Consider the following 230686-nt stretch of genomic DNA (forward strand, 5'->3'; position numbering starts at 1 on the left):
CCTTGAGGCTGAGCAGGACCGCGGCGTCGCCGAGCCCGCGCGCGCCGGCGATGGTGAGCGCGACGGGTTCGTCGGGGTGATCCTTGAGGCGGACCGCCATGTCGGTCGAATGCGTGACCCCGCCCGCGAACCGGCGGATCGCGTCGGCGACCGCGGCCTTGTCCTCGCGCACGACCAGATCGCCCGGATAGAGCGGCGGAACCGTGCCGTTGACGCCCGCGGCACGCAGGAACGAGTCGTTCATCTGGATGAAGCGGCCGTCGCGGTCGACCAGTGCCATGCCGAACGGCATCAGGCTGACGAGATTGCTGACATGCGCGGACGCGCTGGCGCCGATCGCGGGGGCGTTCTCCTCCTCGTCGAGCAGCATGACAAGGACGGGCGCATCGTCGCCCTCGATGAACGGGACCTGCAGGACGCGCAGCGGCGTGCCGATCAGCCCCTCATGCGCGAACCGGACGAGCCCGCGGCTGTCGGTGACGAGGAACCGCGCGAAGTCCTTGCCCTCGATCAGGTCCTGCCCGTCGCCGAGCGCGCGCGCGCGAAGCACGCGGTTGGTCGCGCGGATCCGGCCGTCCGCGGTAATGAGCGCGACCATGATCCCGCTGCTGCCGAGGCGATCGCCGGTCGGGCCCGCGATCAGCCGCTCGACGGTCTGCGCGAGGTCGTATTCGGGCGCGGTCAGGAACCGCCAGACGAGCATGTCGGCCTCGTCGCCCGCGCGCGTGACCTCGGCGGACACACGCAGCCCGTTGGCGACGAGGCGTTCGGCGATCGCGCGACCGTCGCGCCACGCGGTGCGGCCCGCGTCACCGAGCGCGGCGACGCCCGCGTCGTCGAGCGGCAGCCCGGGGGGCGTCGGGAACCCGGCGAACAGCGCGTCATAGGCATCATTAGCACAGACCAGCCGGCCCGCACGGTCGGTCACCGCGACCGCGTCGCTGCTCGCCTGCGCGATCGCCCGGGTGAAGTCCCAGTCGATCGCGCGCGGATCGCTGCGGCGTTCGGGCGACAGCGCGTGCCACGCCCAGATCGCGCCGACGACGAGGATCGCCGCGCCGAGAAATCCTGCCGCGACCAGCATGTTGCCGATCAGGAACAGCACGAGCCCCGCCGCCCCCAGGCCGACGATACCGGCGATCAGCCCCGCCGTGCGAAGCGGCGATACGGGGGTGTTGAGCGGAAGCGAAACCATGCGCGGGTCTTCCGCCGTTCCGGGGTTCAGCGTCAAGCGCGATGTCCGCTCCCGCGCGTCACCAGATGCGGACCCGCTGATCCGGCGTCAGGTACAGCTTCTGCCCAGGCTTGGGCTGATAGGCCGCGTACCACGGGTCGAGATTGCGGACGACCGCGGCGCGCTGCTGCGAGGGCGAGTGCGGATCGGTCAGCAGCCGCTGGCGCAGATTGGCCTCGCGGTAGTTGCGCCGCCAGACCTGCGCCCAGCCGAGATAGAAACGCTGGTCCGCGCTGAACCCGCCGATGGCCGGCGGCGTCCGGCCGCCGAGCGACGTCATATACGCGTCGTGCGCGACCGTGAGCCCGGCGAGATCGGCGATGTTCTCGCCCATCGTCAGCTGGCCCTTCACATGCAGCCCGGGAAGCGGCTCATACGCGTCATATTGCGCGCCGAGCTTGCCCGTCAGCGCGGTGAAGCGCGCGACGTCCTGCGGCGTCCACCAGTCGGTCAGCTGTCCCTTCGAATCATATTTCGAGCCCTGATCGTCGAAATGATGGCTCAGTTCGTGACCGATCACCGCGCCGATGCCGCCATAATTGACCGCCGGATCCGCCTTGGGATCGAAGAAGGGCGGCTGGAGGATCGCGGCGGGGAAGACGATCTCGACCATGCCGAAATTGGCATAGGCGTTGACCGTCATCGGCGTCATGCCCCACTCCCAGCGCTGGAGCGGCTTGCCGAGCTTGGCGACGTTGTCGCGGTGCTGCCATTCGTTCGCGCGCCAGGCGTTGCCGAACGCGTCGCCCGCAGTGATCGTCAGCGACGAATAATCCTTCCAGCGGCTCGGATAGCCGATCTTGGGCGTGAAGGCGGCGAGCTTGGCATGCGCCTTGACCTTGGTCTCGGGCGCCATCCAGTCGAGCTTGTCGATCCGCGCGTCCATCGCGGCGATGACGTTGCGGACCAAGCTGTCCGCGGCCGCCTTGGTCTCGGGCGGGAAGTATGTCGCGACGTAGATCTTGCTGACCTCGTCGTCGAGCGCACCGCTGGTGAACTGTACGCCGCGCTTCCACCGCGCCTCCTGCTCGGGCGTACCGCCGAGGACGGTGCCGTAGAATGCGAACTGCTCGGCATCGAACGCCTTCGGCAGCACGTCGGCATAATTGTCGAGCGAGCGCAGGATCAGCTGATCCTTGAGGACGCCGATCGGCGCGGATGCGACGAGCTTGGCGATGCCGGTGATCGCGGAGGGCTGCGCGACGATGACGGTCGGGACGGGCGTGCCGATGCCCTTGAAATAGCCGGCGAAGTCGAAGCCGGGCGCCTTGGCGGCGAGATCGGCGACGGTCATCTTGTTGTAGGTCTTGGTCGCATCGCGGCTGTCGACGCGCGTCCAGCTGACCCTGGCGACCTCGGTCTCGAACGCGAGCAGCGCCGCGGCGCGCGCCTGTGCATTAGGTTCACCGGCGAGCGTCAGCATCTTGGCGATATGCGCCTGGTATGCGGCGCGCGCCTCGACGAGCTTGGCGTCGGTGCTGAGGTAATAATCGCGGTCGGGCATGCCCAGCCCCGACTGGCCGAGCGACAGCGCGTACTGCTCGGGGCTCTTGTCGTCCTGCCCGACGCCGCTGCCGAACGGCCCGCCGATCCCGGCGCGGTCCGCTTCGGCGAGCAAGGCGGGATAGCCTGCCCGGTCCTTGAGCGCGGCGATCCGGCCGAGCCATGGACGGATCGGCGCGAGTCCCTTCACCTCGATCGTACCGGTGTCGAGGAACGTCGCATAGGCGCGCCCGATCTTGGACTGCGGATCCTTCGCCGCCGTGTCGAGGATACCGCGCGTACGCGACTCCGACAGGTCGGACAGCAGGTTGAACGAACCGTAGTTCGACTTGTCCGCAGGGATCGGCGTCGCCTTCGCCCAGCCGCCATTGGCATAGGCGTAGAAATCGTCGCCCGGCGCGACCGTCCGGTCCATGCCCTGCTCGTCGAAGCCGAACGACCCGAAGGTGGGGCCCGCTTTCGCGGCCGGCTCGGCTGGAGCAGGCTGGGTCGCGGCGGGCGCGACGGTGGTGGATTGCGAAAGCGCGGCGGTGACGCCGGTGAGCGCGGACGCGGCGAGCAGGCCGGCGACGAGAACGGTCTTCATCATTGTCTCCAGACTTCGTCGTCGTGACGAAGCGGGTCAGGGGGCGGCGTCGAGCCCCGGCATCACGGGGCTCGACGCAAGGGGTCGGCGCGTCGGGTTACCAGACGCGAATGCGGTCGGCCGGTGCGAGGTAATAGGCCTGGCCCGGCTTAACGTCGAATGCGGCATACCAGGGGTCGAGGTTGCGCACGACATAGCTGCGCCACGCGCTGGGCGTGTGCGGATCGGTGGTCAGCTGCTGGCGGATCGACGCTTCGCGCGCCTTGTTCTGCCAGACCTGCCCGAAGCCCATGAAGAAGCGCTGGTCGCCGGTATAGCCGTCGAGAACCGGCGCGGGCTTGCCTGCGAGCGAGATCTTGTAGGCGTCATACGCGACGGTCACGCCCGCGAGATCGGCCATGTTCTCGCCAAGCGTCAGCTCGCCGTTCACCTTCGCGCCCGCGATCGGCTCATAGGCGCCGTACTGCGCGACGACCTTGTCGGTATACGCCTTGAAGCGCGTCACGTCCTGCGGCGTCCACCATTCGGCGAAATTGCCCTTCGGGTCGAACTTGCGGCCCTGATCGTCGAAATGATGGCTCAGCTCATGCCCGATCACCGCGCCGATGCCGCCATAATTGACCGCGGGATCGGCGTTCGGATCGAAGAAGGGCGGCTGCAGGATTGCGGCGGGGAAGACCACCTCGTTCATCACCGGATTGGCATAGGCATTGACCGTCTGCGGCGTCATGAACCACTCGCTGCGATCGACCGGCTTGCCGATCTTGGCGAGCTGCCGGTCATATTCGAACGCGGTCGCACGGTCGGCGTTGCCGAGCACGTCGCCCGCCACGACCTTGAGCGACGTGTAGTCGCGGAACTTGTCCGGATAGCCGATCTTGGGCGTGAACGCCGCGAGCTTGGCGCGCGCCTTGACCTTGGTCTCGGGCGCCATCCATTCGAGCTTCGACAGCCGGATGTCCATCGCCGCGATCAGGTTCCGGACGAGCTCGTCGGCCTTCGCCTTCGCCTCGGGCGGGAAATATTTCTCGACATAGACCTGGCCGACCGCCTCGCCGAGGCTGCCGTTGACGAGGTCGACGCCGCGCTTCCAGCGCTCCTTGAGCTGCGGCGTGCCCGACAGGACGGTGCCGTTGAACGCGAAGTTGGCATTGACGAACGGCGACGACAGCAACGGTGCCGACTTCGCGATCGTGTGGAAGGCGAGATATTCCTTCCAGGTCGCGATCGGCGTCGCCGCGACGATCTTCGCGGTGCCCGCCAGCGCCGAGGGCTGGCCGACGATCACGCGCGACTGGCTGCCGAGCCCCTGTGCGTCGAGCATCGTCTTCCAGTCGAAGCCGGGCATCTTGGTCGCGAGCGCCGCGGCCATCTCGGGGTTGTAGCCCTTCTCGACCTGACGCTGTTCGGCGCGCGTCCAGTGGACCTGCGCGATCGCCTTTTCGAGATCGAAGATGCGCTTGGCGGCGCCGGCCGGATCGGCCTGGCCGGCAAGACGCATCATCGTCGCGACATAGTCCTGATATTTCGCACGCGTCTCGACGAACTTGGGGTTGTCGACGAGGTAATAGTCGCGGTCGGGCAGACCGAGACCGCCCTGCCCCAGATACACCGCGTAGACGGTGTTGTCCTTTAGGTCCTGCTGCACGCCGGCACCGATGGGAACGTCCATGCCGTTGCGCGTCGCGTCACCGAACGCGCGCGCGAGATCGGTCTGCGTCCTGATCGCGGCGATCTTGGCGAGATAGGGCTTGAGCGGCGCTGCGCCCTTCGCCTCGATCGCCGGCGCGTCCATGAAGCTGGCATAGGTGGTGCCGATCTTGTCGCGAACGCTGCCCGGCGCATTCTGCGTCTTGGCGGCCTCGTCGATGACGGCGCGCGTGCGCGTGTCGGACAGGTCGCGCAGGATTGCGAAGCCGCCCCAGCTCGAGCGGTCCGCCGGGATCTCGGTCCGCTCCATCCACTTGCCGTTGACGAAACGGTAGAAATCATTGCCCGGCAGGACCGACTTGTCCATCGCGGTGGTGTCGACCCCGAAGTCGCCGAGCTTGGGCTTGCCGGCGGGTGCAGCCGTCGCGCCCGGACCGGTCGCGGTCGGTGCGGGACCCTGGCTCTGGGCGAACCCGATCGTCGAAACGGAGGCAAGCAGAAGGGCAGCGAAAATCGGCGTGCGCATCGGTGATCCTTGAAAAGATAAGGCCTGAAACTGGGCGTGTTGTACGCCGATAATACGCCTCGTCAATTCGGGATTCTAGGCGTTCCTGCCGAGATGGCGATGACGCCATTTACGCGCGATCCACAGCCGCCAGCCGAGCGCGCTGAGCGCATACCCGCCAATCGAAGCGACGACCGTGATGACCAGCAGACCCAGCGCGGTGGCCGGCCCGGCCTGCATCAGCCACGGGATCCAGTCTGCCTGCGCCGCGGCCTCGGCAACGGGCTGGCCGGGGACGTGCGCGTCGATCCGCAGCAGCCAGGATCCGATCCAGTAGGCCGCGATCCACAGCGGCGGTGTCGTCAGTGGATTGGTTATGAACGTCGTCAGCGCCGCGGTCGGCACATTGGCCCGGAACGGCAGCGCGAACAGCGCGGCGACGGGGGTCTGTGCGACCGGGATGAGGATGCCTGCGACCATCCCGAGCGCGACGCCGCGCGGAACCGAACGCCGCGTGAAACGCCACAATTCGGGCGCGAGAACGCGGTGCGCGACGGGACGGAGCAGCCGGTTGCGCTCCATCGATTCGCGGGTCGGCAGATTGCGATGCGACCACGCCGCGAGGCGTCCGAAGATACCGACCGGCGTCCCGCTCACGGCCTATCCACGATCCCGCATGATCCGGCCCTGCTCGCGCTTCCAGTCCTGTTCCTTCACCGAGTCGCGCTTGTCGTGGTTCTGCTTGCCCTTGGCGAGCGCGAGCTCGATCTTCGCGCGGCCCTTGGAATTGAAATAGATCATCAGCGGCACGAGCGTCATGCCCTGGCGCGCGACGGCGCCGTGCATCTTGTTGATCTCGCGCTCGTGCAGCAGCAGCTTGCGCGGGCGCTTGGGCTCATGGTTGAAGCGGTTGCCGTGGCTGAATTCGGGGATGTTCGAATTGACCAGCTGGACGGTTTTGCCCTTCACCTCGGCATAGGCCTCGGCGATGGAGCCCTCGCCGCCGCGCAGCGCCTTCACCTCGGTGCCGGTTAGCGCGATCCCCGCCTCGAAGACCTGCTCGATGTAATAGTCATACCGCGCGCGCCGGTTCTCGGCGACGATCTTGGTCTTCTCGAAGGTGGGGGGTTTGGGACGTGCCATGCGATGCGCGATGTAGGAGGTCGGAGCGCGAAGGGGAAGCGGGCGCGGTATCCCGCAGGATGTTAATTGTCGGTCCCCGCGTCATCCTGACTTTCGCCAGGGTGACGCAAGGGGATCAGGCCAAGCCTGCGTGGGCGAGCGCTGCATCGACTGCGGCGCGCGCGGCGTCGCCGGCGGGGGTCATCGGCAGGCGCAACGTCTCCGGGAACCCGGCCCGCACGCGCGCCATGGCATATTTGACCGGACCCGGCGACGCGTCGGTGAATAGCGCGTCGTGCAAGGGATAGAGCTGATCCTGATAGGCGAGCGCCTTGACGAAATCGCCCGCCTGGCACGCCGCCTGGAAGTCCGCACAGAGCCTCGGCGCGACGTTCGCGGTCACCGAGATGCAGCCCGTACCGCCCATCACGTTGAACGCGAGCGCGAGATCGTCATTGCCCGACAGCTGGCAGAAGTCTGGCCCGCAGGCGGCGCGGTGCTGCGACACGCGCGCGAGCACGCCGCTGGCATCCTTCACGCCGACGAACACGTCTGGAAACGCGGTCACGACGCGCGCCAGCGACGCGGGCTGGATATCGGTGACGGTGCGGCCGGGCACATTGTACAGGATGATCGGCAGCGGCGCGTCGGTGGCGAGCGCCTCGAAATGCCGGAAGATCCCCTCCTGGCTCGGGCGGTTGTAATACGGCGGGACCATCAGCGCGGCGTCGGCGCCGGCATCGCGCGCCGCGCGCAGGTTCGCCGAAGCGACGCGCGTGTCGTTCGATCCTGCCCCCGCGATCACGGGCACACGGCCTTTCGCCTGATCGACGCAGACGCGGACGACGTGAAAATGCTCGTCATAGCTCAGCGTCGCCGCCTCGCCCGTCGTGCCGCACGCGACGAGCGCGGACGAGCCCTCGGCGATCTGCCATTCGACAAAATCGCGGTAGGTCGCCTCGTCGAAACTGCCGTCCGCGGCGAAGGGTGTGACGAGCGCCGGGATCGAGCCGGCAAACTGGGAACCTGAAACCATCGGTGTATCGCGCTCCTGCTGCGCTGAAATCGGGTATTTCGTTCAGGACAGATACGGGTTGAAGCGCTATCCTGTCCACATGGTAGCATTGGCGTTTAAATCGACGATCATTCTGGCGGCGCTCGCGGGCACCGCAATCGCGTCCGGGGCCGGGCAGGAAACGCTCGATCGGTATCGGACGCAGCTCGCCAATATGGGGCCGCAGGCACAGACGACCGCCGCGCCCGCGTTCAGCGATGGCGCGATCGCCGCGACGATCGCGCAGTGGCGCGCGTTGCAGCAGACCGACGCGTTGCCGTTCGACAGCTATGCCGGGTTCCTGATGGCGCATCCCGGCTGGCCGAACGAGACCGCCAATCGGCGTGCGGCGGAACGCAAGGCGACGACCGGGGCACCGGCGAACGTCGTCGCGTTCTTCACGCGCTATCCACCGCAGTCCGCGACGGGCAATCTCGCCTTCGCGCGCGCGCTGATGGCGTCGGGGCAGCGCGACCGCGCCTATGCCGCGGCGCGCACCGCGTGGCGATCGGGTGGGCTTTCGCCGACCGACGAGGTCATGGTGACGACGGGGTTTGCCGGCGCGCTGACGCCCGAGGACCAGGACGCGCGGATGGACGCGTTGCTGTGGTCCGGGCAGACGAGCGCGGCGCAGCGGCAGATCATACTGGTCAGCCCGGCACGGCGTCCGCTGTTCGAGGCACGGCTCGCGTTCCGGACCAATGCCCCCAACGCCTCCGACCTGTCGGCGGCGACGCAGGAGACCTATCGCAGCGATGCGGGCTATGTCGCCGATCGCGCGCTTTGGCTGCGCAATGCCGGGGCGAGTCCGACCGCACGCGCCTGGCTCGCACGGCCGCGATCGCTGACGACGCGTCCTGGCAATCCGGCGAAATGGTACGAGACGCTGGTGACCAACGCGCGCGGCGCGGCGAACGACGGCCAGTGGCAGACCGCGTACGACATCGCGCGGCAGATCGACGATGCCTATCCCGCCGGCGCGAACATCTCGGCGAAATCCTATGCCGAGCGTGACGAATATACCAATCTGGCGTGGCTTGGTGGCCAGGCGGCGATGAAGCAGCTTGGCCGACCCGCCGATGCGATGACGCTGTTCGACCGCTATGCGCGCGGGTCGAGCTCGCCCGTGGTCCGGTCGCGCGGCTATTACTGGGCCGGGCGCGCTGCCGAGGCGGCCGGGCGCGCGGCGGATGCCACAGCCTTCTATACGCAGGCGGCGGGCTATCGCGATCAATTCTATGGCCAGCTCGCGACCGAGCGGATGGGGCGCACGCTGACCCCGCCGCCGCCAATGGCGAGCCTCGCGATCGCACCCGCGGTGCGCGCGGCGTTCGACCAGCGCGAAACGGTCCGCGCGGTGCGGTTCCTCGGCCGGATCAACGACTGGCAGGATCAGACCGCGTTCGTGCGCCAGATCGCGGCGGATGCGACCAGCGACACCGACCATGTGCTGGCGGCCGAGCTGTCCAAGTCGATCAACCGTCCCGACCTCGGCGTGATGGTCGGCCGCAGCGCACTGACCAACGGGCTGAGCGACTATTCGGCGGCGGGGTTCCCGACCGTCCCCGTGCCCGCGGGGTATGAGGACAACTGGACGATCATCCACGCGATCTCGCGGCAGGAAAGCCAGTTCGATCGCGCTGCGGTCAGCCATGCGGGGGCCCGCGGGTTGATGCAGCTGATGCCCGCGACCGCGCGCGAGCAGTCGGGGAAGATCGGGCTGAATTACGATCAAGCGGCGTTGACGAGCGATCCCAATCTGTCGATCATGCTGGGGTCGAGCTACTTCCAGCGGATCTATGCGAACTATGGGAGCTATCCGCTTGCAATCGCGGCGTATAATGCCGGCGGCGGCAACGTGAACAAGTGGCTGCGCGCGAATGGCGACCCCCGGACAAGCGCGGTCGACATCGTCGACTGGATCGAGGCGATTCCGTATCAGGAGACGCGCAACTATGTGCAGCGCGTGATCGAGAATGCGGTCGTGTACGATCTGATGAACCCCGCGCGCGCCAAGAGCCGCGTCGCGACGCGGACGTCCTGGTATCTCGGCAAGAACCGCCCGGGCTGATCGGGGCGGCTGCTCCTGCTGACAGATGACGATGGATCGCCCGAACTACATCACGCCCGCCGGCTATGCCGTGCTGCGCGCGGAATATGAGCAGCTCCTGGTCGGCGAACGGCCGAAGCTCGTCGAGACGATCTCATGGGCGGCGGGCAATGGCGACCGGTCGGAGAATGGCGATTACATCTATGGCCGCAAACGCCTGCGCGAGATCGACCGGCGGCTTGGCTGGCTGTCGAAGCGGATGAAGGCAGCGAAGGTGATCGATCCCGCCGCGCAGGAGGACCGGTCGCGCGTGTGGTTCGGCGCGTGCGTAACGGTCGCCGACGAGGATGACGCGCACCGCACGCTGACGCTGGTCGGCGACGACGAGACCGATGCGGGCAATGGCCGGATCGGCTGGAATTCGCCGTTCGCGCGCGCGTTGCGCGGCGCGGGCGTCGGCGACGTTCGACGCGTCGACCTGCCCGCGGGCGAGCGCGAATATGAAGTGATGGCGATCCGCTACCCCTGACGAACGTGCGTGGCGGCATGGTCGGGGATGGCGGGCGCCGCGACCCGGCGGATCGAGCGTGGACGCGCGGACCGTGCGGGGCTAATCCCGGGTCCATGGCCGAAACCCCAACCCGCAACGTCGCCTTGCTGATCGATGCCGACAACGCCTCGTCCGCGACACTCGATCCCGTGCTGACCGTCCTTGCAGAGCTTGGCACGGTCAACGTCCGCCGCGTCTATGGCAACTGGTCGAAACCCGCGCTCAAGGGGTGGCGCGACATGTCGATCAAGCACGGCATCGAGCCGCAGCAGCAGTTCGACCTGACCAAGGGAAAGAACGCGACCGACATGAAGATGACGATCGACGCGATGGACCTGCTGTTCCGCGGGCGGATCGACGGGTTCGGGATCATGTCGTCGGACAGCGACTTCATGCCGCTGGCGATGCGCATCCGTCAGGATGGCGTGCCCGTCTATGGCTTCGGGACGAGCCGCACGCCCGAGGGGTTCCGCCAGGCTTGCACGCGCTTCATCGACGTGAGCGCGCTCGATGATGAATCCGAGCCGATGCCGCTGTCGCTGCCGCCCGCGATCGGGGGCGAGAAGGCCCCTGCCCCCACCGCGCCAACTGCGCGCCGGTCGCGCGGTGGCGAGCCGATCGGGTCGGACCTGATCAAGCTGCTGATCGACGCGTACAATGCAGGCAAGCGCGACGAGAAAGGCTATCAAAGCCTGACCGAACTGGGGCAGCGCGCGGGCAACCGGTCGAGCTTCGATGCGCGCAATTACGGCTTCAACCATCTCTCCGAGCTGATCGAGGCGGTGCCCAATTTCCAGACCGAGCGCCGCGACGGTGGTCGGATCTTCGTCAAGCGGGTGCGCTGAGGCGGGTTGAGGCCTAGTCCGAGGTCCTCAGTCCAAGCCTTTGCAATTGCCGCCAAGTCTGGTGCCGCCACGCGGACTGCGCAGGCCAAGTTCGCGGCCGTCGCGCTTGGCGATGAGCGCGGTGCCACTGGGCCTGCCGTCCTTGACGATCGCCACCGTCCACGCGTCGACGGCCCCCGTCGGCGTGGATACGCGCTCGCTGCCCGTCACCGCCAGGTCGAAGCGGCCGATACCGCTGTCATACTGGTAGAAGGGCAGCACGAAGGACCGGCCCGCGGCGAGCGGCAACGCGCCGAACGTCACCCCCCAGAGATTACCCTCCCATACCGGCGTCGGCACCGCGACGTCGATCGGAACGGTCGCCCCCTTTTCGACCCGGCGCCCCGTCACGCGCCCGGGCGCATAGCTGAGCGAGACATGGTCGACCCCGTTGCGGCGGCTGTCGAACGCGATCGGCGTCAGGTCGGCGCGGGCGAGAACGAAATGGTCGCGCATCGCGAACTTCGCGGCGGGCACGCTTTGATTCACGACGATATCGAAGGCTGCCCTGCCGCCGATCCTGACGCGGCGGATCACCTGATGCGTCGCGCCGATGACCACGTTGCCCCCCGATGCCGCGTCGTGCCGGGTTATCGCAAAGCACTGATCGCCCGGCACGAGCCGCGCCCCCTGCGGCGCCCCCTGCGGCGCCCCGTGCGGCGCTATCGTCACGGCCGCTGCCGCCATCATGCCCAAGATCATGCCCATGTCCCCGCCCTGCGACTATGCGGGCGAGTGTGCTATGCTCGAGCAACACACGTCAAGCCTCAGCGGGCGTTGCCTTTCGCGGATCGGCGATCTCGAGCGTCGCGCAGGTGCCCCTGCCCGTATTGGTGATCGTCGTCGCGCCGCCGAGCTGACGCCCCAGACTGTTGATCATCCGCATGCCGAGACTTTTGCGCGATGCCGCCTTGAGGTCGAAGTCCTCGGGAATGCCGACGCCGTCATCGACGACCGACAGAATGATTCGGCCCTCGGTCGCGCGGATCGTGACGTGGATCACGCCGCCCGCCTCGTCATAGGCGTATTTGATCGCGTTGGTGACGAGTTCGGTGACGAGCAGACCCATCGGGATCGCGGTGTCGGCGCTGATCAGGATCGCATCGATCTCGCAGTCGATGTGGTGGTTCGGCGCCTGCTCGGCAAGCCCCGTCGCGATCCCGCAGACGAGGTCGTCGAGCGCGACGATCCCGACCTGTTCGCCCCGCCAGAGCTGGTCGTGCGTCTGCGCGATCGCGGTGATGCGCGCCTGTGCGTCACCAAGCAGCCGCGTGATGCGCGGATCATCGTCCTCCTGCATCTGCAGGTTGAGCATCGCCGACACGAGCGCGAGGCTGTTCTTGACGCGGTGGCTCGCCTCGCGCGTAAGCAGTTCCTGGTGCTCCATCGCGTCGCTCAGCCGCTGCTCGGCCTGCTGGCGTTCGATCGCGACGCCGATCAGATTGGCGAAGCCCTGCATGAAGGCGAGATCGGCAGGTTCGAACTTGCCCTCGTCGGGGCTGTCGACCTCGAGCACGCCGAAGCGTTTTCCCGACGTTTCGACGAGCACGTTGATCGCGCGCCGGATCTGGTGCTGTGCCATGAAGTCGGGCGTCCGGAACCGCCCCTCATTTTCGAGATGGTTCGAGATGACGGGCTCTCCCGTCTCCAGCGCGAAACCGGCGGGCGAGCCGAGATCGGTGCGCATCTCGGTCGACCCGACGACGCCGGGCGCCCAGCCGATCCCGGCGCGGACCAGCAACGTGTCGCGCTCGGGGCGGTATTCGAGGAACTTGCAGTATTTCGACCGCATGCCTTCGCCGCAAAGCTCGGTCGCGCGCTGGAGCATCGGATCGAGATCGCGCGCGCGCAACGCCTCGATCCCGAAGTCGGCGAGGATCGACTGCTGGCGGAGGCGATACTGAAGCTCGCCCGCCCCCGGGGGAGCATCCCCTCCGGGTGAAATTTCGACGATCGGCACTCTCAACTCCGCTAAACTCTGCGCGCCTTGCGGCATGATACGGGCGCTTCGGGACGTCCGGCCGGTCATGCCGGGTTGCTGCTGTGACCGGGATGGTACCTCTTACCATTGTCCCGCGGGGCGTAAAGCTCCGGGTCGAGGTCGCTTAGGGCGGCGACCTTTGCCCGCCGCCGCCGGTCTTTGGACGGCGAGGCTGACGAACGTTGATGCCTGCCCGTCATCCTGACGAACGTCAGGCCTCAGAGCCATGAAGCGGGTCGCCTGTAATCCTGGATCCTGACTTTCGTCAGGATGACGGAGGCGTTTGGAGGTAAGGTGCCGGGATCCCCGTCGCGGGGAGACCGTTCCACCCGCCGCAGCCCTAGACTGGCGTCCTGCGGGCTATGTCCTTCGATATGTCGGCTTCTCATCCCCCAAACACGCCGGGCTGAGCGGCATGGCGAGCTACCGGCGGGGTTGAGTAACACCATCGCCCCCGTCATCCTGACGAAAGTCAGGATCCAGAGCCATGAAGCGGACCGCCTTTAACCCTGGATCCTGACTTTCGTCAGGATGACGAACCTTAAGCCCAGCGGCAGAGAGCCACGTCGTGGGGCGGCTGCTGCACCCGCCGCAGCCCGGTAACCCGGGTGCGGCGGGCTGGGTCGCTCAGCGCGTCAGCTTCTTGTACGCCAGACGCGTCGGGCGGTCGGCGGCATCGCCGAGACGACGGCGCTTGTCTTCCTCGTAGCTCTCGTAATTGCCCTCGAACCATTCGACATGGCTGTCGCCCTCGAACGCGAGGATGTGCGTCGCGAGGCGATCGAGGAAGAAGCGATCATGGCTGATGACCACCGCGCAGCCGGCGAACGTCTCGAGCGCCTCCTCGAGCGCACGCAGCGTCTCGACGTCGAGATCGTTGGTCGGCTCGTCGAGCAGGAGGACGTTGCCACCCTCCTTGAGCATCTTGGCCATGTGGACGCGGTTGCGCTCACCGCCCGACAGCTGGCCGACCTTCTTCTGCTGGTCGGGCCCGCGGAAGTTGAACGCGCCGACATAGGCGCGTGTCCCCATCTCCTGCTTGCCGAAGCGGAAGATCTCGAGCTCGTCGGAGATTTCCTGCCAGACATTCTTGTTCGGATCGAGATCGTCGCGGCTCTGGTCGACATAGCCGAGCTTGACGGTCGAGCCGACCTCGATCGTGCCCTCGTCGGGGGTTTCCTGCCCGGTGATGAGCTTGAACAAGGTCGACTTGCCCGCGCCGTTGGGGCCGATCACGCCGACGATGCCGCCCGGGGGCAGCGTGAAGTCGAGACCGTCGAACAGCAGCTTGTCGCCGTAGGACTTGGTCAGGCCTTTCGCCTCGATCACCTTGCCGCCGAGACGCGCGGGCAGCTGGATCAGAATCGCGGCCTTGCCCGCGACGCGGTTCTCCTGCTTTTCCATCAGCTCGTCGAACGCGCGGATACGCGCCTTCGACTTGGTCTGGCGGGCCTTGGGGGTCTGGCGCATCCACGCCAGCTCGTCGGCGATCGCCTTCTGCTTGCCCGCCTCTTCGCGCTCTTCCTGGCTGAGGCGCTGTGCCTTCTTCTCCAGATAGCCCGAATAGTTGCTCTCGTAGGTGTAATAGCGCCCGCGATCGAGCTCGAGCACCCAGTTGACGACGTTGTCGAGGAAGTAGCGGTCATGCGTCACGAGGATGACGTTGCCGGTATATTCCTTGAGGTAGTTCTCAAGCCACGACACGCTCTCGGCGTCGAGATGGTTGGTCGGTTCGTCGAGCAGCAGGATCTGCGGCTTCTCGAGCAGCAGCTTGCAGAGCGCGACGCGGCGCTTCTCACCGCCCGACAGGTTTTCGACCGACGAATCGCCTGGCGGGCAGCGCAGCGCTTCCATCGCCTGTTCGAGCTGGCTGTCGAGCGACCAGCCGTCGACCGCGTCGATCTTGGCCTGGAGATCGCCCATCTCCTCCATCAGCGCGTCGAAATCGGTGTCGTCCTGCGGATCGCCCATCTCGGCCGAGATCGCGTTGAAGCGATCGACGAGGTCCGCGACGGGGCGGACGCCGTCCTTCACGTTGCCCATCACGTCCTTGGTCGGATCGAGCTGCGGCTCCTGCGCGAGATAGCCTACATTGACGCCGTCGGCTGCCCAGGCCTCACCGGTGAAATCGGGATCCATCCCCGCCATGATTTTCATGAGCGTCGACTTGCCCGACCCGTTGGGGCCGATGATCGCGATCTTCGCCGACGGAATGAACTGCAGATGGATATTGTTGAGGACGGGCTTTGCGGCACCGGGGAAGGTCTTGGTCAGACCCTTCATGACGTAGGTGTACTGGACGGCCATGTTGGTGCCGGGCTCCATGCTAGACTGAGGCGGGATTTGACGAGCGCAGATAGCGATGCGGCGGGCCGTTGGCAAACGGGGAGCGGCGACATAGGCTTCGCCGATGATGAAGCGCACGCTCGCGGTACTGGCCGCCTCCACCCTGACCTTTCCCCTTATTGCACAGCGCACGGCCCCGCCGCCGCCCGCGCCGGTCGACGCCAAGGTCGCCGCGCTCCGCGATGCGGCGCTGAAGGACGAGGTCGCGTACGATATCGTCGAGGGGATGACGACCGAGATCGGGCCACGGCTGGCGGGTACCGAAGCCGAGGCGCGGGCGCGCGCCTGGTCGGTCGTCAAGCTCAAGGCGCTCGGGTTCAAGAACGTCCGGATCGAGCCGTACCAGATGCCCGTCTGGGTGCGCGGCATCGAGACCGCGTCGATCCTCTCGCCCTTCCCGCAGGCGCTCAAGCTGACCGCGCTCGGCAATTCGGGTGCGACGCCTGCGGGCGGGCTGACCGCGCAGGTCGTCGTGTTCAAGTCGTACGGCGACCTCGCGGCGGCGCCCGCGGGAAGCCTTGCGGGCAAGATCGCCTATGTCGGCAACGCGATGGAGCCGACGCAGGACGGGTCGAGCTATGGCGCCTATGGCCCTGCGCGCTTCGTCGGTCCGGCGATGGCGGCGAGCAAGGGCGCGGCCGCGATCGTGATCCGCTCGATCGGCACCGACCATCACCGCAACCCGCATACCGGCACGACCAACTTCCCCGCCGGCGTCACGCCGATCCCCTCGGCCGCGCTGTCGGTGCCGGATGCCGAACTGATCGAACGCATCGCGACGCGCGGCAAGCCGATCACGATGACGCTTGTCCTGACGCCGCGGATGACGGGCACGCACGAATCGGGCAACGTCATCGCCGAGGTCCCGGGGACCGATCCGAAGGCGGGGATCGTGCTGATCGGCGGGCATCTCGACAGCTGGGACCTTGGGACCGGGGCGATCGACGATGCGAGCGGCGTCGCGATCACCGCGGCGGCGGCCAAGCGGATCCTCGACGGCCCGCGCCCGCGCCGGACGATCCGCGTCGTCTGGTTCGGTGCCGAGGAGGTCGGTGGCTTTGGCGGCAAGGCCTATGCCGAGGCGCACAAGACCGAACGCCACGCGACCGCCGGCGAATCCGACTTCGGTGCGGACCGCGTGTGGCGGTTCGAGACCAATCTGCCCGAGAGTGCGAAGCCGGTCGCCGATCGCCTCGCCTCCGCGCTCGCGCCGCTCGGCATCGCACGCGGCGCGGGTATTGGCGGCGACGGGACCGATGTCGGACCGACGATGGCGCTCGGGGTCGCGGCGATCGACCTCAACCAGTCGGGTACGCGCTATTTCGATACGCATCACACGCCCGACGATACGCTCGACCGGATCGATCCTGTGCAGCTGCAGCAGAACGTCGCGGCATGGACGACGATGCTCGCGATCGTCGCCAATGCACCCGAAGAAATCGGACCGGTTGTGCCTAGAAAGTGACCAATCGGTGGCTCGATTGCGTCATCGTCCTGTCGCAAACCTTGCCAGGAGATGAATTTAGCGGATTGACCGGCTGCGGAGGTCCGCTATTTGACGGGACTTCGCGACGGCAATCGGGTCGGCCGCGAGTGAAACTATGCTTGGGAGCATTCGAATGAAGAAGATCGTTCTGATCGCTGCTGCCGCCGGCCTGATGTCCGTCGCAGCATGCAGCAAGTCGCCAGAAGCAGCCGCAGTTGAGAACAACGCGGACATGCTGGCAGACAACATGGAAATGCAGGCTGACAACATGGACGCCATGGCGGACAACACCTCGAACGCAGTCGCAACCGACGTGCTCGAGAACGCAGCCGACAACATGAACGCAGCAGCAGACAACGTCCGCGAAGCTGCCGACGAGAAGACCGACAACATGAACTAAGACCTTGTCGGGCGCTCGCGCCCGACAGGTTCTGGTGTCGGAAGGGCGTCCCCGCGGGGGCGCCCTTTTCTTTTGTGGTCTTTTGCTTTCCCAAAGCTTGCGCTAACGCAGGCGTCGGTGGGGCCTGTAGCTCAACGGTTAGAGCTGGCCGCTCATAACGGCTAGGTTGCGGGTTCGATTCCTGCCGGGCCCACCAACACCCCTGCAACCAGCCCGCTCAAATTTTCAGCTTCCCGCCGTCGCGTTGGGATTGTCGGGGCCGCTATAGTCGATGTGCGACTGCCCGCCATGCTGATGGTCGAAGCCGTCATTGTCAGGGTCACCATTGACTTGGTCCTTGTCCTTGAACGCGCCGCCGCCGCTCTCGCCGCCGCCCTTGCGCCCCGTCTCGACATCGCCCGACATTTTCGCGTCGTCCTTGTCGGGAACCGCCTGCATCGGCTGCTTGCCATGGTCTGCCATCATCATTCTCCTCAGAGGACCAACGGGCCGGGCCGCGCTTTGATCCTCGCCGAGCACCCGATCTCTTTGCCGGCGCACACAGCCATGGTTCCGCGGGATGAATGATAGCGTTATCCGCTCGACATTTGCCGCGCACACGACGGACGATCTCGCGGGCCGGTTTCGCGCGACTCGGCATGGCGGATCGGAGCGGGACGATCGCGTCGTGCGCACACTGCATGGCCGCGTAGAGTGGACCGGCTTGCCATGGATGCGTGCAGGCGTCAGACGGAGGAGGACGAGTGCCGCGCGGATAGTCCGCGATATGCGCCGCACCCCTTGACGATCGGGCAATCGCCGATACGATAGCGGTAACATAAGTGGAGAGGGAAATTGATGTCGCATATCGCCGCGCCGATCGAATCGGCGCTGCCCGCAGATTGGCGGAGTGCGCTCCTGCTGGGTCGTATCGACCTGGGTGACGGTCCTACCCCCGTGCTGGTCAAGGATGGGCAGGTCTTCGATATGTCGGGCGTCGCGGCGACCGTCTCCGCGCTGGTCGCCGGTGGCGATTTCGACACGACGGCGGGCCGCCCTCTGGGCGCGCTCGAGACGCTCGCGCTGTCCGCGGCGACCGACGCCCCCGCCCGCCTGCTGAGCCCGATCGATCTGCAATGCGTCAAGGCGGCGGGCGTGACGTTCGCGGTGTCGGCGATCGAACGCGTGATCGAGGAACGTGCCCGCGGCGATGCAAGCAAGGCCGCCGAGGTACGCGGCCGGCTTGAATCGCGGATCGGTGGCAGCGTCCGTCTGGTCGTCCCCGGCTCGGAAGAGGCCGCGGCGCTGAAGCAGGCGCTCATCGACGACGGCATGTGGTCGCAATATCTCGAGGTCGCGATCGGCCCCGACGCCGAGATCTTCACCAAGAGCCCGACGCTCTCGACCGTCGGCTGGGGCGGGCCGATCGGGATCCGCTCCGATTCGACGTGGAACAACCCCGAGCCCGAGGTCGTGCTGCTCGTCGACGCGCAGGGGGCCGTCGTCGGCGCGACGCTTGGCAACGACGTCAATCTGCGTGATTTCGAAGGGCGATCGGCGTTGCTGCTGAGCAAGGCAAAGGACAACAACGCGTCCTGCTCGATCGGGCCGTTCATCCGCCTGTTCGACGACGGCTTCACGCTCGACGACGTCCGTGCGAGCGAGGTCACGCTGAAGATCGAGGGCGAGGACGGCTATGTGCTCGACGGCCATAGCTCGATGCGCGAGATCAGCCGCGACCCTGAGGATCTGGTCGTACAGGCGATGAGCGAGCATCATTATCCCGACGGTTTCGTGCTGTTCCTCGGCACGTTGTTCGCCCCGACCAAGGACCGGGACGAACCGGGCCGCGGCTTCACGCACAAGATGGGCGACGTGGTGTCGATCTCCAATTCGAAGCTCGGATCGCTGGTCAACCGCGTGACGACGTCGCGCGACGCGCCCGCTTGGACGCTCGGCATCAGCGGGCTGATGAACAATCTGGCCCGTCGCGGGCTGTTAGACGCATGATAATCGACCAGACGGAGACCCCAGTGCTGCAGCAAACGACCGCTATCGGCGGCAAGGCGATCTATCCGAGCCTCGCCGACAAGCGCGTCATCGTCACCGGTGGCGGATCGGGTATCGGCGAAGGCCTGGTCGAGGCCTTCGTGGCGCAGGGCGCGCGCGTCGCGTTCGTCGACGTGGCGGACGACGCGAGCCACGCGCTGCTCGCGCGACTGACCCCCGGCGCGGTGCACGAGCCCCTCTACCGCCACTGCGATCTGACCGACATCGACCAGCTCAAGTCGATCTTCGCCGAGATCGAGACAGTGCTCGGCGGTGTCGACATCCTGATCAACAATGCCGGCAACGACGATCGCCACGGGATCGACGAGGTCACGCCGGACTATTGGGACCAGCGGCTGAACGTCAATCTGCGGCACCAGTTCTTCGCGGCGCAGGCGGTGGTGCCGGCGATGAAGCGCGCAGGCGGTGGCGTCATCCTGAATTTCGGGTCGATCAGCTGGCACCTCGCGCTCCCCGATCTGGTTCTGTACCAGACGTGCAAGGCGGCGATCGAAGGTCTGACGCGCGGGCTCGCGCGCGATCTTGGCCGCGAGGGCATTCGCGTCAATACGGTCGTCCCGGGCAACGTCCAGACTCCGCGCCAGGAGAAATGGTACACCCCCGAAGGCGAGGCCGAGATCGTCGCGGCACAATGCACCGATGGCCGCATACAGCCGAGCGACGTTGCCGCGCTGGTGCTGTTCCTGTCGTCGGACGATGCGCGGATGTGTACGGGTCATGATTATTTCATCGACGCGGGATGGCGCTGATTCATGGATGAGGGATTGATGGAGAAGGACGCCCGTTCGATCCTGGCGGTCGGTGCGGAGCTCGGCGAGGGGCCCGTCTGGTCGCCGCGCGATGCGTGTCTGTGGTTCGTCGATATCAAGGCGCCCTGCGTCTATCGCCACGACCCCGCGACCGGCGCGCTCGATCGATGGGACGCACCCGATCATGTCGGCTGGATCCTGCCCGCGGACGACGGACGCTGGGTCGCCGGTCTCGCCACGGGCGTCCACCGGTTCGATCCCGCGGATGGAAGCTTCACGCTGTTGAACGCTCTCGAGGACGATCTGCCGCGCAACCGGCTCAACGACGCGGCGATCGATCCGGCGGGCCGGATCTGGTTCGGGACGATGGACAATGACGAGGCGAACCCGACGGGCCGGTTCTATCGCTGGCAGGCCGGCGTGGTCACGCCCGCGCCGGTCGCCCCCATCGTCATCACCAACGGCCCCGCGATCGCGCCCGACGGCCGTACGGCGTATCTCGTCGACACGCTTGGGCTGTCGATCGATGCGCATCCGATCGATGCCGACGGCGTCATCGGCGAAGGCCGGCGTTTCCTGACGTTCGACGGCCGGACGGGGTATCCCGACGGGGCGATCTGCGATGCCGAGGGCGGCGTCTGGGTCGGGTTCTATGGTGGCTGGGCCGCGCGGCGGTTTGCGCCCGATGGCAGCATGACGGCCGAGGTCCGCTTCCCCGTCGCCAATATCACCAAGATCGCGCTTGGCGGCGAAGACGGCAAGACCGCCTATGCGACCACCGCGCGGCAGGGGCTGTCGGCCGATGCGCTGGCGGCTCAGCCGCTCGCCGGCAATGTCTTCACGTTCCGCGTCGACGTGGGCACCGCGCCGGTGACGCCGGTGCGCCTCGCCACCTGAACGACGAATACCCACCGCACGAATACAGCGCGCCGTCAGAGCGCGTACCATCTGGAAGGAAGCCTTAATGAACGGCACGGCAACTGCCACGGACCCGGGCATCGACGCAGGTCGCGTCAACGGGACGTTGATCGGCCTGATCGTCGCGGTCGCGACCGTCGGCGGATTCATGTTCGGATATGATTCGGGCGTGATCAACGGGACGCAGAAGGGGATCGAGGCGGCGTTCGGGCTCGGCCGGTTCGGGATCGGCGTCAATGTCGGCGCGATCCTGGTCGGCTCGTCGGTCGGTGCGTTTGCCGCAGGCCGGCTGTCCGACGTGATCGGTCGCCGCAACACGATGATGCTGGCCGCGGTCCTGTTCATCGTCAGCGCGCTCGCGGCAGGCGCGGCGGACACGTCCGCTGTGTTCATCATCGCGCGGATCATCGGCGGGTTCGGTGTCGGCGCGGCGAGCGTCACCTCGCCCGTCTATATTTCCGAGGTCGCTCCGGCCAATATCCGCGGACGGCTGACGAGCATCCAGCAGGTCATGATCATCTCCGGCCTGACCGGCGCGTTCGTCGCCAATTTCGCGCTCGCGCGGATCGCCGGCGGATCGACCGCCGAATTCTGGCTGGGCTATCAGGCGTGGCGCTGGATGTTCTGGCTTCAGGTCATTCCCGCAGCGATCTATTTCGTCGCGCTGTTCTTCATTCCCGAAAGCCCGCGCTACCTCGTCGTCAAGGGGCATGACGCGCGCGCCGAGACCGTGCTGACGCGGCTGTTCGGCAATGCCGAAGCACGCCGCAAGGTCGCGGAAATCCGCGCGTCGCTCGCGGTCGATCATCACAAGCCGCGGCTGTCCGACCTGATCGACAAGAAGACCGGCAAGATCCGCCCGATCCTGTGGGCAGGTATCGGCCTCGCGGTGTTCCAGCAGCTCGTCGGCATCAACGTCGTCTTCTATTATGGCGCGACGCTGTGGGAGGCGGTCGGCTTTACCGAGGACAATGCGCTCCAGATCAACATTCTGTCGGGCGTCCTCTCGATCGCGGCGTGCCTGCTGACGATCGCGCTGATCGACAAGATCGGGCGCAAGCCGCTGCTGCTCGTCGGCTCGGCCGGCATGACCGTCACGCTGGGTATCGTCGCCTGGGCGTTCTCGAACGCGATCCCTGCGGCGTCGGGCGTCGGCGTGACGCTGCCGGGCAACACTGGGCTGATCGCGCTGATCGCGGCCAATCTGTACGTGATCTTCTTCAACGTCAGCTGGGGCCCGGTGATGTGGGTGATGCTGGGCGAGATGTTCCCGAACCAGATCCGCGGGTCGGCGCTCGCGGTATCGGGCTTCGCACAGTGGATCGCCAACGCGGTAATCTCGGTGAGCTTCCCCTCGCTCGTGCTGTCGCCGGGTCTGGCGATCACCTATCTCGGCTATGCAATCGCTGCGCTCGTTTCGTTCTTCTTCGTCCAGAAGATGGTCACCGAAACCCGCGGTCGCGAACTCGAGGACATGGTCGGTTGACGATGCGACTGGCATACGGCGCGTGGGAGCTCGACCTGCTCCCCGCGCTGGGGGGCGCGATCGCTGCGCTGCGGCGGGACGGGGCCGACATTTTCCGCCCTACCCCGCGCGCCGCGCGGCACCCGCTCGAGGCAGCGTGCTTCCCGCTGGTGCCTTATGCGAACCGGATCGCCGATGGCCGCTTCAGGTTCGACGGCGAAGGATTCGTCATCCCGCGCAACGTCGCGGACCAGGCGCATCCACTGCACGGCACGGGGTGGCTCCAGTCCTGGACCGTCGAACAGAGCGACGAACGATCCGCGACGCTCCGCTATCGTCACGGCGCAGATGATGGCTGGCCGTGGGCGCATGACGCGGAGCAGCGGATCGTGCTCAACGATGAGGGGCTGCACCTGACGCTGTCGCTCACCAACACCGACGATCGGGCGATGCCCTTCTCGCTTGGTCTCCATCCCTATTTCACAAAGGCCGGGGTTTCGCACCTTCGCTTCGATGCGGAGCGGATGTGGCTGATCGATGACGCGTTTCTGCCGACCGAGCCGTCGCCGGCGGACCGGCTGGGCGACTGGGCCGCGGGCGAAACGGTCGAACGGACGAGCCTGATCGACAACAGCTATGAAGGCTGGTCGGGCACCGCGACGATATTGCGCGACGATGGCGATCTGCGGCTGGCCGGCGTGAACACGTCGTTCCTCCACGTGTTCACGCCGCCGGGCGAGCCGTATTTCTGCGTTGAGCCGGTGACCGCGATGCCCGATGCGTTCAACCGCGCCGTGCCCGCCGTCCTGCAGCCAGGCGAGAGCCACGCGATCACGATGACGCTGACCGCCGTATAGCCGAGCGTTGGGGGCTGCGAAGGAGGGGGGCGAACGCCCCCTCCCCTAATGCTCGCGCCCCTAGTGGTTGTGCCGCGGTGTTCTGGCTGCGATCCCGCGATACTTGACCGCGAAGTCGAGCACGCCGCCCTGCGCCAGCTGCCCCGTCTTCTCGCGGTAGAGTTCTTCCCACGGCGAATTGCTGGGTGGGATCGGCGGTGCGGGCTCGGTCTTGCGGCGCGCGATCTCGTCCGGCTCGACGAGCGCGTTGCAGGTGCCGGCTTCGAGGTCGATGCAGATCATGTCACCGTCGCGCAGCCATGCGAGGCCGCCCCCGACCGCGCTTTCGGGCGAGACGTTGAGGATCGACGGGCTGTCCGACGTACCCGACTGCCGGCCGTCGCCCAGCGTCGGCAGCGTCAGCACGCCCTGCTGGATCAGGGCGTCGGGCGGCTGCATGTTGACGACCTCGGCCGAGCCGGGCCAGCCGATCGGTCCCGAGCCGCGGATGACGAGGATGCACTGCGCGTCGATGCCGAGCGCGGGGTCGTTGATGCGGTGATGATAGTCGTCCGACCCGTCGAACACGACCGCGCGCGCTTCGAACCGGTTCTCGGCGCCGGGGGTCGACAGATAACGCATCCGGAAGGCGTCGGAAATCACCGAGGTCTTCATGATCGCATGGTCGAACAAATTGCCCTTGAGCACGAGGAACCCCGCGCGCTCGAGCAGGGGGTCCTCGAGCGTGTGGATCATCTCGCGGTCGTTCGTGACACGCCCACCGAGATTGTCGCCGACGCTGTGTCCGGTGATCGTCAGGCAGCTCGTGTCGAGCATCCCCGCCTCGGACAGCTCGTGCATCACCGCGGGGACACCGCCCGCACGGTGGAAGCGCTCGCCGAGATATTTGCCCGCGGGCTGCATGTTGACGATCAGCGGGACGTCGTAGCCGTGGTCCGCCCAGTCCGCCATGTCGAGCTCGACGCCCGCATGCTGCGCCATCGCCATGATGTGCGGCTGCGCATTGCTCGATCCGCCGATCGCGCTGACGACGCGGATCGCGTTCAGGAACGCCGCGCGCGTCAGGATCTTCGACGGACGCAGGTCTTCATACGCCATGTCGACGATCCGCCGTCCGGTCTCGTACGCCATCTGGCCGCGTTCGCGGTACGGCGCGGGGATCGCGGCGCACCCCGTCAGCGACATGCCGAGCGCCTCGGCGACCGCGTTCATCGTCGAGGCGGTACCCATCGTGTTGCAATGCCCCGCGGACGGCGCGCTGTCGGTGGCGCGCTGGAGGAACTCCTCCTCGTCGATCTCACCCGCGGCGAGCTTGCGGCGGCTGCGCCAGATCACGGTGCCCGACCCGACGAGTTCGCCGTCGTGCCAGCCATCGAGCATCGGACCGCCCGACAGCACGATCGCCGGAATATCGACCGTCGATACCGCCATGATCCCCGCGGGGGTCGTCTTGTCGCATCCAGTAGTCAGCACCACCGCATCGATCGGGTAGCCGTAGAGCGTCTCGACGAGCGTCATGTAAGCGAGGTTGCGATCGAGCGCGGCGGTCGGGCGACGGCAATTCTCGAAGATCGGGATCGTCGGAAATTCCATCGGGATCCCGCCCGCGGCAATGATCCCGTCGCGCGTCCGCTTGGCGAGCTCGACATGGATGCGATTGCACGGCGACAGGTCGCTGCCGGTCTGCGCGATCCCGATGATCGGCTTGCCGCAGCGGAGCTCGGCGGGGGTCAGCCCGTAATTCATGAAGCGTTCGAGATACAGCGCGGTCATGTCCGACCGGGCGGGGTCGGCGAACCAGTCGCGGGAACGGAACGGCCTTGCCGGTACGCGATCCAAGATATCTCTCCTGTTATAACCTTATGAGAGCGCTACCGTCACTGACGGCCCAGTCAAGCGATAGCGTGACGGCGGGCGGTCAACGCGACGAAAAAGCGTGTCAAAACAATGTCGCGCCGGATATTTGGCCCGGCTGCTGGGGCTAGTCCCTGCTCGACTTGTGCTGCGCGCGAGTCGAGGGGCGGCGGCGCGGTGCGGCGTCGGACTGGCGGCGGATCAGCGTATAGTCGAGCAGGACGTGCCGCGCGCGCTCGGTCTTGCCGTTGCGCGCCGAGCGGACGATCCCGACGAGCAGTTCGACCGCGGCGCGCGACATCGTCGCGATCGGCTGATGGATAGTCGTGAGTTCGGGCCAGATCGTCGTCGCGAGCGCACTGTCGTCGAACCCGCAGACGGTCAGGTCGCCGGGCACGTCGAGCCCGCGACGATGCGCGACCGCGACCGTCGCCGCGGCCATGTCGTCGTTGCTCGCGAAGATCGCGGTCGGCGGGTTCGGCGCGTCCATCAGATGCTCCGCCGCATCGAGCCCCGAGCGATAGGTGAACAGGCCTTGCGCGATCAGCGTGTCATCCGCGGCGACACCGTGCTCGGCGAGCGCCGCGCGATAGCCCTCGAGCCGCTTGGCGCTGGCGGTCTGGTTGGGGTTGCCAATGATGAAGCCGATCCGCGCGTGCCCGAGCCCGATCAGATGCGCGGTCATGGCGTGCGCGGCCTGCATGTCGTCGATGCTGACCGACGCCGCCTCTTCGGGCGCGCGCCCGGTCGCGACGACGACGGTGGGGATCTTGGCGTTGAGCAGCACCTCGAGCACGCCCTTCGAGTCGCAGAGCGGTGGCGGCAGGACGACGCCGTCGATCCCGCTGCGGACCAGCCGTTCTGCGACCTCGACGTCGTGGTCGCCGATCTCACATTTCTCGACGATCAGCTGGATGTCGCTGCGCCCCGCCTGGTCGAGACTGCCGACGAGGAATTCGCTGAGATAGCTCGCGCTGGGGTTCGAATAGAGCAACGCGATCCGCAACTGCGCTGCACCCGCGAGACTGCGCGCGGCCGGATTGGGGGCGTAGTTGAGCTGTGCGATCGCGACGTTGACCGCCTCGCGCGTGGTTTCGCGAACATTGGTATCGGCGTTGATGACGCGCGACACGGTCATCGGCGATACCCCGGCGAGCAGCGCCACGTCCGAAATGGTCGGCGCGCCGCCCTGTCGCTTGGTGGTACGAGTTTTGCGAACACTGGTCGTCATCGTTGAAACCCTAGCATGCCGCGCACTGCCGGAAAGCCCCATATTCCGTGCCGAAATCGCACGTGACGCCGCCACTTGCCGATCGCGCACCATCGCATGCAGACAATGGTAGCGGTAGCATCCATTCTTGCTATGATGCGTTGGTGATGGTGTGACGGGAGAACGATACGCCGCGGACGATACGCGTTTCGCCCTGACGGGTAGAAACGGCGCGGCAGGACCCTCAGATAGTGTCCGGAGCAACGGCGCGCACCCGGCGCCCGTTGCAACCGGGCGATGGCGGATTATCCCACCGTCACGGGTCGGGCGCTCCGCATCCGCCCCTGCGACATCACGGCCTCAATCGAATTCCTAGGAGAATGATATCATGGACGGCAGTTTCCTGATCGGCGCGCGTGCGGTCACCAGCGACACGACGTTCGAGGGCATCGATCCCGCGACGAACGACACGCTCGATACCGCATTTGCCGTATCGTCCCCCGAGAACGTCGCAGAAGCATGCGCGCTGGCGGACGCCGCGTTCGATGCATTCCGCGAGACCGATCCGGCGGACCGCGCGACCTTCCTCGAGACGATCGCGTCCGAGATCGAGGCGATCGGTGAAGAGCTGGTGGCGCGGGCCATCCTCGAAAGCGGCCTGCCCCGGCCGCGTCTCGAGGGCGAGCGTGGCCGCACCACCGGCCAGCTTCGCATGTTCGCAAAGCTGCTCCGCCAGGGCCGCTATACGCAGGTGACGATCGACTCCGCGCTACCCGACCGCACGCCCCTGCCCCGCTCCGACCTGCGCCAGCGCCGGATCGCGGTCGGCCCGGTCGCGGTGTTCGGTGCATCGAACTTCCCGCTCGCCTTCTCGGTTGCCGGCGGCGACACGGCGTCCGCGCTCGCAGCGGGTTGCCCCGTCGTGGTCAAGGGTCACCCCGCGCATCCCGGCGCGACCGTGATGGTCGCGCGCGCGATCCAGGCGGCAGTCGCGAAATGCGGCCTGCCCGAAGGCGTGTTCTCGCTGGTCCAGGGGCCATCGAATGCGCTCGGCGCCTCGCTCGTCGTCGATCCGCGGATCAAGGCGGTCGGCTTCACCGGATCGCGCGCGGGCGGTCTTGCGCTGATCGAGCTCGCCAACCGGCGCGCCGAGCCGATTCCGGTCTATGCCGAGATGAGCAGCATCAACCCGGTCATCCTGATGCCGGCGGCGCTCGCGGCGCGCGGCGAGGCGCTGGCCAAGGGCTATGTCGGGTCGCTGACGATGGGTTCGGGCCAGTTCTGCACCAACCCCGGCATCGTCGTCGCGCTGGACGGGCCCGATCTCGACGCGTTCGCGGCGACCGCGGCGGAGGCCCTGAGCACCGCCCAGCCGCAGGTCATGCTGACCCCCGGTATCCATGCCGCCTATGACAAGGGCGTCACCGCGCTCGAAAGCCATGCCGAGATCGCGACGCTCGCGCGTGGCGCCGAGGGTACGGGCTGCAACCGCGGCCGTGCGGCGCTGTTCTCGACGACCGCGGACGCGTTCATGGCGGACGTCGCCTTGTCGCACGAGGTGTTCGGCGCGGCATCGCTGATCATCCGCTGCCGCGACATGGCGCAGCTGCGCGACGTGCTTGCCGGGCTCGAGGGGCAGCTGACCGCGACGCTGCATCTCGACGAAGCGGATCACGACGCGGCGGCAACGCTCGTCCCGCTGCTCGAGCGCAAGGCCGGTCGCATCCTCGCCAATGGCTGGCCGACGGGTGTCGAGGTGTCGACAGCGATGGTGCATGGCGGCCCCTTCCCCGCGACGTCGGATCCGCGCGGGACGTCGGTCGGCACCGCGGCGATCGAGCGCTTCCTGCGCCCGGTCTGCTATCAGGACCTGCCCGACGCTTTGCTGCCGCGCGCCGTCAAGCACGCCAACCCGCTGGGGCTCGAGCGCGTGATCGACGGCGTCGTCGAGGCCGCGTAACCACCGACCGCGCGCCGGTCCCCCACGGGACCGGCGTGCGACTATCGGTCGCGATCAGCGCCGATAGCGCTCCAACATCGCCCGCGCGCCGACCTGGGTAAGTTGGTCGACTGCGACGACCAGCGTCGCGCGGAGGTCGGCATCGGTGGTGAACCCGAGCAGCCCAAGCAGCGCATCGACGCGCGCACCCGTATCCGCCGTGCCCGCGACCGCGCTCGCCAGCCGATCCGCGATCGGATCGTCGATCGCGAACGCCTCGCCCGTATCGGTCTGTCCCGATTGCCAGCGGATCCACGCCGCGACGGCAAGCGCGAGCGTATCGACGGCAAGGCCCTTTGCCCGCCGCTCGGCGATCGGCGCGAGCAGCCGCTGCGGAAGCTTCTGCGAGCCATCCATCGCAATCTGACGCGTCCGGTGCTGAAGCGCAGCATTCGCGAACCGCGCCATCAACGCCGCGCAGTAGGCGGAGAGATCGAGCCCGGCGGGCGGATCGAGCGTTGTCGCGCTTTCATCCCACAAGGCCTCGATAAACGCGCACGCCGCCGGAATCGCGACAACCTCGTGCACGAAGTCGAGGCCGGCGAGTCCGCCCAGATAGGCGATCGCCGAATGCGCACCGTTGAGCAGGCGCAGCTTGGCGTCCTCCCAGGGGGCGACGGCGTCGGTCAGCTGGACGCCGAACGCCGCAAGGTCGGGGCGCGCGCCGGCAAACTTGTCCTCGACCACCCATTGCAGAAACGGCTCGGCCTTCACCATTGCCTGATCGGTGACGCCGAGCGTCTGGCCCAGTCGTGCGATATCGTCGTCGGTGGTGGCAGGCACTATCCGGTCGACCATCGTCTGCGGGAAGGCGACCTCGGCGGCAATCCACGCGGCAAGCGCCGGATCATGCGCCTGCGCCATCGCGAGCGCCGCGCTGCGCAACAGCGTACCGTTATGCGGCAGATTGTCGCACGACATCACGGTCAGCGGACCGAGCCCCGCGGCGCGACGCGCAGCGAGCCCGGCGACCAGCAATCCCGGTACCGTCCGCGGACGGTCGAGCGACGCGAGATCCTGCACGATGTCGGGATCACCTGCCTGCAGCGATCCGGTTGCCCGATCGAGCTTGTACCCCTTCTCGGTCACCGTCAGCGTGACGAGGTGCGTCTCGGGCGATGCGATCGCCGCGACGACCGCGGAAGGGTCCTCCGGCGCGACAAGGACGTCGACGATCGCGCCGATGACCTGCAGACGCTCGTCGCTGCCGTCACGTTCGACCACCGTGTACAGCCCGTCCTGTGGAACGAGCTGGTCGCGGACCTGCGGGGATCGCAGCGACACGCCGATGATCCCCCAGCGCAGATCACCGCCTGCCAGCGCGGCCTCGAAGATCGTCGCCTGATGCGCGCGATGGAACGCGCCGATGCCGAGATGCACGACGCCGGGCCTGACCGACGCGCGGTCATAGGCGGGGCGGACGACGTCAGCGGGCAGCCGGTCGAGCGTGGCCTGCGCCAGCCTCACAGCCGATACGCCTGCTTGACGAGATCATAGGCGAGCGCGCGCGCGACCTCATGCGCCTCGTCCTCCCCGAGCCGGTGCTCGGCGACGAGTTGCGCGAGAAATCCGCAGTCCATCCGCCGCGCGACATCGTGACGCGCCGGGATCGAGAGGAACGCGCGCGTATCGTCGTTGAACCCGACGGTGTTGTAGAAGCCCGCGGTCTCGGTCGCGCGTTCGCGGAACCGCCGCATTCCCTCCGGGCTGTCATGGAACCACCAGGGCGGCCCCAGCCGCAGCGCCGGGTAATGTCCCGCGAGCGGCGCCAGCTCGCGCGAATAGGTATCCTCGTCGAGCGTGAACAGGATCAGCGTCAGCCGGGGATCGTTACCGAACCGGTCTAGCAGCGGCTTCAACGCGCGGACGAACTCGCCGGGCAGCGGGATGTCGCCGCCCTTGTCGCGACCGAACCGCGCCAGCACCTGCGCATTGTGGCTTCGCGAGACGGCGGGGTGAAGCTGCATCACCATGCCGTCCTCGACCGACATCGCCGCCATCTCGGTGAGCAACTGCGCGCGGAAGAGTTCTGCCTCCGCAGGCGTCGGGTCTGCCATCACGCGCGCATAGAGCGCCTCGGCTTCGGCGGGAGTGAGGTCCGCGGTCGCCGCCGACGGGTGGCCGTGATCGGTCGAGGTCGCGCCCGCCGCGCGGAACCGCGCGCGGTGGAACCGGTGCGCGGCGAGATAGCCGGCATAGCTGCCGACATCCGCGTCCGCGGTCTCGCCGAAGCGGCGGACGTTGGCGGCGAAGCCCGGCGTGTCGGGATCGACCACCGGGTCGGGACGATACGCTGTGACGACCCGCCCCTGCCACCCACTCGCGCGGATCGCGGCATGGTGCTCGAGCGGGTCGAGCGGGCTCTCGGTCGTCGCGATCAGCTCGATCCCGAACCGGTCGAACAGCGCGCGCGGGCGGAATTCGGGGGTCTTGAGCGCGGCCTCGATCGTGTCGAAATACAGGTCCGCGGTCGAGGGTTCGAGGCGGACGTCGATCCCGAACGCCTCGGCGAACACCCAGTCGAGCCACATCCGCGACGGCGTGCCGCGGAACAGGTGATACTTGTCGGCGAAAATGCGCCAGATTGTGCGCGGATCGCTTTCCGTGAGGCTGCCGTCGACCGTCGGCACGCCCAGCGCGTCGAGCGGCACGCCCTGGCTATAGAGCATGCGAAACACGTAGTGATCGGGGACGATCAGCAGCGATGCGGGATCGCTGAACGCCTCGTCGCGCGCGAACCAGGCCGGGTCGGTGTGGCCGTGCGGGCTGACGATCGGCAGGTCCTTGACGCCCGCATGCAGCGCGCGCGCAATGTCGCGGGTGCGGCCGTCGGCGGGGAACAGGCGGTCAGGATGCAGGCGTAGCGGCTGGGTCATGTGAGGCGTTCCGGATCGACGGGGGTATAGTGCGGTACGAGCAGGTGGATAACCAGCAGCGCAACGAGATAGGCGCAGCCCGCGACCGCGAAAATCGGGCCATAGCTGCCGACCCCGGCGAGGATCGTGCCTGCGAACTTGGCCATCAGCATGCCACCGCAGGCGCCGGCCAGCCCGCCCAGACCGATCACCGATCCACCCATCCCGCGCGGAAACAGATCGCCGGGGATCGCATAGACGTTCGCGGAAAAGCCTTGATGGCACGCGCACGCCAGCCCGATCGCCGCGACTGCCCACCACAATCCGGGCGCCTGCGCCGCGAAGATAATCGGCAGCGCGAACAACGCGCACACGAACAGCGCGGTCTTGCGTGCACGGTTCGGCGTTGCGCCCTTGCTGAGCAACCGCGACGAGAACCAGCCGCCCGCGATCGATCCGACATCAGCGAGCACGTAAACCGCGACCAACGGCGGGCCGAAGTCGAGCATCTTCACGCCGTATTGCCGGTTGAAGAAATCAGGCAGCCAGAACAGGAAGGTCCACCACACCGGATCGATTAGGAACCGCCCGAGCATATACGCCCAGGTCTGCCGCAACCGCAGCAGCGTGCGCCAGCGGACGGGCTTGGCCGGCGGCACGGGATCGGCCTCGATCCACGCCAGTTCTTCAGGCGTGACGCGAGGGTGCGTGCGTGGCGACCGATAGAAAGCGAGCCACGCGACCAGCCAGATCACCGTCAGCGCACCGGTCGCGACGAACGCCATCCGCCAGCCGAACGTCACCGCGATCACCGGCACCAGCAGCGGTGTCAGGATCGCGCCGACGTTCGAGCCTGCGTTGAAGATGCCGATCGCCAGCGCGCGCTCGCGTTGCGGAAACCATTCGTTGGTCGCGGCGAGCGCGGCGGGGAACGCGCCGGCCTCGCCGATCGCCAGCGGGATCCGCGCGAAGATCATCATCCCCGCGCTGGTGAACAAGGCGTGCGCGACATGGCCGATCGTCCACAAGGTCACCGCGACCGCATAGCCGATCTTGGCGCCTACCCGGTCGACGAACCGGCCGAACAGCACATAGGCGATGCCGTACGCCGCCTGGAACGCGATCGCGAGATCGGCATAGCCCTGCTCGCTCCAGTTGTAGCGCGCCTGGAGTTCGGGCTTGAGCGTCGGCAGCACGAGCCGGTCGATGTAGCTGAGCGCCACCGCCGCGAACAGCAGCGCGCAGACGATCCAGCGGACTTTGCCACGCGGCTTTTCGAGCGCGGCGGCAGCGGCGCCGTTCACCAGTTGCACAGCGTGCCGTCTTCCAGACGCGCGACCGGAAGATAGGCGCGCTTATAGTCGTAGGTCGCCGCCAGCTCCTCGTTGATGTCGACGCCCAGCCCCGGCGCGTCGCCCGGATGCATCATGCCGTCGTCGAAGCTGTACGCATGCGGGAAGACCGCATCGGTCTCATCGGTGTGCGGCATATGCTCCTGGACGCCGAAATTGGGGACCGACAGGCCGAAATGCAGCGCCGCCGCCATCGCCACCGGCGACAGGTCGGTGGCGCCGTGGCAGCCGGTCCGTATCTGATACAGGTCGGCGAGCGAGGCGATCCGGCGCAGATGTGTAATCCCGCCCGCATGCACGACGGTCGCGCGGATATAGTCGATCAGCTGGTTCTGGATCAGGTCCTTGGCATCCCAGATCGAGTTGAACACTTCGCCCACCGCGATCGGCGTCGTCGTGTGGTGACGGATCAGCCTGAACGCCTCCTGGTTCTCGGCCGGCGTCGGATCCTCGATCCAGAACAGGTTATACGGCTCAAGCGCCTTGCCCAGCCGCCCCGCCTCGATCGGCGTCAGCCGGTGATGAATGTCGTGGAGCAGGTGGACGTCCCAGCCCATCGCCTCGCGCGCCGCCTTGAACAGCTCGGGGACGACGCGGAGGTATTTCTCGGTCGACCACACGCTCTCGCTCGGGAGGTCGGCATCGGCGGGCTCGTAACGCGCGCCGTGCTTGGCGACGCCATAGGTCGAGGCGAGCCCGGGCACGCCGCATTGCAGCCGGATCGCCTTGTAGCCCTTGGCCTGTTCGGCTTTCGCAACCGCGATCGTATCCTCGATCGTCGTGCCGTTGGCATGTGCATAGACCATGCACGCATCGCGCGCCGCGCCGCCGAGCAACTGGTAGACCGGCATCCCCGCCAGCTTGCCCTTGATGTCCCAGAGCGCGGTATCGACCGCCGCGATCGCCGCCATCGTCACGGGGCCGCGCCGCCAATAGGCACCCTTGTAGAGATACTGCCAGACATCCTCGATCCGGTGTGCATCGCGGCCGATCAGGCACGGCACGACGTGATCGGTCAGATAGCTCGCGACGCTGAGTTCGCGGCCATTGAGCGTCGCGTCGCCAATACCCGTGGTGCCGTCGTCGCATTCGATCTTCAGCGTGACAAAATTGCGCCCCGGGCAGGTGACGATGACGCGGGCGGAAACGATTCTGGGCATTGCAGACCTTCAGACGATTTCGAGAACGGCGGTCTTGAGGTGCGCGGAATCGGCACCGACCATGATGTCGAACAGCCCCGGCTCGACGACTTCGCGCATCGCGATGTCGAAGAACCGGAACGCATCGGCGTTCAGCGTGAAGCTGAGCGTGCGTCGCTCGCCGGCGGCCAGCGTGACGCGCTCGAAACCCTTGAGCTCGAGGATCGGGCGGGCGACCGACGAGACCTGGTCGCGGACATAGAGCTGGACGACCTCGTCGCCGGCGCGTGCACCGACATTGGCGACCTCGACCGCGACCGTAACCGAGCCGGCGATCCCGATCCGCGGCGCCGACAGACGCGGCGCGCCGATCTCGAAGCGGGTGTAGCTGAGCCCGAAGCCGAACGGGAACAGCGGCGCGGTGGTGTCGAACAGATAGCCGCGGCGGGCGGACGGCTTGGCGTTGTAGAACACCGGCAGCTGGCCGACGCTCCGCGCCACCGTCACCGGCAGCTTCGCGCCGGGATTGACGTCGCCGAACAGCACGTCGGCGATCGCGGTGCCGCCCTCCTGCCCCGCATACCAGCATTCGAGAAACGCGTTCGCGCTCTCGACCGCGGCGGGCCAGGACGGGGGGCGCCCGTTGATCGCGACCACGATCACCGGCTTTCCCGTCGCCTTCATCGCGGCGACAAGCGCATTCTGTTCGCCGAGCAGGTCGAGGCTCGTGCGGTCCCCAAGGTGATTGCGCGCATAGCCTTCGCGGCTGGTCTGCTCGGTATCCCCCACCGCGACGAGGATGAGGTCTGCGCTCGTCGCGACGGCGACCGCCTCGTCGATCAGCTGCCGGTTCTTCGCCGGATCCGCGAGCAGCACTTCGTTGGCGGAGCGGTCCTCGCTCTGCGTGATGAAGACGCCCTGCGCATGGACGACCTCGGCCTTGCCTTTCAGCCGCGCACGCACGCCCTCGAGCAGCGACACCGTCGCCTTCGGGATCGACGAATAGCCGCCAAGCCGGCCGACGGCGGCATTCGGACCGATGACCGCGACGCGCTTGTACGCGCCCGCGGTCAGCGGAAGGATGCCGTCGTTGACGAGCAGCGTGATCGAACGATGCGCCGCCTCGAGCGCCAGCGCGCGCGCCTCGGCATTGCCCGTCAGCCGCGCCGCGGCCTTGGGATCAACCGTCGCGCGCTCGAACATCCCCGAGCGGATCTTCATCGTCAGCATCCGGCGGCACGCGGCATCGACCGCAGCGAGCGAGACCTTGCCCGCGCGAACCTGATCCGCGAGCGAGCGATAGGCCAGCCCGTCCGGAAGATCCGAATCGACCCCCGCGGCGAGTGCGAGCCGAGCGGCCGCGTCGCGATCCGCCGCGATGTGATGCAGCGATGCGAGTTCGCCGATCGCCGCATAATCGCTGACCACCGCCCCGTCGAAGCCCCATTCACCGCGCAGCACGTCCTGCAGCAGCCAAGTGTTCGCATGGCTCGGCACGCCATCGATCTCGTTGTACGACGGCATGACCGCACCCACCCCGGTACGCGTGACGACCGCACGAAACGGCGGGAAGAAGAAGTCGCGCAGTTCGCGTTCGGCGAGCGGCGCAGGCGCGACGTTTTCACCGCTTTCGGGCTGGCCGTGCCCGGTCATGTGCTTCAGCGTCGCGAACACCTTGTCGGGGGCCAGCGTCTTGCTCTCGCCCTGCAGCCCGATCACCGCGGCGACGCCCATCTCGCCGCACAGATACGGGTCTTCGCCGAACGTTTCCTCGATCCGGCCCCAGCGCGGATCGCGCGCGATGTCGACGACCGGGCTCAGCGCGAGGACGGTGCCGTGCGCGCGGACTTCGCGCGCGATCACCGCATTGACCCGCCGCACCAGCTTGCGGTCGAAACTGCCCGCCAGCGCGATGGCCTGCGGAAAGCTGGTCGCCTCGGGGGCCATGAAGCCGTGCAGCGCCTCCTCGTGGAACAGGATGGGGATGCCGAGCCGCGAGCGTGTCGTCGCCCAAAGCTGCGCGGCGTTGACGAACGCGATCGTGTCGGCCGGTGCACGCCACCGGCCCGTGACGTCGTTGCCCGTGTTGGTCAGCGTCGCCGCGCCGCCACGGTCGGAGGGACGTGCGATCTGGCCGATGCCGTTCGGATACGCGGTGTCCGCGCGCGCCGGGTCGAACCGGAGCGCGGCGTCCATCACGTCCTTCTTGGTCGTCGACAAGGTGATGAGCTGCGCGACCTTTTCGTCGAGCGTCATGCGCGCCATCAGGTCCTGGACGCGCAGGTCGACCGGCGCCCTCGGGTCGCGGTAGACCAGCCGCTCCGCGGTTGCCGCCAACGCGACTCCGGGGGTCAGTGCGGCGGCGGACGCTGAGCCCAGCCATCGCAACACAGCCCGCCTATTGGTGGGTATCGCGCCAGTCTTGTCGCCAAACAACCGTCTTCTCCTGTCTCTAAACGCGGCATTGCTGTCGACACCGTCGTCGTGATAGCGATAACAATGTCCGACAAACCATTCCGTTGTCAATGCGGAGCCGGTCGGCGGGAGAGGAAAGAATGAGGCTGATTGGTTGGCTTGGGTTTACCGTTGCCGCGCTTGTTGCCGGCACGACCGCGGCGCAGGCCGAGGATGGATATGACCTCTGGATGCGCTATCGCGCGCTGTCGCCCGCCAAGGCGGCGACGCTGCATCGCGACGCGCAGGCGGTCGAGATCCGCGGCGACAGCGCGACGCTTCGGGCCGCCGCCGACGAGCTGCGCCGCGGGCTGACGGGCCTGACGGGTGCCGCCTCGCTGCAGGGTAGCAGCACGACCGCGATCCTGCTCGCGACCGCGTCCGACCGCGACGTCGCGACGCTCAGACTGCCGGTGGCGTCGCTCGGGGACGAGGGGTATGTCGTGCGCGCCGTATCGATCGGCGGCCGACGTGTGACGCTGGTCACCGCGAACACCGATCGGGGCGTGCTGTACGGCAGCTTCGCGCTGCTGCGGCATCTCCAGACCGGCGGGACGCTGGCAGGCGTCGCGCTGTCCTCGGCACCGCGCGTCAAGTTGCGCGTGCTCAATCACTGGGACAATCTCGATGGCGTCGTCGAGCGCGGCTATGCGGGGCAGTCCTTGTGGGACTGGTGGACGCTCCCCGACTTCAAGGATCCGCGCTACACCGATTACGCACGCGCGAATGCGTCGATCGGGATCAACGGGACGGTCCTGAACAACGTCAACGCCAAGCCCGAAAGCCTGTCGCCCCGCTATATCGCGAAGGCCGCGGCGCTGGCCGACGTCTTCCGCCCCTATGGGATCAAGGTCTATCTGTCGGCGCGCTTTTCGGCACCGATCGAGCTTGGCGGGCTGAAGACGGCCGATCCGCTCGATCCGCAGGTGGCAGCGTGGTGGAAGGCCAAGGCCGACGAGATCTATCGTGCGATCCCCGATTTCGGCGGGTTCCTCGTCAAGGCCAACAGCGAGGGACAGCCGGGCCCGCGCGACTATCACCGCAGCCATGCGGACGGCGCCAACATGCTCGCCGCCGCCGTGGCACCGCATGACGGCATCGTAATGTGGCGCGCGTTCGTCTACGCCGAAACCGATCCCGACGATCGCGCGAAACAGGCCTATACCGAGTTCAAGCCGCTCGACGGCAGGTTCGCCAAGAACGTCATCGTCCAGGTCAAGAACGGCGCGATCGATTTCCAGCCGCGCGAGCCGTTCCATCCGCTGTTCGGCGCGATGCCCAGGACGCCGCTGATGATCGAATTCCAGACGACGAAGGAATATCTCGGTTTCGCGACCCACCTCGCCTATCTCGGACCGATGTTCGCCGAGACGCTGGCGAGCGACACGATGGCCAAGGGCAAGGGATCGACCGTCGCGCGCGTGGTCGACGGATCGCTCGAGGGGCATGCGCTGACCGGCATGGCGGGCGTCGCCAATATCGGCCGCGATCGCGACTGGGCCGGTTCGCCGTTCAACCAGGCGAACTGGTACGCGTTCGGACGCATGGCCTGGGATCCGACGATCGGCGCCGAGCCCGTCGCGCGCGAATGGGCGGCGATGACCTTTGGCGCCTCGCCCGCGGTCGTCGGTCCGGTGACCGCGATGATGATGGGATCGCGCGAGGCGGTCGTCGACTATATGACGCCGCTGGGTCTCGCGCATGTGATGGCGACGGGGCATCATTACGGCCCCGGCCCCTGGGTCGCCGAGCTGAAGCGTCCCGAGTGGAACCCGGTCTATTATCACCGCGCCGACAAGGCCGGGATCGGGTTCGACCGGACCAGGACGGGCAGCAACGCGGTTGCGCAATATGCCCCGTCGGTCGCACGCGGCTTAGCGGATCCGGCGACCACGCCCGAACGCGACCTGCTGTGGTTCCACCATGTCGCCTGGGACCGGCCGATGGCGTCCGGGCGGACGCTCTGGGCAGAGATGGTGCATGATTACGACCGCGGCGTCGGCTATGTCGGCGGCATGCGGCGGCAATGGAACGGGCTTCGGAGCGAGATCGATGCGGAGCGCTGGACGAAGACCGATCGCTTCCTCGCGATCCAGGAGCAGGAGGCGCGCTGGTGGCGCGATGCGTCGCTGAGCTACTGGATGTCGGTCAACGGCCTCGCACTGCCCGCGGGTGCCGCACCGCCTGCGCATGACCTTGCGTGGTACAAGGCGCAGAGCTTCCCCTATGCGCCGGGCAACCCGCAATGACCCGCGATCGCATCGCATCCGCCAGCGGACGCGCCACGACGCCGTGGATCGCAACAGCGCTGCTCGCCACCGCATTGGCGTCGACCGGACTTTCCACCGGCGCCGATGCCCGGAACCCCGCACAGCCACCCGCCGTGCGTTCGGCAGCCGCGCAACCGTCCGAGCCTCGCTGGATCACGACCTGGGGCACGTCGCAACTCGTTCCGGAAGGCGAGAACGCGCTCCCCGCCGACCGCGCGAGCGACGTCACGCTGCGCCAGATCGTACGGGTGTCGGCGGGTGGCGACGTGATCCGCGTCCGGTTGTCCAACGTCTTCGGCACACGACCACTGCCCATCGGCGCCGCTCACCTTGCACACGCAGCCGCCCCGGGAACGCCGCGTATCGAGGGCGGCATCTCCCTCAGCTTCGCGGGGCGGCCGGACACGGTGATCCCCGCAAGTGCGGAGCTCTATTCGGATCCCGTCACGCTGCACGTCGCGGCGGGCGCGGACGTCGCGGTCAGCCTGTACCTGCCTGAAGCGCCCACGCCGCAGACCGGGCATCCCGGCGCGCGGGCAACCAGCTTCACGCTTCGCGGTGCGCATGCGACGGATGTCGCGCTTGCCGGAGCAAAGCCGACGACGCGCTGGTACGCGCTCTCGGATATCGAGGTCATGGCGCCCGTCGCACCAGGCAACAGTTCGGGCACGATCGTCGCGATCGGCGACTCGATCACCGACGGCTATGGCGTGCTGCCCGAGCGCAATTCGCGGTGGACCGACGTGCTGGCGGTACGGCTTCGCGCCAGCCCGGCGACCCGCGCGATCGGCGTCCTCAATGCAGGGATTGGCGGCAACCGTATCCTGCTCGACGGGCTCGGGCCCAATCTGCTCGCGCGGTTCGATCGCGACGTGATTGCGCGAAGCGGCGTTCGCTGGGCGATCGTGCTCGAGGGGATCAACGATCTCGGCACGCTCACCCGCGACGCGCCCGCGACCACGGTACAGCACCGCGCGCTCGTCGCGCAGATCGTCGCTGGCTACACCCAGATCGTCACCCGCGCGCACGCGCATGGCATCAAGGTCATCGGCGGCACCGTCATGCCGTTCGGCGGCAACGACTATTATCACCCTGGCGCCGAGAACGAGGCCGATCGTCAGGCGGTCAACCACTTCATCCGGACGTCTGGCCTGTTCGACGCGGTGATCGATTTCGATGCACTGATGCGTGATCCTGCGCATCCGGACCGGCTGGCCAAAGCCTATGATTCGGGCGATCATCTTCACCCGTCCGAGGCCGGCTACCGTGCGATGGGCGAGGCGATACCCCTGGCGCTGTTCACGCCCGCAGCGTCCGGCGCCAAACGCCGTATCCGCCGTCGCTGACGCATCAGACCTATCTTGCCGCAGCCGGCGGTTTGAGTATGGTAGCGCTATCCAATGCACAAATTCTCGACAGATCTCGATAGAAGATCGTATTCCTAGGAAGGATCCAAAGCCCATGACCGTCCGTAGACTGACGCTTTTCGCGACCATGTTTCCCGTCCTGCTCGCCGGCGGTCTGGCGATCGCCCAGACGGGCAAGGCGCCTCCGGTCGCCGCCAAGGCCAACGCCGGCGGCGAAGCGCGGAGTCCCGATGGCAGGCGCTATCTGGCGCAGCCGCTGGTGACCAAGATCTTCGCGGCCGACCCGTCGGCGCATGTCTTCAATGGCAAGATCTACGTCTATCCGAGCCACGACATCGATTCGGGGATCCCCGACGATGATCTCGGCAGTCAATATGCGATGCGCGACTACCGTGTGCTCAGCATGGACCGTCCCGGCGGCCCCGTGACGATCCACCCCGTCGGCATCGATGTCGGACAGATCCCCTGGGCGTCGAAGCAGACCTGGGCGCCGGATGCCGCGTACAAGAACGGGACCTATTACCTCTACATGCCTGCGCGCGACAAGCAGGGCGTGTTCCGCATCGGCGTCGCGACGTCGAAGTCGCCGACCGGCCCGTTCAAGGCCGAGCCGCTGCCCATCCGCGGCAGCTTCTCGATCGATCCCGCGGTATTCAGCGACACGAATGGCGAAAGCTATATGTATTTCGGCGGCATCTGGGGCGGGCAGCTGCAGCGCTGGGCCAATGGTCGCTTCGACGCCAATGCGGGCGACACCGACCTGAAGCAGGACGACAAGCCCGCCCTCGCCCCCAAGGTCGCGCGGATGTCCGCGGACATGAAGCAGTTCGCCGAGGCCCCCCGCGACGTCCAGATCGTCGACGAGGCGGGCAAGCCGATCCTCGGCGGTGACCACGAGCGACGGTTCTTCGAAGCGTCATGGCTGTTCAAGCGCGGCGGCAAATATTATTTCACCTATTCGACGGGCGACACGCATTTCCTCGCCTATGCGATCGGCGACAATCCGTATGGCCCGTTCCGCTATACCGGGCATATCATGACGCCGGTCCAGGGCTGGACGACGCACCACTCGATCATCGAGTTCAAGAACCGCTGGTGGCTGTTCTATCACGACACGCAGTTGTCGAACCGCAATAACCTGCGCTCGGCCAAGATGACCGAGATGACGTTCCGTCCCGACGGGACGATCAACCCGATCGACCCGTTCAAGGATTGAGCGCGCGCCACCGCCCTGACCGGCGGTGGCGGTCCCATTCGTGATGCCGACAGGCGACGCTGTGTCCGATTACCGGGCGCGGCGTTGCTTTGCCTATGCTGCACGGAGCGGATGGGAACGGCCGCGAGCGGTTTGAATCCGCGCCACGTCGCGCGATGCGATCAAGCAAGTCGAAGCATATTAAAGTAATTGTTTATATCATTCAGTCAGTCCGGAGGGCGACGGCGCGAATCGCCGATCCGCTGAAGTGATGGTAAGAACTGACACCCTATTTATTGCATCGCAACATCGGTTTTCGCTGCATCGCCACGCCGACATTATTGTCACGTATCAAGAAGATCGTGTTTTGCCGCAGTATTCACGTCATCGGCGGCGAGATTCCCGTTGACACGCCGTGCCGCTATGTTAGCCCTAACACACCAAGCCGATCAGAGCTTGTCGATACCAGTGCTACGCCGCTGATGGGGAGAGAATGATGAGGGGTTCTGCAGTGTTGAAGGTGCTCGCGCGCTCGAGTTCGGTTGCGGCTGTCGCCGTGTGCCTGATCCATCCGGCCGCCGGCATGGCGCAGACGGCGCTGGCCACCGAAGCAGGATCGCCTGCAAGCACCGCCCAGCCGGCCAATCCCCCCGCTGGAACCGGAACCGTCGTCGCGCAGGAGCCCGTCCAGGCGCAACAGTCGCAGGGCGACGACTCCGAAATCGTCATCACCGGGATCCGCGCCAGCCTTGGCCGCGCGATCGACATCAAGCGGAATTCGGCGGGCGTCGTCGACGCGATCTCGGCCGAAGATATCGGCAAGTTCCCCGACACCAACCTCGCCGAGTCGTTGCAGCGTGTCACCGGCGTGTCGATCAGCCGCGCGAACGGCGAAGGGTCGCAGGTTGCCGTTCGTGGCTTTAGCGGCGGCTTCAACCTCGTCACGCTGAACGGCCGGCAGCTTCCGGCGACGAGTATCGACACGAGCACCGGCAACGCGTTCGCGACCGGCACGGGTCGCTCGTTCGACTTCCAGAACCTCGCATCCGAGGGTGTCGCCACGCTCGAGGTCTACAAGACCGGACGCGCCAACATTCCGTCGGGCGGCATCGGTGCGGCGATCAACGTCGTCACCCGCCGACCGCTGTCGGCAAACGAGAGCGGCCTTTCGGGGTCGATCGGTGCCAAGGCACTCTATGATACCTCGATCGACAAGGCCGAGAGCGATCCCAGCAAGGTCACGCCTGAACTGTCCGGGCTGATCAACTACAAGAACCCGAACGAGACCTTCGGCGTCAACGTCTTCGGCAGCTATCAGCTGCGCAATTCCGCGTCGGTCCAGTCCAACCCCAATTACTGGAACATCGTGCCGCTGGCCGATTTCCTCAACACCGCGGGCGCGTATATCCGGCCGACGACGACGATCACCAATCGTCCGACGACCCCCTATGTGCAGATCCCCAACGACAGCCGCTATCAGTTCTCGGAAAACCGCCGCGAGCGCCTGAACGGTCAGGCCAACATCCAGTTCAAGCCGAGCGACCGTTTCGAGATCTCGATCGACGGCATGTATGCGCGCAACAAGCTGAGCGAAGAGCGTAGCGAGCAGACCAACTGGTTCCAGCGGCCGTTCACCGAAGTCACCTTCGACGACAACAAGCAGATGCAGAGCGCGGTCATCCTCGCCGAAGCGATCCAGGCCGACAAGGGCTACGAGCAGCAAAGGTTCGCGACCAAGACCGAACTCTATTCGGTCGGCGGCAATGTGAAGTGGGACTTCACCGACAATCTGCGGCTGACACTCGACGCCAACCACGCCAAGTCGACGACCAATCCGGACAATTCGAACGGAACCTCGGCGACGACGATCTCGATCGGCGCCCCGGTACGCTCCTCGCACAAGGTCGACTTCACCACCGGCTTCCCGCAGCAGTCCGAGACGATCAACGATTGCCGTGCGACCAACGGCAACCGCGGCGGCAACTGCAACAACATCCTTGATGTCGGTGATCTGGGCAGCCAGGTCGCGCGACGGATCACGTCGACCCAGAAAGCACGGATCAATCAGTTCGGCGGCGACGTCGCCTGGGACCTCGGCGGGGGCAGCAAGTTCAACGTCGGTGGCAACTATATCGACGCGAACATGCGCTCGACCACGGTCAACAGCATCCAGACGCTAGGCGACTGGGGCATTACAGACACCGGCCGCGTCGAGGAGCTCGCCGGCGATCTCGTCGACACCTTCTGCCTCACCTGCAAGTTCGACAAGTACGACCCGAAGTCGACGGGGTCCGCGCTGGTCGCATTCCGCGCCAACGCGGTCGATCTGCTCGACGTCTTCGAGCCTTTCTATGCCGCGCGCGGCAATGCGGTCTCGCCAAGCCCGTCCGCGGACGATCGCGTCGGCGAGAAGACGTGGGCGACCTATGGTCAGATGACCTGGGCCGGCGAACTCGGCGGACGTCGCGCCAACGCGCTGATTGGTGTGCGGTACGAAAAGACACGGGTCACGTCGATCGGCATCCAGTCGGTCCCGAGCGGGATCCGCTGGTCGCAGGACAATGACTTTGCGGTCGATGGCGGACCGCCCAGCGGCGCCGTCACGGTGAAGGCGAGCTACGACAATCTGCTGCCGTCGCTCGATTTCAACATCGAACCGATCGACAACGTCATGGCGCGCGCCTCGTTCAGCCGAACGCTCGCCCGTCCCGACTACGGCAATCTGTTCGCCTCCGTCAGTGCAGGGGCACCCAACCGTCCGACCGCGCTTGGTGCCGCGCCCGCCGGCGCAAACCGCCAGGATCCGGCGCTGTTGCCGCTGGTTTCGGACAATTTCGACGTATCGCTCGAATGGTATTACAAGCCGACGAGTTTCGTGTCGGTCGGTTTCTTCAACAAGGACGTGCGCAACTTCATCGGCAACCAGGTGACCAGCGGCAATCTGTTCGGGCTGCGTGACCCCGGTTCAGGGGCGGCCGGTTCACGGTCGGGCATCGCGCTCGACTATCTCAGGACCAACGGCCTGCCGCTCAGCGACATCAACCTGTTCTCCTATACCGCGTTGCTGACGCAGAATAATGGTAACCAGGCGGCAGCGTCCGCCGCGTTCCAGCGCAACATCGATCCCGCGACGGGCGGCCTGAGCACGCAGTTCGTCGTCGATCTGGCAAATTCGGTCGATATCGTGGCCGATGCCAATGATCCCTTGTTTAACTTCGCGATCAGCGGGCCGGTCAACAACCGCGAGGGCAACATTCACGGGTTCGAGGTCGCCTGGACCAACTTCTTCGGCCAGACGGGCTTCGGCTTTGCGGTGTCGTACACCAAGGTCAATGGCGACGTGAACGTCGACCCCTATGCCGATCCCAACGTCAACATCTTCGCGTTGACCGGCCTGGGCGACAGCGCCAACCTGACCGCGATCTACGACAAGGACGGACTCTCGGCGCGCGTCTCGTACAACTGGCGCGACAAATATCTGTCGGGCACGAACCAGGGCGGCAACCGCAACCCGCTGTTCACCGCGGCGTTCGGGACGCTCGATGCGAGCATAAGCTACGACATCGCGAAGAGCTTCTCGATCTCGCTCGAGGCGGTCAACCTGACGAGCGAACCCTTCCGCCAATATGCCCGCACCGAGACCAACCTCGTCTATGTGCAGGAACTCAAGCCGCGCTTCTATCTCGGCGCGCGGTACCGCTTCTGATCACCGGCCGGCGTGTGCCTCGGCGCACGCCGGCCGAAGGAAGGGCCGCAGCACCGTGCCGCGGCCTTTTCCTGTTGTCCGCCGCCCCCTGGCTGATAGACCCGGACGGAAAATGGGACCGGAGCGGATGAACCCCGTACAGATCAACAATATCGACCACGCGGATCTGCGCGTCAGCCCGCGCGCCGGTGCCGCGTTCAACGACGCGGCCAATCAGGCGCTGGTCTTCCCCGCCGAATTCGAGGAACTGCAACGCGAATTCGCGATCGTCTTCCGCCGCCGCGACGAGGGCCTCCAGGCCTATGCGCTGCTGGGGCTCGACCGCGACGAGAATCTCTTCCTCGCCGACGACGCCTGGACGAGCCGCTACGTCCCCGCGAGTCATCGGCGCGGGCCCTTTTCGATCGGCATGGTCCGCTCCACGCACGACGGTGTCGGCGCAGGTGACGGTGTCGGGGAGGCGATGCTCCACGTCGATCTCGACGATCCTCGCGTCGGTGACGAAACGGGTCTGCCGCTGTTTCTCGAGCATGGTGGCAATACGCCGTATCTCGATCATGTCACCGGCGTGTTGCGTTTGCTCTACGAGGGGATGGAGACCGCGCCGGCCGCCTTCACCGCGCTCGACGAGGCCGGCCTGCTCGCGCCGGTCACGCTCACCATCGATGTCAGTGACGAGCGTCGCTACACCGTGCCCGACGTGCTCGTCGTCGACCTCGAGCAGCTCGCGACGCTGAGCGGTGCGCCGCTCGAGCACCTCCACCGCTCGGGCATCCTGCGGCTCGCCATCCTTGCCGCAGCATCGCTCGGCAACATCCAGCATCTGATCGCGCGCAAGCACCAGCTGCTCGCGCAGATCGGCTGATGACGGTGCCCGCCATCGCCCGCCGGACGCGCGTGATCGAAGGGGCGGACGCGCGGACTCTGCCCGTCGCCGAGTTGATCGCCGAGGGCCGCCCGACGATCCTGCGCGGTCTTGCCCGTGACGTGCCGCTCGTCGCCGCGGCACGCCAGGGTCCCGCCGCGGCGGTCGCCTGGCTCAAGCAGTTCGATGGCGGACAGCCAGTGACGGCCTATATCGGCGACCCCGCGATCGGTGGACGCTTCGGGTACAATGCGGAGTGCACCGCACTCAATTTCGCGCGCGAACGCGGATCGCTGTCCGCCTATCTCGACCAGTTGCTCGCCAGCGTCGACGATGCCGACGCGCCAAGCATCTATATCGGCTCGACCGATATCGACCAGTATCTCCCGGGTCTCAGGGACGAGGCCGTGCTCCCGTTCGGCGATCCCGAACTGCTCGCCCATCCGCCGCTGGTGAGCATCTGGATCGGCAACCGCACGATCGCGTCGGCGCATCACGACATGTCGAACAACATCGCGGTGACGCTCGTCGGGCGGCGGCGGTTCACGCTGTTCCCGCCCGATCAGGTCGCCAATCTCTATCCCGGCCCGCTCGAGCCGACGCCCGCCGGGCAGGTCGTCTCGATGGTTGATTTCGACGCGCCCGACTTCACCCGCCATCCTGGCTTTGCCGACGCGCTCGCTGCGGCCGAGGTGGCGGAGATGGAGCCCGGCGACGCGCTGATCTATCCCGCCTTGTGGTGGCATCAGGTCGAGGCGCTCGATCCGTTCAACGCGATGATCAACTATTGGTGGAACCCGACGCCACGTTTCATGGACACACCGCAGAATACGCTGCTGCACGCGCTGCTCAGCCTGCGCGACCGGCCCGACCATGAGAAGCGCGGTTGGCAGGCGCTGTTCGACTATTATGTCTTCGGCGATGCCGCGCGCGCCGGTGCGCATCTGCCGATGGATGCGCGGGGCGCACTCGCCCCGCTTGACGCGATCGCCGCGCGCCGGCTGCGCGCCACGCTGTTGCAACGTCTCAATCGATGAAGGGACATTCGATGGATACCCCAACGAAGACTCGTGTGGTCATTGCCGGCGGCGGCACGGCCGGATGGCTTGCCGCAGCGCTGTTCATGCGGCAGCTGCGCCCGCTGGTCGACGTCGTGCTCGTCGAGTCCGAGGAGATCGGCACGGTCGGCGTCGGCGAGGCGACGATCCCGACGGTGCAGGCGTTCCACGCGCTGATCGGCGTCGACGAGCGCGAATTCATGGCGGCGACGGGGGCGACGTTCAAGCTCGGGATTGCGTTCGAAGGCTGGGCGCGCACAGACGATCGCTATATCCATTCGTTCGGCGACGTCGGCCGTGCCACGTGGATGGGCGACTTCCAGCATTTCTGGCTCGAGGCGCAGGCGAACGGCGATGCCGGCGCGTTCAGCGACTATTGCCTCGAGCTCCAGGCTGCCGAGGCCGGCCGGTTCGCGACCGGACAGACCGGTCGCCGCCTGAACCACGCCTATCATTTCGACGCGGGCCGCTATGCCAAATATCTGCGCGCACGGTGCGAAGCGGCGGGGCTGACGCGTCGCGAGGGGCGGATCGCACGCGTCAACCGCGATCCCGGGACCGGGCATATCACCGCGCTCGCGCTCGACGACGGCAGCCGTGTCGAGGGCGACATTTTCCTGGACTGCACGGGGTTTCGCGGGCTGCTGATCGGCGATGCGCTCGGCGTCGGCTATGAGGATTGGGGGCATTGGCTGCCCGCCGATCGCGCTCTGGCAGTGCAGACGACGTCGGTCGAGCCCGCCCGCCCCTATACGCGTGCGATCGCGCACGACGCGGGCTGGCAATGGCGGATCCCGCTCCAGCACCGCGTCGGCAACGGCATCGTCTATGACAGCGACTTCCTGTCGGACGATGCGGCGCGCGAGCGGCTGCTGGGCTCGGTCGAGGGCACCCCGCTGACCGATCCGAAGCTGATCCGGTTCACGACGGGCCGGCGGCAGCGCGCATGGGAGGGGAATTGCATCGCGCTCAGTCTCGCGAGCGGGTTCGTCGAACCGCTCGAGTCGACGAGCATCCACCTCGTGATGGTCGCGCTGACCCGGCTTCTGCAAGTGTTCCCGTTCGACGGAATCAATCCCTCGGTCGTCGCCCGGTACAATGACCAGTCGCGCCGCGAGCTCGAGGGGGTGCGCGACTTCATCATCCTGCATTATCACCTCAACCAGCGCAGCGAGCCATTCTGGAAACGCTGCGCGACGATGCCGATCCCCGACACGCTCGCGCAGCGGATCGCGCTGTTCGTCGAGGGCGGGCAGGCGTTCCAGTCGGGCGACGACCTGTTCCGCGTGAGCTCCTGGTCGCAGGTGATGCTGGGGCAGCGGCTGACGCCAAAAAACTGGCACCGGCTCGCCCGGCTGATGCCCGCCGATCGGCTCGCGCAGTCGCTCGCCGAGCTGAAGGCGGGGATTGCCGCGGAGGTCGCAAAATTGCCGCAGCATCAGGCGTTTCTCGCGGGCTATTGCCCCGAGACCACCGCCCGCCCCGCCGCAGCCGCCTGACCCGCCCGGGCTTTCCGGGGTCGATCCCCCGCCCCTGACGCTCTAGGGTCCGGATGCCACGCGATGGGTGGGGCGTCCGGGAGAATGAGACATGGCGACGACAGCGGGCGGTACGCACCGTTATAACCGGGGCGCGGTGGCGTTTCACTGGATCATCGCGACGCTCGTGCTGGTGCAAATCTATATCGGCTGGACGTTCGCGGACCTTGCTCGCGGCGACGCGCGGACCGAGTGGTTCAACTGGCACAAGACGGTCGGCTTCGCGATCCTGCTGCTGAGCATCGCGCGGCTCGGCTGGCGCATCGTCAATCCCCCGCCCCCGCTGCCGGACGTCCTGCCGGCATGGGAGCGGACGCTGGCGCGGATCAATCACACGCTGTTCTACGTCATCCTGATCGGCCTGCCGCTGACGGGGTGGATGTATCTGTCGACGGGCAAGCCGTCGCTGACGAGTGCGACGACGCCGCTGATCGGCGGGCTGTCCTGGCCGTTCATCCCCGGGCTGCCGCGCGGTGCGCATGGCGGGTTCGAACAGGCGCATATCGTGCTGGTCTGGGTGACCTATGCACTGCTGATCCTGCACGTCGGTGCGGCGCTCAAGCACCAGTTCGTCGATCGCGGCCGCGTCGCCAACCGGATGCCGCCGTTCGGCACGCGCGAGGGCTAGCGCGCCGACACCCGGGTCGTGCCGCAGCCCGGGCGGCGCAGCGAGGCGAGCGCGTAGGCGGCGAACCCCTGCATCTTCTGCCGTGCGCGGAAGACGTGGAAATGCCGGATATAGGGGAACGGCCGCGCCGAGGTCCGGACATCGGCGAGCATCAGCCGCAGATCCTCGCGGATCGCGGCAAGGATGCGGCGGTCGGTCAGGATGTGCTTGGCATAGAGCGCGCCGTCGCCAAAGCCGTAGCCCGCCAGCAGCGCGACGACGTCGGCGGGACGTCGGCGGCCGTGATGATGATCGACCACGAAGCTCGGATCATAGTCGACGCTGATCCCGTGGCCGAGCGCGCGGAACAGGAAGTCGGTATCTTCCGCTGAGACGAACCGCGCGCCACCGCCGAACCGCTCGTCGAACGGCCCGACCGCGGTAAGGACGTCGCGCGTGAACGCGAGATTTGCGCCCATCACGAAGCCGCCGGGAAACGCGCCGCGCGGCGCGGTCATCGGGTGATCCTCGAGCTTGATCGTCACCGGCAGGTCGGCGGGATCGCCGGGAAGGATCCGCCCGCCGATCACCGCAAGCCGATCGACCGCCGCGAACCGCTCGGCGAGCGCGGCGAGATAGCCGGTGTGGAGCACGCAATCGTCGTCGGTCATCGCGACGATCCGCCCCTGCACGCGGGCAAGCCCGGCGTTCCGCGCGCGCGAGAGGCCCGCACGCGGCTCTGCGACGCGGACGACCCGGAACTGCTGCGTGCCGGCCCAGAGCTGCAGGCGGTCGGCGGTATCGTCGGTCGAGCCATTGTCGACGATCACGACCTCGAGCGCGACATGTGCCGCGGCCCTCGCGGCTCGCGTGATCGAGTCGAGCGTCCGCGACAGCGACACGCCGCGGTTGCGCGTGCAGACGAGTAGACTGATCTCGATCATGCCAGCGCCGCACCCGCGGACGTCGTCGTCGCGCGATCCCCGACCAATGGCGATGCGGCGGTCCAGGCGTCGATATAGCGCGCGAGCTTGCCATAGTCGTTGTCGAGCACGTGGTGCGGGATGTCGAGCAGCAGCGCGAGGATATGCGCATGCAGCCGGTCGGTGACGATATGCCGGCCGCGCGACAGCAGGGCGAGCCCGCGCGTGACGCGGGCGCCTGCGAGCGCCGCATAGTGGTCGGCACGCGACTGACCTGGGCGGGGAGCGGGCAAGACGCCGTCCTCGAGCCAGTCCGTCGTGACGACGCGCCCCTCGCCTCGTGGAAGATCATCATGCGCGACGCGTTCGTCGTCGGTGCGCAGGAGCCTCAGCACGTCGCAGTCCGCTGCCCCGCGCGGCGGGCGGCCGAGCGCGAACGCCGAATCCGGGGCGAGCGCAACGGGGCAGTCGAAATGGCGCTCCGCCAGTTCCAGGCTGGGCCGGTCGCGGACATAGAGGTGCAGGTCGGGATGCGCGGCGACACCCCTGGCAAATGCCGCGATCCCGCCGGGTGCGCGGAAGTGGATCGACTGGGGAAGCTGGACGATCCGGCGGTCGCGGACCTGTGCGACCATGCGCTCGCGGAACTGCTGGTGGTGCGGCCAGATGTCGCCGAGATTGCCGCCGCCGTGGAGGAAGAGGACGCCGTGCGGACTGGCGCGCGCAAAGGCATCGGGATCGAAGCCGTCCCACGTGCAGACATAGTCGGGATCGTTCCCCGTCACGGCGCGCAGCATCGCGACTTCGCCCATCCAGATCGCGCTGTCGCCGACATTCGCATGGTCCGGGAAGTCGACCAGCGCATAACGGTCGCCGCGTCCGACATGCGCAGCGTAGAGCGCGCGCAATGCCGCCTGCTGCGCTTCGATGACGTCGATCGTCATGCGGCGACGTCTTGCGCGGCCGCGTGTGCGGCGCGGACATCGGCGTAGAGCACCTCGCAACGGTCGAGCCAGCGGTCGCGCGTGAACAGCCGCTCGACGCGGGCACGCGGCACGCTTCGCGGGATCGCCAGCGCGGCGGGGATCGCGGCGGCGAGTCCCGCGACGTCGTCCGCGTCGGCGAACCGTCCGGCCTCGCCGATTACCTCGCGTGCGGCACCCATCTCGATCGCGGCGACCGGCAGGCCGCACGCCATCGCCTCGATCGCGACCAGCCCGAACGGCTCGTCCCAGCACGGCGTGAACAGGAACACCGACGCGCGGCCGAGTTCGGCTGCGAGCGCGGCGCCGTCGCAATGCCCGCCATAGCGGATCGTGCCGTCGAGGTACGGGACGATCTCGGCGGCATGATAGTCGGGATCCTCGATCGATCCGAACAGCGTGAGCGCGATTCCTGCCGCACGCGCCGCGCGGACCGCGAGATGCGTACCCTTGTTGGGGGTGATCCGCCCGCACCAGACCGCGCTGCCGTCGCCCGCGGGGCTGAACGGCCACGCGGCGGGGTCGATGCCATTGTGCAGAACCGACGCCTCGGGGGGAGCGCCGTCGGGCCACCATGCGTGGAGCTGCGGCGTCGAGGTGACGGTCAGCCGGTGCGTCGGCGTTGCGCTCGCCTTCACGAACCAGTGCAACGCGTCATAGGGCGGCACGTGCAGCGACGTGACCGTGGGTACGACGGCGGTGCGTGCGGGCTCGATCGGAAAGCGGTGGAGGCTGTTATTGTGGACGACGTCGAACCCGCCCGCGGCGATCCTGTCGCAGGCGGCGGCATAGCCCCGGTCGACATGCGCGATCAACGGGGCGGACCCGCGATGCTCCGCCCAGGGGAAGACACGCTCGTAATGCTCGCACAGCACCGGGTCGATCGTGAAGCGCGGATCGCTGTCGCCTGCCGCGAACAGCACGACGTCATGGCCGCGTGCCTCGAGACCTTCGGCAAGATACCAGCTGTGCGATTCCATGCCGCCCATGAACGGCTGCGCGATCCGCTGGCGGACGTGCGACAGGAGCGCGATCCTCACGCAGCGACGCGGCCGTCTTTGTCCGACGCCATCCTGGCCTCGAGCATCCGGATCACCGTCGCGGTGTTCGCATAGGGCTGATGGCTCTGCTGCCCGGTGAGCGCGAGATCGTCAGCATCAGGGCGACGCAGGATGCGGATCGGCACGCCTTCGCGGTCGTCGATCAGCCCCATCAGCCGGAACGCGTAGAGCCAGTGCCCCATCGTCCGATACCCCCAGCGCGCCTCAAACAGCTCGGCGTTGCGCACCACGCTCTCGAGATGATGGACGGGCGGCATATGATGCGGATGGTATTGATGATGCGCGAGCCCGCCCTTGATCCAGGCGATCGGGACACCCGCGGTGGCGAGGACCTTGCCGAAATCGGTGTCCTCGCCACCATAGCCGACATAGCCCTCATGGAAGCCGCCGACCGCCTCGAACGCGGCGCGGCGCATCGCGAAGTTGAGCGACCAGAAGCAGCGATAGTCGTTGCACAGCTCGATCCCCTCGGCTGGCGGACCGCGGCGATCCGAATGGCGGACGGCGATCGCCGTGAACGCATCGCTGGTCCATTCGCCCGCGGTCGCACCGCCGGGCAGATACATGACCTCACCCATCAACAGCCCGTCGAACTGGTCGAGATACCCCGCATAGTCGGCGACGAGATCGGGTGCGGGGATGCAGTCCATGTCGAGAAACACCAGCGCATCGCCGACCGCGGTCCGCGCCGCGGCGTTGCGCGCGACCGCGAGCGGCAGCGCGTCGCCGCCGATCATGAGCTGACGGACCGGAAAGTCGGTCTCGGGCAGATCATACGCCGTGTCCTGCATGACAGCCACGATCAGTTCGGTCGGCTTCAAAGTCTGGCGCGAGAGACCGACGACGAGATTGTAGAGGTGGTCGGGCCGGCCCTTGGCGAGCGTTACGACGGATAGGGTGGACATGGCGGCTCCGTGTATCGGATGGAAATGGTAGGCGAACAGCGATCAGGCGGCGTTTCGCGCGGGCTGGTCGGGCGGGGTCCACAGCCGGTCGGCAAGCGTCTCGAGCCAGCGTGCGGCGTCGGCGGCGGGGGCGTCGGCGATCAGGCGACGCTGGCGGTCGGGGGCGTGCGTCGCCAAAGCCTCGGCGATCGCGTCACCCCAGGCATCGGCCGAGGATGGCAGATGCGGGCGGACGCAGGCGACGCCTGCTGCGGCGAGTGCATCGGCCTTGCGGTGCTGCTCGTCGAAGTACCGCCATTCGGGGATCGCCAGCCACGGACGCGCGGCAGCGAGGATCTGCTGGCAGGTCGTATTGCCCGTCGACGCGATGACAAGGTCGGCGGCGGCGACGTAATCCGCCGGATTGTCGACCCAGCCGCGATGCTCGATATTGCGCGGCTCGGTCGCATGCCAGTCGCGTACGACCGGGCCGATCGTGATCCAGCGGCTGGCCGGTCGGCTGCGCGCGCCGATCCCGAGCGGAGCCTGACCGAAGCCGCCACCGCCGCCGCCCGACAGCACGAGAACAAGTTCGCCATCGGCTTCGACGCCGATCCGCGCGCGCGCCTCTGCGCGGTCGGGCACATGCGTGTCGACGCCGAGGCCGCCGGCGAAGCAGGTCCGCGCGCGCATGCCGGTGTCCCAGTCGGGCTGCGCGAGATCGGCGTGGAACGCCGCGAGCAGCCCCGCGGCACCGTCATAAGCGGCGCGGTGGCCCGCATCGCCACGGTCGCCATGCTGCAGGATCTTGACGTGCGGGACGCTGCAGATCCGCGACAGCTGCGCGATCTCCGCTGAGACGTCGCAGATCATCAGCGCGGGATCGGCGCTGGCGAACCAGCCGCTGATCGTCGCCATCGCCTGACGGATGCCTGGCCAGCCGAGCGGCGCGCAGTGAAGCGTCGCGGGGGTCGGCACCCAGTCCATCGTCGTCGCCTCGTCGCCGGTCGCCTCGAACAGCGACGGGATGCGAACGATCCTTGCCTGTGCGGGCAAGGGCGGAAATATGTCGTCGCGGGCGCAGAAGATCGTCAGTGGCCGCTCGGCGGGCAATGCATGCGCGATCGCCGCGCAGCGCTCCGCATGCCCGCGCCCCTGGTGATGGACGAAATAACCGAACGGACGGGTCATGCCGCCTGCCGCGACGGGGCCGATGCCAGCCCGAGCGCTTCGAGCCCCTCGACCACGCCCGCCGCATGCCGGCGCGTGACGCGGTGAAGGCCCGTGCGGTCAGGCAGGTCGTCGAGTTCCGCGTCCGCATTCGCGACGACGATCGCAAAGCCGCATTGCTCGAGCATGTCCCGGTCGTTGCCGCTGTCGCCCGCGGCGATACAGTCGGCGAGCGTCAGGCCAAGCCCGGCGGCATAGGCCTGGATCGCCGCCGCCTTCCCGCCGCGCGGCGCGAGGACGTCGATCAGCCGGCCGTGCGAGAAGATCACGCGCGCCCCGAGCTTCGCATGGGCAAGCGTCTGCCGGATCGTCTCGGCGTCGCGTGCGGTACCGAAGAAACTGAGCTTGTGCGGCCCGTCCGTCTCGACGGGCTGCGGCTCGATCGGCAATCCCGCGAGCGCAGACGCGACGGCATCGCGGTTCCAGTCGCGGTCGAGCAACGCGGCGTACGCCGCGCAATTGCCCCAGCCGCCATCCGCGCCACGCCGCATGATCCGCGTGCCGACATCGACAATGAAGGCGTCGGGTTCGGGCAGGCCCCAGCTCTTGAGGATCGCGCGCGCCTCGGCGAAGGCGCGGCCGGTCGCAACGACGAACGGCATGTCCGCATCACGGTGCCACGCGGCAAACGCGGCCGCGCCGTCGCTCGATCCGGTCAGCGTGTGATCGATGTCGCAGGCGAGCAGCGCGGGACGGCGGCAGATCGAGCGGTAGACCGCAACCGAGTCCGCGGCATAGCGTGCCCAATCGTACAACGCATGGCGCGCGAGCGCGGCAGTTCGAAGTCGCGCGTGACAGGCGGGATCACCGATGATCCGCAGGCACGCGGCGGCGATGTCCGTCTCGTCGCGCGGGTCGACGAGAATGCCGTGGCCGATCCGCGACACGATTTCGGCCGGACCACCGTTGCGCGTGGCAACGACGGGCACGCCTGCCCCCGCCGCCTCGATGAGCGTCAGCCCGAAAGGTTCGTGCAGCGCCGGGTTGACGAAGACGCCACCCGCCGCCGCGCGTTCGTACAGCGCAGTCACGTCGCCGGCGAGATGACGCGGCGGAAGCGCGACGCGACCGCGAAGCAACGGCTGTGCCGCCAGCGTGTGCAGCTCGGCAAGGATCGCGCGCTCCTCGGGCGACGATTGCCCGCCATGCTGGCCCGCAAGGATGACGAGATTGGCCTGCTCGTGCAGCCGGGTGTCGGCGGCGTAGGCGCGTATCAACGCCGCAAGATTCTTCTTGGCGACCGGTCGCGCGATCGCGAGCACGATCGGGCGTTCGGGATGGTCCAGCCACTGGCCGAGATCGTCGATGAGCCCGGTTGCGGGCGCGGTCGTCGATCGCTGCGGGATGCCGGGCGGAAGGCAGTGGATCCGGCCGTCGACGGGAACGCCGTACGCGCGAACCTGCCGATCGGCCTCGTCGTGCGTCGACACGATCAGTGCATCGACCGCGGCGATCGCGGCGCGTTCGGCGGCGATCCGCGCCTCGATCCCGTTCGCGGCGAGCCCCTGCGCGCGCTTGTCGATCGCGAGCGCGTGTGGCGTGTAGGCGACGGGGATACCGAAACGGCGACGCGCCTCGAGCGCGACCGCGGCCGCATCGGCGAAATGCGCGTGGATCAGCGTCGGCCGGACCGCGAGCCCGGCGACGTGGCGGCAGAACGCCTCGGTAAAGGCAGGAAGATCCGCGGCGAGCGCCTCCTTCTCGAGATACCGGTCATCCCCGGTCTCGATCCGGTCGATGGTGAGCGTATCGCTCAGCCGCTCGGTCGGCATCCGGTGCTCGGCGGGCAAGTGGGGATCGCGGAACAGCCGCGTGACGATCGACACCGCAGTGACGCCCGTGCTGGTCGATTGTCGGGTCGCGGCGTCGAGCACATACGCCAGATGGCCGCCGGAATCAGCTGTTATGCCAAAGTCGATCGGTGGCGCCTTGAGACAGCCCCCAAGGGCCAGATGGAGAATAAACAAGCGGACCCCGTTTCGTTAGATACGCGAAACGACACGCCATCCGATTGTATCCCGCACCAAAAACTATCCGATTGAGCGATGTTAATAGGCCGGGCTTTTGGCCGCGAAGCGCCGACCCGGGGCGTCATTCGCGGCGTCTCTCGACGCCGGTCAGCCCGGGCTGTGCCCCGGCCTGCGCAGCGTGATCCGAGTCATTTCCGACGGCGTACCGAGCCGCAGCGCAAAGCCCGGCCAGAGCCCGGTGCCGTTGCTGACATAGAGCGTCATGTCGCCGACCCGGTAGCGCCCCGAGACATAGCCATTGTTCGCTCGCGCGACGATACGGTCGAGCCCGCGGATCATCCCGCCATGCGTATGCCCGGAGAGTTGCAGGGCAACACCGCGCTCGGCGCCGTACCGGGCGTTGCGCGGCTGGTGATCGAGCAGGACCACGGGAACGCCCGCGGGGACGCCGCGTATCGCGGTCGCGAGGTCGGGCCCCGCCTGCCCCGCCCCCGGCGCCGAGAGGTCGGTCACGCCGACGATCGCGAGCCGCTCCCCCTGCCGCTCAAGCACCCTATTGGCGTTGGGGAGCATCCGGATGCCGAGCCCCGAAAGATGCTGCATCCACGCGGCGTAATCGAAGAAATATTCGTGGTTGCCGGGAATCGCATAGACGCCGTCGGGCGCGCGCAGCCTGGCGAGCGGCGCGACGTCGCGCTCCCGCATCGCCACCGACCCGTCGATGAAATCACCGGTCACGACGATCAGGTCGACACCCGACGCGTTGGCGCGGTCGACGACCGCGCTGGCCCAGCGCGCGGGAAACAGCCGGCTGATATGGAGGTCCGTCAGTTGCAGCAGGCGATAGCCGTCATAGCGCTTCGGCAGGTCGCGGACGACGACGTCGATATCCTTGACCGGCGGAACGCGGACGGCATTGGCGACGCCGAGCGCCGCGAGCACCACCGCCAGGACCGCAATCGCATAGCGCCACGCGTCGGGCACCGCGACGGGCGCGCGCTGGACCGCCATCGCCACCAGCGTGCCTATATCGAGCAGGATTTGCAGCACCGCGAGCAGGATGATCGCCCCGAACGCGACGTTGAACGCGATGACCAGCGCACGCGGGAATTCGGGTGCGAACACCGACCCCGACGATAGCCGACTCCAGAGATGATATTGCGAGGCGGCCAGCAGGAGAAGCGCAACGAGCAGCGTGATCCCGAGCGGCAGCGACAGCGGCCACAGCCAGCGTGCGATCACCACGAGGCAGGGCAGCGTGAAGATGAGGTGAAAGATCGTCGGTCTCCGGTTCGCGCACTGACACGCGGCGCGCGAGTACCATGTCTGATCCGAAAACACAGCGCGGGCGCGTGCGGGCATCACCGGTTGCACGCGGGTCGGGAGTTTCAGGGTGCGTGATGGCGGCGACCAGACCCGCCATCACGCTGTATCCCCGCGTCAGGCGGTGCGCGTCTGCTTCACCGCATGATCGACCGCACGTGCGGTCAGCGCCATGAAGGTCAGCGACGGATTGACGCACGAAATCGAGGCCATCTGCGCGCCGTCGGTGACGTAGAGGTTCGATGCCTCATGCGCCTGGCTGAAGCCGTTCAGGACCGACTTGCGCGGATCGACACCCATGCGTGCCCCGCCCATCTCATGGATCGCGTCGCCGGGCACATGCTCCTTTTCCTCGCTGACGACGTTGGTCAGGCCCGCGCCCTTGAGCATCGCTTCGCCCTGCACGCGCGCATCCGCCATCATCCGCAGCTCGTTGTCGCGGAACCGCACGTCGAAGCGGAGGAGCGGCACGCCAAACCGGTCGACCTTGCTCGCGTGGAGCGAGACGCGGTTGTCCTCATAGGGCAGGCATTCGCCGAAAGCGCCCATGCTGAACTTCCAGCCGTCATATTTGCGCATGCCCTGCTTCATCGATGCGCCGAACCCGACCGGGGCCGCGGGGTCGCGCCGTGCGCCACCTTGATAGCCATAGCCGCGCTTGAACCCTGCCCCGTCGTCGCGGTCGATGTTGCGGAAGCGGGGGATGTAGACCCCGCCCGGACGGCGGCCATATTCGATGAACTCCTCCATCCCGGGAATATCGCCCGAGATGTTGACGCGGAAAATATGGTCCATGACGTAGCGGCCAAGCGTCCCGCTGGTATCGAAATAGCTGCGGCCCGTGCCCGGTGCGCGCGAGTTCATCATGATCTGCGTCGACGCCATTGCCGAGGCGCAGAGGAAGACGAGCCCGGCGTTGACGACCTCGGCCTTGCCGGTCTTGGCGTCGATGAAGCGGACACCCGTGACCTTCTTGCGGGTGGCGTCATATTCGAGATTGGTGACGACCGCGTCGGAGCGCAGCGTGAGGCGGCCCGTCGCACGCGCGGCGGGCAGCGTCACCGCCTGCGTCGAGAAATACGCGCCGAACGAACAGCCATTGCCGCACTGGTTGCGGAACTGGCATTTGGTGCGGTTCTGGTCGGGCTTGTCCTCGGTCATGTTCGACAGCCGCGTGTTGATCAGCTTGCGACCCGGGAACGTCGATTCGAGCCGCGGCTTGATCCACTTCTCGGCGACGTTCATCGGGATCGGCGGCTGGAACTCGCTGTCGGGCAGATAGGCGAGGTTCTCGCGCGAGCCCGAGACGCCGATATATTTCTCGACATAGCTGTACCAGGGCGCGACGTCGTCATAGCGGATCGGCCAGTCGCCATCGATCCCGTCGCGCTTGTTCGCCTCGAAATCGGCCGCGCTCCAGCGGAAGCACCAGCGGCCCCAGATCAGCGACTTCCCGCCGACCGCGCCGGGACGGATCCAGTAGAATTTGCTGCCCTCGTCATGCGCATAGGGGTTCAGCCGGTCGTCGTTGTAGAACAACTGGTTGCTGGGTGCGACATAGCCATGCTGGGCGATGAAATAATCGCTGTCGCGGATTGCCGGTGGCATGCGGTTGCGCGCCGGCACCTCGTAGGCGGGCTTGCCGTCATAGGGATAGCCCTCGCCATGTTCGACCATGACGCCGCGGTCCAGCATCAGGACCCGCATGCCCTTTTCAGTCAGTTCCTTTGCGGCGAACCCGCCGCTGACGCCCGATCCGATGACGATCGCGTCGAACCTGTCGGTCGAAGCCATGTTCTTTCCTCTCCAGGATTATGTTTTTGTCAGTACCGCAGCGCGCGGAGCGTCTGGAAGCTGGTGGTGATGTCGGGGAGATAGGGCGCGGGCGCCTCGTCATTCTCGACGTAGAAATGGCGGACGCCCGCGCTGCCGCGCAGCTTGAACAGCGAGGCGAAATCGATCGTCCCCTGGCCGACCGCGGTCATGCTGCGATCCTTCCGCATGTCCTTGACATGATAGGAATAGAGCCGCGCCGAGAGCCGGTTGATCAGCGCACTCAGATCCTCGCCGGCATGCGCCGCCCAATAGAGGTCGAGTTCGCACTTCATCACCGAGGGCGGGATCGCGCGCAGCATCCGGTCATAGAGGCTGACGCCGCCGGGGCGGACGGTGAACTCGAAATCATGGTTGTGATAGGCGAAGCCCAGCTTGTTCTGCTTCAGCTTCGCACCGATCGCGGCGATATTGGGCAGCGCCGCGGACCAGCCGGCCTCGGTACGATGCTCGTCGGTCATATACGGCAGGACGACGGTGGTCACGCCGAGCGTCTTGGCCATCGCGATGCTCTTGTCGAAATCCTTGAGCAGCAGGTCGTAGCCGATATGCGCCGACGGTGCCTTGAGCTGGAGCCGGTCCATCGTCCGGCGGAGCTTCGCATGGTCCATCTTCTCATAGCCGCCGCCGCCGAACTCGATCTCGCGGTAGCCGATCTTGGCGATCCGCTCGAGGGTCCCCTCAGGGTCGCTCGCGAAGATCTCGCGCACGGTATAGAGCTGGATACCGATCGCGCCGAGTTGCGCGGCGGCGGCGGGGGCGGCGTGGAGATCGAGGCAGGCGACCGCGGCCGCGCCCCCCGTCCCGACCAGCAGATTGCGACGGGTGATGATCATGCGGCGTACACCTTGTTGACCTGAGAATAGGGGAAGGCGCCGTTATATTCGCCCGGCACCGGCAGATATTCGCGCTCCTGCGTCATGCCGATCTCGGACGTGTAATAGCCGGTGACAACCAGCTGTCGGAACGCCTCGAAGAACGTCTTTCCGCCCGTCGTCGCGGTCGGAAGTGCGCCGTTCATCGCGAGTGTCAGCAACGCATCCTGCTGTGCCGGCGTCGCCTTGGCGGCGGACACCTTGTAGTCCTGGCGGCTGCGCGCCTCGATCGCGTCGAGACCGGCGACGATCGGCACGCGGTCGCCGGGCAATCCCCAGTCGGCAAGCAGTTTCTCGATATAGGCGGGCACGCCTGCGGCGATCGCGCCCGGCGTGTCGGTGGTCGGGACGACGCGGTCGCTGAGCGCGGTCATCACCGCGCGCTGGACGGGCGTGAACACCTGGACGCTTGGCGGACCCTCGCTGATGACGGGTACGCCGGGGGGCATCGCCACCCCCGCCGCACGCGCGATCGGCGCGAACAGCTGCGCCCCGAACATTCCCACGATCCCCGCCATTGCGGTTCTCCGATCGATCATTTTGCCTCTCCCTCGATAGCCGTGTCGATCGTGCGATAGGCGGCGACCAACCGGTCCTCCCCTGCCCGCCCGGCGACAGAATTGCCGTGTTCCATGCCGATCACCCCGCCATAGCGCTTGGCGCGCAGCCAGCGGACGATCGTCGCATAGTTGATCTCGCCGGTGCCGGGCTCGTTGCGTCCCGGATTGTCGCCGAACTGGATATAGCCGACCTCGTCCCAGCAGGTGCCGAGCGTCGGGATCAGGTTCCCCGACTGGATCTGCTCGTGATAAAGGTCCGCGAGCACCTTGACGTAGGGCGAGTTGACGCCGCGAGCGACCGCATAGCCCTGCGATATGGTCTGCATGAAGACGCCGGGGTGATTGGTCCGCGTGTTGAGCGGCTCCATGACCAGCGTCAGCTTGTGCGGCGCGACGATGTCGGCGGCGCGGCGCATGACGTCGATCACGCGCGCGGTCTGGATGTCGTTCGGCAGCCGCGAATCGAGGAACCCGGTGACGACCGTCGCGTGCGTCGCGTTCAGCCGCTTGGCGACCTCGATCGAGGCCCGCAGGTCGGCGAGGAACCCCTCGCGCTCGGCATCGTCCTTGCCGCCCAACACCGGCCGCGACTGCGACCATTTGGGCATGCTGGCGACGAAAACGCCCATCGCCATCCCCCGCTTCGACAGCGCGCTGGCCATCGCGACCTGTTGCGCGACGGGACGCGCCGCCGCCTCGTTATCCTCCCATGCGCGAAACCCCTGGTCCGCGGCATAGGCGATCTGGTCGAGCAGCCCGCCGCGGCTGGCAAAGCTGCCCTCGTGCGGCGCAAAGCCAAGCGAAAAGCGCGCGGCGTTCGAAACGCTTGCGCCGATCGCGCGCCCCGCCAGCGTCGCGGCACCGCCCGCGAGCATCGTGCCGCCCGCAATCACGGTCCGGCGCGACATGCTCACGCTGCCCGGCTTCGCGCAGGATCCGGTACCGGACGGGTCATCGACCGCCCGCCCCCTTGAGATAGGCGATGATCGCCGCGCGCTTGCCGGCATCGGGCGTGCTGATCGGCATCCGTGTGCCGGGCACCTTTTTGGCAGGCGCGGCGAGATAGGAATCGAGCGTCGCCGCATCCCAGGTCAGCTTCGACGCCTTGAGCGCGGGCGAATAGGCGAATCCCGGTGTCGAGGCGGCAGCGCGGCCGACGACGCCGTGGAGGTTCGGACCGATGCCGTTGCGTCCGCCCTTGTCGACGGTATGGCACGCGCGGCAGGCGGCAAAGGCGGGGGGGGACGCGGGTGCGGTCTGCGCGACCAGCGGGGTTAGCGCGGCACCCAGCGCCGCGACAGTTGTTCCGATACCCAAGACCAAGGACAGCTTCATTCCAGACCTCCTGATACCCGCGGCCTGGTCATGCCCCGGTGCGGGACAGACGATCCGGCGGGCGATATTACACAATCAAACGATGTCGATCGGGCTCCACTTGACGTCGGAGCCGGCATTGGCGACGACGGCTTCGACGAAGCGCATCGTCCGCAGCCCGTCGTCGACACCCGGAAACCAGACCTGGGAGCCACGGATCGTTGCAGCGAACGCACGATAAATCGTTGCGAAAGCCTCGATATACCCCTCGGGATGACCCCCGGGTGTACGGAACATCGACGCGGTGGCGGGCTGCAACCCCGGCCCTCCTGCGCGCAGGATCTCGATCGGGCGATCGAGCCAGCGCATCGTCAGCGTGTTCGGCTCCATCTGCGCCCATTCGAGCCCGCCGCGTTCGCCGTGGATCCGGAGCCTGAGCCCGTTCTCCTCGCCCGCTGCGACCTGCGTGACCTTGAGCGTGCCGCGTGCCCCGCCGTCGAACCGCAGCAACGCACTGACGTCGTCGTCGAGGCGGCGCCCGGGGACGTGCGTGGTAAGCTCGGCACAGACCGAGTCGGTGCGCAGACCCGAGACATGCTCGGCAAGCTGGAACGCGTGCGTGCCGATATCGCCGAGACATCCGCCGATCCCGGCGCGCGCCGGATCGGTGCGCCACTCGGCCTGCTTGTTGCCGTCGGTATCGACCGGCTGGCTGAGCCAGCCCTGGAGATATTCGACCTGGACCAGCCGGACCTTACCGAGGTCGCCGTTCGCAACGCGCGCGCGTGCCTCCTCGATCAGCGGATAACCGCAATAGGTGAAGGCCAGCGCGAATTCGCGACCGCTCGCCTCGACCGCGGCGGCGATCGCCTCGGCCTCCGCGACGCTCATCGCCATGGGTTTTTCGCACAGGACGTGGAAGCCCGCTTCGAGCGCGGCGATCGCCATCGGCGCGTGAAGGAAGTTGGGTGTGACGATCGCGACGGCGTCGATCCGTTCGCCCTCGGGGAGCGCCCGCTCGCCCGCGATCAGCGCGTCGATCGACGCATAGACGCGCGCCGGGTCGAGCCCGAGGGCGTTGCCCGACCGCGTATTGCGGCCCGGATCGGTGCTGAATGCGCCGGCTGCAAGCTGCCAGTCGCCGTCGATCGCCGCCGCCATGCGGTGGACCGCGCCAATGAACGCACCCTCGCCGCCGCCGACCATGCCGAGCTTGAGCCGGACGCCGCTCATGCCGTGTCGTCCCGGCGATCGAGCCCCAACAGCGACCGGATCGCGTGCTTGTCGACATTGCTCGCGGCGAAGTCGTCGAACGCGCGTTCGGTGCGGCGGATCATGTGGTCGCGGATGAACGGTGCGCCCTCCCGCGCGCCGTCTTCGCTGCGCTTGATCGCGCATTCCCATTCGAGAACCGCCCAGCCCGCATAGTCATATTGCGCCAGCTTGCTGAAGATCGCGCCGAAGTCGACCTGCCCGTCGCCGAGCGACCGGAACCGGCCCGCACGGTCAACCCAGGGCTCATACCCGCCATAGACACCCGATCGGCCGGTCGGGTTGAACTCGGCATCCTTGACGTGGAAGCACGCGATGCGGTCGTGATAGCGATCGATGAAGTCGAGATAATCGAGCTGTTGCAGGACGAAGTGCGACGGATCGAACAGCATCCGCGCCCGCCGGTGATGGTTCACCGCATCGAGGAACCGCTCCCAGCTGGCGCCGTCGTGGATGTCCTCGCCGGGATGGATCTCGAACGCGCAATCGACGCCGGCGGCATCGAACGCATCGAGGATCGGTGTCCAGCGGCGCGCGAGTTCGGCAAACGCTTCCTCGATCAATCCGGCCGGACGCTGTGGCCAGGGATAGACATAGGGCCAGGCAAGCGCGCCCGAGAAGGTGGCGTGCGCTGTGAGCCCGAGATTGGCGCTGGCGCGTGCGGCGAGCATCAGCTGCTCGACCGCCCAGCGCTGACGCTCGGCGGGCTTACCGCGGACATGCTCGGGGGCGAACCCGTCGAACAGCGTGTCGTACGCGGGATGCACCGCGACCAGCTGACCCTGGAGATGCGTCGACAGTTCGGTCGGCTCGACGCCGTGTTCGGCAAGCCGGCCGCGTAGATCGTCGCAATAGGCCTTGCTCTCGGCCGCCTGCGCAAGGTCGATCAGACGTGGATCGCACGGGATCTGCACGCCGGTATAGCCGAGCTCCCCCGCCCAGCGGGCAAGACCGTCGAGCGTGTCGTACGGCGCGGTGTCGCCGAGGAACTGCGCGAGGAAGATCGCCGGGCCCTTCATTCCCGTCATGCCATCGCTCCCTTGCGGCTGGTGTCACGGAACGTCAGCTGGAACAGCAGTGCGATCAGCGCGGCGGCGATCGCCGGATACCACCACATCTGGTGCCAGTCGGCGACGGTCGGTGCAGCGGGCAGCTGTGCGTACAGGAGCGCGCCGATCTGCGACCCGAGCAGCATGCCGACCCCGTAGGTGAACAGGGTCAGCATGCCCTGCGCCTGCGCGTTGACGCCCTTCGGCGTGGCGATCGTGCCGGTATAGATCGCGCCGGCAACGAAGAAGAAGTCGTAGCACACGCCGTGCAGCGCGACGCCCAGATAGACAGCCCAGAGCATGTCGCCGCCGTCGCCGATCGCGAACAGCGCATAGCGGGCGGCCCAGGCGATCATCCCGACGAGCAGCAGCGGCTTGACCCCGAAGCGGCGGTACAGCCACGGCATCGCGAACATGAAGGCGAGCTCGGACATCTGCCCGATCGCCAGCGTGCCGCCGACATTCTCGATCCCCGTCGCGCCGACATAGGGCGAGGCATAGGCATAATACATCGCAAGCGGGATCGAGATGAGCGTCGCGCAGGTGATGAAGACGAGGAACGACCGCTGGCGCATGAGCCCGAACGCGTCGACGCAGAGGATCTGCTTGACCAGCCCCTGCTCGGGCGGCGTGTCGGCCGCGACGTTGGGGAGCGTGAAACTGTAGAGGCCGAGCGCGATCGAGACGACCGCGGCGACACGGAAGATCTCCGGGCTGGCGGACAGGCCGGCCCAGCCGATGATCAGCCCTGCGGTGATCCAGCCGAGCGTCCCGAACGCGCGAACGAAGGGGAACCGGTCGACGCGGTCGCCGAAGCTCTTGAGCGCGATCGTGTTCGCAAGGCCGACGGTCGGCATGTACAGGATCATGTAGCCGAGCAGCAGCCAGACGAACGTGCTGCCGGTCTCGGGCGTCACCAGCGATGGCAGGAAGAACAGGATCACACCGCCCACGAGGTGGAGGATCACCATCAGCATCCGCGGGCTGAGATAGCGCGCTGCGGCCATGCCGAGCAGGAACGACCCGACGATCGAGGCGATCGGCCCGACCGAGAAGGCGTTGCCGATCATCGCGCCGAGCCCGCGCGTCTGCATCGCGAGCCCGAGCGTGACGTTCCACGCGCCCCAGACGAAGAACTGCATGAACATCAGCACGCTCATCCGTGCCGTCAATATCGACGACGGCTTGTCCGACACCGGTGGTGTCGAGGCTGGAATATCCGCGCTTGCCAGTGCCATGCACACCTCTCTGGTTCGATACAGCTTTTGCTGCTTCGGGGTCGAGAATATGGCGCGACCGCAAAAGTGTAAAGGATTACATTTTCGGGCCGTCGACATATTCTCCGCGGGGCTCCATGGGATTGCGATGACGACGATAATTCAGGTCGCGACGAGCGCGGGCGTGTCCACCGCGACGGTTTCCCGCGTGCTCAGCCACCCCGACCGGGTCGCCGAGAAGACGCGGCTCCACGTGCTCGGCGTCGTCGAGGCGCTGGGGTACAGACCCAACGTCGCCGCCCGGTCGCTGCGGACGCTGCGCGCGGCGAAGATCCTGCTGACGGTCCCCGACATTTCCAACCCGTTCTTTGCGAGCGTGATTCGCGGCGCGGAAGAAGCCGCGCGCGATGCGGGGTACGGCGTCGTGGTCGGCGATACGCGGCACGATCCCGTCATCGAGGACCAATATGCCGAGATGCTGTCGCGGCGCGAGGTCGACGGACTGATATTCCTCGGTCACCGCCTGCCCGACCCGCTGCAGCGCGTGCTCGACCGCGCCGGCTGTGCCGCACCGATCGTCAATGGCTGCGACTATAATGTCGAGACCGGCGTGCCGGGCGTGCATATCGACAATGCCGCAGCAGGCCGTGACGCGGTCGAGCATCTGGTCGACCTGGGGCACCGCGATATCGGCATCGTGGCCGGCCCCAGCACGAGCCCGCTCAGCCGTGACCGCCTCGCCGGGGCCATGGCCGTTGCGGAGGCACACGGCGTCGCCGACCGGATACAGACGCGGATCGGCGATTATTCGGCCGCATCGGCGTTCGAACAGGCGCGCGCGATGATCGCAGGCGGCGTCACCGCGCTGTTCTGTTTCAGCGACGAGATGGCGATGGGCGCGATCGCCGCGGTCCGCGATGCGGGGCTCGACTGTCCGCGCGACGTGTCGGTGATCGGGTTCGACGACCTGCCGCATGCGCTCTATTTCCACCCTGCGCTGACCACGATCTCGCAACCCAAGGGGCTGATCGGGCAGCGCGCGGTCGAGATGCTCGTCGCGATCCTCAACGGCGACACCGACCGCCCCGACCGCGTGGTCCTGGCGCACGAACTCGTAGTCCGCGGCAGCACGGGTCCAGCCGCGCCGCGCACGACGCCGCGTTGAGACACGCGGCTGTCATCTGGCGGCAATGAACCACGCGTAGGACGTCCCTCGACATCGGAGGTGACTACCATGTTCAGTGCAAGCCCGCTCGTACCCGACCAGCTCGTCGACTGCATCGCAACGGGACGCGAGCCGACCGCCGCGGATCTCGACAGCGTCGCCGCGCGGATGTGGCGCGAAGTCTCGACACAGCGGTCGGCCTTTTCATGGGGCGACCTCGCGCCGCTCGCACAGGACCGCATCGTTGCGATGCGGTCCGCGGTGATGGCGTTGCAGGGCAGCGCGCGCTGATCGCGCGCTGCCTGCGTTATTTCAGCTCGCGGAGCCAGATCGACCGGAAGCTGATCGGCGCGCTCGGATCGCCGTGATCCTGAAGCTTGATCGGCAGCGCGCCGTGCGGGGTGTAGCGCGGCGCGCCGATATAGACGGTCTCGCCCTTCACCGCGACATGGTCCTGGACGAGCACGCCGTTCATCATCACGGTCGCATAGGCGGGGCTGGTCACGCTGCCATCCGCGGCGAAGACGGGCGCGGTCCAGACGATGTCGTAGGTCTGCCATTCGCCCGGCGCGCGCGTCGGATTGGCGAGCGGTGCGATTTGCTTGTAGATCGCACCCGCCTGTCCGTTGACATAGGTCTTGTTGCGGTAGCTATCCATGATCTGCAGCTCATAGCCACCATCGCCCTCGCCGGTCGCGCCAAGGAAGACGCCGCTGTTCCCGCGCGCCTGGCCTTCGCCCGTGATCCCGGCCGGGACGCGCCATTCGAGATGAAGTTGATAATTGCGGAAGCTGCGCTTGGTCTGGATATTGCCAGTACCCTTGCGCACCGTCAGCACGCCGTCGCCGACCGTCCAGCGGGCGGGGCCGTTGCCCTTGGTGCTGGTCCACTGATCGAGCGACGTGCCGTCGAACAGCACGACCGCGTCAGATGGCGGTGCAACCGTCGCATAGGCCGGCGCGACGACGACCGGCGGTTCGGGCTGCCAGACCTCGGTATCCTCGGGTCGCGGGCCGGTGGCTGCGGGCTTCGCCTGCGACGGCGGCGTCGCCTGCGTGGCGAGTGCGGCGGCGGCGAAAAGCAACGTGACAGCGGTCATAACGACCATCCTTTCCTGTATTCCCGGTCGAGAAACCGGTTTGCATCGGCGAAATTGGTGACCCGGCCCGCCTGTCCGTCATAGTCGATCGGGCGTTCGGCGCGAAGCGCGACCATGCCGAGGACCATCGTCTCGTTGAGCGGAACCGCAACCGAGAAGGGCGACGAGATCGCCTCCTCGCCCCGGATCGCGCGGATCCAGTTCATCTCGTGGCCGTCGCGTCCGCCCTGGATGCGCGGCAGCGAGACTGGCACCGCGGCGGCGCGCGCCTGCGCGCCCTCGCCGATCAAAACGGGTTTCTCGCCATAGGTATCGTGCATCAGCATTCCGGACTCGCCGACATACAGCACGCCGCCCTCAGGGTTCATCACCGCGTCGACCGGCATCGTATCGGGCGTCGGCGGCATCATCCCGCCGTCATACCAGGTCATCGTCACCGGCCCGCCCTTCGCGTTGCCGAACCGGTAGGTGGTCATCGACGCGAGCGGATAGCTGCCGAGTTCGACGGGCGGCTTGCCGTCCCAGAGGTCGGTATCGCCACCCCAGCGGCTGTGCCGCGTCTCGATCCGCGTCGGCAGACCGGGCTCGAGCGCCCATACCGGGAAGTCGATGAGGTGTGCGCCCATGTCGCCGAGCGCGCCGACGCCGAACGGCACCCAGCCGCGCCAGTTGAAATGGGCATAATCGGGGTGATAGCCCCAATCGACCGCCGCGGGTCCGAGCCACAGGTCCCAGTCGAGGCTGGCGGGTTTGGCGACGGGCGCGGGGCGCGCCTCGCCCTGCGGCCAGACGGGGCGGTTGGTCCAGACATGGACGTCGCGCACGCGGCCGATCGCACCGCCACGGATCAGCTCGACGACGCGACGCCCGTCATCGCCCGAATGCCCCTGGTTGCCCATCTGCGTCACCAGCTTCGGGTTGCGCCGCGCGAGATCGAGCAGCGTCCGCCCCTCGCGCACGCTGTAGGTCAGCGGTTTCTGGACATAGACGTGCAGACCGCGCTCCATCGCCATCTTCGCCGCGAACGCGTGGTGATGGTCGGGCGTGGCGATCACGACCGCGTCGATATCCTTGCGCGCGTCGAGCATCCGCCGATAGTCGGCGAACCGCGTCGCCCGGTCATAGGCGGTCTTGAGCGCGAGCCGATCCGCACGCAGCGCACCGTTCGAATCGACCATCGACTTGGCGACATGATCGAAATCGACATCGGCGAGTGCCACGATGTTCTGGCCGGTGAGCTTGGCCATGTTCTGCGAGCCCATGCCGCCCGCACCGATCACCGCGACATTGACGCGATCGCTCGGCGCGATCCGGCGTGTGCGGCCGGCAGCTGCAGCGACAGCGGTGCCGGGGAGCGCGAGCAACCCCGCGCTTGCCGCCGCGCCGCCAAGCCAGTTCCGGCGCGTCATGCCTGCGTTTCGCTCGGTCATGCCTTATCCTCTTCCTTGGTCAAACCTGACAGCCCCGGCATCAGCCGGCAACCCCTTGTCCGTGTGTTCTCAGGCGGTTCTGCCATAGGACGGCGGGCGATCTGCCTTGGCCGTGCCAAACTTCGACGGCTTGGGGCCCATCACGAAGGCGAGCTCGCCACCGCGCGCAAGATCCGCATGCGCGATCCAGTTCTTCGTCCAGGGCTTGCCGTTCCAGTAGACCGACTGGACATAGGGCGCCTGCGGACCATTGCCCGACGCGGTGATCCTGAGCGTCTTCCCGCCGCCGAGCGCAACCTCGGCGGCATCGAACAGCGGCGAGCCGAACACATAGACCGCGCTGACCGGATCGACCGGGTAGAGGCCGAGCGCGGAGAAGATGAACCACGCGCTCGTCTGCCCGCAATCGTCGTTGCCGATGACGCCATCGGGATCCGCCTTGTACATCTCGGTGCACAGCCGCCGCACCATCGCCTGCGTCTTCCACGGCGCACCGGCATAGGCATACATGTACGCGGCATGCTGGTCGGGTTCGTTGCCATGCGCATATTGGCCGACCAGCCCCGAAATGTCGGGCGGCGCATTCTTGGGCAAGGTCGACGGCGCGACGAACAGCGCGTCGAGCTTCTTCACGAACCCGGCATCGCCGCCGAACAACTCGATCAGCCCGTAAATGTCGTGCTGGTTGAGGAACGTCGCCTGCCAGCCATTCGCCTCGGTATAATCGCGGTGCTTGTCGGGGTTGTGGCCGAGCTGGATCGGATCATAGTCCGCCCACCATGTCCCGTCGGCAAAGCGCGGCCGTGCGAAGCCGATCTTCGGATCGATGACGTTGCGGTAGTTGAGGCTGCGCTTGCGCAACGCGTGCGCATCGGCGGAGGCGCCCGCCGCGTCCGCGAGCACCGCAATCGCCCAGTCGTCATACGCATATTCCTGCGTCCGGCTGACCGACTCCCACACCTTGTCGGCGGGGATGAAGCCGAGGTCGTAATAATAACCGCGGCCGAGCGTGCTCTCCAGATCGCGAAAGCTGCGGTCGAACGCGCGCCGGCGGATCTGCGGCCAGGCGGCGGCATAGTCCGCCTTGACGCCCTTCACGCACGCCTCGGCAAGCACCGACACCGAATGCCAGCCGATCATGCAGGCGGTCTCGACACCCTGGAGCGGCCAGACCGGCGAGCCGGCCGGGCTCTGGATCGTCTGGCGGACCAGATCGCGCGTGAACTGCGCGGCCTTGTCGGGCTGGACCAGATTGAGCAGCGGGTGGAGCGCGCGGTACGTGTCCCACAGCGAATAGGTGCTGTACGCGGGATCGCCCGCCGCCGCTGTGTGCACCTGGCGGTCGAGCCCGACATAGCGGCCGTCGCGGTCGGTGAAGAGCGTCGGCGACAGGAACGTGTGGTATAGCGCGCTCGCCATGATCGTGCGCTGATCGGGCGTGCCGCCCTCGACGCGAATACAGTCGAGCTGCGTCTGCCAGGTCCGCGCCGCCGCGCGCCGGACGCTGTCGAACTGCCAGCCCGGCGCCTCGCCCGCCAGCGCGGCCTTGGCGCCCGCGACGTCGACCGCGGAGATGCCCGTCTTGATCAGGATCGGTTCGCCGCCCGCCTGGTCGAAGAACAACGCGACCTTCAGCCGGTTGCCGGTGATCGCCTTCGCGCCCGCGGGTGCCGGTTTGTCGTCGTCGCCGAAGAATTCGACGCGGTCGGGGCGACGCGACAGCTGCATCGCGAAATGGATCCGCCGGCCCTTCGCCCAGCGGTGGACGCGGCGGCTGCCGGTCAGCATGCCGTCGGGCGACAGCGCCAGCGACGCCTCGTCGACCAGCACGCCCTTGTCCCAGACGTCGAGGATCATGTGCGCGAAGTCGATCAGGATGTGCCCCGCGCCCTGCGGGAAGGTGTAACGGTGATGCCCCGTCCGCTCGGTCACGGTCAGCTCGGCGAGCACGCCCGACTCGAGCTTCACGCGGTAATAGCCGGGCTCGGCCAGCTCATCGGAGAAGCGCTGGCGATAGCCGTCCTGCGGCTTGTCGAGCGCACCGGGTTTCAGCTTCAGCGGCCCGCGCGTCGGCACGACGAGCACGTCGAGCATGTCGCCGATCCCCGTCCCCGACAGATGCGTGTGGCTGAACCCCATGATCGAGCCGTCATCCTGGTGATAGCCCGAGCACGCGTCCCAGCGGCTGTTGTCGGTGTCGGGGCCGAGCTGGACCATCCCGAACGGCAGCGACGGCCCGGGATAGGTGTGGCCGTGACCGCCGGTGCCGATGAACAGATCGGGCTTGCCCGCGGTCGGGCGCTGGCCCTGCGCGGTGGCAGCGGCGACGGGCAGCACGCCCGCAAGGCCGGCAAGCCCGGTGGTGGCGAGCACCTCGCGGCGGTTGGCGGTGGTCATGTGTATCTCCCGTGGGTCCGTGTCAGTAGCGCGCGGCGAGCAAGGCGGGCTTGCGGCGCTCGAGATCGAGGATCAGCTCGCCGAACAGCCCGTTGGCCCAGGCGAACCAGCTGCGCGTGAATTTCATCGGATCATCCTTGTGGAAGGATTCGTGCATGAAGCCAGTCCCGCCATGCGTCGTCTTGAGCCAAGTCAGGCACTGGCTGATGACGGCATCGTCATCGCTGTTCATCGCATGCGTGACGATCGACATCGGCCAGATCATGTCGAGGCCGATATGCGGCCCGCCGATCCCCTGCGCGGCCTTGCCCGCAAAGAAATAGGGGTTGCGGTCGCTCCACGCGAGCGCGGCGGTGCGGCGGAACAGCGGGTCGGCGCGGTCCGCCGCGCCGAGCAGCGGCAGGCCCGACAGGCTCGGCACATTGGCGTCGTCCATGAAGATCGCATTGCCGAAGCCGTCGACCTCATAGGCCCAGACCTCGCCGCCCTGCCCGTCCGGCATCCGGCCATGCGCGCGCAGCGCCGCCTCGACTTCGGTCGCGAGCGCCTCGCTGTCCGCCGCGCCCGCGGTATCGCCGCGCGCCTCGCGCTGGACCGTCGCCAGCATGCGCAGCGCCGAGACCGCGAACAGGTTGGACGGGATCAGGAAGGGGTAGAGGCACGCATCGTCCGACGGGCGGAACATCGAATGGATCAGCCCGACCTTGCGCGTCGGCGCGCCGTATCCCTCGAACATCAGCGTCTCGGTGGGCGAGACGTTCAGCCGCTGGAAGTGATACGGACCCTTGCCGTCCTTGCGTTGCTGTTCGCGGAAGGTCGCGACCGCGCGGCGCATCGCCTGCGCCCACAGGTCGTCGAACGGCGTCTTGTCGCGCGTCGCGGTCCAATAGCCGTGCGCGAGCCGCATAGGGTAACAGAGCGAGTCGATCTCCCATTTCCGCTCCGCGACGCCCGGCTTCATCTCGGTCTGGTCGGTGCGCGCGCCGAGGTTCGATTTCGCGGTCGGATCGTCCATGAACGCGTTGGCGTACGGGTCGATCAGGATGCAGCGTGCCTGCCGAGCGATCAGCCCGACAAAGACGCGGCGCAGCCCCGCATCCTTGGGCGCGAGATGGACATAGGTCTGCATCTGCGCCGAGCTGTCGCGCAGCCACAGCGCCTCGATATCGCCGGTGATGACGAACGCGTCGGGCTTGCCATCGACGGTGCCGAGCCGGACCGTGGTGTCGAGCGTGTTGGGGTAGCAATTCTCGAACAGCCAGGCGAGTTCGGGGTCGGAGATCTTCGCCTTCACGCGCGTGATCTCCGCCTCGACGGCCGCGCTGACGAAGCGACGCTCGCCACGCGGCGGGCGCTTGCTCGCCAGCGGCGCGGCGACCGCCCCGCCGGGCAGCACGGTCGTCAGCGCAAGCGCCGCCGCGCCGGTCATGACGTCGCGGCGGCGGGGGGTGAAGCGCGCGCCGCTCATGGCTTGGCCACCGGCGCGCTCATTGAGAAGGGCGCCGCGCTGCTTGCCGCACCCCATTTGCGGTTCGGCGTCGACCCCATCACGAAGCGCAGCGTACCACCCTTCTGCAGCGCCTCGCGCGTCAGCCACGGCTTGTCGTGCGGCGTCCCGTTGAAGCTCGCCGACTGGATATAGACATTGCCGGGGCCGTTGTTCGCCGCCTCGATCGTCAGCGGCTTGCCGCCCGGCATCGTCAGCTTGACGGTGCGGAACAGCGGGCTGCCGATCGCATATTGGCCGACCGCGGGCGTGACCGGATAGAAGCCGAGCGCGGAGAACACGTACCAGGCCGAGGTCTGGCCGTTATCCTCGTCACCCGGATAGCCGTCGGGCGTGGCTGCGTAGAGCTTCTTCATCACGTCGCGGACATGATATTGCGTCTTCCACGGCGCCCCCGCCCAGTCATAGAGATAGGGCATGTGCTGGATCGGCTGATTGCCGTGCGCATATTGGCCCATGTCGACGATCTGCATCTCGCGGATCTCGTGGATCGTCTGCCCGTAATAGCTGTCGTCGAAGATCGGCGGCGTGGTGAAGACCGAATCGAGCCGCTTCACGAACGCGTCCTTGCCGCCCATCAGGTCGGCGAGCCCCTGCACGTCCTGCATCACCGACCAGCTATAGTGGAGCGCATTGCCCTCGGTGAACGCGTCGCCCCATTTATACGGGTTGAAGGGGGTCGACCAGCTGCCGTCCTGGTTGCGACCGCGCATCCACCCGCTCTGCGTGTCGTAGAGCTTGCGGTAATTCTGCGCCCGCGCGGCATAGAGTTTCGCATCCTCGGTCTTGCCGAGCGCGCTTGCCAGCCGTGAGATCGAGAAGTCGGCGGTCGCATATTCGAGGCTGCGCGCGGCATTCTCGTTGATGCCGACGTCATAGGGCACATAGCCCAGCCGGTTGTAATATTCGACGCCCTCGCGCCCGACCGCGCCGACGACATTGCCCTTCTTGTCGACCGGCCGCCCTTGCGACGTGGTCGCGTTCTTGACCATCGCCTCGTACAAGGTCTCGACGTCGAACCCGCGCACGCCGTTGAGATACGCGTCGGCGATCAGGTTCGCCGAGTTCGACCCGATCATCACGTCGCGGTGGCCGGGGCTCGCCCATTCGGGCAGCCAGCCGGATTCCTTGTAGGTGTTGACCAACCCCTGCATGATCTCGCTGTCGCGCTCGGGATACATCAGCGCGAAGAACGGGAAGACCGCGCGCCACGTGTCCCAGAAGCCGTTGTCGGTATAGAGGAAGCCCGGATGCACCTTGCCGTCATACGGACTGTAATGGACCGTCTGACCCTTGGCATCGACCTCGTGGAACATGCGTGGGAACTGCAGCATGCGGTACAGCGCGGAGTAGAAAGTGCGCCGGTTGTCGATGTCGGGATCGCTCACCTCGATCCGGTCGAACTCGCGCTGCCAGACCGCCTTCGCCTTCGCCTTGGTCTGCTCGAAGCCATCGCCGCCGATCTCGCCGCGCAGGTTGCGCTCGGCCTGGTCGAGGCTGATGAACGACGACGCGACCTTGACGCCGACCTGCTCGCCCTTGCGCGTCTTGAAGCTGACGACCGCGCCGACATGATCGCCCTCGCGCACCGGCGTCGCGGCGATCTGGCCATTATCGTCCCAGGTCCGGCTGACCGTGAAGGCGTGGTCGAATTCGGCGACGAAATAATTGTGGAAATTGCCCGGCACGCCGCCATGATTGTTGCGGACATAGCCGGTGATCCGCCGCTTGACCGGGTCGACCGACACCATCGATCCGCCCGCATAGCCGTCGAGGATGATGTGCGCGTCGTCGCTTTCGGGGAAGGTGAAGCGGAACTGCGCGGCGCGGTTGGTCGGCGCGACCTCCGCGGTCACGTCGTAATCGGCGAGATAGACCTTGTAGCTATACGGCCGGCTTTCCTCCGCCTTGTGGCTGTACCAGGAGGCGCGTTCGTCCGCCTTGACCTTGAGCGCGCCGGTCGTCGCCATCAGCGCGAACGCGGCATAATCGTTCATCCACGGGCTGGGCTGGTGCGTCTGCTTGATGCCGTTGATCTTGTTGCCGTCATAGGTGTAGCCCCAGCCGCTGCCGGGCTTCCCCGTCACCGGGGTCCAGAAGTTCATCCCCCATGGCACCGCGACCGCGGGATAGGTGTTGCCGTACGAGAGCGTATAGTCGGAGTCGGTGCCCATCAGCGGGTTGACGAGATCGATCGAGGGCGGCGCGTGCGCTTCGGCCTTGGCGGCAGCCTGTGCCGACAGCGGCACCGGTGCGACGAGCGCGATCGACGCGACCGCCGCCACCGTACCGCGCAATGCGGCAATTACCCTGTGTCTCACATCGCTCTCCCAGATGAATGTTCGTCGCGCCCTGAAGCGGTTGGCCCGGGGGCTGTCCGACCACGGATCGGCCGCGGCGCGACGCCGGTGTTGGTCATTACCACAGGCTTGATCGTGCCGTCGGCGGCAAAGACCATGCGGTCGATCGCGATCTGGCGGTGTTCGCCGCGATCGGTGTCGAGCGGCCGGCGGTGATAGGCGATGTACCAGTCGTCGGTGCCGGGCACGTTGACGACCGAATGATGCCCCGCACCGCGCGCGATCCGCAGGTCCTGCGCCAGGATCTTGCCCTTCGGCGTGAACGGCCCGGTCGGGCTCGGCGCGGTCGCATAGGCGACGCTGTAATCCGGACCGGTCCACCCGCCCTCCGACCACATCAGGTAATAGACGCCGCGGCGTTCGATCATGAACGAGCCCTCGACATAGCCGGGCGGCGTGATCTCCTTGAACATCGTCCCGTCCGCGAACGGCAGGACGCGCTTGAGGTCGGGGCTCAGCCGGACGACGTTGCAATGCTTCCAGCCGCCATAGAAGAGATAGACCTGCCCGTCGCGATCCCGGAACGCGAACGGGTCGATCGGTTGCGCACCATTGTGGAACGCACCGACCAGCGGCTTGCCGAGCGCGTCCTTGAACGGCCCCCCGGGCGTCGCGCTGACCGCGAGACCGATCCCGCCAAGCTCGGCATCGCTCTGGATGTCGTTCGCGCTGAAGAACATGTAATAGCGTCCGTTCGCCTCGATCACCGACGGCGCCCAGATCGCATAGGCTGCCCAGCCCGCATTCTGAACGTCGAACGCGCGGCGGTGCTTGGTCCAGTGAACGAGGTCAGGCGAGGAGAATGCGTCGAAGAAGGTCTGCATCCCGTAGGAGGGACGGACCGTCTTGCGCTGTCGGGCGAGCTTTTGCGCAGGGGAAAAGCGGCTCGCCGCAACCGGCTTTCCAACATGGTCGGAATAGGTCGGGTAGATCCAGTATTGCCCGGCAAACACGCGGATCTCGGGGTCTGCATACCAGCCGGGTACGATCGGGTTCGACGCCGTCGCTGCACCGCATGCGAGCAGACCCGCAATCGTCAGTATGCGACGTGCTGCACGTCGCGTGACCGGGATAGCGCGCCAAGGTCTGAGGATTCTATTGAAAAAAAGGTGGCTCCGCGAGGGAGCCACCAGGGGAGAGGACGTCGTGAAACCCGCCATCAGAAGTTGAACGACACGCCGACATAGGCGCGGCGCCCGAAGTAATTCCGATAGGTGAAGCGATCCTTGGTATCGTTGCCGAGATGGCGGCTCTCTTCCGACTTGGTCAGGTTGATGATCGAGGCGGTGATGTTAAGCCGGTCGGTCAGCGCATAGGCGGCATTGAGATCGACCTGTTCATAGGGGTCGGTATAGACGTTGAGCCCCGACTGGAGCCCGCCGACGACCTCGCCGCGACGATTGTACGATGCGCGGACCAGCACCTTGCCATGCTCGTAGAACAGGGAGGCGTTCATCTGCGTCTTGGCGCTGCCGACGAGCGCGGACGAGCCGACCGTCTGGCCGTCGAGCGTCACATCGGCGACCGACGTGTCGTTGTAGGTGAAGTTGACCTGCGCACCCAGACCGAAGGACAGCGTGTGCTGTGCGTAGAGCTCGACACCCTGCGAGCGCGCGTTCGAGCCGTTCGCGACGGTCGAATAGGGCTGGATCAGCACCTGCTCGCCCGCGACGTCGCGCGTGACGTTGAGCACGAGCGGCACGACGAAGTCCGACACGTCCTTGCGGAACGCGGTCGCGCCCAGCACCGAGCCGCGGTGGAAATACCATTCGATGCCGGCGTCATACTGCCAGGCCGAGAACGGGTTGAGTTCGGCATTGCCGCCGCTGCCCGACCAGCCCTCGAATTCGCCGAACTGGCCGCGATCGAATGCATATTCGGGCGAGCGATAGGTCAGCGACCGTTCCGATCCGAGATTGGCGAACGACGGCCGCGAGATCACCTTGGCGACCGCGCCGCGAACGAGCAGGTCTGACGTGATCTCGTACGAGATGTTGAAGCTCGGCAGCCAGTCCGTGTAGGTCTTGGTCTGGTCGGTCCGCGTATTGATGATCGTCTCGCGGACGCTCAGCGGCAGGACTTGGCAATTGCCGTCCGCGCCCAGCGGCCGGTTCGGATCGAACGACCCGTTCGGCCCGTTGACGCAATAGTCGTTCAGATACTGGAGCCGGTCGGACGTGTTGCCCGACTGACGCGTATTGGCCATGCGCAGACCGATATTGCCGCGAAGGCCGCCGGCACCGAAGTTCGCCTGCGCATACCCCGCGAACACGCGCTCGCCGAGATCATACACGAAGTCCTTTTCGTCGACGCGGACCGCGTTGCCGTAGGTGGCGTTCAGGTAGCTCAGATATTTGTCGAAATTGATCCCGGGAACGACGTTGGCATTAAACCCGCCACTGATGTTGCCGATCGGGTTTTCGTAGAAGAATTCGGGCCGCGCGACCGCACCGGCCGCGGTATCCTGATAGCGGATCTCGTTGGCCGCATCGGCGTACCATTCGTTGCGTCCGGTCTCGCGGTGGATGCTCAGGTCGCGCCATTTGCCGCCGATCTGCACCGACTTCAGGAACCCGTCGAAGCGGCGCGTCAGGTCGAGCTGGAGATACCGCTGTCCCACGTCGCTGTTGACGAAGCTCGACCCGGTCGAGCCGACGTCGATCTGGGCGATGCCGTTGCGGATGTTCTGCTGGATTTCGGGCGAGAACTCGAAGTCGGCGATACCGTTCGAGATATCCCAGTTGCTGACGAGGTTGCCGTTCTGCTCGCGGCCCGGGATCGTCAGGCGTGGCTTGGCGGCGACGCTGAATCGCGTCGAAGGGCCCCCGCTCGACTTGGTCTTGCCGAGTTTCAGCACCGCGTCGAACCGGTCCTGGCTGTACTTGACCTCGGTCTCGAAGGTGTTCGAAACCTGCTTTTCGCGGCTGTAGGTGCCTGCAATCTGCGGCGTTTCCATCGTGCACGGCGTCGCGCGTGCAAGGCACCCCGTCCCCGCCGCCGGAACCGCGAAGTTCGCCGACTGGAAGATCGTGCCGCTCTTGTCGAGCGTCGCTCCGGTGAAGAAGTCGTTATAGCCCCATTCGGGGATCTTCAGGACGTTCGAGGTAAAGTCGCTGCTGTAGCCGAAGCGGAAATAGTTCGAGGTGACCGTGACGTTGTCGAACGGACGGAACTGCGCGGTCGCCTGGATGCCGTAACGCTCGCGCTCCTGGTCGAACACCTCGGCATTGACCGACTGCGGCGCCCAATAGCCCGAATAATGCGTGCCGTCGCGCGCGGTGGTGCCCTGCCCCGGCCAGTAGGAGATCGCATCGTCGTTCGCGAACGGCTTGCCGTTGACGTCGGTCGCGGGGGTCAGCACGTTGCCCTGCGCGTCGCGGTCGCTCCACCAGAGCCAGCTTTCCGAGCTGCTGCGCAGTTCGCGGTTCGTGCGCTTCTGCCACACGCCGCCGACCAGCAGGCCGAACGTCTCGTCGTCATTCTTCCAAGACAGCTGTCCGCCGAGCTGCGGCTCGAACTTCTCGGTCGTGTCCGAATAGGTGCCCTCGGTCGAGACGAACCCCGACCAGGCGGGGACGTCGAACGGCTTGCGCGTGTTGAGGATGATCGTGCCGCCGACACCGCCTTCCTCGAGCCGCGCCTCGGGCGACTTGTAGACTTCGGTGCTGGCGATGAAATTGGACGGCAGCAGGACATAGTTGAACGACCGCTGCGGATCGCCGCTGTCAGCACCGGCAAGGAAGTTGCCGTTGAGCAGCGTCAGCGTCAGGTCGGACTGGAGCCCGCGGATGCTGACCCGGCTGCCCTCGCCGCCGTCGCGCGTGATGACGACGCCCGGGACGCGCTGCAGCGCGTCGGCGACGTTCTTGTCGGGAAACTTGCCGATGTCTTCGGCAGTGATGACGTCGACGAACGCATTGGCTTCGCGCTTCTGCGTCAGGCTCTGCTCGATCGAGCGACGATAGCCGGTGACGACGATGTCCTCGCCGGCGGGGTCCTGGGCGGCGGCATTCTGCGCGGTAGCATCAGCGGGAGCCGCGGTGACCTGACCCGATTCGGCGGTCGCGGTCGAGGCCGGGCCCGGCGGCGTGGTCTGCGCCGGAGTCTGGGTCGGCGCACCAGCCAGCGGCGGCGCCTGTTGCGCCTGCGCGGCCGAGACGAACGACGCGGTCAGGCTCGCGCCCGCCAGCAGCATCGCCATCGTGCGACGGCACCCGGCAAACCTCGAATGTCCCACGTTCGAACGAACGATCTGGCCAGTAATCATCAGACTTCCTCCTCCCGGTGAGAGAACCGAAGTCCGCCCACGCGCCCCTATGAAATCGCGCTGCCCACCCATGCGGGTGGTGTGTCCGTTGTACGGATCGTCACAGCGCGGCGTCTTGTTGACGTCATTTGCCGATTGCTAAAGCAAATTGTCAAATCAATTGTTGAGGGAAATTAGGCGAGGTCGCGTGTGGTATCGCTATCTTGCAGATTCGGCGTAAGAATTGATCGACGACGCAGCAGCCGCGATGGTCGGACGGACCGGGAGATTGCGAGCGGCGGTCGCTGCGCGTACGACACGCGACGTCGAGGGTTAAACCTAGGAAATGCCATCGCAATGAAACTCGCCGATCTGGCCACACTCGCCGGCGTGTCGACCGCGACCGTATCGCGCGCACTGTCGGGGCATTCGTCGGTCAACGCGCAGACCCGCGACCGCATCAAGGCACTGGCGCGCGAACATGACGTGCGGCCAAACCAGCTTGCGCGCAATCTGCGGCTGAAAAGCACGGGCGCGATCGGTCTCGTCCTGCCGCTGGGCCATGCGCGGACGCAGCATCTGACCGACCCGTTCTTCCTGACTTTGCTCGGGCTGCTCGCCGATCTGCTGGTCGAGCGCGGCTATGACATCCTGTTGTCGCGCGTGATCCCGGATGGCGAGGATTGGCTCGACCGGCTTGTCGACAGCGGACGGATCGACGGGCTGTTGCTGGTCGGCCAGTCGGACCAGTTCGCGGTGATCGAGCGGGTGTCGCAACGCTATCGCCCGCTCGTCGTCTGGGGCGCGAACCGCACAGGGCAGGCGCATCTGACGATCGGGTCGGACAATGTCGAAGGCGGGCGGATGGCGGCGCGTCACCTGATCGGCCAGGGCCGGACGCGGCTGCTGTTCGTCGGCGATCCGCTGCCCCCCGAATTCGCCGACCGGCTCGCCGGATTTACCGAGGTCGCCGCGGATGCGGGACTGACCTGCGACGTGCTGGCGACCGCGATGACGCCCGAGTCGGTGCATGTCGCGATGGCGGATCGGCTGTCCGAAGCGCCGCCGCCGGACGCGGTGTTCGCGGCGTCGGATGTCGCGGCGATGAGCGTGCTGCGCGCGCTTGCCGAGGCGGGGATCGACGTCCCGGGGACGACCGCGGTGATCGGTTACGACGACGTGACGCTCGCCGCGCATACCTCGCCGCCACTGACGACGGTGCGGCAGGATCTCGCGGAAGGCGCGGCGCTGATGGTCGATCGCCTGATGAAGCGGATCGAGGGCGAGCCCGGCCGGTCGGACGCGGACGGATCGGCGATCGTTGTCCCGGAACTGATCATCCGACAATCGGCCTGACGGCGACGGAGCCACCCGGGCGGTAGTTTTTCACAATCGATTGCGAAAGCGGTTGCAATCGATTGTGACGGCGCTATTTGGCGGCTCCGGGCTTCAGAGAAGGCCACGCACGGGGAGGATCGCAATGAAATCACGTCACATTCTGCTGGCCGGTATCGCCGCTACGTCGTTAACGACGATGGCCGCTGCCCAGACGATGGCACCCGCGGCCGCCGAGTCGCAGGCGAGCACGACGCAGGCCGACACCACCGCCGCCTCCCCGACGATCGACGGCCAGGAGGACATCGTCGTCACCGCGGTCGCGCGCGGGACGAACCGCCTCAACACCTCGATCACGACCAGCTCGATCGGGTCCGACGCGCTGATCCAGCTTGCGCCGCGTACGTCGGGGGAACTGCTGCGCAACCTCCCGGGTATCCGCGTCGAGGCATCGGGCGGCGACGGCAACGCGAACATCTCGGTCCGCGGCCTGCCGGTCGCGTCGGGCGGCTCGAAGTTCCTTCAGCTGCAGGAAGACGGTCTCCCGATCCTCGAATTCGGCGACATCACCTTCGGCAATGCCGACATCTTCCTGCGCGCCGATTTCAACGTCCGTACAGTTGAGTCGGTCCGCGGCGGCTCCGCCTCGACGTTCGCGTCCAACTCGCCGGGCGGCGTGATCAACTTCATCTCGAAGACCGGCGAGCAGGAAGGCGGCGCGTTCCAGCTGTCGAGCGGGCTCGACTACCGCGAATTCCGCGTCGACTTCGACCAGGGCGGCAAGCTCTCGGACAGCGTCACCTATCATCTCGGCGGTTTCTACCGGATCGGCGACGGCCAGCGCGAGGTCGGCTTCGACGGCGTCAAGGGCGGCCAGATCAAGGCGAACATCACCAAGTCGTTCGGTAATGGCGGCTATGTCCGGCTGTACGGCAAATATCTCGACGATCGCGCGATCGGCTATCTTCCCAACCCGGTCCGCGTCACGGGCAGCAACAGCGACCCCGATTACAGCAGCATCGCCAATTTCTCGATCAACAACGGTACGCTGCACAGCGCCAACATCCGTACCGCGCAGACGCTCGACGGCAACAACCGGCTGACCACGCGGTCGATCCGCGACGGCCAGCACCCGGTGGTCTATTCGGCGGGTCTCGAGACGCAGATCCCGCTCGCGGACGACTGGAACATCGTCGAGCGGTTCCGCTACGCCGACATCTCGGGCGGCTTTACCTCGCCCTTCCCCGCCAGCGTCGATTCGGCGCAGTCGGTCGCGAACGGCATCGGCGGCGCGGGCGCGCAGCTCTTCTACGCCAGCGGTGCGCAGGCGGGCCAGCGGATCGCCAACCCCGCGTCGCTCAACGGCAACGGCCTGCTCGCCAACATCGTGCTGTTCGACGTCGACCTGAAGAGCCTCAACAACATCACCAACGACATCCGCCTCAACGGTTCTGTCCCGTTCGCCGGCGGGTCGCTCGCGGTCACCGGCGGCTTCTATGCCTCGCGTCAGGACATCAAGAGCGACTGGCTCTGGACGTCGTCAGTCCAGACCGTCGCGGACAATGGCCGCTCCGAGCTGGTCGACGTCCGCACCGCGGCGGGCGTGCCCGTCACGCAGAACGGCGTCCCCGGCTATTCGGCGAGCTTCTTCGGCAATTGCTGCCGCCGCTCCTATGATCTCGACTACACGACCTATGCGCCGTTCGCGCAGCTCGGACTCGAGCTCGGCCGGTTCAACATCGACGGTTCGCTGCGCTACGACTTCGGCCGCGCGCGCGGCAGCGTCGCCGGGTCCGACCTCGGCGCCGCGTTCGGCACCGGCATCACGACGGTGGACATCAATGGCAACGGCGTGATCTCGGCGCCCGAGCGTCAGGTCGCGGTGATCCCCAATGCCCGCTCGCCGCTCGATTACAACTATGATTACCTGTCCTATTCGGGTGGCGTGAACTTCCGCCTGACCGACAGCACCGCGCTGTTCGGTCGCTACAGCCGCGGCGGTCGCGCCAATGCCGATCGCCTGTTGTTCGGCCCCTCGATCAACACCGCGACGGGCGGGCTGACCGACCAGGGCGCAGCGGTCGATTTCGTCCGCCAGCTCGAAGGCGGGTTCAAGTTCCGCCAGGGCGGCGTCTCGCTCTATGCCACCGGCTTCTGGGCGCGCACGGAGGAACAGAATTTCGAGGCGACGACGCAGCGTTTCTTCAACCGCGAATATGATGCCAAGGGTGTCGAGCTCGAGGGCCGGATCGCACGCGGGCCGTTTTCGCTCTCGGCGGGCGGCACCTATACCGATGCCGAGATCACGCGCGACGTGCTCAACCCCGGGGTCGAGGGCAACCGCCCGCGGCGCCAGGCGAAGTTCATCTATCAGGCGACGCCGCAGGTCGATTTCGACCGCGTGACGATCGGCGCGAACGTGATCGGCACCACCGACAGCTATGCGCAGGACAACAACGTCCTCAAGATGCCGGGCTATACGCAGGTCAACGCGTTCGTCTCGATCCGCCCGGCGGACAATGTCACGGTATCGCTGAACGGCAACAACCTGTTCGACGTGACCGGGATCACCGAGTCCGAGGAGGGTGCGATCCCGACCAACGGCATCGTCCGCGCGCGGTCGATCACGGGTCGGACGATCTCCGCCGCCGTCCGCTTCGGCTTCTGACCAGGCGGCCCGGCGTGCACCTCCCCTCCCGCACCGAGTGCCGCCTGCTGGCACTCGGCCCCCGCCTCCGACGCCAGCTCGAACGCCTCTATGGCAGCACCGGGCTGGCGCTCTGGCCCCGGCTCGAAGCGATCCTGCGCGAGCGGGCAGCCGAGCGACCGGCCGCGATGGTCGCGCTCGACGAGGCACGGCTCGCCGATCCCGACTGGTTCGTCGCCCCCGACATGCTCGGCTATTCGACCTATGTCGACCGGTTCGCCGGGACGGTCGACGGGCTGATCGACAAGGTCGACCATCTCGAATCGCTCGGCGTCCGCTATCTGCACCTGCTCGCACTGCTCAAGGCGCGCGCGGGTGACAGCGACGGCGGGTTCGCGGTGGCGGACTATCTGGCGGTCGAGCCGCGGCTGGGGACGATGGCCGATGTCGAGCGGCTCGCCGCCCGGCTGCGCGAAGGGCGGATCAGCCTGTGCGTCGACCTCGCGCTCAACCACACCGCCGACGACCATGCATGGGCGCAGGCCGCGCGCGCGGGCGATCCGCACTATCGTGCCTTCTATCACGTCGTCGATCCCGCCGAGGCCGAGGCCTATGAGGCGGATCTGCTGCAGGTGTTCCCGACCACCGCGCCGGGCAATTTTACCGCCGTGCCCGAGATGGGCGGGTCGGTGTGGACAACCTTCTACCCGTTCCAGTGGGACCTGAACTGGGCGAACCCCGAGGTCATGCTGGCGATCGTCGACACGATGCTGCGGCTTGCCAATCATGGCTTCGAGGCATTCCGGCTCGATTCGATCGCGTTCCTGTGGAAGCAGATGGGCACCGATTGCCGCAACCGGCCCGAGGCGCACTATATCGTCCGCGCGCTGCGCGCCGCGCTCGCCATCGTCGCGCCCGCGACGTTGCTGAAAGCGGAGGCGATCGTGCCGACTGCGCTGGTCCCGCCCTATTTCGGCGCGGACGAGGGCGATGACTGGAATGGCGGGTTCGAGCCCGAATGCCACCTGGTCTACAACAACTCGCTGATGGTGGCGGGCTGGGTCGCGCTCGCCGAGCAATCGGCGGCACTCCCCGCGGCGATCGTCGCGGCGAGCGGCGGGCTGCCGCGTGGTGCGAACTGGCTGAGCTATGCGCGCTGTCACGACGATATCGGCTGGGGCGCGGTGATCGGCGACCTGGCGGGGATCGACGCCGATCCGGTCGCGCGGCTGAAGGCGGCGGCGCGGTTCATCGATGGCGCAGACGACAGCTGGGCACGTGGCGAACCGTTCCAGTCGGACGGCTCGGTCCTGCACGGCTCGAACGGCACGATGGCCTCGCTCGCGGGTCTGGAAGCCGCACGGACCGAACCCGAACGCGAGATGGCATTTAGCCGGATCACGCTGCTCAACGCGTTGTCGATCGCGAGTGGCGGGCTGGCGACGGTCTATATGGGCGACGAGGCCGGGCTGCTCAACGACACCGACTATCGCGACGATCCCGAGCGGGCGCACGAAGGGCGCTGGCTGCACCGTCCGGCGATGGATTGGGCGGCGCTCGACGGCAAGGCCGCACGGCGGATCGCCGGGGATATCAGGGCGTTGCGTGCGGCGCGCATCGCCAGCGGCGGCGCGGGCGCACCCGCGACACTCGCCACGCAGACACCGGCGCTGCTCGGCATCGCGTGCGGCAGCGACCGTGTCTTCCTGAATTTCTCCCCCCATGCGGTCCGGGTGGGCAATCTCGCCGGCTGGCACGACCGGGTCGCGGACAGCGCGATCGGCGACGATGCGATGACCGGTCCGTGGAGCGTGCTGTGGGCGGGCCCCGCGGCGTGACCGCCGCGAGGCCGTTGTACGGCTGCATCGAGGCGGGGGGTACCAAGTTCGTGCTCGGCGTCGCGCGCGATCCCGACACGATCCTGCGGACGACGCGCATCGCCACCACCAGTCCACAGGAGACGATCGCCGCCGCGCTCGACTTCTTCACCGCGGCGCAGGGCGAATGGGGCGATTTCGACGCGCTCGGCATCGCCTCGTTCGGTCCGGTCGATCTCGATCGCACCTCGCCCGGCTGGGGCCGGATCGTCGACACGCCCAAGCCCGGCTGGAGCGGCACGGACCTGGTCGGACCGTTTGCGCGCGCGCTCGCCTGCCCGGTCGGGTTCGATACCGACGTCAACGGCGCGATCCTTGCGGAAAGCCTGTGGGGTGCAGCGGTTGGCGCGGACATCGCGGTGTACGTCACCGTCGGCACGGGGATCGGCGGCGGCGCGCTGGTCGAGGAACGCCCCGTGCACGGCAGCCGCCACCCCGAAATGGGGCATATCCTGCCGCGCCGTCACCCCGACGACCGCGACTTTGCGGGCATCTGCCCGTTCCACGGCGACTGTCTCGAAGGCCTCGCCAGCGGGCCGGCGATCGCGGCGCGCTGGGGGGCGTCGCTGTCGGAGCTCGCCGCGGACCACCTCGCGCATGACATCGTCGCGCATTATCTCGCGCAGCTCGTCGTTGCGCAGCAGGCATTGCTCTCGCCGCGCCGGATCGTGCTGGGCGGCGGTGTGCTCGGCACGCCGGGCCTGATCGATCGCGTCCGTATCGAGGCCGCCCGGCTGGCCAATGGCTATTTCGGAACGCCGGATTATGCCACGCTGATCACGTCGCCGGGGCTCGACGACCGTGCCGGCCTGCTCGGCGCGCTGGCACTCTCACAAAGGGCACGGCGATGACCGCATCACGATTGCCGACCAAGCCACGGCTGTCGCTGGCGCGGCTGATCGAGATGAACCTCGGCTTCCTCGGGCTGCAATTCTCGTTCGGGCTGCAACAGGCCAACATGGCACCGATCTACGGCTATCTGGGGGCGGACGAAGCCAGCCTTCCGCTGCTGTGGCTGGCGGGACCGATGACCGGGCTGCTGGTTCAGCCGCTGATCGGCGCGATGAGCGACCGGACCTCAACGCGGATCGGCCGGCGCACCCCCTATTTCCTCGTCGGCGCGGTGCTGTGCAGCCTGTGCCTGCTGGCGATGCCGTACAGCCCGACCTTGTGGGTCGCGGCCAGCCTGTTGTGGGTGCTCGATGCCGCCAACAACGTGACGATGGAGCCGTACCGCGCCTATGTCGGCGACCGGCTGCCCGACGACCAGCGTGCGGCGGGGTTCCTGACGCAGTCGGCGTTCACGGGCCTCGCGCAGACCTTGTCCTATCTCGCGCCGTCGCTGCTCGTCTGGATCGGGTTCAACAAGGACGCGATCGATGGCAACGGCATCCCCGACATCACGCGGATCGCGTTCCTGATCGGTGCGGTCCTGTCGCTGACGACGATCGTCTGGTCAGTCGTGCGCGTCCCCGAGCTGCCCCTGCCGCCGGAGGAGAAGACGCGGCTTGCGGCCGAACCGCTGACCCTCGCCGGTACGCTGCGCGATCTGCGTGCGGCGCTGGTCGAGATGCCGCGACCGATGCGGCAGCTGGCGCTGGCGATGCTGTGCCAATGGTATGCGATGTTCGCCTATTGGCAGTTCATCACCTTCGCGGTCGCGCGCTCGTTGCACGGGACGTCGGACGCGAAGAGCGTGGCTTTCCGCGATACCGTGCTGACGGTCGGACAGCTCGGCGCGTTCTACAATGCGGTGGCGTTCGTCGCGGCGATCGCGCTCGTCCCGCTCGCGCGGCGCTGGGGGGCAAAGCGTGCGCATGCCGCGTGCCTGCTCGCATCGGGTGCGGCGATGCTCGCGATCCCCGGTATCCGCGACGAGGCCGGGCTGTTCGTGGCGATGCTCGGCATCGGCATCGGCTGGGCGAGCATGATGGGCAATCCGTACATCATGCTGATCGACATGATCCCGCCCGAGCGCAACGGCGTCTATATGGGGATCTTCAACATGTTCATCGTCATCCCGATGATCATCGAGAGCCTGACCGTGCCGCTCTTCTACCACTCGCTGCTGAACGGCGAGCCGCGCAACATCCTGTATCTGGCGGGCGCGCTGATGGTGCTGGGCGCGATCGCCACGGCGCGCGTCACGCTGCCGCCGCGCCGCGCGGTCGGCTGACACCGTCCGCCGGCTGCGATCGAACGATCGCACCCGACGGACGGAGCGCTCAGTCGAGCAGCTTGTCGAGCGTCAGCGGCAGATCGCGGACGCGCTTGCCGGTGGCGTTGTAGACCGCGTTGGCAACGGCGGCGGCAACGCCGGTGATGCCGATCTCGCCGATCCCGTGCGCGCCCATCGGCGTGTGCGGATCCGGGATATCGGTCCAGATCACGTCGATCTCGGGGACGTCGAGATGCACGGGGACGTGATATTCGGCGAGGCTGGGGTTCATGATGCGGCCCTTGCGCTCGTCGAACTGCGTCTCCTCCATCAACGCCATGCCGAGCCCCATGATGATGCCGCCACGGAACTGGCTGCGCGCGGTCTTGGGATTGAGGATGCGACCGCAGTCGAACGACCCGAGGACGCGGGCGACGCGCGTCTCGCCGGTGACCGCGTTGACGCGGACCTCGCAGAAGATCGCGCTGTGCGAATGCATCGACCAGTGCATCAGTTCGAGCGGGGGCGACCCCGCCTCGGTCACCATCACGGCATCGCGCTGCGCGCGCGCGAGGATCGAGACATAGCTTTCGCGCCGCGTCGGATCCTCGAGGCTGGCAAGACCGCCGTCCTCGCTGCCGACGTCCTTCGCCGACAGCCCCGCCAGCGGCGAGTCGTTGCCCGCGAGCTTGAGAAGGTCGGCGACCAGCGCGTTGTGCGCGGCGATCACCGCCGCGCCGATCGCCGCGGTCTGCTGCGACCCGCCCGCCATGATCGCGCCCGGGATCAGTGTGTCGCCATAGGCGACCGAGACATGATCGAGCGGGAGGCCGAGCCGGTCGGCGGCGACCATCGCGGTCGTCGTCGACGTGCCCATCCCCATCTCGTGCGCTGAGACCTCGACGAGTGCATGGCCGTCGGCGCCCAGCGTGATCCGCGCGACCGCGCCCGGCATCCGGTAATAGGGATAGGTTCCCGTCGCGCAGCCCATGCCGACCAGCCATTCACCCTCGCGCCGCGTTCCCGGCACGCTGCTGCGCCCAGCCCAGCCGAAGCGTTCCGCGCCCGTACGCCACGCCTCGGTGATATGGCGCGACGAGAAGGGCAGCCCCGATGTCGGATCCTTGTCGGGCTCGTTGCGCAGCCGCAGCGCGATCGGATCCATGTCGAGTGCGACCGCGAGCTCGTCGATCGCCGATTCGAGCGCGAAGGTGCCAACCGACTCCCCGGGTGCACGCATGAAGGTGTTAGCGAGCATGTTCATCTTCACCGTCTCGACCGACAGCCTGATGCTGTCCGCGGCATAGCCCGCGCGCGTGCCGAGGATGAAGGGTTCGGGCATGTTGTTGTGCGGCGTCATCGCCGCGACGCCGGTGTGGAGCAGCGCCTTGAACCGCCCGTCCGCGTCCGCGCCGATCGCCACGCGCTGCTCGGTGAGCGACCGGCCGCCGACGATCCGGTACACGCCCTCGCGCGACAGCGTGATGCGGACCGCGCGGCCCGCCAGCCGTGCCGCCGCGGCGCCGAGGATCTGGTGATCCCACAGCCCCTTGCCGCCGAACCCGCCGCCGACATAGGGCGAGGTCAGCCGGACCTGATCCGTCTTGAGGTCGAACACGTCGGCGATCGTCTGCGCCTGCGCGGCGACCATCTGGCTGGCGTCGTGAAGGATCAGCCGATCATCCTCCCACACGATCGTGGCGGCGTGCGGCTCGATCGCATTGTGATTGTGCCAGGGCGTCCGATAGACATGGTCGACGCGGTGCGGCGCCGCCTCGAGCATCGCGTCCGCGTCGCCGATCGCGTTGACGAGCGGTTGGCCCATGAACAGGCCGGGCTTCGGGCCCTCCGCCTTCGCTGCGGCGAACGACGTGATCGAGGGCTCTTCGGCATAGGTGGTGACGAGCAGCGAGACCGCATGATCGGCCTGCTCCTGCGTCTCGGCGAGCACCAGCGCGATCGGCTGCCCGTTCCAGTGGACGCGGTCGTCCTGCATGATCGGCAGGTCCGACGGCCCGACCGCGGTCGGTGACGAGCCGAATACCGCCGGCGCATTCATCCTCGGCGCATTGCGGTGCGTCATCACCAGCACCACGCCCGGCGCCGCCTCTGCCGCCTGCGTCGCGATCGCGGTGATCCGGCCGCGCGCGATCGTCGAATAGGCGAGCGCGGCGTAGGTCATGCCGGGGATAGCGAATTCCGCCGCGAACCGTGCGGTGCCCTGCACCTTGAACGTCCCGTCGAGCCGCGACACCGACGTGCCGATCACGCCGTGTTGCTGTCGGATCAGCGGATCGGGGACGCCGCCGGGAATCCAGCTGTCGGGCGCCAGCGGCACCAGCTTGGCCATCGCGCCCTGAACCGCGGCCTGGCCCGCGTTCTTGATCGTATCGACGATGCTCATGCTGCTGCTCCGTTACGGTCGCCATGGTCGACGACCGGCGCAAGGTCGCTGAGAACTGCGACCAGAGTCCGATTGACAAGTTCGATCTTGAAGCCGTTGTCGCGCAAGGCTTTTGCATCGCCGAGCTCGGCAATCGCCGCGGCGCGGAACGCGGCTGCGGTGGCGGGGCCGCCGCGCAGTGCCGCTTCCGCCTTCGTCGCGCGCCACGGCTTGTGCGCGACGCCGCCAAGTGCGATCCGGACATCAGTGACACGGCCGTCCTCGACCTCGAGCGCGGCGGCGACCGAGACGAGCGCAAAGGCGTAGCTCGCGCGGTCGCGGACCTTGCGATAGGTCGACGTCTGTCCGAACGACAGCGGCGGCAATTCGATCGCGGTGATCAGCTCGCCGGGTTCGAGCAGCGTGTCCTGCTCGGGCCGATCGCCCGGCAGCCGGTGAAACGCGGTGAAGGGAATCGTCCGGGCGCCGCCCGCCCCCTCGACATGCACGATCGCATCGAGCGCGGCGAGCGCGACGCACATGTCCGACGGGTGCGTCGCCACGCAGGCGGCGGATGCGCCGAGGATCGCGTGCCCGCGGTCGAAACCGCCGATCGCGTCGCATCCCGACCCCGGCACGCGCTTGTTGCAGTGCGATCCGGCGGTGTCGTAGAAATAGGTGCAACGCGTCCGCTGGAGCAAATTGCCGCCGACGGTCGCCATGTTGCGGATCTGTGCCGATGCGCCGGCGAGGATGGCGCGGGCAAGCATCGGATAGCGGGCGCGGACGATCCGGTGTTCGGCGAGCGCGGTGTTGCGCGCGGCGGCGCCGATGATGAGCCCGCCAATTTCGGTTTCCTCGATCGCGCTCGACAGGCCGGTAACATCGACAAGCGTGTCGGGTGTCGCGACGGTCTCGCGGATCAGATCGACCAGATTGGTGCCACCGCCAAGATAGGCGGTCGTCCGACCCTGCCCGAGACGGAGCGCCTCGTCCCGGTCCTGCGCGCGGGCATAAATGAAGGGGGTCATGCCGCCATCTCCGCCGCGACGGTTTCGCGGATCGCGTCGATGATCCCGTTATGCGCGCCACAGCGACACAGATTGCCGCTCATCCGCTCCTGCAGCTCCTCGCGGGTCAGCGTCACGTCGGCGGTGATATCCGCGCTGACATGGCTCGGCACGCCGCGTCGCGCCTCTGCGGCCATGCCGATCGCCGAGCAGATCTGCCCCGGCGTGCAATAGCCACACTGGAAGCCGTCGTGCGTGACGAACGCCTGTTGCAGCGGGTGAAGCGCGTCGCCTTCGGCGAGCCCTTCGATCGTCGTCACCTGCCGGCCGTCATATTGCACCGCGAGCGCGAGGCAGGACAGGATCCGCTCGCCATCGACCAGCACGGTACAGGCGCCGCACGCACCCTGGTTGCAGCCCTTCTTCGTACCGGCGAGCTTAAGCCCTTCGCGCAGCAGGTCGAGGAGCGAGACGCGGGGGTCATCGGGCAGGGGTACCGGGGAGCCGTTGATCAGTATCGACATGCCATCTCCTGCAATTCCGACGGGCCCGCATCGATGAGGGCCTATTCAGTACCGAGCGGTATAGACGGTGTCGGTAGCGGGTGCCAAGCGCGATTATACGGGTCGCGGCGGCGTTGCGGCAGGGCGGCTGGTGGATCGGCCAGACGTTGCCTGCGCCCCTGAATTATCATGGTTTTCAACCAGGAGGCGGAACGTTCGTCGTCGCCCGGCGCTGCGCTTATCGACCATTGGGAGAATGATGATGGACGACAATCGTATCTGGGAATTCGAAGAAAGCCTGTGGACGGGCGACGCCGAGCATTACCGCGCGCTGATCGACGACGAATGCGTCATGGTGCTGCCCGAGCAGCCCTTCGTGCTGACGGGCAAGCAGGCGATCGAGGCAGTCGCCGACACGCCGCGCTGGAGCGAGGTCCGGTTCAGCGAGCAGCAGGTGATGCGCCCGCAGGAGGGGCTGATCGCGATCGCGTACAAGGCCGAGGCGCGCCGTGACGGGGCCGATGGCTACACCGCCTATTGCACGACGACGATGCGGCGGCTCGAGCATGAGGAATGGCGCGTGGTGCAGCACCAGCAGACGATCGCCCCGGTCGCCGGCGGCGCCTGAGCCTTCGGGGGCGGGGAAGACCCCCGCCCCCCTGCCCGACCACAGGTTCTCAGCGCTGGGCGGCGAACAATGTCGGCGCGTCTGCAACGAACCGGTCGAGCACCCCGTCGGCAATCTTGATCGGCCCCTCGAAGCGCGTCGCGCCGGGGATCGACTGGATCGCTGCGGCCTGGCCGGCGAGACGCCTGGCCTCCGCAAAATACCGCGTCGCTGCAGCACTGCCCGTATTGGCGGCGTCGAGCCCCGCCGCCGTCAGTTGCAGCGCGCGACCCCAGAGCTGCATCGCATCGAGCCACGGACGCGACTGTGCCGCAAACCCCGGATCGACCGTGCCCGACCGGATGACGTCGGGTGCGCCGGCGAACGCGTCGGCGCGCTCTGCCAGCTCGGCGATCGCGGCTGCCCGCGCCGACGGATCCTCGCCCGCAATCGCTTCTCGGACGCTGTCCAGCGTCGCCTTCAGCCGCGGGGCCTGCTCCTGCCAGGGCTGGCTGCCAAAGGTCGGCGCCATATGCTGCGTATCGAAGAAGGTCAGCAGCGCATCGGTCGCGCGCGGATCCCCGTCGGCGAGGTCCGCGGCTGCCGCGTGCCACGTCCGCTCCGCGTCATAGCCCGTGTCGTTCCATGCGAACGCGATCACGCCTGCGACCGCGGGCCGGCTCGGCGCCTCCTGGTTCATCGGATTGGACAGGATGCCCGTCAGTTCACCCGACAGCCCAGCCTCACGCTTGGCATAGGGCGCGAGCAGCAGCCGCCCCGTCGTCGTCGCATAGTCGTTGACCGGATAATTGTCCCACAACAGCGTCTTGCGTCCGAACGCCTTGGTCGCGGTCTTTGCATCGGGGATCGAGATCGCGGGCGGGACGACGTCCGTGCCCGTCCATTGCACGACGACGCGCGGGTCGAGGTGCTTGCGGAGCGCAGCCTTGTACGGCGTTTCCTTGGCGTCGTAATATTCGGTCGGCACCATGATCAGCGGGCGCGACTTCGGATCCTCCGCGAGGAGATAGGTCTGGACCGCATTGAGCAGCCTGGCCTGCGCGACGCCGGCCGCCTCGGGGCCGGACGCGCCGAACGCCGCCTTGTCCTTGTCGCAGTTCCACTTGGCATATTCGATGTCGTCAAGCGCGACGTAGAAGCTGCGCACGCCGATCGAGCGCAGCGCCTCGAACTTGCGTTCGAGCGCTTGGGCATCGGCGGGATCGGAAAAGCAGACCGAGGGGCCGGGCGAGACCGCATAGACGAAGTCGATGTGATTGCGTCGGGCCGTCGCGACCAGCGTCCCGAGCGAGCTCAAAGTCGCCGCAGGATAGGCTTCGCGCCAGCGGTCGCGCGCGAACGGATCGTCCTTCGGGCTGTAGACATAGGTGTTGGCCTTCATGCTGCCGAGGAAATCGAGGTGCCGTGTCCGGTCGGTCATCGTCCAGGGCGCGCCGTAGAAGCCCTCGATCGTGCCGCGGATCGGCATCGCGGGGTGATCCCGGATGACGAGCGCGGGTACGGCGGCGCGCTTGAGCAGCTGGCGGAAGGTCTGTGCGGCGTGGAACAGCCCGTCGGCGTCATGCCCGGCGAGCGTGATGACGCCGCTGTCGCCAATCGCGACGCTCGCGATCGTATAGCCCTCGGCCTGCGTGTCGGGCACGGCCTTGCCGAGTGCGAGCGCATTGCGAACGAGCGCGCTGTCGCCGCCGCCGATGACGATATGCGGGCGGTCCGGCGCGGCGGGCACGCGCCGCGCGGTCGCGATCGTCTCGACGCCGGCCGACGTCAGGATGGTCCGGACCAGTTCCGTCGTCGCAGGATCGGTGCCCGGCGCGGCGACGAGCACGACCGAACGGCCAAGCGTGATCGTCCCCTGCCCCGACGTCATCGACACCGGCGTCGGGAAGATCGCGGGGAGCGTCGTCGCACCGGTGGACGCAGACGATGGACCGGCGAATGCCAGCATCGCGGCGGTCGTCAACATCATCGCCGAGATCTGCTGCCTGCCAAACTGTCGGATCATGGCCGTCCCTTCAGGTACTATAATGGTATTACAAGTGGGCTTAAGGCGCTCGGGACGGCGCGGCAACCCGTGTTGGCGCGCAACGTCGCCCAACGCTGTTGCCGCAGGGCAACACAGCTGGATCAATCAGCCTCGCGCCCGCACGCGTAGCTTGCCGCTATCCCCGGACGACATAAAGTGTCGCGCACAAGAGCGGTGGGGAAGCCGTTCGCTACAGGGGGTTATGATGACGGACAGAAAGATGCTTTCGGCGCTGTGCGCGTCCGCATCGGTGATGGCGTTCGCCGCGCCGGTCGCGGCACAGACGGTGCAGACGTCGCCTAGCCAGGAAACGACGGCGGAGACACAGGCCACGACCGAAGAGGACGATGTCCGCAACCAGATCGTCGTCATCGGCAGCCGCGCACCGAACCGTACGGTGTCCGACAGCCCCGTCCCGATCGACGTGATCTCGAGCAGCGCGCTGCAGGCATCGGGTACGGGCGAGCTGAACAAGACGCTCAACCAGCTCGTGCCGTCGTTCAACTTTCCGCAGCCGTCGATCGCCGACGGCTCCGACGTGACCCGCCCCGCGACGTTGCGCGGGCTCAACCCCGACCAGACGCTCGTGCTGCTCAACGGCAAGCGCCGGCATGTCTCGGCGCTGCTCAACATCAACGGGACCGTCGGACGCGGTGCCGCGGCAGTCGACATGAACATGATTCCCGCGCTGGCGATCGAGCGGATCGAGGTGCTGCGCGACGGTGCCTCGTCGCAATATGGCTCGGACGCGATCGCGGGCGTCATCAACGTCCAGCTCAAGACCGCGAGCTCGGGCGGCCGTGCGCAGGTCAGCTATGGCAAGTACATCACCACGCTCGACGGCGTGTCGGCGTTCGACGGGCTGGTCACCGCAAACGGCCAGCCCGCGCTCGATCCCAACGATACGCGGTATCTGCAGGCGAACGGGGCGGGCGAGCGCAAGGCGCGCGACGGGATCTACACGACGTTCGGCGTCAATATGGGTGTGCCGATCGGCGATGGCGGCTTCTTCAACTTCACCGGCGAATATCGTGACCGCAACTACACCAACCGCCAGGGCTACGACCTCAGGCCCAATTACATCCGCCCGACGTCGACGACCTTCGACGCGCGCGAGGCCTCGTTCAATCGGCTCGACTTCCGCTTCGGCGATGCCAAGACCGAGGATTTCAACTTCCTCATCAACACCGGCATGCCGCTGGGCAATGCCGAGTTCTACGGCTTCTTCACCTATGGTCACCGCGACGGCCTGTCCGCGGCAAATTTCCGGCAGCAATCGGCGGCGACCAACCGCGACTTCTCCGCGATCAGCCCGGGCACGACGCCGACCAACGCCAATTTCGTCGGGCTGACGCCGGACGGGTATCTGCCGAAGATCCAGTCGAACATCGACGACATGTCGGCGACCAGCGGCATCCGTGCCGAGATCGCCGGCTTCAAGGGCGATTTCTCGCTCGGGTTCGGGCGCAACGAACTCAACTATCGGACCGAGGACAGCATCAACGTCTCGTTCGGGCCGCAGAGCCAGCGGTCGTTCGACGCCGGCGGGCTCGCCTTCTCGCAGATCCTCGCCAATGCCGACCTGTCGCGGCAGTTCGACCTTGGTCTTGCGACTCCGCTGTCGTTCGCATTCGGCGGCGAATATCGCCACGAGATCTATCAGATCCGTCCGGGCGATCCGCAATCCTATCAGACCGGACCGTTCTTCACCCCCGCACGCGCGACGACGGCGGCGAACTGCACCGTGCTCGGCGGCGTGTTTGCAGGGGGCACGGGCATCTGCTCGTTCCCGGGCCGTGCCGCGGCGGCAGGGGCGCAGGGCTTTGGCGGACTGCCCGCATCGGCGCGCACGAACGTCGACCGCGACAGCTTTGCCGGTTATGTCGAGTTCGACGCGGACCTGTTCACGGGCCTGACCGCGACCGCGGCCGGACGCTATGAACATTACAGCGATTTCGGCGACACGGTGAATGGCAAACTCGCGCTGCGCTACGAGTTCGTCGACGGGTTCGCGTTGCGCGGCTCGGTGTCGAACGGCTTTCGTGCGCCGTCGCTGCACCAACAGTTCTTCACCACGACCTCGACCAACTTCCTCGCAGGCGTGCCCGTCGACGTCTCGACGGTGCCGGTCAGCAGCCCCGTCGCGCGCGCGCTCGGATCGCAGCCGCTCGACCCGGAGAAGTCGCTCAACCTGTCCGCGGGTGCCACCCTCAACCCGTTCAGAAGCTTCAACGTGACGGTCGACTTCTTCCACATCAAGATCCGCGACCGCGTCGTCCTGTCGGAAAATCTCGGTGCGGCGGGCGTCGGCACGGCCGCGCAGAACGCCGCGGTCCAGGCGGTGCTCGCCGCCAACGGCTTTGCCAATGTCGGCGCCGCGCGGTTCTTCATCAACGGGCTCGACACGACGACGCAGGGTGTCGACGCGGTCGCGACCTACCGCGCCAATCTCGGCGGGCTCGGCGCGTGGAATTTCTCCGCGGCGTACAACTACACCAAGAACGAGATCGACAAGCGGCTCAACAATCTGGGCTCGCTCGCGCAGATCCCCGGGCTGGTCCTGTTCGGCCGCGTCGAGGGCATCCGCTTCGAGCGCGGCCAGCCACGCAGCAAGGCGGTACTCGCCACCGACGGCAAGATCGCGGGTGTCGGCATTTCGGCGCGCACGACGCGCTATGGGTCCGTGATCTCGCCCGAGACGACCGCACCGCTGGGCGCGGATGCGGCAAGCCTCACCGCGCTCGGCCCCGACGATCAGAAGCTGCGCCCGAAATGGATCACCGACTTCTCGCTCAGTTATGAGCTGCAGGGGATCCAGCTCACGCTGGGCGTCGACAACGCGTTCGACGTCTACCCCGATCGTCGCCCGTTCGGTCCGCGTCCGGCCGCCGTCGGCGGCAGCTATCCCGCGACCTACCAGTTCCTGCCCTATAGCGGGTTCTCGCCGTTCGGGTTCAACGGCAGGTTCCTGTACGCGCGGGCGGCCGTCAACTTCTGAGCCGATCAGGGGGCGTCGCGTCATCGCGGCGCCCCGCTTCGGCCCGGACGATCGGATCCTGCGCCGGGCCTGGACCAGGCCGGGTCAGCCGTTCGCGGCCCGAAGCGACGATACACCTTGTGCCCGATCGCGGAGCAGCGCCGTCGTGCGTTTGCGATCGACCGCGGGCGAATAGAGATAGCCCTGCCCCAGCACGCAGCCGGCACCATCGAGCAGACCCGCCTGAACCTCGGTCTCGACGCCCTCTGCGACGATCCGGATGTTCATCCGTTCGGCGATTCGGATCAGCCCCTCGACGATCGTCATGCTGACATTGTCGGGCGCGAGATGGTCGATGAACGTCTTGTCGATCTTGATGATGTCGACCGGGACGGTCAGGAGGTGCGTCAGCGAGGCAAAGCCGGTCCCGAAATCGTCGAGCGCGAGCTTGATCCCCTTCGCGCGCAACGCGCGGATCGCGGTCTGCACGGCCTGGTCGCCGTCCCCCATATACACGGTCTCGGTAACCTCGAGAATGACGTGCTCGAGCGGCACACGCTCGCGCTCGAATGCCTCGGTCAGGACCCGGCCGACGGTTCCACCGCTGAGATCCGCCGACGACACGTTGATGCCGACATGCTGGACCGCAAGCCCCATGTCGAGCCACACGCGCATATCGGCGGCGACCAGCGCCATCATCCGCGCGGTCAGCGCGGTCGCGACATGCGCATCGGTGGTCGCCTCGTGGAACGCCGCGGCGGGGACGATCTCGTTCCCGACGCGCATCCGGCATAATGCCTCGAGCCCGACAATCTCGCGCGTGTTGAGCCGGAAGATGGGTTGATAATAGGCGTCGATGCGATGTTCGCGGAGCGCCGCGGTCACGTCGCGAATGGCGTCCAGCCGCCGCGTCATCGTCGAGCCGAGACCGGGCCAGTAGCGGACGAAACCGCCGCGCCCCGTCTCCTTGGCATGATAGAGCGCGAAGTCGGCGTTCTGACGGACGCGGTCCGCGGATGGCTCGCTGGACAGCACCGCGCCGCCGATCGTCGCGCGCGGCACGATGATCTGCCCGCCGATATCCGCAGGCGCCGCCAGCGCGCGCAGGATCCGCGCCGCGGTCTTGTCGAGGTCCTTGAGCACGTCGGCGTCCGCCAGGATCAGCCCGAATTCGTCGCCGCCGATCCGGAACGCGCTGTTCCTGCCGACGATCTCCGAGATCCGCTCCCCCGCGACGCGCAGCAGGCGATCCCCCGCGTGATGCCCGAACGTGTCGTTGACGATCTTCAGATTGTCGAGGTCGAGCACCATGAGCGCCCACCGCCCCGACGCGGTACAGTCGAGCCGGGCGAGCGCGGCATTGAACCCGGCCCGATTGGGAAGATTGGTCAGTGCGTCTGTGAACGCCCGGCGTTCATGCTCGACGACACGCTGGTGGCGGTCGATCGCGATCATGCAGAGATGGACGCAGCTCCGCACGAGGTCGCGTTCGAACGACGTCGGCCCGCGCGTCTCGCGGTAATAAAAGGCAAAGGTCGCCACGGTCTGACCGCGCGCGTTGACGATCGGCATCGACCAGCACGCGCGCAACCCGTGCGGTTCGACGAGATGCCGGTGATCCGCCCAGCGCAGGTCCGACCGGATATCGGTGACCGCGATATCGATGCCGAAATACGCCGCCGTCCCGCACGACCCGGCATAGGGGCCGATCGGCACGCCATCGAGCGCGGCCGAATAGGAGGGGGGGAGGCTGGGCCCCGCAAGCGGATGCAGCCGCCCCTCGACGTCGACCGTCAGCACCGAGCAGGTGACCGACGGCACCAGCGCCTCGACATCCAGACACAGACGTATGCACGTGGCCTCGAGCGTCTCGCCGCGCGCGATCATCTCGAGGATCGCGTTCTGCAGCCCGAGCAAGGTCTCGGTGGGAGCGCCCGCCTCGCTCTCAGATTTGATATTCAAATACGCGCCCATCCCGACAGCATGTCGTCTATTGCGTTACGAAATGATTTATACATTTGATAGGCTGTCGCATGATAGACATTCCAAGTTACTGCCGTCGTTCATCATCACAGATACGATGGATACTCGCAAAATCTTCAACCAAAGTGGATTTAATTCAGTTCGTTCGGCGGCCTGCCATTGGCCTGCATCGCCGTTGCTGGATTCGACTCGCACAGCCGCTTGCGCCGGGCTTTCCGGGTCTGGTCCAGGGCCAGTCGAGCGTGATCCCGACCGGCCCTGGCTTTTCGATCAGGCGGATTGTGGGATGATGCTGATCATTTCGTCCTCGCTCGGCGCCTTCGATGGCTTGAGTTCGAGCGCCTGATCAGGCGCTACGTGGCGGCTGCGGGTCGCCGGGTCGAGCGTGACCGTCTCCCCGGTCTCGAGCGAGCGTTCGATCGCCGCGAGCACGCGCATGTCGAGCAGCCCCTCCTCGCCGTCCGCCTCGGGGTGAAGGTCGTTGAGAATGCAGTCGGAGAAATACTGCGTCTCGTTGCCGAACTGCTCGACCGGCGCGAAGTCGTGCGTCTTGCTGCCCTCCTTGGTCTTTTCGACATAGGCGATGCCCGTCGTCGCGCCGAACATGAAACATGGCGACGCATGGATGCTCGCCTTCGTCCCGATCAGCTCGAAGAATTCCGACGGTGCGGTCGCATAGCTGACGGTGAACTGCGCGACGCGCTCGCCGCTGAAGCGCAGCGTGACCGCCACGGTGTCATGGAAGTTGAAGCCGCGGTTCGGGGTCTTGGTCCCGACCGCGTGGACCGAGATCGGCTCCTGTCCGAACAGGTTGCGCACGGCATTGAGCGGATAGGTTCCCATGTCGGGCACGGGGCCGCCCCAATAGCCGTTATGGCCGCGCGAATTGGCCTCCGCGACATTCTGCGCGAATGTCGAGACGAAGCTGCGCAGGTCGCCGAACTCGTTGCCACGCGCACGCGTGATCATCTCGACGGTGCCGGGCTCGTTGTGGAGGCGGTAGGCGATCATCAGCTTGGCGCCGCTCTTCTGCTGCGCGGCCAGGATCTGCTCGGCCTCGGCAACGCTCGATGCCATCGGCTTTTCGAGCAGGACGTGGATCCCGGCCTCGAGCGCGGGGACGGCATATTGGAGATGGAGGAAGTTGGGCGTGGCGATATAGACCGCGTCGATCTCGCCCGACTTCAGAAGCTCGTCATACTGGTCGTACGACCAGGCCTTGATCTTGTAGAGCTTGGCGAGCTTGTCCGCCTTGACGGGATCGCCCGTCACGAGCGCGGTCATCTCGGAATTGTTGGTACGCCCGACGCCCGGCATGAACGCCTGCTGCGAGATCTGGCCGCCGCCGACGACGGCATAGCGAATCTTCTTGGTGAATCCGAACATGCTCGGCCTTTACAGTGGTTACGGGGAATGCCGGACGAACGATGGACGCCTCGGTTTGTTGCGACGCGGCATCGCATGCTCCGTGCGAAGCGACGGGGCTGGCTGTGCGCGGCGTGATATTGCGGTATCGAAGGCGTCATTGATCATGACGGGGCAAGGGACCGGGCGAGCCATGCACTTCGACGACGTAATCCTCGGGCGGCGCAGCGTGCGCGGCTATACGGCCGAGCCGGTGCCGCGTGCGCTGATCGAGGAGGTGCTGACGCTGGCGATGCGCGCGCCGTCGTCGATGAACACGCAGCCCTATCATTTCCACGTCGTCGGCGGCGCGGCGCTCGATGCGATCCGTGCGGGCAACACCGAACGCATGCTGGGCGGGGTGCCGCAGTCGCGCGAATTCCGCACCGGCACCGCGTTTGCCGGCGCGCACCGCGACCGGCAGGTCGGCGTCGCCAAGCAGCTCTTCACCGCGATGGGGATCGCGCGCGACGACGCCGACGCCCGTCAGGACTGGGTGATGCGCGGGTTCCGGCAGTTCGATGCGCCGGTTTGCGTCATCATCACGTTCGACCGCGATCTGGCCGACAGCGACGACACCGTGTTCGACTGCGGCGCGGTCGCCACCTTGCTCGTCAACGCGGCGTGGTCGCGCGGGCTTGGCACGGTGATCAACAGCCAGGGCATCATGCAGTCCCCCGTCGTCCGGGAACATGCAGCGATCCCGGACGACCAGGTGATCATGAAGAGCATCGCACTCGGCTGGCCCGACGCGCAGTTCCCCGCGAACGCCGTCGTGTCCGAACGCCGCACGGTCGACGAGGCGGCGGTCTTCATCGGTTTCGAACCCCAGGACGAGTAAGCGCTGCGCGGTTTTCGGTCGGGACCTTATTGGCCGCTGATCGTTGTGCGGGTTCCCCCAACGGAGTTACCCCATGAGCGACACCGATATTTCCGTCCTGAACGGCCTGATCAAGACGACCCTCGACAGCATGAAGGGCTATGAGGACGCGGCGAAGGACGCGGAGTCGACGCAGTTCGCAACGATGTTCGCCGATTTCGCGCGTGACCGCGCACAGGTCGCGACCAAGCTGCAGAACCAGGTCCGTACGCTCGGCGGCGAGCCTGAGCTGGACTCAAGTATGCTCGCAGCGGCGCACCGCACGTTCATGGATCTGAAGCAGGCGATCACCGGCAAGGATGACAAGGCGATCATCAACGAGGTCGAGCGCGGCGAGGACCATATCAAGGCGAAGTACGAAGACGCCATGAAGGATACCGACGTGTCGCCGGCAACGCAGGCGATCATCAAGGACGGCTTCGCATCGGTTCGCGAAGGCCATGACAAGATGAGCGCGCTGAAGCACAGCATCGCCTGATTTCACGGGGCGACGGGTCTGCCCGTCGCCCCATCACCTCCGAGGTTCCCCCGCAGCAGCCTGCGACAGGGTAACACGGAGCTCTTATTTCGGCGTTCCGTCTCGCATATGCCCCGTACCGCGCGTATATGTTGACCATGTCGAGCGCATCGCAGAACTCTCCCGCCGGACCTTGCGCCGGGCTTTGGATCGGACGCTGATGTCCTGGATCGAAAAGCTCGGCATCGTCGTCTTCATGGTGCTCTTCATGGAGTGCTTTGCATGGGCAGCCCATAAATATGTCATGCACGGCTGGGGCTGGGGCTGGCACAAGTCGCACCACGAGGAAACCGAGGGGTGGTTCGAGAAGAACGACCTCTACGCCATCGTCTTCGCGATCGTGCCGATCATCCTGTTTGTCGTCGGACTGCGCTGGGAACCGCTCTGGTGGGCCGCGCTTGGCATAACGGTCTATGGCGGCATCTATGCGTTCGTGCACGACATGCTCGTGCATCAGCGCGGGCGGTTTCGCTGGGTCCCCAAACAGGGCTATTTCAAGCGTCTGCTCCAGGCGCATCGTCTGCATCATGCGGTCGAGGGCAAGCATGGTACGGTCAGCCACGGGTTCCTGTTCGCGCGCAAGCCGGCGGTGCTTAAGGCGCAGCTGCGCGCGAATGCCGACCCGCAGCGCCGCACGCCGCGGGGCGTCGACGAGCGGGACCGGGCAAGCGAGGCCGTCCCTGCCTCCGAGCCGTTGCCCGCGTCCCCCGTGTCCCGCCGATGAGCGGCGTTTCGGCATGACCGGAACGGCTGCACGTCGCCAATCGAAGATCGGACTCGCGCTCGCCGCGGTCATCGTCACGGCATGGCTCGCAATCCATATCACCGGAATATTCCTGTGGCGCTGGACGCCCGGCCTCGTGCCGGTCGCGCTGGTCATGGTGCTGGTCCAGACATGGCTGAGCACCGGGCTGTTCATCATCGCGCATGACTCGATGCACGGCGCGCTCGCCCCCGGCCAGCCGCGGCTGAACGCCGTGGTCGGTGCGCTCTGCCTCTCGCTCTACGCCTGCCTTTCCTATGCGACACTGCTGCCGCAGCATCACCGCCATCACAAGCATGCCGGGCGTGCGGGCGACCCCGATTTCCATGGCGGCGATCCGAGCCTGCTCGGCTGGTTCGGACAGTTTTTCCGCACCTATTACTCGCATGGGCAGATCGTGCGGATCACCGCGGTCGCGCTCGTCTACACGCTCGCCCTCGGCGCGCCGCTCGGCAATATCGTCGTGTTCTGGGCGGTGCCCGCGCTCGGGGCAGTGCTGCAGCTGTTCGTGTTCGGAACCTGGCTGCCGCACCGCGAGCGCGAGGAACCCTTCCTCGACGACCATCGCGCGCACAGCGCGAAGATCCCGCAATTTCTGTCGCTGCTCACCTGTTTCCATTTCGGCGGCTATCATCACGAGCATCACCTCTCGCCCGGTACGCCGTGGTGGGGACTCCCCGCGCGCCGTCGCGAGATGCGGGACCGCGCGACGGTATCGGGATCGCGCACTACGTAGAATTGCGTAGTGACGCGCAGGCGGCCGGGGCTCACACTGTCACGACCGCCACAGGAGTCCGTCATGATGCCGCGCGACCCAAGCTTCTTCCGTACGCGGGTCCTTCGCGAAGCGAAGCGGATGCAGGGTGCGGCGTCGGGCGAGGCGCAGATCGCGCATCACGGCATGCTGTCCGCCTATGTCGACCAATGCCGCGCGGTCGCCGATCCCGAACACGATTGTGCGCATTGCGAGGCGGCACCGCTGTGCCGGGCGATCGCGCAAGAGGATCGCGAGGCGCGCCGTCACGGCTATCCGGCCGGGTCCGACGGCCCGGTCCATACGGATCTGCGTGGACTGCGTTGATCGCGCGGCATTGCCGGAGTTGCGATGACGGCGCGATAGCTGGCCGCGGCGGTGCCGTATGTGCCGCTGGCGCCGGGCCCGGATGCGGGGGTCGCCCGTGACCCTCTTTACGCAACTGGCGACGTCGACCGCCATGGTCCTGCTGACGACGCTGGTTCATCTTGCCGGGCTTGCGGGGCTGTTGATGGTGATCCGCCGGCGCGACGAGGCGCTCAGTCCGCGTCGGCGCTGGCGCGACGTGGTCGGGATCGTCGGCGCAGCGATCGCGCTGTTCGTGCTGCACGGGATCGAGATCTGGGCCTATGCCGCGCTTTACCTGTTGACGGGCGCGCTCGCCGACCTCGGCAGCGCGCTCTACTTCTCGACCACCACCTATACGACGATCGGCTATGGCGACGTCCTGCTCGGAGTCGACTGGCGGATCGTCGGCGCGATCGAGGGGGCGAACGGCATCATCCTGCTGGGATGGTCGACCGCCTTCTTCGTCGCGATCGTCAGGCGGATGCGGTTCGTCGAACGCGAGTTCGAGGGATGACGCAGCGCCCGGCTCAGCCGCGCAAGCCGGGCACCGTCTGCCGCCAGCGCCGATATCCGATCGCCGCGAGCACCACCATTGCGGCATAGAGCCCCGCGGTGGGCATCAGCCCCTTCACGACGAACATGCCGACATACAGGATGTCGACCGCGATCCACAGCAGCCAGCTTTCGGCATGCCGGCGTGCGGTCCAATATTGCGCGACCAGACTGAAGCTCGTCAACGCCGAGTCCATCCAGGGGAGCGCCGCGTCGGTGAACCGGCTGGTGAACCAGCCGACGGCGACCGCCCCCACCGCCCCGATGGCGAGGCCGGTCACGACGGCCCTGGCGGGCAGGCGCTCGACGACGATCGCACCATCATCGCGCGCGCCGCGCTGCCACGAAATCCAGCCATAGACGATCGCAACGCCGAACAGCGCCTGAAGCACCATGTCGGCATAGAGCCGCACGTCGAGGAACAGCTTGAAATAGAGCGCGCAGGCCATGAGGTTGACGGGCCAGCACAGCATGCGCCGTTTCGCGGTCAGCCAGATACCGGTGAAGCTGACGAGCACCGCGGCGATCTCGAGCGGTGTCATCGTTGGCTCTCCATCTGTGTGATCGCACGCAGCAGCGCGCGTCCGGTGCCTGCGCGAAACCATTCGGCGTGCGCGAGCAGGTATCCATCCCATGCCAGCGTCGCCGCGTCCGGATCGCCTGCGATTCCCGCGAAATAGTCGATCTCCGACAGCGCGAACTCGACATGCACCAGTGGCAACAGCGCGGTGATCGTGGCGAGGTCGGCGCTGCTCAGCGGCCGGACGGTGGCATAGCCGTCCAGCAGTGCGACCGCTGCGTCGGGATCGGCAATGCTGTCATCCGCCCCCTGCCCCAGATCGAGCCAGCGGACTGCCGTGCGTTCGATCGCCGTGGCGATATCGTGGACCGCGCTGGTACGGTCGGCTAGCCCGAAGTCGAACGTGGCCGCCACGCTGCCGTCCGTCGCCCACAACAGGTTCGACGGATGCCAGTCATTGTGAGTCCACAGCGGCGGCTGGACGGCAAGACGTGGCGCGAGCCCCTGCCCCAGGCTTGCGAACAGCGCCGCCAGCTCGCGGCGCCATGGTCTGGTTGCGAGATAGCCGGCGAGCGCGGGGCGCGCCGCGACATAGGCCTCGACCGCGACGATCGGGTCCGCGGCCGACAGGATCGCAAGGCTGGTGACGAGCGGCTGGACCGCGCGCGCAGGCGCATCGAAACCGGCCGCCGCGTGGTGGAGCCGCGCCAGCGCAGCGCCCGCTGCCCCGGCGTGCGCGCCCGACAGGAAGGGCGTCCATGACTGGCGATTGCGGTAGAGGTCCGCGCCGGGCGCCTGGCGATGTACCTCGTAGGTCCATCCGTCCGCGGTGACCGCACTTTCCCCCGATGCGGTTCGCAGGACATCCGCGACGCTGACGCCGCGGGCGGCGAGATGCGCGATGAACGCGTGTTCCTCGGCCAGACCGGCGGGCGAGCGGAGCCGGTGATGATGCCGCTTCACGACGAACGCGCCCGTCGTCGTCCGAACGAGCGTCGCCGCCGAAAAGGGGCGCGGCGAATGCCATTCGAGCGCGGTCATCCGCCCCGCCGCGGGAAAGCGCGCGAGGATTGCCGCGGCTTCGTCGGGCGTGATGGCAGGCCAGGTCGGCGCCTCGAGCGCGGTGCCCATGCCGTGAACGCGGTGGCCGGCAGCGGACGGCGGCGTCGTCATGTCAGAACGCGCGCGACAGCGTGCCCATCACCGCCGCACCGCTGCCGACATAATAGGCCGGCGCATTGCCCGTGATGATCGTCCCGCCCCGCCCCGCCACGTCGCGCGCATTGGTGCTGACCGCCTGAACGCCCGCGAGCACGTGCGGGTCGGTCACGTTGATCGCGTTGATGCGCAGGTCGGTACGTTTGCCGTCGAGCCACTCGGCGAGATGCACGCCGATCGACAGGTCGAGCGTCGCATAGCCCTTGATGCTCTCGTCGTTGATGAAGGTCGAATATTGGCGACCGACATATTTCGACGCGATGCTGCCAAAGAACCGGCCATCGTCGTAGAGGCCGCCGGCGCCGAACTGGACGGTCGGGCTCGACACCGCCCGCTTGCCGCGGGTCGGCAGGAAGTCCGAGCCGATCGGCAGATCGTCGTCGATCCGCGCGCGCAGATATTCGCCCGACAGATACAGGCTGACCCCGGCGACCGGCCGATAGTCGATCTCCGCATCGACGCCATAGGAGGTCTGCCCGCCGACATTGAGCGTCCCGTTGACCTGAGCACCGCCGCGATCGATCACCGTCGCGAGCTGTCGGTTGCTGAAGGCGTAATGGAAGCCCGTGACCGATGCGGACAGGCTTTCGCCGATGAAGCGGTACCCGATCTCCTGCGACACCGAATATTCGTTCTTCAGCGCGTTCGTGCCCTGCACCACGACCTCGCCGCCATAATAATAATCGTAGAGCGCGAATTCGTTCGGCGCGCGGAAGTTGGTGGTGACGTTGGCAAACAGCTGTTGCCGATCGTCGAGGCGGTAGTGGATCGCCGCGCGGGGCAATGCCGCGAAGCTGCTCCGCCGCACCTCGCGCTGCGGGCCGGGCAGATAGTTGCGGCCGTTGCGGAGCAGGTTGACGCCCTTGAAGCCGATATCGATCGTCAGCCGCGGCGTGACCGCGATGCTGTCGGCGATGAAGCCCGCCTTGGTGACGGTGACGGTCCGCTGGTTCTCATAGGCGAGCAGACGGCCATCGGCGGTACGGATCGCCTTTGCGCGATATCCCCACCGGTCCGCAGGATCGCCGTCGGCATCGACGCGCGTATAGGATTGCGTCACGCGGTCGGTGCCATAGTCGAACCAGAGCCCCGCGGTGATGCGGTGGATGCCCGCCTGCAACGTCAGCTTGCCGACGCTGCCGCCACGGACCTGGTCACCGGTATAGTTGCCGAGCACGGTCGCCACCCCGTCGATCGCCCCCGGCAACGCGATCGGATCGGCAAGCGCCTCGTTGCCGAGGAAATTGCCCGTCGTGGCGAGCTGCGTGCCATAGGGCGCGTTGCCGTAGCCGAACTGGAGATAGCTGGTCGTATCGAGCGTCAGGCGGTCGCCGAGCACGATGTGCACCGGCGCGGCCGCATAGAGGTTGCGGAACGGCGCGCGGTAGAGCCGCCAATAGTCGGTCGACCCCGCCCGATACGCGCGCGCGAAGTTGAAGTCGCGCCCCTGCGCCTGCCATTCGGCAAGCGTCGGGCTGGGGTAGCTCGACGTGTTGGCGTCGTTGTACGACACGGCGAGGCTGGCGCGATTGCCCGCGCCCCATTCGCGGAGCAGCTTGGCGTCGATATGCTGGCGGGTGTCGTAGCCGGGACCGCGCCAGTTGTTCGCGCGGGTATTGGAATAGGACAGGAACGCCTTGATCCCGCTGGTGCCGAGCGTTCCCGTATCGATCCGGACAAAGGCCCGCCGCGCGGCGTAGCTACCGAGCGACAGGTCCACCACCGCCCCGGGTCGCGCGCCCGGATCGTCGAGTTTCAGCGACAACAGCCCGCCTGCACCACCGACCGTCGGCGAGTCGATGTCGACCGACCCCTGCGCCAGCGCGATCTGCCTGAGGTTCTCCGGGTCGGCGAACTGCGACGGATAGGCAAAGTAATAGCCGATGTCGTTCTGCGGGGCGCCTTCCATCAGCACGCCGATCTGGTCCTGACCCAGCCCGCGCAGCGTGAGGCTCGAGCTCGTCGAGAGACCATAGGGATCGCTCGATGCGACGTTGGCGCCGGGCAGCAGCGTGACGAGCTGGAACGCGTTCAGGGTCGGCGCCTGCTTGGCGATGAATTCGGCCGAGATCGCGCTTTGCGCGCGGGGCACGCGCTGGTCGGGCAGCAGGCCTGCGGGATCGGGCTGGCCGGCGACGCGGATCTCACCGGGGTCCGCAGACGGCGTGTCGGGGCGGGAATCGGTCTGAGCCGTCGCAGGCGCCGCTGCAAGCGATGCCGCCAGCGCGATCGCCGCGCACGCAGGCCGCCGGCCCTGCAGCCGAACCGAAGATGTCGAAAAGCCACGATCGAATGTGCGCACGTCCACTCCAAGCGGAGGGACGACGGAAAAACCGTTGGCCCTCCCTACGCCGGTATCAGCCGGATCAGGTTCAGCGGGTCATGGGCTGCAGCCCAATTCTCAGCCGCGCGTCAGCGGCCCCCCGGGGAAGGCGCGCCTTAGGCGCTGCGATGCCCGGTGCAAAGCGCAATCGCCGCGACGATCGCCTCGCCAAAATCCGCGCCTCGGTCCGGGGCGGTCGCGCCGATCCTATAATGAGGCGAAAGATGGCTGGAGCATCATATGTCGTTGGAAGGTGTTGTTGTCGACCTGAGCGCGCGCGCCGCCGCCGCGCTGGCAGACGAGATGATCGTTCTCGCGTTCAGCGCCGATGGCGCGCTGATCGAGACGAATGAGGCCGCGCGGACGATCCTCGCGTCGGTCGACGCGATCGCGACCTTCGCGACGCTGTTCCCGAACTACCCCGACGCGATCGCGCGACTGGCGACGGGTGACGCGACGACGGTCGCGGTCGAGGGGCTGCTCGCGAATACGCAGGGCCATTGCATGCATGTCCAGGGCCTGATGGGGGCGCTGTCCGGGGCCGGGGGCAAGCTGGTCTTCATGGGCGCGGTGACGCCCGGCAGCCTGCACGACACCGCGCTCATCGTGCACCGCTTCGATGCGATCAACGGTGCGCTCGCGATCTGCCAATATTCGCCCGACGGCCACCTGATCGACGGCAATGCCAAGTTCTTCGAACTGACCGGGCTTGCCCGCGAGGCGATGACCGGCGGCCGGTTCGACATGTTCTGGACCGCGGCGGAGCGCCAGGCGAACGACGCCGACACCTATTGGAGCCGGTTCGAGCGCGGCGAGTCCGACACGGTCATCCGGCGTTATACCCCGTGCCCGGGGCAGAATGTCTGGGTGCGCGAGATCTTCGTGCCGACGTTCGACAAGAACTGCCAGCTCGTCTCGGTGCTGAGCTATGCCTATGACATCAGCGCGCAGCATCAGGCGACGGTCGACAATCAGGGCCGCATCACCGCGATCGACCGGGCGTTCGCGCTGATCGAGTTCGACCTGTCGGGGCGCGTGATCACCGCGAACGCCAATTTCCTGTCGCTGATGGGGTATGAGCTCGATGAGATCACGGGCGAGAACCACCGGATCTTCTGCGACGCGGACTATGCGCAGAGCCCGGCCTATCGCCAGTTCTGGCAACGGCTGGGCAAGGGCGAGCTCGACCAGGGCGAATATAAGCGGATCCGCAAGGACGGCAGCGAAGTCTGGATCCAGGCGTCGTACAACCCGCTGTTCGATTATGACGGCATTCCGACGGGCGTGGTCAAGGTCGCGATGGACGTCACCGCGCAGCGCCTTGCGATGGTCGAGGCGGCGGGCCGCGCCGCGGCGATCGACCGCGCGCAGGCGGTCATCGAGTTCGACCTCGCGGGCACCGTGCTCGACGCCAACGGCAATTTCCTCGAGCTGATGGGCTATGCGCGCGACGCCGTGGTCGGCCATCATCACCGCACCTTCTGCGACGCCGGCTATGCCGCATCGCCCGACTATGCCGATCTCTGGAACCGGCTGCGCGCGGGCGAATTCGTCTCCGGCGTCTTCAAGCGGATCGCGAGCGGTGGACGCGAAGTCTGGATCCGCGCGACCTACAACCCAATCCTCGATATCGAGGGCAAGCCGCGCAAGGTCGTCAAGTTCGCGCATGACATCACCGATCAGAAGCGCCGCGACGTCGAGTTCGAGGGCCGTGCGCGCGCGATCGATCGCGCACAGGGGGTGATCGAATTCGCGATGGACGGCACGATCCTCGACGCGAACGAGAATTTCCTCGCGCTGACGGGCTATACGCTCGACGAGATCCGCGGTCGGCATCACCGTGTCTTCTGCGATGCGGGCACGTCGCAGTCGGACGCCTATGCCGTGTTCTGGGAAAAGCTCGGCCGCGGCGAATATGACGCGGGCGAATACAAGCGCCTCAAAAAGGGTGGTGCCGAGGTCTGGATCCAGGCGACGTACAACCCGATCCTCGATCTCAACGGCAAGCCCGTCAAGGTCGTGAAGTTCGCGGTCGACGTCACCGCACAGAAGCTCGCGGCGAACGATCACCAGGCAAAGGTCGACGCGATCAACCGCGCGCAGGCGGTGATCGAGTTCGACCTCGAGGGCAACGTCCTGTCGGCGAACGAGAATTTCCTGCGAACGACGGGTTACTCGCTGCGCGAGGTGGTCGGCCAGCACCATTCGATGTTCTGTTCGCCCGACTATATCCGCAGCCTGGAATATCGCGACTTCTGGCTGAAACTGAACAAGGGCGAGGTGCATTCCGGACGCTTCCACCGGATCGGCAAATATGGCCGCGACGTCTGGATCCAGGCCACCTACAACCCCGTGCTCGATCTCAAGGGCAACCCGTTGCGCGTCATCAAATACGCGACCGACGTGACCGACCAGGTGCTGCTCGAGCAGCAGATCACGTCATGCTCGGTGTCGATGGCAGACCATGTCGGCGCGCTGACGCAGTCGATCACCGCGATCACCGGCGCGACCGACACCGCGACCGACCTCGCGGGGCGGACGCGCAGCGAAGCCGAGGAAGGCCGCACTGCGCTGGGTGGTGCGATCGAGTCGATCGACCTGATCCAGAAATCGGCGGCGGGAATCGCGGAGATCGTGTCGGTGATCGGCGAGATCGCGGGCCAGACCAACCTCCTCGCCTTTAACGCCGAGATCGAGGCGGCGCGCGCGGGCGAGCACGGCGTCGGCTTCTCGGTGGTCGCGGGCGAGGTCCGCAAGCTCGCGGAACGCAGCTCGACCGCGGCGCGCGAGATCAACCGGCTGGTCGACGAGTCGCTCGAACGCATCGCCCGCGGTACCGAGCGCTCGAAGGAGGCGACCAACGCGTTCGCGGGGATCGTCGATGCGGTCCACAAGACGGGCGATGCGATCGACGCGATCGCCAAGTCGACCTCGGTCCAGGACGAGGCCTCCGCCAAGGTCGTCGACCTTATCCGCACCTTGTCGAACGCCACCGAACGTGCGGCAGCCTGAGCCGCGCCGGGTGGCGGTCGTGCGACGGACGCCGACGCTCCGCCCCGCTCCTGCCACGCCTGCATCCGCCCGCCCGCCACGTGGCGCACCCGCGGGGCTGCACGGCGCGGTGGTCGTCGGCGGCCTGACGCTCGCCGTGCCGATCGAGGCGATCCGCGAGGTCGTCCCCCGCCCGGCGGCGTTGCTCCCCTTTCCGGCGGTGCGGGACGAGGTCATCGGCGCGATCGACCTGCGCGGTGCGATCGTCCCCGTCCTGGACCCGGTCGCGCTGCTCGGCGTGCCGTCACCGGAGCGCTGCCCCGTCATCCTCATCCTGCGCGACGCGAACCGCGTCATCGGGCTGGCGATCGAGTCCATCGCCGGCGTGCTGCCGCTCGACGCCGCCGACATGACGCAGCTCGACCTGCGCGACGAAACCGATACGTTCGGACAGCCCGGCGGCGCGCGGGCGAGCCGCGCGGCACTGATCCGTGCCGCGTTCGTCCACGGCGACACGCGCGGCCTGGTGCTCGACATCGCCGCGCTTGCCGCGCTCGACGCGATGCCGCTCGCGATCGAGCGGTCGACGGCGACGATCCGCCCGGGCAGCGTCACCACCGGCGTGCCGACGCTGCTGTTCACGGTGGGCGCAGCGCGTCTCGGTCTTGCCGCGCGCGTGATCGAGGCATCGGTGCCCGAACAGACGATCGCGCCGAGTCCGGTCGAGGACGATCTCTGGGTCGGCTGGCTGACGCATAACGGCCGGCGTGTCCCGGTCGTCGATACGCTGCGGCTGTTGCGGCTCGGCGAATGCCGCCGGACGCAGCGTACCGCGGCGGTGATCTTGCGACTGCCGTCGGGGCATCTGGTCGGGCTTCAGATCGACGCGGTGAACGACATGCTGCGGATCGCGTCGGACGAGATCAAGCCGCTGCAGCAATTCGTGGTTGGCAACCGCAGCCTGTTCAACGGGCTGTACGGCACCGATGCGCCGAGCCTGTTGCTCGATCCCGACGCGATGCAGGCCGATGCGCAACTCGGTACGGTCGGGCGGATCTGCGACAAGACGGAGGCCGGGACCGGGTCGAGGGCGGCCGCGGACGTCGAGCGTGAGCGGACCAACGCCCTGCGCGCATTCCTGCTCGTGCGGCTCGCCGACCGGCGCTTCGCGATCCCGCTGTCGCAGGTCGAGGAGATCATCGCGACCAGGACGTCGGGTCTCGGGCTGACCGATCGGACGCAGGGGATCGACGATTACATCATCCACCGCGGCCGCGGCGTCCCGCTGATCGATCTCCACCGCGTCCTCGGAATTGCCGATAACGGGAACGGTGCGCCGTTCACCGTGCTCGCCTCCGCGGACGGCAATCAGGCGGGCTTCATGGTCGACGAGCTCTGTGCGGTCGAACGCTCGTCGGTCCAGCTGCTCAGCGATACCGGCGGCGACAGGGCGATGGCCCGCATCGCCGCGACGATCACCACGCGCGGCGCGACGTATCCGATCATCGACCTGCGCGCGGCGATCGAGACGTTATGCCCGCCCCCGCCCCCGCCCCCGCCCACGGATGACGTGCGGGACGATCAGAGCCTGGCCTTCGAAAAGCCACTCCAGACGTCGTCGTAATCGAGCTGCATCGTCGGGGTCGCACTGGCCCAGGCGGTGGTGCGGACGACGTGGCGGGTTTCGAACATGAACGCCATCGTGCCGGTGATCTTGTGCGGCTTCAGGTCCACGGTCGACGCCTTGTCATAGGTCGCCTGATCGGGGCCATGGCCGTTCATCTGGTTGTGCAGCGAGGCACCACCGGGGACGAAACCGCCGCCTTCCTTGGCGTCATATTCGCCGGCGATCAGCCCCATGAACTCGCTCATCACGTTGCGGTGGAACCAGGGCGGACGAAACGTCCCCTCCGCCACCATCCAGCGTGGCGGGAAGATCACGAAGTCGCAATTGGCGGTGCCCGGCGTGTCGCTCGGCGCGGTCAGCACGGTGAAGATCGATGGGTCGGGATGATCGAAACTGACGGTGTTGATCGTGTTGAAGCGCGTCAAATCATAGCGACACGGCGCGAGATTGCCGTGCCAGGCGACCACGTCGAACGGCGAATGGTCGAGCGTCGTCGTCCACAACCCGCCCTGGAATTTCTGCACGACGGTACAGGGCGCATCGACATCCTCGTACCACGCGACGGGCGTCTCGAAATCACGGGGATTGGCGAGACCATTGGCGCCGATCGGGCCAAGGTCGGGCAGCCGGAACGGCGCGCCGTAATTCTCGCAGACATAGCCCCGCGCCCGCCCGTCGGTCAGCGCGACGCGAAACCGCACCCCGCGCGGGATGAGCGCGATCGACAGCGGTGCGACGTCGATCCGGCCGAACTCGGTGGTGATCGACAGCGCGCCTTCCTGCGGCACGATGAGCAGTTCGCCATCGGCCGAGAAGAACGCGCGCTCCATGTCCGCGGTCGCGGCGTAGCAATGGATACCCACGCCCGTCTGCTCGGCGACCGACCCCGTGCCGCCATAGGACACGAGCCCGTCGAGCCAGTCGGTCCCCGCCGCCGGCCAGGGCAGCGGGTCCCAGCGGAGCCGGTTGGGGCTGGGCGGCGCGTCGCCGAACGGTGCCGATTTCAGGTGGACGGCACCGGCATAGGGCGTGAACGCCGGATGCTGCGCGGTCGGGCGAAGCCGGTAGAGCCAGCTCCGCTTGTTCTCGGATCGTGGCGCGGTGAACGCGGACCCCGACAGCTGTTCCGCATAGAGCCCGAACGGCGCACGCTGCGGACTGTTGCGGCCGATCGGGAGCGCACCGCGGACCGCCTCCGTCGCGACGTGATTGCCGAAACCGGTGACATAGCCCTCACCCGCCTCTGTCCGTTCGCCCTGTCCGTTCATCGCGACGCGCTCCTGTCCTGCCCGGTGGGATCCGCAACTACGCTCAGGCGTCGACGGTCACGACGCCGCGACGGATCTGGTCGAGCTCGATACTTTCGTACAGCGCCTGGAAGTTGCCGTTGCCAAAGCCTTCATTGCCCTTGCGCTGGATGATCTCGAAGAAGATCGGCCCGAACATGTTTTCGGTGAAGATCTGCAGCAACAGGCCCTCCTCGCCGACATTGCCGTCGATCAGGATGCGGTTCTTGCGAAGCCGCTCGAGGTCGTGGCCATGGTTGGGCACGCGCTTGTCGACCAGTTCGTAATAGGTCTCGATCGTGTCCTGCAGCTTGACGCCGCGCGCGCGCAGCTTCTCGACGGTCGCGAAGATGTCTTCGGTCGTCAGCGCCAGATGCTGGATGCCCTCGCCGTTATAGTCCTTGAGGAACTCCTCGATCTGGCTCTTGTCGTCCTGGCTCTCGTTGAGCGGGATACGGATCGCGCGGTCGGGCGCGATCATCGCCTGGCTGAACAGCCCGGTCGCCTTGCCCTTGATGTCGAAATACTTCTGCTCCTCAAAGCCGAAGATCCGACCGTAGAACTCGGCCCAGGTCCGCATCTGCCCGCGACGGACATTGTGCGTCAGATGGTCGAGCAGATCGAGCCCGACATTGTTCTCGGCCTCCGCCTCCGCGGCACCGGGAACGGGCGTCCAGTCGTCGTAGAGCGATCCCGCCGCACCGTGCCGGTCGACCAGATACAGGATCGACCCGCCAATGCCCTCGACCGCGGGAATATCGTCGAGCACGGCACCCGCGGGGGCAGGCTTTGCCCCGGCGGCGATCGCGTTTGCATAGGCCGCCTTTGCATCGCTGACGCGGAACGCCATCGCGCTCGCCGACGGGCCGTGGCTGGCGTGGAACGACGCCGCATGGCTGTCGGGCTCGCGGTTGAGGAGCAGGTTGATCCGGCCCTGCTTGTAGCGTGTCACTGCCCTGGTCGGGTGCGTCGACGCGGCGACGAAGCCGAACTGCTCCAGCTGCTGCGCCATGCGGTCCGGGTCGGCCGAGGTGAATTCGCAGAACTCGAACCCGTCCAAACCCATCGGATTGACGTCCATATGGTCCATGCTCTCAGCTCCCGATGTGGTAACGAATGAGACTAGCTACGCTGTTCGCCTAGATAGTGTCAATCGTTACCATCTGCCCTCTGGCTGGTCCGGGCGGACTATGCAGGGCGCGTAATCGCCAATACACCTTCGTCTCCGGAGGCCGTGATGGTCGTCATACCAGGGATACCCATGCGCGCCTTGATCATGCTGACCGCCACGATGCTGGCTAGCGCAGCACCTGCTCAGACGGGTGAGCCCGCCCCGCGCGTACGGATCGACACCGGTACGCTGCGCGGCAGCGAAAGCGACGGCGTCGTCGCGTTCAAGGGCATCCCCTTTGCCCAGCCGCCGGTCGGCGCGCTTCGCTGGCGCGCACCGCAGCCGATCGCGGCCTGGCGCGGTGAGCGCGACGCAACACGGTATGGCCATGACTGCATGCAGCTGCCCTTCCCGAGCGATGCCGCGCCGCTCGGCACCCCGCCCGCCGAGGATTGCCTGTACGCCAATGTCTGGAAGCCTGCCGGGGCGACGGCGAAACTGCCGGTGATGGTGTGGATCTACGGCGGCGGGTTCGTCAACGGCGGCTCGTCGCCGCCGACCTATTCGGGTGCGCCGCTCGCCCCCAAGGGGATCATGGTCGTCAGCTTCAACTATCGGCTCGGCCGGTTCGGGACGTTCGCGCATCCGCAACTGACCAAGGCCGATCCCGATCGCGGGATGCTGGCGAACTATGGTTTCATGGACCAGCTCGCGGCGCTGCGCTGGGTGAAGCGCAACATCGCTGCGTTCGGCGGCGACCCGACCAATGTCACGATCATCGGTGAGAGCGCGGGCGGCATGTCGGTGCACACATTGCTGTCGTCGCCGCTCGGGGTCGGGCTGTTCCACAAGGCCGTCATCCAGTCGGGGCGCGCCGGGCCCGGGCCGAGCCTTGCGGATGCCGAGACCATCGGCGTCAGTTTCGCCCGGTCGAAGGCGATTGCCGCGGATGCGCCGGACGCGCTGGCGAAGTTGCGCGCGCTCCCCGCCGAGCAGGTCGTGGACGGGTTGAACCTGGCGTCGATGGGCACCCCGCCCGGCAGCGCGCCGACCTATAGCAGCCCCATCGTCGACGGCAGGATCGCCGTCGATCCTGCGGCTGCGTACCGCGACGGCCGGTTCGCCAAGGTCCCGGTCATGGTGGGCGCGACGAGCAACGACATTGGCGGGCCGCAGGGTTATATGATCGTCGGCGCCCGCAGCGCCGCGCAGGCGCTGTCGCAGGCGGGCGTGCCGACCTATTATTATCGCTTCTCCTATGTCGCGACCGCAGCGCGAGACACCTCGCCCGACGGGGCTGGCCATGCGACCGACATCCCGTTCTTCTTCGACACCGCCGACGTTAAATACGGCGCGCAGACCAGCACGACGGACCGTGCCGCGGCGCGGACCGCGAGCGAGTATCTGGTCAATTTCGTCAAGCGCGGCGACCCGAACGGCGCCAGACTGCCGAACTGGCCGCGCTATTCGGCGACCCGGACCGCGATGCTCGACCTCGACGCGAAGGGCGGCGCGGCGCTGGTCAGCGACGCCCCCTGACCGCGGCGCCGTCGCCGGTCAGCAACCGGCATAACGGCAAGGCCGCGGCAACCACCGCGTCGACGGGCTCCACATATCCCCGCGCGGTCCAGTCGCGCGCGACATGGAGCAGGCCGTACATCGCACCGGTGCGTGCGAGTCTCGGCGCGTCGGACACCGCGCGTCCCGCACCGAGCGTCGCGGCGGCAAGGTCGGCGAAGGCGTGGAGCGCGCGATCAAACACCGCATCGACATCGGTGCCGATCCCCGACATCTCGAGCAGGAACACCCGCGCCATGTCCGGTTCGTCACGGAGCAGCCCGTAATAGGTCGTCAGCATCGATACGAGACGCGTGCCGGGATCACCGTCCCCCACCCTGCCGGCCTCGGCGACGCGCGCCATTACCAGGTCGGTCACCGTGGTGAACGCCGCGACCAGCAGCGCCTCGCTGTTCCCGAACGCCTCGTAGAAATAGCGCGGGGTGAGCCCGGCGATGCGACAGATCGTGCTGACCGTGGTCTGCCGGTACCCGTGCTGGCCATAGGCCGTGATCGCCGCCGCAATCAGCCGCTCGCGACGATTGGCGCGTCGCTCGTCTGCGGTCAGGCCGCGGTACCGCCGCTGGTTATGCTCGGGAATTGCGTCGTCTGCTGCCAAGTGATAACGTCCGTTTCCAGATGTGGTGCGGGCCGGCTGGTCGTCCCGCCTTCATGATCGGAGTACCCTGACGTGGCAACCGCAGCACCGCACGCATCGTCCCCAACCGCCGCGCAGACGCATCACGACGTTCTGATCGTCGGGGCGGGGTTGTCGGGAATCGATGCGGCCTACCGGGTGCAGACGGAGTGCGCGGGAAAGACCTATGCGATCCTCGAGGCGCGCGACGCGATCGGCGGCACCTGGGACCTGTTCCGCTATCCCGGGATCCGATCGGACTCGGACATGTACACGCTCGGCTTCCCGTTCCGACCCTGGTCGAGCGAGCAGGCGATCGCAGGGGGCGAGGCGATCCGCGACTATATCGCCGACACCGCCGCCGCGTTCGGGATCGATCGGCACATCCGCTTCGGCGTCCGCGTCCTCGCCGCGTCCTGGTCGTCCGCCGATGCGCAGTGGACGCTCGACGTCGAGACCGGCCCGGAACGCACGCCCGCATCGCTGACCTGCAACTTCCTGTACATGGGCAGCGGCTATTATGATTATGCCGCGGGGTTCACGCCCGCGTTCGATGGCATCGACGACTTCACCGGTCGCGTCGTGCATCCCCAGCACTGGCCCGACGACCTCGACTATGAGGGCAAGCGCGTGGTGGTGATCGGCAGCGGCGCGACCGCGGTGACGCTGGTGCCATCGATGGCAAAGACCGCGGCGCATGTCACGATGCTGCAGCGGTCGCCGACCTATATCGTGTCGCGGCCGTTGGAGGACGGCTTCGCGCGCTGGACGCATCGGCGGCTGCCGGGCGGCATCGCCGACACCGCGACGAAGTGGAAGAGCGTGCTGCTGGGGATCGCGACCTACACCTATGCGCGCAGAAAGCCCGAGACGCTCAAGGCACTGATCCTCAAGCGCGTCCGCGCGCAACTGCCCGACAATTACGAGGTCGAGCGCGACTTCGAGCCGAGCTATGCGCCGTGGGACCAGCGAATCTGCCTCGTGCCCGACGCCGACCTGTTCGAGGCGATGCGCGAGGGCAAGGCGACGATCGTGACCGACCGGATTGCGCGGTTCACGCCGGGCGGGATCGCGCTGGAGTCGGGCCGCGAACTGCCCGCGGACATCGTCGTGACCGCGACCGGCCTCGTCCTGCGGCTGATGGGCGGCGTCGCGCTGCGCGTCGATGGCGCGCTCGTGAACCCCGCAGACCGGCTGATCTACAAGGGCATGATGCTGAGCGACGTGCCCAATCTCGCGCTTGCCTTCGGCTATACCAACGCGTCGTGGACGCTGAAATGCGATCTCTCGGCGCGCTATGCCTGCCGGTTGATCCGGCGCATGGACGACCACGGCTATCGATCGTGCACGCCACGGGCGGACGACGCGTCGATCACGCGCGAACCGATGCTCAACTTCACCTCGGGCTATGTACAGCGGGCGAACGCGATCCTGCCGCATCAGGGGTCGAAGGCGCCGTGGAAGGTGCACCAGAATTACGTGCTGGATCTGGCAGCGTTGAAATTTGGAAAACTGGAGGATGGCACCATGAAGTTCGACAAGGCAGGCGACACGCGTCACTTGCCGGTGGCGGCGCGGCACGAAACTGAGAAGCCCGCACCCGCAGTCCGCACCGGCGCGATCGTCGCGGCAGGTGCCGTTGCCGCCGTGGGTGGGCTCGCGCTGTTCGCCGCGCTGACGCAGCGCCGGGTCGAGCGTCTGATCCCCGCGGACGGACAGTTCATCGATATCGACGGCCGCCGCATGCACTATCAGGACCGCGGCGACGGGCCGGCGATCGTGATGATCCACGGTCTGGCCGGACAGATGCGCAACTTCAGCTATGCGCTGGTCGAGCGGCTTGCGAGCGATCACCGCGTGATCGTGATCGACCGCCCCGGCTCGGGCTATTCGGCCCCCGGCGCGGCGGCGAATATCCGCGCGCAGGCGGCACAGGTTGCTGCCTTCATCGCCAAGCTCGGGCTCGAACGGCCGTTGATCGTCGGTCATTCGCTGGGCGGCGCGGTTGCGCTGGCGCTCGCGCTCGATCACCCCGACCAGGTCGGCGGTCTCGCGCTGATCGCGCCGCTGACACAGCCGCAGGAGATGATACCGCCCGCGTTCGACCGGCTGGCGATCACCTCGGGTGCGGCGCGCGCCGCGGTCGCGTGGACGATCGCGACGCCGCTCACGCTTCTGCTCGGCCAGCGCGGGACGGAAACCGCCTTCGCACCCGAACCCGTCCCCGCGGACTTCGTGACGCGCGGCGGCGGCGCGCTGGTCGCCCGCCCGAGGAGCTTCCGCAGCGCATCGGCGGACCTCGTTGCCGCGAACGACGATCTGCCGGCGATGGCGGCATCCTATCCCAGCCTGTCGGTCCCCACTGCGATCCTGTACGGGCGTGGCGATCAGGTGCTTGATCCCGACGTCCATGGCCGTGGTCTTGCCGCCGCGCTGCCTGGCGCCGACCTCACGCTGATCGACGGCGGCCACATGATCCTGGTCACACGGCCCGACGAGACGGCGGCGTGGATCCGGACGCAGAGCGCGCGTCGCCGCTGACGGCTGGCCCGCGCGCCCTACCGCGCGCGGCCCGCCTCGAGCGATTGCCCGATCAGCGAGAAGAACGCGCGGTTGGCGGCGCTGGCCGCGACGTTCCATTCGGGGTGCCACTGCACCGCGAGCACGTCGGCGCCGCACGGTCGTGCCGAAAACGCCTCGATCAGGCCATCGGCAACGGCGCGTGCCTCGATCCGCAGCCCGGTCCCCAGCCGATCGACGCCCTGGCGGTGGACCGAGGTGACCGCGATGCTCGATCGTGCGGTTGCCGTCGCGAGCAGCCCGCCCGCGCTGAGCGCGACGTCGTGGACGTGATCGAACAAAGTCTCGTACGCCGATGCGTCGTCGGTCGCCCCGTGGTGGCTGTCGTGCACGACGTCCGTGAGCGTTCCGCCGAACAGCACGTTGAGCTCCTGCAGGCCCCGGCAGATGCCGAAGACCGGCCGCGCCGCGTCGATCATCCGCGCGGCAAGGTCGAGCGCGACCGCGTCGCGGTCCAGGTCGAGCGCATCCGCCGCCGCATCCGGCTTGCCATAGCGCGCGCCGGCGACGTTCGAGCGCGACCCGGTCAGCAACAGCCCGTCGAGCCGCGCGGCCAGCGCGCGCGCGTCGATCGTGTCGGCGACCGCCGGGACCAGCAGGACCGTCGCGCCGGCATAGCGCGCGAGCGGCTCGATGAAGCGTGTCGCGACCGCCTGGATCGGGCGTTGCGCGACCTCGTTACAGCACAGGACGCCGATCACCGGCCGGATCGGTCCTCCCTCGTCGCAACACCGGCCGAAGCGCCTCATGCACCGCGACCGCGTAACGTCTCGTGCAGATGGTCCGCCGCCGCATCGGCGAGGATCACCGCGGTCGGCTGTGCGACCACCCCACCCGGCGGCACGTCCTCGAGCAGCCAGACGTTGCCGCCGATCGTCGCGCCCTGCCCGATCGTCACGCGGCCGAGGATCGTCGCCCCCGCATAGATCACGACATCGTCCTCGACGATCGGATGACGTGCCAGCCGCTCGCGCGCGGACACGTCGATCACGCCGAGCGGACTGCGCGCGCCGAGCGTGACATGCTGGTACAGCTGGACGCGGTCGCCGATGATCGCGGTCTCGCCGATCACGACGCCGGTGCCATGGTCGATGAAGAAGCGTCGACCGATCGTCGCGCCGGGATGGATGTCGATCCCGGTTTGGTTGTTGGCGAGCTCGGAAATGATCCGTGCGACGATCGGGGCGCCAAGACCGTACAGCGCGTGCGCGATCCGGTGGTAGAGGATCGCGACGATGCCCGGATAGCAGATCAGGATCTCGTCGGCGCTCCGCGCGGCCGGATCCCCCAGGAACGCGGCGCGGACGTCGTCGTCGACCAGCGTGCGGATCGGCCCGAGCTCGGCGGCGAACAGCCCGACGATCATCGCCGCCTGGCTGACGTCGAACGACAGGATCGCCTCCTCCTGCCAATAGGCGAACTCGCTTTCGATCTGGCGCTGCAGGCCGGACAACGCGCGGCGAAGGCGTGCCTCGACGAACGCATCCTCGCCGTGCGCGGGGCCGGCAAACGCGCCGAGCCGGCCGGGAAACAGCGCGGCGACCAGATCGTCGACCACGTGCGCGATATCCGCCTGCGACGGGAAGCGGGCAACGGTGTGACGTCCGTTCGCCTCGCGTCGCCATGCCGTCCGCGCGGCACGAAGCTCGGCGATCGTCGGTGCGATATCGAGCGGGTGGTCGGTATACGCCATCGACATATCCTCATGGTGACTCAGGCAAGCGCGGCATGGCCGGCCCCGACCGCCGCGGTTTCCAGCGCGACGATCGGTGCCAGCGCGTCGGCATCGGCAGGCACGACACCGGCGAGGAACAGCGTGGCGCGCACGTCGGCCAGCGCAGGATCGGCGATCGCCCGGCCGAGCGCAGTGCGGAGCTTGCGGACCATGTCGTCGCTGGTCGTGGCGGCGGTCACGAACGGCAGCGTCGGCGAGTCCGGGCTGGACGCGATAATCCGCAATCGCGCCACGAGATCGGGCTCGAACCGCACGAGCGCCGCATAGGTCACCTCGTCGATCGCGGCGATGTCGGCGCGCGCCGTCCCGACCGCGATCACGCTCTCGCGGTGCGAGCCGGTCCGGACGATGGTGTCGAAGAACGGCGTCGGCAACGCCGCGCGGGCGATCGTCGCGCGCAACAGGTTCATGCCGGTGTTCGAGCGCGGGTCGTTGACCGCCGCGCGACTCCGATGGAACGCGGCGAGCGATCCGCGCGGGTCGTCGCTTCGGCAGACGATCACGCTGCGATGCGTCGGCCCGTCTCGGCCAGCCACCGCGTAGACCGGCAGCGCGAGGATGCGGAGGTCGAGGTCCGGCTCGCTGACCAGTGGATAGCCGCACGCCTGCCCGAACAGCAGCCCTTGATCCCGCCACAGCACGTGAACGTCGCGCGTCCGGTCGAGCGTGTCCGGTATCCCGTCGCCCCCGTCTTCCCGGAGCGCGCGCGCGATCGCCGCCCACAGCAGGTCGTTCGCCCGCTGCTGCGCGGGATGATCATACATGCCGAGCGACGCGACCGCGCGGATCACGAACCCGACCCCCGGTGGCGCGGATGGACCATGTCGTCATGCGCGGTGAAGGCAAAGCGGCGGACGATCTCGCCATAGCCGCGATAGACCAGCATCCCCTCGCCGATCAGTCGCGCGCGGTTGTCGCGGTGATAGGCAGGCAGGTCATACCAGGCGAGCATCGGTCGCTCATGGTGCGCCGCGTGGAGATTGTTGTTGAGGAACAGCACGCCGAATATGCCGCCGCGCTCGACGCTGGCCGCACGCCCCGGGCTGGCGAGGTCGGCGCGATGCTCCGCATAGGACCGGAGCATCGTCACCGCCATGCCGGGATAGACGACGGTCAGCGCATACGACAGGAGCCCGAAGCCGACATGGTCGAGCCACCAGAGCACCGGCACGACCGTCACGAGATGCACGACCCAGTCGCGACAGAACCGCGTCGGCTCGCTCGTTGCGCGACGGATCTCCGCGACCAGGAAGCGCGCGACCGCGATCGGTGGTCCGAAGACCATCTGGCCGAGCAGGGTCGCCTGAAGCCGTCCGAGCATCTCGGTGAAGCCGCCGCCCGCTGCCCGATACCGCGACTCCGGATCATGCTGCGGATCGGTGATGACGTGCGCCGCATGATGCGCGCGGTGGCTTCGACGATACAGCGAATAGGGCAGCCACAGCGACAGCGGAACGGCCCCGATCGCATCGTTGACGACGGCATGGCGCGTCGGGTGACCATGGATCGTCTCGTGCTGGAGCGAGCCGTGCCAGGCGAGCAAGGCGCCGCCTGCCGTCATCATCACCGGCCACGGGATCGCCGCATGCCACGCGGTGACGGCGAGCCACCCGCCGTAAATTACCGCCGCCACGATGACCGTGGGCCCGTCGATCGTCGTCAATATCGTTGGTCGCCGCATCCTCACCTCCGCTCGGAGGCGTAATATCTATCGAGTTGGTATGGATTGGCAGCCTGTTCGAGTTTGCCATGAGCAAAATTTAGTTGCCCGGTGCGACATTGGCGATCTCGATGGAAACGCGATGGGCGGAAGCGGCCAACCAGAGACGCGCGCGCTCCCGACCTGGTGCGATCCTCTGGACCACCGGCTGAGCAGGCAGCGCGGCGGGTCTCTAAACCCCGTCCAGCGAGGCTCGATTAGCGCAATTCAAGATATTGGCTGGGGCGGCAGGGTTCGAACCTGCGCATGGCGGCATCAAAAGCCGCTGCCTTACCACTTGGCGACGCCCCAACAGAGGCGGCCTTATAGCGGCGTGCCTCGACGTGAAAAGCCCTATCGCATCTTAATCGAGCCGATGCAGCCATCCGTTCGCGTCCGGCGCGAGACCGCGCTGGATCGAGACGAGCGATTCACGGATTCGCAGCGTCATCGGGCCCGGTTCGCCGCCGCCGATCGTGAAGCGGCCCTCGGGGGCGGCGACCGTGCCGATCGGCGTGACGACCGCAGCGGTGCCGCAGGCGAACGTCTCGACAAGCCGTCCGCTGGCCGCGTCGGCGCGCCACTGGTCGATCGAATAGGGCTCCTCGCGCACGGTGATACCCTGCGCACGCGCCAGCGTGAGGATCGAATCGCGCGTGATCCCCGGCAGGATCGTGCCGGTCAGCGCGGGAGTCGACAGGCTGCCGTCGTCGAACACGAAGAAGACGTTCATGCCGCCCAGTTCCTCGACCCAGCGGCGTTCGGCGGCGTCGAGGAAGACGACCTGATCGCACCCCTGGCTGATCGCCTCCTTCTGCGCGAGCAGGCTGGCAGCATAGTTGCCGCCGCACTTGGCCGCACCCGTACCGCCCTGCGCGGCGCGCGTGTAGTTCTGGCTGACCCAGATTGACACCGCCCGCGCGCCACCCTTGAAATAGGCGCCGACCGACGAGGCCAGGACCATGTAGAGATATTCCGCGCTCGGTTTCACGCCGAGGAACACCTCGCTCGCGAACATGAACGGGCGCAGGTACAGCGCGCCGCCGTCGCTGTCGGGAATCCAGTCCTGATCGACCTTCACGAGTCGCTCGACCGATTCGAGGAACAACGCCTCGGGCAATTCGGGCATCGCCAGCCGGCGCGCCGAGTCCTGGAAGCGGCGGGCATTGGCCTCGGGACGGAACAGCGCGGTCCCGCCGTCCGCGAGCCGGTACGCCTTCATCCCCTCGAAGATCTCCTGCGCATAATGCAGCACGGAGGACGCCGGATCCATCATGATCGGCGCGCGAGTCGTGATCTTCGCGTCATGCCAGCCCTCGGTATCGCTGAAGCGGATCACCGCCATGTGATCGGTGAAGACGCGCCCGAAGCCGGGATCGATCAGTCGCTGTGCCCGCTCGTTCGCCGCGACCGGATTGCCACAGCTTTCAAAAGCGAAGGTCGCGCCCGGTTCCGGCGACATCGAGGACGACGAAGTGGTCGGCGACAATGGGGAATGCATCGAATTTCTCTCTTTCCACGGCTTGCCGTCGCCTAGGACCGATGACTAGAACGGTCAACATGCCTGCCTCAGCGTCCCAAGCATCACCCCTGTTTCTCCGCGAACCCGAATTGCGGCGCGGCATGGAGCTCTTGTATTTCGGCCAGAGCCATCTGGTACGGTCGATCGATGCGGGGCTTGCCGAGCAAGGCCTGGGTCGTGCGCATCACCGCGCGCTGTATTTCATCGCGCGCAAGCCGGACATGACGGTCAGCGAGCTCCTGTCGCTGCTCGCAATCACCAAGCAGTCGCTTGGCCGGGTCCTCAACGAACTGACCGACCGCGACTTCATCGAGGTGCGCCCCGGCGAACGCGACCGCCGCCAGCGCCTGCTGCGGCTGACGCCCGTCGGCACCAAGATGGAGAGCGACCTGTTCGAGGCGGCGCGGCAGAAGATGTCAGCGGCGTATAATCATGCCGGGCATGGTGCCGTTGCCGGCTATTGGGCGGTGCTCGAGGGACTGATTCCCGAAGACGAGCGCGAGCAGGTGATCAAGCTGCGCGGCTGATCGTGGCGCGGTGGCCGGCCGCAATTTGCAAGAGCATCGTCGCTAGCTGGCGGTGCGCGCAGCCTCGGCCATTTCCGCATTACGCCGCGCGGACGCCGCGAGCGTCCGCGACAGGAGCTTCACCAGCGTATCGCCGTCGTCGAGGATGTTCAGCCCCTCGCGCGTCGACCCGCCCGGACTGGCGACGCGATCGGCAAGCATCGCGGGCGACACGTCCGAGGCACCGGCCATCCGCCCTGCCCCGTCGAGCGTGGCGATCGCCAGCCGCGCCGCCTGATCCGCAGGCAGGCCCAGCGCCTCCCCCGCCCTGGCCAGTGCATCGGCGAAACGGAACACGAACCCCGGCCCGCATCCCGCCAGCGCGGTCACCGCGTCGAACTGCGCCTCGTCGGCGATCCACTCGACCAGTCCAAGCGGCTGCATCATGGCCTCGGCCGCCTGCCGCGCCGCGTCGTCGCCGTCGGCACCGTGCAGCGCAACCACACCATGCCCTATCGCGACCGGAAGGTTCGGCATCGCCCGCACCACTGCCTGCGCCTGCGACAGCGTGCCGAGTGCGGCGAGATCCACGCCTGCGAGGATCGAGATCAACAACCGCGGCGCGTAGGCGGCAAACGCCGCGCCCCGCAGCGCGCCAAGTTGTTGCGGCTTCAGCGCGAGCATGACGATGTCAAACGCCGCGTCGGCGGCTGCCGGCAGCGCTGCGACGACGCTGACACCCTCGGGCATCGCGCGCAGGCTCGGGCTGACGACGGTGACGCCGCGCGGGTCGAGCCCGTTGGCGAGCCAGCGGTCGAGCATCGCGCGGCCCATGTTGCCGCAGCCGATCAGCAGGACACGCCCCGTCATGCGCCGCCGCCCCTGCATCCGTGCGAACCGCCGGTCACGCTTCGCCCTGCGTCTCGATCAGCGCCGCGGCGAGCGCGTCCTGCGGCGTCTTGCCGCCCCACAGGACGAACTGGAACACCGGATAGAAACGCTCGCACTCCTCGATCGCCGATTCGACGAGCAGTTCGGCGGCCGACAACGACATCGTGCCGTCCTCGCCGCCGTCGACCATCGCTGCATGCCGGAACAACAGGATGCCGCTGGTCGACCACAATTCGAAATGCCCGATCCAGAGCTGTTCGTTGGCGAGGCCGATCGTCTCGTAGACCGCCTGTCGCCGCTCGTCGGGAACCTTGATGTCGGGAAACGCGAGGAACTGCAGGACGCTGTCGTCCTCGCGCCACAACGCGCGCAACTCATAGGTCGCCCAGCTGCCCTTGACGGTCGCGACGATCTCGTCGTCGTGACGCTCATGCTCCCAGCCATGCGCGGCGTAATACGCCTCGAGCATATCGATGGGGGCGGCGTCCTCCTGGTCGTGGTCGGCGTGATCGAGCATCATATAGTCCTGGCACTCCCTATCGCACGACAAAGGGTGCCGAGGCAAAAATGCCCCGACAACCCCGATCGTCCCGAAAGTCCAGAAACCTGTGGAAAAGTCAGATATCGGCCCTTGTTTTGGCTTCGAGCGCATCGAGACGGGCCTTGAGCACGTCGTTTTCGTCGCGCGCAGCAGCGGCCATCGCCTTGACCGCATCGAATTCATCACGGCTCACGAAGTCGAGTCCGCCCAGCCACTCGCGCGCGCGCTCGCGAACGCCCGACTGTGCCTCGCGACCAACACCCGCAAACGTCCCTGCCGCCCCGTTGAGCACCTTGACGAAATCGTCGAACATCCGGTTTTCGGACTGCATTGTCTTTATCCTGCTAGTATCTTGCGGGTCGCATCTCTCACAACATCTGGGAGGTATGCGAGGGCGCCGCAAGGGTTTCGGCATCGGGGTTGAGCGCGCCTATACCGTAAGCAAGCATTCCGGCAAAGCTGATCCACACCATATACGGGACCATCAGCCACGCCGCGGCCTTTCTGATCCGCGCGAACACGACCGTTGCGGCGATCGACAACGCCAGCATCGCGACGATGATCATGACCGACAGCCCGATCTTGTGCAGGCCGAAGAAGACAGGGGTCCATGCGAGATTGAGCGCGAACTGCGCGACGAACAGCGCGATCGCCGTTCCCCGCATTGCGGCTCCGCGTGCGTTGAGGATCATCGCGAGCGCCAGCCCGATCAGAATGTAGAGCGTCGTCCAGGCGACCGGAAACGCCCAGCCCGGTGGCGTCAGCGCCGGCTTCGCGAGCGCCTGATACCACGCACTCTCGCTCCCGACCGGCACCGATCGACCCGACAGGAACCCGAGAAGCACGATCAGCGGAACGGTCACCACCGCCCAGCGCAGGAACGACATCCGCAACTGACCCTTTGACGCGATACCGCCCACAAACATCCTTTCGCCCTTGATTGGCACCGTCCTGCCGCGCGAAAGCGACGCCGTAAACCAAAAGCATTCGCCGTCGCTGCGATAACTGGTTCATTCTATGACGATGTACGGCGATCGGGCGGTTATACTTCCTCCGCCGTGCCGACTGTTCCGGTCCGCGCGGCAACGAGAAACTCGATATTGCCTTCGGGCCCGGTGATCGGGCTCTCGACCACGCCGTCGACCTGCCAGCCCTGCTGCTCGAGCCACGCGACGACCGCATCGCAGACGCGGGCATGGATCGCCGGATCGCGCACCACCCCGCCCTTGCCGACCTCGTCGCGACCCGCCTCGAACTGCGGCTTGATCAGCGCCATCAGCCGCGCGCCGGGCCGGGCGAACTGCATCGGCCGCTCGAGCACCTTGGCAAGCCCGATGAAGCTCGCATCGCAGACGATCAGGTCGACCGGCTCGGGAATGTGCGCCGCGGTCAGGATCCGCGCGCTGGTCTGCTCATGGACGACGACGCGTTCGTCCTGCCGCAATTTCCACGCGAGCTGATTGGTCCCGCTGTCGACCGCGTAGACGCGCGTCGCACCCTTGGTCAGCAAGACGTCGGTGAACCCCCCGGTCGACGATCCGACGTCGATCGCCACCGCCCCGCGGACGTCCCAGCCGAACTGCGCCAGACCATGCGCAAGCTTGACGCCGCCGCGCGAAACCCAGGGATGATCGCGACCGCGAACGTCGAGCGCGACATCCTCCGCGAGTGTCTGACCGGGCTTTTCGATCTTGCGCGTTCCCGCGAATACCAGCCCAGCCATGATCAGCGCCTGCGCGCGCGTCCGCGACTCGACCAGCCCCCTGTCGACCAGCATCTGGTCTGCGCGTATCTTCGCCATGACGCCGCTATCGCGCCCAGATCCGATCACCGCAAGCTGCCTTCCTTTTGCCGCAATATCTATTGCCTATCGGTCTGGTAGGATTATGTTTGCTGCAGGGATCGTGACCGGATGGCGTGCCCTAGAGCGTCCTGCGGTCATGATCCCGCCCCCCGCGAAAACGGGGTCCTGGAAAAGGAGACGCGCCGTGGGTTCGTTTGCACCATATGATAGCGTTCAGCCGACCATTCTGACCGTCCCCGGGCTTGGCGGCTCGGGTCCCTCGCACTGGCAGACGCTGTGGGAGGATGCCCGCCCCGACACCGTCCGCGTCGAGCTTGGCATGTGGAATACGCCCCACCGCAACTCGTGGGTGACGCGACTCGACGAGGCGATCCGGCGGGCCCAGGCCCCCGTCATCCTCGCCGCGCACAGTCTGGGATGCCTGGCGGTGGCGTGGTGGGCCGAACTCAGTCCGCAACCCTATGGCTGGCCCGTCGCGGGCGCACTCCTCGTCGCGCCCGCCGATGTCGATCGCAACGGCGCACAGGCCGAACTCAAGGGCTTCGCACCCACGCCGCACACACCGCTGCCGTTTCCGTCGATCGTCGTCGCGAGCAGCGATGATCCCTGGGTCACGCCGGCGCGTGCGCACAGCATGGCGGCGGACTGGGGCAGCCATTTCGTCGATGCCGGTCCGCAGGGCCATCTGAACGCCGCAAGCGGTGTGGGCTGGTGGCGCGAAGGCCAGGACCTCCTCAACCGCGTCATTGCCGCCAGCGGGGATGGACGCGGCCAAGCCCTCCCGCCTGCGACTGCGCGCTCGATCCTCGCGATCAGCGCGACCGATGCCGCGCAGTCGCATTATCTGGGAGGCTGAAGCGAGACCGTGAACGCACGGCCACGGCGCTGACCCGGGCGCCGTGCGCGCCCTCGCAACCGCACGTGCGACCCCAGCGTGGCCGTGCGTTCGGCACGGATCACCCCCGACCCCTGACCCGGAGATTATTGAATCGATTGGCTTATGCGCGCCCGATAACGCTTGTATGACCGTCGCTGCTAAACGGAGACAAGCGATATGGACGTCAATGCCCAGGGCGAAGATACGAAGTCGGAACGGGCGGAGATCCATTTCCTCGCCGCATTGGTCGATGAACTCATGCGAAAGATGATGGCGGCAGGGATCATGTCGCAGGCTGACCTCAACGACATCGAAAACGCCGTGGCGGCACGCACCGGCAGCAACCCCAGAGCCTGGTAAGACGGCCCACGCGCCGGACGGCATAAAAAAGCGCCGTCTATATGCGCGCTATATGCCTTTTCCGGGAATCGATCTCGAATTGCTACGACGGATGCGCCTAATCGCCCATCCCTGAAGGCATCGTCACGTGACGAGCGCCGTTCAAGGGGTGCAGAAATGAAGTTCCGTCATGCGGCCGCGGTCGTCGCGATCCTGGCTTTCCCCGTCACTGCGAAGGCGCAGTCGAGCCCGACCGACCCGGGCGCGGCCACCGGCGATACCGCGCCGCCGCCGGCGCTGACGATCAGCGGATCGTCGGCGATCGCGTCCGACTATCGGTTCCGCGGCGTGTCGCAGTCCGACCGGGAAATGGCCGTCCAAGGCGGCATCACGCTGTCGCACGAGAGCGGGCTGTACGCGGGCGTCTGGGGATCGAACCTTGCCGGCTGGGGCACGTTTGGCGGCGCCAACATGGAGCTCGACCTGATCGGCGGCTACAAGGCGAAGCTTGCCGACAACGCCACGCTCGACGTGGGGCTCACCTGGTACATGTACCCGGGCGGTGCCAATAAAACCGACTTCGCCGAGCCCTATGTGAAGCTGACCGGGACGACCGGTCCGGCGACGCTGACCGCGGGCGCGGCCTATGCCCCCAAGCAGCAGGCGATCGGCAAATGGTATGCGACCGGCGCCGATGCGGTGGCGGGCGTCTATACGAGCCCGGGCGGCAAGGACGACAATCTGTACCTGTGGGGCGACGGCGCGGTGGCGCTGGCGGGCACGCCGATCACCGCCAAGGCGCATGTCGGGCATAGCTGGGGGCAGGACGGGCTCGGCCCCAATGCGACCGCGGTGTCGCCGACGGGCGCATACTGGGATTGGTCGCTCGGTGCGGATGCGACCTACCGGAACCTGACCTTCAACGTCAGCTATATCGACACCGACATTTCGGCCGCCGAGGCGACCTATCTGCGCCCCAGTTTCAGCAAGGGACAGGACGGCACCGGCAACATCGCCGGCGGCACGATCGTCGCGTCGCTGACCGCGGCCTTTTGAGGAGAGATGGTGATGGACGATCTGATCTGGATCCTCGTCATGGTCGGGCTGGTGGCGGCGACGCTCGCTTATGCCCGGCTCTGCGACAACGCATGAGGACGCACGCATGACGCTCGATCTCTGGCTCGCGGCGCTGACTGCGCTTGGCCTTCTCGTCTACCTGGTGGCGGTCCTGATCCGCCCCGAACGCTTCTGAAGGAGGCGGACACCATGACATTCCAGGGCTGGATCCTGATCCTCGGCTTCGTCGCCATCCTGCTCGCGCTGACCAAACCGGTCGGCGTGTGGCTTTTCACGCTGTACGAAGGACGGCGGACGCCGCTCCATGTCGTGCTCGGTCCGGTCGAGCGCGGCTTCTACAAGCTCGCCGGCATCGACCCCGACGCCGAGCAGGGCTGGCGGCGGTATGCGCTGCATATGCTGCTGTTCAACGTTGCGTTGATGGCGTTTACCTACGCCGTCCTGCGGCTGCAGGGGGTGCTGCCGGGCAATCCGCAGGGGCTGGCCGGGCTGAGCCCGAACCTCGCGTTCAACACCGCGATCAGCTTCACCACCAACACGAACTGGCAGAGCTATGGCGGCGAATCGACGATGTCGAACCTCAGCCAGATGCTGGGGCTGACGATCCACAACTTCCTGTCCGCGGCGACCGGGATCGCGCTGGCGTTCGCGCTGTTCCGCGGCTTCGCGCGGCGCGAGTCCAAGGCGATCGGCAATTTCTGGGCGGATGTGACACGCGTCACGCTCTATATCCTGCTGCCGATCTCGATCGTCTACGCTTTGTTCCTGATCGCCAGCGGCGTGCCGCAGACGATGGCGGGCGTGGTCGACGTCCGGACGCTCGAAGGCGCGAAACAGTCGCTGCTGCTCGGCCCGGTCGCGAGCCAGGAAGCGATCAAGATGCTCGGCACCAACGGTGGCGGCTTCTTCAACGCGAACTCGGCGCACCCGTTCGAAAATCCGACCGCGCTGGTCAACCTGATCCAGATGCTGTCGATCTTCCTGATCGGGTTCGGGCTGACCTGGACGTTCGGCAAGGCGGTGGGCAACACCAAGCAGGGCTGGGCGATCCTGTCGGCGATGCTGATCCTGTTCCTCGCGGGCGTCACCGTCACCTATTGGCAGGAAGCCGCGGGCAACCCGGTGCTCCAGCATCTCGGCGTCGCGGGCGGCAATATGGAGGGCAAGGAGGTTCGCTTCGGGATCGCCGCATCCGCCTTGTTCTCGGTCGTCACCACCGCGGCATCCTGCGGCGCGGTCAACGCGATGCATGACAGCTTCACCGCGCTCGGCGGGCTGGTTCCTTTGTTCAACATGCAGCTCGGCGAAGTCGTCATCGGCGGCGTCGGCGCAGGCATCTACGGCTTCCTGCTGTTCGCGATCCTCGCGGTGTTCGTCGCCGGGCTGATGGTCGGGCGCACGCCCGAATATGTCGGCAAGAAGATCGAGAGCCGCGAGGTCAAGCTCGCGGTGCTGGCGATCGCGGTGCTGCCGTTGATGATCCTCGGGCTGACCGCGCTGTCGTCGGTGCTGCAACAGGGGTTGGCGGGGCCGCTCAACAAGGGGCCGCACGGCTTCTCGGAGATCCTCTACGCCTTCACCAGCGCGGTCGCCAACAACGGCTCCGCCTTTGCCGGCCTGACCGCCAACACGCCCTATTACAACGGGCTGCTGGGCGTAGCGATGTGGGTGGGCCGGTTCTTCATCATCGTGCCGATGCTCGCCATCGCGGGGAGTCTCGCGGCGAAAAAGTACACGCCCGAAAGCGCGGGTTCGTTCCCGACCACGGGCGGGCTGTGGGTGGGGCTGCTGGTCGGCATCATCCTGATCCTGGGTGGTCTCACCTTCCTGCCGGGCCTCGCGCTCGGTCCCATCGCCGATCATCTTGCGATGATCAGCGGCACATTGTCCTGATCGGGGGCCACCATGGCAAAGACCCAGACAAAAAGCCTGTTCACGGCCGACCTCGTCGTGCCTGCGATCAAGGCCTCGTTCCTCAAGCTCAATCCCAAGGAACTGATCCGCAACCCGGTGATGTTCGTCACCGGCATGGTCGCGGCGTTGATGACCGTGCTGCTCGTGGTCGGGCAGGACAATCTGTCGCTCGGCTTCAAGCTCCAGCTCGCCATCTGGCTGTGGCTGACCGTCCTCTTCGGCACCTTTGCCGAAGCGCTCGCCGAGGGGCGCGGCAAGGCGCAGGCGGCGTCGTTGCGCGCGACCAAGGCCGAACTGACCGCCAAGCGGCTGAAAGGCGACGGGCGGCAGTTCGATGCGGTGCCCGCCAGCCAGCTCAAGGTCGGTGATATCGTGCTGGTCGAGACCAACGACCTGATCCCGTCCGACGGTGACGTCGTTTCGGGGGTCGCCTCGGTCAACGAGGCGGCGATCACCGGCGAGAGCGCGCCGGTGATCCGCGAGGCGGGCGGCGATCGCTCGGCGGTGACCGCGGGCACGCGCGTCATCTCGGACGAGATCCGCGTCAAGGTGACGGTCGAGCCGGGCAAGGGTTTCCTCGACCGGATGATCGCGCTGGTCGAAGGCGCCGAGCGCCAGAAGACCCCCAACGAGATCGCGCTGACGCTGCTGCTGGTCGGGCTGACGATCATCTTCCTGATCGCGGTCGGCACGATCCCGGGCTTCGCCTCCTACGCCCACGGGTCGATCCCGGTGGCGATCCTCGCGGCGTTGCTCATCACGCTGATCCCGACGACGATCGCCGCCTTGCTTTCGGCGATCGGGATCGCTGGGATGGACCGGCTGGTGCGCTTCAACGTGCTCGCCAAGTCGGGGCGCGCCGTCGAGGCGGCGGGGGACATCGACGTGCTGCTGCTCGACAAGACCGGCACGATCACGATCGGCGACCGGCAGGCGAGCGAATTCCGCGCGGTCTCCGGCACCAGTCCACAGCGCCTCGCCGAGGCCGCCTTGCTCGCGAGCCTTGCCGATGAAACCCCCGAAGGCCGCTCGATCGTGGTGCTCGCGCGGCAAGCGTTCAGCGTCGCGACGACCGAGCTTCCGACGGGGGCCGAGATCATCCCGTTCACCGCGCAGACCCGCATCTCGGGCGTGCAGATCGGCGACACGTTGATCCAGAAGGGCGCGGTCGATTCGATCCTGCGCGCCAATGCCGGATCGGGCGAAACCGCGGCGGCGACCGAACTCCGCCGGATCACCGACGAGATCGCCCGCGCGGGCGGGACTCCGCTGGCGGTCGCGCAGGACGGGCGTCTGCTCGGCGCGATCTTCCTCAAGGATGTGGTCAAGGCCGGGATCCGCGAGCGGTTCGGCGAGCTGCGCGCCATGGGCATCCGCACGGTGATGATCACCGGCGACAACCCGCTGACCGCCGCGGCGATCGCGGCGGAAGCCGGGGTCGACGATTTCCTCGCCCAGGCGACGCCCGAGGACAAACTGGAGCTGATCCGGAAGGAGCAGACCGGCGGCCGGCTGGTCGCGATGTGCGGCGACGGGACCAACGACGCGCCCGCGCTCGCGCAGGCCGATGTCGGTGTCGCAATGAACACCGGGACACAAGCGGCGCGCGAAGCGGGCAACATGGTCGATCTCGACAGCGATCCGACCAAGCTGATCGAGGTCGTCGGCCTCGGCAAGCAGCTGCTGATGACGCGCGGGGCGCTGACGACCTTCTCGGTCGCCAATGACGTGGCGAAGTATTTCGCGATCATCCCGGCGATGTTCGTCGTCCTCTATCCGGGGCTCGGTGTGCTGAACGTGATGCGCCTTGGGTCACCGGAAAGCGCGATCCTGTCGGCGATCATCTTCAACGCGGTCATCATCCCCTGCCTCGTCCCGCTGGCGCTGCGCGGCGTCGCCTACAGGCCGATGGCAGCCGGACCGCTGCTTGCACGCAACCTCGCGGTGTACGGTCTGGGTGGCCTCGTCGCACCGTTCATCGGCATCAAGCTTATCGACCTTGTGGTCGGTGGCCTCGGTCTCGCATAAGGAAAGACAGACATGGGCAAGGATTTCACCTCCGCGCTGCGGCCGGCGATCGTCATGACGATCCTGTTCGCGGTCCTTCTCGGGCTCGTCTACCCGCTCGCCATGACCGGGATCGGCCAGGCGCTGTTCCCAAGCCAAGCGAACGGCAGCCTGGTACGCGACGCACGCGGCACCGTCATCGGGTCGACCGTGGTGGGACAGGCGTTCACGACCGACCGCTATTTCCAGACGCGGCCATCGGCGGCCGGCAAGGGCTATGACGGTCTGGCGTCGTCGGGGTCGAACCTCGGCCCGGCGAGCCAGGCGCTGGTCGATCGCGTGAAACCCGACATCGCCAAGCGCCGTGCCGAGGGCGTGACCGGTCCGCTGCCCGCGGATCTGGTCACTGCCAGCGGTTCGGGGCTCGATCCCGATCTGTCGCCCGCCGCCGCTTTGGCGCAGGCACCGCGCATCGCGCGCGTTCGCGGCGTGCCGGTCGAGCGGGTTCGCGCGCTGGTCACAGATGCGACGGATGCGTCCATTCTGGGTGAGCCGCGCGTCAACGTGCTGGCGCTCAACCGTGAGCTCGACGCTTTGCCAGCCTCCGGCGCGCCCGCGCGCTGATGCCGGGCTCGGGCGACGGCAGACCTGATCCCGACGCCCTCCTGCGCGCCGCCGCGCAGGAGGGCCGCGGGCGTCTCAAGGTCTTCCTCGGTGCCGCGCCCGGAGTCGGCAAGACCTTCGAAATGCTGTCCGAAGGCGCGGCGCGCCGACGCGACGGGGCCGATGTCGTCGTCGGCGTCGTCGAAACGCACGGTCGCGCGGAGACCGAGGCGCTCACCCGCGGGTATGAGATCATGCCGCGCCGCCCGATCCCCTATGAAGGCCGCACGCTGCACGAGATGGATCTGGACGCGATCCTTGCGCGCGCGCCGGGCCTCGTCCTCGTAGACGAACTCGCGCACACCAATGCAGCGGGCAGCCGTCATCCCAAACGCTATCAGGACGTCGAGGAGCTGCTCGCCGCGGGGATCGACGTCTATTCAACCGTCAATATCCAGCACGTCGAGAGCCTCAACGACGTGGTCGCCAGCTTCACCCGCGTCCGTGTCCGCGAAACGGTGCCCGACAGCGTGCTGGAAATGGCCGAGATCGAGGTCGTCGACATCCCGCCGGACGAGCTGATCGATCGGCTGAAGGCGGGCAAGGTCTATCTGCCGCAGGAAGCGACGCGCGCGCTGTCGCACTTCTTCTCCAAATCCAACCTGTCGGCGTTGCGCGAACTCGCGCTGCGGCGCGCGGCGCAGGCGGTCGACGCGCGGATGCTCGACGACGTTCGCGCGCTGGGGCTCGGCGGCACCTGGGCGGGCGGCGACCGGATCGTCGTCGCGATCAACGAACTCCCCGGTGCCGACACGCTGGTGCGCGCGGGCAAGCGGGTGGCGGACGGCCTGCGCGGGCCGTGGACGGCAGTGTTCATCGAAACCCCGCGCGCGGCGCATTTCACCGACGCGCAGCATCAGCGCGTCGCCGCCGCGATGACGCTCGCGACGCAGCTCGGTGCAGCCGTCGCGACCGTCCCCGCGACCGATGTCGTTTCGGGCCTCCAGAGTTTCCTGATCGACGCCCGCGCGACGCAGCTGGTCATGGGCAAGTCGCGGCGATCGCGCTGGTTCGAATGGCTGCACGGCTCGGTCGTCGACCGCGTGATCCGCGATACGCCGGGGGTGACGGTCCACGTGCTGCCGATGGTCGCCGAAGGGGGGGCACGCGAACGCGGCCGCCGCCGTCCCGCGCGCTGGGGCACGCCTGCTGGCTATGCGGTGACCACCGCGATGATCGCGGGCATCACCAGCATCGCCAGCGCGCTGCTCCACATCCTCGATCTCGGCAATGTCGCGTTGCTGTATCTGCTGCCGGTGATGGCCGCGGCGAGCCTCTATGGCCTGCGCACCGGGCTGTACGCCGGCATCGCCTCCAGCCTTGCCTACAACTATTTCTTCCTGCCGCCGGTCGGCACGCTCAGCATCAGCAACCCCGAGAATCTGGTCTCGGTCGTCGTCCTGCTCGGCATCGCGATCGCGACGAGCCAGCTGACCTCGCGCGTCCGGGCGCAGGCCGATCTCGCCGCCGCGAGCGCGCGGACCAACGCGACGCTCGCGGGTTTCCTGCGCCAGATCACCAGCGTCAACGACATCGACGTCGCCGCGCAGATGATCTGCGACGACGTCGGCGGGCTGCTCGACGTACAGGTCATCCTGCTCGTCGCCGGGACGGGCATCAACCTCGAGATCCTCGCGGCGAGCGATGCGGCCTATCACCTCGACACGATGGACACCGCCGCCGCCACCTGGGCGCTCGACACCGGGATGGCAGCCGGAAAAGGCTCGGGCACGCTCGCGGCGTCGGAATGGCTGTTCCAGCCGCTGAAAGCCGGTGGCCGCGTGCTCGGTGTGCTCGGCGTGGCAAAGGAAACGACCGCCGACCCGGTCCGCGCGGACCAGCTGCCGCTGCTCAGCAGCCTGCTCGACCAGTCGGCGCTGGTGCTCGAACGGTTACGGCTCGAAGTCGAGATGCGCGATGTCGAGACCGTGCGGACGCGCGACCGGTTGCGCGCGGCGCTGCTGTCCTCGGTCAGCCACGACCTGCGCACCCCGCTCACCGCGGTCATCGCCGCGGCGGACCAGCTCGAGCATGGCGCGACGCCCGAGCTGATCGGGACGATCAAGGCCGAGGCGGCGCGGCTCAACCGCTTCGTCGCCAATCTGCTCGACATGGCGCGCGTCGAGGCGGGGGCGCTCAAGCTCAACGTCGAGCCGACCGACCTCAGCGATGCGGTGACCGGCGCGGCGCACGATGCGCGGCGCGCGCTGGAGGGCCATGCGGTCCGGCTTGACGTCCCGCCCGACCTGCCATTGGTCTATACCGACCCGCAGCTGCTCCACCATTGCCTGCTCAACCTCCTCGACAATGCGGGGCGCTACGGCGATCCCGGCACCGAGATCGTGATCGAAGGGCGGCACCGCTTCGGCGAGCTGCGGCTGGCGGTGAAGGATCACGGCCCCGGCCTGCCACCCGGCAAGGAAACCGAAGTGTTCGAGACGTTCCGCCGCCTCGAAGGGTCCGATCGCGCGATCGGGGGAACGGGGCTCGGCCTCGCGATCGTCAAGGCGTTCGCCGAGGCGATGGACATGACGGTCGAGGCCGGGAACCGCGAGGACGGTCCGGGCGCTGCCTTCGCGCTGATCTTCCCGCGCGCGCTCATCGTCCGCGATCTCAAACCGGAAAGCCTTGCCTGAATGCCTGCGAAAATCCTCGTCGTGGACGACGAAGCCGCGATCCGCCGCCTGCTCCGCAACACACTGACCCGCGCGGGCTATGCGGTGGTCGAGGCGGAGGACGGGCGGCAGGCGCTGCACCAGGCGGCGGTCGAGCATCCGAGCGCGGTGCTGCTCGACCTCGGTCTGCCCGACCGCGACGGGTTGAGCCTGATCCCGCTGCTGCGGACGCACGGCGATGCGGTGATCCTGGTCGTGTCGGCGCGCGATGCGGTCGACGAGAAGGTCACCGCGCTCGATCTGGGGGCAGACGATTTCATCACCAAGCCGTTCGACAGCGAGGAACTGCTCGCCCGCCTGCGCGTGGCGCTGCGGCATCGCGGACTGTCCGAAACCACGCCCAAGATCGTGCGCACCGGCGACGTCAGCATCGATCTCGATCGCCGGGTCGTGTTCCGCGGTGACGAGGAACTGCACCTGACGCGCAAGGAGCATGACGTGCTCGCAGTGCTCGCGCGGCATATCGGCCGGGTCGTGACGCACCAGCGCGTGCTCGCGGCGGCGTGGGGCGGGGAGGAGGATCCGCGCGTCGAATATCTCCGCATCGTCATCCGCAACCTGCGCCAGAAACTGGAACATCCCGGACCCGTCGGCAGCGTGATCGCCAATGAGCTGGGGGTCGGCTACCGGCTGCGCGCGGACGCCTGACAAACGGGCGGGGCATCCTATCACGTCGCCCCGCCCGGCGGCGCGCTTGCGTGCTGCAACCCCGTTCGCTGCGGCGATCTCGACCACGCGCGGACAATGAAATGCGTTCGCCGCTAACGTCGAAGCGTGACAGCCAGCCTCTCAGAACGCCGCGTCGAGCCCGAGCCGGAGCGTTCGCGGGCGCAGCGGCGTCACCTGGTCGCGACCGGTGGTGAACGGCGTGCCGAGCGCGAAGCGATTGCCGCGTATGTCGGCGAGGTTGGTGATCCCCGCGGTCACGCCGAGCGCGCCGAGCCCCAGCCGGGCGGTGACGCCGCTGTCGAGATAGCTGCCCTGGCTCTGGCCGAGCACCGGGCCGACGCCGAGCCGTGACGACCCGACGTACCGGACCCAGCCGTCGATCTTGATGTCCTTCGTACCCGCGAGCTGCTGCGTGTACACCGCGCCTGCGCGCGCGGTGATGCGCGCGATATTGGGGATCTGGCTCAGTCGCGCCGCCAGCTGCGCGCGCGTGACCGCGGGATCGGCGGCGAGGGTGCCGACGAGGTCGAACAGCCGCGCGCTCGAGGGTTCGTCGATGCGACTGTCGTTGAACGACACCGCGCCCTCGATCCGCAGCGCCTTCGTCATCCGCGCGCCCGCGGTCGCCTCGATCGTCCAGAGTTCGCCGTCGCCGATGTTGGCGGTGCTCGGCAACCCCGATCCGTCGATGAAATCCGCCTGGATGTCGCGCCACGAGGTGTGCGCGAGCGTGAGCGCCGCATCGAACCGGTCCGCACCCGGCCGGCCCGAGCGCAGCCCCGTCTCGATCGTGGCGACGCGGTCGTTGCGGAACCGGCGTACGAAGTCGCCCTCGATCGCGAGCCCGCCGGGGCGGAACCCCTGCTGGTACCGCAGGAACATCTGGACCTGCGGCGTCAGCTCGAACAGCGCCGATGCCGATGGCAGCATGATCGTCTGCGCCCGCTGCGCGGTCGTCGCCAGTTGCGCCAGCGTGACGCGCTGCGCGATGTCGGCGCCCTCCCCGTCGAGGACCGAGCGGGTCACGCGCAATCCCCCGGTGGTCAGCAATCCGGGTAGCAGACGCACGCTGCCTTCGCCGTACACCGTCGTCTCGGCGATGCCGTTGACGACCCCGGTGGTCGGCAGCAGCGCGTCGGGCGCGCCGTAGAGCCGGGTCAGACGCGTGCGGTTATGGACATAGCTGAACCCCGCGAGCCAGCCCGACCCATCCGCGCGCGACGACCATAGCCGTGTCTCGTTGGCCTGCATCCGGGTGCGGTTGGCCTGCGCGAACAGCCGTACCGGCTCGCCGGGCGCGGTCGCATCATACCGCTCCATCAGGTCGTGCGCGGTGATCCCGCTGGTCGAGCGGAAGCGCACGTCGCCGAAGGAACCGGAAAGGACGAGCTGGCCCTGCCCGAAGTCTGCCGAAAAGCCTTCGGTAACCGGCGCGGACCGGCTGAGCGGGCGGCCGTCGCGATCGGCATATTGGCTGTCGGCGCCACGGATGCGCTGTCCAATACCGATCAGGTCGACGCTCCAGCCCGCCGTGATATCGAGATGCGCCGCGGCGCGCCCGCCTTCGATGCGGGTGCGATTGACGTCGGTGCGGCCGAGCAGCGGCTTGTCGATATAGCCGCCCTCGCTCGACGCGTTGGCGACGACACGGATCGCCAGCCGGTCGAGGACGACGGGCAGGTTCGCGACCAGCTGCGTGTCCGCGCCCGGTGCGCCATGCGTCGTCGCGGACCCGCCGATCGTCGCCGATCCGCTGAACCGCGAGGGATCGGGGGCATTGGGCACAAGCCGGATCAACCCGCCAAGCGATCCCGCGCCGTAGAGCGTGCCCTGTGGCCCCTCCAGCACCTCGACCGCGGCAAGGTCCGCGAGCCGCAGGTCGGGGTCCGGCGCATTGTAGCTCAACCGCAGGTCGCCGAAATACTGGCCGACCGTAGCCTGGGTCGGCCCCGTGAAGCTCGAATCGGCGATGCCGCGGATGAACAGCTTGTTGCGACCCGCGCCGAGATAGGTCGAGGCGACGCTGGTCAGCCGGTCGGCGAGCCGCTCCGTCCCGCCCGCCCCGCCGAACTCCAGATCGCGGCCCGCGACGCGCGCGAATTGGCCGGCGAAATGGTCCCGCGTCGTATCGCGCTTGCTGGCGGTGACGACGATGTCCGCGTTCGTTTCGGGAGGCCCGTCCGATCGGCGCGCGCGTAACGGGCGCAGCGGCCTTGCGGTCGTCGCGGTCGTCGGCTGCGCCACCAGCCGCCAGCTGTTCGGCCCGATCGCCTCAACCCGCGCACCGGCGCGGCGGGCGATCAGCGCGAGCGCCGCCTCCACGCGCATTCCCGCCGGCAGGCTTGGTACGCGTCGTGCCCAGAGCCGCGGATCGGGCACCACCACGCTGATACGCGTGACGCGGCCGAGCGCCATCACCTGCTGCCCGACACTGCCCGCGGGCAGCGCGACCGTCAGCGTTCCGGCAACGGCGGGGGCCGCTGCCACGAGGAGTGCCGCGAGGGCGCCTCCCGGCATCTTCACCCGCGCGGCTCCAGCGTCCAGCCCTCCGCATCCTGGCGCACCGTCACGTCGAGCAGCGTCCCCAGCAGCGCGGGGCGCGTCCTGACGGTCTCGACATCGAGCGTGCCGCGGAATGTCCGCGCCGTCAGCCCGGGCGCGGCGACCACGCGTCGCCCTGTCTCCCTCGACAGGTCCGCGGCGACCTCCGACAGCGGCGCGTCGTCATAGGCGAGCCGCCCTTCGCGCCAGCTTCCGACGTCTGCCGTCGCGACGGTGCGGCGTACCCGCGTCGCGCCGTCGGCGAAGATGGCCTGGCCCGGATCGAGGCGCAGCGCCGCACCGTCGGGATCGACGAGCACCGCGCCCTCGGCCACCGCGACATGGATGCGCGTGCCCGCCGCCTTGACGTCGAAGACGGTGCCGAGGTCGACAAGCCGCAATGCCCCCACCTGCACCGCGAACGGGCGTGCGGCATCGTGGCGGACCCTAAACAGCATCTCGCCGCGCTCGACGGTGGCAACGCGCGCATTGCGGCGATCGAGCCGGACGGTCGATGCGCCCGCCAGCACGATGCTGCTGCCGTCGCCAAGGAGCACGGTGCGCTGTTCGCCCGCCGCGGTGGCGATCGCATAGGGTTGCGGCGCCTGTGTCCACACGCCGAGCCCGATCGCACCGGCGAGCGTCGCGGCGATCGCGCCACCGATCCAGCGGCGTCGCGCGGGTCGGGCAACGACCTCGACCGGAGCCGGCGCCATCGTCGCCCCTGCCCCAACGCCTGCTGCTGCCGCCGCTACCGCAGCGTCGTCGAGCATCGCCACGGCGCGGTCGTAGCGGCCGGAGCGCGTCGTATCCGCCTCCAGCCACGCGAGGAACGCATCCCAGTCGGCATCGGGTTCCGCCATGCGGATCGCCCAGCCCAGCGCCTCGTCGTCGATATGCGCGTCGGTCATCGCATCCGTTCCTTCAGGTCCGCGAGCGCACGAGCGGCGACGCGGAGATTGCTCTCGACCGTGCTGAGACTGATCCCCAGTTCCGCCGCGATCTGCCGCTGCGGCACGCCGTCGATCCGCGCGCGGCGAAAGATCGTGGCGGTCCGTGGTTCCAGTCCGGCGAGCGTGGCGGCAACCTGCGCCGCTTCCTGCCGTGCAGCGATCACGCGTTCGGCGGTCGGATCGGCATCTCCCTGCGCTTCGCTCCAGTCCTGGTCCCGCAGCGTCGCCTGCCGGTGCGCGCGATACCGGTCGATCATCAGCATGTCCGCGGCGCGGAACAGATAGGCGACCGGATTGCCGATCGGTCCGTCCGCCCGCCCCGACACCTTGATCCACAGATCGTGGACCAGATCCTCGGCCGCATCCGCAGCACCACGCGCGGCGAGAAAGCGGATCAGCTTGTCGCGATTGGCGAGGAAGACGGCCTCGATCCCTGTGGGAGATCCGGGGGGCGGCATGACGATGACCGGTTCGAAGGGGCGGGAAGGCAGCCGTCTAGCCGAACCACCGGGAAGAGAGAAGGCGCTCCACCCGGGGGGATGGTGGAGCGCTGCCCTTGCAGGCATGCAGCGGCCGGGCATGCCTGCCTCGCCTAGAAGGCGAACTGAAGGGCCGCGCGCGCTGACAGCGCAACGTCGCCAAGCCGTTGTTCGGCGCCGACTTCCCCGCTCAGGCGCACCTCGGTCGTACCCGTGATCGCGCGCACCTTGCCGGTCCAGCCGCTGTCACGGCGCTCTGGATCGAGCGTGAAGGCGTCGCCGCTGCCGAAGCTGGCGGTCGTGCGACCAAGCGCGCCCGCGATGCGCTCGCGCCGGCCGCCCTCGACCTCGATTCGGCTCCACTGGTCGTAGCGATTGTCGCCGCCGAAATTGATTCCCGCGGCAAGACTTGCGGTGACCGCGAGCTCGTCGCTGTTCCGCTTGCGCACCGTCAGGTCATATCCCGTGCCGCCGCCCGTCTCGCGATAGGAATCCTCGTTCAGCCGGTAATAGTCGATCGCCAGCACCGGCCGCAGGCTGAACTGCCCGATCGGCTGCTCGTACGATACGGCACCCGATCCGGAATAGAGCATGCCGTTCCAGTCGGCGTCCGCGCGACGCTGGACGTTTTCGGTCTCGAGCTCGGCATCGAACTGCCGGACGCTGTCGAACGAGACGAACGCCGCCGACCCGCGCAGCTGCGCCGCGAAGCCACCCCAATGCCCGCGCCAGAAGCCTGCGAGTTCATACTGGCTATGCTTGATCTTGTTGACCGCCAGCCCCTCATTGTCGGTTCCGCTGAGATAGGCGAGCGAGACGCCGAAATTGCCCGCGCTGGTCTTGCGTTCGAGCCCGCTGCTGAGACCCCAGCCATGGACATCGTACCCGGTCGTGCCGCGTTCCGCCTTCGACGCGTCCCATCCGACCGGGCTGAGAAAGAACCCCCAGCCGCCCTCTTCGGTAAACGCGCCGGCAGGCTCGCGCAGCTGCGATGCCGCCGCGCGCGAGGCGAGCGTGACGCTTTCGAACAGACCGCCCGAATAGTTCGGCAGCATCTGATCGATCGCCGCGCGGAACGCTGCGCCGTCATAAAGGCCGCGAATTGCCACGGCGAGCTTCGCATCGCTGCCGATCGCGCTATCGACCGCATCGAACGCACCCGTTGCGGCGGTGTTGAGGCCGAGCTCGGTCTTTGCCTTGCGTACCACGTCGACGACGATCTCGTTCGGCGCGGCCGCGACGATCGCCCCGCGGTAGAGGAACGGCACCGTCGCGTCCGACAGCGTCAGGTTCTGCGCGCCGGTCAGCGTGCCCGATCGCAACACGACATATTGCCCGGCGATGTCGGCGCCCCCGGCGACGCGCAGCGCGAGCTTGCTGCCCGTACCGATCGTCGACGCGCCGGTCACGGTGATCAGGTTCGCGACTGGATTGGCCTTGTCCAGCGCGACCGACAGGACCGACTGGTCCCCCAGGTTGAGCGATCCGATCGTCGCGCCGCCGCTCACCGCAAGCGTGCCGCCGCCGGATGCGACCGTCACCGCAACGTTGCCGGCATTCACCAGTCGCCCGGCAAAGACGCCCTTGCCGCTGATCGCCAGCGTGTCCGCGCCACCGCCGGCGAAGTCGGCCGTGCCGTTGAAACGGGCCGTGTCGCCGATCGCAATCGTGTCCGCGCCATCGCCAAAGGTGGCGGTGCCGGCGAAGCTGCTCGCGCCGCTCATCTCGAGCCGGTTGCTCCCCGCGCCGAACGCGACGTCGCCGCTGACCGAACCTCCAGCGAGTTCGAGCCGGTCGCTGCCGGTGCCGAAGCGGATCGCCCCCGTGATGCTCGGCGCGGCACCGGTCGTCGGAGCCGTCTGGCGCACCACCGCGCCGCTGGTGTTTGCCGACAGGTCGATCGCCACCGACCGCGATGCGTCACCACCCGCCGCAGTGATCACGCCGCTATTCTCGACCAAGGTCACGCCGCCGGTGCGGTCGAGGATCGCGACCGCGCTGGCACCGGTCGCCGCCGCACGGACGGTGCCCGTATTGCGGATCGTCGGTACCGAGGCGCCCGTGTCGACCAGCACCGCGACCGACTGGGTCGTCGTCGAACCGCCACCGGTAACAGCGACGGTTCCGCCAAGCCGCAACTCGGGCGTCGTCGCGCCTGCGCCGAACCGGATGCCCGTCGCCGACGCGCCGGTGGCGTTCGCCTGCACCGATCCCGCCACCGCGACGCCGCCAGCGATCGTGACGGCACCACCCAGCCCGCCGATCGCGAGTCCCGTGGCTGCGATACCGCTGTAGACGCCGTTGCCCGTCACGCGACCGTTGATCGCCAGCCCTGCCGCCGGCGTGCTGCCGGCGATCGCGCCGATCGTCACCGCCCGGTCCGCCGCGCCGATCTGGAACGCCGGCGCCGCGCCATAGGACACGACATCCGCCAGCTTGTCGGTTGCACCCGACAGCGTGATCCCGCCTGCTACATTGCCCGCGACGACCAGCGCCGATCCGCCCTGCAGCAGATCGTCGGCGTCGAGCTTCGACGGGTCCGCCGGCGCCGTGGTCGAGCGATAGCCGGTCACCCCGATCTGTCCCTCGATCACCAGCGCGCCGCCGATATCGCCGTCCAGACGCGCGCCGACCGCGTCGTGGCCGGTCGCGGTGATGGTCCCGCCGAGCGTGACGTTCCCCGTCACCGCCGCGAGCCGCACGCCCACCGATCGATCGCCCAGCACGTTGGTCTTGCCGCTGTGGCTAAATGCACCGGTCAGCGGTCCGCCCAGATGGACGCCCGCGGAGTCGTTCCCCTCGACGGTGATCTCACCGCTGTTGATGATATTGCCGGTAAACGCGCCCGCCGTGCGGATCCCGGTGCGCGCGCTGCCCTGCGCGAACGGTCCGTCGAGGTCGCCGTCCTTGTCGGCATCGATCGGGGTATAGGTCTCGTCGATGATGATCTTGCCGGTGTTGGTGATCGAAGCGCTCACCCCCGCCTGCGCCGAAATGCCCGACGCGCCGTTCGAATCGGTGACCTGGATCGTCCCTGCATTGCTGACGGCGTTGTTGCTGTCGATCGTCACCGCGGTCCCGCCCGTCGGCACGACGCTGCCCGCCGCGACGATCGAGACGTTATCGGCACCACCGTTCTTGACCGTGGACGTACGCACGACGGTCGTGCGCTTCGTATCGACCACCGTCTGCGCGGAAGCGGCAGAGGCGATGGCAAGCGTGGCGGATGACGCGAGAAGCAAGCGGTGCACGGATAGGTCCCCTTTTGGATGTCTTCTGACACCCCAGACGGAGCGAAACCGCGAAAGCCTTGGATGAACGCGTCGAGCCGGATGCCGACGCCGCGGTCGGGGTCGGACCGCGCGCGACGACGCGAGCGCAAGACATGTTGAAAACCACGCTGCCCGAGCGCAAAACCGGCATGGGGCGTTCAAACCTGCCCCGACACAGAAGCCGGATTCATCAAACCGGCCGAGGAGAGGTGGATTGATCCACGACGAAGACCGGACGGTGATCCGCACTGCCGATCGTGCCCTGGCGCCTGCCGAAGCCGATGCGGCGGCTGTCGGTGCATGCGGCTCGACCGGGATGCGCCGCCGACAGTCCTTGGTGCGTCCCGGAACTCCTCGCAATTTCCATTGGGATCAGAACCTATGAAGATAGACGGCGTCGCAGCGATCGTGACCGGCGGGGCTTCGGGTCTTGGCGGCGGGACGGTCGAGCGGCTCGCGCGGCACGGCGCGAAGGTCACGATCCTCGACCTCAACGAAGAGCTGGGTACGACGTTGGCGACCGCGGTCGGCGGGCATTTCATCCGGGTCGACGTCACCGACGAGCAGGCGGTCGCCGGCGCAATCGCAGAGGCGGAGGCGGTGAACGGCAAGGCCCGCATCCTCGTGAACTGCGCCGGGATCGGGCCGCCCGCAAAGGTGATCGATCGCGACGGCCACCCGCTTCCGCTCGCCGCCTTCTCGAAGATCGTCACGATCAACCTGATCGGCACGTTCAACGTCCTCTCGCAATTCGCCGCCGCGCTGCACACCGCCGATCCGATCGGCGAGGAGCGCGGCGTCGTCATCAATACCGCCTCGGTCGCCGCCTATGACGGCCAGATCGGACAGGCGGCCTATGCCGCGTCCAAGGGCGGTGTCGTCGGCATGACCCTGCCGATCGCGCGCGAACTCGCCCGCTACGGCATCCGCGTCATGACGATCGCGCCGGGCATCTTCTGGACGCCGCTCCTCGCGATGCTGCCGCAGGACGCGCAGGACAGCCTGGGTGCGCAGGTGCCGTTCCCTTCGCGTCTCGGCCAGCCGGATGAATATGCACAGCTCGTCGAGGCGATCGTCACGAACCCGATGCTGAACGGCGAGACGATCCGGCTCGACGGCGCGATCCGCATGGCGCCGCGATGACGGTCCGTCCCGCGTCCCGTCAACCGCACTTTGTGGGAGCCTGATCATGGCCGATGCCTATATCGTCGACGCAGTCCGCACCGCCGGAGGCCGCCGCAACGGGCGCCTAGCCGGCGTACACCCCGCCGATCTCGCCGCGATCGTGCTCAACGCGCTGCTCGATCGGACCGGGATCGATCCCGCAGCGGTCGAGGACGTCATCATGGGGTGCGTCACGCAGGCGGGCGAACAGTCGTTCGCGTTCGGCCGCAACGCCGTCTTCGCCTCGAGATTGCCCGACAGCGTGCCCGCGGTCACGATCGACCGGCAATGCGGCTCGTCCCAGCAGGCGATCCAGTTCGCCGCGCAGGCGGTTATGTCGGGCACGCAGGACGTCGTCATCGCCGCCGGTGCCGAGAGCATGAGCCGCGTGCCGATGTTCACCAACCTGTCGCTGCGCCGGCAGGCGGGCATCGGCACCGGCCCGGTTAGCGAGAGCATTGCCGCACGGTTCGGCGTCGCCGAGTTCAGCCAGTTCCACGGTGCGGAGATGATCGCGCGAAAACACGGCTTCGACCGCGACACGCTCGATCGCTATGCGCTCGAGAGCCACCGCCGTGCCGCTACCGCCACCGAGACGGGCGCGTTCACGCACGAGATCGCAGCGGTCATCGTCGACGGCGAGCCGCATCTGCGCGACGAAGGCATCCGGTACGACGCCACGCTGGAGGGGATCGGCGCGGTGCGGCTTCTGCAGGAGGGCGGGGTCATCTCTGCCGCCAACGCCAGCCAGATCTGCGACGGCGCGAGCGCTGTCCTCGTCGTCAACGAACGCGCGCTGAAAGCGCATGGCCTCACCCCCATGGCCCGGATCGTCGACATGACCGTGACCGCAGGCGACCCGGTCATCATGCTCGAGGAACCGCTCTTTGCGACCGACAAGTCGCTGCGCAAGGCGGGTCTGTCGATCGACGATATCGACCTTTACGAGGTCAACGAGGCGTTCGCGCCGGTTCCGCTCGCGTGGCTCGGGCATGTCGGCGCCGATCCCGCAAGGCTGAACGTCAACGGCGGCGCGATCGCGCTTGGCCACCCGCTCGGCGCCAGCGGGACCAAGCTGATGGCGACGCTCGTCCACGCGCTGCGCGCGCGCGGAAAACGCTATGGCTTGCAGACGATGTGCGAGGGTGGTGGCATCGCCAACGTGACGATCATCGAGGCGCTCTGATGATGCAGCGCACGGGCGATCTGGCCGTGGCGCCCCGCTCCGGCCCGCTGGTCGGCCTGCGCGTCGTGGAATTCACGGGCATCGGGCCGGGGCCGCACTGCGCGATGCTGCTTGCCGACCTTGGCGCGGAGGTCGTCCGGATCGACCGCAAGGGGGGCAATGGATGGCCGAACCCCGTCGTCGACCGGGGCCGGACGACACGGATCCTCGACATTCGTACGGCCGAAGGGCGCGATGCGGCGCTTGCGCTGTGCGACGACGCGGACGTGGTGATCGAGGGCTTCCGACCGGGCGTGATGGAGCGTCGGGGGCTCGGCCCGGATATCGTGCTCGGGCGCAACCCGCGCCTCGTCTACGGGCGCATGACGGGCTGGGGACAGGACGGCCCGCGCGCGACGACCGCTGGCCACGATATCAACTATATCGCGCTGACCGGCGCCCTGGCAGCGATCGGCGCACCCGGGCAGCGGTCGGTGCCGCCGCTCAACCTCGTCGGCGATTTCGGTGGCGGATCGCTGTTCCTCGCGTTCGGCATCATGGCCGCGCTGTGGGAGCGCGAACGATCGGGACTGGGCCAGGTTATCGATGCGGCAATCGTCGATGGCGTGAGCAGCCTGATGGCGACATTTGCGGGTCTTATTCCCTCGGGGCGGATAACGCTCGACAGGTCGCGCAATCCGCTCGCCGGGACCGCCCCCTATTACCGAACCTATCTGTGCGCCGATGGCCGGGAGGTTTCGGTGGGCGCGATCGAGCCGCAATTCTGGATCGAGATGCTTCGCCTGCTGGGCATCGAAACCAACGATCCCGCAGCGATGCGGGACGAGGCACGATGGGGCGAGACCACGCTTCTTCTCGAACGCACCTTCGCCAACAGAACCCGCGACGAATGGAGCGCGGTGTTCGCCGGTTCGGACGCCTGCGTTACCCCGGTGCTGACGTTTGCCGAGGCGATGAGCGATCAACACCTTCTCGACCGGAAAACCTACCTCGGAGCGGACGGCAGCCGGACGCCCGCGCCCGCCCCCCGCTTCTCGCGCACACCCGGCGGCATCGACGACACGATGTGACACGCCGTCGGTGCATCCGCCATCCGATGGGGACACCGGGCCCGCCGTCTCCACACCCGAAAATCTGCCGCCGCGGCGGGCAAAAGCCAAAACGTCACCGAACAGTCGCCGGGCGGTAACGCGGATCGGCAATGGCGCGAACCGAAGCTGCATCACAGCAGCCCAAGGGGACCACCATGAACCGTCTTTCCAGCCTGCTCGCGGGTGTTGCCGCACTTGCCATCGCTTCGCCGGTCCTTGCGCAGACGCTGGTCGAGCCCGCATCGCCGTCCTCAGCGTCCCCCGCCCCCCTCCCCGGCCTGGTCACCACGACCACCGATGACGCGTCGACCGGTGAGATCGTGGTCCTCGGCTTCGGTGAGAGCCGGCAGATCCAGAGCATCAACGCGAGCGACCTTGCCCGCCTGACGCCGGGCACGAGCCCGCTCAAGGCGATCGAAAAGCTGCCGGGCGTAAATTTCCAGGCCGCCGATCCGTTCGGCGCGTATGAATGGGCGGTGAGGATCTCGCTGCGCGGGTTCAACCAGAACCAGCTTGGCTTCACGCTTGACGGCGTGCCGCTCGGCGACATGAGCTATGGCAACGTCAACGGGTTGCACATCAGCCGCGCGATCATCTCCGAGAACGTCGCGCGCACCGACGTCGCGCAGGGTGCGGGCGCGCTCGGCACCGCGTCGACGAGCAATCTGGGCGGTACGATCGAGTTCTTCAGCGACCGGCCCCGCGACACCGCCAACGTCACGGGCGGCGGCACCTATGGATCGGACAACACCTATCGCGCCTTCGCCCGCATCGACAGCGGCGACCTCGGCGGCGGCCTCAAGGGCTATCTCAGCTACGGCTATCTGACGACCGACAAGTGGAAGGGCGATGGCGTCCAGCGCCAGCACCAGGCGAACGGCAAGATCGTCAAGGACCTGGGGACACTCGGCAGCCTGTCGGCATTCCTGAACTTCTCCGATCGCCGCGAACAGGATTACCAGGATCTCAGCCTGGACATCATCCGCCGGCGCGGGCTGCGCAACGACAACATCGCCGACAATTACCCGCTGGCGCTCCAGATCGCCAAGGTCGCGCAGAACCAGGCCGCGGTCGCGGCGGGCGCCGCGCAGCCCTGGGCGGGCGTCGGGACGGCATTTCCCGCAGGCTTCGGCACCGTCGACGATGCCTATTACGACGCCGGCGGGCTGCGTCGCGACTATCTTGGCGGCGTCACGTTCGACGCGCACCTGACGCCCGGACTGTCGCTCACCACGACCGGCTATTATCATGACAACACGGGCCAGGGCTCATGGATCACGCCCTATTCGCCGACGCCCGCAGGCGCCGCCAATGCCGACGGCAGTCCGATCACGGCGCGCAGCCCGCTGGGTTTCCGCACGACCGAATATGCGATCAAGCGCGGCGGCGCGCTCAGCAACCTTGCCTATGAGACGGGCGCGAACACGCTCGAACTCGGCGGCTGGTACGAGACCAACATCTTCACCCAGTCGCGCCGATTCTACGGCATGACCGACAGCGCGGCCCCCAATCGCGACGTGCTCGACTACCAGAAGAACCCCTATCTGACGCAGTGGGACGGCAAATACACGACTGACACGATCCAGTATCATGTCGGCGATACCCTGCGCCTCGCCGACGGCCGCGTCGTACTGAACGCCGGGTGGAAGGGGTTCCACGTCATCAACCGCGCGATCATGCTGCCGGCGACGACATCGCCGCTGGCGGTCGGCCGGATCGACGCGAAGGACTGGTTCCAGCCCCAGGCCGGCATCCTGTTCAATCTTGCGCCAGGCGCCGAGCTGTTCGCGGACTATAAGGAAAACGTCCGCGCCTATGTCTCGTCGGCGACGACGGGGCCGTTCTCGACCACGCAGGCTGGGTTCAACGCCATCCGCGACCAGCTCAAGCCCGAGCGTTCGAAGACCGCGGAGGGAGGCCTTCGCTTCCGCCAGGGTCCGATCCAGGCGTCCGCGGTCGGCTATTATATCGACTTTTCCAACCGCCTGCTCGGCTTCGCCAACGGCGCGGGCATCATCGGCAACCCGGCGACGCTGAACAATGTCGGCAGCGTGCGCACCTATGGCGCGGAGGTCGCGGTGAACTACCGCGTGGTGACGCCGCTCTCGCTGTTCGCCAGCTATTCCTACAACAAGTCGAAATATGCCGACGACGTGCTCGCCGCGAACGGCGCGGTGCTCGTCGCGACCGATGGCAGGATGGCCGTCGACAGCCCCGAACACATGCTCAAGGGAGAGATCGTGCTCGAACACGCCGGGTTCACCGCGCGCGCCGGCGCCGACTACATGAGCAAGCGATACTTTACCTATCTCAACGACCAGTCGGTGCCCGGTCGTGTCCTCGTCGATGCCAGCATCGGCTATCGGTTCGAGGGCGAGGGCCCGCTCCACGGCATCGCGATTGAGGGAAGCGTCACCAACCTGACCGACAAGACCTATGTCTCGACGATCGGCTCGAACGGTTTCACGGCCAGCGGCGACAACCAGACGTTGCTCGCGGGCGCCCCGCGTCAGGTCTTCGTCTCGGTGAAGAAGGGGTTCTGAGCTCCGTGTCGCCGCGCCGGGCTTGCCCCCGGCGCGGCGGCGTAGGACGCTCGATACGTGCCAGCAGCAGGACATCCATGCCCAACGATCGCCGCGCCTTTCTGAAAACGCTCGCTGCGATGACCGCGGCGGGCACCTTGCCCGCCTCGATCGCCAAGGCGCTGGCGCTGCCCGCGACCCGCCGCACCGGGTCGATCGCCGACGTCGAGCATGTCGTGATCCTGATGCAGGAGAACCGCTCGTTCGACCATTATTTCGGCACGTTGCGCGGCGTCCGCGGCTTCGGCGATCCACGCCCCGTCATGCTGCCGTCGGGCAAGAGTGTCTTCCACCAGCCGACCCCCGACGGCGACGCGACCGTGCTACCCTTCGCGATGGACAGCGTCACGACCAGCGGTCCGCTGATCAAGAGCCTCGATCACAGCTGGAAGGACGATGCCGCCGAATGGGCCCGCTATGACAGCTGGATCAAGCACAAGTCCCCGCTGACGATGGGCTATTTCGCGCGGTCGGATATCCCGTTCTATCACGCGCTGGCCGACGCCTTTACGATCGGCGACGGATATTACGCGTCGATCCACGGGCCGACCAACCCGAACCGCATGTTCCTGTTCTCCGGCACGAGCGGGCTGAGCGTCGGCGACGCGGGCAGGCAGGCGGTCGAAAATGCGGACGACGGCAACTGGACGGGGGACGCGGCCAGCGACAAGCCCGGGTTCGCCGCTGCGGCGTGGACGACCTATGCCGAGCGCCTGCAAAGCGCGGGCGTCAGCTGGAAGCTCTATCAGGAGCACGATAATTTCGGCGACAACTCGCTCGCCTATTTCAAGGCGTTCCGGGGATTGCCGCAGGACGACGTGCTGCATCGTCGCGGTCGTGCGATCGTGCCGGGCTCCACCGCGGCAAATTCCAAGGATGGCGACATGCGCCATCTCGTCGCCGCGTTCGCCGCCGACGTCGCAGCGGGCACGCTTCCCCAAGTGTCGTGGATCGTCGCCTCCGCCAAATATTCCGAACATCCCGAGGCACCGCCCGCGTTCGGCGAGTCGCTGACGTCACGGCTGCTCGACGCACTGACCGCCAATCCCGCGGTCTGGGGCAAGACCGCGTTCATCCTCAATTACGACGAGAATGACGGGTTCTTCGATCACATGCCCGCGCCACTGCCGGCAATCTCGCCGACGATGGGGCACAGCAGCATCGACACGCGCGGCGAGAGCTACCAGGGCCAGGCGGTCGGGCTGGGCGTGCGCGTCCCGTTGCTGATCGTGTCGCCCTGGACGCGGGGCGGCTGGGTCAATTCGCAGGTCTTCGACCACACCTCCGTCCTCCGCTTTCTCGAGCGCCGCTTTGGCGTTGCCGAACCCAATATCTCGCCCTGGCGTCGCGCCGTGACGGGCGACCTGACGTCGATGTTCGACTTTGCGGATCCCGATGCGTCGGCGATGCATGGGTTTCCCGACACATCGGATGCCGCGGTCCGCGTTGCCGCCTCGGCGAAACGTCCCGCGCCGACCGTGCCCACACGCCAGGCTCTGCCCCGCCAGGAGCCGGGCCAGCGTCCTGCACGCCCCCTCCCCTACGCGCTGGAGGTCCACGGCGTCGACGACGGCACGCCCGGCTGGACTCTAGCGTTCGTCAACGCGGGCAGCGCCGCCGCCGTGTTCAGCGTTTACAGTAGCGACGGCAGGGCCGGCCCGTGGTTCTATACCATCGACGCGGGCAAGACCGTCACCGGGCGCTTTGCGACCATGTCGGCACTCGCGGTGCATGGCCCCAACGGCTTCCTGCGCGAATTTCGCGACCCGACCGGACCCGAGCTGCGCCTCGAACGGCGCGGCACGGGCGACGCGATCGCGCTGACGATGGTCAATCATGGTACCGGCAGATGCGAACTGACGGTGCGGGCAAACGCCTATACGCCCATGCCCGCAACGATATGCACGCTCGAGCCCGGCGCGCGGCAAACCGTCATCTACCCGATCGCGGGTAACGACCACTGGTATGATCTCGTCGTGGAGCAAGCCGGTTCGCGCTGGCAGCGGCGAATGGCCGGTCATATCGAGACGGGGCGAGCGAGCCGGTCCGATCCCGGAATACTGCACAGCTGATCGCACCAGCTCTGAGCCTTGCCCGGGACCCTAAACCAGGACCCGGCCACCGGATCCTCACCATGATGACACCTGCGCGCCAGCGAACTTTTTCGCCGAGACCGCGACGGAAGCCGTGCCGGGTCGCGTTCAAAAGGGAGTTCGCAGCCGCAACCGGCGGTGCGACGGATCCTTGAGGAGGAGCATGATGAGGACGATCCTGCTTGCCGTACTCGCGGCCGGGGCGGCTTTGACGGTGCCGGTACCCGCCGACGCGCGCCAGGGGTGCGGCGTTGGTGCGCATCGTGGCCCCGGTGGCTATTGCCGGCCCAATCGCGGTCGCGTCGTCGTCGCGCCACGCGTGGTGGTCGGACGCTATTACCACGGCCGCGGCTATTGGGATGGCCGCCGCTATTGGGGCCAACGCTATCGCTGGCACGGCGGCTGGCGCTACCGCTAGGAGGAGGTCGAGCAGGGACGCCGCCAACGCCGTCCCTGCCGGCTCAGATGAACGAATTCGCTCCAGACCGTATGCCCGATAGGAACAACCATGAAGACCGTCGTTGGGATAACGGTGCGCGGCGCAGGTCTGGCGCTTGCACTCACCACTATCGAAGCCTGCGCACAGCCCATCGAGCAGGCCGCCACGGCGACGCGCGCAGCACAGACCGCGCCGGCGGGTCTCACGCGACAGGCCTTCCTGAAACGCCAAGCGGAACGGCTGCTGGCACGCGATACCGATGGCGACGGGATGGTGAGCCAGGCCGAGTTCCTCGCTGCCGGTGGCAAGCAGGGGACCGCCAGACGCTTTGCGACACTGGACAAAAATGCCGACGGCCTGCTCGACACCGCCGAAATCGATGCCATGCTGACGCGTCGGTTCACGCGGATGGACGGTAACGGTGACACTGTACTGAGCGCTGAAGAGCGCGCCGCGGTACGCGCGAGGAAGGGCAAACCCGCACGCGACGCGACCGCGTCGTGATGCGGGATCGACCGGCATGGACGTAGGACGGTACGCGGTTGAGCGATCTGGATCCCGATACGACGCTCGTCGAGCGCGTCGGCCGCGGCGAACCGGCAGCGGCGCGGATGCTGGTTGCCGCAAAACTGCCGCGCATCCTCGGGCTGGCCACCCGCATGCTGCGCAACACGACCGAGGCCGAGGACGTCGCGCAGGAGGCGTTTGTACGCGTCTGGAAACACGCGCGGGCGTGGCAGCCGGGCCGGGCGCGCTTCGATACCTGGCTTCATGTCGTCGTGCTCAACCTGTGCCGCGACCGGCTGCGGCGGCGCCGCGAGGTCACCACCGACGCGCTGCCGGAGACGATCGATCCAGCCCCCGATGCCGAAGCGTCGTTGCTGGCTGCCGAGCGTGGCCGGGACGTTGCCGCGGCAATCGCCGCGCTGCCCGAGCGTCAGCGCGAGGCAATCCTGCTGGTGCACTATCAGGATCTGTCCGGCGCGCAGGCCGCGCTGGCGCTCGACATCAGCGTCGAAGCGCTCGAATCGCTGCTGGCGCGTGGCCGGCGGACGCTGCGCGCGCGGCTCGCCGCGCCACGAGAGGATGAGGCATGCGTGAACCAATGACCCTCGATCGGTTCCGCGCACTCGCGGATGCCTATGGCGGTGTCGTCGCGCGCTGGCCCGAGGATCAGCGGGACGCCGCGATGCGGATCGCGGCGCACCCCGAGGCGGTGACGATCCTGCAGGAGGCGTCGGCGGTGGATACGATGCTCGACGCGTGGAGCGTTCCCGCGCCGGCATCGTCGCTGTCCGACCGGATCGCCGGCCACCGGGCCGTGCCGCACCCGAGCCCCGCCGGACGCGTTCGCTGGTGGTGGTCCGGGATTGGCATCGCAGCGGCGCTCGCGGGTGCGGCGTCGGGCACCGCGGCGGTCGCGACGGTGTCTTCTGGCGATGCGCCGCAGGAAAACGTCACGTCGTTCGGTGCCGTCGATCCACAGGAAGGATGACCATGACCACGCTTCGTATCGCGATCCTCGTCTCGGTCGTGCTCAACCTGTTCCTGGCGGCGGCGCTGGTCGCGGGCTTCGTCTCGCTGCGGACGGCGGGCGGGATGATCAACGCCGGGTCGCTCAGGATCGCAGGCGCCGAATTGCCCGAATCCGAGCGCCGGCCATTCCGGATGGCGTTGCGCGAGGCGCGTCGCGCGATGCGGCCGACGATCGTGCAGGCGCGCACCGCGAAGGCCGAGGCCGCGCTGTTGCTGCGCCAGCCGGTGCTCGATCAGGCGGCAGTCGTCGCCGCGCTCGACCGCGCACGGGCCGGCGACATGGCGGTGCGGGCGGCGGTGGAGCGTCGCGCGGTCGCCTTCGCCGCGACGCTGACGCGCGCGGATCGCGCAAAGCTCGCCGACGCGATGCAACGCCGCGCCGGGCGCGTGACCCCGCCCCGCAACTGACGTCGCGCGATTCACGCAGCGCCGGAAAGCGCCGCCGCGCGCGTTGAAGTCACTGGTACATCATCGAGGTACGAGCATTGCCTGTCCAAACCGCCTTCCGATCGCCCGCCGCGATCGCGCTGAACCGCTTCGGTCTGGGCGCGCGCGCGCGCGACCTTCCGCCCGCCGATCCGAGCCGCTGGCTGATCGATCAGTTCGAGCGGTTCGAGGTTCGCCCCGCGGGGTTTGCCGCGCTCGACGATGCCGGGAAAGCGGTTCAGCGCTATCAGGCCGAGCAGCAGGCGATCCGCCGCGCCGCCCGGCAGGATACAGGCGTCGATCGGAAGCCCGATCTCAAGGCGGGGCGTCAGGATTTTCGCCAGGACATGCAGGCGCTCTATCGCGCGGGCGTCCAGGCCCGGACCGACAGCGCGCTCGCGACCGACGCGCCGTTCGTCGAGCGCATGGTGCATTTCTGGTCGAACCATTTCTGCATCTCGGCCGACAATCCGCAGACGACCGCCTATGCCGCCGCATTCGAGCGTGACGCGATACGGCCGCACGTGCTCGGCCGCTTCGCCGATATGGCGCTGGCCGCCGAACGGCATCCGGCAATGCTCATCTACCTGAACCAGATCCAGTCCATCGGTCCCGAAAGCGCGGCCGCCGCACGCAACCCCGACCGCAAGCGCGGCCTGAACGAGAATCTGGCGCGCGAGATCATGGAGCTTCATACGCTTGGCGTCCGGTCGGGCTATACGCAGGGCGACGTCACCGAATTCGCGCGCGCGTTGACGGGCTGGACCGTCGACGGGCTGGGCGCGGGACGCGATGCGGACGGCGACGCGAACCAGTTCGCGTTCAAACCCGCACGGCATGAGCCGGGCACGCGCACGATCCTCGGCAAAGCCTATCCGCAGGAAGGCGAGGCGCAGGCGCGCGCGGCGCTGACGGACTTCGCGCGGACCCCCGCGACCGCGACGCACGTCGCGACCAAGCTCGCCCGCCATTTCGCCGGCGACGCACCACCACCCGCGATGATCGCGCGGCTCGCGGCAAGTTTCACGCGCAGCAAGGGCGATTTGCCGACGCTCTACCGCACGCTGATCGCGTCGCCCGAGGCGTGGGTCGCGCGCCCCACCAAGTTCAAGACGCCGTGGGAATGGACGATCTCGTCGTTGCGCGGGCTCGGTCGCCGGCAGGCTGGGCAGATGCAGATGGCCGCGCTGCAGATCCAGCTCGGCCAGCGTGTCTGGAAACCCGGCACGCCCGCCGGGTGGGACGACGTCGCCGCAAGCTGGGCCGGATCGGACGCGCTGCTGCGCCGCGTCGAGATCGCGCAGCGTCTGGCGGCGCCGTTCGGCGATACGATCGATGCGCGCACGCTGGCGCCCAGGATCATGCCCGCATCGCTGGGCGCCGCGACCGCAGAACAGATTGCACGTGCCGAAAGCCCGACCAGCGCGCTGGCGCTGATGCTGGTCTCACCCGATTTTCTGAGGAGATGATCCGATGATCGCCCGTCGCAGTTTCCTGTCCACCGCCGCGATCGGCGCGGGCGCGCTGTTCGTCGCCCCCGGGCTCGCGCTCGCCACCGTGCCGACCGACCGCCGGTTCGTCTTCATCATCCAGCGCGGCGCGGCGGACGGCCTCGACATCCTCCGCCCGACGGGCGATCCAGCCTTCGCAGGCCTTCGCGGGGACCTGATCGGAGATGACGCGGGAACCAGGCTGGATAGCATGTTCTCGCTACATCCAGCGCTCGCCGAGGTCGGCCGGATGTATGGGCAGGGCCAGGCGCTGTTCGTCCACGCGGTTGCCTCGCCTTACCGCGACCGGTCGCATTTCGATGGCCAGAACGTGCTCGAAACGGGTGGCGCTCAGCCCTATGTCGTGCGTGACGGCTGGCTCAACCGGCTGGTCACGATGCTCCCGCGCTCGAGCGACGAGGCGATCGCAATCGCGCCCACGGTGCCGACCGCGCTGCGCGGTTCCGTCCAGGTCGCGTCGTTCGCGCCGTCCGCGCTGCCGCATGCGACGGACGACCTCATGACGCGCGTGACCGCGCTCTACGCTGCGGATCCGCAACTCCACACCGCCTGGGCCGCCGCGCTCGAGACGAAGGGCTTAGCGACCGGCGCGAACAGCGGACAGGACCCCGCGAGCCTTGGCCGCCTTACCGCCAGTTTCCTGACCAAGCCGAACGGCCCCCGGATCGCGATGCTCGAAACGCTCGGATGGGACACGCACACCGCGCAGAGAGGCCGTCTGGCAAACCAGCTCAGGAACCTCGACGCGATGCTCGCCGCGCTGCGCGACGGGTTAGGCCCGGTCTGGGCGAATACGACGGTGCTCGTAGCGACCGAGTTCGGCCGCACCGTGGCGGTCAACGGGACCGGCGGCACGGACCATGGCACGGGATCGGTGGCGATGCTCGTCGGCGGTGCGGTCAAGGGCGGCCGCGTGATTGCGGACTGGCCCGGGTTGGCGCCCGCGAACCTCTACGAAGCGCGCGACCTGCGCCCGACGGGTGCGCTCGACTCGCTGATCGCCGGTGCCGCCGCGGAAAGCCTTGCGCTCGATCCCGAGCGGGTCGGGCGTGGCCTGTTCGCGCAGGCGACACGCGACCGCCCGATGGCGGGTCTGCTCCGCATCTGAGCCATGACAGCCAGCATGCCGGTGGCGCGGACACTCGCTACGCGAAGACACGCTGGTTCAGGCCCTGCTTAACGGCAATTCGGCGCTTGCGGCGCGACGGTTTCGCGCAGAAAACGTCACGCAGCATGGCATCCACCGAAAGGATCTGATCGATGCGTAAGCTGACCGGCGCGGCGTTCGTATCGCTTGACGGCGTGATGCAGGCACCCGGAGGACCGACCGAAGACCCGACAGGCGGTTTCAACCAGGGCGGCTGGGTGTTCGGCGTCGGCGACGACGTGATCGACCCGGTGCTGGGCGGACTGTTCGAACCGCCGTACGCGCTGCTCCTCGGCCGGCGGACCTATGACATCTTTGCGGCCTATTGGCCGTTCGTCGAGGGCGAGATGGCCGATATGGGGGACGCGTTCACCGCGGCCGACAAGCATGTCCTGACGGACAGCGATCAGCCGCTCGAGTGGGCGAACAGCCATCGTCTCGACGGCATCGCCGCGATCGGCGCGCTGAAGCAAAGCGACGGCCCCGATCTGCTGATCCAGGGATCATCGACGCTGTACCCGCCGCTGCTGGCGGCCGGGCTGATCGACGAACTGGTGCTGATGACCTTCCCCGTCCTGCTCGGCACCGGCAAGCGGCTGTTTGGCGACGGCACGCCACCGGGGACGCTGCGGCTTATCGACCAGCAGATCGGCACGAAGGGCGTGATCGTCACGCGCTGGGCACCGGCCGGGCCGGTCGCGATCGGCCCCCACCCGCATCCGAGTACCAGCGCGGCGGAAGCCGAACGCCAGCGCCGAATGATTGAGGGACGCTGGTAGTCCCGTCGCAGCCCCGCGCCTCTCGGCACGGGCTTCCGCGTTTGCGATCGCCGCGGGCAAACGGACGGTAAATTGATTCAGATCACCCTGACCGGTTCGAGCCAAGGAACGGACCGGCGTCTGCATCGTCCGGCAGGGGATAGAATCGCGAGGTTACATGCCCGGACCAACTTTGGTGTTCCTACACGCGCTTGGCGCCAGCGCCCGGGAATGGCGGCAGGTCGTCGACGCGTTGCCCGACAATGACTGCGTCGCCCTGGACCTGCCGGGATTCGGCGACGCGGTGGATGCGGGTTACGCCGACGTAGAGACACTGACGGACTGGCTCGCAGACGAGATCCGCTCGCGCGATCTCGCCGCATGCGTGCTCGTCGGACATAGCATGGGCGGCAAAATCGTCACGCTCGTGGCAGCGCGCGCCGCGGCGGGGGAGATCGGCTTGTCGGGCGTCCTCGGCGTGGTGCTGGTTGCGGCATCACCCCCTGCCCCCGAACCGATGGATGAGGATCGCCGCGCGGAGATGATCGGATGGTTCGCCGACAGGCAGATTGCGGGCGAAGACGCAGCGACCTTCGTCGATGCCAACACGGCGACGCCGCTCACGGGATCGTTTCGCGAACAGGCGATCGACGACGTGCTGCACTCGAGCCGTGACGCCTGGGTCGGCTGGCTCGAACGCGGCAGCCGCGAGGACTGGAGTGCCGATGCGGGGCGGATATCGATCCCCGCGCTGATCCTCGCGGGCGCCGAAGACGGCGATCTCGGTGAGGACGCGCAGCGCCGGCTCAACCTGCCGCATTTTGCCACCGCCGTGGTGAAGACGGTCGAGGGGGCGGCGCACCTCATCCCCTACGAACAGCCGCAGCGTCTCGCCGCGCTGATCCGCGATCACGCGACCGCGGTCGCGCACGCGATGTTGCCGCAGGATTTTGCCCGGCTGCTCGGGTCCGATCGCGTTAGCCACCGGACGCGCGGCGTCATGCTCGACCGGATGCGTCCCCCGCCGCCGCGCGCTGCGATCTGGACGGACGAGCACAGCACGACCGTCGCGTCGCTCGTCGCGCAGATCCTGCCTGATTGCGGCACCGACCGCGACCTGGCGGATCGGATCCTTGCCGGCATCGCCGAGGGCACCGGCGACGGCTGGCGCTTCGCCGCCTTGCCCCGCGATGCCGAGGCATGGGAACGCGGGCTCGCGACGCTGAACGCAGCCACGGGCGGCTTTTCCACGTTGGCGCCTCAGGCCCAGAGCGAATGGCTGGACCGGATCGCCAGCGGCGCTGTCGGTATCGAGGATGACGAAGCGCATCTTTCCCCCGCACAGATGACGCTCTGGTTCGAAGACGTCCGTGCGGAGACGGTCCGCGTCTGGATGTCTTTGCCCGCGACGATGGCGGCGATCGGCTATGACGGCTTCGCGGTCGGCGGCGATGGTCGGCGCAAGCAGGGCTATGCCCGCACCAGTGCCGGTGATCGGGAAGCATGGCAGCCCTCGGCGGAGCGTCGGTCTTGAGGGCGCCGCGCCATGCCGCGACGGATGTCGTCGATGCGGTCGTGATCGGCACGGGCGCCGGAGGCGCGCCGCTCGCCGCGCGTCTCGCACAAGCGGGGCTGTCGGTCGTGGCGCTGGAGGCCGGCCGTGCGGTCCAGCCCGACGAGCATGTCGCCGACGAGGTCGCGGCCGACATCTACTGGATGGAGGAACGACTGAGCGGCGGATCGACGCCCACCGCGTTCGGATCGAACAATTCGGGCATGGGCGTCGGTGGCTCGACGTTGCACTGGGGGGCGTTCTGCCCGCGTCCCGACGCGCGCGACCTGCGGCTGAAGACGCTGACCGGCGAGGGCGCCGACTGGCCGATCGCGCATGCCGAACTCGTCCGCTACATCGAGGAGGTGGAGCAGGACACCGGCGTATCGGGGCCGGCCGACTATCCCTGGGATGCCGCACGCCGCTATGCCTATCCCCCCGTCGCGCGCAACGCGTCGGCCGATGCGATGGCGCGCGGCTGCGCGGCGGTCGGGATCACCGCGACCGATGCCCCCGCCGCGCTGGTCTCGCGCGATCGGGATCAGCCGCACTGGGGCCAGCGGCAAGCTTGCGTCAACTGCGGGGCCTGCCACCAGGGCTGCCGCAACGCCGCCAAGACGAGCATGGACACGACCTATCTGCCGGTCGCGGTGGCGCATGGGGCCGAGATCCGGGCCGGCGCGCGCGTGGTGTCGTTCGCATTCGACGGCAGCGGCCGGATCAGCGCGGTCGTGTATCGCCAGGATGGCCAGGAGCATCGCCAGCGCTGCTCCGCCGTCTTCCTGTGTGCCGGCGGCGTGGAGACACCGCGCCTGTTGCTGAACCTCGGCATCGCCAATTCGAGTGGTCAGGTCGGGCGCAACTTCATGGCGCATGTCGCGACGCAGGTCTGGGGCCGGTTCGACGCGGAGATGCGGATGAACCGCGGCTATCCCTCCTCGCTGATCAGCGAGGACATGATGCGACCCGGCGATGCCGGCTGCGCGGGGGGCTATCTGATCCAGAGCCTCGGCGTGCTGCCCGTCAATCTCGCCACCGGGCTGGCACGCGGCGCGGGTCTCTGGGGCGAACGGCTGCAGACGATCCTCCGCGGCTACAACCGGATGGCCGGGATCGGTATCAACGGCGAGTGCCTGCCGCATGCCGACAACCGGCTGACGCTCGCCGACGAGGTCGACGGCTTCGGTCATCGCAAGGCGCGGATCGACTTCAGCTATCATGCCAACGAGCAGGCGATCGATCGCCACGCGCGGCGCACGCTCACCGACATCTGGGCCGCGGCAGGTGCGCAGGATATCTTCGCGGTCGATCGCTCGGCGCATACCATCGGCACCTGCCGCATGGGGCATGACGGCGACGCGGCAGTGGTCGATCCCGACGGCCGCAGCTTCGACGTTCCCAATCTGCTGATATGCGACAACTCCGTCTTCCCGAGCGCGCTGGCGGCCAACCCCGCGCTGACGATCATGGCGTTGTCGCTGCGCACCGCCGACCGTTTTCTCGCATCGCGTTTCTGAGGAGATCATCATGGATTTGGGTATCAAGGGTCGTATCGCGCTGATCAGCGGCGCGGATTCGGGGATGGGCAAGGAGACGGCACGACTGCTGCTCGAGGCGGGCGTGCGCGTCGCGATCACCGATCAGCCGGGCGGTACGCTCGACGATGCACTGGCCGAACTGTCGCCGCTCGGCGAGGTCGTCGCGGTGACGGGCGACGTGACCAGCATCGACGATGTCCGCGCGATCTGGGCGGAGGTTCGCGAGCGGCTGGGCAACCCCGATATCTACGTCAACGCAGCGGGCGTGACGGGGGCCACGGGCGATTTCCTCGATGTCGACGATGCCGGCTGGCAGCAGACGCTCGACATCAATCTGATGGGCGCGGTGCGCATGTGCCGCGAGGCGATCCCGGCGATGCGCGACAGCGGCTGGGGCCGGATCGTGCTGTTCGCCTCCGAGGATGCGGTTCAGCCCTATGTCGACGAACTGGCCTATTGCGCGTCCAAGGCCGGGATACTCAGCCTCGCGAAAGGGCTGTCCAAGGCCTATGGCGGCGACAATGTCCTCGTGAACACCGTCTCGCCTGCGTTCATCGCAACGCCGATGACCGACAAGATGATGCGCAAGCGCGCCGACGAGCGAGGCGAAAGCTTCGATGCGGCGATCGACAGCTTCCTCGAGGAAGAACGTCCCGGCATGGTGCTCAAGCGCCGCGGCCGGGCTGAAGAGGTAGCCGCCGCCGTTGCGTTCCTGTGTTCAGAGCGCGCCAGCTTCATCAACGGCGCGGGCATACGGGTCGATTCCGGGTCGGTGTTCACGATCGCCGGATGACCCGAACGCCGTGAAATTGACGCATCGGCAGACCGGTGCGGCGATCCGCCGAACGCGGCGCGCACCGGTGACGGGGCGGTAGGGCGGAATGTCCGGGTGACACGCCGCTCCCGCCCCGGTATTTGCCCGGCGTGCAGGCCATTCGCCACCTTCTCGCGCAACGCCATCTGGCCGTGCTGCTGTGCGTGGCGACGCTGTTGCTCAAGGTGCTGGTACCCACCGGCTACATGGTCGCGAGCGATCACGGCCGGATCGCCATCACGCTCTGTCCGGGCGCGGGACCGGTCACGATGAGCGATATGCCCGGAATGCACGGGGATATGCCCGATCACGGCAAGTCGGGCGATCACGGCAAGGCCGAAATGCCGTGCGCCTTCTCCGGCCTCTCGGCCGCCGTGACCAACGCGATCGACCCGGTCCAGCTTGCCAGCCTGATCGCCTTCATCCTCGCCGTCGGCGTGACTGCGACGCGCGTGCCCGCGCCCGCAAAGCCGGCCTTTCTACGCCCGCCGTTACGCGCGCCCCCCGCTTACCTCTGACCCGTCATCCCGCGCCGTTCCCGTCGGCGCGTTCGTGAATTGCGGCCTGCGCCATCGTCGGCGCCGGGCCGGCCAGAGGTATTCCCATGCTCCGATCCTATTTGCTGACAGGTGCGGCCGTGCCCTGTCTGTTGCTCGCCGTTCCGGCCAGCGCACAGAGGCGCGACATCGCCGTCGACCGCACCGACGCGACGATCGTCGTCACCGGCCAGCGCGACCCCCTCAAGCTCGACGACCAGGCGCAGGCGGGCAGTCGCCTCGGCCTCTCGATCCGCGAAACACCGGCGAGCGTCGAGGTGCTGACACAGGACGACCTGCAGATCCGCGGTCTGCGTACCGCGCGCGAGGCGTTCAACGACGTGGTGGGTGCTATCGCCGGCAACGTGCCGGGCAATCCGGCGGTCGTCAGCCTGCGCGGATTTGCGGGTAACACCGTGTCGATCCTTCAGGACGGGGTGCGGGTTTCGGCGTCGACCGTCGTCCAGCGCGACAGCAACACCTGGCATTATGGCCGGGTCGAGGTGCTGAAGGGGCCGGCATCCGTCCTCTATGGCGAGGGCGCGTTGGCCGGGGTCGTCAACAAGGTGACGCGCAAGCCCGTGCTGGGCGAACGCCATCTCGATACGCTGCTCTCGGTCGGCAGCTTCGCCACGGTCTTTGCAGCGGGCGGGGTCAACCTGCCGCTATCCTCGACGATCGCGGTGCGCGCGGACGCCAGCTACCAGCGATCAGACAGCCTCTATGACGTCGACAACAACGACACGCTCTCGGCCGGACTGACCGCGAGCGCCTTGTGGCGGCCGAGCGACCGCCTTTCGCTGCTGGTCGCGGTCGATCATTTCGAGGATCGCTATGACGCGACCTATCAGGGCCTCCCGCTGATCCCGGGCCAATATGCCCTGCGCCCTACCGACGCCGTCACATCGGCAAGCGGGCTGGTCGCAGATCGCGCGCTCCGTCGGCGCAACTATAACCCTCAGGGCGCCTATTCAGGTGCGAACGAGACGACGATCCGCTCGCGCCTCGACTGGACGATCAACGGCGGATGGAGCGTTGCGCTCGACCTGACGGGCTACACCGCCGACCGTGCGTTCCTGCTGGCGGACAGCCAGAGCTTCGTCGCGCCAACCGCGGCGTTCCCGCATGGCAGCTTCCGTCAGACCTATCAGGACTTCCGGCACGATCACCAGTTCTGGAACGCGCGCGGGGTCGTGGGCAACGACAGCCGTATCGCCGGTCTGCGCAACCGCTTCAGCCTCGGGATCGAACATAACGATACCGATTTCGTCAGCCTGCGACAGACCGCGGCGGCGACAGCGCTGCCGGCGGTGGACGTCCGCAACCCGGCGATCGTCCCCCTGCCCAGCGGAACGGCGATCTTCACCGCGGGCAACGTCACCTTCGACTCGGGGCTGAAGCAGAGCTCGGTGTTCGTGGAGGACGCGCTGAACCTGACGCCCAGATGGCTGCTGGTCGGCGGGCTGCGCTGGGATCACATGGCGCTCGATCGCGCGACGACACAGAATGCGACCGGCGCAGTCGATCGAAACAGCCCGACCTTCGACCCCGTGTCGTGGCGGGCGGGAACGACGTGGGACGTGACCCCGGGGGTGACGCTCTACGCGCAGTACACGACGGCCGTATCGCCGGTGTCGTCGATCCTGCTGGCGTCGATCGCCAACAGCCGGTTCCGGCTGACGAAGGGCCGCGCCTATGAGGCCGGGTTCAAGGCGAGCACCTGGGGCGGACGGGCGAGCGTCACGGGTGCAGCCTACCGTATCGCGCAACGCGATATCCTCACGCGCGACCCCGGCAATCCGGCGCTCGCCGTACAGGGTGGCCGGCAATCCTCTCAGGGTGTCGAGCTGTCCGGTGTCGTCGCGCCCGTTCCGGCGCTGCGACTGTCGGGCGGCGTGTCCTACACCGACGCCCGTTATGACGAATTGTCCGAGCTGGTGGCGGGCGTGCGGATCGACCGCCGCGGCAACCGCCCGATCAACATCCCTTCCACCACGGTCAACGCGTCGGCGCTCTACACGATCGCGCGCAGTGTCACGCTCGGCGGTTTCCTGCGTCACGCCGGTGCGTTCTACACCGATACCGCGAACACGATCCGGGTGGCCGGGCATAGCGTGCTGGACGCCAGCGTGTCGTTCCCGGTCGCGCCGCACGCGACGCTGACGCTGCGCGGGCGAAATCTGACGGACGCGTTCTACGGCGAGTATTCCGGCTACCCGACGACCAACGTCTATATCGGCGCGCCGCGATCGTTCGAAGTCGCACTCGCGACACGGTTTTAAGCATGGCGGGGCATCGCCGATCCGCCGCATCACGCGCGCGCATCCTCGTCCGTCGTGTGCATCTCTGGCTGGGGTTGAGCCTCGGCCTGCTGTTCGTCGTGCTTGGGCTGACGGGGTCGGCGCTGGTCTTCTACACCGGCATCGACACAGCGCTGCATCCAGCGATCCAGGCGCGGCAGAACGATCCCGCGCCAGCCATGACCTCTCCGGTATGGGATCGCGCGCTGGCAACCGGGCGCGCCCGGTGGCACGATACGCAGGGCAAGTGGACGTTCGAGGTGACGCGCGAGAGCGGCGCGATCCAGGCCCGCTACTATCCGGCGCCCGGGCATCACGCCGACCGGACGATGGTCTGGTTCTCGGGCGACGGCAGACATATCGTCCGCGCCGAACCATGGGGCGGCTACCTCATGACCTGGCTCTACGAGCTTCACATGCAGTTGCTTGCCGGTGACGTCGGCGGTCAGGTGGTCGGATGGTCGGGTGTAGCTCTGCTGCTGCTGCTGATCAGCGGCGTCGTCGCGTGGTGGCCGCGAGGGAGCTGGCGCAAGGCGCTCGCGTTCAAGCGCGACGCCGCCCCAATCCGCCGCCTGCGCGACGTGCACAAGCTGTCCGCGCTCTGGAGCATGCCCTTGCTGTTCGTGTTGGTCGCGACCGGCGTGTTGCTCGCGCTGCCATCGGTCACGCAGACGCTGTTGCACCCCGCCCCCATCCCCGCACCGAAGCCACCGGACGGTGGCGCAGGCCGGACCACGATCGTGCAGGCGTTCCGGCTGGCGCAGCGCGCGTTGCCCGGCGGTCGCATCGTCTTCGTCGACATGCCGACCGCCCCGGCTTCGCCGATCCGGGTGCGTCTCCAGATGCCCGGCGACCCCCACCCCCGGTTCCCCGGCAGCTATGTCTTTCTCGATCAGCCCTCAGGCCGGGTGCTCGCAGTGCATGATGTCCGGCGAGGCGGCACCGGTTCGGCCGTCGCGCGCTGGGTCCGTACGTTGCACGATGGCACGGTCGGGGGTTTGGCGACGCGTGTTCTCGCAGTCGGACTGGGCTTCGTTCCCGCGGTGCTGTTCGCGACGGGCCTGCTCCACTGGCTGCGGCGGCGGCGCGCTGCTCGGGGGGGCTGATGCCCGCTCGTCATCGCGCCTGGCCGCGGGTCGCCAAGCGAGGAAGGAGAGGCGGCGAGGACCGCCGCCTTTCCATGACAGCAGCTTACCAGTTCACCCCGAGGCGCGCGTAGAGGTAGCGGCCGTTGAAGCCGAACGGCGAGTAATAGGGGAAGCCCAGCACCCCGGTCGAGTTGTTCGCCGCGATCGTCCGATCCGGATAGACGTCGAACACGTTGCTCACCCCCAGACCGATCTGCGCGCCCTTCGCCGCGGCATAGCGCAGCTCGAGATCGGTGATCGCGTGCTTGCCGGTATGGACGTCGGCGCTGGCGATCGTTCCCGCCTGATTGACGCCGCCATAATAGGTCACGCGGGCGAGCGCGCCGATCTCGTCGAGCGACCAGTCGAGCGTGCCGGTCACCTTTTGCTGCGGTGTCCCGTCCTCGAGCGTCAGGATGCGGCTGCGGGCGAACAGGGTCGGCGCAGGGTTGAGCGTCGCGGTTGAGGTGGGCACGCGCGTCACCTTCACGTCGTTGATGTTGCCGGCCAGCGTGAGGTCGAACGCCCCGGCGGTCGCGGTCCGCAGCCGGTAGTGCGCAACCACGTCAATCCCCTTGGTGGTCGAGGCCAGCCCGTTGATGAAGAACCGCGCCGCCGAGACGTTGAACGGGTTCAGCAGTCCCGCGACCTGCGGGCTGAACGTCGCCGCGATGTTCTCCGACAGGCCGATCTGGTCGCGGATATGGATGCGATAGGCGTCCACCGTCAGGTCGAAGCCGCCGGCGCGGATCACCGTACCGACCGACAGGTTGGTCGACTTTTCGGGCTCGAGCGGCAACCCGCCGAGCGCGGTACCGACCGCGCTGGTCGACGGGTAGGTGCCGGTCTGGATCGGCACGCCGTTGGTCACGACCTGCGCGACCTGCGTGAAATATTGCTGCTGTAGCGATGGCGCGCGGAAGCCCGTCGAGGCGGTGCCGCGCAGCGCGAACCAGTCGGCGATATCGTAGCGCGCCGAGACCTTGCCCGTCGCGGTGGTGCCGAAGTCGGAATAGTCCTCGGCGCGCCCCGCAATCCCGAGCAGCAGCGAGTCGGTCACCTGCGCGTCGAGATCGAGGTAGATGCTGCCGTTACGCCGGCTCCGCTCGGTCGCGTTGAGCGGCGAGAAGCCGCCAAATCCCTGCGCGCCGGGCGCCACGCTGGTACCGGCGGGAATACCGGTGACCGTCCCCGCCACCGGATAGCCGTAGGATGCAAGCTCCCCCGCGGTGATCTTGTACCCCTCACGCCGTCCCTCGATCCCGAAGGCGACGTTGAGCGACTGGAACACGTCGAACTTGCGCGTGACGTCGAGCCCGGCGACATATTGGTCATAGGCGAGCGACCCGTCGTCGAACGTGCGCGGGGTCGCGGTCCCGAAGGCGTAGTTTGCCGAGTTGAGCGTCCGGAAGTCGATCGTGTTGCGGCCATAGCTGAGCGACAGGTCGATATCGAACCCCGCGGCGTCGCCACGCAGCCCCACCGCCGAGTTGATGTCCTTCGACTTGGTGTTGATGATCGGCAGGAAGCCGGCGGAATAGCCCGCCCGATCGAGCAACGGCTGCGCGGCGGTCGTCGCGATCCGCGGGAATGCCGCGCTGCGGCTGTCGCGGTCCTGATAGCCGCCGAACGCATAGACGCTCAGATGATCGGTGAGCGACGTCCCCGCGTTGACGAAGCCGGTATATTGCTCGACCGCGGGATCGCCGTAGCGGCCGGTCACACGGGTCGGGCTGACGCGCGGATCGAAGTCCGCACGATTGGTCGGCAACCGCTTGGTGTACTCGCCCGACACGGTCAGATAGCCGTCCCGGCCAAACCCGATGCCCTGCCATACCGATGCGGTCAGCGCGTGCTCGCCGGTGACGTCGCGGCTGCCGCGCGCGGTGTCGACCTCGGTATTGTAGAAGCCGTAGGTCACCTGCGCGCCGCCGCCGCTGCGCGCCTGGCGCAGCCTGAGATTGACGACACCCGCAATCGCGTCCGAGCCATATTGTGCCGATGCACCGTCGCGCAGCACCTCGATCCGGTCGAGCGCGACGGTCGGGATCGTGTTCAGATCGACCGCCGCCGATCCGCGCCCGACGGTGCCGTTGGTATTCAGCAGCGCCGAGGTATGCCCGCGAATGCCGTTGACCAGCACCAGTGTCTGGTCGGGCGACAGGCCGCGAAGCGTCGCCGGGCGGATTGCGTCGGTGCCGTCGTTGGCGGCGGGGCGCGGGAAGTCGATCGACGGCGCGATCGCCGACAGCGCCGCGCCGAGCTCGGTCGTTCCCTGCCGTTGCAGGCTGGCCCCGCTGAGCACGTCGACCGGCGATGCGCTGTCCAGACGGCTTCGTCCCTCGACGCGCGTGCCGGTGACGATGATGTCGTCACCCTCCTCGGGCGTCGATGTAGCGTCCGCGACGGGTGCCGCCTGCGCCTCTTCGGATTGGCCCCCGACGGGACGTGGCGCCTGCCGTTGCGCCGAAGCGGGGGACGCCTGTCCGGCGGCCGTCGCGAGTGCGGCGGCGGTGAGCAGAAGCTCGGTGACCATCATTTCGTATTACCCCTGTCGAATCCTGCCGCCCGCCCGTGCGCTTGCACAGGCGAGAGCGAGCCGCCGATCTAGACCGAGCCGACCACGCAGGCTGGCTAGAAAAACTTGTGCTGGCAGGGGCTTCGGCTTTGCTGCGCTGCAGCAACGCGCTCTTGCAGGTTCGACCCGGCGATCCGCGTCACTGCGGCTTTCGCGCGCGCCCGGCCCATTTGCTCCATACCGCCGGCGCCGTGAGCATTTTCATGTACACACCGCCGACCACGGCGCGTGCCTGGAACCCGACCTGCGCCCCGTCCTTCGTCTCGTACCAGTCGCTGAGCGGCACGCGACTGGGCGTTTCGCGCATGTAGCGGTGCACCGGCGCGATCAGCTGCTCGAACTCCCCCCGGTCGTCGGTCAGCGTCGCGCTCCAGACGATCCAGTCGAGCTTGGTATAGGTCTTCCGGCTATCCAGCGGCAGGCCGTAGGGCTGCTGGTTCTTCAGGTAGAAACCGACCTCCTGACGCAACAGCGATGCGGGGAACAGGTTGCGGCCCAGCACCTTGTCCCAAGCGAGATTGTATTTCTGGCTCCACGAACCGGGGCGGTCGAATGCCAGCCGTGTATGGTCGCCGTCCTGCGCCATCGTGAGCCACTTGGCGGCCATCTGCCGCGACAGCGCATGATAGCGCGTCGCTTCCGCCTTCTTGCCGAGCAGCCGGGCGATCTCGGCATAGCTGTCGAGCGCACTGATCGCCTTGATCGACAGATTGGTGTTGTGCGCGAGATGGCCGGCAAAATCGTCGGTGCTGAGCTGATTCTCGGGATCGAGGCCCTTGTCGCGCAGATAGGCCGCCCAGCGTTGCAGCAGCGGCCAATAGCGTTCCGCGAAATCGGCATTGCCGCGAATCTTGGCGATCGCGCCGATCATCAGCAGCATGTTGCCGCTTTCCTCGACCGGCATCTGGTCGTTCTCGGTGCGCTCGCCACCGCCATAGACCTGGCCGTTCGCCTGTGGATAGGTGCCAATGTCATGCGGCGCGAAGGGGAAGCGCCAGCGCGGCATCTGCGCATAGTCGAGGATCGGGCGCAGCTGCGCCTCGAGCAGATCGGGATTGAGCAACAGGAAGAAGGGCGACGTCGGATAGGTGATGTCGACCGTGGCGATGCAGCCATTGCTGAAATTCTCCTTGGAGAAATACAGCGGTCGTCCGTCGATGTCGGCGACGAGCTTGTGCGCGGCCAGCGTCTGCCGGTACGCCACCACCGCGATCTCCGCATAGGCACGGCCGCCGACGCGTTCCAGGTCGGCGGTGAGTTCGCGGTCGAATGCCTCGCCGCGTTTGCGCAGAGCGGGTTCTTCCGCCTCCGCCTTGAGCAGGACGTCGGCCATCGTCATGCCGTCGCGCCGCCAATAGGCGGGCAGCCGCCGCTTGAAATACTCGATTCCGTCGATGTCGTCATACGCGATCATCGCGCGCCGCGTGTCCGCGGTCTCGCCGACGTCGCCGAAGTCGACCAGCATGGCCATCGCCGGCCGGTCCTGATGCGCGAGCCGCGGCATCGCCATGTCGTCGGCGTCGGGCATCCGGCCGGACTTGAGGAATCGATCGCGTCCGCTTTCGCCAATCGTCGCGGTCATGGTCCCCGCCTGTCGCGGCACGGCGAGCTGTGCCCAGCCCCAGTCGATGCGCAGATTGTCGCCGACCTTCTCCAACACCTGCTGCGTGTTGGTACCGATCCGCATCACGGCCATGTCGCCGACGCGGCTGGTGCCCCAGACGACGGATTGCTGTTCGTTGTCGACCGCGAGCTGCGCGCTTGCGTCGAAGTACAACTGCACGGCGTGGCGGCGCGCGTCGGTCGCGCGCACCGTCCAGCTCAGATACGTCACCGGCCGCGAGAGCAGATCGAGATCGTCGGGCAGCGCGGGCGTGAAGAACGTCGCGGTCAACCGGACACCCCCGCCTTCATACTCGTAGCTGGTGCGCGTCGGGGTCAGCGCGCGTGACGTCTGCTTCATCGCGTCGCCGGCCCCGCCCCGCCCCATGAAGCGCAGCGGCTTGCCGTCGACACGGAGCCATCCTGTCATTTGCTGGTCCGTACCCGTCCAGTGCCGGGTCGATTGCTCCGTCGTCGTGTCGGCGAGACTCCAGACGCTGAAATACGGATCATGCGCGATCAGCGGGGTCGCGGGCGTGCGCGTCGTCACGGGTTCCTGCGCGACCAACGGCTGCGCTGCGCCGCTCGCGCAGAGAAGGGACAGAGCAACCCGGTGCCGGGCGATCGATCGGAGAAATGCCATCTGGGAAGTCCTTCACGAGGCTTTCGCGCGGCAGATGCGGCGCAGGAAGCGGGCCGGGGCGAGACGGTCCTCACATCGCGCGGAACCTCGCGTGGCTACCGTCGAATGTCGGAGGGATTACGTCCGTTCTTGAACGGCGTGCCGGTCGGGGTCGTGGCATCGAACGTCATCCTTCCCGTGGCGACACATCGATCGTGTGTTCGGCGCCCTTCTCGCCGCTGTGATTAATAAGATAAAGCATTTTCTTGTTATGATTGTGCAAGGGCCGACGCGATCATCGTCACAACGCGGCGGGTCTGACGACCAGCCGATGGCGGATCACCGGGTGCGTTCGCGACGCAGGATCCGCCGACTGACCAGGAGACAGACCAGCCATGCTGGCCCACTGGTCGCAACCAGGATCGCGCCCGGTTGTCCAAGACCGTCGTGAAGCGCCTCGGGCCGGGCCCAGGGCCATGGCCAGGAGAGGTACAGGCCGTAGACGAGCATGGCGAATGGCACGACGGTGCCGACGAGGAGGACTGCGAGCAAAGACGCATTCGGGGCGGTGCGGCTTCGTCTGACGGCGACACCCAGCAACGCCGTGATTGCGGCGGCTGGCGGCACCACGAATACGCTCAGGATCAGGGTCATCATCATACGGCGCAGCATGTCGGTCGAGGAGAACGGCTGCAAGCCATCGCCGCGGATCACAATGCGTTAGTGCAGGCGGGCGCGCGGCCATCCCCGATTTCCCGAACGCCGCACGGCTTTCGCCAACGCCGGTTACAGCATGAGGAGCAGCGGCAGTACCGTTCCAATCACGAGCATCAGGATCGAGACGCGCCGCGTCGCCGCATTGTTGAGCGCGATCATGACCCCCAATACCGACGAGACGATCAGGCCGACCGACAGCAACGCGACAAAGACCTGCATCGGCAGGCGGGACGGCCTGCTCAATGCGGGCGTGGGCTTCGCGATCGGTCGGGCCCGCTCTGCCACGCTCGCGACGGGCCGCTGCTCCTTGCGTTCCGCGCCACGATCGCGGGGCGTTGCGGAATCCTTGTGGACGCTCGCCATCCATACGATCCAGGTCGGCGGCGTACCGCCATAGCCTTTTTCCTCCTGCAGCCGGAATGTCTGCAGCGCGCCGCTGAGCGCGAATAGCAGGATCGCGGGCGTGAAGAACACGCCGATATAATGGTGGATCCGGCGCAACTGCCGCATCGTCTGCGCCTTCATCATGATCATTCCGTCCTTGCCACCTCGTTGGTGAGCGCCGCGGCGCCGAGCTCCAGCCTCGCCGCATGGTCGAGCGCAACGCCGATGTGCGTCAGCTACTGATCGTCCAGATCCGCGGACGTCAACAATATAGGCGGCTCGCCCCCCAGGCGCTTGACGAATTCGCGCCGGGCAATGTGGTGGATTTCATCCTCATGCTCCTCGAACCCTTCCATCGCGGTCTCGGGGTCGATGCCGTCGAGCGCGGGATCGATCAGTTCGGCAAGCGCATCCGCGGTGATCAGGAATTCGACCTCACCCAGATCGGTCGTGCCGACAAAGCCGACGCTTTCGCGTTCCGCAACCCATATGCCGGAACCGCCTTCGAAACGAACGCTGGGCTGCGCCATCGCCGTCAGCCTCCGATCGCGGAAGGCGTTGTAGGAAGACGCTCGGCGAGTGACGCGATGCCATCCCCGGCGAACGACGTCGAGGATACGCCGTCGATCAGGACAGCGCGTTCGGTCGTCAGTACCGCCGCCGCCTTGTGCTCGGGATCGAGGTCGACCCACGCCCGCACCGCACCGGCCAGGTTGGTGACTTCGGGAAGGTCGCCATCGCCCCGGGGCACGTTTTCCAGCGCCGCACTCATGCGCCAGTCGATCTCCGGTGTCTTGGTCGTGTCACCCCAGATCGCCTCGGTCATCGTATTCCCTTTCCGTGGTCGCGTCACTCGCTGCGCACCGATCGCGCAAGACGTGCGTCCGACGCAAGCAGGACGCGCCGATTGGTCCTATTGTTCATTCAAAGCGCGGGATCGATCGCACGCCCGCGCGTTCTGAAGGCGAACGCGGCGACTGCGCCGCAGGAGATCGAGATGCGTACCGTCCAAATCGCGAAAGACACGCATGCGCCCTGCCTCGGACAGGGGACATGGAACATGGGCGAGAACCCTGCACGGCGCGCGGAGGAGATCGCCGCGCTGCGGACCGGTGTCGAGCTTGGCATGACGCTCATCGACACGGCGGAGATGTACGGCGACGGCGCCGCGGAGGAACTGATCGGCGAGGCGCTGGGGCGTGTCCGTGACGATGTGTTCCTCGTGAGCAAGGCGTATCCACAGAACGCGTCGCACGATCGGTTGCAGAGCGCGTGCGAAGCGAGCCTTCGCCGCCTGGGGACGGATCGACTTGACCTGTACTTGCTGCACTGGCGTGGCCGCATACCCTTGTCCGAGACGATCGAGGGAATGCAGGCGCTGACGAAGGCGGGAAAGATCCGTCATTGGGGCGTGAGCAATCTCGATACGCAGGACATGGATGAACTGATCGATGCCGGCGGCGCCGCGTGCGTGACCGATCAGATCCTCTACAATCTCACGCGCCGCGGCCCCGAACGCGATCTGCTGCCCTGGCTTGCAGGCAATGGCATGTCGGCGATGGCGTATAGCCCGGTCGAGCAAGGCAGGCTGATCGACGCTGCGGATCTGGCGCTTATCGGTGCCGACATCGCGGCAACGCCCGCGCAGACCGCGCTAGCCTGGACGCTCCGGCACCCGAACGTCATCGCGATCCCGAAAGCAGCCACGGTCGGGCACGTGCGGGAAAACCGGAACGCCGCCGATCTCGCGTTATCCGACGACATCGTCGCCCGGCTGGATGACGCCTTTCCTGCCCCGCGCGGCCCCGTGCCGCTGGAGATGCTATGAACGCGCGCGGATGCTTGTCGGTCTATCGTCGCAGCGGGCTCTTCGACCGGGAAGCGCGTACAAGACTCGCCATGCTCGCGCAGATCCGGCTGCAGGCACCAGAAATCACGCAGGCAGATCAGCCGTGACGAAGACCTTGACGATCCGTGGCGAGAATATCGTCGATATCCCCACCTTCTATGCCGAGATCAACCGGGTCTTCATGGCGGGAGAGGATTGGCAGTTGGCCAACAGCCTCGATGCGTTGGACGACCTGCTCTATGGTGGCTATGGCGCGATCACGGGACGCGAGCCGGTCCGCATCGTCTGGCAGGGCATGGCGCAAAGCCGCGCGGCGCTCGGCGTCGAGGCGACGCGGGCTTTCCTGTCCGAGAAGATGCAGAGGCCCGACATATTCAACGTGACCGTGATCGGTCGTCAGCTCGACGCGCTGCGCCACGGCACGGGACAGACCTATTTCGAAATCGTGCTCGAGATCATCGGAGATCATCGAAACATCGAGCTCGTGCCGGCGTGACCCGAGAGGCTCGGGATCGACCGGCAGCCAATGACAAAAGGACGATTATGATGGTGCGTACGATCGGATTGATAGCGGGGGTCATCGCGCTCGGCGGATGCACGACCGGTGCAGGCGTGGGGCCGCAAGCCGGCGTACCCTCGAAACCGCAAATCCGCAGCGTGACCTACGCGATGACACCGTGCCACGGGACCTGCCCGGTCTATACCGTGACGGTCGCGGCCGATGGCGCCGGCGTTTTTACCGGCACCAGCAACACGGCGACGCTCGGCGAACACCGGTTCAAGGCGACACCCGCGCAGGTCGACGATTTCTTCACGCGGTTGCAGCCCTATCTTCCAGAGGGCGAACGGCTGCTGACCGGGCCGGATCGCTGTCGAATGTACGCGTCGGATCTGCCGTCCGCGGACGTGCGATGGACCGACGGCAGCCGCTCGGGTCACCTTCTGTACGACTATGGCTGCGACCGCGAGACGCACCGCGCGATGGCGGACGCGTTGCGGGCCGCGCCGCAGGCGTTGCCGATCGCCGCGTTGATCGGCAATCGCTGACGTGCCTGATCGCACCGCGCGATAATTGCGGCGGCGACCAAGGCCAGGCCTCACCGGCGTCGTCTTTGGTTCAGCTTGGCCCCGCTATCCACGGTGCGACCTCGAGGGAGATACGCGATGAAGACGATTATGGCCGGCACGTTGGTGGCATTGCTCGGGCTCGGTGCCTGTGCCGCTACCGGAGCCGCGGACCTTGGCCAAACCGCGGCGTGCAAGGCGGATGCCGCCGCGACGCTGGCAGGGCAAGCCGCTCCGGACGACGCCGCCATCCTCAAGCGCACGGGGGGCACGATCGTCCGCCGCATCGCGCCGGGCGATCCAACGACGAGGGACTACCGCATCGAGCGCGTCACCGTCACGATCGCCGACGGCCGCATCGTTTCCGCAACCTGCGGCTGAACGCAAGGACATGGTCAGGTCAAGCCTGCTCCTGACGGTGGCGGCGCTGCTCGCAGGCTGCGCGGCGCAGCGTCCCATCGAGGGTCCGGTGCGCCTGGGCCAGATCGCCGCCGTCAACGGACCACGCGTGAGAGCCGACAAGGTGGTCGAGGACAGTCGCTGTCCGGTCGACACCCAGTGTGTCTGGGCCGGGCGTCTCGTGGTGCGGGTTACCGTTCTGGGCGGTGGGTGGTCCAGGCAACTCGATCTGACGCTCGGCAATCCCGTCACTGTCGCCGATGGCAGTCTGACGCTTGTAACCGCGACGCCGCCCAAACGATCGGGCGGGCGACGCGACAAGCCCCTGCCCTATCGGTTCACGTTCCAGTTCCAGGGCGGGCTGTGAGCATCTGCACGGGTCAACCTATAGGCGGAGAGGCTCACCGTTGCCCTCATCCATTGACGATGCTGGCGGCATGCGCTTCGTTGCGGAAAATGAGCTTGGAGCAGACATTATGGCGTATCCTGTTGATCGACGTTCGCTGCTCGCCGGTGCCGCGCTGGGTGGCGTGACGCTCGCAAGCGCCGACGCGCGTGCGCAGTCCCGCCCCGGGCCAGCCACCCGACAGGTCATCTACGAGCTTCGAACCTATCATCTGGTCAACGGCCCGATGCGGGCACGCCTCGACGCCTATCTCCGCGAGGCCTTCATCCCCGCCGCAAGGCGCGCGGGGTGCGGTCCGGTGGGGGTATTCACGGTCGCCATCGGTGAGGGCAGCCCGAGCGTCCTCGTCCTCGTCACGCATCCCTCGATGGCGGATTTCCTTGCCATGCCCGACAGGATGGGCGCTGACGCGCGCTATGCCAAGGCGGCCGAGCCGTTTGCCAACGCCACGCCCGAGGCGCCGCCCTACGCCTCGATGGACGTGAAGTTGATGCGCGCCTTCCCGCACGTCCCGGACCCCGAGATTCCGGACGCCACCAGTGGCAACGCGGCGCGCATCTTCGAGTTGAGAACGTATTACAGCCATAGCGACAAGTCGGGCGCCACCAAGATTGACATGTTCGACACCGGCGGGGAGATTGCGATATTCCGCCGTACCGGCCTGACGCCGGTCTTCTTTGCCAAGGACCTGACGGGGCATCGTCTTCCCAGCCTGACCTACATGCTGACCTTCCCGGATCTTGCGACGCGCGAGCGGAACTGGAAGACATTTGCCACGGATCCGGCCTGGCGCACGCTGATCGCGACACCGGGACTTACCGACCCCGAAATCACCACGGGAATAGGAAACCAGATCCTGGCTCCGACGCCCTATTCGCAAATCTGACCGGCCCGACGGGCTTGGCTCTGCCACGATCACGCCGACGAAACCTTCGCCATTCGCGTTCGCAACGTCGCCACCACGCACCCATTGGACGCAGCCGGACGCGTTTAGGGCTTTTCTACTGACCTATTATCGTGGAACATGTGCCCCTGATCGTACCGCGCCAACATCCAAAGGCGACGGACCAATCCTTTGGAGAGACCCATGCGTAAGACGGCATGCATAGCCCTGGCCATGTTGGCATTGACCGGATCGACGGTCGCTGTCGCGAAGGATGGCACCGCGAACACGCTCACCGCGCGCGAGCGGTCGGCCGGGTGGAAACTGCTGTTCGACGGTCGGAACCTCGACGGCTGGGGCTCCTTCTCGGGCGGCGCACCGTCGCCGGCATGGCAGGTGCGCGACGGTGCGCTCGAACTGACCGCGACCAGCGGCAAGATGAGCGGCGGCGATCTCGTCACCGCCGATCGATACGGTGCGTTCGAACTGACGCTCGACTGGAAGGTCCAGGCCGGCGGCAACAGCGGCGTCCTCTATCTCGCGCGCAATCTGCCCGAAACCAAGCAGGTCTACGAGACGGGGCTCGAGATGCAGGTCCTCGACGACGCCGGCCATCCCGACGGCAAGATCCCGTCGCATCATGCGGGCGCGCTCTATGACATCACGATCCCGCCAACGGGCATCTCGCACCCCGCCGGGCAGTGGAACCACGCCCGCCTGCTCGTCGAACCGGGTCGTATCCGGCAATGGCTCAACGGCACGCCGACCGCCGACACGTCCTATGGCGACGAAGCCTGGCGCCAGCGGGTCGCCGCATCGAAATTCGCCAAGATGCCGTTCTTCGGCACATTCGGGGACGGCGTGATCGCGTTGCAGGACCACGGCGAGCCGGTCGCATTCCGCAACATCAAGATCCGCCGCATCGGCCCCAGCGCGAAAGCAGGCTGATCATGATGCCCCTCGCTGCCGCCGCCACCGAGTCGTCCTATGACGTGATCATCGTCGGCTCTGGCGCGGCGGGCGGCATGGCCGCGTTCAGCCTGACCAAGTCGGGGCTTCGCTGCCTGATGCTCGAGGCCGGGCGCGATTATGATCCGCAGGCCGAAGTGAACATGTTCGCCCCCGAAAGCGATGCCCCGCTGCGCGGCGCGTCGACGCCCGACAAGCCGTTCGGCTATTTCGACGCGACCGTCGGCGGTGGCTGGCAGATCGACGGCGAGCCCTACACGATGCGCGAAGGCTCCGATTTCCGCTGGTACCGCCCGCGGATGCTGGGGGGACGCACCAACCATTGGGGCCGCCACGTTCCCCGCTGGGGCGCGTATGATTTCAAGCCGTTCTCGCGCGACGGCCTCGGCGTCGACTGGCCGATCGGCTACGACGACGTCGCGCCCTTCTATGATCGTGTCGAGCGCATGATCGGCGTCAACGGTGGCCGGCTCGACCTCGAGAACCACCCGGATTCGCCCGCAGGCTGCCTAATGCCGCCACCGCGGCCGCGTGTCCCCGAAATGCTGATCAAGGCGACTGCGGAAAGCCTCGGTATCCCCGTACGTTCGGCGCACACCGCGGTTCTGACGCGCGACATGCCCGACCCCGTCGCGCCGCGCAAAGCGTGCTTTAACGCCACGCCGTGCACCCGCGGCTGCACGATCGGCGCGATGTTCCAGACGACGACGTCCTTCCTGCCGATGGCGAAGGCGACCGGCCGGCTGACGACGATCACCGACGCGATGGTATCGCGCGTGACGATGGCGACGCCCGGCAAGGCCGCCGGCGTCGAATATGTCGACCGCAAGACCGGACAGCGCCATCAGGTCAAGGCGCGCGCCGTGGTGCTGGCCGCGGGTACCGGTGAGACGACGCGCCTGTTGCTCAATTCGGGCGAACGCGGACGCGGGCTGGCGAATGCGTCGGGCGAGCTGGGGCGCAACCTCACTGATTCCACCGGCGCCTCGTTCCGCGCCTATGTTCCCGCACTCGCGGGTCGCCCCCGTTACAACGAGGACGGGATTGGCGGTCAGCATATCTACATCCCGTTCTGGCTGTACGAGCAGCAGAAGCGTGGCGAGCTCGACTTCGCGCGTGGCTATCATTTCGAGATTGGCGGCCGGTTCGGCGTCCCGCCCGCCGAGGCCTTGCCGAGAGCATGGGGCGCGGCGCTCAAGACGGCGGTCCGCAACACATCCGGCTCGACGATCGCCCTCACGCTGCGCGGCGAGATGATCCCCAACAAGGACACGTTCTGCGAGATCGATCCGGTCACGAAGGATCGGTTCGGCATCCCCGTCCTGCGCTTTTCGTTCCGCTGGTCGCAGAACGAGATCAACCAGGTCGCGCATGGTCGTCGCACCGCGCACGCCGTCTTCAAGCGGATGAACGCGACGATCCTCGATCCCGATTTGCCGCCCGAACAGATCATGACCGCGGGCGGGGAGATCATCCACGAGCTCGGGACCGCGCGCATGGGAGCGGATCCGCGATCGTCCGTGGTCGACGGCTATGGTCGCGCGTGGGAAGTCGACAATCTGGTGCTGATGGACGGCGCGGTCTTCGCATCCGGCGCACACAAGAACCCGACGCTGACCATTCTCGCGCTGGCGCTGCGCGCGTCGGAGCGATTGGCCAAGCGTATCAAGACAGGAGCGTTCGCATGACGCTTTCCAGACGCACCACGATGCAGTGGATGATGACCGCGGCGCTGCTTCCGCTCGCGCGCTGGTCGCCCGCGGACGCGGTGCCGGCGGGCAGCGGGACCGCGGTGGCGTTCGACACGGTCGCGGGCTGGCCGTCCGTCCCCGCCGCCGCACCGGCAAAGGGGTATGGCCGCGACCCGAACCTGATGGAACCCAAGGTGCCATGGCCGCTGACGTTCAGCAGCGGACAGCGCGGCGTCGTCGATCTGCTCGGCGACATGATCCTCCCCGCCGATGCCGTATCGCCCGGCGCCGGGGCGCTGGGGGTCGGTGCGTTCATCGACGAATGGATCAGCGCGCCCTACCCGGTCCAGCGGGCGGACCGGCAGAAGATCCTCGCCGGTCTCGGCTGGCTCGACGCACAGGCGAGCATGCTGCACGGCAAGCCATTCGCCGCGATCACCGTGCAGCAACGCGGCGCGATGCTCGACGTGCTGAGCACCGCCGCCCCCAAGGCCAGCATGACCGCGCCCGTTGCGTTCATGGACACGCTGCGCAAGCTGTTCGTGCTGGGCTTCTACAGCCTGCCCGAAGGCAAGGCCGACATGGGATATATCGGCGACACGCCAAGCGAAGGCCCCTATCCCGGCCCGTCGCCGGAAGCGCTCGCGCATTTTGCCAAGCTGATCGGCGCAATGGGGCTGACATACGCCCCCGTCTAGCGGGCTGCGTCGATTACTCGCCCATCGCAGTCGCCTCGCGCGCCGCTTGAGTCAAAGCGAGTATCCGAAGATCACCAGAACCGACTTCTTCAGGCGACCGTCACCGCCCTGGGCCGCGCCGGATATGAACTGTCCGACCCCGACATAGGGATCATTCCGGCCGATCAGGAATTCCGAATACACCTTGATCCGCTTCGATCGCTTCGACGACCAGACCGCCCCGATATCGAGCCGTTCGCTATCCTTGAAGCCGCACGCATCCTTGAAGAAACGGCCGTAATTCACATAGGGGGCAATGTCGAACGGCAGGCTTCCCGTATCGATCGATCGGCCGATTTCGCCGAATATATAGGTTCCCTTCGTCGCGATGTTGTACGACGCATCGAACCCGCCGACGGTGATCATGTCGTTGCGGCCCGGATTGCGCGGATCGATGTCCTGCCGCGCGACCAGCGTCTTGGCATGCCAGGCGCCTTTGCTCCCGGTCAGGCTTGCCGCGAGGATACGCTTGCTGCCGTCCGCGCGCGTATCGAAATTGTGGATCGTCGAGAACCAGCCCGAGATCGTGGCGCTCAGCTTCGCATCCGCGGTCGCCGCCAGCGTGTAGCTGGCATTGCCGATCAGCATGTTGCGTTCGTCGTTGCGCGAGCCGTCCGGAACATAGCTGTCGGCCCTGGCGATGTTCGTCGAATAGCGCGACGAGTCCGAGCTGATCCCGGCACCGGCCGGTCCGCTGGCGGGAAAGAAGCCGAGTTCCACGCGATAGCGGGGTGTCTCATGGCGGAACTTTACGCCAAGATTATAGGTCTCCTCGAACCCATAGACGAACGCCAGGTCGTTGAGGATCGATGATCCCCAATACCGGTCGTCGAACGGGACCGGCTGCACGCCGGCGGTCAGGCTGTCGGCTTCGGTCAGATTGACGCCGCCATAGGCGTACATCAGGAACCGCACCTCGCCCGGATAGTCGCGGTACCCGGCCGGCTTGCCATAAATGAAATTGCCCCCGAGGAACCGGTATTGCGCCGACCCGAACACCGTGTCGGACGTATAGTCCGCGGTCAGCGCCAGCGTATCGAACGAGAGATGGCTCGACGTTCGCGGCTCGCCACTCGCGGCCACGTCGTTGAAGCGGAGGTCGTACCGTCCCCGCAGCGTCGCACCGACTTTCAGGCCTTTCTTCGGCGATGCGGGCGGTGCGACGTCCGGCTTGGCAATTGGCGGCGACGCGGCCTCCCCGCCATCGGCCGTCGCCTCATCCGCATTGCCGGTCGGTGACGGGGCGCCCTGCGGGCACGCCGCGCCGGGAACGCATTGCTGTTCGATGACGATCGGAACGGGCGGTGTCCAGGGCATGCGTTCTCCTTCGCGGAGATGACCTCCGCGTCGCTGATTTCGAGATGTTCCGGGCTGGCGGCCGCTAGGTCGCGGTGGTCGGCATCAGGCTCCGCTCGCCCACCACCGCCAGGCCGTAGCCCGACAGTGCCACCAGCGTTCGGTGCGTGTTCGTCAGGAGGATCATCCGCTCGACGCCAAGCTCGGTCAGGATCATCGCGCCCACGCCATAGTCGCGAAGCTCCTCCATGTCGGACGGCGACAGGATCCCCGCACGCGCCTTCAGCGCCATCGAGAAGCGATCGTCTCGCTGCCGATTGATCGCGATGACGACGCCGGCGCCTTCTTCGGCGATCATCCGCATCGATCGCTCGAGCACGTCCATCCCCTGTCCGTCGCCGGCAAAGATGTCGGTCAGCGCCGAGATCGCGTGCATCCGGACCAGCGTCGGCTCCTCGGGATCGAGCACACCCTTGACCAGCGCGATCTGCTCGGTGCCGGTCGCGCGGTTGCGATAGGTGATCGCGCGCCACTCGCCGCCCCATCGGCTGTTGAACGTCACCTCGGTACATTTCTCGACGAGATGATCGTGACGACGGCGATACGCGATCAGATCGCGGATCGTGCCGACCTTGAGCCCGTGAAGCTGCGAGAAACCGATCAGGTCGCTCAACCGCGCCATCGTGCCGTCGTCATTCATGATCTCGCAGATGACGCCGGACGGGTTGAGCCCGGCCAGCCTCGCGACATCGACCGCGGCTTCGGTATGGCCTGCGCGGACCAGCACGCCACCGTCGCGGGCGATCAGCGGAAAGACATGGCCGGGCGTGACGATCTCGCTCGGGCCGTTGGCGGAGTCGATCGCCACCGCAATCGTTCGGGCGCGATCGTTGGCAGAGATGCCCGTGGTGACCCCGACGCGCGCCTCGACCGAGGTGGTGAACGCGGTCTCGTGCCGCGTGCCGTTCTTCGGCGCCATCGGCTGAAGCCCGAGCTGATCGACCCGGTCGCGCGTCATCGCAAGGCAGATCAGCCCCCGGCCATAGGTCGCCATGAAGTTGATCTTTTCCGGCGTCGCCATCTGCGCGGGAATGATGAGGTCGCCCTCATTCTCGCGATCCTCATCATCGACGAGGATGAACATCCGGCCGTTCCGCGCCTCCTCGATGATCTCCTCCGGCGAGGACAGGAAGTTCGGACGTAGGCGGGTCATCGTGTCGGGGGCCATGGCGTCCCTCCTGCAGGCTGGATCGGTGAAATGGCGGCTCGCGACGTCGGTCATCGCGGCGTCACCATGGCGGGGGCGGCTACTTCGGCTGTACGTTCGGACTTGCCCGCGCCGAGGCCGAGATAGAGCGCGCCGGTCACGATCGGCGCGAGCAGCCAGCCAATATCCATCCCGCCGATCGATGCCGCGAACGGCCCCGTGTAGATCGCGGAACTCAGGAACGGCAGCTGCACCGCGATGCCCGCGAGATAGGCGATCGCCGCCCTGACGTTGAGGCGCCCGTAGATGCCGCCATCCGCCTCGAAGAACGAGGCGATGTCGTATCTGCCCTTCCGGACGACGTAGAAGTCGATGATGTTGATCGTCGCCCAAGGCGCCAGCACCACCATCAGCCCGATGACGAAGCCGATGAACCGGGGCACGAACGTGTCGGCGGACGTCGTCGCGACGCCGAGGCAGCCACCGAGCACGATCACGGACAGCACGATCCGCGCCCTCCGCCCCGGCATCCATGACGCCACGAACGTCTGCGCCATGGTGATGAGCGACAGGACGGCGCCGTAGATGTTGAGCGCGTTGTGGCTGACAATGTTGAAGATGAAGAGGAGCATCAGCACCGGGGCTAGCGCACCGACCGCGCCACTGACCTGAGTCATGGGATCGGCGCCGACGGGGGCGCCGGCAACCGCCATCGCGCCGAGTATGAACGACGCGGCCGCGCCCAGCGCAGCGCCGGCGAAGCTCGCGAGGAACGGCCCCCGGATTCCGACGCTCGGCGGCAGATAGCGCGAATAGTCCGACGTGTAGCAGGCATAAGAGATGTGCCACACCGCCCCCAGCGAGAACATCGCAAACCAGCCCGCCATCGTGAACCCGCCGCGCCAGACGATTTCGGACGAAAGGCCCTCGGTCAGGCTGAACGCGGCATAGAGCAGGCCGAGGCCCATGAACCACATGCCGACCCGGTTGAGCAGGTGGATGACGTTATAGCCGAGGATCCCGATCCCCGCCGCGGCCGCGGCGGACAGCACCGCGCCGACCGGAAGCCCGATCCCCGGCACCAGCGCGTGCACCGACTTCGCCGCCAGCACGATGTTCGAGGTGAAGAAGCCGACATACAGCAACGTCGCAAACGTCACGACGAGCAGCGCGCCATAGCGGCCGAACTGCCCCCGGCTCTGGATCATCTGCGCCAGGCCCATCTGCGGCCCTTGTGCGGAGCATGCCGCCAGCACCAGCGCGCCGACGAGATGCCCGAGGATGATCGCGGAGATGCTCCAGCCCAGCGAAAGGCCGAAGACCTGGATCGCCATCGCACCGGTCACGACCGGCAGTGGCGCGATGTTCGTGGTGAACCACAGGGTGAACAGGTCGCGCACGCGTCCATGTCGCTCGTCAAGCGGCACGAAGCCAATGCTGTTGGCTTCAATGGTGGCGGCTGGCGCCTCTCCCGGGGTTGCCATGGTCAGCAAGTCCTCTTATCATTTTTGGTATACCATCGGACGGTATGTCCTGCTAAGGATTGATGCAAGTCAAAAAACATAGGGGTTCAATCATGCCCCTGAGGAAAGGATCGACGGATGAAGTTCTCGCTCTTCCTGCATATGGAACGCTACGACGAGGCGATCTCGCACCGTCAGCTTTACGAAGACCTGCTCGCGCTCTGCGACCTCGCGGAGGAAGGCGGGCTCCACAAAGTGTGGATCGGCGAGCATCATTCGATGGAATACACGATCTCGCCGAACCCGATCCCGCTGCTGGCCGCGGTGGCGGAGCGGACCAAGAACATCCGGCTGGGCGCGGGCACGTTCATCGCCCCCTTCTGGCACCCGATCCGCATGGCGGGCGAAGCGGCGATGCTCGACGTCATCAGCAACGGCCGCGCGGAAATCGGTCTGGCGCGGGGCGCCTACCAGTTCGAGTTCGACCGCATGCTGAACGGCGTGTCGGCCAATGACGGCGGAAAATATCTGCGCGAGATGGTGCCGGTGGTCCTCAAGCTGTGGGAGGGGGATTACGCGCATGACGGCGAGATCTGGCAGTTCCCGGTGTCGACCAGCGTGCCCAAGCCCGTCCAGACGCCGACGCCGCCCATCTGGATCGCCGCGCGCGATCCCGACTCGCACAAGTTCGCGGTTGCGAACGGTTGCAGCGTGATGGCGACGCCGTTGTTCAAGAACGACGACGAGGTGAAGGATCTCGCGCGCAAGTTCGACGAGGCCTGCGCCGCCAGTCCCGACGTACCGCGGCCCCAGTTGATGATCCTCCAGCACGCGCATGTTCAGTCCAGCGACGCGGATGGTCAGCGCGCCGCCGAGGCCATCTCGCTGTTCTTCCGGAATTACGGCGCCTGGGCGAGCAACAAGAAGCCCCCGGTCAATGGCTTCCACCACGACATCGCGCCGCTCGACGCCGAACGATTCCCCGACTTCGTGCCCGAGCAGCTGCGCCAGAACATCATGATCGGCACACCCGAGGAGGTCATCGCCCGCCTCAAGACGTATGAAGCCCTAGGGGTCGACGAATACAGCATCTGGCTCGACAACACGATGTCGTTCGAGGAAAAGCGCGACTCGATCCGCCGGTTCATCGATCAGGTGGCGCCGGCCTTCGCGTGATGCCCAAGGCCTATTGGATCGCGCGCGTCGACGTCACGGACGCCGATGCCTATGCCACCTACATGGCGCTTGGCCCGGCCGCGCTGATCGCCAATGGCGGCAGACTGCTGTCGCGCGGCGGCAGCGCGGTTGCGCTGGAGGGGCCCCCGCCCCGCCAGCGCAACGTCGTCATCGAGTTCGAGAGCATGGCGGCGGCGCTCGCCTGTCATGCATCGCCCGAATACGGCGCCGCGCGTGCGGCCCGGACGGGTGCGGCCGAGGTCGAGATACTCATCGTGGAAGGACTGTCAGAATGACGATCGATCGGACTACCAGCGCGGCTTTCGACCGTGGCCTGGCCACCAGGCGCGAAGTGCTCGGGGATGCGTATGTCGACAAGGCGCTTTCCGCGGCGGACGACTTCAACTGGCCGATGCAGGAACTGACGACCGAATATTGCTGGGACCATATCTGGAACAGGCCGGGACTTGATCGCCGCAGCCGCAGCATCCTCAACCTCGGCATGATTTCCGCGCTCAACCGCGGGCACGAGTTCAAGGCGCACATCCGTGGCGCGCTCGCGAACGGCGTGACGCGCGAGGAACTTCGCGAGATCCTGCTGCAGATCGCGGTCTATGTCGGCGTCCCCGCCGGGGTCGACAGCTTTCGCCTGGCCCGCGAAGTGTTTGCGGAGATCGACGGGGAAGCCTGACGCGCAAAGCCTGGCATCGTGGCAAGTGCGGGGTTGCGCACCTGTCACGTATCCCCGCCCCTGCGCTGTTCCGGACGGCGCCTCTACAGCCCGCCCATCATGACATATTTCAGCTCGAGATATTCGGCGATGCCGTGGCGTGATCCCTCGCGCCCCTGTCCCGACGCCTTGATCCCCCCGAACGGCGCGACCTCGGTCGAAATCGCCGCCTCGTTCAGCCCGACCATGCCATAATCAAGCGCCGCTGCGACGCGCATCGCGCGGCCGATGTCGCGGGTATAGGCGTAGGCGGCGAGGCCGAATTCGGTATCGTTCGCGAGGCGGATCGCTTCGGCTTCGTCCGTGAACCGGATGACGCCCGCGAGCGGACCGAACGTTTCCTCGCGCGCGATCACGGCATCGGCCGGCACGTCCGCGATCAGCGTGGGCAGATAGAACAGCCCCTCCCCCCGCGTCCCGCCCGTCACCAGACGACCGCCACGGCGCACCGCATCGGCGACATGGTCGTCCACCTTGACCACCGCGCGCTCGTTGATCAGCGGCCCGATCGTGCTGCGCGGATCGGTGCCACGGCCGACGACGAGGTCCGCCATCCGCTCGCGCAGGCGTTCGACGAAGCGATCATGGACCGAATCCTGAACGAGGAAGCGGTTGACGCAGACGCAGGTCTGGCCTGCGTTGCGGAACTTCCCGAGCATCGCACCCTCGACGGCGGCCTCGAGATCGGCATCATCGAAGACGATGAACGGAGCATTCCCGCCAAGTTCGAGCGACAGTCGCTTCAACGTCGGCGCCGCCTGCGCGAACAGCATCCGGCCGACCGGCGTCGACCCGGTGAACGACAGCTTGCGCACCACCGCGCTGTCCATCAGCGCGCCGCCGATCGCGGCTGCGTCGCCCGTGACGACATTGAAGACCCCCGCCGGCACCCCGGCCTCTTCGGCGAGTGCCACGAGCGCCAGCGCTGTGAGCGGCGTCTCGGGCGCGGGCTTGAGGATCATCGTACACCCGGCCGCGAGCGCCGGGGCGACCTTGCGCGTGATCATCGCCGCGGGGAAGTTCCACGGCGTGATCGCCGCGGTCACGCCGACGGGCTCGTGCCAGACGAGGATGCGCTGGCTGGCCTTTGGCGCCGGGATGATCTCGCCATCGACGCGCCGCGCCTCTTCCGCGTACCAGCGCAGGAAGCTGGCGGCGTAGACGATTTCCCCCGCCGCTTCGGCGAGCGGCTTGCCCTGTTCCGCGGTGAGGATCTGCGAAAGCGCATCGCGGTGGTCGTGCATCAGCGCGTACCAGCGCATGAGGATATCCGCGCGCTCCATGGCGGGGCGCGCGCGCCAGTCGACCAGCGCGCGCTCGGCCGCGGCGATCGCACGTTCGGTATCCTCGCGCCCGAGATGCGGGACGGTCGCGATGACGTCGCCCGTGGCGGGATCGTGGACGGGACTTCCCTGCCCCGTCGCCGCGATCCACGCGCCGTCGATCAGCGCATGGTCGCGAAACGGATGAAGCGTGCGCACCGTCATGCGGCTTCCAGCACCGGTGCGGGATGATCGGCCATGCTGCCCCTGTGATAGATCAGTACGGGGCGTTCGGTCAGCGCGATACGCCGGACCGCGCCGATGACGATCGCATGATCGCCACCGTCATAGTCGCGCCACAGCGTGCATTCGATGACGCAGGCGACGTCCGGGAGCACGGGATTGCCGAGCTCGCTCAGCGTCCAGTCGAGCGCGGCGACCTTCTCGGTCCCCTTCGACGCGAAGGCCATGGCGAGATCCTGCTGTCCGGCCGCGAGAATATGGATGGCGAAGCTCTGCCGGCTGAGGAGATGCGGGTAGGTCGCCGATGTCAACGCGGGGCACACCAGCACCAGTGCCGGGTCGAGCGACAGCGAGGTGAATGCGCTGGCGGTAAACCCGGCGATCGCGCCATCGGGATCCAGCGTCGTGACGACGGTCACGCCGCTGGGGAAGCCAGCCATCGCCGTGCGAAACTGGGCGGGATCGATCGAATGGTTTGTCATGTCTCTCTCCTTCAGCGCATCACGAACGGGTCGCCCATCGGTTGATCCGACAGGTTGACCCAGACGGTCTTGAGTTCGGTGTAATCGAGGACGGCGTGGATACCGCCCTCGCGGCCATAGCCGCTGGCGCCATAGCCCCCGATCGGCGCCATCGCCGACACGGCACGGTAGGTGTTGACCCACACGATGCCCGCATGGACATCGCGCGCCATCCGGTGGCCGCGTGCGAGGTCGCGCGTCCAGACGCCGGCGGCCAGCGCATAGTCGGTTCCGTTGGCAAGGCGGATCGCGTCGTCTTCATCGCTGAAGCGCATGATCGCGGCCACCGGTCCGAACACCTCGTTCTGCACGATGTCGAGATCCGCCGACCCGCATTCGAGCAGCGTCGGCTCGTAATACCATCCGGACTGCGCCGCGGGCCGCTTGCCACCGGCGAGCACCGTCACGCCCTGCTCGCGCGCCCTCGCGACCATCGTCTCGACGATACCGAGTTGCTGCTCCGTCGCCATCGGTCCCATGTCCGACGACGGATCGAGCGGATCGCCGATCGAGATGCGTGCGATCCGTTCGCGCAGCGCGGCGACGAACCTGTCATAAATGCCGTCCTGCACGAGCAAACGCGACCCTGCGACGCAGCTCTGGCCCGAGGCGGCATAGATCCCCGCGACCGCACCGTTGACCGCGCCTTCCAGGTCCGCGTCGTCGAAAACGATGTTCGCCGACTTGCCACCGAGTTCGAGCGACAGCTTCGCGAAATTCTCCGCCGTTGCGCGCACGACATGGCGTGCGGTCGCGGCGCCGCCGGTGAAGGCGACGCGACGAACCAGCGGATGACGCGTCAGTGCCGCGCCCGCGCCCGCGCCGAACCCCGTCACGACGTTGACGACGCCGTCGGGGAAGCCGGCCCGTGCGACCAGTTCGGCAAAGCGCAGGATGCTGGCCGATGCGTGCTCGGAGGGCTTGATGACCAGCGTGTTGCCTGCCGCCAGCGCGGGCGCGAGCTTGATCGCGGTCAGATAGAGCGGGCTGTTCCAGGGCACGATCGCGGCGACGACGCCGAGCGGCTCGTGGATGGTGAACGCGAACATGTCCGCCTTGTCGATCGGCAGCGTGCTGCCCTCGAGCTTGTCGGCCAATCCTGCTGCGTAATGGAAGAATTCGGGGAGATAGGCGAGCTGTCCGCGCGTCTCGCGGATGAGCTTCCCATTGTCCCGGGTCTCGAGTTCGGCGAGTTCGCCCGCGTTCTCGGCAACCAGGTCGCCGAGGCGCCGGAGGAGCTTGCCGCGCGCGCTGGCGGTAAGCCCGCGCCACGCGGTCGAACGGAAGGCGGCATCGGCGACGCGCACCGCGTGATCGACATCCGCGGCATCGCCGTCCGGAAGCGTCGACCAGGCCTCGGCCGTTGCCGGGTTGATCGAGGCATAGGTTGCCCCCGACGCGGCCGGGACCGATTGCCCACCCACGAGCATCTGGAACGTGGTGGTCGTCATCTTCAATCTCCGAGGGAGGGGTGGTGGCGCCCGATCGAGGCGAGGAAGTCCATCAGCAGCGCGTTGGTCGCATCGGCCATTTCGACGGGCATCATGTGCCGGGCGCCATCCACGATACGGAAGGCCGCGCCGGGAATGCGTGCGGCCAAGGCCCTGGCCATCGCGGGCGTCGATCCGACGTCATGTTCGCCGGTCGCGACGAGCGTCGGCACGTCGAGTCCGGACAACTCCGCCTCGCCGTAGCGATCTTCGGTCGCGAACAGACGGTAGGTCACCGCGTACCCGGCCGGGTCATTGGCGATGAAGCTCGCGCGCAGGGCCGCAAGATAACCCGCGTTCTCGTGTCGGAACTTCGCACTGAACCACCGCTCGATCGCACCGTCGATGTTCGCGCGCGGACCATCCGCGGTGACATCGGCCACCCGGGCAAGAATCGTGTCTCGCACGTCCGGCGCGCGGTCGAACACGCCGTTCAGGAGCACCAGTGCCTCGACCCGTTCGCGGTGGCGCAGTGCCACGGCACGCGCGACGAGTGCCCCCATCGAGAACCCGATCAGCGCCGCTTTGTCGATGCCCGCATGATCGAGCACCGCGGCGACATGATCCGCATAGCTGTCCAGACCCGCATCTGCGGGCGGCATCACGCTGCCACCATGACCGAGCATGTCGATGGCGATGACCCGGTAGCGCGTCTCGAGCACGGGCACCTGCGCCGCCCACATGTCGCGCGACAGCCCGACCCCGTGGATGAGAACCACCGCAGGTCCCGGACCGCCGCTATCGTCATAGGCCAATGGCGGGTTCACCGTGTCGAGGACGGCCGTCATCACGACGGCTGCCGCGCGGCCTTTTCGGCTGCGATGTCTTCGAGGTCCCGGTACCGGTTCCCGATGCGCGGATGGACGCGGCCGCCATCCGCCGCGCCGAGAACGATGACGATCTCATCGGGGAGCGGCGCATCCGAGATCGAGAACTCGCCGGTGATGTAGTGCGACCGCTGGCCCTCGTCGTCCTTGTGCATCATCGGCACCTGGATCGACGTTCCCAGCCCACCACGCTTGTTGGTGAAGCTCAGATAGGACTTTGCCTGCACCGCGTCGCGATAGTGGTTGCCGAAGCGCAGCGTGTGGATCAGCGCCGAGGCATGCTCGATCTCACCGCCCGCGCCGACGACCGCCGCCTTGCCATAGGCTTCAATCCGGTCCGCCCCACCGATCGCAGCGACCAGACGCTCGACGATCAACGCACCGAGATCGGACGCATGAGCGCGGATTTCGGGCTGGAGATCCTCGACAAAGCCGCGCCCGGCCCAGGGATTCTGCACGACAGCGGCTACCATGACGGTCGTGACCGGAGTCCCGGCCTGCTTGCCGCCTTCGATGCGCACCTCTTCGACGTACGAGACGATCTTGCGAATGCTGAATGCCATGTCTAGCAATCCTCCTGCCTGTATGGTGTCTGTTGGTATACCATGGGAATGGACAATGGCAATTGTTCATTTAAGAAGGTGGTCGAGGGGACACCGCCGATGCCGAATGACGACGTCAATATCCTGGACCGGATCGAAGCCCGGCCACAGACGCTGCGCCTGATCGCGCTGGACCGCGTTCGCGATGCCATTCTGGAAGGGCGGATAAGCCCGGGCGAACGCCTTGTGGAGCGCAACCTCGCCGAGCGGTTGGGCGTGAGCCGGTCGGTGATCCGCGAAGTCATTCGCAATCTGGAATCCGAGGGTCTCGTCGAAGGAACACCGTCGGGCCCCCGCCTCGGCATCATCACGATCGACCAGGCCGAACAGATCTACGACATCCGCATCCAGCTTGAGTCCTCCGCGGTTGCGGCATGCGCTCGCGTGGCTACCGAGGCCACCGTGGCGGCGCTCAGGTCGGCGCTGGCGGCGATCGCGGACGCGCATGCACAGCAAAGCGCGATCGGCGCGTTACGCGCCACGACCTGCTTCTACGAGATCATCTTCCAGACCGGCGGGCACGTCATCGCGTGGGAAATCGTCCAGCGCCTGAACAGCCGGATCAGTCAGCTCCGCGCGATGACGCTGTCCGTCGTCGGGCGGCAATCCGCTGGCCTCAAGCGACTGGCCGGAATGGTCGATCTCATCGAACGACAGGATGCCTCGGGGGCTGCTGCGGCGTGCCAGAAGCATGTGCGTGAAGCTGCCAAGATCGCCTGCGACAGACTGAGGGAAGCCAAGACATCGGGCTGACGATCTGAGACCCATGCGCTTGGAGCCCCCTCGCCTGCGATGTGGGCGGCTCCAAGACCGGGACTGGTTCGGCGTACGAAGGCCTCGCAGGCGAGCGTGAAGGGCCGAAAGGCGTAGAAACGCCTGTGATCGCAAAGGCCGCGTTATGATACCGGCGCGCAATGCGGCGCGAAACTGCGCGCCAGTTCGGCAAGGCTGACCGCGCCAAGGCGCGCGACGAGCAGGGCTTCTGCCTCGCGCAATGCATCTTCCACTGCCGCATTGACGACCTTCTCGACCGCGCAGGCGGCGTCCGGATGTTCGTTGCCGATCGCGAAGAGACGCGGCCCCCCGACCGCGCGGTGAACATCGAGCAGCGACACCGCTTCCAGATCGGCCGCGATCGCCCACCCGCCGCCATGCCCCTTTTCCGACCGCACATAGCCCGCGTCGCGGAGGCCCGCCATCGTGCGGCGGACCACGACCGGGTTGGTACGCAGCATGCGCGCGATCGCCTCGGACGTCATCGGACCATCATGCCGTGCCAGGTGGAGCAGCACATGGAGCATTCGCGAGAGGCGGCTGTCGGTACGCACCCCACGATCCTTCGCACGCCGCGCGGGATTGGCAAGCATTCCGACTCACGATACTTACGATGTTGCATGATTCGCGGAGCGCAACGATGCCTGAGTTCGAGAACCCCGACCATTGGGATACCACGGCGCAACAGTATGAAAGGACCGCCCATCCCTTCACGTCGCTCTATGCCGAGGCGGCGCTGGCGCGCGTCCGCCTGACCCCCGACAGCCGCGTCCTCGATGTCGCGGCGGGCACGGGTGCGCTCGCGCTGGCCGCGGCGCGGACGGGGGCACAGGTGCTGGCAACGGACTTCTCGCCCGGGATGGTCGCGCGCATCACCGCGGCAAACCTGCCTAACGTCGAGGCGCGCGTCATGGACGGACAAGCACTGGCGCTCGAGGATGGCAGCTTCGACGCCGTCTTCTCCATCTTCGGCGTCATCATGTTTCCGGACTGGCGCAAGGGCCTCGCCGAGATGGCGCGGGTGACGCGCAAAGGCGGAAACGGCGTGATCGCCACCTGGCAGGATCGAGGCGCGGCGACGTTCCTTTTGCTGGGCCAGATCCGCCGCACGCTGTTCCCCGACCTCACAGGCATGACGATGCCCAAGGCGGTACAGGCGCTCAGCGATCCGGCCGATCTTGCGCGTGAACTGATCGCCGCCGGATATCACGATCCCCGGATGGAGCATGTCACGCATGACTACCTGCTCGACATCGCGGCTCTTGCGGAGCCGGACACGCTCTTCGGCATGTCACCCGACTGGACCAGTCTGAGCGATGCGCAGAAAGCCGCGGTCATCGGCGAGGTGCGGCAAATGGCCGCGGGCCGCGCGACCCTGCCGATCCCCTCGACCGCGTTGGTGGCGGTGGCTCGCCGCTGATGGCCAGCGGCTCAAGCTTTACCGGTACAGGCGGGTCCGACGCCGTCATCCACCCGCAGCCTTGAGACCGCGCACGTCGGAAGCGCCGACAATGACCTGGTGGCGAGGTATCGAATACGGCACACGTACCGGATCAGAACGCGATCATCACCTTGCCGAGATGATTCCCCGCCGCGAAATAGCGGACCGCGTCGGGTGCATCGTCAAAGGCGACAATCCGGTCGACGACGGTCGTCATCCGGTTCGCCACCATCGCGTCGAGCAGGTCGACGAACATGGCGGCTGCCATTGGCATCAGAACGCGAGGTTACCCGGCAGGCGTTGCAGAGCGGTGCATCGCCGCCGGGGTCAGCACCGGGAATCTCGCACCCGCCACGGACGTCGCGGGGCTTACGGCGCTGTACGACGGGCTCGTGCTGGGCGTCTCGATCCAGGCGCGGGACGGCGTTCCGGCCGAGACGCTGCGAGCCGGTATCGCTCACGCGATGGCGGCGTGGGATATGCGTCGCACCGGACTGGCAAATTGCATCGATTGACAGCGTTCTGTCCTGCGCCCGACCATTCCCCCGGACGGTTGCAGCGCGAGCGTTGATACCCCCGAGCTTGCCCGCGCCACCGCCGTCATCCGGTTCAGGCGCCGAACGCGCCGTCGATCGTATGCATTGCGCCGGTGACGAAGCCCGCCTCGGGGCCTGCGAGCCACGCGACCATTCCTGCGACTTCCTCGGGCCGTCCGTGACGCTTGATCGCCATGAAGCTGTGCATGAGGTCCTTCGTCGGACCGTCCTCTGGGTTGGCATCGGTGTCGATCGGCCCGGGCTGAACGATATTGATCGTGATGCCGCGCGGTCCGAAGTCGCGTGCGAGCCCCCGCGCCAATCCTTGCAGCGCCGACTTGCTCACCGCGTACGACGCCATGCCGGGCACGGGCATCCGGTCACCATTGACCGAGCCGATCACGATGATCCGCCCACCCTCGGGCATCTGGCGGGCCGCCTCGACCGACGCATGATATGGTGCATGAACGTTCACCCGGAACAGCCGGTCGATCGCGTCCGGGTCCTGTTCGAGCGCATCGCCAAGGATCGCGAACCCGGAGTTCACGACCAGAATGTCGAGTGGCCCACTGTCGCGTACGCGTGCGATGACCGCGTCGCGATCGGCGCTATCGGTCTGAACCGCGGTACTTCCGGTCTCGGTCGCAAGCTGCTCGGCCGCCGCCTGCGATCCCGCATAGGTGAAAACCACGGACGCACCGTCCGAGGTGAAACGCCGGACGATCGCCGCGCCGATCCCGCGACTCCCGCCGAGCACGAGGACCGATTTTCGTTGAAACGACGTCATGGCGCGTATCCTTGAGCTTTTATGTAGGAATCATTACATATAAATCCGAATGGTCACGTCAAGGTATTCTGTAATAATGACTACAGATAACAAAGTCCGTACGCGCGGTCGCCCAAGGCGCTTCGATCCCGAAGACGCGATCGCCACCGCGCGGCAGCTTTTCCATGCGCATGGCTATGACGCGGTCAGCGTCTCGGACGTCACGACGGCGCTGGGGATCAATCCGCCCAGCTTTTACGCCGCCTTCGGCAGCAAGGCCGGTCTCTATGCGCGCGTGCTGGACCAGTATGCCGCGACCGGCGCGATCCCACTTGCACAGCTTCTGCGGGACGACCGGCCTGTCGCCGCTTGTCTCGCAGCGGTTCTGGAGGAGGCCGCCCGCCATTACGCGGCCGACCCGAATGCGAGCGGCTGCATGGTGGTCGAGGGTACCCGCTCGAACGATCGCGACGCGCGCAAGGCCGCCTGCGATGTCAGCAACGCGGCCGAAGCGACTATTCACGCGTACATCGCCACCCGCCATCCGGAAAATGCCGGGCGTCTGACGGATTTCGTCAGCACGACCATGTCCGGTCTCTCCGCCAAAGCGCGCAACGGGCACGGGCTGGATCGACTTCTCGCGACGGCGCGTCTTGCGGGACTGGCGCTCGCACAGGCTCTGCCGGACGCGACGATCCGCGAGCACTCGGATTCGTACCACTCGTGATCTCCATTGGTCATTCGCGCGCGTGTCCCCGCTTCCCGACCTTTGCGGCGATGGCTGCGACCGATTGCCGGATCGTCTTTGTCAGGATACATCGTCCCCGCTGACCTGCTCCGCTGGAGACGGTCGGCATGATCGCGTCGGTGCCCCGAGAGGGGCTTAATAGGGAACGCGGTAAGGGTGGTTCGCCGCCCGAAGCCGAGGCTGTCCCTGCAACTGTAAGCGGCGAGCGCGATGCATATCGCTTCTTCCCTCACGGGAAGGGGCAGCCACTGGGCCGGACGTTACGTCCTAAAGGCCTGGGAAGGCCGTGCATCGTGTGATGACCCGTGAGCCAGGAGACCTGCCGGCGTCTGGTCGCTCTTGCCTGGCCCAGGGGGTGGCCGCGGCACGGTACTCCGTCGAGCGACGACGTGTGCGGTGGGGACCGCACGGGCATGCGTGCCGGTCGCGATGGCGTCCGGCTGGCGCGGATGTCGGCCGTTCGCGGGAGGTCCCTGCCGGGTTCGCTCGACGCCCGGGGATTACCGTAATGCCGTTTTTGTCTTCGCGCCTCGCGTTCGCGGGCGCTTTGCTGTCACCTGTTTTCGCAGCACCGCTCAATGCGCAGTCTATGCCTGCCTCCGACAATGAAGACATCCTAGTTGTCGGCCAGCATGCCCGCGACACGCTCACCACGCCAAACGCGACCGGCAGCCGCCTAGGCCTCACGCCGCTCGAGACCCCCGCGACGATCTCGGTCATCGATGGCACCACGATCCGCGCACGCGGCGACCTGTCGGTGATCGACGCGACAAGCCGTGCGCCGGGCATCAGCAACGCCGGCAACCCCGGCAACGGTGGCACCGCGCTCGCCGCACGGGGCTTCAGCGGCCAAGGATCCGTGCTCCAGCTCATCGACGGCATCAGGCTGTTCCCGGCTGCCGGCACGATCACCTTTCCGACCGATCCGTGGATGGTCGAACGGATCGACATCCTGAGTGGTCCGGCCTCGGTGCTCTACGGCCAAGGCGCGCTGGGCGGCGCGGTGAATGTCCTGATGCGCAAACCCGATACGCAGCGGACGCACGTGGAGGGCGAGATCGGCTACGGCTCGCAGGACAGCTTCCATGTCGCGGCGGGCGCAGGCGGGCCGATCACCGACCGCCTCTCCTATCGTATCGACGGCAGCTATCGCCGCTCCAACGGCTATGTCGATCGCGGCCAGTCGCGCAGCCATGCCGTCTCGGGGACGCTGCGCTGGGCACCGACCGACACGTTCATCGTTACCGCGCGAGACGATTATGGCGACCAGAAGCCGATGCGCTATTTCGGTACGCCGCTGATCGACGGACGGCTCGATGACCGCATCCGGGAGCGAAACTACAACACACGCGACGGCTTTATTCGCTACCGCGACAACCGCACCAGCCTGCAGGTCGACTGGACGCCAAGCGATGCGGTCACCGTCAGCAACCAGGCCTATCGCCTCACCTCCAAACGCTCCTGGCTCAACATCGAAAGCTATTGCTGGATCGCCGACGACAGCGTCTGTTCCAACGGCAGCGGCAACGCCGGCACACCCGGCCGCATCCTGCGGACCGACATGACCGGGATCGTCCACGACCAGACGCAATGGGGCGATCAGGGCAGCGTGACGCTCAGGACGGACGTCGCCGATGGCGTCCGCAACGACCTTGTCGTGGGCTTCGACGTCAACCTCATCAAACTGACCTACTCACACAATTTCGGGGCTGATCCGCAGGTCTCGGAGGTCGATCCCTTCGCGTTCGATCCCGGTCTGATCGTCGACACACAGGGCATCGCGCCGCGCTATCGCACGCGCACCACCGAATATGCGGTCTTTGCCGAGGACCGGCTGAAGCTCGGCACGCACGTCTCGATCGTTGGCGGCGTCCGCTACGAGCGTGACACGATCCGCCGCTGGTCGATCGATGATCCAGGCGGCGCAAGCACCGAGACGTTCGTGCTCGACAAGCGGCTGCATAACATGACCTGGCGGGTCGGGAGCGTCTATCAGCCGATCCCGACAGTGTCGCTCTATGCGCAATATGCCACCGGCGTGGACCCGCTGGGGACGCTGACGACCTATTCGACCGGGCAGGTGCAGTTCAGCAACGCGGTTGGCGACCAGGTCGAGGTCGGCGCCAAGGCAGTGTTCCTCGACGGGCATGGCACCGCGACGCTCGCCGCCTACCGCATCGTCAAGAAGCGCCTGCTGGCGCAGCTGACCCCGACGAGCCCGGTCGAGCAGGTCGGCCAGCGATCGGCCAAGGGTATCGAGGCAGCAGTGTCGCTCGATCTGCCTTACGGTGTGGGCATCGATGCGAACGGCAGCGTACTCGACGCGACGTTCGACGACTTCGTCTCCGGCGGCACGCGCTTCGACGGCAACACCCCGCCGGACGTGCCCGAGACCCTCGCCAACGTGTGGCTACGCTGGAACGCAACGCGCGCGCTTCAGGCGCGCGCCGGACTGCGCTATGTCGGGCGCCGCTATTCGGATAACGCCAACAGCTTCCGCGTTCCCAGCTACACCATTGTCGATGCCACGCTTTCCTATGCGGTGACGCCGCACCTCGCGGTCGATATCCACGGCTACAATTTGTTTGACCGGGACTATGCGCTCAGCACGTACAATAACCAGCAATGGGTTCTTGGCCGTCCCCGCGCGGTCGACGTCTCGCTTCGTGCCGGCTTCTGACGCCCGCAGGCGGCCGGCGTCTGGCAAAATGGCGACACTGCCGCCTTTCAAGAACACAGATCGTGTTTTCGGAATTGCGGCCGTTAAGCGGTTGACGTAGCATCGCCAAATCCTCGGGAGTCTTTCGAAATGATCCAGCGTCACCGCTAAAGCGGCAAGGCATACGCCAGCGGAGCAATCCGCCGACCGGACTCTGTTTTCGAGAACATCATGCAAAGAATGAAGAACAAGACGTGCGTCGTCACCGGCGCTGCCCGTGGCATCGGCCGCGCGATCGCTGCCCGGTTCCATGACGAAGGGGCTGTCGTCATCCTCACCGAAAGGGACGAAGCGGCAGGTGCAGCGACTGCGGCTGAAATAGGATGCTCGTTCGTACCGCTCGATGTGAGCGAGGAAGCCGCGTGGTCGCGACTGGCCGGCATCGTTCCCGTGGTCGACGTGGTGGTCAACAACGCCGGCGTGACGGGGTTCGAAGCCGGCATGGCGCCCCACGACCCCGAACACGCCAGCCTCGCGGACTGGCGCGAGGTTCACCGGATCAACCTCGACGGGACGTTCCTCGGCTGCCGCTACGCCATCCGCGCGATGAAGGCGGCGGGCGCAGGATCGATCATCAACATGTCGTCCCGCTCGGGTCTGGTGGGCGTTCCCGGTGCTGCGGCCTATGCCTCGTCCAAGGCGGCGATCCGTAACCACAGCAAGACGGTTGCGCTCTACTGCGCGCAACAGGGCTGGAAGATACGCTGCAACTCGATCCACCCGGGCGCCATCCTCACGCCGATCTGGGAACCGATGCTGGGCAGCGGTCCTGATCGGGGCGCCAGGATGCAGACGCTTGTCGAAGATACGCCGCTCAAGCGGTTCGGAATGCCCGACGAAGTCGCGGCGATTGCGGTCATGCTGGCTTCCGATGAAGCCACCTACGTCACCGGGACGGAGGTGACCATCGACGGTGGTCTACTCGCCGGAGGGGGAGCCTGACGCCGTTGTTGTCGCGCCCTTATTTCGAACCACCGGGCGCGACGATCTTGAACGCCTTTGGCGGTTCTGCGCCCATCAGGTTTTCGACGAAATAGTCCCATCGCCGCCGCATCATGTAATAGGATTGGTCGCCATAGCCGTGCCGTGCGCGGGGGAACAGCACCAGATCGAAGTCCTTGTTCGCCTTCTGGAGTGCGTCGACCACCAGCAACGTCGATGACACCGGGACGTTATCGTCCAGGATACCATGTGCCAGCATCAGCTTGCCCGTGAGGTTCTGGGCGAAGTCCTGATTGGCCTGCAGGTCGTAATTCGTCGTCTTTCCGTTACTCTCCAGCAAGCCGAGATACTTCTCGTAATAATCGTCCTCATAGTTCCGGTTGTCGTGGTTGCCGCTCTCGGCGATCCCGACCTTGAAGAACTCGGGATAGCGAAACATCGCGGCCGCGGTCGCGTTGCCGCCGCCTGAATGCCCCCAGATGCCCACGCGATCGGTGTCCATCCATGCATTCCGCGACGCCAGGTCCTTGATCCCGGTGACCTGATCAGGGACGGCCTGCTTGCCCATGTCGCGATAATAGAAGTCCTGAAACGCCTTCGAGCGGCGCGGCGTACCCAGCGCGTCGATCTCCACCACGGCGAAGCCGAGCTGCGCCAACGCACCCGCGTCGCCCATCGACGGCGCGAACTGCCGGGAGGAAATCGTCCCCGTGAACGGCCCCGGATAGATATAGTCGATGACCGGATATTTCTGCCGCGGATCGAGCCCTGCCGGCTTGAAGAGCAGCCCGTGACACAGCGTCTTGCCGTCGGCGCACCGGACGGCGATGTTCTCCGGTGCCTGCCAGCCCGCCGCGCGCAACCGGGTCACGTCGCCCTTCGCCAGATCCGTGACAACAGCGCCATCCGCACGCCGCAAGACCGCGGTCTGCGGCTCCTGCGGGGTCGAGTAGATATCCACGAAGTAGCGTCCATCGCTCGACGGCACCGCGATATGGTCCTGCCGCTCGGGCGTCAGCAGCCTCGGTTTGCCGCCCTTCAGATCGATCGCGTAAATGCTGCGATAATAGGGATCGACGCCGGACTCACGCCCGATACCGGCGATCAGCATCTTTCCGCTGCGCTCGTCGATATAGACCGGGTGGTCGACGTTCCAGCGGCCTTGCGTCACCTGCCGCACCAGCTTGCCGGTGCGTGCGTTGTACAGATAGTAATGACCCCAGTCGTCGCGCTGGGACCACCACAGGATCTCGCCGCGCTCGGACAGATAGCGCCAGTTGATCCCCTCGTCATTGTAGCCGCTGTCGAACCAGGTCGGCACGGTCTCGGTGAACACGTCGCGCACCGTGCCCGTGGCCGCATCGGCGATGCGCATCGTCTCCACCTTGTGGTCGCGCGAGGTCGACACGAATGCGAGCGTCCGGCCGTCCTTGGCCCATTGCATGTCCTGCGGACCCTCGCCGCACACCACGTCGTCGCACAATGACGACCGGTGCGGATCGGGCGACATCTTCAGACGGACCACAGTACCATCGCCGACATCGACGATGACGCGCTGGATATGGATGATCTCCTTGTCACCGACGAACGGGTATTTCCACGTATCGGTGCGGGAGTGGCCGACCTGCGTCGTCGTCGTCGTAAAGTCGGCCACCGCGCGCTGATCCTGCTGGAAGGTCGCGACCTTCTTCGAGTCGGGTGACCAGATCACGATCGCCTGATCCGAATGTTTCCAGCCGGCATTGTCCGTTGCGTAGCCGAAATCCTTGACGCCATCGGTCGTCAGCTGCCGCTCCGCGCCGGTGTCGACGTCGCGTACCCACAAATTCCAGTCGCGCAGGAATACCGCACGCTTGCCGTCCGGGGAGGCGACCGATGACGCCCGGCTGCGCTGCGCCGGGGCGGCTGCGACCTGCTTGGCCTGCGGGCCAGCCATCTTCGTGCACTTGTAGGGCTGCGCCAGCGCGCAGGAATATCGCTCGCCACCAACGCTCACGATCGCGGTGTTCGCCGCGAAATCCGGCTCCAGTCGCTCGACGAACAGCTTCTTCGCGTCCTGCTCCTTCAGTCCAGCCGCATTGAGCGATGCCAGCAGCGCCGCCGTCTCGAAGGCCGGGGCCTTGGTGCCCTTCGCCGCATCGCCCAGCATGATCGTCGGCACGCCGTGGCTGGTGTCCGCATACCAGAAGTGCCGCGCATCTATCCAGTGCGCGGTCCGCACCGCGTGGTCGACCAGCGGCGACGTGTACGGGCCCAATTGGTGCATGGCGCGATCATAGTCGGCGGCGGTCACAGCCGGTCGCTGCTGCGCGGCCGCCGTCCCGGCAATCGTGGAAGCCAAAAGCAAGCAGGCGATCAACCGCATCAGGGAGCTTTCTGAAGGTTAGGAACTGACGAGCCACGCAACGAAACGAGGGGTCGTCGTCCCTCCGCTCACCCTGCGCATTTCGGTCCCACTAGGACTGGGCATGGCTATCATGCAGACCCGCGGCGGCGATCACAATAGCGCTAGTCGAGCACGCGCAGCATCAGATGACGCGCCGACCATTCACGCCTAGACATTCCCCGTCCGGTAGCTCGCTCGTCTCGAACGCAAGCGCTCTGCGCCGCCGCCATTCGTCACGCCAGCGCGCGGCCCAACTGGCTATCCGTGCCCGTCGCGATGTCAGCCCGCGTGATCGGGACTGCTATGTCCGGCGTGACACCTTGGTCGGGTTGCGGTGTCGTCGGGAACCGGCCGATCAGCGGCAGGTCGGCTTCGAGCCCGGTCTCGGGCAGACGCACGAAATAGAAGCAGCCACCATTGATCCCGCGCCGGTTGCCGCCGGTCGTCTCGCCGATCAGCGTTGCGAGACGGTTGCGGCGGACGAAATCGGCGAACTGGAACGTCGCCGAGCTGTTCTGCGGCCCGATCAGAACGCGCACGTCGCCCGCATAGCGCCTGCCCCGCGGTCTGATCGGGTCGACCCGGTCGCCGGGCGCATCGAGCCGCAGGAATCGGTCGTCGATCCTCGTCGCATTCTCCCCCAGATGGTCGAAACTGCGGTCCCACGTGTCGAGTGCAGGCCGCAGGTCGTCGGGCACGGTGCGGTAGCGGATGAGCCGCTGGACCTCCTCGAACGGCGTCTCGCGTAACACCAGCCGCTCGGCGAGCGCGTTGCCACAGTCGAGCCCCCCCTCGTTCGCGCGCAGATCGACGACCAGTCGCGGCACGCGCTCTGCGACCAGCTGGTCGACCGCCTCGTCGAGCCAGCCGCGCCAGTCCCACTTGCTGTCGTAGAGCCCCCAGTTCGGCATCGACAGCAGCGCGGCATCGCCACGCCGCTCGATCGTCCAGACCGGCGTGTCACTGCGTGCATCGACGCCAGCGTGCGCGGTGGCGCGGCGCTGCGCCAGCGAGACGCCGGCAACGATCGCGGCACGTCGCCGTCCGCCAGGGTCCTCCACCGTCAGCCGGTAGCGGTCCTGCACGAACAGCATCGAGAAGAAGATGTCGAAGGTCTCGTAGCGGTCGTCGCCCTGCACCGAGAGAAGCCGGCGACGCTTGGCATCGTTGTGCCCGTCCGCACGCGCGAGCGGCATGAGCGCGGCGAGAATGGCGGCCGCGGATCGGCCATTGACCGCCAGGATGCGGCTGCCCGGCGCGATCCCCGTGGCGAATGGATCGGCCGTGACGACCATCGTGTCGCCGATCCAGAGAAATTCGAGCGGCAACCGGTCGGGCGCTTCGAATAACGCGGCGGCGACCGCGCGGCGCTGATTGTAGAAATTGGCATAGCTATGGCCGCAGCGCACGGTCGCGAGGAAGCGCGACAGCGTGAGGTAGAACGCCCGTAGCGTCATCGGGACGGCCACCGCCCGGTCCAGCGCATCGAAACGGGCGTCGATCTCGCGCGGCGTGTTGTAACGGTGGAGACCGGGGTGGAGCGCGGCATATGCCTTCCTCAGCAACGCGATGTCCGCACGCATCGCCGCGGCGCGGAGGAGCGTCGGACCGGAGGAAGTCCGCGCGAGCAGTGGCGAGGCGGCAAAGGTGACTCCGAGTCCGCCGAGGACGGCGCGGCGAGACGGTGGCGATGCGGTCATGTCAGCTCCGACGTTATGGATACCCCCTTCAAGCATGGCCGAGCGCGTACGCGTCGCCTCATCATCGCCCATGCCATGTGGTTTATGGGTTGTGAGACGCCCGGTACGCACTTGGCGACCGACCATAGCGCCGCTGGAAGGCGCGGTTGAAGCTGGCCTTCGACGCGAACCCGGCGTCGAGCGCGATCGCCAGAACCGGCCGGGAATCGTCCGCCGCCAGTGCCGCGGCCACGTCCTCGCAGCGAAGCCCGTTGACGAAATCCGAAAAGCCGACGCCCAGCCCCTCATTGAGCGCGCGCGACACATAGGTCTCGTTGGTCGCAAGCAGGCTCGCCAGCCGCCGCAGCGTCAGCGCGTCGTGCCGGTACCAGCGATTGTCGCGGACCCGCGTCGCCCATTCCTCCCCTTGCGCTTGCCAGTCTCGGGCGGGGGGTGATCGAACCTCCGGGATCCGCAATGCGTCGAGCGCCGGAAACGGCAGTGCGAGATACCGCCATCCTGCGATCCCGAGATACAAGGCGAACCCCGCGATCGCGACGTAGAGCGGCATCAGCCCCCGATAGCCGAGCGGCGTCACAGCATCGACCAGCAGCCAGCCCGCCCAGACGATCGCCAGCAACGGATAGGCGACGGCGGTGCGGCCGAGCCACGCAGTCGCGAACCGCGCGTCGTCGCTGCGCCTTTGCGACAGGGCGTCGCGGTAGTCGCGCAACAGTCGGGTGGTCCACGCGCCATAGACGACGAAGCTGATCGCCAGCAGCACTGCGACGATCGCACTGCCCGTCGTGAAAGCCAGATCCGCCCAGCGATGCTTCAGCGGCGTCGGCAGGAGGAAGGCGGCAGTCTGATAGCCGAACTGGATCGCACCCGGCAGCAGATGTCGCCAGGCCGCGGGCGACCAGCGACGGGTGACGAGCGCATGAGCGTGAAGATAGAGGAGCGGCGGGACCAGCAGCGCGTTCGAGAAGGGCGCGAACGTCAGCCACCACCAGCGATCGTAAAAGCCGGCAAACCCGATCAGCCACGGCACGAAGACGCCGGTCATGACGATCAGCAGCGCGGCGAGCATACGCGCCGCCAGCCGGTTGTGAAACGACGTCGACAGGCCAACCGCCAGCGGGAGCAGAATCGCCGCCGCCACCGTGAGGACTGCGGTCCGCCAGCCAAAGACCAGATCCATGGCGATCAGCGTAGCTCCGACCACACCAGAAGCCAGCGATCACATATCGGCGGAAGCGCCCGACCGTCTCGCCTCGATCGATGCCGTCGCGGACCTGCACAGTCTGCAATCTCCCCGGCACACCGAAAGCGTTTGCTGATCGGTTTCCGGAGGGCGCAGTCTGCTCTCATCGCTCCAGCCAAAGCCGAGCGATGACGCGGACGGCGAGCGCTGCCGGCCACGTCGGCCATCCCGGACAATCGGGAGGCTTCAGGCGCAAGGAGATGGGCAGGATGAAGGCTTGGATACCGGCGCTGATCGCTGCAGGCGCAGGCACCGCGGCGGCATCAACGCTCAGCCTGTCCGGCAGCCGTGACGTCGCCCCGAGCTTGCGAGCGATCGCCGTGGTCATTGGCACCGCGATGGTCGCAAACCATTGATGACACGCGCACTATGACGCGGCTCGACCGTGCGAACAACGTCGCGGACCTGCGCCTGATGGCGCGGGGTCGGCTGCCGCGGCCGATCTTCGACTATATCGACGGCGGCGCGGATGACGAAATATCCCTACGACGCAACGTCAGCGCGTTCGCGGACTATGACCTGGTCCCCGACGTCCTCAATGACGTTTCGGAAATCCGGACCGAGACCCGGATCTTTGGCCAGTCTTCGCCGTGGCCGTTGATGCTGTCACCCACCGGCCTCACGCGCATGTTTCACGGGCAGGCAGAGCTCGCCGTCGCCCGCGCAGCCGCGCGACACGGGCTTCTCTACAGCCTCTCCACGATGGGCACGACGCGGTTGGAGGATCTCGCGCGGGCCTATGCCGGACCGAAGGTCTTCCAGATCTACATCTTCAAGGACCGCGGACTGACCGCCGAATTCGTGGCGCGCTGCCGGGATGCGGGTTTCCACGGCCTTGCGCTGACCGTCGACACGCCCGTCGCGGGCAATCGGGAGCGCGATCGCGTCAGCGGCCTCTCTCTGCCCCCGACGCTGACGCTCCGGTCGTTGCTCAGCTTCGCGCTCCACCCCGGCTGGTCGATCCCTGCGCTGACCGGGTCCAGGTTCGACCTCGCAAACGTCAGCCACAAGGTCGACGCGCTGGCATCGGGGCCGATGAGTCTCTTCGACTATATCGGTGGTCAGTTCGACCGCTCGGTCGGCTGGCGCGACGTCGAGTGGCTGGCACGCGAATGGCATGGGCCGCTTGCGATCAAAGGCGTGATGACGCCCGAGGACGCGCGCCGCTCGATCGCCTCGGGCGCGACGGGTGTCATGATTTCCAACCACGGCGGGCGCCAACTGGACGGCGCGCCGGCCCCGATCGACCAGATCATGGCGGTCCGCGACGCCATTGGCGACGCACCGGACGTGATCTGCGACGGCGGTATCAGGCGCGGGTCCGACGTGGTGAAGGCGCTCGCGTTGGGGGCGACCGCCTGCTCGATCGGGCGCCCCTATCTCTATGGACTGGCAGCAGGCGGTGAACGAGGCGTCGATCGCCTGCTGACTCTGTTGAAGGACGAGTTCGTACGCACGCTGACGCTTGCGGGGATCAACGACATCGCGGACGTATCCCGCCGCCATGTTCGCAATCGTCGAAGCGAGCGCGGGCCTGGACATTGAACACCGCCGCACGATGCTGGCGGCCCGGTGTCTTGGTTCCGCTACCTACCGTCATTAAGCGGCACAGACCCAAGTGTCTTCCGTCAGGGCGCACTCGAGCGATGACCGTCAACATAGTTGCACCGGTTCCAAAGTGTCTTACACAGACAAGACAGTGGCGGGATGGGGTAATGCATGTGAGCCGTATGGTCTTGTTAGCCCTATTGGGCTCGCTCGCGTGGCCCGCACCGTCGCAGGCGACCTTACCGCCGGTCGTTGTCCCGACGTTCACGCGCTGCCTGGATGCCAAGGATCGCCCGGAACTCGCGCCGTCAATGTGCGCGCGCATGACGGTGCCACTGGATCACCGCCAGCCGGATAACCGGCAGCTTTCGCTGTTCGTCCGAAAGTTTCCCGCCGGGACGCGGCCGAAAGGCCAGCTCTGGCTTATCGCCGGGGGGCCTGGCGAGGCCGGGTCCTCCTTCTATCCGTTTCTCGCATCCTTGCACAAAGCCGCGCCCGGCTATGACCTGATGATCCCCGATCATCGTGGCACCGGCTTTTCGACGCGGATGTGCGAGACCGAGGAATCGATCGGCAGCGCCGGCGGGACGGCGCTGGCCGGCGCGGAATGGGCCAGCTGCTTCGCAAGCCTCGACATGGATGCCAGCCGCACGCGTGCTTTCTCGTCCAGCAACGCGGCGTACGATCTTCGGGCGCTGATCGACGGTTTCTCGCAAGGCCGCCCGACCTTCCTGTACGGCGTGTCGTACGGCACCCAGCTGGTCCTGCGAACATTGACGATCGCGCCACCCCGCCGGCTCGATGGTGTCATACTCGACTCGCTCATCCCGCCAGAGACGAGCGCGGTCTGGGATCTCAGTCACCGCTCCGCCGTGGTCGATGCCGTTGGCCGTCGCGTGCTCGCGCAGTGCGATCGGACGCCGTCCTGCCGAGCCTCTCTGGGCGGGTCCGCCAGCGGCGCGATGCACGATGTTCTGACCGATCCGGCGCTACGCGGCGTTCTCGGCGAGAACCCGAAATATTTGTTCGGTGCGATGCTGGATGTGCCGGGGGTACGGGCTCGCATTCCGGCAATCCTGTCGGATCTGCGCCAAGGCACGGTAACATCGTGGACCGAAGCGAAGCTGCGATTGGCGCAGATCGGGAATACGCTGCTCCCCTACCCGCAATCGAACGCGTCGATCCCGCTTGTCGGGCTTATCAGCGCGTCCGAAAACAACGCGCGGCCGGCTCTCAGCGACGCTGTCGTGGCGCAGGAGGAACGGGACTTTCTCTTCGCCAGCCCGTTGCCGGGCCTGCTGACGCGTTCGGGCTTTCCGCTGTACGAACGCGACGGCGCCTTTGGCCGGCTGCCGTCGCGAACGCCCCCGATATTGGTGCTTCACGGTACGCTCGATCCAAAGACACCCATCGAAGGCGCCGCGGCCCAGATCGCCATGCTCGGGAAAAGCGGCACCGTGGCGCTGGTCACAGTCACGGACGCCCCGCACTTCCTGTTGTTTACCGCGCCCGACTGCCTGGTGCCCGCTGTCCGTCGTTTCCTGACCCGTCGGCATGCGCGCCCTTCGGTTTGTCGATACGGCCCCGATCAGCCAGCGCGCGGCTCGGACCGACCGGCTAGCGAGAGCCCCTCGCGCCGGAGGTAAGGGCAGCGACGGCGCGCGCGATTTCGGCGTTTTCGAGCGACGCGAGGACCCGCACGACGACACGTCCAGCCGTCGCAGCAGGGTCGATCGAAACGCCCGCCCAACCGAGATCCGCACAAATCGCGGCGCGGACGACGGCATCGTTTTCGCCAATCCCGCCGGTGAAGACGATCATGTCGGCGCCACCGAGCGCGGCCATCATCGCGGCGATGTGTTTCGCGACCGAGCGGCAGAACATGGCGATCGCCAGCTTTGCGTCCGCGTTCGTTGCGGCAACTGCATGCAGTTTGCGCAAGTCGCCCGAGACGCCGGAGATTCCGAGCAACCCCGAGCGGTGGTCGACCAGCTCCTCGATGCCGGCGGCATCCATCCCCCGCTCCCGCATGAGATACAGCAGCAGGCCGGGGTCGAGATCGCCGGCGCGCGAGGCCATGACGATGCCACCCGATGGCGTCAGGCCCATCGTCGTATCGACCGACCTGCCGCCGCGCACGGCGGTGATGCTGGCCCCGCTGCCAAGGTGCGCGATGATCAGCCGTTCGGGCAGATCCGGCCGCAGCTGGCGGACGATCGACTGGCAGGACAGGCCATGGAAGCCGTAGCGCCGTACGCCATCGGCGCGAAATTTCTTCGCGATCGGCAGGACCGCGGCGACCTCGTCGAGGTCCTTGTGGAAGCCCGTGTCGAAACAGGCAACCTGCGGCACGTCCGGGTACCGCGCCTGTGCCGCGCGGATCAGCGACAGCGCGGCCGGGCCGTGCAGCGGCGCGAACGCCGTCGCGCGCTCCAGCCGTGCCAGAACGCCCGCATCGATCTCGACAGGGTCGAACAGGTCCGGCCCACCATGGACGATGCGGTGCCCGATCGCCGCGGGCCGCGCACCGCCCAGGGCCGCGTCGATCCGCTCGACCATATCGGCGGGCTGCGCACCCTCCACGTCTCCGGACGTGCGCTCCTCGACCCCGTCGGGTCCGCCCGCATAGAAGCCGAACTTGAGCGAGGAAGACCCCTCGTTGAGCGTGAGGATACCCGTCCGCCCCATGCTCGCCACCGCGATCACCGCCGCCATTGCCAGTCGCGGATCTCGGGCAGGTCATCGCCCTCTTCGTAGACGTGCAACTTGTGCCGCTCGATCAGCGCCCAATAGCGCGCCGTCTCGTCCGCGACGCGGTCGTGCAGCCGGGGGATCCGCTCGATCGCGTCGAGCGCGAGGCGGTAGCGGTCGAGATCGTTGAGCACGACCATGTCGAACGGCGTCGTCGTCGTGCCCTCGTCCTTGTACCCGCGGACATGGATATTGTGGTGGTTGGTCCGGCGATAGGTGAGCTTGTGGATCAGCGCGGGATAACCGTGAAAGGCGAAGATCACCGGCGTGTCGGTCGTGAACAGCGCATCGAACGCGCGCTCGTCGAGCCCGTGCGGATGCTCGGACTGCGGCTGGAGCACCATCAGGTCGACGACGTTGACCACGCGGATGCGGATGTCGGGGATATACTCGCGCAGCAGCATCACCGCCGCCATCGCCTCAAGCGTCGGCACGTCGCCCGCACAGGCCATCACGACATCGGGTTCGCCGCCATCGCTCGCCCAGTCCCAGATCCCGGCACCGGCGGTGCAGTGGCGGACGGCATCGTCGATGGCCAGCCAGCTTGCCTCGGGCTGCTTGCCCGCGACGATCACGTTGACGTAGTTGCGGCTGCGCAGGCAGTGATCCGCCACCGACAACAGGCAGTTGGCGTCGGGCGGCAGATAGATCCGCACGACGTCCGCCTTCTTGCTCGCGACATGGTCGAGAAAGCCCGGGTCCTGGTGCGACAGGCCGTTATGGTCCTGTCGCCAGACATGCGAGGTCAGCAGATAGTTGAGCGATGCGATCGGCTTGCGCCACGGGATCGTGCGCGTGACCTTCAGCCATTTCGCGTGCTGGTTGAACATCGAATCGACGATGTGCACGAACGCCTCGTAGCATGAGAACAGCCCGTGCCGCCCGGTTAGCAGATAGCCCTCCAGCCACCCCTGGCAGAGATGCTCGCTCAGCACCTCCATCACGCGGCCATCGCGGCTGAGATCGGTGTCGTTCGGCTCGGTCACGGCCATCCAAGCCTTGCCCGTCACGTCATAGACCGCCTGCAAGCGGTTCGACGCGGTCTCGTCGGGCCCGAACAACCGGAACGTCGCAGCGTCGGCGTTGAGCGCCATGACATCGCGCAGATATTTGCCCAGCACGGCGGTCGCCGCGGCCTTGACCGCGCCCGGCTCCGATTGCGCGATCGCGTATGCGCGGAAATCGGGCAACGACAGCGGCTTCAACAACTCCCCGCCATTGGCATGCGGGTTCGATCCCATGCGGCGATGGCCCGTCGGCGCGAGCGCGGCATACTCCTCGCGAAACCTGCCGGTCTCGTCGAACAGCTCGTCGGGGCGGTAGCTGCGCATCCACGCCTCGAGCTGCGTCAGATGCTCGGGATCCTTGAAGTCCGCGATCGGCACCTGGTGCGCGCGCCACGTGCCCTCGACCGGCTTGCCGTCGACGACCTTGGGCCCGGTCCACCCCTTGGGTGTCTTGAGCACGATCATCGGCCAGCGCGGTCGCTCGCCGACCCCACCGCCCGCTCGCGCCGCGGACTGGATCGCGGCGATGCGGTCGAGCACGGTGTCGAGCGTGGCGGCGAGCAACTGATGCACCTCGGCCGGATCGTCGCCCTCGACGAAATGCGGTTGATAGCCATAGCCGCGCAACAGCTCGGTCAACTCGTCGCGACCGATCCGCGCGAGCACGGTCGGGTTGGCGATCTTGAAGCCGTTGAGATGGAGGATCGGCAGCACTGCGCCGTCGCGCGCGGGATTGAGGAACTTGTTGCTGTGCCAGCTCGTCGCCAGCGCGCCGGTCTCAGCCTCGCCGTCGCCGATCACGCAGGCGGCGATCAGGTCGGGATTGTCGAACACCGCGCCGTACGCATGCGCGAGCGAATAGCCGAGCTCGCCACCTTCGTGGATCGAACCCGGCGTTTCGGGGGCGACGTGGCTCGGAATCCCGCCCGGCCAGGAGAATTGCCGGAACAGCCGCTCCATCCCGCCGCGGCTGCGCTCGATCGCGGGATAGCGCTCGGTGTAGGAGCCTTCGAGATAGGTGTTGGCGACCAGCCCCGGCCCGCCATGACCTGGGCCAATGATCGCGATCATGTCGAGCTCACGCGCGACGATGACCCGATTGAGGTGGACGTAGAGCATGTTGAGCCCCGGCGTCGTACCCCAGTGCCCGAGCAGCCGGGTCTTCACGTGCGCGATCGCGAGCGGTTCATCGAGCATCGGATTGCTGCGCAGATAGATCTGGCCGACGGACAGATAATTGGCTGCGCGCCAGTATCCATCCATCCGGCGGAGCATGTCATCGGACAGTGGACGCGTCACTGCGGTTACGGGGACCGCCGCAGCGGGAGGATCAGCCGGGCATGATGCACCGTTCGTCATAGCGATTGTCCTCTGCGCGGATTTCGCGCGACAACATACCTAGCAGTTATGTCGATCGCATGTCGGTTTCTCTTGGAAGCCCGAGCCTGCAGACTTCCGCCCACCTGATTTCGGTAGCGGACGCTTATTCCTGATCAACTTAAACACTTGCCGATCGCGTCCCGCCCCCTGTCCGAGCGAGGCAGGGACCCTGGATCGCCGCTTGACCGATTGGCGTGCGAGGCCGACGCCGTCAGCATGACCGATCCAAGGGCCGCCACGCTCTCCCTACTCGCGCGGCGCGCACCGGGCGCGACGATATGTCCAAGCGAAGTGGCCCGCGCGATCGCCCAGGATTGGCGCGGCGCGATGCCCGCGGTCCACGCTGCGGTAGACGGATTGGTCAGCGACGGGCTGGTACGACTGAGCTGGAAGGGACACGCGCTCGAAGCACGCTCAGGACCGTACCGGATCAGCCGTCCCGGCGACGCATAAAGCCAGGATCTGCTCCTGCGTCCGTCGCCACCGCCACATCGCGCGGCGACACACCGCTCGAGGCTAACCGGTAACCATCGACGCTTATTGCAGCGATCCGCCAGCCCGCGGCACGGGGCATCGGTCGGTCTAATCGGGGATCAAGGCCCACCCACGAAGCTGCAGCGTCGCCATCGTCGTCAACGCGGACACATCGATATCGACATTCTTGGCAACCGCTGCGGGATCGATCGTGTTGCCGACCAGCGCCTGACTGCAAACGCGCACCGACACGCCTGCCGCACGCAGGGCGGCGATCAACGGCAAATTGGGGTTCTTCGCCGCCTTGGCGCGCGTGCTGTAAGCCGCGTCGGTCGTTACCAGCGGCGTCGCCGGTCCGTGGATGATGACGACGACATCGCCGGGTTTGGGCCGGACGCCATCTGCGCCGAGCAGGTTGAGGAACCGCGCGACCTTTTCGAGAGCCGGGTTGACCTGATCGGCCGAGCCGCCGGCCTTGGTGATGCTGAACAGCACGCGGTAGCGAAGCGCGGGATCAGGGCGTTCGCTCGCTGCGGGCACGGGCGAGATTGCGCCATAGCCCTGCACGACAGGATGGCGGAGATCCGCAGCCTTCGCGCCGCTCGTCGCCATCAGCAGCATCATAACCGCAGCCAGACCGGATCTGACGACCATAGCGCACTCCCATGTTACCCGCCCCGATGTGGCCAGGGACCCGACCACCGGACGACAGTCAGGCTTCACCAAACATCTCGCGCTGGGATTTGTCCAGTTCCTCGGCATAGCGTCGTCGTACGTGCGATTCCGACAGGATCCCGAGCACATTGCCGCCCCCGGCAACGATCGCCATCTCGTCTGCGCCCGCCGCATCGAAGGCCGCCATGACGGACTTTATGTCGGCGTCGGGTGACAGCATCTCGTCTTGATGGATCGCCAGCGTGCCGATCGCGTCGGTCGACGCGACGCCCTCGGCAAACGCGCTGGCGGTCTGGACGATGCCTGCATAGCGATCCTGCTCGTCCACCAGGACGACGCGACTGGTCGACCCCAACAGAAACAGACGGCGAAACTCGGCGACGGTGATCCGCGCAGGCGTCGGCCGCTCCACCTTTCGCATCATGCGTCCGGCGGTCAGCATCCGGACCCAGCCTACATCGCGCGCACTCTTGATCGTCTCGCCACGAAGGTGAAGTCGCCACGTCGAGAAGGAATAACCGAACGTCTCGCGCACGATCGTGGAGGACACCAGCGACGCAGCGATCGTTGCGCCGGCGAGCGAGAAGTCGTGCGTCGCCTCCAGTACCAGCATGGCCATCGTCATCGGCCCGCCGACGACCGCGACCGCCAGTGCCGCCATTCCCACCAGCGCCGCATTCTCGCGATCGACCAGCCCCTGCCCGGCAATCCAGCCCAATCCGCCTGCGTAGAGCTGGCCGAGCAGGCTGCCGAGGAACAGCGAGGCGAAGAACAGCCCGCCCCGGAAACCGAAGCCGAGCGAGATGACCGAAGCCGCGCTCTTCATGATGAGGATTGCGGCAAGGATTGTGAGGGGGACGCCATATTCGAGGTCGATGTGGAGAGCGCCGTGTCCTGCGGACAGGATCTGCGGCGTTAGCCACGCGAGCGGGATCAACAGCAGGCCACCGACGATCGGTCGCCACGACGTGCGGACGGGCATGCGCCGCGTCAGTGCCTCGACCCCGGCAACCGCGCGCATCAGGAGGATGCCGAATCCCGCGGTGACGGCCCCCAGACCGGCGTAGATGAGGTAATGGTGCGTCTGAACCTGCTCGGCGACGGTTGCGTGGACAAGATAGGGCTGCGCGCCGAACGCCTGCGCGACGAGCACGCCGGACAGCGAGGCCGCGGCGACGGGTGCGATCGCAGCGGGCGTGTAGGCGCCGATGACGATCTCGAACGCGTAGAACGCGCCGGCCAACGGGGCGCCAAAGGCACCTGCGATCGCGGCGCCCGTGCCTGCACCGACCAGGATCCGCAGGTCGGCACGGCGCAACCGGAACCAGCCGCCCGCGATCGAGGCGACGACCCCGCCAAGCTGCGCATAGGCCGCTTCAAGCCCGACCGATGCGCCGAATCCGTTCGAGATGATCGTCTGGCCGGAGATGACGAGGCTGTCGCTCCTCGACATGCGACCGCCGTGCAGCGCATTCGCCTCGACGGCGTCGACCATGCGTCGCGTTCGCGCCTTCGTGATCCAGGAGAAGAGTGCCAGCACGACACCGCCGAGCGGCAAGGCAAGCAGCGCCAGCAAGGGTATCGCCGGCGTCGCGCTCAACCGCTGGCCGCTTGGGAGGTCGAAAAGCAGATGCTGGATCGTGCGCGCAATCATCCCCTGCACGACGCTCAGCAAACCCGCAGCCCCGCCGATCGCGACCGCCAGCAGGATCAGCACCGCTTCGCTCGCGCGCAGGCGCTGCCGCATCCATGACGTGGCCGACCGTATGCCTGTGACGTCCATACTCACGCGCGCGCGGCCCGACACACCGCGCTGCGACCCGCTCGGAATTGCGCAGCAGCGCGGCGAACATGACCGGCGTGCTGGCGCCACTCAGGATCCGAAGCAGCACGGCGCCCGTTCATGGTGTTGCCTGTCCGGCACCGGTGATGCTCGCCGGCACCACGACGATGGGCAACGGCACAAAGAGAGCGAGGCAGACGCATGGCGCCGGTTAAACCCAAGCCGTCGTCCCGGCTATACCGATCTCGGCGGTGGCGATTACGCAGAGGACGGATTCAACATCGCCGCGCCGAGCCGAGGCCGCTGCGGGTCGAAGCCGATGCGATCCGGTTCCGCTTCACGAGCAGGCGGCTAAAAGGCCTGAAAGGGGAAGTGTCGTTGTCATTTGAATTGCTGTGTCGCCGCGTGGGCATCGTTGCCGGTCTGTCCGGGCTCGCGGCGTGCGTTCCTGCCGGTCGACAGCCTGCTTCGCCCGCATCCGTACCGATCACCGTGCAGACGACCACGCCTGCCCGAACACCGCCCAGGCCGGTGCCAATCCGGGCCCAGCCGTCGGCCGACCTGCTGAACGCCGTCCAGGCGCTGGGCGCCAGCTTCAAGGGTGAGGTCGGCATCAGCGTTCGCGATATCGACGAGGGCTGGGTCGTCGCCTGGGAAGGGGATAGTCCGCGCCCGCAGCAGAGCGTGAGCAAGTTCTGGGTCGCGATCGCGGTCATGGATGCGGTCGACCGGGGCCGGATGTCACTCAGCGATCCGGTGACGGTCACGAAATCCGATCTCACCGTGTTCCACCAGCCGATCCGGACGCTGGTCGGCCCGGACGGCTACAGGACGACGATCGGCGAACTGCTGCGCGGGGCGATGACTCGCAGCGACAACACCTGCAACGACGTGCTTCTGCGGCGCGTCGGCGGCCCCGACGCGATCAACCGCATGCTCGCAGGAAAGGGCGTTGCGGGCGTCAGGTTCGGCCCGGGGGAGCGGCAGTTGCAGGCGCGTACGGCCGGACTGGAATGGCGGCCGGAATGGGCTGGCGGCTGGGGATTCCTTCAGGCGCGGGCGGCGATGACCTATGAGGCACGCGACAAGGCGCTGCGTCGGTATCTCGCGGCGCCGCTCGACGGCGCCTCTGCCAACGGCGTGACGCTGGGGCTGTCGCTGCTGGCACAGGGCAAACTGTTGAGCGCGCGCTCGACCGCGTCGTTGCTGACCTTGATGCGCTCCAGCAAGACCGGCCCGCTTCGTCTGAAATCGGGCCTCCGCCCCGGCTGGACGCTCGCGCACAAGACGGGGACGGGCCAGGACCTCGGCACGCTGTCGACCGGGTATAACGACGTCGGATTGCTCGTCGCGCCCGACGGGCATCGCTATGCAATCGCCGTGATGATCGCGAGCACACGGCAACCGATCCCGGTGCGGATGCGGCTGATGGGCGACGTGACACGCGCCGTCGTGGCGGCTGCGGGCCGGTGATCGCGAACCGCCGCTGATCCGCGCGCTATGCGGTCGGCCAATCGTTAGCCATCGGCGGCCCCTGCGGTGGTGACGTTCCAGGTTGCGAGCGTCTTGCCCGTGCGGGGGTTGTCGATCGCCACCTCGTCCATCGTCACGCCGACGACGCAGATCGGGCGCTGCTCGGCCCCCGCAGGCTGCCGACAGGACACCGGCCCCTGCCCCGGTATGTCGGCGATCCGACCCGCCATCCGCAGCTGGAATCCGCGTTCGGCCTGGAGTGCGTCAGGTTGCAGGCGAACGACGGTTTCATACGGCTTGCCGTTCCGCTGGCCCAATCGCGCGCCGTCACCGTCGAAGAACTGGGCGATCGCCAGCGTCTGCCCCGGCAACGTCACGGCCTCCGTTCCATCCGGCGCGGGATTGTCCCGCGTCGCGGGGCACGCCTCACTGACCGTCCAGGGTCGCGCTATCCAGAATCCCTCGACGGCCTCCCCTGCGGTCGCCTGCCCCGCGGCATCGAGGATGTCGGCGCGGGTCCAGACGACCGGTGCGACGTGCAGACGGAGGGCCTTGTCCGCCTCGTCATACCGCCAGCGCATTGCGGCGTCGCTTTCGGCCTCGGCCGGCCCCCGACACCCGAACGGGAGTCGCAGTTCGAAGCGTTGCCCCGCAGCGTCGGCGACAGCGCTGGGCATGGCCTGCCCCGAGGCGACCGCGTCTGCCATCTGTGCGGCCAGCGCCATGATATCGGCACGGGCCAATACGGCATTGCCGGGCGTCGGCGGCACGACCGGTTCGCGCGCAGCGGAAGGAGCGGCAGCCAGTGGCCCGGCGACGACAGGCTCGACGTTGCGCGGTGACGTTCCGCGCCCGATGAGAAATCCGGTCCCGCCAACAGCCAGAGCGGCCGCAATACCGCCGGCAAGAGCAAGACGACTTTTCCGCAAGCTTGGCTCATCCATTGCTGACCGATAGCAAAACCCGTCAATTTCGCATACCCGATCGCGATGCCCACGACCCACATCGCGATGGCCATATTGCACAGCCCCAATTCGCGGAGGCCTGCATGACACTCGATCAGGTCCTGACCCTGGTCGTTCTGGTCGCGGTCGTCGCGGCGCTGATCTGGGACAAGGTGCGCTCCGACGTCGTGGCGCTGAGCGGTGCTGCCGTCCTGCTGATCACAGGCGTCGTACGTCCGATCGAGGTGCAGGGTGCGTTTGCCAGCCCTGCGATCATCGCGCTCGCGTCGTTGTTCGTCATCGCCTACGCGCTCGAACTGTCGGGGCTGCTCGACCGGGCGATCGAAGCCGCGGTGAAGATGTGCAAGCGCCTCGGATCGGCCGGCATCTGGCTGATGCTGGGCGCGATCGGCGTGGTGTCCTGCTTCCTCAACAGTACCCCGATCGTCGTGCTGGGGGCACCGGTGGTCCGCGACGTCGCCACCGCGTTGAAGCTGCCGCCCAAACGCTATCTGATGCCGCTGTCGTACATCACGGTCCTGACGGGCTGCTGCACGTTGATCGGCACGTCGACCAACCTGCTGGTCGACGACATGGCGCGTGTCGCGGGGCAGCCGCGCTTCGGGATGTTCGAGATCACGCCGGTCGGGCTGCCGATGGCGCTGGCGGGCGGCATCTACCTTTTCCTCTTCTCGGGCAAGCTCATGCGCGGCAGCCTCGCCGACCCGGCTCCGGTCGCATCCACGCGCGAGATCGATGTTCCGGGTGCGCAGGTCGGCGACTCGTCGCTGTTCGCGGAGCATCGCCCGTTCCAGCCGGTCAAGGCGGCGATCGCGCTGGGCGTCTTCGTCGCTGCGATCGCGGTCGCCGCGGCCGGGCTTGCGCCGATCGCCGCCTCCGCCTTTGCGGGCGCGGTGGTGTTGATCCTGTTGCGGGTCATCACGGCGGACGAAGCCTATGGCGGCCTGCGTCCGCAGATCCTGATCCTGATCGCCGGCATGGTCGTGATCGGCATGGCGATGGAGCAGAGCGGTCTCGCCGCCCAGGCGACCGGGGCACTGGTCGGATCGATGCAGGAGTTCGGCCCGCTGACCGCGCTGATCGTGCTCTACGGCATCACCATGGTGCTGACCGAATTGCTGTCGAATGCAACGGTCGCCGTGCTGGTCACACCGATCGCGGTCGCGCTGGCGGAAAGCCTGGGCGTCAGTCCGCGCCCGTTCCTGGTCGCAGTGATGATGGCGGGCAGCGCGGCGTTCGCAACGCCGTTCGGCTATCAGACCAACGTGATCGTCTACCAGATGGGCGGATATCGCTACATGGATTTCGTGAAGGTCGGCCTGCCGCTCAATCTCATCACCTATGCCGTCGCGATCCTGGCTATCCAGACGTTTTTCCCGTTCTGATGAACACCGGTCGTCGCTTGGTTGCCCGACTTGCCCGATCTAGACGGCACGCATGCGCCTACCCATCCTCCTGATCCGGGTCCTTGCCGGTTTGCTGATCCTGGTCACCGGGCTCAGCCTCTTCGAATCCAATGAATGGTGGATCCGGATATGGGATTTTCCGCGCGTCCAGATCCTCGCAGGCCTGGTGCTGGCCGCCGGCCTGTCGCTTTGGCTCGATCGGCGCGCGGGACGCGGCATCGCCATGCTGTGCGCCGTCGCCGCGGGCTGGCAGCTGTACCGGATCTATCCCTACACACCGCTGGCAAGGACGGAACTGGCCTTCGCCGACAATGCCCCCGGCGCGAAAGGTACGTGTTTCAGCGTGTTGTCGCTGAACGTGCTGGAATCAAATCGCGACTATCCGCGGACAGCGCGGCTGATCGACCGGATGCGCCCCGACATCCTCCTGCTCATGGAAACCGACCGCGGCTGGGCGGATGCACTCGCGACCCAATTGGCCCGCTATCCCCATCGGCTCGAACGCCCCATCGGCAACACCTATGGCATGATCCTCGCCACGCGCCTGCCCATGCGCGACGGCCGGATCGAGACGATCGCAGAGAAGGACACGCCGTCGATCCACGCCGAATTGACGGCCGGTAGCGCGTTCCGGGTGATCGCGCTTCATCCAAGGCCCCCCATCCCCGGACAGGATACCGAGGCCCGCGATGCGGAGATCGCGATTGCCGCAAAGCGCGCGGCGGGTACCAGGCTGCCTGTCCTCGCGATCGGCGATTTCAACGATGTCGCCTGGTCGCACACGTCGCAACTCTTCAAACGGGTCGGGGGGTATCTCGATGCGCGGATCGGCCGCGGTACGTTTGCGACCTTCCCCGCACGCACGCCGTTGCTCGGCTGGCCGCTCGATCACATGTTCGTCACCCCCGACTTCAAGGTTCGCGACCTCGCGGTCCTCGAGGATGTCGGTTCGGATCATCTGCCGATCCATTCGCGTCTTTGCCTGACAGGCAAGCCGGGCACGAACGGGACGCCTGAACCCGTTTCGAACGAAGATCGGAAAGACGTGAAGGAGGTTCTGCAGGACTATCGCGAGGAACGCCGCGACCGCTGAGCGTGTCTCAGCCGCGCGGGAGCCGGAATGCCGACGCCGCGTCGGCATGGAAGGCGCGCCGCAAGATCACCGGCTGCAATTGAACGGGGCGTTCGACCGGGTTCCGCTGGGACAGGCGATACGGTTCGAGGCCTGTGACCGCGGCACACCCCATCTCCATGCGGCGATGCTGGACGAACCGGCGCTTCACACCGGCTGCGCAGCGATGCATGAGATGGCATGACCACGAACGATGCAGACATCGTACACTATCGCCTGCGACGCCAGAGCCGAACCCCGGCGTGGCTGGCCTTGTCCTGGCGGGCGCTGGTTGCGCTCGCGCTGATCGGCATCGCGCTCGCGGTCCATTGGTTCGATCGCGATGGCCTTCGGCAGAACTCGGGCGAGCCCGTGACGTTCGCCGACATCCTGTATTTCACGATGATTACCGTGACGACGGTCGGCTACGGCGACATCGTGCCCGTGACGCAGCAGGCGCGGATGTTCGATACCTTCGTCGTGACACCGATCCGGCTGTTCGTATGGCTCATCTTTCTGGGAACCGCGTATGATTTCCTGCTTAAAGGCGTCTGGGAGAAATGGCGTATGTCGGTAATCCAGCGACACCTCGAAGGCCATGTCGTGGTCGCCGGTTTCGGTACAAGCGGGTCCGAGGCGGTAAGCGAGCTGATCCGTCGTGGTGCCGATCCAGCCATGATTGTGGTCGTTGACGAGCGCGCGTCGGCGTTACGCGAAGCGGAGAGTTGCGGTACGACGGTGATGGACGGCAACGCCACGCGCAACGCCGCGCTCGAGGCGGCCCGTCTCTCGAACGCCCGAGCGCTCATCGTCTCCGCCGGCCGCGACGATACCTCGATCCTCATCGTGCTGACGGCGCGGCGGATCGCGCCCGATCTGCCGATCAGCGTGGTGATCCGGTCGGAGGACAATGAAGCGATCGCGCATCAGGCAGGCGCCAACGTGGTCATCAACCCCGCCAGCTTTGCCGGTCTTCTGCTCGCCGGCTCGACGCACGGCGCGCATACCGCCGAATACATGGCCGATCTCGCTGCGTCCGGCGGGCGTGTCGTCCTCCGAGAACGCAAAGTCTCTGCCGAGGAAGTCGGCAAGCCGCTGGCCGATATCACCACCGGTCTCGGTCACCGCATCTATCGCGGGCATCAGGATTTCTGCTTCTGGGAGCCTGAAGCGTCGAGTCTGGAGGCGGGCGATATCATCGTCGAGGTCGTCCCACGCCGCTGAACCGCGGCCCGAAATCCGTCCGCGTCCTTGCGATACTGACCGGCAGAGCGCCACCGCAAGGTCCGGAAGTACGCGCACAGATATCGTTGGTCTCGGAGCCGGGTGTATCGATTACCGGTATCCGCTAAGGGATACGAACCTGGTGGTTTTCCGAGGGCATTTTGACGCACGCAATCAATCGACGTTCGCTGCTCCTTGCTGCCGCGGTTGGTGGCTCGGCTCTTGGCACGTCCATGGCGTCAGCCTCGTCAACACCGCGTCAGGCGGGAAAACCCCCGTTACGCGTGGCTGTCGCTCGGCTGACCCACGGCCATGTCGCCGGTCTTTTCGGCGATCTCGCGCAGGGCGCCGTACAGGTGGTCGGCATTTACGAGCCCGATCGTGCGGTCTCGGCCCGGTATGTCCGGGAGTTCGGGATAGATCCGGCGCTGGTGCATGATCGGCTCGCACCGATGCTGGACGGGACAAAGCCTGACGCGGTCCTCGCATTCGGGTCCGTTGCGGAACATCGGGCGGTGGTCGAGGCCGCCGCACCGCGGAAGCTGCACGTCATGGTGGAGAAACCGCTGGCGTTCGACGTCGCGGAAGCGGAGGCGATGGCAGCGCTTGCCCGCCGTCACCGCATCCACCTGCTCACCAATTACGAGACCAGCTGGTACCCAAGTCGTTCAGCGCTTCATACGGCGATCACCGCAGGCGTTGCGGGTGCCATCCGCAAGGTCGTGTTCCGAGATGGTCATTATGGCCCGAAGGAAATTGGCGTACAGCCTGAGTTCCTGTCGTGGCTGGTCGATCCAGCGGCGAATGGCGGCGGTGCGATTGTCGACTTTGGATGCTACGGCGCGAACCTCATGACCTGGCTCATGGGCGGACGCCCTCCGATCAGCGTGACCGCGGTGACGCAGAAGCTGAAAAGCGATCCTGTATATGCACGGGTCGACGATGAGGCGACGATCGTGTTGACGTATCCCACGGCCACTGCGGTCATCGAGGCATCGTGGAACTGGCCGGATCACCGCAAGGACATCCAGCTCTTCGGCGAAAAAGCCCTCCTTATGACCCCCGATAGCCAGACACTCATGGTGCGCAGGAGGGGAGAAACACGCGATCGTCCGCTTCCGGTCCGCGAGCCATCTTATAAAGATCCGTTCTCTTTCCTTGCGGCCGTGGTTCGAGGGGAAATGATGGTACCCGATCTCGATCCCTCATCGCTCGCGAACGCGGTGATCGTGGCCCGTATCCTCGAGGCGGCTCGGCGGTCTGCCGCGATCGGGCAGACGGTGAAACTTGCATCGTGAACGGGGAAAATCGGCGCACAGCCGACATTGCTTCGGCAGTCGGACAGGGTAGGATACCCTATGCTGCTAGCGACACTGCTCTTGATTGCGACGGTTGGCCAGGACGTGTCCGAACTCACGTTCCGGCGAGTGATAGCGGACAATGCGACCTATCACCGCGAACGGTTCATCGAAGCAGGGCTCATGCCAATTGAGGAGGCTGCGAAAAAAGGACGGAATGTTCGGCGCTTGCTCGTCTCGGTCTGGATTCCAGGCCATCCGCCCGTGATGGAAATCGAGCGGCAGAGCGACGGTTCGGTGACGCTCCTCCTCACGTGGCAGGATAAACCTTCGGAGCGGCATCCGCTTGACGCCTCGGTTTGGAAGGATCTTATGGCGCTCGATAAAGCCGTGTTCGCGACGCCCAAATACGACCTGAACAGTATCGGGAAACCCCCTGAAGGCGTTTATGGCTGCCACGGCGATACGGCCGCTTTTGAAGCGAGTATCGAGGGTCGGGTGCAGACCGCGGCGGCAAGCCAATGCCTCCCGCGAATGGAGTCCTTCGACGACGCCAAGCGATCCGTGATCGCGCTGTTCTCGAAAGTGGCCATCACCACTCAGCCTGTTTGCAAGACAGATGATGCCCGGCCAGCCGAGGCCTTGATTCACTGTTTCCGCTGAACAGGACTGTTTAGAGAGTCCGCCCTTGGGCGCCAGCCGTGGCCGACCGCTTTGCGCCGCTGCCCCAAATCAAGACCGTCTTGGATCTGACGGATAGCCGATCGCGCAGGTGATGATGCCACCAAAGCGCGCGGGCCGGCGTGGCCGCCGGGAGCGACTATCGCAGCCCCGCCTAAAGTGGCAACATATGTAACCTTAAGAACACTTTAACAGCCGTTTTCACAGACATTTGTGGACTTTGCCCATCGGTTGGCTAGCCCCGGCCTCTGTTTTGAGAGGACGTAGTTATGGGCGAACGGGTCGGGATCGCGGTGATCGGACTGAATGGCGCGGTGGCCACCACCGCTGCGGCGGGTATCGCGATGATCCGCGCGGGGTCGAACGACCTGTCGGGCCTGCCGCTCGCCAGCCGCGACGTCGAGGGCATGGCGGCATACCGCGACCTGCATTTCGGCGGCTGGGACCTCAGCCATGACGACCTCGCGACCGCCGCGCTGAAGCACGGCGTGCTTACCGAGAGCGATCTCGCCAACGGGGCCGCCAGCCTTTCCGACATGCGGCCCTGGCCCGCCGTCGGATCGACCGACTTCTGTGCGAACATCGACGGCGCCAACAAGATCGCCGCGCCCGGCCATCGTGCGGCGGTCAAGCATATCCAGGACGATCTCGCGCGCTTCAAGAGCGAGCAGAATCTCGACCGGGTGGTGATGATCAATCTCGCCTCGACCGAACGCAAGGCCGATCTCGGTGCGGACGCGCTGACCAGCGTCGAGGGGTTCGAGCGCGGTCTCGACAGCGACGACGCGGCGATCAGCCCGGCGATGCTCTACGCCTATGCCGCGATCGCGAGCGACACGCCCTATGCCAATTTCACGCCGTCGGTCGCCGCCGACGTCGCCCCGCTCGCCGAGCTGGCCAGCCAGCGCGGCGTGCCGATCGCCGGCAAGGACGGCAAGACCGGGCAGACGCTGCTGAAGACCGTGATCGCGCCCGCGCTGCGGGACCGCGCGCTGCACGTCGACGGCTGGTTCTCGACCAACATCCTGGGCAATTCGGACGGCCTCGCGCTCGACGATCCCAAGAGCCTCGCCTCGAAGGTCGATACCAAGAAGTCGGTGCTCGACCAGATCCTCGGCTATCCGGTCGAGGATCACATCATCATGATCCATTATTACAAGCCGCGCGGCGACAACAAGGAAGCGTGGGACAATATCGACCTGACCGGCTTCCTTGGCCAGAAGATGCAGCTGAAGCTGAACTTCCTGTGCAAGGACTCGGTGCTTGCCGCGCCGCTTGCGATCGAGATCGCGCGTTGCCTGGCCCTCGCGCAGACGCGCGGCGACGGCGGCGTGCAGGACCAGATGGGGATCTTCTTCAAGATGCCGCAGACCGCCGATGGCGGCGAGCCGATCCACGCGTTCGGCGAGCAGCAGCTGATCCTCGACACCTGGCTCGACCGCCGGTGAGTTTTGACGCAGCGTATCTGCCGCTGTTGCGCGAAATCGGCGACCTGAAGCGGATCCGCTCGGCGGAGCGCGAAGGATCGATTGCGGAGCGGTTGTTCGCGCGTGGCTGGGCCGCGCTGGCGGCGGGCGAGGCTCCGGCGGCGGTGATGCGCAGCACGGTCGCCGCCGCGCTCGCCGCGGCACGGCTGGGCGATCTCGACCGCGCGACGCTGGCCGAGCTTGGACTTTCCGACGGCGAAGCGGGCGCGGTGCTCGAACGCGCGTTCGACGAGGTGGCAGTGCTGCTCGACCCGGCGCTCGCCGCCGAGCTGCGCGATGCACTGCCGGAGGGTGCACCCGCGGCCGGGCCGGTGCCGCGGTTCGTGCCGCAGCTCGCGACGCAGCCGCGCGCGGGCGTCACCTGCCCCGGTCGGCCGCGCCTGTTGCTCCAGCCACCCGAGAACCATGCCGAGCATTGCCTTATCGTCGCGGTGTACGGCGTGCTCGCGGCGCCCGGCTATGGTGCGGATCCGGCGGAGGTGTTCCTCGCGTCGATGGCGCATCATTTCCACAATGCCGCGATGCCCGATGCGGGGTTTACCGGCGAGGTGCTGCTCGGCGACCTGCTCGATCGCGTGATCAGCGCCGCGCGCGAACAGGCAATGGCAATGCTCGATCCGGCGATCGCGGCGCAGGTCCGCACCGCGATCGCGCCGATCGCCGGCGATGCCACCCCGGCGGCGCGCGCGTTCCATGCCGCCGACGTGCTCGATCGGGTGCTGGAGATCGAACAGCATCTCCGCGCCGCGTCGGCAACGATGGACAGCGTCCTCCACACCTATGAGCTCGTCCATGCCGGACCGGTCAAGACGTTCCACGACCGCGTGCTGAGCGACGTCGGCCTGTTGTGACCTATTGCTCGCCGCTTTCCGGACGGCCGCTGGTCGCGGATACGCCGCATTCGCTCGCCGCCCCGGGCGAGCGCTGGCCGGTGGTCGACGGGATCCCGTATCTGCGGACCGACAGCGAGGGTCTGGTAGCGGTGGCGCTCGACCATCTCGACGCGGGCTGCCCGGACGATGCGCTCGTCGCGCTGCTGACCGACCAGGATGCGTGGTGGACCGGCCCCGCAACCGATCTCGGCGAGCTGAAGCAGCTGGTGCGCGAGCGCGACACACTGTCGCTGCGCGCGGCGATGGCGTTGCTCCGGATGGGACCGGTGGCGGACTATTTCGCGCATCGCTGGAGCGATCCGACTTATCTCGCCGGCCTCGCGCTGGTCGAGGCTCACTGGCGGCAACCGGATACCGCATTCGAGCTCGCCTGCGGGATCGGCCATTATCTCCGCGAACTGTCGGCGCGCGGCGTCGCGTGTGTCGGCGCGGACGTGGTGTTCTCGAAATGCTGGCTCGCCAAGCATTGGGTGGCACCTGCCGCAGACTATGTCGTGTTCGACGCCGCGGCAAAGTGGCCGGTCGCGGCGCAGCGCTTCGATCTGGTCGCGTGTCACGACGCCTTTTATTTCCTGCCCGATCAGCCCCGCGTCGCCGACCTGTTGCGCGAGGCCGTCGCCCCCGGCGGCGTGCTCGCCGTCAGCCATATCCACAATGCCGCCGTCGCAGGCGGGGCGATGGGACCGGCACGTGCCAGCGCCGAATGGGCGGCCTTGTTCCCCGATGCCGGCGTCTATGACGAGCGCGAACTGCGGCGTGCGCTGCTGGCGGGCGATGCACCCGCCCCGACCCGATGGTCCGACGATCCCGCAATCGAGGCCTGGTCGATCGTCGAGCCGGACGGCGATGCGCCACGGCCGCTGACGGGCGGGCTGGCGATGCCGGTTGCCGAGGCGGTGCTGGTGCCCAATCCGTTGCTCGGTGATACCGGTCCGCGCTGGCCCTCCGACCGCTACCGCGCGGAATATGGCGCAGCGGCGACATGGCTGTCGAATACCGGCGATGCGGCACGGCACCGCCGCGTCCTCGACCTGCCGGCGCGGTGGTGAGCATGCGTTGGGGCATCGTCGGCTTCGGCTGGGTCGCGCGCGATTATATGGCGCCGGGGATCGCGGCATCAGGCGGAACCGTGGTCGCGATCGCCGACCCCTCGCCGATGGCGCAGGCCAGCGCGATGTCGGGCGGCATCCTCGCTTATGATACCGCCGAGGCGATGCTGGCGGATGCCGCGCTCGACTGCCTCTACGTCGCCACGCCCAACAACCTCCATGCCGACCCGGTCCGCGCAGCGGTCGCGGCGGGCGTTCCGGTGCTCTGCGAGAAGCCGATCGCCGCGACGCTGGACGATGCCGAGGCGATCGGATCAGCCGTCGCGGGACATCTCTACGGCACCGCGTTCGATCAGCGCCATCACCCCGCACATCGCGCGATGGCGCAGGCGATCGGCGACGGGGCGATCGGCCGACCGATCGCGGTGCGCATCGTCTACGCCTGTTGGGTCAACCCAAGCTGGTCGCCGACCGCTGGCGATGGCGGGTGCAACTGGCGCGCCGATCCGGCCGCCGCCGGCGGCGGCGCGGTCATCGACCTTGCGCTCCACGGCCTCGATCTGGCGGCAATGCTCGTCGACGAACCGCTCGTCCGTCTGCACATCGACCTGCAACGGCGCATCCACGACTATCCGGTCGACGATGGCGGCATCCTGGCGGGGCGCACCGCAGGCGGCATCCTGGTCCAGAGCCATGTCGCGTATAACTGCCCCGAGGTGCTGCCCCGCCGCCGGCTCGAGATCCTCGGCGAGGACGGGCTGCTGGTCGCGACCGACACGATGGGCCAGACCGCGGGCGGCACCGTGATCCGGCGTTGCGCGCGCACCGGGGATGAGACCGCCCTGCCCTTCGACGCCGCGCTGTCGCCCTTTGCCGCGCAGGCCGCCGCGTTCGCCGCCGCCGTCCGCGGTGACGCGCATGATTTCTCCATTGACCGGGACCTGTCGCTGATGCGCCTATTCGACGCCGCCTATAGCGAGGCGCGATCATGCCTCTGAGCTGGTATGCCTGCGCACATTGCGGCTTCTGGCAGCGACACTTCGCGCCCGCCGATTGCCCGGTCTGCAACGATACGCGCAACGACCTGCCCGAGGACGGCTGGCGCTTCCTTCCGGAGCAGGACGTTGCGGCAAGCCATGACGGCAGCTGGCGACAGGTTGCCGACGATCTCTGGGCGTTCACCACGACGCCGCATCTCGGGCTCGGCGGCACCGGCTGGCTGATCGTGCGCGAGGGCGGCAACATCGCCTTCGAGGCCGCCCCCTATTACTCACCCGCGATGCTCGACCAGATCGCGCGGCTCGGCGGCATCCGGTACCTCGCCGCCAGTCACGCGCATGGCTATGGCGCGCTGTTCCAGCTCCAGCGCGACTGCGCGCCCGAGATGCTCGCGATCCACAAGGACGACCTCGGCATGACCAAGGCGTTCCGCGTCACGACGCCCTATGACGACGTGCTGGAGATCGCGCCGGGCTATACGCTGCATCACGTCGGCGGACATTACGAGGGGCAGGCAGCACTCCATGACGCAGTCGGCAAGCGCCTGTTCTGCGGTGACATGTTCAAGATCGACCAGGACGAAGCGGGTGTCAGCCACGCGATCTCCAGTCACAAGGCGTTCCACAAGGACATCCCGCTGACGCATGGCGAGATCCGTCATTACCGCGCGGTGATCGCGCCGCTGGCGTTTGATGCCGTCCTGACTCCGTTCGAATATGCCCCCGAAGTCGGCCGCGATGTCGCCGTCGCCGTGCTCGACGAGGCGCTGGCCCGTGAGCCGGGCGTGAAGAGGATTCCGCTATGACCCGCACTATCACTGGCCTGCCCGAACAGTTGGACGCGGCCTGCCAACTGTATCTCGACGCGTTTCCCGCCGGCGACATCGTCGCGTTCCCGATCGACGGCATCGACCGTGTCGGCATCCCGGTGTGGGTGGTCGCGCTGTTCCCGGAGACCACCGACCTCGACGGCATCATGCCCTACGGCGTCGGCTATGGCGCGACCGACGAGGCCGCGATCCTCGGCGCGCTGGGCGAGATCGCCGAGATGGTCTGGCCGACGCTGACCTTGTCTGCGCGTGGCAAGACGCATGGCAGCTATGCCGACCTCGTCCGCGAACGCGGCGAACGTGGGATCACCGATCCGCTGACGCTGTGCCTGCCCGCTGGGTCCCCGGTCGGCCGCCAGACGCCGCTCGACTGGGTCGAGGCCCGGCGGTGGGCGGACGGCTCGAGCGTCCTCGTGCCGATCGACCTCGCCGCCTATTCCGCCAAGGAACTGGCGCCCGGCTACGTGCCCTTCACGACGATCATCTCCAACGGGATGGGCGCGGGGCCGGACCTCGACTGGGCGATCGGCCACGGACTGTGCGAGATCCTCCAGCGCGACGGCAACGGGTTGCTGTTCCGCGCGCTCGACCGCGGCGTCGCGATCGACCTGCCCGAATCCCTGCCCGCCGAGATCGGCGACCTGGTCAACCGGTTCGCGGCCGCCGACGTCCGCGTGATCCCCAAATTCGCGACCGACGAGTTCGGCCTCGCCAACGTCTATTGCGTCGGGGTCGATGCGCGCGAGCCCGCGGTGCCGATCATGGCGACGGCGTGCGGCGAGGCGGCGCATCCCGACGCCGTGCAGGCCTTGGCCAAGGCGATCGCCGAATACGCCGCCAGCCGCGCGCGCAAGGCGTTCGCGCACGGCCCGATGGCGCTTGCCGAGACGATCGCGCCGCGCGGCTATATCGACCGGTTCATGGCGCAGGCCGGCGGTGCCGCGAAATCGAGCGACAGCCGCGCCTTCACGGAGATGCAGCGCTGGACCCTTGTCGACGCCGCGACCCTGCGGGACTGGCTCGCCGGGACGATGCTCGCCGAGCGCAGCCGCCATGCCTTTGCCGACCTGCCCCGCGCCGACGTCCCCGATGCCCGCGCGCGCGGCCAATTGGCGCGAGAGGCGGTCGAGACCGCCGGGTTCGACATCCTCTACGTCGACATGTCCCCCGCGGATTCCAGCGTCGCGGTCGTGAAGGTGATCGTGCCGGGCATGGAAGTCGAGACGATGAGCTATTACCGGATCGGCGAACGCAACGTCGCCAAACTCGTCGCGCTCGATAGCCCGCTGGTCAGTTTCGGCGGCGAGGCAAGCGCGACGCGCCGGCCTGTGCGCCTGACGGACGAAGCGATCGCGCGGCTGGGCGGCCAGCCCTTCTTCGATACCGCGCTGGCGGACGAGATCGTCGGCCCGCTCTATCCGCTCTACCGCGAGCCCGAAGCGCATCACGTCGCCTGGTCCGAACAGAGCCTCGAGACGGAGGCGACACGATGACGCTGCGCTTCGCCTACAACACCAACGGGGCGGCTAACCACCGCCTCGACGATGCGCTGCACCTGATCGCG

General features: G+C 67.2%; 192 protein-coding genes, 2 tRNA genes and 2 riboswitches (2 of these 196 running past the window's edge). Of the genes, 103 read left to right on the top strand and 91 right to left on the bottom strand.

Translation table 11 applies throughout. The annotated features are described in order from the left end of the window. From AC0CH3_RS07675 to dapA, 6 genes are all read right to left on the bottom strand, one after another. A protein-coding gene (locus tag AC0CH3_RS07675) for a hybrid sensor histidine kinase/response regulator (RefSeq protein WP_354300020.1) crosses the window boundary here: on the bottom strand, positions 1-1195 show its 5' portion. 1190 nt of this gene lie to the left of the window's left edge; 1195 of the gene's 2385 nt are visible here — the first part of the coding sequence; it begins with the start codon at positions 1193-1195; the stop codon falls past the left edge of the window. Positions 1196-1253: 58 nt separating this feature from the next. Next, positions 1254-3323: a M13 family metallopeptidase gene (locus AC0CH3_RS07680; protein WP_354300022.1), complete on the bottom strand. Its 2070-nt coding sequence runs from the start codon at positions 3321-3323 to the stop codon at positions 1254-1256. A 97-nt stretch (positions 3324-3420) separates the two neighbouring features. Next, positions 3421-5499: a M13 family metallopeptidase gene (locus AC0CH3_RS07685; RefSeq protein ID WP_354300024.1), complete on the bottom strand. Its 2079-nt coding sequence runs from the start codon at positions 5497-5499 to the stop codon at positions 3421-3423. A 75-nt stretch (positions 5500-5574) separates the two neighbouring features. Then, positions 5575-6060 carry a DUF2062 domain-containing protein gene (locus tag AC0CH3_RS07690; protein ID WP_354300440.1) on the bottom strand — a complete coding sequence of 162 codons (486 nt, stop codon included), beginning with the start codon at positions 6058-6060 and terminating at the stop codon, positions 5575-5577. Between the two features lie 78 nt (positions 6061-6138). Continuing rightward, positions 6139-6621: an SsrA-binding protein SmpB gene (gene smpB / locus AC0CH3_RS07695; protein ID WP_056023389.1), complete on the bottom strand. Its 483-nt coding sequence runs from the start codon at positions 6619-6621 to the stop codon at positions 6139-6141. 115 nt (positions 6622-6736) lie between these two features. Next, a complete protein-coding gene (dapA, locus tag AC0CH3_RS07700; protein WP_354300026.1) occupies positions 6737-7636 on the bottom strand; it encodes a 4-hydroxy-tetrahydrodipicolinate synthase in 900 nt (299 codons plus the stop codon). Between the two features lie 79 nt (positions 7637-7715). Here dapA and AC0CH3_RS07705 point away from each other — a divergent pair, with 79 nt between their 5' ends. The 3 genes from AC0CH3_RS07705 (at position 7716) to AC0CH3_RS07715 (ending at position 11099) form a co-directional block, all read left to right on the top strand. After that, positions 7716-9725 (top strand): lytic transglycosylase domain-containing protein, encoded by a 2010-nt coding sequence (locus tag AC0CH3_RS07705; protein ID WP_354300442.1) that lies wholly within the window; start codon positions 7716-7718, stop codon positions 9723-9725. Positions 9726-9756: 31 nt separating this feature from the next. Next, positions 9757-10233 (top strand): transcription elongation factor GreB, encoded by a 477-nt coding sequence (gene greB, locus AC0CH3_RS07710; protein WP_333996915.1) that lies wholly within the window; start codon positions 9757-9759, stop codon positions 10231-10233. Positions 10234-10328: 95 nt separating this feature from the next. Then, complete coding sequence (locus AC0CH3_RS07715; protein ID WP_056023398.1) at positions 10329-11099, top strand: NYN domain-containing protein; 771 nt, start codon at positions 10329-10331, stop codon at positions 11097-11099. Between the two features lie 27 nt (positions 11100-11126). Here the strand turns inward: AC0CH3_RS07715 and AC0CH3_RS07720 are convergent, their stop codons facing one another. From AC0CH3_RS07720 to ettA, 3 genes are all read right to left on the bottom strand, one after another. Continuing rightward, positions 11127-11846 carry a DUF3108 domain-containing protein gene (locus AC0CH3_RS07720; protein ID WP_465237743.1) on the bottom strand — a complete coding sequence of 240 codons (720 nt, stop codon included), beginning with the start codon at positions 11844-11846 and terminating at the stop codon, positions 11127-11129. 52 nt (positions 11847-11898) lie between these two features. Continuing rightward, a complete protein-coding gene (locus AC0CH3_RS07725) occupies positions 11899-13098 on the bottom strand; it encodes a sensor histidine kinase (protein ID WP_354300030.1) in 1200 nt (399 codons plus the stop codon). A gap of 648 nt (positions 13099-13746) precedes the next feature. Further along, positions 13747-15426 (bottom strand): energy-dependent translational throttle protein EttA, encoded by a 1680-nt coding sequence (ettA, locus tag AC0CH3_RS07730; RefSeq protein WP_056024301.1) that lies wholly within the window; start codon positions 15424-15426, stop codon positions 13747-13749. A 106-nt stretch (positions 15427-15532) separates the two neighbouring features. Here ettA and AC0CH3_RS07735 point away from each other — a divergent pair, with 106 nt between their 5' ends. The 3 genes from AC0CH3_RS07735 to AC0CH3_RS07745 all read left to right on the top strand — a co-directional run bounded on the left by AC0CH3_RS07735 (position 15533) and on the right by AC0CH3_RS07745 (position 17547). Further along, entirely contained in the window at positions 15533-16930 is a 1398-nt protein-coding gene (locus tag AC0CH3_RS07735) for a M20/M25/M40 family metallo-hydrolase (protein ID WP_465237778.1), read from the top strand. Between the two features lie 154 nt (positions 16931-17084). Then, positions 17085-17351: a hypothetical protein gene (locus tag AC0CH3_RS07740; protein WP_056023407.1), complete on the top strand. Its 267-nt coding sequence runs from the start codon at positions 17085-17087 to the stop codon at positions 17349-17351. Positions 17352-17471: 120 nt separating this feature from the next. Then, positions 17472-17547, top strand: a tRNA-Ile gene (locus AC0CH3_RS07745). Positions 17548-17576: 29 nt separating this feature from the next. Here AC0CH3_RS07745 and AC0CH3_RS07750 read toward each other — a convergent pair. Further along, positions 17577-17813 carry a hypothetical protein gene (locus AC0CH3_RS07750; RefSeq protein ID WP_354300033.1) on the bottom strand — a complete coding sequence of 79 codons (237 nt, stop codon included), beginning with the start codon at positions 17811-17813 and terminating at the stop codon, positions 17577-17579. A gap of 375 nt (positions 17814-18188) precedes the next feature. On the opposite strand from AC0CH3_RS07750, the gene AC0CH3_RS07755 reads away from it, so the two are divergent. The 5 genes from AC0CH3_RS07755 (at position 18189) to AC0CH3_RS07775 (ending at position 23389) form a co-directional block, all read left to right on the top strand. Continuing rightward, positions 18189-19340 (top strand): fumarylacetoacetate hydrolase family protein, encoded by a 1152-nt coding sequence (locus AC0CH3_RS07755; protein ID WP_354300034.1) that lies wholly within the window; start codon positions 18189-18191, stop codon positions 19338-19340. After that, on the top strand, positions 19337-20149 hold the full coding sequence (locus tag AC0CH3_RS07760; RefSeq protein WP_056023415.1) for an SDR family NAD(P)-dependent oxidoreductase: 813 nt from the start codon (positions 19337-19339) through the stop codon (positions 20147-20149). Before AC0CH3_RS07755 ends, AC0CH3_RS07760 begins: the two co-directional genes overlap by 4 nt. 18 nt (positions 20150-20167) lie before the next feature. Further along, entirely contained in the window at positions 20168-21046 is an 879-nt protein-coding gene (locus AC0CH3_RS07765; RefSeq protein WP_354300036.1) for an SMP-30/gluconolactonase/LRE family protein, read from the top strand. Between the two features lie 67 nt (positions 21047-21113). Beyond that, the gene (locus AC0CH3_RS07770) at positions 21114-22553 is read left to right on the top strand and encodes a sugar porter family MFS transporter (protein WP_354300037.1); all 1440 of its coding nucleotides are present in this window, start codon (positions 21114-21116) and stop codon (positions 22551-22553) included. A 2-nt stretch (positions 22554-22555) separates the two neighbouring features. Further along, positions 22556-23389, top strand: a complete 834-nt coding sequence (locus tag AC0CH3_RS07775; RefSeq protein ID WP_354300039.1) for an aldose 1-epimerase — start codon at positions 22556-22558, stop codon at positions 23387-23389. A gap of 60 nt (positions 23390-23449) precedes the next feature. On the opposite strand, the gene AC0CH3_RS07780 is transcribed toward AC0CH3_RS07775, so the two are convergent. Next, a complete protein-coding gene (locus tag AC0CH3_RS07780; protein WP_354300445.1) occupies positions 23450-25231 on the bottom strand; it encodes an IlvD/Edd family dehydratase in 1782 nt (593 codons plus the stop codon). Positions 25232-25370: 139 nt separating this feature from the next. After that, positions 25371-26474 (bottom strand): LacI family DNA-binding transcriptional regulator, encoded by a 1104-nt coding sequence (locus AC0CH3_RS07785; RefSeq protein ID WP_465237744.1) that lies wholly within the window; start codon positions 26472-26474, stop codon positions 25371-25373. 364 nt (positions 26475-26838) lie between these two features. Here AC0CH3_RS07785 and AC0CH3_RS07790 point away from each other — a divergent pair, with 364 nt between their 5' ends. Next, a complete protein-coding gene (locus tag AC0CH3_RS07790) occupies positions 26839-28413 on the top strand; it encodes an aldehyde dehydrogenase (NADP(+)) (protein ID WP_457325468.1) in 1575 nt (524 codons plus the stop codon). Between the two features lie 54 nt (positions 28414-28467). On the opposite strand, the gene AC0CH3_RS07795 is transcribed toward AC0CH3_RS07790, so the two are convergent. Genes AC0CH3_RS07795 through AC0CH3_RS07815 form a run of 5 tightly spaced genes read right to left on the bottom strand, consistent with a single transcriptional unit; the run spans position 28468 to position 36189 of the window. Beyond that, a complete protein-coding gene (locus AC0CH3_RS07795; RefSeq protein WP_354300044.1) occupies positions 28468-29919 on the bottom strand; it encodes a mannitol dehydrogenase family protein in 1452 nt (483 codons plus the stop codon). Then, positions 29916-31328: a glucuronate isomerase gene (gene uxaC, locus AC0CH3_RS07800; RefSeq protein ID WP_354300046.1), complete on the bottom strand. Its 1413-nt coding sequence runs from the start codon at positions 31326-31328 to the stop codon at positions 29916-29918. Before uxaC ends, AC0CH3_RS07795 begins: the two co-directional genes overlap by 4 nt. Further along, complete coding sequence (locus AC0CH3_RS07805; protein WP_354300447.1) at positions 31325-32614, bottom strand: MFS transporter; 1290 nt, start codon at positions 32612-32614, stop codon at positions 31325-31327. Before AC0CH3_RS07805 ends, uxaC begins: the two co-directional genes overlap by 4 nt. Next, complete coding sequence (gene manD / locus AC0CH3_RS07810; protein WP_354300048.1) at positions 32608-33819, bottom strand: D-mannonate dehydratase ManD; 1212 nt, start codon at positions 33817-33819, stop codon at positions 32608-32610. Before manD ends, AC0CH3_RS07805 begins: the two co-directional genes overlap by 7 nt. 9 nt (positions 33820-33828) lie before the next feature. Next, a complete protein-coding gene (locus tag AC0CH3_RS07815) occupies positions 33829-36189 on the bottom strand; it encodes a glycoside hydrolase family 3 N-terminal domain-containing protein (RefSeq protein ID WP_465237745.1) in 2361 nt (786 codons plus the stop codon). A gap of 164 nt (positions 36190-36353) precedes the next feature. Here AC0CH3_RS07815 and AC0CH3_RS07820 point away from each other — a divergent pair, with 164 nt between their 5' ends. The 8 genes from AC0CH3_RS07820 (at position 36354) to AC0CH3_RS07855 (ending at position 48879) form a co-directional block, all read left to right on the top strand. Further along, positions 36354-38501, top strand: a complete 2148-nt coding sequence (locus AC0CH3_RS07820; RefSeq protein ID WP_354300050.1) for an alpha-glucuronidase family glycosyl hydrolase — start codon at positions 36354-36356, stop codon at positions 38499-38501. Then, positions 38498-39868 carry an SGNH/GDSL hydrolase family protein gene (locus AC0CH3_RS07825; protein ID WP_354300052.1) on the top strand — a complete coding sequence of 457 codons (1371 nt, stop codon included), beginning with the start codon at positions 38498-38500 and terminating at the stop codon, positions 39866-39868. Before AC0CH3_RS07820 ends, AC0CH3_RS07825 begins: the two co-directional genes overlap by 4 nt. A 115-nt stretch (positions 39869-39983) precedes the next feature. Beyond that, a complete protein-coding gene (locus AC0CH3_RS07830) occupies positions 39984-41105 on the top strand; it encodes a glycoside hydrolase family 43 protein (RefSeq protein WP_354300053.1) in 1122 nt (373 codons plus the stop codon). A gap of 475 nt (positions 41106-41580) precedes the next feature. Beyond that, positions 41581-44790 carry a TonB-dependent receptor gene (locus AC0CH3_RS07835; protein ID WP_465237746.1) on the top strand — a complete coding sequence of 1070 codons (3210 nt, stop codon included), beginning with the start codon at positions 41581-41583 and terminating at the stop codon, positions 44788-44790. Between the two features lie 127 nt (positions 44791-44917). After that, on the top strand, positions 44918-45655 hold the full coding sequence (locus tag AC0CH3_RS07840; protein WP_354300057.1) for a SapC family protein: 738 nt from the start codon (positions 44918-44920) through the stop codon (positions 45653-45655). Further along, positions 45655-46692, top strand: a complete 1038-nt coding sequence (locus AC0CH3_RS07845; protein ID WP_354300058.1) for a cupin-like domain-containing protein — start codon at positions 45655-45657, stop codon at positions 46690-46692. The genes AC0CH3_RS07840 and AC0CH3_RS07845 overlap by 1 nt, the downstream gene beginning before the upstream one ends. A gap of 11 nt (positions 46693-46703) precedes the next feature. After that, complete coding sequence (locus tag AC0CH3_RS07850) at positions 46704-48212, top strand: tryptophan halogenase family protein (RefSeq protein ID WP_465237747.1); 1509 nt, start codon at positions 46704-46706, stop codon at positions 48210-48212. Between the two features lie 91 nt (positions 48213-48303). Next, on the top strand, positions 48304-48879 hold the full coding sequence (locus AC0CH3_RS07855) for a cytochrome b (RefSeq protein ID WP_354300062.1): 576 nt from the start codon (positions 48304-48306) through the stop codon (positions 48877-48879). Here AC0CH3_RS07855 and AC0CH3_RS07860 read toward each other — a convergent pair. The 15 genes from AC0CH3_RS07860 to AC0CH3_RS07930 all read right to left on the bottom strand — a co-directional run bounded on the left by AC0CH3_RS07860 (position 48876) and on the right by AC0CH3_RS07930 (position 65373). Then, positions 48876-49802, bottom strand: a complete 927-nt coding sequence (locus tag AC0CH3_RS07860) for a glycosyltransferase family 2 protein (protein ID WP_354300064.1) — start codon at positions 49800-49802, stop codon at positions 48876-48878. The two genes, AC0CH3_RS07855 and AC0CH3_RS07860, sit on opposite strands and share 4 nt — an antisense overlap. After that, positions 49799-50725 (bottom strand): polysaccharide pyruvyl transferase family protein, encoded by a 927-nt coding sequence (locus tag AC0CH3_RS07865; RefSeq protein ID WP_354300066.1) that lies wholly within the window; start codon positions 50723-50725, stop codon positions 49799-49801. The genes AC0CH3_RS07860 and AC0CH3_RS07865 overlap by 4 nt, the downstream gene beginning before the upstream one ends. Then, positions 50722-51804 (bottom strand): glycosyltransferase, encoded by a 1083-nt coding sequence (locus tag AC0CH3_RS07870; protein ID WP_354300067.1) that lies wholly within the window; start codon positions 51802-51804, stop codon positions 50722-50724. The genes AC0CH3_RS07865 and AC0CH3_RS07870 overlap by 4 nt, the downstream gene beginning before the upstream one ends. Further along, complete coding sequence (locus AC0CH3_RS07875; protein WP_354300069.1) at positions 51801-52730, bottom strand: glycosyltransferase family 2 protein; 930 nt, start codon at positions 52728-52730, stop codon at positions 51801-51803. Before AC0CH3_RS07875 ends, AC0CH3_RS07870 begins: the two co-directional genes overlap by 4 nt. Positions 52731-52772: 42 nt before the next feature. Then, positions 52773-53900: a glycosyltransferase gene (locus tag AC0CH3_RS07880; RefSeq protein WP_354300071.1), complete on the bottom strand. Its 1128-nt coding sequence runs from the start codon at positions 53898-53900 to the stop codon at positions 52773-52775. After that, positions 53897-55906 carry an HAD family hydrolase gene (locus tag AC0CH3_RS07885; RefSeq protein ID WP_465237748.1) on the bottom strand — a complete coding sequence of 670 codons (2010 nt, stop codon included), beginning with the start codon at positions 55904-55906 and terminating at the stop codon, positions 53897-53899. Before AC0CH3_RS07885 ends, AC0CH3_RS07880 begins: the two co-directional genes overlap by 4 nt. 150 nt (positions 55907-56056) lie before the next feature. Beyond that, complete coding sequence (locus AC0CH3_RS07890; protein WP_465237749.1) at positions 56057-57271, bottom strand: metallophosphoesterase; 1215 nt, start codon at positions 57269-57271, stop codon at positions 56057-56059. 78 nt (positions 57272-57349) lie between these two features. Next, on the bottom strand, positions 57350-59026 hold the full coding sequence (locus tag AC0CH3_RS07895) for a GMC oxidoreductase (RefSeq protein WP_056023470.1): 1677 nt from the start codon (positions 59024-59026) through the stop codon (positions 57350-57352). A 29-nt stretch (positions 59027-59055) separates the two neighbouring features. Then, entirely contained in the window at positions 59056-59901 is an 846-nt protein-coding gene (locus tag AC0CH3_RS07900) for a sugar phosphate isomerase/epimerase family protein (protein ID WP_465237750.1), read from the bottom strand. Further along, positions 59898-60479 carry a gluconate 2-dehydrogenase subunit 3 family protein gene (locus AC0CH3_RS07905; protein ID WP_333993634.1) on the bottom strand — a complete coding sequence of 194 codons (582 nt, stop codon included), beginning with the start codon at positions 60477-60479 and terminating at the stop codon, positions 59898-59900. The genes AC0CH3_RS07900 and AC0CH3_RS07905 overlap by 4 nt, the downstream gene beginning before the upstream one ends. Further along, positions 60476-61408, bottom strand: coding sequence for a hydroxypyruvate isomerase family protein (locus tag AC0CH3_RS07910; RefSeq protein WP_354300079.1), 933 nt, complete (start codon positions 61406-61408; stop codon positions 60476-60478). The genes AC0CH3_RS07905 and AC0CH3_RS07910 overlap by 4 nt, the downstream gene beginning before the upstream one ends. Positions 61409-61451: 43 nt before the next feature. Continuing rightward, positions 61452-61835 carry a c-type cytochrome gene (locus AC0CH3_RS07915; protein WP_056023483.1) on the bottom strand — a complete coding sequence of 128 codons (384 nt, stop codon included), beginning with the start codon at positions 61833-61835 and terminating at the stop codon, positions 61452-61454. Positions 61836-61910: 75 nt separating this feature from the next. After that, entirely contained in the window at positions 61911-63047 is a 1137-nt protein-coding gene (locus AC0CH3_RS07920; RefSeq protein ID WP_354300081.1) for a Gfo/Idh/MocA family protein, read from the bottom strand. Then, entirely contained in the window at positions 63044-64114 is a 1071-nt protein-coding gene (locus AC0CH3_RS07925) for a sugar phosphate isomerase/epimerase family protein (RefSeq protein ID WP_354300083.1), read from the bottom strand. Before AC0CH3_RS07925 ends, AC0CH3_RS07920 begins: the two co-directional genes overlap by 4 nt. Then, entirely contained in the window at positions 64111-65373 is a 1263-nt protein-coding gene (locus AC0CH3_RS07930) for an MFS transporter (protein WP_082446158.1), read from the bottom strand. Before AC0CH3_RS07930 ends, AC0CH3_RS07925 begins: the two co-directional genes overlap by 4 nt. Positions 65374-65500: 127 nt before the next feature. On the opposite strand from AC0CH3_RS07930, the gene AC0CH3_RS07935 reads away from it, so the two are divergent. Together AC0CH3_RS07935 and AC0CH3_RS07940 are read left to right on the top strand one after the other, a co-directional pair. Then, positions 65501-66517 (top strand): LacI family DNA-binding transcriptional regulator, encoded by a 1017-nt coding sequence (locus AC0CH3_RS07935; protein ID WP_354300085.1) that lies wholly within the window; start codon positions 65501-65503, stop codon positions 66515-66517. A 69-nt stretch (positions 66518-66586) separates the two neighbouring features. Then, positions 66587-66808 carry a hypothetical protein gene (locus AC0CH3_RS07940; protein WP_354300086.1) on the top strand — a complete coding sequence of 74 codons (222 nt, stop codon included), beginning with the start codon at positions 66587-66589 and terminating at the stop codon, positions 66806-66808. Between the two features lie 16 nt (positions 66809-66824). Here AC0CH3_RS07940 and AC0CH3_RS07945 read toward each other — a convergent pair whose 3' ends face one another. The 7 genes from AC0CH3_RS07945 to AC0CH3_RS07975 all read right to left on the bottom strand — a co-directional run bounded on the left by AC0CH3_RS07945 (position 66825) and on the right by AC0CH3_RS07975 (position 79577). Then, positions 66825-67616 carry a 3-keto-disaccharide hydrolase gene (locus AC0CH3_RS07945; RefSeq protein WP_354300088.1) on the bottom strand — a complete coding sequence of 264 codons (792 nt, stop codon included), beginning with the start codon at positions 67614-67616 and terminating at the stop codon, positions 66825-66827. Beyond that, positions 67613-69046, bottom strand: coding sequence for a Gfo/Idh/MocA family protein (locus tag AC0CH3_RS07950; protein WP_354300090.1), 1434 nt, complete (start codon positions 69044-69046; stop codon positions 67613-67615). The genes AC0CH3_RS07945 and AC0CH3_RS07950 overlap by 4 nt, the downstream gene beginning before the upstream one ends. 69 nt (positions 69047-69115) lie before the next feature. Beyond that, complete coding sequence (locus AC0CH3_RS07955) at positions 69116-71443, bottom strand: GH92 family glycosyl hydrolase (protein ID WP_465237751.1); 2328 nt, start codon at positions 71441-71443, stop codon at positions 69116-69118. A gap of 22 nt (positions 71444-71465) precedes the next feature. Next, entirely contained in the window at positions 71466-72911 is a 1446-nt protein-coding gene (locus AC0CH3_RS07960; RefSeq protein ID WP_354300093.1) for a glycoside hydrolase family 125 protein, read from the bottom strand. Beyond that, positions 72908-75199, bottom strand: a complete 2292-nt coding sequence (locus AC0CH3_RS07965; protein ID WP_457325472.1) for a GH92 family glycosyl hydrolase — start codon at positions 75197-75199, stop codon at positions 72908-72910. Before AC0CH3_RS07965 ends, AC0CH3_RS07960 begins: the two co-directional genes overlap by 4 nt. 68 nt (positions 75200-75267) lie before the next feature. After that, positions 75268-76353, bottom strand: a complete 1086-nt coding sequence (locus AC0CH3_RS07970) for a glycoside hydrolase family 43 protein (RefSeq protein WP_354300451.1) — start codon at positions 76351-76353, stop codon at positions 75268-75270. Positions 76354-76469: 116 nt separating this feature from the next. Beyond that, positions 76470-79577: a TonB-dependent receptor gene (locus AC0CH3_RS07975; RefSeq protein ID WP_354300096.1), complete on the bottom strand. Its 3108-nt coding sequence runs from the start codon at positions 79575-79577 to the stop codon at positions 76470-76472. 336 nt (positions 79578-79913) lie between these two features. Between AC0CH3_RS07975 and AC0CH3_RS07980 the strand changes: the two genes are divergently transcribed. The 5 genes from AC0CH3_RS07980 to AC0CH3_RS08000 all read left to right on the top strand — a co-directional run bounded on the left by AC0CH3_RS07980 (position 79914) and on the right by AC0CH3_RS08000 (position 87591). After that, complete coding sequence (locus tag AC0CH3_RS07980; RefSeq protein ID WP_056023513.1) at positions 79914-80912, top strand: LacI family DNA-binding transcriptional regulator; 999 nt, start codon at positions 79914-79916, stop codon at positions 80910-80912. 124 nt (positions 80913-81036) lie between these two features. Continuing rightward, positions 81037-83559 (top strand): TonB-dependent receptor domain-containing protein, encoded by a 2523-nt coding sequence (locus AC0CH3_RS07985; protein ID WP_465237752.1) that lies wholly within the window; start codon positions 81037-81039, stop codon positions 83557-83559. 14 nt (positions 83560-83573) lie between these two features. Continuing rightward, on the top strand, positions 83574-85376 hold the full coding sequence (locus AC0CH3_RS07990) for an alpha-amylase family glycosyl hydrolase (RefSeq protein WP_465237753.1): 1803 nt from the start codon (positions 83574-83576) through the stop codon (positions 85374-85376). After that, on the top strand, positions 85355-86266 hold the full coding sequence (locus AC0CH3_RS07995; protein ID WP_354300101.1) for an ROK family protein: 912 nt from the start codon (positions 85355-85357) through the stop codon (positions 86264-86266). Before AC0CH3_RS07990 ends, AC0CH3_RS07995 begins: the two co-directional genes overlap by 22 nt. Beyond that, positions 86263-87591, top strand: coding sequence for an MFS transporter (locus AC0CH3_RS08000; protein ID WP_354300102.1), 1329 nt, complete (start codon positions 86263-86265; stop codon positions 87589-87591). Before AC0CH3_RS07995 ends, AC0CH3_RS08000 begins: the two co-directional genes overlap by 4 nt. Before the next feature lie 49 nt (positions 87592-87640). Here AC0CH3_RS08000 and AC0CH3_RS08005 read toward each other — a convergent pair whose 3' ends face one another. From AC0CH3_RS08005 to AC0CH3_RS08015, 3 genes are read right to left on the bottom strand one after another with little or no spacing between them, the layout of a single operon-like run. Beyond that, positions 87641-89977, bottom strand: coding sequence for a xanthine dehydrogenase family protein molybdopterin-binding subunit (locus AC0CH3_RS08005; protein WP_354300103.1), 2337 nt, complete (start codon positions 89975-89977; stop codon positions 87641-87643). Then, positions 89974-90987, bottom strand: coding sequence for an FAD binding domain-containing protein (locus AC0CH3_RS08010; protein ID WP_354300105.1), 1014 nt, complete (start codon positions 90985-90987; stop codon positions 89974-89976). The genes AC0CH3_RS08005 and AC0CH3_RS08010 overlap by 4 nt, the downstream gene beginning before the upstream one ends. Then, positions 90984-91490, bottom strand: a complete 507-nt coding sequence (locus AC0CH3_RS08015) for a 2Fe-2S iron-sulfur cluster-binding protein (protein ID WP_354300106.1) — start codon at positions 91488-91490, stop codon at positions 90984-90986. The genes AC0CH3_RS08010 and AC0CH3_RS08015 overlap by 4 nt, the downstream gene beginning before the upstream one ends. A gap of 241 nt (positions 91491-91731) precedes the next feature. Here AC0CH3_RS08015 and AC0CH3_RS08020 point away from each other — a divergent pair, with 241 nt between their 5' ends. Further along, positions 91732-92097 carry a DUF4440 domain-containing protein gene (locus AC0CH3_RS08020; RefSeq protein WP_354300108.1) on the top strand — a complete coding sequence of 122 codons (366 nt, stop codon included), beginning with the start codon at positions 91732-91734 and terminating at the stop codon, positions 92095-92097. A 49-nt stretch (positions 92098-92146) separates the two neighbouring features. On the opposite strand, the gene AC0CH3_RS08025 is transcribed toward AC0CH3_RS08020, so the two are convergent. Further along, positions 92147-94102 (bottom strand): beta-N-acetylglucosaminidase domain-containing protein, encoded by a 1956-nt coding sequence (locus AC0CH3_RS08025; protein WP_354300110.1) that lies wholly within the window; start codon positions 94100-94102, stop codon positions 92147-92149. A 226-nt stretch (positions 94103-94328) separates the two neighbouring features. Between AC0CH3_RS08025 and AC0CH3_RS08030 the strand changes: the two genes are divergently transcribed. Next, complete coding sequence (locus tag AC0CH3_RS08030; protein WP_465237754.1) at positions 94329-97121, top strand: TonB-dependent receptor plug domain-containing protein; 2793 nt, start codon at positions 94329-94331, stop codon at positions 97119-97121. Between the two features lie 84 nt (positions 97122-97205). On the opposite strand, the gene AC0CH3_RS08035 is transcribed toward AC0CH3_RS08030, so the two are convergent. Both AC0CH3_RS08035 and AC0CH3_RS08040 read right to left on the bottom strand, forming a co-directional pair. After that, positions 97206-99062, bottom strand: a complete 1857-nt coding sequence (locus AC0CH3_RS08035; RefSeq protein WP_354300114.1) for a putative bifunctional diguanylate cyclase/phosphodiesterase — start codon at positions 99060-99062, stop codon at positions 97206-97208. A gap of 291 nt (positions 99063-99353) precedes the next feature. Beyond that, entirely contained in the window at positions 99354-100469 is a 1116-nt protein-coding gene (locus tag AC0CH3_RS08040) for a Gfo/Idh/MocA family protein (RefSeq protein ID WP_354300116.1), read from the bottom strand. 172 nt (positions 100470-100641) lie between these two features. Between AC0CH3_RS08040 and AC0CH3_RS08045 the strand changes: the two genes are divergently transcribed. The 6 genes from AC0CH3_RS08045 to AC0CH3_RS08070 all read left to right on the top strand — a co-directional run bounded on the left by AC0CH3_RS08045 (position 100642) and on the right by AC0CH3_RS08070 (position 104263). After that, positions 100642-101328 (top strand): nitroreductase, encoded by a 687-nt coding sequence (locus tag AC0CH3_RS08045; RefSeq protein ID WP_354300118.1) that lies wholly within the window; start codon positions 100642-100644, stop codon positions 101326-101328. Between the two features lie 73 nt (positions 101329-101401). Further along, complete coding sequence (locus tag AC0CH3_RS08050) at positions 101402-101845, top strand: ferritin-like domain-containing protein (protein ID WP_354300119.1); 444 nt, start codon at positions 101402-101404, stop codon at positions 101843-101845. Between the two features lie 199 nt (positions 101846-102044). Further along, positions 102045-102608 carry a sterol desaturase family protein gene (locus AC0CH3_RS08055; RefSeq protein WP_354300121.1) on the top strand — a complete coding sequence of 188 codons (564 nt, stop codon included), beginning with the start codon at positions 102045-102047 and terminating at the stop codon, positions 102606-102608. Positions 102609-102621: 13 nt separating this feature from the next. Beyond that, positions 102622-103383 (top strand): fatty acid desaturase, encoded by a 762-nt coding sequence (locus AC0CH3_RS08060; protein ID WP_354300123.1) that lies wholly within the window; start codon positions 102622-102624, stop codon positions 103381-103383. A gap of 63 nt (positions 103384-103446) precedes the next feature. Next, positions 103447-103728, top strand: coding sequence for a hypothetical protein (locus tag AC0CH3_RS08065; RefSeq protein ID WP_465237755.1), 282 nt, complete (start codon positions 103447-103449; stop codon positions 103726-103728). 97 nt (positions 103729-103825) lie between these two features. Beyond that, on the top strand, positions 103826-104263 hold the full coding sequence (locus AC0CH3_RS08070) for an ion channel (RefSeq protein WP_354300125.1): 438 nt from the start codon (positions 103826-103828) through the stop codon (positions 104261-104263). Between the two features lie 13 nt (positions 104264-104276). On the opposite strand, the gene pnuC is transcribed toward AC0CH3_RS08070, so the two are convergent. Genes pnuC through AC0CH3_RS08085 form a run of 3 tightly spaced genes read right to left on the bottom strand, consistent with a single transcriptional unit; the run spans position 104277 to position 108299 of the window. Next, the gene (gene pnuC / locus AC0CH3_RS08075; protein ID WP_354300127.1) at positions 104277-104843 is read right to left on the bottom strand and encodes a nicotinamide riboside transporter PnuC; all 567 of its coding nucleotides are present in this window, start codon (positions 104841-104843) and stop codon (positions 104277-104279) included. Then, positions 104840-105994, bottom strand: coding sequence for a phosphotransferase enzyme family protein (locus tag AC0CH3_RS08080; protein ID WP_354300129.1), 1155 nt, complete (start codon positions 105992-105994; stop codon positions 104840-104842). The genes pnuC and AC0CH3_RS08080 overlap by 4 nt, the downstream gene beginning before the upstream one ends. Position 105995: 1 nt before the next feature. Beyond that, positions 105996-108299, bottom strand: coding sequence for a TonB-dependent receptor (locus AC0CH3_RS08085; RefSeq protein ID WP_465237779.1), 2304 nt, complete (start codon positions 108297-108299; stop codon positions 105996-105998). A 66-nt stretch (positions 108300-108365) separates the two neighbouring features. Next, positions 108366-108475, bottom strand: a riboswitch (TPP riboswitch). A gap of 127 nt (positions 108476-108602) precedes the next feature. On the opposite strand from AC0CH3_RS08085, the gene AC0CH3_RS08090 reads away from it, so the two are divergent. Next, positions 108603-111374 (top strand): methyl-accepting chemotaxis protein, encoded by a 2772-nt coding sequence (locus AC0CH3_RS08090; protein WP_465237756.1) that lies wholly within the window; start codon positions 108603-108605, stop codon positions 111372-111374. Between the two features lie 19 nt (positions 111375-111393). Further along, complete coding sequence (locus tag AC0CH3_RS08095) at positions 111394-112977, top strand: chemotaxis protein CheW (protein ID WP_354300132.1); 1584 nt, start codon at positions 111394-111396, stop codon at positions 112975-112977. On the opposite strand, the gene hmgA is transcribed toward AC0CH3_RS08095, so the two are convergent. Both hmgA and hppD read right to left on the bottom strand, forming a co-directional pair. After that, positions 112935-114248: a homogentisate 1,2-dioxygenase gene (gene hmgA, locus AC0CH3_RS08100; RefSeq protein ID WP_354300134.1), complete on the bottom strand. Its 1314-nt coding sequence runs from the start codon at positions 114246-114248 to the stop codon at positions 112935-112937. The genes AC0CH3_RS08095 and hmgA overlap by 43 nt on opposite strands. Positions 114249-114291: 43 nt before the next feature. Then, entirely contained in the window at positions 114292-115356 is a 1065-nt protein-coding gene (gene hppD, locus AC0CH3_RS08105) for a 4-hydroxyphenylpyruvate dioxygenase (RefSeq protein ID WP_354300136.1), read from the bottom strand. A 171-nt stretch (positions 115357-115527) separates the two neighbouring features. On the opposite strand from hppD, the gene AC0CH3_RS08110 reads away from it, so the two are divergent. Then, positions 115528-116916 carry a carboxylesterase/lipase family protein gene (locus tag AC0CH3_RS08110; RefSeq protein WP_354300138.1) on the top strand — a complete coding sequence of 463 codons (1389 nt, stop codon included), beginning with the start codon at positions 115528-115530 and terminating at the stop codon, positions 116914-116916. On the opposite strand, the gene AC0CH3_RS08115 is transcribed toward AC0CH3_RS08110, so the two are convergent. Beyond that, positions 116900-117553, bottom strand: coding sequence for a TetR/AcrR family transcriptional regulator (locus AC0CH3_RS08115; RefSeq protein WP_354300140.1), 654 nt, complete (start codon positions 117551-117553; stop codon positions 116900-116902). The genes AC0CH3_RS08110 and AC0CH3_RS08115 overlap by 17 nt on opposite strands. A gap of 72 nt (positions 117554-117625) precedes the next feature. Between AC0CH3_RS08115 and AC0CH3_RS08120 the strand changes: the two genes are divergently transcribed. After that, positions 117626-120112: an alpha/beta fold hydrolase gene (locus tag AC0CH3_RS08120; protein WP_465237757.1), complete on the top strand. Its 2487-nt coding sequence runs from the start codon at positions 117626-117628 to the stop codon at positions 120110-120112. Between the two features lie 17 nt (positions 120113-120129). Here the strand turns inward: AC0CH3_RS08120 and AC0CH3_RS08125 are convergent, their stop codons facing one another. From AC0CH3_RS08125 to AC0CH3_RS08150, 6 genes are all read right to left on the bottom strand, one after another. Next, a complete protein-coding gene (locus AC0CH3_RS08125; RefSeq protein WP_457325380.1) occupies positions 120130-120900 on the bottom strand; it encodes a gamma-glutamyl-gamma-aminobutyrate hydrolase family protein in 771 nt (256 codons plus the stop codon). Further along, the gene (gene epsC / locus AC0CH3_RS08130; protein WP_354300145.1) at positions 120897-121844 is read right to left on the bottom strand and encodes a serine O-acetyltransferase EpsC; all 948 of its coding nucleotides are present in this window, start codon (positions 121842-121844) and stop codon (positions 120897-120899) included. The genes AC0CH3_RS08125 and epsC overlap by 4 nt, the downstream gene beginning before the upstream one ends. 20 nt (positions 121845-121864) lie before the next feature. Beyond that, on the bottom strand, positions 121865-122677 hold the full coding sequence (locus AC0CH3_RS08135) for a phosphate/phosphite/phosphonate ABC transporter substrate-binding protein (RefSeq protein ID WP_354300146.1): 813 nt from the start codon (positions 122675-122677) through the stop codon (positions 121865-121867). Beyond that, on the bottom strand, positions 122674-123567 hold the full coding sequence (locus tag AC0CH3_RS08140) for a fatty acid desaturase (RefSeq protein WP_354300148.1): 894 nt from the start codon (positions 123565-123567) through the stop codon (positions 122674-122676). The genes AC0CH3_RS08135 and AC0CH3_RS08140 overlap by 4 nt, the downstream gene beginning before the upstream one ends. A 255-nt stretch (positions 123568-123822) precedes the next feature. Further along, positions 123823-123897, bottom strand: a tRNA-Gln gene (locus tag AC0CH3_RS08145). A 52-nt stretch (positions 123898-123949) separates the two neighbouring features. After that, complete coding sequence (locus tag AC0CH3_RS08150; RefSeq protein WP_354300455.1) at positions 123950-125047, bottom strand: branched-chain amino acid aminotransferase; 1098 nt, start codon at positions 125045-125047, stop codon at positions 123950-123952. A gap of 80 nt (positions 125048-125127) precedes the next feature. On the opposite strand from AC0CH3_RS08150, the gene AC0CH3_RS08155 reads away from it, so the two are divergent. Further along, the gene (locus AC0CH3_RS08155; protein WP_354300150.1) at positions 125128-125634 is read left to right on the top strand and encodes a MarR family transcriptional regulator; all 507 of its coding nucleotides are present in this window, start codon (positions 125128-125130) and stop codon (positions 125632-125634) included. A gap of 42 nt (positions 125635-125676) precedes the next feature. On the opposite strand, the gene AC0CH3_RS08160 is transcribed toward AC0CH3_RS08155, so the two are convergent. The 5 genes from AC0CH3_RS08160 to AC0CH3_RS08180 all read right to left on the bottom strand — a co-directional run bounded on the left by AC0CH3_RS08160 (position 125677) and on the right by AC0CH3_RS08180 (position 128846). Next, entirely contained in the window at positions 125677-126483 is an 807-nt protein-coding gene (locus AC0CH3_RS08160; protein WP_465237758.1) for a pyrroline-5-carboxylate reductase family protein, read from the bottom strand. A gap of 34 nt (positions 126484-126517) precedes the next feature. Then, positions 126518-127024 (bottom strand): type III secretion system chaperone family protein, encoded by a 507-nt coding sequence (locus AC0CH3_RS08165; protein ID WP_056023603.1) that lies wholly within the window; start codon positions 127022-127024, stop codon positions 126518-126520. A gap of 97 nt (positions 127025-127121) precedes the next feature. Next, positions 127122-127376: an accessory factor UbiK family protein gene (locus tag AC0CH3_RS08170; protein ID WP_056023606.1), complete on the bottom strand. Its 255-nt coding sequence runs from the start codon at positions 127374-127376 to the stop codon at positions 127122-127124. 37 nt (positions 127377-127413) lie between these two features. Next, positions 127414-127971 (bottom strand): TspO/MBR family protein, encoded by a 558-nt coding sequence (locus AC0CH3_RS08175; RefSeq protein WP_354300154.1) that lies wholly within the window; start codon positions 127969-127971, stop codon positions 127414-127416. Between the two features lie 116 nt (positions 127972-128087). Continuing rightward, a complete protein-coding gene (locus AC0CH3_RS08180; protein WP_354300156.1) occupies positions 128088-128846 on the bottom strand; it encodes a TlyA family RNA methyltransferase in 759 nt (252 codons plus the stop codon). Between the two features lie 187 nt (positions 128847-129033). Here AC0CH3_RS08180 and AC0CH3_RS08185 point away from each other — a divergent pair, with 187 nt between their 5' ends. The 9 genes from AC0CH3_RS08185 (at position 129034) to AC0CH3_RS08225 (ending at position 139049) form a co-directional block, all read left to right on the top strand. After that, positions 129034-129705 carry an RBBP9/YdeN family alpha/beta hydrolase gene (locus tag AC0CH3_RS08185; RefSeq protein WP_354300158.1) on the top strand — a complete coding sequence of 224 codons (672 nt, stop codon included), beginning with the start codon at positions 129034-129036 and terminating at the stop codon, positions 129703-129705. A 198-nt stretch (positions 129706-129903) separates the two neighbouring features. Continuing rightward, positions 129904-130086 (top strand): hypothetical protein, encoded by a 183-nt coding sequence (locus AC0CH3_RS08190; protein ID WP_056023613.1) that lies wholly within the window; start codon positions 129904-129906, stop codon positions 130084-130086. A gap of 156 nt (positions 130087-130242) precedes the next feature. Continuing rightward, entirely contained in the window at positions 130243-131121 is an 879-nt protein-coding gene (locus AC0CH3_RS08195; protein WP_354300160.1) for a TorF family putative porin, read from the top strand. A 106-nt stretch (positions 131122-131227) separates the two neighbouring features. Next, positions 131228-131317: a K(+)-transporting ATPase subunit F gene (gene kdpF / locus AC0CH3_RS08200; RefSeq protein ID WP_037531783.1), complete on the top strand. Its 90-nt coding sequence runs from the start codon at positions 131228-131230 to the stop codon at positions 131315-131317. Between the two features lie 14 nt (positions 131318-131331). Continuing rightward, on the top strand, positions 131332-133035 hold the full coding sequence (kdpA, locus tag AC0CH3_RS08205; protein WP_354300162.1) for a potassium-transporting ATPase subunit KdpA: 1704 nt from the start codon (positions 131332-131334) through the stop codon (positions 133033-133035). Positions 133036-133047: 12 nt separating this feature from the next. Continuing rightward, a complete protein-coding gene (kdpB, locus tag AC0CH3_RS08210; RefSeq protein ID WP_465237759.1) occupies positions 133048-135084 on the top strand; it encodes a potassium-transporting ATPase subunit KdpB in 2037 nt (678 codons plus the stop codon). 12 nt (positions 135085-135096) lie between these two features. Then, entirely contained in the window at positions 135097-135687 is a 591-nt protein-coding gene (gene kdpC / locus AC0CH3_RS08215) for a potassium-transporting ATPase subunit KdpC (protein ID WP_354300166.1), read from the top strand. Next, positions 135687-138362, top strand: a complete 2676-nt coding sequence (locus AC0CH3_RS08220) for a sensor histidine kinase KdpD (RefSeq protein WP_354300167.1) — start codon at positions 135687-135689, stop codon at positions 138360-138362. The genes kdpC and AC0CH3_RS08220 overlap by 1 nt, the downstream gene beginning before the upstream one ends. Then, on the top strand, positions 138363-139049 hold the full coding sequence (locus AC0CH3_RS08225; protein ID WP_354300168.1) for a response regulator transcription factor: 687 nt from the start codon (positions 138363-138365) through the stop codon (positions 139047-139049). A gap of 141 nt (positions 139050-139190) precedes the next feature. Here the strand turns inward: AC0CH3_RS08225 and AC0CH3_RS08230 are convergent, their stop codons facing one another. The 4 genes from AC0CH3_RS08230 to AC0CH3_RS08245 all read right to left on the bottom strand — a co-directional run bounded on the left by AC0CH3_RS08230 (position 139191) and on the right by AC0CH3_RS08245 (position 146294). Beyond that, positions 139191-141587, bottom strand: coding sequence for a TonB-dependent receptor (locus tag AC0CH3_RS08230; protein WP_465237780.1), 2397 nt, complete (start codon positions 141585-141587; stop codon positions 139191-139193). A gap of 2 nt (positions 141588-141589) precedes the next feature. Next, on the bottom strand, positions 141590-142522 hold the full coding sequence (locus AC0CH3_RS08235) for a FecR family protein (protein WP_354300169.1): 933 nt from the start codon (positions 142520-142522) through the stop codon (positions 141590-141592). Then, positions 142519-143022 (bottom strand): RNA polymerase sigma factor, encoded by a 504-nt coding sequence (locus tag AC0CH3_RS08240; protein WP_354300171.1) that lies wholly within the window; start codon positions 143020-143022, stop codon positions 142519-142521. The genes AC0CH3_RS08235 and AC0CH3_RS08240 overlap by 4 nt, the downstream gene beginning before the upstream one ends. A 134-nt stretch (positions 143023-143156) precedes the next feature. Continuing rightward, positions 143157-146294: an autotransporter outer membrane beta-barrel domain-containing protein gene (locus AC0CH3_RS08245; protein WP_354300173.1), complete on the bottom strand. Its 3138-nt coding sequence runs from the start codon at positions 146292-146294 to the stop codon at positions 143157-143159. A gap of 402 nt (positions 146295-146696) precedes the next feature. On the opposite strand from AC0CH3_RS08245, the gene AC0CH3_RS08250 reads away from it, so the two are divergent. The 19 genes from AC0CH3_RS08250 (at position 146697) to AC0CH3_RS08340 (ending at position 168094) form a co-directional block, all read left to right on the top strand. Beyond that, positions 146697-147458, top strand: a complete 762-nt coding sequence (locus tag AC0CH3_RS08250) for an SDR family NAD(P)-dependent oxidoreductase (protein ID WP_354300175.1) — start codon at positions 146697-146699, stop codon at positions 147456-147458. Between the two features lie 46 nt (positions 147459-147504). Then, positions 147505-148665, top strand: coding sequence for an acetyl-CoA C-acetyltransferase (locus AC0CH3_RS08255; RefSeq protein ID WP_465237760.1), 1161 nt, complete (start codon positions 147505-147507; stop codon positions 148663-148665). Then, positions 148665-149735 carry a CaiB/BaiF CoA transferase family protein gene (locus AC0CH3_RS08260; RefSeq protein ID WP_354300178.1) on the top strand — a complete coding sequence of 357 codons (1071 nt, stop codon included), beginning with the start codon at positions 148665-148667 and terminating at the stop codon, positions 149733-149735. Before AC0CH3_RS08255 ends, AC0CH3_RS08260 begins: the two co-directional genes overlap by 1 nt. Before the next feature lie 176 nt (positions 149736-149911). Further along, positions 149912-152299: a TonB-dependent receptor gene (locus AC0CH3_RS08265; protein ID WP_354300180.1), complete on the top strand. Its 2388-nt coding sequence runs from the start codon at positions 149912-149914 to the stop codon at positions 152297-152299. Between the two features lie 77 nt (positions 152300-152376). Continuing rightward, positions 152377-154410 (top strand): phosphocholine-specific phospholipase C, encoded by a 2034-nt coding sequence (locus tag AC0CH3_RS08270; protein WP_465237761.1) that lies wholly within the window; start codon positions 152377-152379, stop codon positions 154408-154410. Between the two features lie 187 nt (positions 154411-154597). Further along, positions 154598-154849 carry a GCG_CRPN prefix-to-repeats domain-containing protein gene (locus AC0CH3_RS08275; protein WP_354300183.1) on the top strand — a complete coding sequence of 84 codons (252 nt, stop codon included), beginning with the start codon at positions 154598-154600 and terminating at the stop codon, positions 154847-154849. 90 nt (positions 154850-154939) lie between these two features. Continuing rightward, complete coding sequence (locus tag AC0CH3_RS08280; protein ID WP_354300184.1) at positions 154940-155374, top strand: EF-hand domain-containing protein; 435 nt, start codon at positions 154940-154942, stop codon at positions 155372-155374. Positions 155375-155412: 38 nt separating this feature from the next. Next, positions 155413-155979, top strand: a complete 567-nt coding sequence (locus AC0CH3_RS08285) for an RNA polymerase sigma factor (RefSeq protein WP_354300186.1) — start codon at positions 155413-155415, stop codon at positions 155977-155979. Further along, a complete protein-coding gene (locus tag AC0CH3_RS08290) occupies positions 155964-156365 on the top strand; it encodes a hypothetical protein (RefSeq protein WP_354300188.1) in 402 nt (133 codons plus the stop codon). The genes AC0CH3_RS08285 and AC0CH3_RS08290 overlap by 16 nt, the downstream gene beginning before the upstream one ends. 2 nt (positions 156366-156367) lie before the next feature. Further along, the gene (locus tag AC0CH3_RS08295; protein WP_354300190.1) at positions 156368-156814 is read left to right on the top strand and encodes a periplasmic heavy metal sensor; all 447 of its coding nucleotides are present in this window, start codon (positions 156368-156370) and stop codon (positions 156812-156814) included. Positions 156815-156891: 77 nt separating this feature from the next. Continuing rightward, positions 156892-158301, top strand: coding sequence for a DUF1800 domain-containing protein (locus tag AC0CH3_RS08300; RefSeq protein ID WP_354300192.1), 1410 nt, complete (start codon positions 156892-156894; stop codon positions 158299-158301). Between the two features lie 4 nt (positions 158302-158305). Next, entirely contained in the window at positions 158306-159451 is a 1146-nt protein-coding gene (locus tag AC0CH3_RS08305) for a DUF1501 domain-containing protein (RefSeq protein ID WP_354300193.1), read from the top strand. 152 nt (positions 159452-159603) lie between these two features. Next, the gene (locus AC0CH3_RS08310) at positions 159604-160269 is read left to right on the top strand and encodes a dihydrofolate reductase family protein (RefSeq protein WP_354300195.1); all 666 of its coding nucleotides are present in this window, start codon (positions 159604-159606) and stop codon (positions 160267-160269) included. 157 nt (positions 160270-160426) lie between these two features. Beyond that, positions 160427-161782: an alpha/beta fold hydrolase gene (locus AC0CH3_RS08315; RefSeq protein ID WP_465237762.1), complete on the top strand. Its 1356-nt coding sequence runs from the start codon at positions 160427-160429 to the stop codon at positions 161780-161782. Continuing rightward, positions 161779-163317 (top strand): GMC family oxidoreductase, encoded by a 1539-nt coding sequence (locus tag AC0CH3_RS08320; RefSeq protein ID WP_465237763.1) that lies wholly within the window; start codon positions 161779-161781, stop codon positions 163315-163317. The genes AC0CH3_RS08315 and AC0CH3_RS08320 overlap by 4 nt, the downstream gene beginning before the upstream one ends. A gap of 10 nt (positions 163318-163327) precedes the next feature. After that, positions 163328-164131: an SDR family NAD(P)-dependent oxidoreductase gene (locus tag AC0CH3_RS08325; RefSeq protein WP_354300199.1), complete on the top strand. Its 804-nt coding sequence runs from the start codon at positions 163328-163330 to the stop codon at positions 164129-164131. A gap of 131 nt (positions 164132-164262) precedes the next feature. Then, complete coding sequence (locus tag AC0CH3_RS08330; RefSeq protein ID WP_465237764.1) at positions 164263-164670, top strand: DUF2946 family protein; 408 nt, start codon at positions 164263-164265, stop codon at positions 164668-164670. An 86-nt stretch (positions 164671-164756) separates the two neighbouring features. Beyond that, entirely contained in the window at positions 164757-166970 is a 2214-nt protein-coding gene (locus AC0CH3_RS08335; protein ID WP_354300203.1) for a TonB-dependent receptor, read from the top strand. Between the two features lie 2 nt (positions 166971-166972). Further along, the gene (locus tag AC0CH3_RS08340) at positions 166973-168094 is read left to right on the top strand and encodes a PepSY-associated TM helix domain-containing protein (protein WP_354300205.1); all 1122 of its coding nucleotides are present in this window, start codon (positions 166973-166975) and stop codon (positions 168092-168094) included. An 85-nt stretch (positions 168095-168179) separates the two neighbouring features. Here the strand turns inward: AC0CH3_RS08340 and AC0CH3_RS08345 are convergent, their stop codons facing one another. The 6 genes from AC0CH3_RS08345 to AC0CH3_RS08370 all read right to left on the bottom strand — a co-directional run bounded on the left by AC0CH3_RS08345 (position 168180) and on the right by AC0CH3_RS08370 (position 174844). Continuing rightward, positions 168180-170654, bottom strand: coding sequence for a TonB-dependent receptor plug domain-containing protein (locus AC0CH3_RS08345; RefSeq protein WP_354300207.1), 2475 nt, complete (start codon positions 170652-170654; stop codon positions 168180-168182). Between the two features lie 178 nt (positions 170655-170832). After that, positions 170833-172938, bottom strand: a complete 2106-nt coding sequence (locus AC0CH3_RS08350; RefSeq protein ID WP_465237765.1) for a glutaminase family protein — start codon at positions 172936-172938, stop codon at positions 170833-170835. 318 nt (positions 172939-173256) lie between these two features. Beyond that, entirely contained in the window at positions 173257-173631 is a 375-nt protein-coding gene (locus AC0CH3_RS08355; protein ID WP_354300213.1) for a hypothetical protein, read from the bottom strand. A 72-nt stretch (positions 173632-173703) separates the two neighbouring features. Next, complete coding sequence (locus AC0CH3_RS08360) at positions 173704-174162, bottom strand: hypothetical protein (RefSeq protein ID WP_354300215.1); 459 nt, start codon at positions 174160-174162, stop codon at positions 173704-173706. A gap of 92 nt (positions 174163-174254) precedes the next feature. Next, positions 174255-174548, bottom strand: coding sequence for a DUF1488 family protein (locus AC0CH3_RS08365; RefSeq protein ID WP_354300217.1), 294 nt, complete (start codon positions 174546-174548; stop codon positions 174255-174257). 5 nt (positions 174549-174553) lie between these two features. Then, on the bottom strand, positions 174554-174844 hold the full coding sequence (locus tag AC0CH3_RS08370; protein ID WP_354300219.1) for a hypothetical protein: 291 nt from the start codon (positions 174842-174844) through the stop codon (positions 174554-174556). 171 nt (positions 174845-175015) lie between these two features. On the opposite strand from AC0CH3_RS08370, the gene AC0CH3_RS08375 reads away from it, so the two are divergent. From AC0CH3_RS08375 to AC0CH3_RS08415, 9 genes are all read left to right on the top strand, one after another. Then, positions 175016-175846: an aldo/keto reductase gene (locus AC0CH3_RS08375; RefSeq protein ID WP_354300221.1), complete on the top strand. Its 831-nt coding sequence runs from the start codon at positions 175016-175018 to the stop codon at positions 175844-175846. 124 nt (positions 175847-175970) lie between these two features. Beyond that, a complete protein-coding gene (locus AC0CH3_RS08380) occupies positions 175971-176363 on the top strand; it encodes a barstar family protein (RefSeq protein WP_354300223.1) in 393 nt (130 codons plus the stop codon). Between the two features lie 50 nt (positions 176364-176413). Continuing rightward, complete coding sequence (locus AC0CH3_RS08385; RefSeq protein WP_354300225.1) at positions 176414-176914, top strand: DUF6438 domain-containing protein; 501 nt, start codon at positions 176414-176416, stop codon at positions 176912-176914. Between the two features lie 117 nt (positions 176915-177031). Further along, positions 177032-177313: an I78 family peptidase inhibitor gene (locus tag AC0CH3_RS08390; protein ID WP_354300227.1), complete on the top strand. Its 282-nt coding sequence runs from the start codon at positions 177032-177034 to the stop codon at positions 177311-177313. Between the two features lie 10 nt (positions 177314-177323). Further along, positions 177324-177698: a hypothetical protein gene (locus tag AC0CH3_RS08395; protein ID WP_354300228.1), complete on the top strand. Its 375-nt coding sequence runs from the start codon at positions 177324-177326 to the stop codon at positions 177696-177698. 70 nt (positions 177699-177768) lie between these two features. Further along, on the top strand, positions 177769-178623 hold the full coding sequence (locus tag AC0CH3_RS08400) for an NIPSNAP family protein (protein WP_354300230.1): 855 nt from the start codon (positions 177769-177771) through the stop codon (positions 178621-178623). Between the two features lie 201 nt (positions 178624-178824). Next, positions 178825-179568, top strand: a complete 744-nt coding sequence (locus AC0CH3_RS08405) for a 3-keto-disaccharide hydrolase (protein ID WP_056023713.1) — start codon at positions 178825-178827, stop codon at positions 179566-179568. A gap of 2 nt (positions 179569-179570) precedes the next feature. Then, the gene (locus AC0CH3_RS08410) at positions 179571-181277 is read left to right on the top strand and encodes a GMC family oxidoreductase (protein WP_354300232.1); all 1707 of its coding nucleotides are present in this window, start codon (positions 179571-179573) and stop codon (positions 181275-181277) included. Beyond that, a complete protein-coding gene (locus tag AC0CH3_RS08415) occupies positions 181274-181978 on the top strand; it encodes a gluconate 2-dehydrogenase subunit 3 family protein (protein WP_465237766.1) in 705 nt (234 codons plus the stop codon). The genes AC0CH3_RS08410 and AC0CH3_RS08415 overlap by 4 nt, the downstream gene beginning before the upstream one ends. A 51-nt stretch (positions 181979-182029) precedes the next feature. Here AC0CH3_RS08415 and AC0CH3_RS08420 read toward each other — a convergent pair whose 3' ends face one another. The 3 genes from AC0CH3_RS08420 to AC0CH3_RS08430 form a co-directional block, all read right to left on the bottom strand. After that, a complete protein-coding gene (locus tag AC0CH3_RS08420) occupies positions 182030-183334 on the bottom strand; it encodes a hypothetical protein (RefSeq protein WP_354300236.1) in 1305 nt (434 codons plus the stop codon). Between the two features lie 64 nt (positions 183335-183398). Beyond that, complete coding sequence (ribB, locus tag AC0CH3_RS08425) at positions 183399-184541, bottom strand: 3,4-dihydroxy-2-butanone-4-phosphate synthase (protein WP_333993770.1); 1143 nt, start codon at positions 184539-184541, stop codon at positions 183399-183401. Between the two features lie 50 nt (positions 184542-184591). Continuing rightward, positions 184592-186004 carry a purine-cytosine permease family protein gene (locus AC0CH3_RS08430; protein ID WP_465237767.1) on the bottom strand — a complete coding sequence of 471 codons (1413 nt, stop codon included), beginning with the start codon at positions 186002-186004 and terminating at the stop codon, positions 184592-184594. 117 nt (positions 186005-186121) lie between these two features. Between AC0CH3_RS08430 and AC0CH3_RS08435 the strand changes: the two genes are divergently transcribed. From AC0CH3_RS08435 to AC0CH3_RS08445, 3 genes are read left to right on the top strand one after another with little or no spacing between them, the layout of a single operon-like run. Beyond that, positions 186122-187159 (top strand): LLM class flavin-dependent oxidoreductase, encoded by a 1038-nt coding sequence (locus AC0CH3_RS08435; protein WP_465237768.1) that lies wholly within the window; start codon positions 186122-186124, stop codon positions 187157-187159. Beyond that, positions 187159-187455, top strand: coding sequence for a DUF1330 domain-containing protein (locus tag AC0CH3_RS08440; RefSeq protein ID WP_354300244.1), 297 nt, complete (start codon positions 187159-187161; stop codon positions 187453-187455). The genes AC0CH3_RS08435 and AC0CH3_RS08440 overlap by 1 nt, the downstream gene beginning before the upstream one ends. Beyond that, positions 187452-187850: a carboxymuconolactone decarboxylase family protein gene (locus AC0CH3_RS08445; protein ID WP_354300246.1), complete on the top strand. Its 399-nt coding sequence runs from the start codon at positions 187452-187454 to the stop codon at positions 187848-187850. Before AC0CH3_RS08440 ends, AC0CH3_RS08445 begins: the two co-directional genes overlap by 4 nt. Positions 187851-187933: 83 nt before the next feature. Here the strand turns inward: AC0CH3_RS08445 and AC0CH3_RS08450 are convergent, their stop codons facing one another. Genes AC0CH3_RS08450 through AC0CH3_RS08470 form a run of 5 tightly spaced genes read right to left on the bottom strand, consistent with a single transcriptional unit; the run spans position 187934 to position 192795 of the window. Then, positions 187934-189376 (bottom strand): NAD-dependent succinate-semialdehyde dehydrogenase, encoded by a 1443-nt coding sequence (locus AC0CH3_RS08450; RefSeq protein ID WP_354300248.1) that lies wholly within the window; start codon positions 189374-189376, stop codon positions 187934-187936. Then, entirely contained in the window at positions 189373-189876 is a 504-nt protein-coding gene (locus AC0CH3_RS08455) for a flavin reductase family protein (RefSeq protein WP_354300249.1), read from the bottom strand. Before AC0CH3_RS08455 ends, AC0CH3_RS08450 begins: the two co-directional genes overlap by 4 nt. 11 nt (positions 189877-189887) lie before the next feature. Next, a complete protein-coding gene (locus AC0CH3_RS08460; protein ID WP_354300251.1) occupies positions 189888-191366 on the bottom strand; it encodes an aldehyde dehydrogenase in 1479 nt (492 codons plus the stop codon). 2 nt (positions 191367-191368) lie between these two features. After that, entirely contained in the window at positions 191369-192193 is an 825-nt protein-coding gene (locus AC0CH3_RS08465; RefSeq protein ID WP_354300253.1) for an alpha/beta fold hydrolase, read from the bottom strand. Further along, a complete protein-coding gene (locus tag AC0CH3_RS08470) occupies positions 192193-192795 on the bottom strand; it encodes an amino acid synthesis family protein (RefSeq protein ID WP_333993778.1) in 603 nt (200 codons plus the stop codon). Before AC0CH3_RS08470 ends, AC0CH3_RS08465 begins: the two co-directional genes overlap by 1 nt. A 99-nt stretch (positions 192796-192894) precedes the next feature. Here AC0CH3_RS08470 and AC0CH3_RS08475 point away from each other — a divergent pair, with 99 nt between their 5' ends. Continuing rightward, positions 192895-193587 (top strand): GntR family transcriptional regulator, encoded by a 693-nt coding sequence (locus tag AC0CH3_RS08475; protein ID WP_354300254.1) that lies wholly within the window; start codon positions 192895-192897, stop codon positions 193585-193587. A 143-nt stretch (positions 193588-193730) separates the two neighbouring features. On the opposite strand, the gene AC0CH3_RS08480 is transcribed toward AC0CH3_RS08475, so the two are convergent. Then, the gene (locus tag AC0CH3_RS08480) at positions 193731-194162 is read right to left on the bottom strand and encodes an Rrf2 family transcriptional regulator (protein WP_354300256.1); all 432 of its coding nucleotides are present in this window, start codon (positions 194160-194162) and stop codon (positions 193731-193733) included. An 86-nt stretch (positions 194163-194248) separates the two neighbouring features. Between AC0CH3_RS08480 and AC0CH3_RS08485 the strand changes: the two genes are divergently transcribed. After that, on the top strand, positions 194249-195028 hold the full coding sequence (locus AC0CH3_RS08485; protein ID WP_354300259.1) for a class I SAM-dependent methyltransferase: 780 nt from the start codon (positions 194249-194251) through the stop codon (positions 195026-195028). Positions 195029-195161: 133 nt separating this feature from the next. On the opposite strand, the gene AC0CH3_RS08490 is transcribed toward AC0CH3_RS08485, so the two are convergent. Beyond that, positions 195162-195305, bottom strand: a complete 144-nt coding sequence (locus AC0CH3_RS08490) for a zinc-binding dehydrogenase (protein ID WP_354300261.1) — start codon at positions 195303-195305, stop codon at positions 195162-195164. Between AC0CH3_RS08490 and AC0CH3_RS08495 the strand changes: the two genes are divergently transcribed. Further along, on the top strand, positions 195304-195564 hold the full coding sequence (locus tag AC0CH3_RS08495; protein WP_354300263.1) for a hypothetical protein: 261 nt from the start codon (positions 195304-195306) through the stop codon (positions 195562-195564). The two genes, AC0CH3_RS08490 and AC0CH3_RS08495, sit on opposite strands and share 2 nt — an antisense overlap. 94 nt (positions 195565-195658) lie before the next feature. On the opposite strand, the gene bdcA is transcribed toward AC0CH3_RS08495, so the two are convergent. Next, a complete protein-coding gene (gene bdcA, locus AC0CH3_RS08500; RefSeq protein ID WP_465237769.1) occupies positions 195659-196372 on the bottom strand; it encodes an SDR family oxidoreductase in 714 nt (237 codons plus the stop codon). A gap of 76 nt (positions 196373-196448) precedes the next feature. Here bdcA and AC0CH3_RS08505 point away from each other — a divergent pair, with 76 nt between their 5' ends. The 3 genes from AC0CH3_RS08505 to AC0CH3_RS08515 all read left to right on the top strand — a co-directional run bounded on the left by AC0CH3_RS08505 (position 196449) and on the right by AC0CH3_RS08515 (position 200760). Further along, positions 196449-197078 carry a TetR/AcrR family transcriptional regulator gene (locus AC0CH3_RS08505; RefSeq protein ID WP_354300266.1) on the top strand — a complete coding sequence of 210 codons (630 nt, stop codon included), beginning with the start codon at positions 196449-196451 and terminating at the stop codon, positions 197076-197078. Between the two features lie 123 nt (positions 197079-197201). Further along, positions 197202-197440, top strand: a riboswitch (cobalamin riboswitch). 248 nt (positions 197441-197688) lie between these two features. Next, complete coding sequence (locus tag AC0CH3_RS08510; RefSeq protein ID WP_354300268.1) at positions 197689-199779, top strand: TonB-dependent receptor; 2091 nt, start codon at positions 197689-197691, stop codon at positions 199777-199779. A gap of 210 nt (positions 199780-199989) precedes the next feature. Next, entirely contained in the window at positions 199990-200760 is a 771-nt protein-coding gene (locus AC0CH3_RS08515; RefSeq protein ID WP_354300270.1) for an SDR family oxidoreductase, read from the top strand. 19 nt (positions 200761-200779) lie between these two features. On the opposite strand, the gene AC0CH3_RS08520 is transcribed toward AC0CH3_RS08515, so the two are convergent. From AC0CH3_RS08520 to AC0CH3_RS08530, 3 genes are all read right to left on the bottom strand, one after another. Next, positions 200780-203026 carry a S9 family peptidase gene (locus AC0CH3_RS08520; protein WP_354300271.1) on the bottom strand — a complete coding sequence of 749 codons (2247 nt, stop codon included), beginning with the start codon at positions 203024-203026 and terminating at the stop codon, positions 200780-200782. Positions 203027-203379: 353 nt separating this feature from the next. After that, on the bottom strand, positions 203380-204846 hold the full coding sequence (locus AC0CH3_RS08525) for a S41 family peptidase (RefSeq protein WP_465237770.1): 1467 nt from the start codon (positions 204844-204846) through the stop codon (positions 203380-203382). 82 nt (positions 204847-204928) lie between these two features. Then, positions 204929-206026 carry an AraC family transcriptional regulator gene (locus AC0CH3_RS08530; RefSeq protein ID WP_354300275.1) on the bottom strand — a complete coding sequence of 366 codons (1098 nt, stop codon included), beginning with the start codon at positions 206024-206026 and terminating at the stop codon, positions 204929-204931. Positions 206027-206298: 272 nt separating this feature from the next. Between AC0CH3_RS08530 and AC0CH3_RS08535 the strand changes: the two genes are divergently transcribed. The 3 genes from AC0CH3_RS08535 (at position 206299) to AC0CH3_RS08545 (ending at position 209283) form a co-directional block, all read left to right on the top strand. Continuing rightward, complete coding sequence (locus tag AC0CH3_RS08535; protein WP_354300277.1) at positions 206299-206445, top strand: hypothetical protein; 147 nt, start codon at positions 206299-206301, stop codon at positions 206443-206445. A gap of 13 nt (positions 206446-206458) precedes the next feature. Then, positions 206459-207634 carry an alpha-hydroxy acid oxidase gene (locus AC0CH3_RS08540; protein ID WP_354300279.1) on the top strand — a complete coding sequence of 392 codons (1176 nt, stop codon included), beginning with the start codon at positions 206459-206461 and terminating at the stop codon, positions 207632-207634. Positions 207635-207804: 170 nt separating this feature from the next. Continuing rightward, the gene (locus AC0CH3_RS08545) at positions 207805-209283 is read left to right on the top strand and encodes an alpha/beta hydrolase (RefSeq protein ID WP_354300281.1); all 1479 of its coding nucleotides are present in this window, start codon (positions 207805-207807) and stop codon (positions 209281-209283) included. On the opposite strand, the gene AC0CH3_RS08550 is transcribed toward AC0CH3_RS08545, so the two are convergent. Both AC0CH3_RS08550 and AC0CH3_RS08555 read right to left on the bottom strand, forming a co-directional pair. After that, entirely contained in the window at positions 209255-210196 is a 942-nt protein-coding gene (locus tag AC0CH3_RS08550; protein ID WP_354300282.1) for an acetate/propionate family kinase, read from the bottom strand. The genes AC0CH3_RS08545 and AC0CH3_RS08550 overlap by 29 nt on opposite strands. Positions 210197-210339: 143 nt before the next feature. Next, entirely contained in the window at positions 210340-212754 is a 2415-nt protein-coding gene (locus AC0CH3_RS08555; RefSeq protein ID WP_354300284.1) for a phosphoketolase family protein, read from the bottom strand. Between the two features lie 237 nt (positions 212755-212991). On the opposite strand from AC0CH3_RS08555, the gene AC0CH3_RS08560 reads away from it, so the two are divergent. Next, entirely contained in the window at positions 212992-213228 is a 237-nt protein-coding gene (locus tag AC0CH3_RS08560; RefSeq protein ID WP_354300286.1) for a DUF3253 domain-containing protein, read from the top strand. A 129-nt stretch (positions 213229-213357) separates the two neighbouring features. Here the strand turns inward: AC0CH3_RS08560 and AC0CH3_RS08565 are convergent, their stop codons facing one another. Next, on the bottom strand, positions 213358-213903 hold the full coding sequence (locus AC0CH3_RS08565; protein ID WP_465237771.1) for a DsrE family protein: 546 nt from the start codon (positions 213901-213903) through the stop codon (positions 213358-213360). 58 nt (positions 213904-213961) lie between these two features. Then, the gene (locus tag AC0CH3_RS08570; protein ID WP_354300289.1) at positions 213962-215671 is read right to left on the bottom strand and encodes a chloride channel protein; all 1710 of its coding nucleotides are present in this window, start codon (positions 215669-215671) and stop codon (positions 213962-213964) included. A 414-nt stretch (positions 215672-216085) separates the two neighbouring features. Between AC0CH3_RS08570 and AC0CH3_RS08575 the strand changes: the two genes are divergently transcribed. Then, positions 216086-217180 (top strand): serine hydrolase, encoded by a 1095-nt coding sequence (locus AC0CH3_RS08575; RefSeq protein ID WP_354300291.1) that lies wholly within the window; start codon positions 216086-216088, stop codon positions 217178-217180. Positions 217181-217224: 44 nt separating this feature from the next. Here the strand turns inward: AC0CH3_RS08575 and AC0CH3_RS08580 are convergent, their stop codons facing one another. After that, complete coding sequence (locus AC0CH3_RS08580; RefSeq protein ID WP_465237772.1) at positions 217225-217950, bottom strand: hypothetical protein; 726 nt, start codon at positions 217948-217950, stop codon at positions 217225-217227. 278 nt (positions 217951-218228) lie between these two features. Between AC0CH3_RS08580 and AC0CH3_RS08585 the strand changes: the two genes are divergently transcribed. The 12 genes from AC0CH3_RS08585 to AC0CH3_RS08640 form a co-directional block, all read left to right on the top strand. Continuing rightward, complete coding sequence (locus AC0CH3_RS08585) at positions 218229-219530, top strand: SLC13 family permease (RefSeq protein WP_354300295.1); 1302 nt, start codon at positions 218229-218231, stop codon at positions 219528-219530. A gap of 52 nt (positions 219531-219582) precedes the next feature. After that, complete coding sequence (locus AC0CH3_RS08590; protein WP_354300297.1) at positions 219583-220644, top strand: endonuclease/exonuclease/phosphatase family protein; 1062 nt, start codon at positions 219583-219585, stop codon at positions 220642-220644. 219 nt (positions 220645-220863) lie between these two features. Then, positions 220864-221886: a potassium channel family protein gene (locus AC0CH3_RS08595; protein ID WP_354300299.1), complete on the top strand. Its 1023-nt coding sequence runs from the start codon at positions 220864-220866 to the stop codon at positions 221884-221886. A gap of 284 nt (positions 221887-222170) precedes the next feature. Then, complete coding sequence (locus AC0CH3_RS08600; RefSeq protein WP_354300301.1) at positions 222171-223184, top strand: Gfo/Idh/MocA family protein; 1014 nt, start codon at positions 222171-222173, stop codon at positions 223182-223184. A 60-nt stretch (positions 223185-223244) separates the two neighbouring features. Continuing rightward, positions 223245-223847: a hypothetical protein gene (locus tag AC0CH3_RS08605; RefSeq protein ID WP_354300303.1), complete on the top strand. Its 603-nt coding sequence runs from the start codon at positions 223245-223247 to the stop codon at positions 223845-223847. Positions 223848-224134: 287 nt separating this feature from the next. Continuing rightward, positions 224135-225313, top strand: coding sequence for an inositol-3-phosphate synthase (locus AC0CH3_RS08610; RefSeq protein ID WP_354300305.1), 1179 nt, complete (start codon positions 224135-224137; stop codon positions 225311-225313). Then, positions 225310-226203: an HD domain-containing protein gene (locus tag AC0CH3_RS08615; protein ID WP_354300307.1), complete on the top strand. Its 894-nt coding sequence runs from the start codon at positions 225310-225312 to the stop codon at positions 226201-226203. Before AC0CH3_RS08610 ends, AC0CH3_RS08615 begins: the two co-directional genes overlap by 4 nt. Beyond that, positions 226200-227294, top strand: coding sequence for a class I SAM-dependent methyltransferase (locus AC0CH3_RS08620; protein WP_354300309.1), 1095 nt, complete (start codon positions 226200-226202; stop codon positions 227292-227294). The genes AC0CH3_RS08615 and AC0CH3_RS08620 overlap by 4 nt, the downstream gene beginning before the upstream one ends. A 2-nt stretch (positions 227295-227296) precedes the next feature. Further along, positions 227297-228292, top strand: coding sequence for a Gfo/Idh/MocA family protein (locus AC0CH3_RS08625; protein WP_354300311.1), 996 nt, complete (start codon positions 227297-227299; stop codon positions 228290-228292). Further along, a complete protein-coding gene (locus AC0CH3_RS08630; protein ID WP_354300312.1) occupies positions 228283-229098 on the top strand; it encodes an MBL fold metallo-hydrolase in 816 nt (271 codons plus the stop codon). The genes AC0CH3_RS08625 and AC0CH3_RS08630 overlap by 10 nt, the downstream gene beginning before the upstream one ends. Then, entirely contained in the window at positions 229095-230615 is a 1521-nt protein-coding gene (locus AC0CH3_RS08635; protein WP_354300314.1) for a YcaO-like family protein, read from the top strand. The genes AC0CH3_RS08630 and AC0CH3_RS08635 overlap by 4 nt, the downstream gene beginning before the upstream one ends. After that, positions 230612-230686 carry the beginning of a sugar phosphate isomerase/epimerase family protein gene (locus AC0CH3_RS08640; RefSeq protein ID WP_354300316.1) on the top strand. The gene runs 756 nt beyond the window's last position, so 75 of the gene's 831 nt are visible here — the first part of the coding sequence; its start codon is at positions 230612-230614; the stop codon falls past the right edge of the window. The genes AC0CH3_RS08635 and AC0CH3_RS08640 overlap by 4 nt, the downstream gene beginning before the upstream one ends.

The organism is Sphingomonas sp. AC449 (assembly GCF_979253475.1).

What these genes read in the sequence shown, in the direction of transcription:
- AC0CH3_RS07680 (WP_354300022.1), bottom strand. Translation starts at nt 3,323, where the DNA reads ATGAAGACCGTTCTCGTCGCCGGCCTGCTCGCCGCGTCCGCGCTCACC.
- AC0CH3_RS07685 (WP_354300024.1), bottom strand. Translation starts at nt 5,499, where the DNA reads ATGCGCACGCCGATTTTCGCTGCCCTTCTGCTTGCCTCCGTTTCGACG.
- AC0CH3_RS07690 (WP_354300440.1), bottom strand. Translation starts at nt 6,060, where the DNA reads ATGGAGCGCAACCGGCTGCTCCGTCCCGTCGCGCACCGCGTTCTCGCG.
- smpB (WP_056023389.1), bottom strand. Translation starts at nt 6,621, where the DNA reads ATGGCACGTCCCAAACCCCCCACCTTCGAGAAGACCAAGATCGTCGCC.
- dapA (WP_354300026.1), bottom strand. Translation starts at nt 7,636, where the DNA reads ATGGTTTCAGGTTCCCAGTTTGCCGGCTCGATCCCGGCGCTCGTCACA.
- AC0CH3_RS07705 (WP_354300442.1), top strand. Translation starts at nt 7,716, where the DNA reads ATGGTAGCATTGGCGTTTAAATCGACGATCATTCTGGCGGCGCTCGCG.
- greB (WP_333996915.1), top strand. Translation starts at nt 9,757, where the DNA reads ATGGATCGCCCGAACTACATCACGCCCGCCGGCTATGCCGTGCTGCGC.
- AC0CH3_RS07715 (WP_056023398.1), top strand. Translation starts at nt 10,329, where the DNA reads ATGGCCGAAACCCCAACCCGCAACGTCGCCTTGCTGATCGATGCCGAC.
- AC0CH3_RS07720 (WP_465237743.1), bottom strand. Translation starts at nt 11,846, where the DNA reads ATGGGCATGATCTTGGGCATGATGGCGGCAGCGGCCGTGACGATAGCG.
- ettA (WP_056024301.1), bottom strand. Translation starts at nt 15,426, where the DNA reads ATGGCCGTCCAGTACACCTACGTCATGAAGGGTCTGACCAAGACCTTC.
- AC0CH3_RS07735 (WP_465237778.1), top strand. Translation starts at nt 15,533, where the DNA reads ATGAAGCGCACGCTCGCGGTACTGGCCGCCTCCACCCTGACCTTTCCC.
- AC0CH3_RS07740 (WP_056023407.1), top strand. Translation starts at nt 17,085, where the DNA reads ATGAAGAAGATCGTTCTGATCGCTGCTGCCGCCGGCCTGATGTCCGTC.
- AC0CH3_RS07750 (WP_354300033.1), bottom strand. Translation starts at nt 17,813, where the DNA reads ATGGCAGACCATGGCAAGCAGCCGATGCAGGCGGTTCCCGACAAGGAC.
- AC0CH3_RS07755 (WP_354300034.1), top strand. Translation starts at nt 18,189, where the DNA reads ATGTCGCATATCGCCGCGCCGATCGAATCGGCGCTGCCCGCAGATTGG.
- AC0CH3_RS07760 (WP_056023415.1), top strand. Translation starts at nt 19,337, where the DNA reads ATGATAATCGACCAGACGGAGACCCCAGTGCTGCAGCAAACGACCGCT.
- AC0CH3_RS07765 (WP_354300036.1), top strand. Translation starts at nt 20,168, where the DNA reads ATGGAGAAGGACGCCCGTTCGATCCTGGCGGTCGGTGCGGAGCTCGGC.
- AC0CH3_RS07770 (WP_354300037.1), top strand. Translation starts at nt 21,114, where the DNA reads ATGAACGGCACGGCAACTGCCACGGACCCGGGCATCGACGCAGGTCGC.
- AC0CH3_RS07775 (WP_354300039.1), top strand. Translation starts at nt 22,556, where the DNA reads ATGCGACTGGCATACGGCGCGTGGGAGCTCGACCTGCTCCCCGCGCTG.
- AC0CH3_RS07785 (WP_465237744.1), bottom strand. Translation starts at nt 26,474, where the DNA reads ATGACGACCAGTGTTCGCAAAACTCGTACCACCAAGCGACAGGGCGGC.
- uxaC (WP_354300046.1), bottom strand. Translation starts at nt 31,328, where the DNA reads ATGACCCAGCCGCTACGCCTGCATCCTGACCGCCTGTTCCCCGCCGAC.
- manD (WP_354300048.1), bottom strand. Translation starts at nt 33,819, where the DNA reads ATGCCCAGAATCGTTTCCGCCCGCGTCATCGTCACCTGCCCGGGGCGC.
- AC0CH3_RS07820 (WP_354300050.1), top strand. Translation starts at nt 36,354, where the DNA reads ATGAGGCTGATTGGTTGGCTTGGGTTTACCGTTGCCGCGCTTGTTGCC.
- AC0CH3_RS07825 (WP_354300052.1), top strand. Translation starts at nt 38,498, where the DNA reads ATGACCCGCGATCGCATCGCATCCGCCAGCGGACGCGCCACGACGCCG.
- AC0CH3_RS07830 (WP_354300053.1), top strand. Translation starts at nt 39,984, where the DNA reads ATGACCGTCCGTAGACTGACGCTTTTCGCGACCATGTTTCCCGTCCTG.
- AC0CH3_RS07835 (WP_465237746.1), top strand. Translation starts at nt 41,581, where the DNA reads ATGAGGGGTTCTGCAGTGTTGAAGGTGCTCGCGCGCTCGAGTTCGGTT.
- AC0CH3_RS07840 (WP_354300057.1), top strand. Translation starts at nt 44,918, where the DNA reads ATGAACCCCGTACAGATCAACAATATCGACCACGCGGATCTGCGCGTC.
- AC0CH3_RS07845 (WP_354300058.1), top strand. Translation starts at nt 45,655, where the DNA reads ATGACGGTGCCCGCCATCGCCCGCCGGACGCGCGTGATCGAAGGGGCG.
- AC0CH3_RS07850 (WP_465237747.1), top strand. Translation starts at nt 46,704, where the DNA reads ATGGATACCCCAACGAAGACTCGTGTGGTCATTGCCGGCGGCGGCACG.
- AC0CH3_RS07855 (WP_354300062.1), top strand. Translation starts at nt 48,304, where the DNA reads ATGGCGACGACAGCGGGCGGTACGCACCGTTATAACCGGGGCGCGGTG.
- AC0CH3_RS07860 (WP_354300064.1), bottom strand. Translation starts at nt 49,802, where the DNA reads ATGATCGAGATCAGTCTACTCGTCTGCACGCGCAACCGCGGCGTGTCG.
- AC0CH3_RS07865 (WP_354300066.1), bottom strand. Translation starts at nt 50,725, where the DNA reads ATGACGATCGACGTCATCGAAGCGCAGCAGGCGGCATTGCGCGCGCTC.
- AC0CH3_RS07875 (WP_354300069.1), bottom strand. Translation starts at nt 52,730, where the DNA reads ATGTCCACCCTATCCGTCGTAACGCTCGCCAAGGGCCGGCCCGACCAC.
- AC0CH3_RS07880 (WP_354300071.1), bottom strand. Translation starts at nt 53,900, where the DNA reads ATGACCCGTCCGTTCGGTTATTTCGTCCATCACCAGGGGCGCGGGCAT.
- AC0CH3_RS07890 (WP_465237749.1), bottom strand. Translation starts at nt 57,271, where the DNA reads ATGCCCGCACGCGCCCGCGCTGTGTTTTCGGATCAGACATGGTACTCG.
- AC0CH3_RS07895 (WP_056023470.1), bottom strand. Translation starts at nt 59,026, where the DNA reads ATGGCTTCGACCGACAGGTTCGACGCGATCGTCATCGGATCGGGCGTC.
- AC0CH3_RS07900 (WP_465237750.1), bottom strand. Translation starts at nt 59,901, where the DNA reads ATGATCATCACCCGTCGCAATCTGCTGGTCGGGACGGGGGGCGCGGCC.
- AC0CH3_RS07905 (WP_333993634.1), bottom strand. Translation starts at nt 60,479, where the DNA reads ATGATCGATCGGAGAACCGCAATGGCGGGGATCGTGGGAATGTTCGGG.
- AC0CH3_RS07910 (WP_354300079.1), bottom strand. Translation starts at nt 61,408, where the DNA reads ATGTCGCGCCGGACCGTGATTGCGGGCGGCACGATGCTCGCGGGCGGT.
- AC0CH3_RS07915 (WP_056023483.1), bottom strand. Translation starts at nt 61,835, where the DNA reads ATGAAGCTGTCCTTGGTCTTGGGTATCGGAACAACTGTCGCGGCGCTG.
- AC0CH3_RS07920 (WP_354300081.1), bottom strand. Translation starts at nt 63,047, where the DNA reads ATGAGCGGCGTCCGGCTCAAGCTCGGCATGGTCGGCGGCGGCGAGGGT.
- AC0CH3_RS07925 (WP_354300083.1), bottom strand. Translation starts at nt 64,114, where the DNA reads ATGACGGGAATGAAGGGCCCGGCGATCTTCCTCGCGCAGTTCCTCGGC.
- AC0CH3_RS07930 (WP_082446158.1), bottom strand. Translation starts at nt 65,373, where the DNA reads ATGGCACTGGCAAGCGCGGATATTCCAGCCTCGACACCACCGGTGTCG.
- AC0CH3_RS07935 (WP_354300085.1), top strand. Translation starts at nt 65,501, where the DNA reads ATGACGACGATAATTCAGGTCGCGACGAGCGCGGGCGTGTCCACCGCG.
- AC0CH3_RS07940 (WP_354300086.1), top strand. Translation starts at nt 66,587, where the DNA reads ATGTTCAGTGCAAGCCCGCTCGTACCCGACCAGCTCGTCGACTGCATC.
- AC0CH3_RS07945 (WP_354300088.1), bottom strand. Translation starts at nt 67,616, where the DNA reads ATGACCGCTGTCACGTTGCTTTTCGCCGCCGCCGCACTCGCCACGCAG.
- AC0CH3_RS07950 (WP_354300090.1), bottom strand. Translation starts at nt 69,046, where the DNA reads ATGACCGAGCGAAACGCAGGCATGACGCGCCGGAACTGGCTTGGCGGC.
- AC0CH3_RS07955 (WP_465237751.1), bottom strand. Translation starts at nt 71,443, where the DNA reads ATGACCACCGCCAACCGCCGCGAGGTGCTCGCCACCACCGGGCTTGCC.
- AC0CH3_RS07960 (WP_354300093.1), bottom strand. Translation starts at nt 72,911, where the DNA reads ATGAGCGGCGCGCGCTTCACCCCCCGCCGCCGCGACGTCATGACCGGC.
- AC0CH3_RS07975 (WP_354300096.1), bottom strand. Translation starts at nt 79,577, where the DNA reads ATGATTACTGGCCAGATCGTTCGTTCGAACGTGGGACATTCGAGGTTT.
- AC0CH3_RS07980 (WP_056023513.1), top strand. Translation starts at nt 79,914, where the DNA reads ATGAAACTCGCCGATCTGGCCACACTCGCCGGCGTGTCGACCGCGACC.
- AC0CH3_RS07985 (WP_465237752.1), top strand. Translation starts at nt 81,037, where the DNA reads ATGAAATCACGTCACATTCTGCTGGCCGGTATCGCCGCTACGTCGTTA.
- AC0CH3_RS08000 (WP_354300102.1), top strand. Translation starts at nt 86,263, where the DNA reads ATGACCGCATCACGATTGCCGACCAAGCCACGGCTGTCGCTGGCGCGG.
- AC0CH3_RS08005 (WP_354300103.1), bottom strand. Translation starts at nt 89,977, where the DNA reads ATGAGCATCGTCGATACGATCAAGAACGCGGGCCAGGCCGCGGTTCAG.
- AC0CH3_RS08010 (WP_354300105.1), bottom strand. Translation starts at nt 90,987, where the DNA reads ATGACCCCCTTCATTTATGCCCGCGCGCAGGACCGGGACGAGGCGCTC.
- AC0CH3_RS08015 (WP_354300106.1), bottom strand. Translation starts at nt 91,490, where the DNA reads ATGTCGATACTGATCAACGGCTCCCCGGTACCCCTGCCCGATGACCCC.
- AC0CH3_RS08020 (WP_354300108.1), top strand. Translation starts at nt 91,732, where the DNA reads ATGGACGACAATCGTATCTGGGAATTCGAAGAAAGCCTGTGGACGGGC.
- AC0CH3_RS08025 (WP_354300110.1), bottom strand. Translation starts at nt 94,102, where the DNA reads ATGATCCGACAGTTTGGCAGGCAGCAGATCTCGGCGATGATGTTGACG.
- AC0CH3_RS08030 (WP_465237754.1), top strand. Translation starts at nt 94,329, where the DNA reads ATGACGGACAGAAAGATGCTTTCGGCGCTGTGCGCGTCCGCATCGGTG.
- AC0CH3_RS08040 (WP_354300116.1), bottom strand. Translation starts at nt 100,469, where the DNA reads ATGTTCGGATTCACCAAGAAGATTCGCTATGCCGTCGTCGGCGGCGGC.
- AC0CH3_RS08045 (WP_354300118.1), top strand. Translation starts at nt 100,642, where the DNA reads ATGCACTTCGACGACGTAATCCTCGGGCGGCGCAGCGTGCGCGGCTAT.
- AC0CH3_RS08050 (WP_354300119.1), top strand. Translation starts at nt 101,402, where the DNA reads ATGAGCGACACCGATATTTCCGTCCTGAACGGCCTGATCAAGACGACC.
- AC0CH3_RS08055 (WP_354300121.1), top strand. Translation starts at nt 102,045, where the DNA reads ATGTCCTGGATCGAAAAGCTCGGCATCGTCGTCTTCATGGTGCTCTTC.
- AC0CH3_RS08060 (WP_354300123.1), top strand. Translation starts at nt 102,622, where the DNA reads ATGACCGGAACGGCTGCACGTCGCCAATCGAAGATCGGACTCGCGCTC.
- AC0CH3_RS08065 (WP_465237755.1), top strand. Translation starts at nt 103,447, where the DNA reads ATGATGCCGCGCGACCCAAGCTTCTTCCGTACGCGGGTCCTTCGCGAA.
- pnuC (WP_354300127.1), bottom strand. Translation starts at nt 104,843, where the DNA reads ATGACACCGCTCGAGATCGCCGCGGTGCTCGTCAGCTTCACCGGTATC.
- AC0CH3_RS08080 (WP_354300129.1), bottom strand. Translation starts at nt 105,994, where the DNA reads ATGACGACGCCGCCGTCCGCTGCCGGCCACCGCGTTCACGGCATGGGC.
- AC0CH3_RS08090 (WP_465237756.1), top strand. Translation starts at nt 108,603, where the DNA reads ATGTCGTTGGAAGGTGTTGTTGTCGACCTGAGCGCGCGCGCCGCCGCC.
- hmgA (WP_354300134.1), bottom strand. Translation starts at nt 114,248, where the DNA reads ATGAACGGACAGGGCGAACGGACAGAGGCGGGTGAGGGCTATGTCACC.
- hppD (WP_354300136.1), bottom strand. Translation starts at nt 115,356, where the DNA reads ATGGACCATATGGACGTCAATCCGATGGGTTTGGACGGGTTCGAGTTC.
- AC0CH3_RS08110 (WP_354300138.1), top strand. Translation starts at nt 115,528, where the DNA reads ATGCGCGCCTTGATCATGCTGACCGCCACGATGCTGGCTAGCGCAGCA.
- AC0CH3_RS08125 (WP_457325380.1), bottom strand. Translation starts at nt 120,900, where the DNA reads ATGAGGCGCTTCGGCCGGTGTTGCGACGAGGGAGGACCGATCCGGCCG.
- epsC (WP_354300145.1), bottom strand. Translation starts at nt 121,844, where the DNA reads ATGGCGTATACCGACCACCCGCTCGATATCGCACCGACGATCGCCGAG.
- AC0CH3_RS08140 (WP_354300148.1), bottom strand. Translation starts at nt 123,567, where the DNA reads ATGCGGCGACCAACGATATTGACGACGATCGACGGGCCCACGGTCATC.
- AC0CH3_RS08150 (WP_354300455.1), bottom strand. Translation starts at nt 125,047, where the DNA reads ATGTCGCCGGAACCGGGCGCGACCTTCGCTTTTGAAAGCTGTGGCAAT.
- AC0CH3_RS08155 (WP_354300150.1), top strand. Translation starts at nt 125,128, where the DNA reads ATGACTAGAACGGTCAACATGCCTGCCTCAGCGTCCCAAGCATCACCC.
- AC0CH3_RS08160 (WP_465237758.1), bottom strand. Translation starts at nt 126,483, where the DNA reads ATGACGGGGCGTGTCCTGCTGATCGGCTGCGGCAACATGGGCCGCGCG.
- AC0CH3_RS08165 (WP_056023603.1), bottom strand. Translation starts at nt 127,024, where the DNA reads ATGATGCTCGATCACGCCGACCACGACCAGGAGGACGCCGCCCCCATC.
- AC0CH3_RS08170 (WP_056023606.1), bottom strand. Translation starts at nt 127,376, where the DNA reads ATGCAGTCCGAAAACCGGATGTTCGACGATTTCGTCAAGGTGCTCAAC.
- AC0CH3_RS08175 (WP_354300154.1), bottom strand. Translation starts at nt 127,971, where the DNA reads ATGTTTGTGGGCGGTATCGCGTCAAAGGGTCAGTTGCGGATGTCGTTC.
- AC0CH3_RS08180 (WP_354300156.1), bottom strand. Translation starts at nt 128,846, where the DNA reads ATGGCGAAGATACGCGCAGACCAGATGCTGGTCGACAGGGGGCTGGTC.
- AC0CH3_RS08190 (WP_056023613.1), top strand. Translation starts at nt 129,904, where the DNA reads ATGGACGTCAATGCCCAGGGCGAAGATACGAAGTCGGAACGGGCGGAG.
- AC0CH3_RS08195 (WP_354300160.1), top strand. Translation starts at nt 130,243, where the DNA reads ATGAAGTTCCGTCATGCGGCCGCGGTCGTCGCGATCCTGGCTTTCCCC.
- kdpF (WP_037531783.1), top strand. Translation starts at nt 131,228, where the DNA reads ATGACGCTCGATCTCTGGCTCGCGGCGCTGACTGCGCTTGGCCTTCTC.
- kdpA (WP_354300162.1), top strand. Translation starts at nt 131,332, where the DNA reads ATGACATTCCAGGGCTGGATCCTGATCCTCGGCTTCGTCGCCATCCTG.
- kdpB (WP_465237759.1), top strand. Translation starts at nt 133,048, where the DNA reads ATGGCAAAGACCCAGACAAAAAGCCTGTTCACGGCCGACCTCGTCGTG.
- kdpC (WP_354300166.1), top strand. Translation starts at nt 135,097, where the DNA reads ATGGGCAAGGATTTCACCTCCGCGCTGCGGCCGGCGATCGTCATGACG.
- AC0CH3_RS08220 (WP_354300167.1), top strand. Translation starts at nt 135,687, where the DNA reads ATGCCGGGCTCGGGCGACGGCAGACCTGATCCCGACGCCCTCCTGCGC.
- AC0CH3_RS08225 (WP_354300168.1), top strand. Translation starts at nt 138,363, where the DNA reads ATGCCTGCGAAAATCCTCGTCGTGGACGACGAAGCCGCGATCCGCCGC.
- AC0CH3_RS08230 (WP_465237780.1), bottom strand. Translation starts at nt 141,587, where the DNA reads ATGCCGGGAGGCGCCCTCGCGGCACTCCTCGTGGCAGCGGCCCCCGCC.
- AC0CH3_RS08235 (WP_354300169.1), bottom strand. Translation starts at nt 142,522, where the DNA reads ATGACCGACGCGCATATCGACGACGAGGCGCTGGGCTGGGCGATCCGC.
- AC0CH3_RS08240 (WP_354300171.1), bottom strand. Translation starts at nt 143,022, where the DNA reads ATGCCGCCCCCCGGATCTCCCACAGGGATCGAGGCCGTCTTCCTCGCC.
- AC0CH3_RS08250 (WP_354300175.1), top strand. Translation starts at nt 146,697, where the DNA reads ATGAAGATAGACGGCGTCGCAGCGATCGTGACCGGCGGGGCTTCGGGT.
- AC0CH3_RS08255 (WP_465237760.1), top strand. Translation starts at nt 147,505, where the DNA reads ATGGCCGATGCCTATATCGTCGACGCAGTCCGCACCGCCGGAGGCCGC.
- AC0CH3_RS08260 (WP_354300178.1), top strand. Translation starts at nt 148,665, where the DNA reads ATGATGCAGCGCACGGGCGATCTGGCCGTGGCGCCCCGCTCCGGCCCG.
- AC0CH3_RS08265 (WP_354300180.1), top strand. Translation starts at nt 149,912, where the DNA reads ATGAACCGTCTTTCCAGCCTGCTCGCGGGTGTTGCCGCACTTGCCATC.
- AC0CH3_RS08270 (WP_465237761.1), top strand. Translation starts at nt 152,377, where the DNA reads ATGCCCAACGATCGCCGCGCCTTTCTGAAAACGCTCGCTGCGATGACC.
- AC0CH3_RS08275 (WP_354300183.1), top strand. Translation starts at nt 154,598, where the DNA reads ATGAGGACGATCCTGCTTGCCGTACTCGCGGCCGGGGCGGCTTTGACG.
- AC0CH3_RS08280 (WP_354300184.1), top strand. Translation starts at nt 154,940, where the DNA reads ATGAAGACCGTCGTTGGGATAACGGTGCGCGGCGCAGGTCTGGCGCTT.
- AC0CH3_RS08290 (WP_354300188.1), top strand. Translation starts at nt 155,964, where the DNA reads ATGCGTGAACCAATGACCCTCGATCGGTTCCGCGCACTCGCGGATGCC.
- AC0CH3_RS08295 (WP_354300190.1), top strand. Translation starts at nt 156,368, where the DNA reads ATGACCACGCTTCGTATCGCGATCCTCGTCTCGGTCGTGCTCAACCTG.
- AC0CH3_RS08305 (WP_354300193.1), top strand. Translation starts at nt 158,306, where the DNA reads ATGATCGCCCGTCGCAGTTTCCTGTCCACCGCCGCGATCGGCGCGGGC.
- AC0CH3_RS08310 (WP_354300195.1), top strand. Translation starts at nt 159,604, where the DNA reads ATGCGTAAGCTGACCGGCGCGGCGTTCGTATCGCTTGACGGCGTGATG.
- AC0CH3_RS08315 (WP_465237762.1), top strand. Translation starts at nt 160,427, where the DNA reads ATGCCCGGACCAACTTTGGTGTTCCTACACGCGCTTGGCGCCAGCGCC.
- AC0CH3_RS08325 (WP_354300199.1), top strand. Translation starts at nt 163,328, where the DNA reads ATGGATTTGGGTATCAAGGGTCGTATCGCGCTGATCAGCGGCGCGGAT.
- AC0CH3_RS08335 (WP_354300203.1), top strand. Translation starts at nt 164,757, where the DNA reads ATGCTCCGATCCTATTTGCTGACAGGTGCGGCCGTGCCCTGTCTGTTG.
- AC0CH3_RS08340 (WP_354300205.1), top strand. Translation starts at nt 166,973, where the DNA reads ATGGCGGGGCATCGCCGATCCGCCGCATCACGCGCGCGCATCCTCGTC.
- AC0CH3_RS08345 (WP_354300207.1), bottom strand. Translation starts at nt 170,654, where the DNA reads ATGATGGTCACCGAGCTTCTGCTCACCGCCGCCGCACTCGCGACGGCC.
- AC0CH3_RS08350 (WP_465237765.1), bottom strand. Translation starts at nt 172,938, where the DNA reads ATGGCATTTCTCCGATCGATCGCCCGGCACCGGGTTGCTCTGTCCCTT.
- AC0CH3_RS08360 (WP_354300215.1), bottom strand. Translation starts at nt 174,162, where the DNA reads ATGATGAAGGCGCAGACGATGCGGCAGTTGCGCCGGATCCACCATTAT.
- AC0CH3_RS08365 (WP_354300217.1), bottom strand. Translation starts at nt 174,548, where the DNA reads ATGGCGCAGCCCAGCGTTCGTTTCGAAGGCGGTTCCGGCATATGGGTT.
- AC0CH3_RS08370 (WP_354300219.1), bottom strand. Translation starts at nt 174,844, where the DNA reads ATGACCGAGGCGATCTGGGGTGACACGACCAAGACACCGGAGATCGAC.
- AC0CH3_RS08375 (WP_354300221.1), top strand. Translation starts at nt 175,016, where the DNA reads ATGCGTACCGTCCAAATCGCGAAAGACACGCATGCGCCCTGCCTCGGA.
- AC0CH3_RS08385 (WP_354300225.1), top strand. Translation starts at nt 176,414, where the DNA reads ATGGTGCGTACGATCGGATTGATAGCGGGGGTCATCGCGCTCGGCGGA.
- AC0CH3_RS08390 (WP_354300227.1), top strand. Translation starts at nt 177,032, where the DNA reads ATGAAGACGATTATGGCCGGCACGTTGGTGGCATTGCTCGGGCTCGGT.
- AC0CH3_RS08395 (WP_354300228.1), top strand. Translation starts at nt 177,324, where the DNA reads ATGGTCAGGTCAAGCCTGCTCCTGACGGTGGCGGCGCTGCTCGCAGGC.
- AC0CH3_RS08400 (WP_354300230.1), top strand. Translation starts at nt 177,769, where the DNA reads ATGCGCTTCGTTGCGGAAAATGAGCTTGGAGCAGACATTATGGCGTAT.
- AC0CH3_RS08405 (WP_056023713.1), top strand. Translation starts at nt 178,825, where the DNA reads ATGCGTAAGACGGCATGCATAGCCCTGGCCATGTTGGCATTGACCGGA.
- AC0CH3_RS08410 (WP_354300232.1), top strand. Translation starts at nt 179,571, where the DNA reads ATGATGCCCCTCGCTGCCGCCGCCACCGAGTCGTCCTATGACGTGATC.
- AC0CH3_RS08415 (WP_465237766.1), top strand. Translation starts at nt 181,274, where the DNA reads ATGACGCTTTCCAGACGCACCACGATGCAGTGGATGATGACCGCGGCG.
- AC0CH3_RS08420 (WP_354300236.1), bottom strand. Translation starts at nt 183,334, where the DNA reads ATGCCCTGGACACCGCCCGTTCCGATCGTCATCGAACAGCAATGCGTT.
- ribB (WP_333993770.1), bottom strand. Translation starts at nt 184,541, where the DNA reads ATGGCCCCCGACACGATGACCCGCCTACGTCCGAACTTCCTGTCCTCG.
- AC0CH3_RS08430 (WP_465237767.1), bottom strand. Translation starts at nt 186,004, where the DNA reads ATGGCAACCCCGGGAGAGGCGCCAGCCGCCACCATTGAAGCCAACAGC.
- AC0CH3_RS08435 (WP_465237768.1), top strand. Translation starts at nt 186,122, where the DNA reads ATGAAGTTCTCGCTCTTCCTGCATATGGAACGCTACGACGAGGCGATC.
- AC0CH3_RS08440 (WP_354300244.1), top strand. Translation starts at nt 187,159, where the DNA reads ATGCCCAAGGCCTATTGGATCGCGCGCGTCGACGTCACGGACGCCGAT.
- AC0CH3_RS08445 (WP_354300246.1), top strand. Translation starts at nt 187,452, where the DNA reads ATGACGATCGATCGGACTACCAGCGCGGCTTTCGACCGTGGCCTGGCC.
- AC0CH3_RS08450 (WP_354300248.1), bottom strand. Translation starts at nt 189,376, where the DNA reads ATGACGGTGCGCACGCTTCATCCGTTTCGCGACCATGCGCTGATCGAC.
- AC0CH3_RS08455 (WP_354300249.1), bottom strand. Translation starts at nt 189,876, where the DNA reads ATGACAAACCATTCGATCGATCCCGCCCAGTTTCGCACGGCGATGGCT.
- AC0CH3_RS08460 (WP_354300251.1), bottom strand. Translation starts at nt 191,366, where the DNA reads ATGACGACCACCACGTTCCAGATGCTCGTGGGTGGGCAATCGGTCCCG.
- AC0CH3_RS08465 (WP_354300253.1), bottom strand. Translation starts at nt 192,193, where the DNA reads ATGACGGCCGTCCTCGACACGGTGAACCCGCCATTGGCCTATGACGAT.
- AC0CH3_RS08470 (WP_333993778.1), bottom strand. Translation starts at nt 192,795, where the DNA reads ATGGCATTCAGCATTCGCAAGATCGTCTCGTACGTCGAAGAGGTGCGC.
- AC0CH3_RS08475 (WP_354300254.1), top strand. Translation starts at nt 192,895, where the DNA reads ATGCCGAATGACGACGTCAATATCCTGGACCGGATCGAAGCCCGGCCA.
- AC0CH3_RS08485 (WP_354300259.1), top strand. Translation starts at nt 194,249, where the DNA reads ATGCCTGAGTTCGAGAACCCCGACCATTGGGATACCACGGCGCAACAG.
- AC0CH3_RS08495 (WP_354300263.1), top strand. Translation starts at nt 195,304, where the DNA reads ATGGCGGCTGCCATTGGCATCAGAACGCGAGGTTACCCGGCAGGCGTT.
- AC0CH3_RS08490 (WP_354300261.1), bottom strand. Translation starts at nt 195,305, where the DNA reads ATGTTCGTCGACCTGCTCGACGCGATGGTGGCGAACCGGATGACGACC.
- bdcA (WP_465237769.1), bottom strand. Translation starts at nt 196,372, where the DNA reads ATGACGTCGTTTCAACGAAAATCGGTCCTCGTGCTCGGCGGGAGTCGC.
- AC0CH3_RS08505 (WP_354300266.1), top strand. Translation starts at nt 196,449, where the DNA reads ATGACTACAGATAACAAAGTCCGTACGCGCGGTCGCCCAAGGCGCTTC.
- AC0CH3_RS08510 (WP_354300268.1), top strand. Translation starts at nt 197,689, where the DNA reads ATGCCTGCCTCCGACAATGAAGACATCCTAGTTGTCGGCCAGCATGCC.
- AC0CH3_RS08515 (WP_354300270.1), top strand. Translation starts at nt 199,990, where the DNA reads ATGCAAAGAATGAAGAACAAGACGTGCGTCGTCACCGGCGCTGCCCGT.
- AC0CH3_RS08520 (WP_354300271.1), bottom strand. Translation starts at nt 203,026, where the DNA reads ATGCACCAATTGGGCCCGTACACGTCGCCGCTGGTCGACCACGCGGTG.
- AC0CH3_RS08525 (WP_465237770.1), bottom strand. Translation starts at nt 204,846, where the DNA reads ATGACCGCATCGCCACCGTCTCGCCGCGCCGTCCTCGGCGGACTCGGA.
- AC0CH3_RS08530 (WP_354300275.1), bottom strand. Translation starts at nt 206,026, where the DNA reads ATGGATCTGGTCTTTGGCTGGCGGACCGCAGTCCTCACGGTGGCGGCG.
- AC0CH3_RS08535 (WP_354300277.1), top strand. Translation starts at nt 206,299, where the DNA reads ATGAAGGCTTGGATACCGGCGCTGATCGCTGCAGGCGCAGGCACCGCG.
- AC0CH3_RS08540 (WP_354300279.1), top strand. Translation starts at nt 206,459, where the DNA reads ATGACGCGGCTCGACCGTGCGAACAACGTCGCGGACCTGCGCCTGATG.
- AC0CH3_RS08545 (WP_354300281.1), top strand. Translation starts at nt 207,805, where the DNA reads ATGCATGTGAGCCGTATGGTCTTGTTAGCCCTATTGGGCTCGCTCGCG.
- AC0CH3_RS08550 (WP_354300282.1), bottom strand. Translation starts at nt 210,196, where the DNA reads ATGGTCGAGCGGATCGACGCGGCCCTGGGCGGTGCGCGGCCCGCGGCG.
- AC0CH3_RS08555 (WP_354300284.1), bottom strand. Translation starts at nt 212,754, where the DNA reads ATGACGAACGGTGCATCATGCCCGGCTGATCCTCCCGCTGCGGCGGTC.
- AC0CH3_RS08560 (WP_354300286.1), top strand. Translation starts at nt 212,992, where the DNA reads ATGACCGATCCAAGGGCCGCCACGCTCTCCCTACTCGCGCGGCGCGCA.
- AC0CH3_RS08565 (WP_465237771.1), bottom strand. Translation starts at nt 213,903, where the DNA reads ATGGTCGTCAGATCCGGTCTGGCTGCGGTTATGATGCTGCTGATGGCG.
- AC0CH3_RS08570 (WP_354300289.1), bottom strand. Translation starts at nt 215,671, where the DNA reads ATGCGGCAGCGCCTGCGCGCGAGCGAAGCGGTGCTGATCCTGCTGGCG.
- AC0CH3_RS08585 (WP_354300295.1), top strand. Translation starts at nt 218,229, where the DNA reads ATGACACTCGATCAGGTCCTGACCCTGGTCGTTCTGGTCGCGGTCGTC.
- AC0CH3_RS08590 (WP_354300297.1), top strand. Translation starts at nt 219,583, where the DNA reads ATGCGCCTACCCATCCTCCTGATCCGGGTCCTTGCCGGTTTGCTGATC.
- AC0CH3_RS08595 (WP_354300299.1), top strand. Translation starts at nt 220,864, where the DNA reads ATGACCACGAACGATGCAGACATCGTACACTATCGCCTGCGACGCCAG.
- AC0CH3_RS08605 (WP_354300303.1), top strand. Translation starts at nt 223,245, where the DNA reads ATGCTGCTAGCGACACTGCTCTTGATTGCGACGGTTGGCCAGGACGTG.
- AC0CH3_RS08610 (WP_354300305.1), top strand. Translation starts at nt 224,135, where the DNA reads ATGGGCGAACGGGTCGGGATCGCGGTGATCGGACTGAATGGCGCGGTG.
- AC0CH3_RS08625 (WP_354300311.1), top strand. Translation starts at nt 227,297, where the DNA reads ATGCGTTGGGGCATCGTCGGCTTCGGCTGGGTCGCGCGCGATTATATG.
- AC0CH3_RS08630 (WP_354300312.1), top strand. Translation starts at nt 228,283, where the DNA reads ATGCCTCTGAGCTGGTATGCCTGCGCACATTGCGGCTTCTGGCAGCGA.
- AC0CH3_RS08635 (WP_354300314.1), top strand. Translation starts at nt 229,095, where the DNA reads ATGACCCGCACTATCACTGGCCTGCCCGAACAGTTGGACGCGGCCTGC.